Here is a 230,686-nt window from a genome sequence, read left to right on the forward strand (position 1 = left end):
GCGGAACGGCGAAGGATGGAACGATCGTCATCCAGTGCGACGACACCGAACGCGTCATCGCCGCGCTCGCGCGCGAGGGATTCGAGGCCAGGCGCGCGGGCGGTTGATCATCATGAAACACCGCGAACCGGGCCCTATTCCGTCACTGTAATAAAATTAAATAGGGTGTGAATTAAATTTCGGGGAATAGTCTGTCATTGCGAGTCCCGGCCTTATCGGGGCGTGGCAATCTCTTTTACTACAAAGCTTTTTTGATAAACTTCCTGCCTTTTTAAGATCGCCGCGTCGCTGCGCTCCTTGCGATGACAGTTTTCACCCCGAATTTTAATTCTCACCCATTAAATAAATGTTATTTTTTACATATAGTCGTTGACAAACCGGATGTTGAATATAAGGTGACTGTAACGGATAAAGCACCCTAAACTCCTCGCGTATCTCTCCCTCGTTAATTCCAGGCGGATTTCAAAGGGCGGTTTTAAGGGCTGATCTGAACGGGTTTTCCCGTATATTACATTTAGGAGTATGCTTACTATGGCACAGGGTACAGTAAAGTGGTTTAACGACCAGAAGGGTTTTGGATTCATCACCGCCAGTGACGGACGCGAGGTGTTCGTGCATCACACGGCCATCATCGCCGAAGGTTTCAAAACGCTTCCGGAAGGCGCAGAGGTACAGTTTGAGATAGAGAAAGGCGAGAAGGGCCCCAGGGCCGCTCGGGTTTCCGTTATATAACTTATTTCCTACACCTGAAACCAAGAACCGGTGGCGAAAGCCGCCGGTTTTTTTATATGCATGATGTATTTTTCAGCGGTAACAATTTCGCCGCCATCCGGTCACAGCTTATAAAGATATACTGTACTACTCCCGTTCTGATTCCATTCCATATAAGGAAGGCAACCAATGTTATCAGGAAAAGACCTGACTTTGACCCGGAAATCCCTGCTCCGGACCGCCGCGGCGGCTGCGGCATGCACGATAGCCGGAGATCTGCCTGTAATGGCCCGGGAGCATAAGCCCTTAAAAAGTACGAGCGTAAAGAAAGCTGCGGTCATCTGGTACAGCCAGGCCGGGAATACCCGCCGGTACGGGGAATGCGCCGCGCGCGTACTGTCCGGAAAAGGCATCGCGGTCATCGCCTCCGATTACCGTGACTTCGATGCCGACGGCATAGATGCGTACGACCTCATCGTGGTTGGCTCCCCGGTGTTTTATTACGACGTACCCGGCAATTTTAAAAAGTGGCTTTCTTCGCTGAAGCCGATCGACGGCACACCGGTCGCCGGTTTCGTGAGCTTCGGCGGCGAAGGCGGCAACCAGCACAACACCGTCTGCACCCTCCTCGACCTCATGGCTGAAAAAGGCGGCGTACCCGTGGGCATGGGACTCTTCGGCAACATGTCGACCTACCCGCCCACCTGGTCCATGGGCATGGAGGAGCGTATTTTAAAGTATCGTCACCTGCCGGACGAGCGAACCTTCAGAAAGGTCAAGGAATTCACGGTGTCAGCGCTCGAAAATGTCGGCAACAACCGTCCGACTGACTACCGGCGGAAATTCGACTTCAGGGAGGCGATAAAGGGCGGCTTCTCTATCTTCTGGGGCGCCCGGCTTCTCACAGGCACTCACCGCATCGACCGAAAGGCCTGCATCCAGTGCGGCACCTGCACCGAGAAATGCCCCACCGGCACGATCCGGTATGCGAGCTATACCGTAACATCGGGCACCTGCATCTACTGTTACGGGTGCGTGAACAACTGCCCGGCCGGCGCGATCGACATGACCTATATGGGGAAAAAACTGTCCGGCTTCAACGAATTCACGAAGAAGCACGGGATCACGCTGAACAATCCCTTCTGAGTCGGGTCACTGTGCCGCTCGATCGGCCTTCCAGCGCGCGAACGCGGCGATGGCGTCGCTCGGCACCCGGGTCGCCCACCCGTTCGTGAGCCGGTGGAAGAAGTAGAGGAGCCTGGCCATCACCCCCGGAATGATGAGGAACTTTCCGCGGCGGACCCCCTTCACCGTTGCCCGGGCTACGATCTCCGGAGTGAGAAGCCCCGCGAACGATTTCACCATGCGCGTTTCGGGGGGGATGGTCGCCGTTTCCCACTTGAGGAAGGGGGTTTCGACCTCAGGCGGGCACACCACCGAAACGGCTATGCGGTAGCGTTTAATCTCGGCTCGCAGGCATTCGGCCAGGCCCACCACCGCGTATTTACTGGCCGCGTAGGCCGTGTACCCGTACATGCCGATAAGCCCCGCCTCGGACGATACGAGCACCATGTGCCCGCCCCTGGCCTTCATGTGCGGAAGGGCCGCCGCGACCGTTTCGCGCACACCGTACACGTTGGTCTTCATGATGGCGTCGAATGTTTTCGCGGAGATGTTCTCGAAGGTATCGGCGGCGCCGATGCCCGCGCTCGCTATGAGCACATCGGGGACTCCGAAGGATTTCACCGCGCGATCGATCTTGCCGCGAACGTCGTGCGGGCTCGTTACGTCCATCCGTACGGTCCCGATCGCCTGCGCCTGGTTACGCCGCCGTTTTTCAATCTGCGCGACGGCGCGCTTCATCTTCTTCTCGTCGCGGGCGAAGATGACGATGTGCGCTCCGTGCTCAAAAAGAAGTTCGGCCGTGGCCAGCCCGATTCCGCTGGACCCCCCGGTGATGAAGACCATTCTGTTCGCAAAATTTTTCATGCCGTGCTCCTTCGTTCTCATTCACTTGCCTGCGCGGCGCGCTGCCGGCGGGCATTCGCGTCAATCAGCGGCGCTGAATATGCGCACGGCATGGGTCATCCATTGTTTGAACGCCTTGGCGTTCCATTCGCGCGGATAGCGAAGGTAATGGGCATATACCTTTTTACCTGCCGCGGTGGCCTTGTTGAGCTTGAGTAGAAGGCCAGGGTGGGATATGCCGTTTATGAGTGTCTTCAACATGGTCTTCGGATCCGGGGCGAAGAATATTCCGTTTATTGACGGCGTGAGCATCTCGCCGCTCATGATGTCCTTTCGAATCAAAAAGGCAATCTCCTCGTGCGAAAGGTTCTGCAAGATGTCTTTCAGCGCGCCGAGAGCCGCGAGGTTCGCCCCGCGTCCAGATTCGACAAACCAGCGGCGGTTATAGGCCCAGAGCGACCCGATACCCGCGTCGCCCTTCGCCGAAGCCTCCGCGATCGTCCGCGCGGCGAGCATCGCTCCGACCAGGCCCGCCCCTACGCCGCAGCCGGTGGTGGGAACCACCTGGCCCGCCGCGTCCCCGACCGCCAGGAAGCCAGAGGCAACAAGCGACCACGGCGAGCGCCCCACCAGTACGCGTCCCCCGCCCTTGCGGAGCTCACGCGCCGTGATTGCCGGGTACGATGCGATGATCTGCTTTATGATCGCTATCGGATCGACCCTTCCCGGCTCGTCCTTTACGCCGCCGCCGACGTCGATCGTTTCGTCATCGTGAAAGTGGGTCCAGAAGTATCCCTTGTGCGCGCCGTAGCGGTAATGGTCCGGGATTCCGCCGGGAGGGAGCATTTTCCTGTCGAGCGTGCGTACCGTTCTGCACGCGTAGGCGAGTTCGCCCGCCTCGAACGGCCGCTCCACGGCCCCGAACGCCGAAAGGACCGTGCGCAGCGCCGAGACCATGCCGGTCGCGTCGACCGTCACATCGGCACGGACGTCGACTGACTTCGCTAACTTCAGGTCCTTTAGCCGCAGTCCCTCGACCCGGATGATCCCGAGCCCGCCGGTCGTCTGCCCCAGGAGCCCGACGGCCTCGTGTTCGAAGCGCATCACGGCCCCGGCCTTTTCGGCCCCGGCGCGGAGCATATCATCGAGCGCGATTCTGTCGGTGAGGATATAGCCAAACTCGACGTCAGCGGCCGTTTTACAGGAGAGGTCGGGCGCCCAGATCTGCAGGGGGTTGACGACGTGCTTCTCGAAAAGGCCCTTGCCCGATGGATTTTTCTTTACCAGCTTTCCCCGGTAAATCCCGGCCTCGGCCACGGGCATGTCGAAGCCCGCGTCACGAAGCGCGCTGTATTCGATCGCGTCGGACCAGTCGTGGGCCTTCGCGCTTCTTTTTCGCTTCTCATACACCGTAACCCTTATCCCCTGGAGTGCGAGTTCGCGCGCCAGCAAAAGCCCGGCGGGACCCGCCCCGGCGATCACGACCGAAAAGGCCTTCTTCTTCATCGGTATCTCCCCATTCTTATAACGGCGGTACTCGGTGCGGTCATCCCGGACGCAGCACGCGCCGCGCGCACCTGTTCGGCCCGTGCGGCACCCCGACCACCCACTATTTCATAGAGTAAAACGCGTGCGTGTCAATCACAACCGGAACATAGAGCGAATAAATTCGCCGCCGCGCAATCCGGGAGTGTGAATAAAATCCGGGTGAAATGTGCTGTTATCGCGAGGAGGCCGCAGGCCGACGTGGCGATCTCATAAAACCTGAAAACGCAATCATGGAATAACGGGTTTTACGGGATAGCCACGCCCGGGAGAGACCGGGGCTCACAATGTACTGTGTAACCCCGAACATTAATTCATTCCCCGCACCGAAACCGCGCTCCAGAAAATTTTATTGACTACTATATGCGCGTTTAGTATATTGTACCCGTCGGCACATGGACTACAGCGGAAACGCCGCCGATACCATACCCGCCGACCGCGAATATACTCGGGGCTCGCCATGGCCAAACTACGCATCGGAACATCAGGCTACGATTATCTCGACTGGAGGGAGAGCTTCTATCCCGCCGGGACGGACCGGCGCGACTTTCTCGCGTTTTACGGCACGCGCTTTTCGACCCTCGAACTGAATTTCAGCTATTACCGGATTCCAGAAGCGAAACAACTCGCCGGCATGCTGGCGAAAAGCGGAACCGATCTGGATTTCTCCATAAAGGCCCACGAGTCGCTCACCCACCGGGTCGACCCGGCAACCTGGAAGGACTCGCTTGCGGCCTACCGCAAAGGCATCGAGCCGCTTGCCGAATCGGGACGCCTCGCCGCGGTGCTGCTGCAGTTTCCGTTCAGCTTCCACTACACGCCCGACAACCGCCGCTATCTCGACCGGCTGCTCGCGGCGATGGGGGGCCTGCCGCTCGTCGTCGAATTCCGCACGGCGGAATGGCAGAACAACCGGGTCTTCGACGCCCTGCGCAAGCGCTCCGTCGCCGTGTGCTCGGTTGACGAGCCGCGCCTCAAGGGCCTGCCGCCGCCGCTTGACATCGTCACCGCGCCGCTCGCCTACGTGCGCTTCCACGGACGCAACGACGCGGCATGGTGGGGATCGGACGCGGCGGCGCGCTTCGACTACCTCTACGGCGCCGGGGAACTCCGGGGCTGGATGGACCGCATCATGGGAATGATGGCCTCGGCGGAGAAGGTGCGCGTCTATTTTAACAATCACCGGCGCGGCCAGGCCCCGGCGAACGCAATGCTCCTCAAACAGCTCTTCGCCGGCGATGGAATCGACGCGCACTGAACGCGCGGGGAAAAGCATGGAACGCCAGGTGGTCCATCTCAACATAGCGCACTTCATGGCGGCGGTGGAGGAGCTCCTCGATCCCTCGCTCCGGGGGCGTCCGTTCGTCGTCGCGCCGCACGCGGCCGAGCGCGCCGTCGCCGTCGAGGTCTCCCGCACGGCCTTCAGCGAAGGGCTGCGGCGGGGCGTGCCGGTCGAGCATATACGGCGAACGATGCCCGGCGTGCGCGTGCTTCCCGTCCGCGAGGCGGTCTACCGGAAGGCGGGCGCGGCGCTTTGCGAAATCGCCGCGGGCTTCTCGCCGCTTTTCGAAAGCCCCGGCGGCGGGCACCTGTTCATCGACATCACCGGAACGCGCCTGCTTTTCGGGCACCCGGTCGACTGCGCGGCGCGCCTGCGCGAGGAGGCGGTCCGGCGCGCGGGCCTTCGTCCCGTCGCCGGGCTCTCCGTCAACCGCCTCGTCTCGAAGATCGGCACCAGGGTCGTCAAGCCGGACGGCTTCGTGGTCATCGCGCCCGGCGACGAGCGGGGCTTTTTGCGCCACCAGGAGGTTTCGCTGGTGCCGGGGGTCGGCGCGAAGCTCCTCGAGCGCCTCGGCCTCCTCGGCATCCGCGAAATCGGCGAGCTCGCCGATCTTTCCGACACCGACGCCGCGGCCTTCCTGGGACGGCACGGGGCGCTGCTCCGTGACCGTGCGCGCGGCATTGACACGTCCCGGCCCTCCGCTCATCCGCCGGGCGGCCGGAGCATCCGGACGTCCCACCTGTTCGACACCGACACCAACGACACGGCCGGGATCGAGGCGGCGCTGCGCGGTATCGTCGAGGACGCCGGGGTGCTCCTGCGCTCCGACGGTCTCGCCGCGCGCAGGGTCGAGGTGATCCTCTCCTACAGCGACCGGCTCCGCGCACAGGGGGCCGCGTCGCTTCCCTCGCCCTCGTGGCGCGACGCGGAGCTCTTCGTGGCGGCCCGCGCGGCGCTTCACCGCGGAATGGCGCGCAGGGTCCGCGTGCGGCGCGTCTCCGTCGTCCTTTCGCAGCTCAGGCCCGAGGCGCGCCAGGCCGAGCTCTTCAGCCCGCCCGAGACACTGAAAGGCGAGGCGCTCCAGGGCGCGATCGATTCCATTCGCCGCCGCTACGGACGCGAGGCCGTGCTCACCGCCTCGGCGATGCGCGCCCGCACCTGAGGAGCGGCCGTGTTCACCCATCTGCAGACGCATTCATGCTATTCACTGCTTTACGGCGTTCGCCGGGTGGACGAGATTGTCGACGCCGCGGCGGCCATGGGGTTTTACGCCCTCGCGCTCACCGACATCAACAATCTCTACGGCATGCACGACTTCACGGAGGCGTGCCGAAAGCGCGGACTCCGCCCCATCATCGGCGCCGAGCTTCGTACCGCCGACGACCGGGCGGTCGTCCTGGCGCGAAACAGGGAGGGGTTCTCGCGCCTCACGCGCCTCATAAGCGCACGGATGCGCAACGCGGACTTCAGCCTGCCCGCGGGGCTTTCGGAAGGTTCAGACGGCCTCCTGGTGCTCACCGACACGCCGCGGCTCCTCGCGCGCCTCTGCGGCCGCGTCGAAGAGCTGTATGCCATGGTCACGCCGCACTCCCGGCGCGCGGAGCGTGAGGCCCGCCGGCGCGGCATCCCGCTCGCCGCCTGCGGCGACGCGTCCTTCCTTTCGGAGGACGATCATCACGTCCACCGCGTGCTGCGCGCCATCGCCGCGCGCGGCCCCCTTTCATCGGTGAGGGACGAAGACTGCGCGCGTTCCGGCTCCCTGCTCTTCGGTCCGGACGAGGCCGATCGCCTCTTTGACGGGCTTCCCGAGGCGATCGGGAACACCGAAAAAATCGCCGCACTCTGTACGTTTGACGGAAGTTTCGAAGGCTTCGTATTCCCGCCCGTGCTCCCGGGCACGGGCGAGCCCATCAAGGCCCTGCGTCGTGCGGCCCTCGATGGAGCGGAGCGGCGCTACGGCGAGCTCTCCGAGAGCGTGATGGAACGCCTCGAATACGAGCTCTCGATCATCGAGGGCAAGGGCTTCTCGTCCTACTTCCTGGCCGTAGCCGCGATCGTCGCGCGCTCCTCGCTCACCTGCGGGCGCGGAAGCGCGGCCGCGAGCATCGTCGCCTACAGCCTCGGCATCACCAACGTCGATCCGCTGCGCCACCACCTCTATTTCGAGCGTTTCCTCAACCCCGAGCGGCTCGACCCGCCCGACATCGACGTCGACTTCGCCTGGGACGAGCGCGACGCGCTGATCGAATCGGTCTTCCGCGAGTACGGGGCCGGACGCAGTGCGCGCGTCAGCACCATGGCGCATTTCCAGGGACGCTCGGCCCTGCGCGAGACCGCCCGTGCGTACGGCATCCCCGAAGGGGAGATCGGCGCCGTCGAGCGCCGTCTCGCCGCGCCGCGCGCCTCCGGCGCCGCCACGGGCGGCGGGCGGACCTGGGACGAGATCATGCGCGTCGCCCGCCGCATCACGGGTCTCCCGCGCCATCTGGGCGTTCACGTCGGCGGCATCGTCCTAACGCCCGGGCCGGTCGAGGACCTCGCGCCGGTCGAAACGGCGAACGACGGCTCCACCCTACTCGCCTGGGACAAGGACGGAACCGAGAAGGCCGGCCTGGTGAAGATCGACCTGCTGGGCAACCGCTCGCTCGCGGTGGTGCGCGACGCGCTTCTCAACCTGCACGGAAACGGAATTGACATTGACCCCCTTACCTGGGACCCGCTGAACGACACCGCCACGCAGGCACTCCTCGCGCGGGGGGACAGCATCGGCGTTTTCTACGTCGAATCGCCGGCCATGCGCCAGCTCCAGAAAAAGACGGGGCGCGGCGATTTTGAGCACCTGGTGATCCACTCCTCGATAATCCGCCCGGCGGCGAACCGCTTCATCGCCGAATACGTCAGCCGGCTCAGGGGAAAGGAATACGCGCCGCTCCATCCCCGGCTCGACCGCATCCTCGCCGAGACCTACGGCATTATGTGCTACCAGGAGGACGTCTCGAAGGTCGCGGTGGCGCTGGCCGGATTTTCCGACGCCGACGCCGACGGGCTTCGCAAAATCCTCACCAAAAAAAACCGTGGAGAGCACCTCGCCGCGTACCGGGAGCGCTTCTACAAAGGGGCGCTTCAGAACGGCGTGGAGGCCGGCGCCGTCGACGAGATATGGTCGATGATCCGCTCCTTCGACGGCTACTCCTTCTGCAAGGCCCATTCGGCCTCGTACGCCATGGTTTCGTTCCAGTCGGCGTACCTGAAAACCCATCACCCGGCGGAGTTCATGGCCGCGGTGCTTTCCAATGGCGGCGGCTATTATTCGAGCGGCGCCTACGTAAACGAGGCGTGCAGGATGGGGCTCTCCGTTCTCCATCCGGACGTCAACGCGAGCGCTTTACGCTACCACGGGCGCGGCCGCGAAATCCGCGTGGGCCTCATGGCGGTCGGAGGCCTCGGCTCCGCAACGCTCCGGTCGATCCTTCAGACGCGCGGGAAAGCCGGTCCCTTCGGTTCGCCGGACGACTTCGTCGCGCGCGTCTCGACGGGTGAAAGCGAGATCGTCGCGCTCGTCGGCGCCGGGGCCTTCGACGGCCTGTTCGGCGGCGTGCGGCGCAGCCTCCAGCTTCGGACGCTCCTGCGGCTTTATGCCTCCCGTGAGGAGACGTGTCAGGACGACCATACGCCGGTTTTGTTCCCGGCCGAAAAGCCCCTTCGTCCTTCCCTCCGCCCGGCTGCGCCCTCCACGGAAGACCTGCGCGAGGAATTCCGCAGACTGGGATTCATGTGCGACCATCATCCGCTCGAGCTCTGGAAAGAGGCGCTCGGCCGGATTCCCCGCGCGATGGGACGCGAGCTTCCCGGACTGATCGGAACGAAGGTGAGGCTTGCGGGGTGGCCGGTGACGAGAAAGGAGATACTGACAGCGCGCGGGGACGCGATGGAGTTCGTGAGCTTCGAGGATGAAACGGCGATCTACGAAACGGTCCTCTTCCCCGACGAGTACCGCGCGTTCTCGCACGTGCTGAACGATCTTCGTCCCTATGTCATTGAGGGTACCGTCGAAAGCGACCGGGGGGCCGTGAGCCTGACAGTGATGAGGGTTCGTCCCCTGCCCGGTGCGAAGGTACCGGGCCCGACACGGCGGGAGCCGTGGCGCTGGGACACGGCACGGCATCATTCGCCGCCGGGGAGCGGGTGAGGGTATCTTCGGAGAATGCGCTCATGCGCACGATGCTGGGGCGTACGTGGCCGCTTGAACCCGCGAAAAGCCCGGGCGCGGCAGTTCAGTTTTCCCTTTCCCGCCCCGTGCGTCGCGAGAGTATCAGGTTGATCGATTGAAGCAGGCCCGTCCATTCGTGATCGGCCATATCGGCGAAGTTATGTGAAAGGAATTTCCAGTCCGGTTCCTTTCCGTGGCGTGCAAAGAGCGTTTCGAACTCCATTTTGCGCGTCGTCGTTTTCCCCATCGTATCCCTCCTAAATGACCTCTCGTGCGGAAAAAATAATTGCAGGGCACGATACGGTCGAGTACTTTTCTTCACGCCATGCACGATATACTGTCCTATCGGTTTCCGGAAGCGGACCGGCGCATCAACAACCCCTATCTCGTCGAATTGCGCGCCCTTGTCGAAGGAATCAGGGAATCCGGGGGCGACGGGAGCGAGCTCCTGAAATACCGTGCCGAGCTCACCGCGCGCTACGCCTTTTCCGTCCCTACCATCGGCGTCCTCGAGATGATATCTTTCCATTCGCCGCTGGTCGAGATCGGAGCCGGAAGCGGTTACTGGGCCAGGTGCCTTGCACAACTCGGCGCGGACGTCGTAGCCTACGACCGCCTGCCGCCCGACGACTCCCTGCCATGGCCGCACGGCCCCTGGGACGAGATGAACTACTGGTTCGATTCGGAGTGGTATCCGGTGCAGAATGGCGACGAGCGTTTCGCCGCGATGCATCCCGTAAGGACGCTCCTGCTTTCCTGGCCGCTCCTCGACGACCCGATGGCCTCAAGCGCCCTCCGGCACCATGCGGCGGCCGGCGGTACGCGTTTCATCTATATCGGAGACGCCGCGTCCTCCGGCGACGCGGTATTTCATGAGATGAAAAAATCGTATGCCCTTCTGGCGCGGCACAAGCTGTGGAGCTGGCCGGGAATCGATGATTACGTGGAGATTTACTCGATCAATCCGCGGACCGCGACTGATCCCACAGATCGTCCCATATCATCCTGAGGGCGAACCGCCATCGCTCGTGATCGAAAGCGCGCCCTCTCCACTCCGCGCCGTCTTCCACGAAATACTCCAGCCGCTTCCATGCACGCAGAAAGTCGAAACGTTTCCAGAGACAGCCGGCCTTGTAGATGAATTCGAGGCGGTCGGTTTTGATAAGCTCATCGAAGCCCCGGTCGTAATCGAACTCCTTCCAGTGTGCGCCGGCGTAAAAAAGGTACTCGACGTCGCCGAGCTCCGTCATGGCCTGGAAGGCGCGGTCGTAGTCGAAGCCTTTCCAGTCGAGACCGGAATAGAATATATAGCGGGGATTGCCAAGCGCGATCAGCTTTTCGAGGCCGGCTGCGCGGTCATACTCCTTCCAGTACCAGCCCGCGCGATAGAGATATTCCGCGTCACCGATCTCGCACAGGGCGTGAAAACCGGCCGCATAATCGAAGCGTTTCCAGTAGGTGCCGGCGAGGTAGATGAACCGGGGCTCTCTTCTGCGGACCAGTTCGGCGAATCCGCGGGTGTAATCGAACGAACCGCCCGCCCTTCCGGCGCGGATTATCCCGCCTGATGGAGAGGATGCGTAAAACTCTTCCCGTATCATTTCCTCACCCGGTATATTCACAACCGAATCGCCACCGATTTGCCGAAGGGCGCAACGAAAGGCTCGCCGCGCCCGGAGGAAATGACCCACAGCGTCGGTGAGTATTTCTTCAACTCGCTCAGGTCATAGATGTGGCCGTCGGTAATCACCACCAGCATCTCGCGGTGTGCGTTTGTCATGAATTCATTGAAGAGCGGGGCGAAAAAAGTGGTGCCGCTGTTCTGTGACTTCAGATATTTCCAATCACCGCGGCGGTAACGGTACGGTTTCGTACGGTCGTTCGACGGAACGAGCCGGTCCCCTTCTTTTCGCGGCACGTACACGCCCTCATCAACACATACGAGGTTCACCGTGTATTTGCCAAGCAGCTCCTCGATCACGCCGAACGCCTCCCCGAGGTCGGCCGGTTTCACCACCATCGACCCCGAAACGTCGACGACGACGGTGATCGTCCGTTTCTGGACGAACGCCCGCCCCGGCGCGTAAATGCCCCCGGCGAAATAGCGCCGGTTGAAGCGGCTGTAGGAATACTTCCATTCGCTCGTATGCGACGCGTAATCGATGTAGCTCTTTACGAGCGACCGCCACGACGAGATATCGACGTCGCGCAGCGAGCGCACAAGGACCTCGATCTCCCCGAACGCGCGCTCGCGCCTGCACACCGCGTCCTGACGGGCCAGACCGAACACGCGCTCCATCAGGGAGTCCACGCGCCGCTTTTGCTCCTCGTCGCGGTAGCAGTGCATTCCCGTCGGCAGGATGTTCCCGCGGTCGTCCTTGAAGATGATGCCCCCCTTCGGGTTGTCCGAATCCGAAGTTGCGAGGTCCTGGCGGTCGGTGTCCCGATCGGCGGCGGTATCGGGATGGTAACGCTCACCGGTTACGGAGCGGTCACCGGATACGTCATCACTCTCCACGGCGCGAACCGGAATATCCGCCAGCTTTTCATCCGGACGGTCCGCAAGCCAGCGATACACATCCTCCCATGATGGATCGGCGATACAGGTTTCGCCCGAAAAGCGCGCGGGAACGAGGGGCAGCCCATCGGGAAGCAGCAGGCGCGGCGGAGAATCCCCTCCGGTCCTCGAGAAGAAGTTCCGCTCCCGCGAACGGATGTAGCTGTTTATCACCATGTCCTGCGCGAGGTTTTGGAGTATGGGGTCCGCGCCGGTACGCGCGCGATGGCGGTGATTGTGGACCAGATGCAGAAGCTCGTGGACGAGCAGACCGATGAGGTCCTCCACGTTCGATCGCCCGGCGAAATCCCCGTTGTAATAGAGCACGGAACCGTCGCCGGCCGAATCGAGCGCAATGGTCGATACGCCCCGGCTTTCAATGAAGTCAACGGCCTGATAGAAGTATGAAACGAAACGGCTGCGTCCCCACAAAAGTTCGAGCGTGTCGCTCATCCGGTCCGAAAGCAAGGGCGCGCGTACCGGCATCAGGCATCCTCCAGAATGCCGCCGAACGCCGTGCGGATTGCCGCCCTGTCCCCGTCGGCGAGGAGGGAAAGCGCCCGCGGAACCAGGCTAAAGAGCCCGCACTGTCGCAGCAACGTATGGAAAAAAGAAATCCGCCTGTCGGCGCGCGAATGGCCGACGAAGAGAAGCGTATGCGCGAGCTCATTTAAGTCTTCGCCGATGAAGTCTCCTTTCAGCAGCATGTTCTTCTCTCTTAAATGCCCAAGCGCCCCCGAAACAGCCCAGAGGATGTCCTCGGAGGGGATCCGGCCGTCGCGCATTCCCTCCAATTTATAACCGTCTCCGTTCAACACATCGGCGGTCGTAATCCTTCTCGGCCGTGTCAGCTGCGACGTGAAATCGCTCCCGGCGACGATACCGACAAGCGACTCGATCATTTTCTCAAGGGTCGTTCCTTTGTTTCCCGCCAGGTAGCGGCACAGATCGTCCTCGCCCTCGAGTCCATATGCGACGCGTATGGCCTGGGATACCTGGTGCCACCCGCGCGGGTTGGGATTGATGTTCCGCTCGTCCCACAACTTTTCGGGGTAGATTGTTACGTATCGGATAACCGACGGATGGATGCCTTCACGGTGGGCCCAGCGTATCCAGTCGGCCGCTGTCGGCTTGAGCTGGACGATGACGAGCCTGCCGTCGAGGGCGGAATCGTCGAAATCCGTGATTGTGGTATTGTCCTCGTCGCCGAGGTTTCCGGCGAGTATTATGCAGGTATTCGAGGGCAGATTGTGCTCTCCGCAACACCGGTCGGTAATGATCTGAAACAGCGTCTGTATCACCGTGGGATGGGCGCGGTTTGACTCGTCGAGGAACCAGACTATGCCGTCATTGCCCGCCGGCACCTCGGGCGGAGGGATGAACCTCGGCCGATAATAGATCATCCGCCCTTCGTCGGCATCGGGCACCGGATACCCCCCGAGATCGACGTTCTCCTTGAAGGCAAGTCGGGTATCGATGAAAAGACGGTTCTTCCGCTTTGCCGCCTGGACGACAATCGCGGATTTCCCGACTCCTGGATGGCCTACGATCTTGAGGGCGTAATTGATCCGGTCTCCCGAATCGAGATATCGGTCGAGAATCTCCTCGAGCTCGGTAACGTTTACTTCAACCGGTTTCTTATTCATTGACGATTTCTTTCACCGTTCACGATACGGTCGCCTTCCTGGATTCGGCATGAAGGCGTCCGCCGGCCTGTCACACTTTACCGAGTATACCATGTGCGGAAAGAATCGCAAATATTTCAATAGCATTATCGATTGAGTTGCCGGATAATTCTCCACCGTCGCCGGCATCGGACGCATTCTGTCCGGTTTGCCAATACAAACGCCGCGCACCCTCTGGACGCGCGGCGATACAATAATCCCGGTTGAGACCTTCCCTGCGAGGCTCCCGTCCGATCAGATACCCCGTGCACCGCGCGGGAGTAATTTATCCTGGGTCCCGTACGGGTCCTTGAATTCATGCCCTGGCCTGAAATTGATCTTGTGCGTGCCCCTACCATTGAGATAGCGCGCGAGCTCCAGATTGATCGACTCGGGAATCTGAATGCCCGCCTGGGCCAGCGCCTGCCTCAGCAGGGCCTCGGCTTTGGTCGCATAGGCGATCGAATCACCGAGTACCCTTCCCGCTTCGTCCGGATTGTGGAAGCCCACCGAATTTTCCGCACCGATGAAGATGCCGCGATAAATCGCCTCCTCATAAAAGGATTTGGCCTTTTCGTACAGGGCCGGGTTTACGGTCTTTCCCCGGGCCTGCTGGTTATGGGCAAGCTCGAACAGTTTCGCCACCGTCGCCGTGGCATATCCGGCCCGTATCAGCAATGAAGCGGTGCGGTCCTGAATGGTCTTGATTCTCGACCTCAGGCGATCGGCGGACTGGGGATGGCAGTTGGAGCAGGAACGAAGGTCGTCTTTGAGCGGGCTCATAATGTTATGGTCTGAAATTTTAAACGATCCAACCCGCTTGTACGGCATGTGACAGTCGGCGCACGCCAGCCCCGCCTTGAAGTGCGGACTCTGGTTTGTGAAAAACTCGAACTCCGGGTGCCGTATGAACGCCATCTTGAATCCCGTAACGGCCTGTTTCCATTCCTTGTTTGCCGGGTCTGACAACAGCACCCTGATGATATTTTCGATGCTGATGTTGCCCCAGGTGCTTCCCTTCCAGGGAAAGACCACGTTGGTGGACTGCATCTTCTCGTCTTTCGGTATGAAATAGGTCACATGGCAGTGTGCGCAGACCGTCATGCGCATTTCCTGTCTGCTGAGCCTGTCTTTGCCAATCGTTTTCAAACCCTCCGCGAGCGTCCAGCGCGACACCCTGAGGTCCATGGTCTTGTTATCATGACAGTCGATGCAGGTTACGCCAAGATCGCGGTGCTCTTTCGGTATCTTGTCAACGGCGTCCGCATACGGCATTTTGAAGATATCCTTGCCATATTCTTTCACCAGTTTGCCCGCATAGGGCGATTTGCACGTCAGGCACGCTCCGCCGGCCTTAGTGCGCGACTGGTCGATCTCGCGCTGGTCGATCATCATGTAATAATGCCCGCGCGGTTCGTTGTATTCTATACCGAAACCCCAGCCGTTAAAGAGGAGCGCCATGAAGGGAAACTCGGAGAGCTTGTCCCAGATTGTCTTATCGGTGTCCCAGCCGCGCTTGTAAAAGCTTTTCTCCTTCGGACGCGGCTCTTTAGTTTTCAGCCACGATTCGTATTGCAGTGGATATACCTCACCCCATTTGGCTGCATCGAATTCCTCGTCGGCAATCTGAGCGGTCTTGAACATCTCGGCTCTGTCCGGGGCACAGCCGTCGAAAAAGATGAAGAACGAAAAGAGGCACACGGCGGATACCGCAAGCGCATATATGAGAACCTTGTTTTTCATCATGTCGCCAATCCCTCTTATATTAAAATTCGTTTATCCTGTTGTGAAACTGGTTGCGGTGGCAGTCCCAGCAGTTCATCGTGTCGACGCTGATGGCCGACACCAGCCCCTCGTGGCACCGTATGCAGTTTTTCTGTATGGTTTTTCTGGCGTGACGTGAAGAATGTATCGGATCGGGGACCAGTCCGGTATAAAAGTAGAGAACGTCTTTGATTCCGTCGAGACCCTTCCAGATGTAATGATTGACGAAATTATCGTTGGGCAGGTGGCAGTCCACACAGCGTATCTGCGTATGTTTTCCGCCGTAAAACCAGTCTTCGTATTGCGGAAGCATGACATGACAGCTTGCACAGTACTCGGTCGTGGAGGTTTTTTTCATGTATCCGGGAAGCGCGGCCGCAAGTCCGACCACAAAGACGACCGCGACGAGGGCGATTATACGCCGCCGTTTATCCGCAAGCATTTCTTTTAATTTTACGCGCAGCGAATCGATTAAATCCTTCATACCGTACAGTCAAAGCATATTTCGCTGAAAAGTTAAAGTTTTTTTCAACAGGCAAAAGCCCTCTGTAAATTTACTTTATCATAACGAGCATCATCTTGCACGGTGAAAGCGCCTCGAGAGCATGCGGCCTGTCCGCCGGCATGATGATCATCTCGCCGGCCGAGAGCCTGAACGGCCTGCCCTCAATGAAAATGCTCATGTCACCTTCGATTATCGAGACAAGCGCGTCGAATGGCGCCGTGTGCTCGCTCAATTTTTCGCCCGTATCGAAGCCGAACAGCGTTACCGTGCCCGCTGGTTTGTTGATCAGCGTTTTGCTGACCACGGCTTTATCCTGTACGCCGATCAGTTCCCCGAGTTTCAATCCCTCTTTTGTATAATCGTTGTTATCCATTATCACACCTCTTTTATTTTAAGGTTTCCACGCTAAAAAAACCTTCAGCTCCTTCCGGATACTCACCATCCTCAGGGGACTTGAAATACGTTGCACTCCGGTGTTTTTGCCCAAACCCCGACATTCATACTTTTGGCGAGTGGACTGCGCAGCCGATCATCACCCCCGATTCATCGAAACGTCTGCCGGTAATTTTGCAAATGTACCGCGCACCGCAATCATCATCCGCTATCCGCATATTCCCGCATACCATGCACATTCTCGCGCTGCTCAAAACTCCCTTCTCGAAGAGCGAGGAGATAAGTCCGGAAAGAAAACGCATCGCAACGTTCTTTTGGTCTTCGGGGAAGGAACTCACCGTTTCAATCATCGTGTTCTTCCATCTGCCGACGGCCCGTACCGTTCTTCTGCCTTCCCTGGTCAGGGAGAGAACGACCGATCTGCGGTCCTCCGGGCTCGATTCCTTGATCAGGAGCCCCTTGGACTCCAGCGAACTGACGGCATCGCTCACCGTTGGCGGAGTAAGGTCGAATTCCTTCGCTATGGCCCCTACTTTCCGTAACTCCTCCGGACCACCGGCGATATGGAGCAGGAATAGCAACTGGATAGGGCTCAGTTTTTCAGCGCTTGCCGCTTCCCACAACAGCATTCGCGACACCTGTGCGATCTTTTCAAATGCCGTAACTATTCTTTCATCAATGCCTGTATTCGCCGGTTCCATTTTCGCTGGTCCTTCCCGTGCCTTGAATTACGGTCCTTCCGTCATTACCCGCCCAATGCACTCGTCCGCCTTCGGGCACTATCGGAAGCGATGGTTTTGGTTACCGTATACCACCGCCCCGCAATTGAGACAACGGGTGCGCGCCCTCACCGGACAGGCCGCCCGCCATACCGATGGTGTAATCGTGTATCGTAATGCGCTTCCCGGCCTTCTGCATCGCCGTTTCCACGATCCGTCCTGCGCCGAAACAACAGGGAACTTCCATGTGGGCGACGGTCACCGACTTTATGTCCTGATGGGCGAATATTTCAGCGAGTTTTTCGATGTATTTATCGATTCCGGCGTCCAGTTTCGGGCAGAAAATCACGAGGATTTTATCGCGCAGCAGGTCTTCGTGAAACGCCGGATAGGCGAAGGGTACGCAGTCAGCGGCAACCAGAAGGTCGGCGTTTTTCAGGAATGGAGCGTGCGGATTTATCAGGTGGAGCTGTACAGGCCACTGACGCAGTTCAGATTGCCGGCTCGCGGTTCCCTCCCGGCGTGTCGTACCTGTATGGCCGCGCATATCCACAATGCGCGACCCCGGGCAACCGGCATGATGCTCCTGGCGGGCATGCTCAACCTCAACAGGCACCGGGAGCCCCTTTTCCCTGAGCAGATCGAGAGCCTCATTTAGATATCCGGTCTCGTTATGGTCGCGGAGGTGTTTGATATGGGCCGATATCACCGATGGGCCATGCTTTATAATATTCTCCATCACAATACGCTCGTTGTAGGGTTCCGCCTCGCGCTCAAGTATGGTGATCGCTCCCTCGGGGCATTCACCGATACAGGCCCCGAGCCCGTCGCAGAAAAGATCACCGACCAGACGGGCCTTCCCTTCTATGATCTGCAGGGCTCCCTCCGGGCAGCCCGGCACGCAAAGGCCGCAGCCGTTGCACTTGTCCTCGTTTATACTGATAATCTGACGCTTCATGTGTACCTCCATTTCACCTGCAAGGAGCAATGCTTAGGAGTCCTAAGTATTAGCCGCACACTTATTTTTGTCAAGAAAAATTGCGTGATTTTATTGTTTTTTTCTTTCGCGAATTCCGCTTATCGAGCAAGAAATGCGAACGTGGCGTGCAAAAGTGCCGTGACAAACAGCGCGATTCCCGTACGACGGTGGATGATCGTCGGTGCCTTTATGATCCTCAGGCCCGAAAACAGTTGAAATATAATCAGTGCCATGTTCGCCAGGCCAAGAATCAGTACGATCGAAATTCCGCCAATATTCATCGATTTACCCCCGTACCGGCTACTTGACGGCGATTTTTTTTGTCACCACACCACGGCTGCCGTGTATGGTGCAATTGCCTTCCGCGGTGACCTCGACGGGAGCCGTTACCATAAGGCTGATATCACGCGAAAAAACCTCTCCTTCGGGAAGTTTTCCGGATGAGAATTCCCATCTCGCGATTTCTTTTCCTTCCGCCTTTACATACACCCAGTTGGTATGATGGATGAAGTTATTGCCTTTGTGGGTAACGTTTACCCTTATTACGACCGACTGGCCTTTTTTAGCTGTATCGGGGGCTTCGATTGCAACCGCTGTTCTGTCGGCAAATACCGGCGCGGCGGTTGCGGCAATTACCGCCGCCATAGTTGCGAAAAACAAGTACCCCTTTCTTTTCATTAAACCCTCCACTCCGTGTCCGCTGTGTTGCTGCGCTTTTTATGCGACGGATATGCCGGTCACGCTCCACGCACGCCCCGTCAACTCTTGAGCGCCTGGTACAGCACCTCGCTCAATTCCTCTATTTTATACGGCTTAACCGCAATTTCGTCAAATCCATATTTTTTATATTCAGCAATTACCGGATCGTTCGAGTAGCCGCTGGACAGGATGGCCCTGACATAGGGCGCCATTTCACGGATTTTCCTGATGGTTTCCGTTCCGCCCATGCCGCCCGGAACGGTAAGGTCGAGCATGACGGCATCGTAGGCTTTCCCGGCCTCGAGGGCGCGCGCGAACTCCACGACGGCCTCTTCCCCGTTACGCACGCAGGTTACCTCGTATCCGAGATGCCGCAGCAACTTCGACGCGATATTGCGCACGAGCTCCTCGTCATCCATGAAGAGTATTCTTCCCTCGCCGGTTACGGCACGGCCATCCTCACGGGCGGCCTGCACGGCGTTGACCGGGGCCGCCGGAAGATAGACGCTGAAAACGGTCCCCACGCCCGGGGTGGATTCGGCATGTATATATCCGTCATGGTTCCGGATGATTGAGAAAGTCGTTGTAAGGCCGAGGCCCGTTCCGTTTTGTTTGGTGGTGAAATACGGGTCGTAAATATGCGGCAGGTGGCCTTCAGGTATGCCCTCTCCGGAATCCGCAACCGTTATGCGTACAAATCTGCCGTCACCCACGGGGGGAACCCTGACCGAGCCGCCCTCTATGTTGGAGGCGGATATTTTAATCACGCCGCCTTTATACATCGCCTGTCGCGCGTTTATCACAAGATTGTTGAACACCTGGCCCATCTGTGCCTCATCGAACTCCAACTGCCACAGTCCTTCCTCGATGTCGAATTCCGGTATGATATTCGAGCCGCGAAGCGCGAAATTCGTTGTATCGCGGAGCAGCTTTTCCATGGAACCTGATCGTTTGAGGGGTTTGCCCCCTTTCGAGAGGGTGAGAAGCTGGCGGGTAAGGTCGCGGGCCTGCAATGCCGATTTTTCCGCCTCGACCAGTATTTCATGAAGCTTTTCCCCCGGCCTTGTGTACAGCCTGCCAAGGTTGATATTGCCCAGAATCGCGGTGAGAATATTATTGAAATCGTGCGCTATCCCGCCCGCCAGCACGCCGAGGGACTCTATCTGCTGCATTTTCCGAATCTCGGCCTCCATGCGCTGCTTCTCGGTAATATCCCGGAAGACGAGCACAACGCCGATTATCGCACCTTCCCTATCCCGTATCGGCGCCCCGCTGTCGGCGATGACCCGTTCGGTGCCGTCCCGCGCGATAAGCGCCGTGTGATTCGCAAGTCCCACTATTCCGCCTGATTCGAGTACCTTGTCCACCGGGTTTTCACAGGGGACCCTCGTCATCTCATTGACGATCGAAAATACCTCCTGGAGGGGCCTGCCATACGCCTCATCCTGTGTCCATCCGGTCAATTCCTCGGCCACTTTATTAATAATAACGACCTCTCCATACATGTTCGTGGTTATCACGCCGTCACCGATGCTTCGTAGCGTTACGGCCAGACGTTCCCTTTCCCTGTCACGCTCACGCGCGGCCCTCTTTCTGTCAGTGATATCGACGATAGAGGTAATGACGCACGGTTCACCGTCGAAATCGATAATCTCGGCCGAAACAATACCGTTCCTGATATCTCCATATTTGGTCCTGAAATCAAACTCGAGTTTTTTCACCTGCCGGTCGCACCGCATCATGCTCAGCATGCGAAGAAAATCACGGTATCGCGAGAATATCTGAAGATCGCCCGGGCTGCGGCCTATCACCTCCTCCCTCCTGTAACGGGAGAGCTCAAGCGCGCTCTCGTTTACCTCGATATATGCCCCGTCGCTCAGCCGGTTTATGGTTATCGCCTCAGGACTCGACTGGTAAACCCTGATAAACTTGTTTTCCGAGCGCCTCAACGCTTCTTCGGCTTTTTTTCTGTCGGTAATATCGATCGCTTCCAGCAGCAGGACCTTTTCTTCCCCAAACTCGACCATCTCGGCGGAGTAAAGGCCGGTGCGTCGCTCCCCTCCTAAAGCGGTAAACGAATACTCGTAATTATCAATTGCGCTTCCGGTGCGGATCATTTCGATAAAAGCGGCGCGCTCGTCCGCACTCCCCCAGGCCATCGAATCTTCTATCGTTTTGCCCACCACATCATCGCGCGAAAATCCGATCGCTCCAAGGTAGCTCTCGTTGATATCGATAATTCGTTCATCGTCGAGCCGGATCATCAGTTTCATGGTAGGGCCTGAATGGAAGGCGATGAAAAACTTCTTTTCGGAAAACAGGAGGGCCCTTTCCATGTTCTTTCGTTTGGAGATGTCGCGTATTATCGTCGAGTAATACTCGATGTTTTCGCCATCTTTTTTATGCGCCTGTATTATCTGCGAGACCGGAATCTCCGTTCCATCTTTACTCAAAATGGCCGTCTCGCCTCTCCAGCTCCCATATTTCACCGCGGCGGGAAGCGCTTCGCGACGCAGGAGTTGCCAAATGCGCTCCGGATAAATCTGACGTATCTGAAATGTCGTGATGTCCGCGTCCACATCGATTCCGATCATCTTCCTGCCCGCCTCGTTGAGGAAAAGGACCCTGCCGTCCTCGCTCGCCATGGAAATTAAATCCCGGGCCTCGTTGACGATGTCCCACAGCATTCCATAGGGAACATCATTGATATCGTCGTGTTTTATCGTCATCAGCGATTCCGTCTGTTGTAGCACAGTCCTTTAACGTATTATTCCGCCCGCCGGCGGACCCGCGGTGCGATCCGAAGGCCGGCGCTTATTTCGCCTCGAGATTTAGATGAGCGTCCGGTATTATGTACACAGCACCCACAAAATTGGCGCCGATTTTTCCGCGGCTTTACAGGGTTTGGCACGGCCTGGCGGTTACACCCGTTTTGCCCCCGCAACCGCGCCATGAATGCCGCCGACGGCGGAAAATTATCGGTATCATGGTGCACGTGTAGTGGTGAAAGTTATTTGCTGTTGCTGCCTTTTGTGGCCTTCTGGCTGTTCTTAATCTTTTCCAATATTTCCTTTTTATAGACACCAACTTCCATGAGATTGGTCTCCATCTCCTCGATTACATCCGCGCGCGCCTCGTCGATCCTCGCTATAATGCGCTCTTCCATTTCTTTCAGGTACTGGATTACGCTTTCTTCACTCATCTAACCCTCTCCCTCAATTGATGGACCGAAAAGATATTTTACGGAAATGGAATAAATTATTCAACTCATTTATTATATTCTGTCTGAACCCGCTTTCTCGATTACAACTTTTCAGCACAGGGTCTGTATCATCCTCTTTTCCTCGAGCCTCCGCAGTATATCTGTAACATCAAGCGCCGGATATTCATCCATCACCGTCGCCGCGGCGATGAACTGCTTCGTGTAGAAATACCGCAGGGCCATGAACCGAAGCACCTCCTCCTCATCCTCCGGAAATTTTTCGGATTTCCAGTCTATCATTCCGGGAATGCGGAACCGGCGCGCCGCGAGGTTCGTTTCGCGCACCTTTTCGGCCGAAAGCTCGCTTTTTTCCTCATCGGAGAGGCATGATGAGCATATTCCGCCGAAACGCCGGTACCAGGGCCTGTTGGCGAATGAAGCTTTTGCGGCCGTTAGAATCTCGCGGCCGCAGCGCTGGCATTTAGTCTTGACGAGGGCTTTCGATCGCATCGAACGCCTCCGATTTTTAAGATCATTTGCAAATCCGTACGGCGCCGCTGGCCAGAAGCCCGAGCAAATCGACACCGGCGGATGTTTCATCGAGAGAAAGGTACAGGGAGTATGCGTCGTACACGGATATCACCTGATTCTCCTTCTCGGTATAGCTTCCGCTCCAGCCGAGCGCGATCATATGCGTCTGGAGCATAAGCATGAGGTTCCAAGTTAAATCGTTCTTATCGTCCCACAACTCATCGAGCTGGTATTGAAAGTCTATTGTGGTCCCCTCGGGTTCCCAGTCCCGGCCGCGGGCGGTTTCGAGCGCGCAATGCCAGTCCGAATCCCCGCACTCGACCTTCCTCGTGCCATCGAGCGAGACAAACACGTACGCCATGGAAAACTCAATCAGTCACCAGCAGAAAAAGCGCGTCTATAAACGCCGGGTCTTCCTTCTCCATCGTTTCTACGATATGCTTGTGCATGCGCTTCTTCATTTCGCCGAATATGCCGCGCTTTTTACTGAATGTCGCCGCAAAAGCAAGCGCCTCCTTCATGAGCTCTTCCTGGTCGGCACAGGCTTTTTCTATGGCATGGTGTTCGGCCAGTTCCGCGGCGCCGACGCGGCGACCCGTGTACTTCATTTCCTGGAATTTATAGTAGGGAAACGCCTTCTTCACCCATGCGATCATGCCAGGCAGGAAGGGAATGCTAAGGTCCACCTCCGGAAAACAGAAAAAGCCCCGGTCCGATTTCATGAAACGGAAGTCGCAGGCGCACGACAGGATCGCGCCGTTGCCATAAGCGTGTCCGTTGATGGCGGCGATTACGGGCATCGGAAAAAGCAGAAGGCCCCTGAACACATCGTTCATGGCGTACATGAAGTCTTTGATGGCCTGGTTGTCTTTCGCGGTCATTTTTTCCCCGAGCCATGTTACGTCAATACCCAGTGAGAAGTTCTTCGGGTCGCTCGACGTCAGCACCGTCGCCGTAATCGACGTGTCCGCCTTTATGCCGTCCAGGGCGGAGAGCATCCCCTTCGCGAAGTCGGGATTATGCCTGTTTTCGCCGTTGTTCATATATATTATTGCGATGTTCCCGTCCTTCTTCCATTCGACTACCGCCATAACATCCTCCTGCGTTTGAATAGTATACTTTTGCCGCAAAACGCCGCCGGGGGCCGCGATGCGACGATCCCAGCATCCTGCTCATGTTATTTCACGCTATCTAAAAGACAACATCTTTTCAAACGTCGTTCCCGTAAATGAAAACGCTTCCGCCGGCGCCATGGCCATCCCGACACGGAGGTGAGTGAGTATTCAGTCATTTCTGAATGAATGCTCACTCTAATTTATTTATTATATTTCATTGCTGTATTGATATATTTTTTTATAACAATATGATTATTTTGGTTGATTTATAGCACCCTGTAATTATACTGCCGCGCTTATACGACTTAATTCAAAATTCACCATCGCGAAGAGGCTTAAGCCCTCCGTCCCGGCCGACGGAAGACTTATTGCCGATCCAAGCGCAAGGAGAGAACGGAATGGATCTTTTTGACAAGTGTCACTCTTTCACAAGGGCGGATGAGGTTCGGTCGATAGGATATTATCCCTACTTCTACCCTATCTATGAAAACGACGGGCCCGTAGTCTTCATGAACGGACAGCGCACCATAATGGCAGGCTCGAACAATTACCTTGGGCTCACCACCGACCCTCGCGTGAAGGAAGCGGCCATCGCGGCCGTCAGAAAATACGGCTCCGGATGCTCCGGATCGCGCCTGCTCAATGGCACGCTTGACATCCATGTCGAACTGGAGGAAGCACTTGCCGATTTCGTTGGCAAGGAGGCCGCCCTGCTCTTCAGCACCGGTTTCCAGACCAACCAGGGGACAATAGTGCCGATGATCGGTGACGGTGACTATATCGTCTCCGACAGCGAGAACCACGCCAGCATCATCCAGGGCACGATTATCGCAAAGAGCCGCTCCGGCGCGGGCGGGCTTGTCAAGTATGAACACAATGACATGGCCGACCTCGAGAAAAAAATCTCCGCGCTGCCCCTCAACTCGGGGAAGCTTCTGGTCACCGACGGTGTTTTCAGCATGAGCGGTGAAATCGTAAACCTTCCCGAGTTGGTAAGGATTGCTAAAAAGTATAACGCCAGGGTCATGGTTGACGACGCCCACGGTCTTGGCGTTATAGGGAAAGGCGGCAGGGGTACGGCGAGCCATTTCGGGCTCGACGACCAGGTCGACCTCATCATGGGCACGTTCAGCAAGAGCCTGGCATCGCTGGGCGGGTTCGTCGCCGCGGACAGAAAGGTCATAGACTATATCAAGCACCACTCGCCTGCCTTTATTTTCAGCGCCAGCATGACGCCCGCACAGGTCGCGGCCGCGCGGGCCTCTCTCGAAATCATCAAAAACGAGCCCGAGCTCGTTTGGCGCGTCCACGACAACGCCAACCGCGTACGGAAGAGGCTCAAGGAGCTCGGACTGCGGGTCATCGATGCCGAGACGCCTATAGTTTCGATCATTACCGGCGACGACATGCTCACTTTCATGTTCTGGCGCAAACTCTTCGACGGCGGCGTTTTCAATAATCCGATCGTCTTCCCGGCGACCCCGCATGGGATGCAACTCATCCGCATGAGCTTCATGGCCACTCACGAGGACTGGCAGCTCGATTTCGTCATCGAGCAATGTGAAAAGATTGCGCGGGAGATCGGCCTGCTTAAGGCTGCGTAAGGAAAGTACAACCGGCGCCGGTATTCTTTTCCGGCGCCTTCCCCGAAGGCGGAAGCATCCCTATGTCACGCCTGTCTGATATCGCATATCGTGATCAGATAACCACAATCGCCCGAAGCCGCGCCCGGCGTTACTATCGGGAAATTCCCAGCCGGCGGTCTATCATCAGTTTGTTCACCGACAGCACCTCTCCGGTTTCCACCCGAAGAAGCTTCAGGAACACCTCGTAGTTTTTGTTCTTCGCGTACAGCCTTCCGGTTACGATCATCCTGGCGCCGATAAGCTTACCCACCTTTACGGCATTCTCGTCCTCCACCATGCCGGTCATGCCGAGCTCGAGCTCTTTAAGGATTTTCTGCAGATCGCGACGCTCCACTGTCTTGAAGGTCCTGTTCCGGGAAATCGCAAAATTCATCTGCTCGGCGAAGTATTCGGCGTTCGACTTGTCAGCCGCCTCGGCGCTGCTGAACGGGATCAGGCTCACCGGTGTCCCGGCGGCTATGCCGATCGATGAATAGTCTACAAGCTGGACCACGGTCATATCGAAGAGCTTGCGCAGCGTCTCCTCGTTTTGTTCTTCCTCGATCTTTGTCGCCTGAATGTACGATTCCCCACTCTCCAGGGGAGCATCGGTCAGATGCGAGAGTTCTTCCTTCGTCAATCGTATTATGATGCTCTCGAGCTTGTCGGTCTGAAAATTGGCGCCCGTATGATGGCTCACGCTCCCTTCACGGCCTCCTTCCGATTCACCTTTCTCTCCATAGGTGAGAAATATATACGCCGCGGAGGTATACTGCGCTATCTGCCTGAGAATATACTCACCCATCAGGTTGAGCCCGCCCGTTCCGACGCTGAATATCTTTATCCCGGCCCTGCGGGCGTCCTTTGCCGCCGTCGCGTACGTGTATTCCTGGCCATAATCGAGATGGGGAGGCGCGTCGGTGATGATATACGCAAGGCGTATTCCATCGGTGTTCCATGCGATCTTTTTTATGGTATCCTGAAGCGCCGACTGGAGATCCTCGGGCTCATCACCCCCTCCCGAAGCGTTCACCCTGTCAAGTTCCGATCGGAATTTATCGAGATCGCCGGTAAGCGGAACGATCTTCGTCAGGTACTCATCATCCTTGTCCTTATAAAGCACCATGCCGAAGCGTATTTTAGGCCTTGTCGAAAGCGATGCAAGGTTTAGATTTATTATTTCGATGGTGCTCTTCAGACGGCTGATCTCCTCGCCCATGCTTCCGGTCGTGTCCAAAATGAACACTATATCGAGCGGTACGTTCTTCTGGACCGGTCGCTCCATCTCCATCGGCACCGTAATCTCGCGCTTTCCCTGGCGGTCGAAAAGAACCTCCCTTTTCAACTGTCCGACGGTGACGGTCGCCCTGAATGAAGTGTATTTCGTATCGTACTCCGAAGGGAAAAACAGGTATATTCCATCGGAATAGGTCTTTCCCGATACAAGCGCTTTTTTCTTGTAAAAAACCTCAATCTTGGCGTTCGCGATCGATCGTTTACCGGAGTCGATGACCCTGATGCTGATGCGCTCCCGAATATTGATCGGATAATGACGCACCTGTTCCCCGTACTTATCCTGAAAATTTACGAAGTAGTTAAACTGCTTGTTATCATCCGAGAAGCCGGCTTTCAGTCCGGACGCGGATGGTGGGGCCGGGCGGTCGGTTTCGGAATATGCGCCTTTCTTCACGCCTCTTCCCGCCGCGTCTTCCTTGCGTGAGGTTCGATCCATGCTCTTTTCACCGGGCAGGTCCGATTCCACTTCCCTTAACAAAGGAGTATCTTTACCGTTTTTCTTTTTAGGCGCCGATACGGCAGGTTTCCCGCCATCCTCCTTTTTTTCCACCGACTTGACCTCGTCGTCAAGTGATGCGGTATCGATGGTCGGGGCCTTGCCCCTGCCGTCTTCCGCGGCCTTCATCCCGGCGCATCCGAATACGGCGAACATCATCAGAACGGTGAAGAAAAGAATTATGCGTTGCATCCAATACCTCTCTCCGGCTTCCCGCCGGTTACGCTGAATACGGCGCCATTCCGCGGCCCAGACAAACGCCGTCGTTTTCACGCCCGCCCTTGCGCCACGGAATTTTACCGCGCGTAGCGTATATCAATTATATGAAACGGTATCTTCGAGCAGGGCCGAATGAATGCGCACGAACAGATCGAACATGTCGTCCGTTTCCAGCGAGTAAAACGGCACAAGCTGTCCGTCCTTGAACTCAATCAGTACGCCCTTGTCCTTATCGAGTACCACGAAAAAGCCCTTAAGAATCCCTCCATCCTCCTCGGTGACGTCACTCACCTCGAATTTTTCCGAGTAACCGCTCGCGAACTCAAGCAGGCTGTCGGTGATGGCATTCTCCATCTCATCCCTGACCAGTTCCATCAGATACGTCAGGTTGTCGAGTTTTTTCATGACAGAATTGGATGCGTCCATTGAGCACCTCCGGACCTGAATACTGCGTTTGTACCATGCCCCGTCGTCTTTGTCAAACCGGAAACGCCCCGCCGTTTCCCGCGGAGTTTGATCCTGAAAGGCGGGGGCCTTTTCAGGATCAAACTATCCGAATGACAATCCCGTACGGCGGCATCAATTTAGCCACGCCCATCCCCTAAAGCGCCTTTTCCATCAGCCTGTTCAATCTTTGCACAAAAGTGGCCGGATTCTCGATTTTAATCCCTTCAATAAGCATGGCCTGCTCCAGAAGAATGATGCTCGCGTCTTCGAGAAGGGACTGATCTTCGGTCTTCTGCAAACGCCGTATTATCTCATGCTGAGGATTTATCTCGAGCACCGGCTTGATGTCGCCGAAGTCGAATTTACCCATCGCCTTGAGTATGCTCTGCATCTTGACCGTCGGATCTGCCTGGTCTACGACAATGCATGACGGTGAATCGCTTAAACGGGTGCTTGCCCTGACGTCCTTGACCCTGTCTTTAAGAATCTCCTTCAGTCTGGCGATGAACGGATCGAGCTCCTTCTCTTTATCGCGGTCTTCCTCGGTTTTAAGGTCATCGGCGGCGTCGCTTCTGTTGACCGACTTGAATTCCAATTCGCCGTAAACGCCGACCGACGGGATTACGATCTCGTCTATCTCATCGTCCATGATAAACACTTCAATATTCCTGTCCCGATACATCTCGAGCAACGGCGACTGCCTGAGGGTGTCCTCGCTCTCTCCTGTCACGTAATAGATCACTTTCTGATCGGGTTTCATGCGCCCTTTGTATTCAGCGATGCTCGTAAATTCTCCCTTTTGTGTCAACGTCGATTTGAAGCGGACCAACTCCAGCAACGTCTCGCGGTTTTCGTAATCCTGGTACAGGCCTTCCTTTATCGGTTTTCCGAATTCGCGGTAGAAATCCGCGTATTTGCCGGAATCGCCGGCGAGCTTCTGAAGTTCTCCGAGTATTTTCTTAACCGAAGCGGTTTTTATCCTGGTCAGCACCCTGTTCTGCTGGAGGATTTCCCTGCTCACGTTGAGCGGGAGGTCTTCCGAATCGATGATTCCCCGCACGAAACGCAGGTAGGTTGGAAGCAGGTCTCTATCGTCGTCGGTGATGAAAACGCGCTTAACGTAAAGTTTTACTCCGGACTTGAAATCTGAAAGGTATAGATCGAAGGGCGCCCTTCCCGGAATGTAAAAGAGAGTGGTATAGTCAATCGTCCCTTCGGCCTGCGTATGGATATGGAGGATTGGCTCTTCGTTGTCGTGGGAAATCACCTTGTAAAATTCCCTGTAGTCCTCTTCCTTCAGTTCGGACTTCGGCCTTCGCCACAACGCCGTTGCCTCGTTGATCTTTTCAGTCTTCCGGTCTTTGGTCTGCTTTCGGTCTTTTCCCTCGCCTTCATATTTGGTTTCATCATAATGGAGGTAAATCGGAAACGGGATATGGTTGCTGTACTTTTTAATCACCCTCTCCACGGCCCATCGACCGGCGAACTCTTTGCCGTCTTCATTAAGATGAATGATAACGGTTGCGCCCTGGGACTCCCGCTCGCCTTTTTCAATGCTGTACTCACCCTTCCCTTCGCTCTCCCATACCCATGCGGCGTCCTCGCCCGCTTTACGCGATATCACCCGTACCCTGTCCGCCACCATGAAGGCGGAATAAAAACCGACGCCGAACTGGCCGATCATATTTATATCGCCTTTGTTTTCGCCTTTAAGTGCTTCGATGAAACTGCGCGTTCCCGACCGCGCGATGGTGCCCAGATTTTCGACCAGCTCCCGGTCGTTCATTCCGATGCCCGTATCGGCGATCGTAAGGGTTTTTTCCTCGTCGCTGAAGCTTATGTCGATCCGCGGTTCAAAGGACATCCCCCGGAGTTTCTCGTCTGTATATGTGAGGAATTTAAGTTTGTCGAGCGCGTCAGACGCGTTCGATACGAGTTCCCTCAGAAAAATCTCCTTGTTCGAGTAGAGCGAATGTACAATGAGATGGAGGAGCTGGTTTACCTCCGTTTGGAACTGGTGCGTGGACATGTTTTCACCTCCCCATTGCGATGGAATATATCACCGCGTAATGTTTTCTAATTTTCGAACAGCCGTTCATATCGCGTAGCTCGTGTCAAACATTTTCAAGCGCGGCATCAGACCCTTCGTGCGCGCATGTCCTCGATCTGCTTCTCAACTATCGTCAACCGAATCGTCAGCGATTCGAGGCTTTTCTCTATGCGCTTTTTCTCGGATTCAAGGCGCTCAATGGTCTCCTCTTTTTTCGGCACGCAGCCGAACTCGGCCTTCACCATATCGGGACTCTTGCCATCGGCGAACGCCCGCTCGGCCTTTCTGCGCCGGTCATCGTCGCGGATGCGCGCAACGGTCCGCATGTTCTCATAGCCGATTTCAGGATCGATATCCATCAAGTTGATCTTCATCACCGTCCGCGCGACGGTCCGGTGAAGTTTTAGTTCCCTGTCTACGTAGTCATCGAAGCTCGCGTGGAGCTCCCTGCAGAGTTTCATCGCCTCCGAAAGAAGCCCGCCGAGCTCTTTCATGAGATGGCCGTTTTTGACAAGGAACTCGTCACGAATGCGGACGGTGAGCTCTGCGAACCGCCGGTCCTTCTCGAAAACATTTTCATATATTCCTTTTTTCTCCGCCTCGAAGAGAAGGCGATGAAGAATGTCCCAGAAACGGTTGGTGTGCGAGCGGCATGATACCGGAGCGTTCGCGGTGGTAAACTGTATGTGGTGCGCGAACTCGTGTATTGCGGTGTATATAAGTGCGCCGTCGCCGTCGAAGTTGTGATTGTGTATGATTATTTCCCGATCCGCCGGCTTGTACAGGCCGTCCACTTTTTTGCTTTTTTTGCCTGAAAAAGTGACCTTGAATTCATCAACGTCACCGTTGAGAAGCAAGAGCTTTTCCTTCACCTGGTCCTGATTCATGCCGGTCTCACCATTCCCCGTTATTCAACCTGTCATCGATGAGCGTTTTGATTTTGACAAGGATTTCCACGCCCTTAAACCGGTCGAGCTGCTCGAGGAGAAAACTCACTCGGTCCAGTAGCTCGGCATCGGGAAGCATTTCAAGACGGTCAGCGACCTTCCTCATCATGATGATGTCGTTCATCGAACCGACCATATCGTACCTTCCTTCCGGGCATCGCCGAAGTTATCGTGCGCCCGGATAGCATACCTCCCGCCCCTCGTCAATAATTTGTTTTTCCGGCCGCTGGACGGACTTTCATTCGTCATCAGACACCCGCGGCTGAATTACCATTTCCATGCGCGCGTTCTTAAAGACAAGAGCGCACGTGGACAGAAGCCGCGCCTCGTTCATTATCCCGTGGATATTCTTATAAGCATTCTGGAACCTTTACATCGCCGTTTTCAAGCTTTTCGCCCACCCTCGGGCCCCATGCGCCCGCTATGAGGTTGTAATGTCGGGGCCGATCGTTTCGGGATACGGGGCAATCGGTATTGGCAAAGCCATATAAACGCAGTGCAGGATGTTTCGGTCTATCCATACCGGTCCGCCTGCAGGAAACTCAACGCCGGAGCGTCTCCGTGGCCGCACCGCCGGCCCACAGCCCCTCGAGCGTCCTTCCTCCGTCCTTCACCGTATAAATCACCGGGTCTGGCGCCCCCCAGTATACCGTCAGTACGTCGCCTCTGAGTGTTCCATGCCCGTAGTATTCCGTCCCGACCTTCCAGTGGAACCGGTACATATCGCCGTCCTTGCCGATCGTTACCATCCCGGTATATGAGGTTCCATTGGGATTCGTTCCCGTCACCCGGTACACTCCCTCGATTACCGGGGCCTGCGCATTCACGGTCCCGTTATGAAACGTTAGTATGGCGACGGCCGCACAGGCCATCATCATCCCTGTTCTTCGTGATTTTTTCATTTACGCACCTCCTGCTGAGCATAATGACGACTGTATCGTTGGTGTCGCCGCTATTTTGGCACCATTTCAACCGGCTGAAAATCACACCCGCAATTTCTGCAACGACGCGCCCCACGGAAGAGCATCTCTCCGCACGACGCGCATTGGTAGCGGCGCTCCTCGGCCTCCACCCATTGCTCTGTTGCGAGTTTGCGCCGGAGTGGAACGGCCCGCATGATCTCTTTTTTTCCCACCTCGACCGGAAACGCGGCGACATGCGCGCAGGGAAAATCCGCACACTGGTGGCATCCCTCGTAACCCTTCTCCCTCGTACAGGTCTTGATGGGACAAACGCGGCAGTAGACAAACGGATTCTCGGAGAGGCACCCCCCGCAGGTGAGCTGCTCCACGGGCACCCCGTACGCCGGAGAAAGTTTCTCCTTGAATTTAAGGTCGTTGTTTCTGTCCGCGATCATGATCGAGCAGACGCCGCAGTAGAGCCCGCAGGGCGCCAGCCATTCCTGATGAACGTCCATATTGATGCCTCCCCTTAATAAAGAATATTGCAAGTGATGCATTCCACGCTCACGGCGGGATTCACACCCCTCAGGTCCCGCCGTATCCGACTGTTACCTTCCCTCCTTCGATTATAACCGGCACCTGGCGGCGGCCGCCTGAAAATTTCAGCATCTCGTCCATCTTGGAAGCGTCGGTTTTTACATCGTGATAATCCGCCCTGTCCCCATAGGCCGACCTGGCCTCGCTTGTATAGGGTCATCCCGCCTTACCATAAATGACAACTCTTGGCATAATTTCCTCCTTTTTCCGCACAACGAGTGCTGTAATCGACTTGCAGCGCACTGACGCAATATGGGCCTTCCCGGTCACGCTGCATCTGTGACCTATATACCGGAAATCATACGAAGTCAAGCGATCATCAATATGCGGGCATGCCCTATTTTAACACAAAGAACAAACCCCCGCAGCCTTCGGGAACGGTATCCCTTAACGAAAGTAAATTAAAATTATACTTGCCGGGCATCGATCGGCCGGTATTCTGGGATAGTTTCTGCGGGGCCACCTGCGACCGCACATCCGATTCTGGCGGCCAACATGAATGTAATAATACTCGGAGCCGGGGTTGTCGGTTTCCAGCTCGCCGAGCAACTCGTTAGCGAGGGAAAGAACGTTGTCGTTATCGAGAAAGATCCCGAGCGCGCCAAGTATGTTTCCTCACACCTCGATTGCCTTGTGATCAACGATAACGGCACCTATCTCTCGACGTTTAAAAAAGCGGGCGCCGAAGACGCTTATTCGTTCATCAGCGTCGCGAACATCGACGAGGTGAACATGATCGCCTGCGGCATCGTGTCGAGCGAATTCAACGTTCCGATTAAAATCGCCAGGGTGCGAAACGCCGATTATTCCCGCGCTCGCATTTTCGAAAAAGGCTTTCTGGGCATCGATTACGTGGTGAACCCGGAGGTCGAAACGGCGCGCCATATCGCGAACACCGTGGCGCTTGGCGCCGACAGCGATGTGATGCTATTCGAAAACACCGAGATACAGATGCGCAACCTGGTCATCGATCAAGATTCTTTTTTCGCGAATCGTTCGCTCAGGCAGATTCGCAAAGGCATAAATGAAAAATTCCTTGTGCCCTGCGTGATACGGGACGATTCGTTCGTCATCCCGTCGGGAGATTTCGTCATACGGGAGCACGACACCATTTATCTGCTCGCCACGCGGTATGACCTCACCAGGATATTCATGGAAGCCGGCAGAAAAAGCGAGCGGCTCGACCGCATTATTATCGCCGGCGGCGGCCGCATCGGCTCCCTTGCCTGCCAGTACCTCATCCGAACCGGGCGCAAGATCACCATCATCGACAGTTCATACGAGAACTGCAAATCCCTCTCCGAACGGTTTCCCGAAGCGTTGGTTCTGCACGCCGATGTCTCCGATGAAAACATTTTCGAGGAGGAACATCTGGACCGGTACGACCTTGTCATCGCCACTACCAATAATGAAGAGCTCAATATTCTGACCGCGGTATACGCCAAAAGCCTCGGCATAAAAAGGGCCGTCGCCCTGGTCACGAAGTCCAACTACATTTCCATCGCCACCAGACTCAAGATCGATTCAATCATAAGCCCCAAGATCAGCACAGTCGATGCCATATTGAAGTTTTTGCGCCGCGGCGACATACGCAGCGTCCACAGCATCTTCAATGGCAGGGCCGAAGTGCTCGAGTTCAATATCTCCGGAAACTCTCCCGTCCGCGGCAGCAGGATAATGGATATTAAAATGCCTAAAAATTCTCTGATTCTAAGTGTTATACGCGGCCAGAGTCAGGATACCATCCCCGATGGCAACCTCGTCATCAACCAGGGTGACACCGTCCTCGCGATCGTCGATAAAAAATCTCTTTCCGACCTGGAAAAAATCTTCATGATTGACGTTCATTAAGGCGATATGAACCCGGTCCTGATTGTCAAAACCCTCTCCTTTCTCATGCTCATCATCTCCGGATTCATGATGATCCCCGCCGCCATAGCGCTGGCATGCGGAGAGACACAGGAGCTTCTTTCATTTGTCGCGGTGATCCTCCCGCTCTCGTCACTTTCGGCATGGCTTGCGCTGTCCCTCCGGAAACGTAAAACGGAGGCTTTTTCCACGCGAGATGGTTTTCTCTTCGTAACGGTGAGCTGGCTTGCGGCTTCGCTGGCGGGTTCGTTACCCTTTTTTATTTCCGGCGCAATCCCCAGCTTTGCGGATGCCTTCTTCGAGACGATCTCCGGTTTCAGTACCACCGGCGCCTCCATACTTACCGATATCGAGGCGCTTCCCCGATCCATGCTTTTCTGGCGCTCATTAACCCACTGGCTCGGAGGAATGGGAATCGTCGTACTCGCCGTGGCGGTCCTGCCGCTTCTGGGTATCGGCGGACTCCAGCTCATCAACGCCGAATCACCCGGGCCGACCGTCGACCGCATCACCCCCCGCATCGCCGATACGGCAAAACTCCTCTGGTTAATCTATGTCGGGTTCACCATCGCCCAAACCGTATTGCTCATGATCGCCGGCATGGATCTCTTCGACGCGCTGACGCATACCTTCGGAACGCTCGCAACCGGCGGTTTTTCAACGAAGAATTCCAGCGTCGGCCACTACGATTCCGCCGCGGTGCATATTATTATAACCGTTTTCATGCTTCTTGCCGGCATCAGCTTTTCTCTGCATTACCGCGCGCTTACGGGCAGGCTCAAATCCATTGCCGTTGAAACCGAGTTAAAATCCTATCTGCTCATCTTTATACTCGCCACACTTGCCGTTACCATGAGCATCTACGGTGAAGCCTACGAAACCTTCGGCGAATCCCTGTTCCACGCGGCCTTTCAGGCCGCTTCCATTTTAACGACCACGGGCTTTGCCACCGCCGATTTCGAGCAATGGCCGTTTTTCGCCCAGGGGGTGCTCTTTCTCCTCATGTTCGTCGGCGGATCATCCGGTTCCACCGCCGGTGGGATAAAGGTATTCCGGATAGTCATTCTTCTGAAGCAGGCTTTTATCGAGATGCTGTACCTTATCCATCCCCGCGGAATATTCACGCTCAAGGTCGGCGGCAGGATCGTGCGCAAAGACCTGGTATATTCCGTGGCCGGGTTCTTTTTCCTCTACATTTTCCTGCTGCTCTGCACGACCCTTTTGGTCGCCTCGTCGGGACAAAACCTCACGACTTCTTTCACCACGGCACTCGCGACGCTGGGCAACATCGGGCCGGGGTTCGGGGAGACCGGACCTTCAAACAACTATGCGTTTTACCCGGATTACGTTAAATGGTTCCTGAGTTTTGCGATGCTGGTGGGCAGGCTCGAACTTTACACCGTGCTCATCATCCTCACACCGGAATTCTGGAGTAAAAGGTAAGCTTCTCAGAAATCGAAATTGTCCGGGTCCGGGCCTGTTCGCTCGCCGCGGTCGAACGAGTCGATCAGCTCGACGTCGTCGATTGAGAGGCTGAAATCGAAAACCCTCGCGTTTTCCGCGATTCTTTCGCGGTGCACCGACTTCGGGATGGTGACAAAACCGTGCTCGAGCGCCCAGCGAACCAGGATCTGCGAAGGTGTCTTTCCGTATTTTCCGCAGAGCCCGAGTATTATAGGATCGCTGTTCAGCCGGCCTCGCATGAGCGGCGCCCATCCCTCCACCCTGATTTCCTTAGAGCGGCAGAAATCGACCAGCACGGCCTGATACAGCCGGGGATGGAGTTCGAATTGATTGACCATGGGGACGATGGATGCGTTTAGCATCAGGTACTCGAGATGATGAACCATGAAATTGCTCACCCCGATCGCCCGTGCCACACCGCGGTCGAGCAGCTCTTCCATCGCCCGCCATGTTTCTATATACCTGCCCCTGACCGGCCAGTGGATGAGGTAGAGGTCCACGTACTCCGTTTTGAGCTTCTTTCTGCTTTGATCAAATGCCTTAAGGGTTTCCCGGTAGCCCTGTTCCGTGTTCCAGACCTTGGTGGTGATGAAGACCCTCTCGCGGGGAACGCCGCTTTCCTTCAGGGCGCGCCCGATCCCTTTTTCGTTATCGTACAGTGTTGCCGTATCAATGCTCCGGTATCCCGTGTCGAGCGCCGCGCGCACGGCGTTTTCCACTTCGGCTCCGGCGGGTGTCTTGTAGGTCCCCAGGCCCAAGACCGGCATCCGTACACCGTTTGTTAAAGCAACACTATCTTCTATGCCGGTAAACACCGTCATCCTCCGTCATTTTCGATTTCCAGGCCTTTCGGCGGCCGGACGGCGCACTCGGTTCATTGCTCGGACGTCGGGCGCACAACGCGCTGCGGCGGCGGCTTTATTTCCGGCTCTCCGCTCCCTCGGCGGTAGGGAACGCGAAGCTTGTGTCCAACGCCGCCCGGCGATACGAACCTGGCAGACTGGTGGTCGCGGGTGAGCACCCTGCAATCCACGCTACCATCGCGGAATTCGAATATATACGACTCGATACCGCTCACCGCCGTCAGGTGTATCGAAGCCACTTCCACGAACAGCGTGCGGGGAAACGCGCGCGGCCGGGAGAATTTCGAAATAATCGACGAGGCCATATGGTTGTGTCCGGAAATCCACAGGTCGACCGGATACTCTTTCAACACCCTCTCGAACCTTTTTGAGGAGGCCAGGCGCATGGTAGGAAAGAGTGAGGACGGAAGCCCGCTTCCCGCAAGGCAGGCATGGGTCACCGTGATGATGATCTTATCCTGATTCGTGGCGACCAGCCCCTTCCACCACTCGAAAGTCGTCTGCGATATCTCGGACTGGGGCGTGCGCTTTTCATCGGACATCAGAATGATCAGGACGTTGTCGATGGTTACGGCGTAGTGGAGCGGCTTGCCGATATTGCGTTGGTATGTTTCCAGGTCCCGCGCCTCATGGTTTCCCGCTATCTCGAACCAGAGTGGAATGCCCGCCTTTTTTCTCGAGTCGAGAAACCACCGGTAAAAACGATCCGCGTCCTTCTTGGCGTATACGATGTCGCCGGCCACCAGGGCAAGGTCGATTCCCGGCAGGTTGCGCGCAATATCATCGACTGCCGTCTCATAATGAAAGAATTCTCCTTCGTCGAGGGGCTGAATGTCCGAATGCGCCCATATCCGGAATACCTCCGGAGATTTTTCCCAATTACTTTCGCGTTTCGCCGACGCATGACATGCCGCGCCTGCAAGGCACAGCGCGGCCGCGAGCGACACCACGACCGTACTTATCGGGCGCTTTCGGAATTTATTCATGACAGGAACGAACTCAGCCTCGCCTGGCCCCTGATTTTTCCTCGAAACGCGCCGCCACGACCGGGGAGAGCTCGTTCAGGAAATTCAGGGCCGTCTGCGCCTTTTTCGGCGAAAGCGTTTTAAGCCGCGCCATAAATTCGCGAAGGTCGGCGGCGGGAGGCGGATTGACGGGATCCATCATGTACAGTAAAACAAGCCGGCGGAGGTGCTCCTCCTCCCGTGGATCGAGACCATCAATCTCCATGGAATCCAGACGCCTGGTGAGTGCGTCCACGTAGTGATCGACGATGGCGTTGTCCGTTATCGCCGTTTTTTTCCGTATCAGGTTCAGAACCGTGCGGTATGCCGGCGCCCTGGCCGGGTATTCGGCCATCCTGAACAGCCATACCGCACACAGCCGCAGCGCCCCATCACCGGACTTCGGTAGTTCCGCCTCGAATTCGCGCCGACCGGATTCCGATAAGGAGACCCTGGACAGAAACGCCGCTGTAATGAACTCTTGCGCGGTATCTATCGATGAATCGCCCTCGGTGAGGCCGACTTTGGATTCGATCTCGTAATCAAGCTGCATGTCGCCCGCCATAACCGGATCAAAACGCCCTCCCGGAAAACCGAACAGGAGCATTATTCGGCCTGTATCGGGAAAACCGTTCCCCTGTACTACTCCGGCGGACATGGCATTTTTAAAAATTGCGATTACCACCAACGGCAACAGTATCAACTTAAACGCTTTCACGGAGGCTTTAACGGCGTTATTCATGAAATGGTACCGTTCATGGATTTCATCGAGGGCGGGCGATTTTGCCATCGTCACACACTGGTAGCACAGCATGTGCGGAAAACAAGCATATTTTAAAGAGAAACGGGGGTGTGAACGTGCGACAGGCGGAGGCGAGAGGTCACTTTTTCCTTCGTGATAGAATTTTTTTAACCGCGGATGAAACTTCATCCGGGCCGAATGGTTTGTGCAGAAAATGCGCCAACCGGTCCCTGCGCGCCCGCGGGCTTTTCGAGGGAGGTGAGGATGTAAGGTACAGCACCGGTATTTGATATGTCTCGATTATCTTTCTGCCGGCGCTAATACCGTTTTTACCGTCACCGATCCTTTCGTCAAGGAGCACGAGGTCCGGTTTAATTGAGTATATTTCGCTCATCGCCGCGTCGTAACTGTACACCAGGGTGGTATTCGAATAGCCCGATCCGCGCAGTATATTATCGATGTCCATCGCCACAATCCTCTCGCGCTCGACGACCAGAATTCTCTCCGACAGCATTTTTTTCACCATCTCACCTGAACACGAAACGTCCTTCGTTATTTGTCGGCATTATTCCGAAAATACTTCAGTATAAACAATAGACCTGTTGCAAATCTCGGTGATATCGGGTTTTTCCAGTTACGCAACACTCTAATATTTATACGGAGCGATCGGGAAACCCGGCACGGCTTCACCATTAACATAACTCTGTCATGTTGATGATGAAGCAACTAAAATTTCGCCGGTTCTCCTTTTTTATTTCGTTCCTTGACACCCGTTGCTTTGCATGGTACATTCATCGTCAACAGGAAGACAAAAGGTCCGGTAACTCCATGGATGAAATGTCGCGCCGGTCGGCCCGCATAGCGGTCGTTGAAGATGAGACCATCATAGCCGCCGATATCAGAAACATTCTTCTGAAAGAAGGCTACGAAACCGTTGCCATACTGCATTCCGGCGAAGAGGCCATTGAAAAGATCCCGGAACTTCAACCCGACCTCGTTTTTATGGACATCATCCTCGGCGGCGCGATCGATGGCATCGACGCGTCGCTGCGCATTCGCGAAATAATCGACGTGCCGATTGTATTCCTCACCGCCCACTCCGACCATAAGACCCTGGACCGCGCCAAGCAGGCGGGCCCTTATGGCTATATACTCAAACCGGTAAATAGCAACGAGATCATCTCCATTGTAGAAACGGTCCTCTACCGGCACAACCTCGAAAAGCGGCTTCGCGAAAGGGATGAGGCCCTCAGGGCGTCCGTAGAGAAGCTTTCGAAGGCGTTCGCCTTCAGTCCGAGCGCCATCAGCATCACGCGCATGTCGGACGGAACCTTCATCGACGTCAACGAGAGTTTCCTCTCGCTGTATGGATTCAGCCGAGAAGAGATAATCAATATCCGCGCCCTTGATGCCGGAATCTGGCCCGATGCATCGGAAAGGGAAAGGTTCATCTCGGCGCTGTTAAGGAAAGGCTCCCTCCGCGACCGTGATGTAACCATTACTACGCGCAATGGTGAGAAACGTCTCTCCTCCATGTCCGCAACACTCATCGACATAGGGGGCGAAAAACAGGTTCTGACGGTGCTGAACGATATCACCGAACGCAAGACCGTTGAACAGGCGCTCAGAGAAAGCGAGGAGAAATACAGGCTCCTTTTCTCGTCGGTATCCGACGCTATCGTCATTTTCTACGTCAACACGCTTGAGATCATCGACGCCAATTCCTCGGCCCTGGTCCTTTATGATTACTCGATCGACGAGCTGCGCGGAATGCGAATAACCGATCTTTCGGAATCGCCGGATGAGTTTTGCGTGGAAATCATCAGGCAGATGACCGAATCCGATAAAAACGCGCACCCGCAAAACCACCTGAAAAAGAACGGCGTCGTCTTCCCCGTGGAGGTGTCGGGCGGGATATTCACGCTCAATCAGCGCGAAATCGGTATCGCGATGATCCGCGATATCACGCGGCGCAGACAGCTCGAGGAAGAGCTGCTGCGCACACAGAAATTCGAGGCCATTGGAATACTTGCCGGGGGGATCGCCCACGATTTCAACAACCTGCTGACCGCCATTTCGGGCAACGTCGCCCTGGGAAAGATGATTGCCAATCCGGAGGACGAGCTGTACGAAAACCTTCTCGAAATAGAAAAAGCCGCCACCCTCGCCAAAGACCTCTCGTTCCAGCTCCTTCACTTCGGCCGTCTTTCGAAACCGCTGATCGACACCGTTTCGTTGGAAGAGATTCTCCGCTATTCCGCCGAAAAATTATTCGTGCCCGACAACGTGTCAATCGCGATCGATATAGCCGAGGGCCTCTGGCCCGCTAAAATCGACCCGGGGCAGATACAGAGGGTTATCGGCCATATACTGATGAACGCTGTCGAGGCAATGCCCACCGGGGGGGAGGCGCTGGTCATCGCGGAAAATATTACCATCGATGCCGGGCATCAAATTCCCGTAAGGCCCGGCAGGTATATCCGCATATCCATTAGCGACAGGGGAATCGGCATTCCACCGGAAAACGTCACACGCGTATTCGATCCATACTTCACCACCAAGACCACATACTCCGAGAAGGGGATGGGACTGGGGCTGTCGCTGTCCTATTCGATCGTCAAGCGACACCACGGACACATCGTTATTGACTCGACGGTAAACGCCGGCACCACGGTGGTGTTGTATCTGCCGGCCGCCGATTAAACCTGCGGGACCAATCAGCTCTTCAAATTGAATTCGTGTTTACCCTTCATCCTCGAATGCTCTATTTTTATACATCTGGACTGCACCACCTTCAGTCCCGCGGACCGCGCCTTTCCCGCGGACTCCCGGTGCGCAAGTCCCAGCTGCATCCAGACCGCCCCGGCCCCCGCCGCGATGGCCTCATCGACGATCGCAGGAATTGCGTCGACCGAACGGAAAATATCCACAACGTCGATTTTTTCCGGAACGGACGCAAGGTCCGGATACGATTTCTCGCCGAGAATCTCCTTTTGTGACGGGTTTACGGGTATAATTTTATAACCATGTCCCTTGAGGTACGCCCCGACTTTGTTACTGTCGCGGTCTGATTTGTCGGAAAGACCTACTATCGCGACGGTCCGCATATTGTTTAAAATCTTCCGTATTTCCTGTTCCGGGGGATTGAAATCGGGCATTTCGCACGTTGTTTCATCTTCCACATCGACCTCCGCAATATAACGGAATTTCAAGTGATACTAATGCCCTCCCGGCCTGCCGTCAATCAAGCACGTAATCCTCCCTGACCGGGCTCCAGCAATCGTAGGCGACGCAGGGACCATCCTCGGCCACCGCCGCATGCCTGATCCCCGAAGGTATCGTCACGACCTCGCCGGGCCCCATTACGGTCTCTTCTTCTCCAACCCTGAAACGCAGCTTCCCCGATATCACAACGGTGATCTGTTCGTGCGGATGACTGTGTTCGGGGACAACCGCACCCTCGCCCAGGTCGACGAACGTAACCATCACCCTATCCAGATGTACCGAGCGCATGATGACTCCGGGAGCTATCTCTTTCGTGGGCAGTTTAAATATAATTGCGAAATTAGACATTGTTTCCTCCTTCTTCCGATACGGTGCGGGGAGCTTCACCGGTCTTCCTTCCGGGAACCCTGCAGGTATTGCTTGATCTTGTTGCGTATATAATCTGGCATCTTGATGCCTATGTGGCGAAGGCGCAGTTCGTATTTATCGAACGACCGTATATGTTGCGACGTGGTGACGAAGATTTTAAAGTAGGATCGGATGCTTCCCTCCAACTCGCTTCGGAACTCGAGATCCTGGTTGAGCATGTCCTCGACGGGGGCGATTGCCCGGTAATTGACGGGTCGGCAGATCGACCGGTAGGCGACAAAACGCTGGAGGGTCTCACACTCATAGTCCCGCTCCAGGATGCTGCGTTCCACCGCATTGAGGTCGATGCAATCGACGATCTCGAAATTGTACTCTTCGCCGAGCGCCTCGCCGAGCAGTCCGCGCGCGCTCTTGTAATTATCGCACGAATGCAGGTCGCTGTCGCACTCCCGGTCGCACCTGAGATACAGAACGAAATCAATGTCGGAGCTCGGCTGGGACATCCCTACGTTAACCGAGCCGACTATATCCATGGCGATGTTCTCATTGAGTTTACTCTCTATCAGCCTCGCGACACGCTCCAGCCTGTCGACGCGTTCGTCGGTTTCGGGTGTCTGGAACATCCTGAAAAACTGCTTTATCTCGTTGAAGAGGCGTATTTCAGGGATATGTGAGTACTTCTGTATCTTGCTGTCGAAGTTCTCCCGCTTCAGCAGGGCCTCATGCCGCGCGTTGTCGATAACCTTATTCCGCCACCTTCCCCTGTGGAGCGTATGATCTATGATATCGTAGATACGCCCGTCGGCCATTTTCCTGAAGCCGATCCGGGTTACCGTTTTCCCCTCAATCTCGATCTGATAGAAGAAGCCCCCCTCGAGTACGTCCCCGGTGATCCCCGTCACCTCTCCGAACGGGGATGGGTTCAGATGGATGGTCCCCTCGCTGATCTCCATGCCCCAGTCGTTGTGGATATGGCCCGTCAGGCACAGGAGCACCGGGTTGGTGTCGCAGTAAGTGCGAAGCGCGGGCGAGCCCGATGGACCGACGAAGCTTATCCTGTCATGGATGCCGTGCGCCGGCTGGTGCGTCACGATGATGTCCGGCCGCACCTCGCTGAAAAAACGATGCATCTCGTTTTCACTGTCGTCGGTTCCGATGCCCGCCTTGTAATCGACGATGTACCGTTCCGGAATGCCCGCCGTCCAGATATCCGCGCCGCCATAGCCGGCGATCGTAAGACCATCCGGAGAGTAATGGTGAAGATGAAGGTCGCGTTCGTGCAGGGGGGTGTACTTCAGATCCATGTCGTAGTTCCCGGGCAGGCAGAGCACCTCCGAGCTCTGCTTGAGCGAAACTATGTTCTCGAGCACCTTGTATTTCTGCTGCATCACACGGCGTGCGCGGATGCTGTACTGCTGGTACTTGGTTCCCTTTTTCTGTATCTCTTCCGGAACGTCGGGCATCTCGAGGAGCTGGTCCACGAAGTCCTCGATGATCACGTCATCGCGCTCCATGCGCCTGCGCAGCGCGTGAAAGTAGGACTGGATATCGTGGTATCGTATGGCGGTGTCCATGCTGTAAAACGGTATATCGATGAGGTCTCCGGATACGATGTACATATCCGCCACGGTCTCAAAGAGCAGGTCCTTCACCTGCTCGAAGGCGCCGTGAATGTCGGCAAGATAGATTATCTTCATCGTGCCGCTTCCTTACAACGTCCGCGCACCCTGCTTGTTATTGTCATCGCTCCCAACCCGGCAAGCAGGAGTATCGAAGCGTAGAGCACCAGGTCCCCCGCCATCGAATAAAAGGTGCGGCGATTCATGGAAAAGTCAATCTCCCCGACCAGGTAGCCCTTTTTTAGAATGGGGATGGATGTGGTCACCCGGCCCAGCGGATCGACGAGGGCCGTGTATCCGGTGTTCCCGGCGCTTACGAACCAGATGCCGTTTTCCACCGCCCTGAACGTGGCGTTCGCGAAGCCCTGCATGTGCCCTTTGTATGTCTGCGTCCAGCCCAGATTGGTGATGTTAATGAAATAATCGGCCCCCATAACGCGATATTCGCGGCAGAGCCTCTGGAAGATGCCTTCATAACAGATGAGTGCGCCAAACCGCCGGCCTTCCACCTCGAAAAGGCTCGGGGACGAACCGGGAACGAAGCTCGAGGCGCCGAAGCTCTCGGTGATTCGCTTGATGAAGGGGAACCACTTCTCGTACGGAAACCACTCGCCGAAGGGAACGAGGTTGATCTTGGGATAGGTCTGCACCGGCACCCCCTCCTTGCTGATAAGCACCGCGTTGTTCTGCGGATATATCCTCCCGCCGTAGTGCTCCTCGAGGATTCCGATTTCACCGGTGAGAAGCGGCCTTTTGTGGGAGCGCGCGATTTCGAGCACCTCGCCCGTGAAGGGATTCATGCTGCCGGTCCTAAAGTTGTACGAGATTAGCTCGAGTGTCGCCGACTCGGACCATATTATAAAATCGGGCGATTCCCTCATGGCCGCGTCGGTGAGCCTGCCGAGCTCGCCGAGGTACATGAATTTATTGCTGTCCCAGGCCTCCCACGGATCGATGCAGGATTGTATCATGGCAAGCCGGAGCCTCCCGCTGTCACCCCCTCCCGACGATACCGCCATCCGTATCGCGCCGTAAAGCACCGACATCGCAACGAGCACCGCCACCATCGCGAGGCGCCTGAAAGCCGGGATCGAAACCATCCAGCGGAAGGAAAACGGCCGCCCGAATGCCGCCCGGGCGAAATCGGCGACAGCCGCGGATGCGAGTATCATGATGAAGGTCACACCGAATATTCCCACCAGCGATGAAACCTGCACAAACGACGAGAAGGTATACTGGGAATACCCCCAGTATGTCCACGGAAAGGCGAGAAAGCCTATGGACTGGATACCGTCGACGACGATCCAGACTGAAGGGTAGATTAACAGACGCAGTCTTTCGAAGCGCCGTGAGAGATATTCGGCCACGAGTATCTTGGTGGCGAAGACGACCGCGAGCACGGGAATTACAACGCAGAGGATGACGATGTCGCCGCCGGGAATCTTGTTGCCGAAATCGCCGATCCAGTGATAGGTCAGGAAAATGCCAAGCATTCCCGCCAGAAAGGAGTCGGCATACACCCTGCGAAAATCACCGGTTCGAACATGCATTAAAAGCGGAACGAGCGCGAACCATGCGAACAGGGGGAATCCTTTCAGAAACCACACATCGTACGACGGAAACGAAAAGAACATTAAAATACCGGTGGAAAGATAATAATGCCGGTGGCACCATTCCACGATTCTTCGTATCATCATTCACCGCCGATCATTTTCTGAAATTCATCTTCCGTAAGTACCCGCACGCCGAGTTGCCGCGCTTTCTCAAGCTTCGAGCCGGCCTCCCCGCCCGCCACCACGTAGTCGGTTTTTTTACTCACCGAACCCGCGGCACGGCCGCCGTGCTTTTCCACCAGGGCCTCCGCCTCCGTGCGGGACATTCGTACAAGCGTACCCGTAAAGACGAAGGTCTTGCCCGCAACGCCCTTTAGTACCCGCGTTTCCACGACCTCATCGGCCACAATGAGGCCTGCTGCGAGCATTTCATCGATGAGCCTCAAGTTTTCAGGAGACCCGAAGAATTCCCGGATCGATTCCGCGACGCCCGGCCCCACCTCGTTTATCGCCATGAGCTCGTCCGCGGTTATATTGTACAGCCTTTCGAGCGAACCGACGCTTTGCGCGACCACCCTGGCGACATGCTCGCCGACGTTCCTGATGCCGAGCGCACGCAGCAAGGAGGAAAGCGGAATCCTCTTCCTTTTTTCTATCGAGGCGAGGATCTTCTCCGAGAGCTTCTCGCCCATCCGCTCGACCGCGAGCAGCTCCGCGGCGCCAAGCCGCAGGATGTCGGCGACGCTCTGCACGATGCCCGCGTCGTAAAGGCGCTGCACGAGGTCCGGTCCGAAAAATTCTATGTCGAGCCCGTCTTTCGATACGAAGAAGCGCAGCCGCTCCTGGAGCTTCGCCTCACAGTCGTTGTTGACGCACCGGACGTAAATCTCCTCACGACTGAGCGCGGAACCGCACGACGGGCATTCCTCCGGAGTCTCGATCGGCCGCTCCGACCCCGTCCGTTTTTCAGCCAGCACCGCAAGCACCTTTGGAATGACGTCTCCGGCGCGTATAACCTTCACGGCGTCGCCTATCCGCAGGTCGAGCCTGGCGATCTCGTTAAAATTATGGAGCGTCGCGCGTTTCACGAATACGCCGCCGATGTTGATAGGATCCAGGTTGCCAACGGGCGTAATAACGCCTGTACGCCCCACCTGGTAATCGACCGAATTGAGCACCGTGATCGCCTCTTGGGCTGGAAACTTCCATGCAACCGCCCAGCGCGGCGCCTTGCTGGTCGAACCGATTTTATCGCGCATTGCGAAATCGTTTATTTTCACGACCACACCGTCTATGTCGTAGCCGAGCGAGTGCCTGTTCTGTACCCAGTAATTGTAGAACTCCCGTATCCTGCCGAGATTGCCGAATTCCACGTTTTCCGGGCAGGGAAGTCCCGCCTTTTTAAAGAACTGAAACATCGTTTGCTGGTCGGGTAATGCGGGCCCTCCTGAAATTTTTCCGATTCCATAGAACGCGATACTCAGTTCACGTTCGGCGGTGACACGTGGATTAATCTGGCGGAGCGAACCGGCCGCGGCGTTGCGCGGATTGGCGAACGGCTGTTCCCCTCTCTCCCCGCGCCCGCGGTTGATACGCTCGAATTCCCTGTGCGTCATGTATACCTCGCCGCGTGCCGTGAGGTACTCCGGTACCGTGTCCCCGCCGAGCCGCTCCGGAATGGCCCGGATAGAGGAAAGGTTCGCCGTAACGTCTTCCCCTATTTCACCGTTTCCTCGCGTCGAACCGCGGTCGAACCTGCCGGCATCGTATAGAAGCTCCACCGCAAGTCCGTCAAACTTGAGCTCGACCGAATAAACGATTTCTTCAGTGCCGAGGATTTTCCTTATTCGCCCATCGAATTCGGAAAGCTCATCGCCCGAGAATACATTGCCCAGGCTCTGCATCGGAGGATCGTGGCGAACCTCATCGAAACCGTCGGAGATAACGTCACCGACCTTCGATGTCGGCGAGTCGAGCCTCCTGAGCTCCGGATGTTTCTCTTCAATCGAAGCGAGCTCGCGCATGAGTTCGTCGTACGCGGCGTCATCAACGAGAGGAGTGTCGAGGGTGTAATAGTGATGGTTATATTTCTCAATGAGCGCAACAAGCTCGTCGCAGCGCTCCCTAATCGCGCGTTTTGATTTCATTCCCAGTTCCCGTTCGAAGGCGTATAAATCATAATTATCGCATTGCCGGAAAGCCCGCCCGACTCCCATTCGTCGCCGGCGGGAGAATCCGAGCTTTTCAAACTGCGGGGCATACGCGGCATGGATTCTTTGGAATGAGATACTGTCGCTCGTTCGGACATCGAAGTCAAACCATTTTGACGTTAGTCTTCAAGCCGAAACCGTATGGGCAGGCGAATACGGCAGCGTATGGGTACGCGCTCCTTCGTCAGCGCCGGGCGGAAACTGATCTTCCGCGCCCAGTCGATCACCGCCGCGTCGAAATCGCGCCCGAGCGACTTCACGATGCGGCCGAAGACCACCGTACCCGACTCGTCGACCCCCAGCTCCACCACCACCACGCCCTCGATGCCCGCCTTGCGCATGGACTCGGGGTAGCGCGGCAGGCGGCCGAACACCGGGCGCGGCGGGAGCGCCGAATCCGAAAGCGCCTCGAAGCTGCCGTCCACGGAGCCGAACTCCTCCAGTTTCTCTTCGGTGATCTCCCGCGCGGGAGCGGCCGAATCCGACACCGAAATGTCCGCCTGCGTCTGAAGGCGCGAGAGTCGCAGCTCAACCATCTCGAAGGCATCGAACGAGGCGAAGTCCTTCGTGTCGAAGGACTCGCTCCAGCGCACGGCGAACAGGAGTCCAAGGAGCGCCACGAACGATACCAGCGACCACATGAGCGGCGGCCGCAGGCGCAGGTACCGCGCGAAGCGCCGCGGAATCGCCGTCACCGCGCTCATTCCGTCCGCTTCCTCGACAAGAGCACGATGTTGTATGCCCCGGCATCCCGGAGCACCTCCATCGCCTCGTTCACCCGCCGGTACGGGAGGCCAGCGTCCGCGCCGATTATCGCCCGCACGTCCGGATTGTCGGCCGCCCGGTATTTTGCCGCTCGGTAGAGGCCCTCGCGGTCCAACCGCTCGCCCCGCACGTAACAATCGCCCCGCGCATCGAGCCAGATATGAAAGTATTTCTTCGAACCGCCCTCCGTCGCGCCCGCCTCGGGCAGCGCCACCGGGATGTTCCGTTCGATGTCGATCGTGCTCGTCAGTATGAAAAAAACAAGGAGGATAAAGGCGATGTCCGCCATCGACGGAAGCGGCACTATCCCCTTCGGCTTCTGCCGTCGCGGTATCAGCATCGCGCCCCTCACTCCGTCCGAAGCGAGAGCCTGGCCACCCCCGCTTTCTTCACCGCGTCGATCGCCGATACCGCCGTCCCGTAAGGCAGATCACCCGATAGCTTCAATAAGACTACAAGGCCCGCATTCCCGCCGCGCTTCTCGCCGAGCAGCCTTTCGATGTCGGAAAGGTCTGCGCGCCTCCCGTCAAGCGTCGTCACTCCGTCCTTCCGCACGACTACCGTCACCACGTCGCCCGCCGCCACCACCGTCGCCGGCTTCGACGTGTCCGGAAGCGCCAGGTGCAGCCCTTCTTTCAGGAGAAAGATCGATGTCACCAGGAAGAAGATGATGAGCAGAAAGGCGATGTCCGACATCGACGCGATCGTCATTTCACCGGTCGGTTTCGCGCTACGCTTTATCCGTACCATTCTCCCGCACCAGCTTCTCCACGATGTCCGAGGCCAGCCGCTCTATCTCCGCCACGAACGACTCCACCCGGTGTACGAAGTAATTGTAAAAAGCGAGGAGCGGTATCGCCACGATAAGTCCCGCCTCCGTCGTCACCAGCGCCTCGTAGATGCCCCCCGCCACCAGCCGTGCGCTCACCTGGTCCGCCTCCGCGATGCTCTGAAACGCGGAGATCATCCCCGACACCGTCCCGAGAAATCCGATCAGCGGCGCTATGTTCCCGATCGCCGAAAGGATGTTGAGCCCCTTCTCGATCGCGGCCACCTCGATCGCCCCGCCCGCGCTGATCGCTTTTTCCACGTGGTCCAGGCCAAGCTTCCGGAGTTTCAGCCCCTTCCCCAGCACGCGGGCTATCACCAGGTTACGCTCGCGGCAGAGACGCTCCACCTCCTCCACCGTCCCGCCGCCGATCATCGCGTCGAGCTCCTCGATGAATTCACGCGGGTTGAGCTTCACCCGCCGGTAAAAGATGAAGCGCTCGATCACAAAGCCCATCCCCACCGCAGCCAGCACCAGGATCGGCCACATGAACGGACCGCCGCGCACAAACCAGTCGTACAGCGATATGCTCGACGTGGAGTCGTTCTTCTCCTTAATGGTAGGGGTTACGGCCATATCCGAAACGACCGCGCCATCCCGAGCGACCGGAGGATTGTCCGCACAATAAGCGGGAGTTGATATCCCCGAAAAGATCGGCATGAAGAACAACACGGCGCCGGCGATTATTTTCATTATCATGGAGAAACTCCCCGTATCATCCGGGATATTGTATCAGACTTGCGTCAAATCCAGAAGACCCGATTTACCCCGTCGCAGGCGGGGAGAATACAGCTTGATTCCCGATTATTCAACAACTCTATACATCGACTGCGATGCGGGTTTTCAATGATTTTTTTGGATGGCGTTGCCGCTGAATTTCGTGCCGATCAAGGCTTGTTTTTCCATCCAAGGCGTTTGAGCGCTTCGGCGACTTCTTTCCGAACTTCGGGGTCCTTATCGTTGACAAGGCCCACCAGCGGGTCCACGGCGCGGGCATCTCCCATTCTGCCGAGCGACCACGCGGCATGGCTCCTCACGCTCGCGTTCCCGTCTTTCAGCGAGGCAACGAGCTGGCTGAAAAGACCCGTCCGCCCGTTTTTACGCTGGTGTTCGTCTTTACCACCCGAACGCGAACGGACCCGGGTCGCCTCGTGAATCCCGTTCTCTTTGTGTTTCTTTTTATCTTTCGTATTTTCGCCGGATTGTTCCGTATCCGACTTCAGCGTTTCACCGGTCTGTTCGCCGCCCTTCTTACGCGCTTTCCACCACGGCATGATCGCCTCTCACAGTGTATCAGATTATTACTCCATCCGGACAGCCGCGGCCGGTTTTACTCCCGCGAATGGCCGTACGTCCGCCGATGATCCTATTACTTTCTCACCGCCGGGCCGATGGGTCAAGACAATTTATCGTGCGCTCAGCCTGCGGCACCCGTTTGGACGGCCATGCGTCGATGTATGGTGGAGATTTTCGCCTTGAGATTCAAAAGATACGCCGACTCCGGCTGTTTTTCACCCTCAACCACGTCGTACTCTTCACGCTTGATCGCACACAATACCGCTTCGTGGTCGCCGTCGTATTCCCGAAGCAGACGCTCCAGCCATTCGCGAAACCGCCCGGTGGCATCGATGGAACGGGGAATGTACGCGCGCGCATCCTCGCCGGTGTAGTAAAGGCCGTGGGAAATGATGAGGATGTCCACCTCGTACCCGGCGAGCCTCCGGAGCGAATTCATGTACGTGTCGTAATCGATCAGAAACTCGCTCATGATATAGTCGTCCCTGCCGGGAACGCCGACCGACTCAGACGGGATCATGACCTTCATCTCCGGGATGTAGTACGTGGTCATGTCGCGCGTGTGCCCCGGCGTGCGGATGGCCCGTACAGTCAGACCGGGTGACACCCTGATCTCGTCGCCATCCTCAAGCACCCTGTCAACGGTAAACGGCTCGAACGAAGGGACATCATCCTTCCCGAAACGGTTGAGCTTCGTGATGAGATCTACGGCCGATTGTTTCTTTATAATTTCGCTTCCCTCTATTGACGTGCCGATCATCAGACCGGGCATCATCCGCTTCAGATAACCCGCCGCTCCGCAATGGTCGAAGTGCACATGCGTCATGAACAGATATTCGGGCCTCCGCTCGCCCATGATTTTCACGATCCGGTCGTAGTAATGCGGACCGAAGCGGTAAATCCCGGCCTCGAACATCACCGGGTGCTCGCCGTCAAGCAAAAACGAAGGCACGGGCGCCGGGCCCAGGCAATAAAAATTCCCGGCAATCTTCGCCGGATCGCTCCTGACAATCATGGCAATGGCTCCTCCCTGTTTGTAAAGTCGAACCACTATCAGACCAGCCCGATCAGTCAAGTGATATTACGCGTTTAAACAGGGGTGTTACCGTCAAATAACCATTGACACGACGCAATAAAAGAAAAAGCTCGTAACGAGGGTAGCATTACATCCTGCCATCGGAGACACGTAATGAATTACGAAACCATTTCGTACAGCCACATCGAGAAAGGCATCGGCCACCTGCGCCTGTGCCGAACGCACTGCTACAACGCCATCAACCACCAGATGATGGAGGAGATCGAGGACTTCTGGCGTGAGAGGCTGTACGATCTCGACACGGTGGTCATCATCCTCAGCAGCGAATGCGAAAAGGGCTTCTGCGCGGGGCTCGACCTCAAGGAGACCGCCGAGATGTCGCCGAAGATGAACACGGCGGAATTCTACCGTTTCCAGGCCCGCCTTGCCCGTCTCAACCTGGCCATGCGCCGCGCGCCTCAGCCGATAATCTGCGCCGTGCACGGTGCCGCCGCGGGACAGGGCTTCAGCTTCGCCCTCGCCTCGGACATCCGCGTGATAACGCCCGACGCGCGCTTCAACGCCGCGTACATCAACATAGGCCTGGGAGGCGCTGACATGTCGTGCAGTTATTTTCTGCCCCGTATGATCGGCGCCGGGCGCGCCTACGAGTTCATGTACACCGGCGGCTTCATGTCGGCGGACGAGGCGCTCGCGCTCGGGCTGGTGAGCAAAATCGTCGAACGCGAAAAACTCATTGACGCGGCGCTCGAATACGCCCGAGTCATGATGACCAAGAACCACATGGGACTTCGCCTCACGAAGGAGGCGATCAACATGAACCTCGACGCCGGCGGGCTCGAGGCGGCGCTCAATATAGAGGACCGCAACCAGACGCTGCTGGCGATCGGCACCTTGATAAAAAAATGAGGTCCTGAAGCCATGGCATCGGCCCGCACGAAAATCCCCCCGCCCCCGGTGCGCTCCCTTCGATGAAGGGGGATCCTGTCCGACGGGTTTGAAATGGTATGGACACGTTTTTTCAAAAAACGGGAACATGATGAAGGCTCCCCTTTGCCAAAGAGGAGCTGCCGGAGGCCGAGGGGACTTAAACCGACGTCGGCATCGTATTCAATACCCTTATATCGCCGCCGTATTAACTAAGGGCGCGGATCATCTCCGCGCCCCTCATGTCTTCCGGTTAAACGGCGGCCTGCCCCGGCCTTATTTGAGCTGTGTGCCCATCTTTTTCTGTATCTCGCGCGCTTCTTTCACGGAGCTTTCGATGACCTCTCTCACCGAGGGGATGTCATCGATGATCCCCTGCACCTGCCCGATAAGCTGGACGCCGTTTTCCATGTCCCCCCCCTCGGTCGCCGCCTGAATCTTGTCAAACGCCGTTGCGAAGTGGGCGAGCTGGATCATCATCTTGGGACCCTGCAGCAGGGTGCCTATCGCGAGCTTTAACCACGGCAGGTTCATGAGCTTCGCGATGCGGATCGAGGCGAAGAATGCGCGGGGCAGGCTCATGCCCTGTCGAATCGCCTTTTCCGCGGCCGGGGTCTTAAGCACGCGGCAGTAGAGGCCGTCGAAGCGGTTGGAGTAGATGGTGTCTTCTATGCCGGCCTTAAGCTGCGCTTTGATGGTCTCCAGCGCCACCGGGCTCTCCTTTGTCATTGAAAGGCGGGTACCCATACCGACACCCTCGGCGCCCAGCGCCAGTGCCGCGGCCATTCCGCGTCCGTCGGCGATGCCGCCGATCGCTACGACCGGGATCTTCACCGCGTTGACGATCGCAGGGACCAACACCATCGTGGTGACCATTCCTCCGTGGGCCGCCGCCTCGTGACCGGTGACCTGCAGCGCGTCCGCGCCCTGTTGCTCGGCGCCTATTGCATGCTTCTCGTTCACCACGGTTGCGATTACCTTGCCGCCGTATTTATGAGCGCGCTCGGCGATCCAGCCGCACTTTCCGAGCGACACATTGATGACCGGGACCTTTTCTTTAAGCAGCACCTCGGCGTTCTCCCTGGCGCCCGGCATGAGAAGCGTCGCGCCCGCGCCGAAGGGCTTGTCGGTCAGCTCGCGGATCCTTTTAATGGCCGCGCGGGTGTCTTCCGGTTTGAGGGGACCGGTCGCAAGCCAGCCGATTCCGCCCGCGTTGCAGACTGCGGCGACGAGCTCCGGCGTGCTGATCCAGCTCATCCCCGGGAGGACGATCGGATATTTGATCTTGAACAGTTCGGTGATCCTTGTCTTCATGGTACTCTCCTTATTGTAATGACTACCTCACGAAACAGGCCCGACCGTGTTTTTCGGGCTTGGGCGGCATGGAAAAAGCATCCAATGCTTTTTCTGCGCTGAACAATACCATTAAATTTTTCACAGATCCTTTTTGTCAAACACATCTTGCGCGTAAAACCCCTGATTGTCTCATTACCGGGGTCAGAGCATGATCGGCGTGCATGACCTCAGCAATTAAAACGCGGTGCCCGCATGGGATGCGACTACGGCACCCGGCACGACCCGTGGGGCGGCACGACAAAGCCCGGCGATTTCGCCGCCCTCATGAAGGCTTTCGGCCAGGCCGGGGATAATCCATCGCGTTTCCTGGCCGATTCTTATTATCGCCGGCTCAAAAGCGGCATCGAAAAAGACCTTCACATTTACCGGTGGATACTCCGGCGGGGGCCGGGATGCCGGTGGAAAAAACCCGCCAGTAACGCCACGAGCAGAAACAACGCCATAATCCCGGACACCAGCAACAACGCACCCGGAAGCCCCATCCCCACCATCAGCACCGGTGAAATCGACGTCAACAGCCCTCCTCCCAGCAGCGGTTCGTATACGATCTGTTTAAATCCAAATGAAGGCGCCGCCTCGGTCCTGTATTCGGGATCGACGATGCGCAGAAGCAACAGTCCCACCGCGGTAACACCCGTCTGCATGCCGAACTCCACCACGCCGCGCTCGAACCACGCGTCAGGGAGCATCCGGGGCGCGAGAACCCAGGTAAGCATGAGCATCCATGCCAGGCCCGCGATCATGAGGATTGCGAATGGTGCGCCGTACTCCATGACAACGCGCATATTGAGCGAGGCGATGGCTGAGGCCACAAGCAGATCGAGCGAAAGCCCCTGAATCCGCTCGAAGCTCTGCCGGTCGAGCAGACGATCTGCCTTGAGCGCCGACGACCCGGCCTGTACGACGATGCCGCCGAGCATGGCGAGCGGAAACAGCGGAAAGCTTTTCAATATTGGATGAATCGCCCGCACACCCAAATACGCGAGCCAGCCGAGCAGGATGCTGATCCCGACAAATCCCAGATGAAAGGCGAGCGGTTCGATCGCGTTCATGGATACTGTCGAGGTGCCGATGGAACGGCGGTTCTTCTCGTCGAGGATGCCGGAGAGCACGTCCGGCTGAATACTGCCGGGGCTTTTTATCAGCAGGGTGTATCCCCTACGGGCGGCGAGGTTTACCAGCAACATACCGAAAATCACCGATGACGTAATTCCGACAGTCGCCGACATAAGCCCCAGGTCGCAGCCGTCGGGGAAACCCAGCGAACCGAACACCTCGCACATGCCCGAGGCGGTTCCATGCCCGCCCGAAAACCCGATTTCGAGTATGCTCGCAAAAATCGGCGGAACACCGAAGAGCGGAACGAGGAGCGTCATGGTGACGAGCATGGCCACGAAATACTGGCCGAAACCTGCGACAAAACCGTAACAGATCTGCGGCCCGGCATCGCGCCACACGGTTCGCAGCGACGGAATGGCGTGTCCCAGAAACATGCAGGCGAAAACCACCGAAATCAGCCGCCCGGGAAGCGCCGCCCATACCCCGATCACCTCCGGTGACAGGACCCCAAGCGCCTGGGGACTCAGGGCGAGCCCGATGAACCCAGCGATGAGCGAAGACGGCAGCAGTATCTTCTGTAATATGCGAAGCTTCGCCCTTAAAAATGTTCCCGCAAGCAGGAGCGCCGCGAGGAGACTCACCGCGATCATCAGGTCATTGAGTTGTTCCGCGTTCATCGCACCTCGATCGGTAAAACCGCCATGTGCCGGAACGGCGGTGCGTGTGACAGCGTTGAATCAAATTCGGGATGATTTAAATTACAAGTAGAATTTCGCCTGTCGTCGGCGCGGTTTTTTCTCGATCTTCGAAAAATGGCGTTTATAGCCCGGCTGCCGGCTTTAAAATTCGGTCACCGGCCGAAGCTCAACCGCCGGGTATACCTGTCCCTGCTTTGGGGGCATAGGGTTGTACACCCAGTCGATGTCCACCGTGCCGAGCCGTACGCCGCGAAAACGCGAATAGCCGTTGAAGACGCCCCTCACCAGCACGTCCTCCATGTCGAAGGTGATGCCGAACACCGCCACGGTCGAGCCCGCGGGGACCACCTCGAGTTCGTTCCTGTAGGCTGACGGCGCGAACGCCAGCCTGCCGCTTCCCGCCGCCCGGCACTGGAAGAGCGGTATAATGACCGGAAAGCCGTCGCCACCGACATACGCCATAAACTTGAGCGCGTCCATCCGGTTGAAGAGGCCCTCCGCCCATGGCTTGAGGACGGTTACACCCTTCTTCTTCGCGCCTCCCTTGAAGAGGCCCGTGAGGAGTGCCCCCTTTATGATGTCGCCCATGCGGAGATTTTCGCGCCCGTATGTTTCGACCAGGTCCATGTAATGGACTGTATGAATTCCAAAATAGGCGTTATACCGGAACATGGGCTTTTTATTGAACATCTCATAGTCCGGCCCCTCCTTCGTCTCGCCCGTCCAGAGGGCACGCCCGCGCCAGAGCTCCTTGTTGAGCGTCATGATCAGAAAGGCTGTTTTGGGATTCTTCTTCACGTGCTTTTTGCTCATACCCTCGGAGAACTGCCCCCAGTACATCGTGGTTGGCGTTTTCGCCTGCAGCGCAGTGATGAGCGTGATGTGCGGAAGACCGTCCGGATTGACGGTCGCGATAAGGCCGATCTTTGCGTCCGGCTCGAACTTGGGCATGTCCTCAGGATCGAAGGATTTATGGCTCAGCATTACGTCCTCCCTGCGCATGATGATTGGGCGCCGGCAAGAGGCCCGGACACCTCCGACTCAGCACGTGGTGCAGCCCTTAACCAGTTTAAGATGCCGCTTTTCCGGTCCCCCATCGGCGGCCTTCTCGACGCGCGGCGCACCGGTCCACTGCACGATAGAGGGACTTGAAAGCGCGCGACGGGCGACCGTCGCCAGGCCGTCGAGGTCTTCGCGCGAAAGCAGCGGCGTGTCCCGAAACTCCCAGTCGATGCCGAGCCGGCGATACTTGTCGCGGCATAGATTGTTGAACGAGCAGAGCTCCCAGCGCTCGATGACGGACTCAAGGTTTTCGGCGATGAACGAACCGATCGCCGTTACATTTTCAACCGTCGCCGTCGCGCCCGGGATGAGCGGCGTTCGTATCCAGAGAGATGACGGACGGCCCGATTTTTTCATGTAATCGCGAACGAACATAATGTTTTCGAGGATGCGTCCGTTCGGCGCGCCGGTACGTCGCCGGTGTTCGGCGCCGTCCATGATTTTAAGGTCGAAGAGCACCATGTCGGCGTGCGGCAGGATAGTTTCCAGTGCCTGCCTCGACGAATAGCCGCAGGTATCGAGCACCGTATGCAGGCCGCGCAGTCTGCACTCCCTCAGAAATTCGACGACGAAGGGCGCCTGCACGGTCGGATCGCCGCCCGAGGCCGTGATGCCGCCGCCTGACTGCTCGAAATAGGCGCGGTCCTTCTCCACCTCGCGAACCAGGTCGGCGAGCGCCCACTTTTTCCCCAGGAGCTCCATGGCCGTCGAGGGACACGCGTCGGCGCAGGCCCCGCATCCGGCGCAGCGCTTCCGGTCGATCACGACGCCGGCCGCCTCGAAAGCGAGCACCCCTTCAGGACAGGCCGCGACACAGGAGCGACAGCCGATGCACCGGTTCTCGATCCACTGCACCTGCGGTTTTGACGAGATGCTCTCCGGGTTATGGCACCACGAACACGAAAGGCCGCAGCCCTTGAAAAAGACCGTGGTCCGGATGCCGGGCCCGTCCTCGGTGGACATTCGCTGAATATTGAGCACCGTTGCCATGGGCGCTGCCGGTGATTCATGGATTGTCTTCATTCTCGTCATGCCGTGCGGCGGGACCGGACGGTTTTAATGCGACCGTCCCCGCGCAGGGTGCCATCCTCCCCGTCAATACTTGTTATGGCTCTCGCGCGCGATTATCTCGTCCTGCAGCTCGCGGCCGATCGCCGAAAAATAGGCGTTGTATCCGGTGACCCTCACCAGCAGGTGCCGGTAGGCCCCCGGGTGCTTCTGCGCATCGCGCAGCATGTCCGCATCGATCATGTTGACCTGCAGCGCGGTCCCGCCGTTCTCCGCGTACCCGCGCAGGAAGGCCTTGAACTTGGTGCGATGCTCCGGATCGCGCAACAGCGACGGATTGAAGGTGATGGTATGGCTCGCCCCGTTCGGAAGGCTGTTCAGGTAACCCTTCCAGTCGCCGCCGCCGGCATCCCTTCCGCCCAACGCCTTGCCCACGGAGTTGGCGTTTGCCGTCGGTCCGTTGATGTCCGCTCCGTTCGACGGACAGATGGCGTTTGAGAGGAACTGTCCCTTCGGCCGTCCGTCCGGGCTCGCGGCAAGGACGAAGCCGTCGCCCACCCAGTAGTTCCACGAGAGCATGCCGGGACGAAAGCGCCTGCCGGTCGATTTGGTGGCGTGCTTCCAGGTTTCTTCCGTCCACAGGTCCATGACGCGCCGCGCCATTTCGTCGGCGTAGTCGTCGTCGCGGCCGTACTTGGGCGCGCGGTTTTTCGCCTTCGCCTGAAGCACCTCGTGGCCGACCCAGTTATCTTTAAGGGCCTTTATGAGTTCGGCCATGGTGCATTCCTTTTTGTCGAACACGAGATACTTCACCGCAAGGAGCGAATCGACCGTGGTCGCGAAGGTGACGCCTTCTATCGTGGTGAAGCTGAGCTCGGCCCCGCCCTGCGTTACGTCCACGCCCTTCGCGGCGCATCCGCGTACCAGGCACGATAGGTAGGGCGTGGGCGAAAACCGCGCCCGGGCGCTCTCGGACATCTCGTAAATCTCCACGCATTTCTTTACGATGAACCTGGTCTGCTCCGCATAGGCGTTCCAGAACTCGTCCCATGTTTTGAATTTCGTCGCGTCGCCGGTGTCGGGCCCCACGCGCGCCGGAGGCGTTGTTTTCCCGGTTAGAAGGTCGGTGAATGGGAGCAGGTCTTTCCCGCCGGTAAGCGCGAGCTCCACCGCCTTCAGGAGGTTGAGGTTATTGTCCACGGTCCCCGAGCGGTCGTTTCCGACCATCGTGTTCTCCAGACATCCCACCGAGGCATAGTCGTGAACATTCGATTCGTTGATAAGATGCCCGACCCCGGAACGATTCGCCTCCCGGAGCATTCCCGCCATCGAGCGCTCGTCGAAATTCAACAGAAAAGGCGCTCCCTGGCTCGAGGAGATCATCGAAACGACCGTGTCCATAAGCTTCTCGGGCGAGGTGCGGTGCAATCGTACGTTAGGTTTTGGTTCGAGAATCGGCGTCATCTCGTCGATCACCTCCAGGAGCACATAGGTGAGTTCGTTCGTCATGTCCTTCCCATCCGCTCCGAGTCCCGAGAGATTGAAGAGCTGTCCGAACCCCGCGGTGATCCCCTGGTTGCCGCCCACCCGGATCATGGCGTCGTAGGCGGTATTGGAGTGCACCCAGAAGCACTTGAGTATCTCCTTGCCGAACTCGCGGTCCATGCCGTTATTGATCGAGTGCTCCCAGTACGGCAGCAGGTACTGGTCCAGGCGCCCGAACGACACGCCGGGGCCGGGATAGTTTTCATCGCTCATCACCAGCATGTGCGAAAGCCACAGCGCCTGGACCGCCTCGTGAAACGTGACCGAGGGCTCCCACGGCACGCGGTCGAGGTTTGCGGCCATCTGCGTCAGCTCCTCCTTTCGCGCAGGTGTCGATTCCCTGGCCGCGAGCCTGCGGCATTCCCCGGCATAGACCGCCGCCAGCTCCTTCGGCATGACCGCGGCGGTCATCATCGCATGAAGCTGGGCGCCGCGCGGGCCGCTTTTTTCGCGATCGGAAAGCTCGTAATAGCGCGCCATCAGCTCCGCGTAAATGTCCTTCCATCCCTCGACGAGGACCCGTTTATAGTCCGGTATGAGGTGGCCCGAGGTCGCGCCCGAATTTCCGAATCCGTGGTCGTGGAACCATTTCATCATCGCGCGCGCTCCTTTTTTACCGTATATCAGCCTGTCGCGCTCTTCCAGCTCCTTCTTCGTCCAGCAGCGCGATGCCTGAAGGTTGAATCGCGAACCGGCGATGAGGTCGCCGGGCAGCACCTCGTGCGGCATGTAACCGACCATTACCTCCTTTACGAACCATGCGCGCCGTTCGGGGATGCTCCATTTCCAGAAATCGTCGTGCAGGTGTACGGTACGGGCCATCTGGTGGAAGGATGATCGGAAGGTTTGTAAAAATGCATAGGTTTCGGGAACTATGTAATAGGTGATCTCATCGTACTGGACGTCCCAGGGAGTGCCCGTGGTCCATGGCATGAACTCGTTGTTCCAGGCCCGGTCCACCCCGCTGAAGAAATAATCGCGAAGCCAGGTTATGCGAGGAGAGAGACCCTTCGGTTCCTTTATCGCGAATCGAGCCGCCGACGCCGTCGTGTTCATGCCGCACCCCCTGTGTTGTTATACGACCTTCTCGTTCGAGACGGCCGCGATTCTTTCGTCTATCGTTTTATTGAGATAGCGCTCCCCGTGATCGAGCAGGCGCTTCATCACCGCCGATGCCTTTTTTTCGTCGCGCGCCTCGAAGGATTCTACCAGCCGACGGTGAAAACCGAACACCCTGGGCGCCACGTCGGGGTCGGTGAAAAAAATCCCGGTGAGGTTGGTGTAGACGTCTTTGAATGAATTCATGATGAGCGGATAAACGAGATTCCCGGTGGCGATCGCCGTGACGAGATGGAATTCGAAATCGATCGCGACGATCGTTTCGGGCCTGGAGAGGTCGCATTCCTTTTCGCGACCGATTATCTCGCGGAACTGGCGGAGGTGCTCGCCGGTCCGGTTGCGCGCGGCGAGCCGGGCGGTTTCCATCTCGAACAGTTCGCGCATCCGGATCATGCTGCGAAGCAGCCCCGGTTCGAGGTTTCCCCTGTGGTACGACAGGAGCGATTCGAGCAGCGAGAGAGAGCCCCTTCTGCGATAGTCGTTGACGTACGCGCCCTTGCGCGGCTTGAGCGTCACCAGTCCGCGCGCCTGGAGCTCCACCAGCCCCTCGTGCACCACGGGCCGGCTTACCCCCATTCGGCCGGCGAGCTCCCGTTCCGACGGCAGGCGGCTGCCGATAACGAGCTCCCCGGATATGATGAGCGCCTCGAAGCGCGTTACGAACGCCCCGACAAGGCTCTGTGCGCGTATGGGACCCAGAAGTTCGGTCACGATCACCCCCAATGGCTGCTGGTAATACCACCTGCCATTTGTACTAACGCCCTGAAAAAGTCAAGCACCAAATGACCGCACCGGCGGACCTCCACATGCCTGAAGGCGGCCCTGATTCAGGCCACTTCCGTCACTGTGTGGTCAGGTCGGGCGGCCTCATGACACTTTTGATTTTAACCGAAAGCTGCACGATGGTATACGGCTTCTGGATGAAATCCGCGACCCCCTGACTCAGGACCCTGTTGAGTACGGATTCCTCGATAAAACCAGACGCCAGCAGCACCCTTACGCCCGGATCGGCTTCCCGCATCCGCTCAAAAACCTCAAGCCCCGACATCCCGGGCATGGAAAGGTCGAGGATAACGGCATCGAGCCTGTGGCGTTCCCGGCTGAATATGCCCAGGGCCTCTCTCCCGCTTTCCGCCGATATCACCTCGTACCCCAGGCGTTCAAGCATACCTGCCGCAATGTCAAGCACCGGTTTCTCATCATCAACGAGCAACAGCCGGCCCTCTCCGGTCACCATGTCACCCATTCCGGAAGCGGGCCGCACCGGAGACGGCTCGCCCTCAAGTGCGGGGAGATAGACCGAAAACACGGAACCCGCACCGACGCGGCTGGTGACATCGATAAATCCGCCGTGCTGTTGCACGATGTTATATGCCATGGAAAGCCCCAGGCCCGTTCCTTCCTCCTTTCTCTTGGTCGTGAAGAACGGATCGAATATCTGCGCCCTGACCTCCTCATCGATCCCCACCCCGGTATCGCCGACCTCAAGCTTTATATACTTCACCCCGGGCCGCGCAAACGGATAGAGGGCGAAGAATTCGTCCGAGCCCGGCTCTTCTCTGGCCGAAACCGAAAGAGTGCCGCCCTCCCGTTCGCCGAAGGGGCGCATACTCGTCATGGCGTGCGCGGCGTTGACGCAGAGGTTTAAAAGCACCTGCTCCATCTGCATCGGATCGGCCAGCACCCGAAACGGGGAATCGCCGTTTTGAAAATCGAGTTTGACTGATTTCGGCAGTGTATTTCGACAGAGTTTGAATACGCTTATGATGGTCTCATTCAGGTCGACGGGTATCGTCTGCAGGCCGCTTTTTCGTGAAAGTGTGAGGAGCTGCCTGGTCATATCCACCGATCGACGGGACGACTCGAGCGCGATTTCAATATATTTTAAAACGGCGTCCCGGTCCACCCGGCCGTCTTTTCCCAGGACAAGGCGGATCATATCCAGGCCCCCCATGATTCCCATCAGCATGTTGTTGAATTCGTGGGCTATGCCGCCGGCAAGGGTGCCGATCGCTTCCATTTTCTGGGACTGTATAAGCTGGGCCAGGGTCTTCTCCCGCTCCTCCTCGGCCCTTTTGCGGTCGGTTATCTCGAAGCCTATGCCGATCAGATAGACTTCCCCGTCAAGTCGCATGCGCGACACGGCCACATGGAAAACCAGCCGGTCGCCGTTTTTGTGTGCAAAGGTGATCTCGGCGCTCGACTGGCCCGTATCGAATGCCTCGTGAATCCTGGCCGCCGCCAGTTGCCTGTCCTTCGGACAGACCAGATCGAGCGCGCTCATCGCCCGCACTTCCTCCGGCGTATAGCCGAAGGCCTCATCGGTTTTCTCGCGGCCCTTCCAGCGCACCAGTTTACCGCCGCCGGCAAGGACGAAGAATATCCCCGGCAGGGTGTCTATGATGGTCGTGGCGAAGTTTTTTTCCTTGAGTACGCGATCTTCCGCCTCCTTCCTCTCGTGGATGTCCGTAAGGACGCCGTTTGCCCCGACAAACTCCCCCCTGTGGAATATGGGTCTGCTTAAGCTCATTATCCAGCGGTATCCCCCGGTTTTCGTCATTATCCGATAGACACTTGGTTTTACCACATCGTGCATTAGCTCCCCGAACCGCACGATTATCCTTTCAACATCCTCCGGGTGAATCAGTGATGAGAAGTTTAGGTCCTCGATCTCCGTGGGCGTAAAACCAATCATTTTCTCAACTGCCGGACTCAGATACGTAATGGCGCCGCTTGCGTCAATGGAGTAAATGACCTCGTTTATGTTTTCCACCAGGCTCCGGTATTTCTCCTCGCTGCGTCTTAATTCGTTTTCGGCGGCGATAAGTTCCTCGTTCTGGGCCTCGAATTCCTCATTGGTCGCGCCGAGCTCCTCCATGGCCGCGTTCAGCTCCTCGTTCGTAGCCTCAAGCTCCTGGTTCGCCCTGGTGAGAAGCTCTATATTCTTCTCCTGTTCCGCCCGCGAGCTTCGAAGGTCATCCGCAAGCGCTTTCATCCTGTCTATCATACCGGCCGATGCCGAAAATACGAGCCAGAGGAAGCCCAGCTCCGTACTCCATTCGGTAAAAAAATTAAGCGGGAGCCTGCCGAACGCCGTAAACGCGCCTATGACGGCAAATACCGCGAAGCCCCCCACGCCGGCGAGAAAATAACGCGCGAAACGGTTTCCCCTCCATAGAGCGAATACGGTATGGATAATAACAATGAACGCGAATGCCATCAACAGCGCATACGTCATCTGCAGGCACGGGCGCGCCGGAAGCAAAAGCGAAAGGACGGCCGCGAGCGGAAACAGAACGTATCCGAATAAAATAAAAAGCCTGTCGGTCCCGGGACTCGATGCGCGGAGATCCATTATGGCACGCGCGAAAAGCGCACCGAACAGGCCAAGCAGGTTCATGGTCACCGGAAGCGCGGCATTCGCCCACCAAGGCAGGCCGGGCCAGAGAAACTGAAAGGCGTAGCCGCGGTGCGCGATTTGATATAAAAAGAGTGTTGAGGCGAATAGCGCGAAGTACAGATAGACGGGCTTCCGAAGCAGCGCGTACGCGAACATATAAAAACCGGCGACAAGGAACAGCATGCCGTAAAGCAGCCAGAGCCGGGGCAGAACGAGGTTCTTTTTCTCAAGGAATTTCGGCCAGGTAAACAGTCGCACGGTGAAACGCAGGGAGCCGGCGCTCAGGACCCTCATGTACACCGTTGAGGCGCCCGGTTCCAGCGAAACGGGGATCAGGAAATTCGGGTCTCTGATCGGCCGCGATTCAAAGACGCGGAGGTCCCCTGTTTCGACTTTATCGAAACCTCCGCGACCGTCGGGGACGTGGAAATCGACAAGGTCGAGGCTTGGAAAATCTATCTCGAGCAGGACCTCCCGGCGTGTCTGCCGGGAATTATGGATGTCCGCCCTGAACCAGTACGCCGACCGGGAATAGCCTAAATTGACGTATCTATTCTCATTATGTGTCCATTCGACCGGCCCATCCGCTATTTCGCGGATGGTGAGATCGCCATTCGTGTCTTCGAAGTAGTACAGGCTGGCTGAAATATTCACCCCGTTTTCGCAAGACGCCCCCGCCGATTCCACGGCGGCGGCACGGGAGCCGGAGACGACGACGGCGAACAAAAAGACCGCCGCGATCAGTCGCACGAAACGCGAACCGATGGCCGGAAACGAGGGTTCACCGGGAAATGGCACGAGGCGATCCATGGTCCTTATACTACCCTGTTATTGAATGATATCAAGTACTATTCATGATGCAATCAGGAAAGGCGAGCGGCCATGCCGCCCGGTTATACAAATCCGGCCGGCCGGAAAATATATTTTAGTTTAACAATTTCCGGCAAATGCCGATAGTATTGATGGGACATAATGATAAACGGTCGCGCGGCCGCACATCCCGGACCGGCGGGTTCTACGATAGCTTCGATCATTCACTTGTGGACGAGGAACAGATGAAAAAAAAGGCGAAAAGCTTCAAGTCTCAGCTAAAGAAGTACCTTGGCATAAAGGGGCTGGATATCGTCGTATATCTTCGCGATGGTAAATCCGTCGAGCTCAACAAAAACAGGATACTGGTGAAGGACGATATCGTCCTCACCGACAAGAACAACAGGGAGGTCAGAATCCCCCTCTCTCAGATAATTTCGGTCGATATGTTCGCCGCCTGACATCATTTTTTATTTCCTCCCGAGCTTCTAATCTCATCCCCGCCCGCATACGGGGATTTTTCTCGCACACATACGGCTCAAATAATAATTATTGACAGTTCGTAATATGCTTTATACTGTACCGGTGGTCGCGTGAAATACACCGTAACTTTAAATAAGCATTTATTATCATTGTGCCGTATTTTACACATGGGCGGGGTCCTTTTCTCTTGCCGGGATTAAGGCCCGACCGTAACAACGATGACGCGTGGTGTACTTACCAGCAGCGGGAAGCGCCGCTGATCCGACGGAATACGGATTCGCTTCTTTTCGGACGGAAGCGGGCGACCGGATATTCCGGTAATGCGACAAGCCAAACGACATCCCGGGGTTTCGGCCTTTCATGCAGAATATTAAATATCATGCGGTCAACACCGTTTCCGTCATCGCTTTCGCGCTGGTCCTCGCCGCCGGCATCAACCAGGTGATCAGGTTGAGCATTGCGCCGCCGCCGGGGCACCAGCAACGGAAACAGCGGGCCGTCGGACAGCAGGTGCCGGCGAAGACCTTTGACGACTACAGACATATCCTCGAATCGGGCTTTTTCAGGCTCGCCGGCCAGGAAACACTCAACGGCGAGGCCGCCGTTTCGAGCAGGCTCACGGAACTTCAGCTTATGGGCACGATTTCCGGTCCCTCAGCGATTGCGCGCGCGTTGATCAAGAAGAACACCGAAAAGGACCCCGAGGTATTCAGGATAGGGGCCGCAGTTTACGGTTTTACTCTGGTAAGGATTGATAATGCCAAAATATACCTCAGGGGAAGCGATAAAAAGATAGAGGTACTTGACATGTTCTCCGGCCCCGTGCCCGCGGGCGATACCGGCAAGGGCACTTTGCCGGTTTCGGGCGAGGGACGCATCAAGCAGACTATCAGCCGGGCCGAGCTGCAGCAAAAGGTGCTCAACAACATGGACAACGCGCTCGCGGGCCTGCGCGCCGGTCCGTACCGGGTGGACGGTAAAATTCAGGGATACAAGCTCTTCCGCGTAGATCCGAACAGCGTGCTGTATCAGCTCGGCGCTCGAAACGGCGACGTTGTTCGGCGGGTAAACGGCCACCCCATTGAAAGCACCGAGAAGCTGTACCAGATGTGGCAGTCGATCCAGGGAAATTCCCGTATAACGATAGACCTCGAGCGCGGCGGGAAGCTCGTCAATTACGACTTTACCGTTTCCGATTAGGGAAATAACTCAGGGGAAAACGCACATGACCGGTTCAAGACACTTCAGGGCGATTACGATTTTCATGCTGATCCTCATGTGTTGCGCCGTTTCCGGGCCCTACCTTTATTCGCAGGCGACTGAAGACGGCACCGCCGACGCCAAACTCATGCCCGCCGGCGAGGCCCCCGAGAAGCCGGTCGAAACGCCCGTCGCCCCGGCGGCCGACCGGGTGGATAAGCCGCGGCAGGCGCCGAAAGTCGACCGGACCGAAAAATATTTCACGCTCAACTTCAAGGAGGTGGAGCTCGCCGAGTTTCTCAACATCATGAGCCAGCTCATCAAAAAGAACATCATGGTCGACGAGAAGGTGCGCGGCAAGATCACCATAAGCTCCGCCAAACGCATACCCGTTACCCAGGCGTTCGATATTCTCAAATCGATCCTCGAGGTGAAGGGGTTCGCGGTCATCGAGACCGAGAACCTCGTAAAAATCGTCCCCATCAAGGACGCTATCAAGAAAAACGTGGAGATCATCGTCGATAAAGACGGCAGGGCCGTGCTGCCCGCCGAGGACCGCGCCATCACCTATCTCCTCCAGATTGAATACGCGGACGCCAACGAAGTGGCGAATGTGCTGCGCCAGCTCAAATCCAACGATACCGACATAGTGGTCTATCTTCCGCTCAACATCATCATCCTGAGCGGCAACGCCAATGAGATCGGCGGCCTGACCCGCATCAGCCATTCGCTCGATAAAAAGATGGAGGACATCAAGGACGATAAGGCGCGCAAGGGCAATATCCACGTCATCCATCTGGAGAACTCCGACGCGGAAAAGCTCGCGGCCGTGCTTTCGCGGATACCCTTTTCGGAAAGCGCCATGATCGATACCAGCCCGGTCCCGCCGGCGACGGCCCTGCCTCAGACACCCAAGCCGCCGCAACAGCAGCCCGCGGTACGCCGCTCGGACCGCACATCGCGCGTCACGCAGACGCAGCAGACGGTCTCGCCGACGGCCGCGTCGCAGAAGCTTTCCATAATCGCGAATAAGGACACCAACTCGCTCATCATCTCCGCCACGCCGCAGGAGTTCGCCGAGATAGAGCGTATCGTTAGAGAGCTCGACATTGTCCGCGAACAGGTGCTCATCGAGGCGTTGATCGTCGAGGTTTCCGCCGAGAACAGCTGGGGTTTCGGAATCGACTGGATGCTCGGCGACCAGAGCGGGCGGCACATTTACGGCGGCTCTTCGATTATGGGCAACGCCCCGAATTACACGGTGCCCGACGGCCTCACCGGCAAGACGCTTGCCGTCCCCCTGAGCACCGGTTTTCAGCTCGGATACCTTGCCGACCGCAGCATACTCGGTTACATTCTTCTCAACGCACAGGGCACGGACAAGAATTTCAACGTACTCTCGACGCCGCAGATACTCACCATCGACAACCAGGAAGCCGAACTCAATGTGGGCGAGGAAATCCCCGTCCCAACCAACAACCGTATCAGCGACACCGGGGTCCAGTTTTACACTTTCGAATACAAGCCCGTCGGGGTTAAGCTCAAGATCACTCCGCACATCACCCAGAAAAACCGTATTACACTCGACCTTTACCAGGAGGTGAACTCGGTGCTGGGTACGACGACCGTGTCCTCTACCGGCGCCATCATCCCGCCGAAGCTCGGCAAGCGCGACATCAGGACAAAGATCTCCGTACACGACGGAAAGACGATCGTGGTCGGCGGGCTCATCCGCAACGACAAGTCGGTTACGGAGGTAAAGGTACCCGTGCTCGGCGACATTCCTCTTCTGGGCTGGTTCTTCAAGCGCAAGACCGTCGAGTACACCAAGACAAATCTTCTTGTATTCATCACTCCGCATATTGTCACCAAGCCGGAGCGCGCGGAGGCGATAACCGAGCAGAAGCGTGAGGAGCAGCGAAGGCTGAAGGAGCGATAACCATGAGCGTCCGCGGCAGGAAGACAAAACCGCTGGGGGCCCTTCTTGTCGACCGTAAGGTCGTCACGCCCGAGCAACTTCAGGAGGCGCTTCTCCTCCAGAAGTCCATGCCGCTGCGCCTCGGCCAGCTCCTCATCAAAAAAGGGATGGCAACCGAGGACGAGGTGCTGGGGGCGCTCGCGGAACAGTCGGGGATTGCATACCATAAAAACATAGTGTTCGACGACCCGGAGAACACCTTCAACAGGGTCCCCACTTACTTCCTGAAAAAAAACAGGATTGCGCCCTTTAAATCCGACGGATCGGTCATCCATGTCGCGTCGGCCGACGTGCTCAATATCCATCCCTTCGACGACCTCAAGATGCTGTACCCGGATTACGACATAGAAACCGTGCTCGCGCCAGAGGCCGAGATACTGCGCGTCATCAACAGCCATTTCGACATAATGCGCGCGGACTCCGCCGACGAAGTGATAGACGGCCTTGCCGGTTCCGACTTCGAGATACTATCATCCGCCATACCCGAGACCGAGGACATCCTCGACATGGCGAACGAGGCCCCCATCATCCGCCTCGTCAATACCATGGTTTCCCAGGCCGTCCAGGACAGGGCAAGCGACATTCATATCGAGCCCTACGAGAAGGACCTGGCGGTCCGGTTTCGCATTGACGGCATCCTCTATCAGATGTTTACCCCGCCCAAAAAGTACCAGGGGGCGATCATCTCGCGAATCAAGATCATGGCGAACCTCAATATCGCCGAAAACCGCCTGCCCCAGGACGGGCGCATCCAGATCAAGATCGGCGGCAAGGACATCGACATTCGCGTGTCGGTTTTCCCGACTTATTACGGCGAGCGCGTGGTGATGCGTCTGCTCAACAAGACCGACATGAACTTCGACCTGTCGGCCATGGGTTTTTCCGAGACCGTTCTTAAGTCGTTCGAGGACACTATCAGGAAAACCTACGGCGTGGTGCTGGTTACCGGCCCCACCGGAAGCGGCAAGAGCACAACGCTCTACAGCGTGCTCTCGCGTCTTCGCTCTTCCGAGATCAATATCCTCACGGTCGAGGACCCGATCGAGTATCAGCTCCACGGCGTGGGCCAGATGCAGGTGAAGCCCAAGATCGACCTCACCTTCGCCAACGGCCTGCGCTCCATCCTGCGCCAGGACCCGGACGTCATCATGATCGGGGAGATACGCGACCTCGAGACCGCGGAGATCGCCATTCAGGCCGCGCTTACCGGCCACCGTGTCTTTTCCACGCTCCATACCAACGACGCGGCCAGCGGCGTCACCCGGCTCATCGACATGGGGGTCGAGCCGTTTCTCATTACCTCCTCCGTCAACGCGTTTCTCGCCCAGCGGCTGGTACGCAGAGTATGTCCGCACTGCCGCGAGGCGTACCGGCCCACCGCTCAGATGCTTTCACAGCTCGGCGTCAGCGCGGCGAAGATAAAGGGCAGCCGCTTCTACCGCGGCAAAGGCTGCGAAAAATGCCTGGGCACCGGCTTCCTGGGCAGGACCGGCATTTTCGAGTTCCTGCCGCTCTCGAATGATATCCGGCGGATGATCATCGTCCGCTCTGAGGCGTATGAGATCAAGGAACAGGCGATCAAGGAAGGGATGCTCACCCTTCTTTCGGATGGGCTCCAGAAAGCGATGGATGGAACCACCACCATAGAAGAAGTGCTGAGGGTGAGCTGAAGTGATTTTCGAATACCATGCCCTCGACAGGAAGGGCGATACGGTTACCGACGTGGTGGACGCCCCGAGCGAACAGGCGGCGCGCCAGAAGGTGCGGGGCATGGGGCTCTACCTCGTCAGGCTCGAGCAGCACGGAGGCGGGCCCTTTGCATCTTCCTCCGCGTCGAAGAGCGGGATTCGCAGGGCGTATGAGGAGCTCTCCTACTACCTGGATCTGAAGTTCAGTTCGAAACAGGTCGGCATCTTCTCCCGCCAGCTGTCGGTCCTTCTGGGCGCGGGAATGCCGCTTCTGGTCTCCATAAACGACATCATCGACCAGGTCGACAACAGGAACTTCAAGAGCATCGTTGCGGACATCAAGGAGAAACTGCAGGAAGGCTCGTCCTTTTCGGCCTGCCTGGAGCGACACCCGATCGTCTTTTCGGAGATGTACATCAACATGGTACGGGTCGGCGAGAGCCTCGGTTCGCTCGACCAGGTGATCGAGCGGCTGGCGGAACTCGAGGAGAAGAAAAATATTTTAAAGGGCAAGATTCAGGCCGCGCTGTGGTACCCGGCCTTTCTCATCTTCTTCGCGATTGTGGTGGTGCTCTTCATCATGATAAACATCATCCCCTCGCTCACCCGCATGTTTTTGGAGCTGGGCAAGGATCTTCCCCTGCCGACCAGGATGGTGATGGGATTCAGCGATTTCCTAGCCACCTTCTGGCCGTTTCTGCTGGCGGCCGCCGCGGCGGGAGCGTATTTTCTCAGGCGTTACGTTAAAACGCCCGAGGGCCGGCGCAAGGCCGACGAACTGAAGCTCTCGGTTCCGCTTATCGGCGGCCTCTACCGGAAGCTGGTGGTGCTGCGCTTTACGCAGAACCTCGGAGTGCTGCTCTCCAACCGCGTCGACATCATGAAGTCGTTCGAGATCGTCAAGAAGATCGTGGTCAATTCGGTCATCGAGGAGAAGATCGACGGGGCGGCTGACAGGGTCCGCGAGGGTTCATCGGTCTCGACCGCCCTCGCAAAGGCGGACTTTTTACCGCGGATGGTCATCGGCATGATCGCCGCCGGCGAGGCGAGCGATCAGCTCGACGCCATGCTCCAGAATATCGGCCGCGTGTATGAAACCGAGCTCGACCTTACGGTGTCGAGCCTCACCAGCATGATCGAACCGATCATTATCATCATCATGGGAGTGGTCATCGGCCTCATCGTTATAGCGGTGCTTTTGCCCATATTCGAAATGAACCTTATTCTACAGTGAGGGAGATATGAAACACACACTGAAAACGCTCATCAAACGGGCCGCGGAAGCGGCCAATCGAATGAAGGGGAACGGCGGTTTTACACTCATCGAACTCATGATCGTCATCGCCATCATCGCCATTCTTTCGATCATTGTCGTGCCGCGTTTCATGGATATTCCACAGAAGGCCCGCGTGGAGGCCGCAAAGCAGCAGATAGCCGCCTTCGGACTGGCGCTGGACCGCTACAACCTCGACAACGGCATCTACCCGTCGACCGAACAGGGCCTGTCCGCTCTCACCATGAAACCGACATCGGAACCCGCCCCCATGAACTATAACGAGGGCGGCTACTTAAAGAAAAAGGAGCTGCCGAAAGACCCGTGGGGACGCGACTTCATATACCGCTCGCCCGGCGACCACGGCAACGATTACGAGATCATGAGCCTGGGCGCCGACGGCAGGGACGGCGGCGACGGCGTGAACCAGGACATAAAAAGCTGGTAAAAGCGATCGTGCTCCCCATGCAAAGGACGGGCATGGCGCAATCCTTTCGGGGAAACGGCGGCTTCACCCTCCTGGAGCTCATCGTCGTAATCGCCATCATCTCGATTATGGCCATGCTCGTGGTGCCGCGCATCACGCGCCTTACCGGCACGGACAGGGGAAGTTTCGTCATCCTCACCGGCATCATCGCGCGGTGCTTCGACGACGCCTACCTCAAGGGAAACACCAATTATCTCATCGTGCACCTGCACGAGCGCGGCACGGAGCTCGGTGAGTACGACGAAACGATTTTCAGCCGCGAGAACGGCATATCGGTGGTCAACATGAACCGCGAGGGAAAGTTCGTCGATTCGCCCGACCGCCTGCTATCGTACCACCGGTTCCCGGGATCGTTCCGCATCGAGGAGGTGCTCCTGCCCGGGGCCGATCCGGTTCGGCAGGGAAGCGTGTTCATACCGTTTTATCCTTCCGGCGCATCAGACAACGCGGTTATCCATATCCTTGTCGGCGGCGACGCGCGCTGGTCGGTGCGCATCAACCGACTGAAAAAAGAGGCCAGAATCATCCATGAGTACGTCGGTTTCGAATGATGTTCGCGGCGGCGGATTCGCGCTCGTCGAGATACTCATAGCCATCGCCATCCTCTCCATCGCCATGCTCGCCATCATTTCGGGCGTGTCATCTGGTATCGCCGCCATCGGCGGGAACAGGAACATGACCCGGGCGATGTTGATTGCCAAGAGCAGGCTCAGTCTCTGCTACGTATACCGCATGCGCGAACCGGACGTGCAGGAGGAGGCCGTAAAGGAGTACCCGGGGTTCGCATACAGCCGGAAAACGACCAAATTCGAACATGAGCTCTTCGGGCCCGTAAGTGCCCGAAGGGTTGAGATCACCGTCCACTGGCTCGAAAGGGGGCATAAAAAGAACTACACCCTCAGCTACGTCTATCCGGAGAGGATGTGAAACGCGGTATCACTGAAATCCCGGCCGCGGCCCGCAGGCTCGTCCGTTTCTTACCGTATCTCCGCGGCTGGGCCGGCTTCACGCTCATCGAGGTGATCGTCGCGACCGCGCTCTCCTCGATGATTCTCCTCATCGTTTACTCGGCGCACCGTTCGATAATGACCTCCATCTTCGATCTTACCGGCGTCGCCGAGTTCCACGAGAACATGAGCCTGGCGGTCCAGCGCATCGACCGTGACATCTCCTACGCGTTTTCGAATAAGTTCAACGAGCGCGTTTGTTTTATCGGGGAGAACCAGATGGGCCAGACGGCCAACGGCCGGCTCGATTTCATCACCACGGACTTCTCGCGCGAATCCATATCGCTCAATCCCAAAAAGCAGCATCCCTCAAGCGACATCTACGAGGTCGGCTACCGCATTCGCCAGGACATGGAGGCGCCGGGGGTGTTCCAGCTCGTCCGCCGGCGCGACCTCCACTACGACGACAACCCGCTCGGCGGCGGCGATGAGGACGCCATGCTCGACAACGTCATCGACCTCAAATTCGAGTTCTGGCTGAGGAACGACTGGACCGACAAATGGGACTCGCGGGAGGCCAAACAACTTCCCCAGGCGGTGCGGACGTCGCTCCGCGTGAAAAACTACCGCGGTACCGTGGAGGACTTTGTGTTCATTTCGTACGTCAACCCGGTGAATGAATGAGACTTCCGCTTTATATCAGCGCCCGCCTGGATGCGGCCGTACTGAACTACCGCAGGCGCGAAGCCCTTCTTCGCGAACGCGGCGTGCTGCACGCCTTCAGGGGTTCATCGGGCTATGTACTGGTCATCGTGCTTCTGGTCATTTCGCTCCTGGTGGCGGTTTCGAGCGAGTTCATCATAACGGCCCAGACCAACGTGCGCTATATCGGCAGGTTCAGCGAGTCGCTCAGGGCGCGGACCATCGCGCGGGCGGGCGTCAATCTGGGTGTTGCGCTTTTGGAGGCCGACAAAAAGGGCGCGGCTTCCAGTCTGCTTTCGGGCGTCTCGACCAATTCGAACGTCGATTCCTTCCAGGACATCTGGGCGATCGACCTGCCGCCCCTGCCGATCGAAGGCGGGCACCTTAAAATCGACATAACCGACGAGAACTCAAAAATCAACCTCAACGCATTCGCCAACGAAGTGGTCGACCGATCGCCCTATTATACCGTGGCACAGCGTTTTTTCATGAATATGGGCCTGCCAATGGATATTGCCGACGCGCTCATCGACTGGGTGGATATCGACGACAGCCGTTTCCCCTACGGCGCAGAATCTTCCGACTACTACCTCGCGCAACCGCGCCCGTACCGCGCGAAAAACGGTGCGATGGACAGCATTCAGGAGATGCTGATGGTAAAGGGAATCACTCCCGAGATCTACTACGGCCTTGGCGGCGGCAATTTCGGCCTCGAGCGGGACCTGGTCGAGCACAACAGGGGCGCGCGCCGGCTCGATCCCGAGGCCATCAATAAAACCGGAACCGGAAGGGCCCTTTCATCGCGCAGGACCGAGGGCGCCGAATCCGTGGCGCCGGTCGGAAAGGAGCGCAGCCGCAGGCTCGATGAATACTTTCGGATAACCGGCGAACGCACCGATTACCTGAGCGAGCTCAACAAGATCAACATCAATACCGCTTCGTTTCGGGTCTTATCGGCGTTGACAGACGAGATGACCGATGATAAAGTTGCCGAGCTTATCCGCAGGCGCCGCTCGAAGCCGTTCGAATCGATCGACGAAGTCGCCGATATCATAATTGATGAGACGGTCAGGCGGAACCTGCTCACCGTGCGGTCGTTTATATTCCGCCTCGCGGTCACCGGCCGCGTCAACAAAACCGAAGTAATGATGATCGCCCTGTACAACAGGCAGAACAAGGTCTTTTACTATATGAGCGAACAATGAACGATTATTCCTTGACATCCGCAATCGACCCCCCATTCGCCAATTACCCCCGGCATACCGGGAAACGGAGGACGCGCCTTGTTTGAGAACATCGCCGCGCTTGATATCGGCTCTTCCGCCGTCCGGCTCCTGACCGCAAGGACCGGCCTGAGGAATTTCCAGGTTACAGGACTTTCGATCGAGGACATCTCCCGCGAAGAAGGGGACGGTCCGGGCGACGCCGTAAGGCGGGCAATCGGCAGATTGCTTGTGGATAACGACATCAGTGGCTGCACTATTCTATGTAATCTCCCCATGGAGAAGGCGATTGTGCGTATCATCGCCTTCCCATTCAGCGACGCGGAAAAAATCTCGGCCGCCATCCCCTACGAGGCCGAGGAAAATATGCCGTTCAGCATCGACGAGCTCATAATGGACTTCCAGTCGTTGAAGAGCCCCCGGCCCGACGAAGCGAGGATAATGCTGGCGGCCACACCCATCGAAGCGGTACGCGAACAGGTGGCCCTACTTGAAGCGGCCGGCCTGCGTCCCTTCAGGATGGGCTTCGAGGCGAACGCGCTGTTCGAATGCTACCGCTACTTCAACCGCATTCCCGACGAAAACATCATCCAGCTCGACATCGGCAACGAGAAAACAATACTTGTGATCGCCGGCGGCGGCGATCTCCTTTATACGCGCTGCATCGCCGGCGGCCTCGGCGCCGTCCACCGGGAGATTGCGGCCATGAACCGCTGCAGTATCCGCGATGCGCAGCGGCTCTTCGAGTCCCTGAACCTCGACCTTACGTCCATCGAAAACAATTATCAGCGCGACTTCTACAAAACACTTGGCCTCAACAGGTCGAAGCTTAAAAAAATCTACGATCGCACCATCTCGGTGGTCGAAGAACTCGTGGAACAGGTGCTGCTTACCCTGCGCTCCTTTTCCGTGGAATACGGCGAGCTGGAATTCGGCCGCATACTCGTCTCCGGCGGCAGCGCCAACCTCGCGGGGATCGGGCATCTCATTTCGCGCGAACTCGAACTTCCCGTGGCCGCCCTTCCCTTCCTGCAGGGCTACCCCGAGCAGGCCATTCAGACGCAGTTTCCGATAGTTTTCGGCACCATGCTGTCATATCTCAACGCGCGGCGGCAATCGGTCAACTTCCTCAAGGGCGAGTTTGTTCCCGACCTCGCCGGCGGGTCTCGTAAAATCTACTATCTCGCGGCGACCTTTCTTTTCCTCGCCGCTTTTATTTTCATGGTCAACCTCGCCGTATCGACCTTTATCAATTACCGTACGGGATCGCAATATGACAATGAAATAAACGAGCGCTATATGCGCTATTTCCATGCCCGCAAGGCCGTGGACGATCCCGTAAAGGCCGCGTCAGCGCTGGTAAACGAGGAAAAAAAACAGCTCGACGCCATCGACGTGCTCGTCCAGCCGGGCGACAGGGTCATCGATCTCCTTTCCGAGATCGTCGCCAAATTCCCGGGGGATCCCGATTTTCAACTGACCAACATGGTGATCAACGAAGGAATCGTGCGAATCGACGGACAGACGTCCTCGAGCAAGATTATCGACGACTTCAAGAACAGGCTGGTCGATACGGGCAGGTTCGGCTCGGTCGACCTCAACACCAGTATCAGCAGGAAAAACGAAATAGGTTTTTCAATGGTGATAAAACAGTCCGGTAAAAAGACGCCGGTACGGGAACAGGCGGAGTAATGGAATGATAAAAATATCCGCTCGGGAAAAACGGCTGCTCAAGATTTTCGGCGCAATCACCGCCGGAACACTCCTCTACCTGCTCGTAGTCAATCCGTACCTGTCCCTGATGGAATCTTCCCGATCGAGCATCGCCGGAAGCCGCCAGGACCTCGCCAGGCTCGAAACCCTCTATGAGGAGTACCGCCAGATCAAGCAGCAGAAGACCCGTTACGACACGCTGCTGGGCAACAGGGAGGAAAACATCACCACGCTGATTGAACAGTGGTCCACGAGCGCCGACGTGGCGCGCCATATCGCCTATACGCGCAGGACACAGTCCAACATTCAAAACAAGTACCTGCGCATCTCCACCGACGTCAAGATAGACGGCGTTCCAATTCAGAAGTTCATACGCTTCCTCCACGAGATAGAGAGTTCAGGGCGGCTGCTGAAGGTTAGCTACCTCAGGCTCTACCAGGGGCTTAAAGGCGCGGACACCTACGACGTGATAATGAAAATCGACAGTTACACACTCCAGTGACGAGGATGCAGACTCATGGAATTACGAAGGCTAAGAGAGAGGATCTCCGCGGCGCTTAAATCGGCCGGCCGTTTCGCGCGCGGGGCGCTGGCACTGCCGTATGCCAGGCTCTACATCGCGACGGCGCTGGTCCTCACCGCGGTATTCACCGTGCTGGGGTTCCCGTTCGACGTCCTGATACGCAGTGAGCTCCAGAAGATGGAACAGAGAGGCCTGCGAAGCGTTATCGTCGGGGAGATTGATTTCAATGTCATAGGGGACTCATACATCGACAGCCTCATACTCGGCACCGGAACGGAATCGGAAATCAGCATGAAAGACGTCCGTTTCGATATCGCCATCAACCCGGTCACCACCCTCGTCAATAAAACCCTGAAGGGTGAAATCGGCGTCCAGGACTTCAGGTACGCCGACGACAGCGCTTCATTCTCCTGCCTTCTGAACAGCGAATTCAGACTGGCCGCCGATCCGGCATCGGGCGTCCCCCGCGACGGTTTTCTGAACATCGAGATTCAGAACGTCTCGCTTAAGGGGATAACCATAAAAGAATTCACGATCCCCGCCATACGCTTCACCTCGATAGCCATGCAATCAGAGATTAAAAAAAGCGAAATACATATAACGAAACTCGAAGGCGCGGGGCCGGATATTCGCGGCACCGTCCGGGGCTCCATCGCCCTTGCGCCGTACGTGCGGAACTCCACGCTCAACCTCGTCATCGACATCGATACTCAATCGAAGCTTATTCAGGACTACCGCATGCTGCTCGGCGGTCTTGCCAAAAACGACGAGGGCCTCCTCAGGTTGACCGTCAGCGGCAGCCTGCAGGCGCCGGTGGTCGGCGTTCCCGGCGGAGAAAAGGGCCGCGAGCAATGAAAATAGAGCTGGCCCGCCATTCCGGCTTCTGCATGGGGGTTCGGGATGCCGTTCTCACCATTGTCGAGGAGCTCAATACCGCCGGCGAGGAGATACTCGTTTACGGGCCGCTCATCCACAATCCGCAGACCGTTGCCATACTTGGCAAGCGGGGCCTCAAGACTGTCCACACACTTGACGACATCGACGGAAAGACGATCGTCGTGCGCACCCACGGCATACCCCTGGAGAACCTTCGCGACATCAAGGCGCGCTCGCGGCGCTACCTCAACCTGACCTGCCCGCGCGTGTCGCGCGTCCAGGGCCTCATCAAGAATTACTCCGGCAAAGGCTACTATACCATAATAGTCGGCGACAGGGACCATGCCGAGGTGCTGGGCCTCAAGAGTTATGCCGCCGCCGGCGTAACCGTCGTCTCCGACATCGCGGACATCGATACGGTTCCCAGGGCCGATAAATACATCCTCGTCTCCCAGACCACGCAGGACAGGGATCAGTTCTTTGCAATCGTGAATGAGCTGGAAAAACGCTTCAGCGAGGTTACGGTATTCAACACCATCTGCGACTCCACCCACGACCGGCAGAACGACATCCGCGACGGCATGGCGCGGAACATCGATGCGCTTGTGGTGGTCGGCGGCCGGCAGTCCGCCAATACCACGCGGCTTGCGCAGATGAGCCGCGAATGCGGCATAAGGACATTTCATGTCGAAACCGAGGGGGAGCTTGCCGCCGGAGATTTTCGCGGGGTGAAACACGTGCTTGTTACCGCGGGCGCGTCGACGCCGGGCTGGATCATCAACAATGTCATGGAGCGTCTTTACGAAATCCAGTATCGCAACAACCGCTTCTTCCCCGGCATCATCGTCAAGCTCCTCGACTTCATCCTCAGGACCAACCTCCTGTCCGCGGCGGCGGCCTCGTTAATAAGCCTCTTCGTACTTGCCTTTGCCGGGGCGGCCGCCGGTACGGCGATCGCTATCGAGTCGTTTCTATACATCTTCGCGATGTACACGCTCAACAACCATTTCGAGATGGACTCTCTTTTCATACGGAACCCGGTTAAATACGCGATCCAGAACCGGCACAGGCACGTGCTGCTTCCGATGGCGATCATTGCGCTGGTTGCCTGCCTCTACCTCGCCGCCCATCACCAGCCGGCGGTCGCGTTCGGCTATCTGGTGTCATGTTTTCTTGGTGCGGTATATTCGACGCGAACGGTGAAGCGGATGGTGTTAAAGAGCGGAATCGGGCTTCTGGAAAAGGCCTATAACCTGAAAAATATCGTATCGGCCTTCGGCTGGCTGATCGTTTCGACGGTTCTCCCGCTCGCGGCCGCTGGCGCGGACACCGCGAGCTTCATCGGCGCATGTTCGTTCGTTTTCGCCCTGGTTTTGTTCAGGAATATCCTGCTCGACATCATCGCCTTCCAGGGCGACCTCATCTTCGGAATGCAGACTTTTTCAACAATGCTGGGGGTTCAATCGGCGGGCAGGATCGCCATCGCGGTTTCCGCCGCTGCGGGCGCGGTCTTCACGGCAATTGCGCTTTCGACGGGGAAGGCGCTGTTTCTCGTATTCCTGGTCAATCTCGCGTATTTCGCCGCCGTATATCTCAGGATCAGGTCGAAGAACTACTTTATCGCTCTAAAATACGAGATGCTTCTCGATCTCAACTTTGTGCTTTTCGCGGCGCTGTATTTCCTGGTACGATAATCACTTATGTTCCGTTATATCCGCCTCGTCGTCGTGCGCTTCATCATAAACGACAAATTCCATCTCGCCAAGGATTTTACCCTTCTCGGCGACAAGCAACCGGTAGACGCCCTTATCGAGCCCTTCAATCGCTCCGTAAATGACTTTCTGCACGACGTCGATCCGTTCGGTCCGGACGCTTACATCAACCCATACTAGCTCCTTTTTCATCAATATCACGCCGATTGCGTGCTCTTCCGTGACGTTGCTGAAAACGTAGACCCAATCGATGCGTTCGGCCGCTGAGAATTCGGGTATTCCCGTCACCCTGTGGTATTCGTCGGCGAATGGCCGTTTTACTGCAAATTCGCCCTTCAAACCGCCGCATCCGGACCATGATAAAACCGACGCCGCAAAGACGGCAAGAAGAGCGACGCGTCGCCATGCGTTCACGATCACCTCCTATTCGACTTTATACTGGTCTTTATCGAGCTCGATCACCCGCGCGTTCTTCTGTCCGGAGCGGCGCCGGGGATCGTCCGACCGCTCGTCCTGAGGGTCGCGGCGCCGGTTACGCCTGCCCATCGAGAGAGCGCCCCTTATAAATTTATAGACGAGGTAAATCGCGAAAAAAAACAGGAGTATTTTGAGCAGGTTTCCCAGCATGGCAATTCTCCGGCGGATCCGGCGGGCCCCTATGCCCGACGAGCGTTCAAGATGAGGTCGGCCATTTCCTTTACGGCCCTGGCCAGCCCGGTAAAGACGGAACGCGAGATGATCGAATGGCCGATATTAAGCTCCTCGAGCCCCGGCGTCGCGAGGATCGGCGGCAGGTTCAGGTAATTGAGTCCGTGGCCCGCGTTGACCCGTATGCCGATGCTTACGGCATGATGTGCCGCCTCGTGGATTCGATCAAGCTCTTTTTGGACTTCGGCCGCGGCCCTCGCGCTGCAGTAGGTGCCGGTATGCAGTTCGACGAAGTCCGCGCCGGTTTCTCTGCTGAGTTCCACCGCCCGTTTATCAGGCTCGATAAAAAGCGAGACCACGACGCCGAGATCGTGGAACACCCTCACAACCTCGGAAATCCGCCTTAAGTTCGCGCCGACGTCGAGCCCGCCTTCGGTCGTGAGCTCCCGACGCTTTTCCGGAACGAGCGTAATCTGGTTCGGTACAATGCCCCTCGCCACCGCGATGATATCGTCGGAGAGCGCCATCTCCAGGTTGAACTTGCCCCGCACCACGTCGCGCAGGCCCGCAACGTCGAGGTCCTGGATATGCCGCCTGTCCTCACGCAGGTGCACGGTTATGCCCGCGGCCCCGTTTTCCTCGCATATAACCGCCCCGGCTATCGGATCGGGCTCGACCCCTCCCCGTGCCTGGCGCAGCGTGGCGATGTGATCGATATTAACACAGAGAACTATTTCGGGCATTTCATCCTCATTGCGGCTCCGGGCCGACCGCTTTTTTCCTGATTTTGACCGATATGGCGTCCGGAAGCACGTGCATGATCCGGAAATCATCCTGCCTGTTCCTTAAAACCGCCGTAACCATGCATTGCCGTTCCACAACGGAATCGGCGGCGTCGCCGGGAAAATCCATCGCCGACACCAGGCCGGGATCGATCGTGACATCAAATAGCAGACCATCGGCGGGCTCCCCGTCGTGGAGGGGCTTGAGATACACCGCGACCGTGTCGATGGCCGGCCTGTATTCGTATTGCTCGTCGGGGTTTCGGATCCTGGCCTTCGCCTCCATCCGAACGAGCCCGCGCACATCGATTATCTGGATGAAAACGGCCAGCTTCTGTATGTCCGCGCTCAGGTCGCGGTGTTCATCAAGATCGAGCTCGACCTCGCGCGTTACGCTTTTTGACTGGCCGTCCACCCTTACCTCCCTGGTGAAGACGGACTCGACTTCGCGCACGCCTGATTCGGCCCCGGAAATGTTTACGTATGCCGGTACGGTCCTGTGGGCGCCGAGGAGAAAGCCTTCCTTTATTTCGCCGGCAGTTCTGACGATGATCGGCACTCGCTTCGTAAGCTTTCTCTGTATGGACAGAAGCACCTTGTCGCGTGAAAGATCGACGCGCACCCCTTCCGGGATTTCTGTCCTTAACAGTTCCACGGGATAGCGTATCTGGTCGCTGACCACGGCGTTCTCGAGATCGACGTACGTCCTGATGTTTTTCGCGTTGATTATCTTTATGTCTTCCTGCCTGCCGCTCAGCCGGACGGTGATGAACTGGTCGCGGCTGTTTTCCACCATCATGGCGGCGGGAAGGTTTCTGAACTCGATGGGGACGCGAAGCTTTATTTCACTCGTCCGGGTGTTCCCCACGTATGCCCAGAGTACCACGGCCGCCAGAATGCAGAGGAACTTCTGCTTGAAGTCCCTGCCGCTCGCTATATTCCTGATTTCGTCGAGGAAGCTGATCATTTAATGGAATATCTCTCTTCGTATGCGGTCTTCGGGTTCATGAAGTACAGTATCATGTTTTTCAGATCTGAAAGCTTGATCCGGGAGAACATCCTCCCGTTCACCATGAGCGATATGGCGCCGGTCTCCTCGGAGGTGACGACCACCAGCGCGTCCGTTTCCTCGGCTATGCCAAGTGCCGCCCTGTGCCGGGCGCCGTGCTGTTTTTTAAGCTGCCGCGAATCGCTGAGCGGCAGGTAGCAGGCGGCGGCCATTATCCGCGCCTCCTGTATTATGATCGCCCCGTCGTGCAGGGCCGTATTGGGAAAAAAGACGGTGCGGATGAGCTCCTCGGTGATGAGCGAGTTGATGACGACGCCCGACTCTATGTACGCCCTGAGCCCCGTATTGCGCTCGATGACTATCAGCGAGCCGATGCGCTCCTCGGCCATGGCCGCGATGGCGTTCACCATCTCGTCGAGTTGGAAGGTCTCGGTGGTGAAGGCGTTCGAGATCCAGTTGCGCTGGCCGAACTGGGTGAGCAATCTGCGTAACTCGGGCTGGAACAGTATGATGACCGTAATGACGATGTAGGATGTGAGATTGGTGATGAGCCAGTTGAGCGTATCGAGCCTGAGCACATGCGAGAGGACCGCGACCACGAAGATGGCCACCAGGCCCTTTAAAAGCTGCATGGCCCTGGTGTTCGCGATGAAGGTATACACCCAGTATAACAGAAACGCCACCAGGAGCACGTCCAGAAATATTCTGGCATACTCCCAGAAGCTTGAGATCAGGTACATCGTTCTTTCAAATACGGCTTCCATCCGGGACCCTTGAAAGCATGGTGACCGCCTCCATCGCGAGGCGGTGTTCGCGCACGTCGTGCACTCTTATGATATCGGCGCCGGCCATCACCGCTACGGCGTTAAGAGCGATCGTCGCCGGCAACCGGTCGCTTTCGTCGTCGTACAGCCCCCCAATGAGCGATTTCCTCGAAAGGCCAACGAGGAGCGGAAACCCGGACCGTTTGAAACGCCCGAGATTTCTCAAAATCAGGTAATTGTGCTCCATCGTTTTTCCGAAGCCGATTCCCGGATCGAGGATAATCCTGTCCCTCCCTATTCCCGCGCTCATGGCGTATTCGGCGCGTTCATCGAGAGCGCCGGCGACCTCGGCGACGACATCCCCGTATACGGGATTGTCCTGCATCGTCTGCGGCGCGCCCTTCATGTGCATGAGCACAACGTACGCGCCGGTGCGCGCCGCAAGCGGCGCCATTTCGTCGTCCATGCCCAGGGCGCTTATATCGTTGATGACCGTCGCCCCGGCCCCGAGGGCCGCGGCCGCGACCCCCGCCCTGCAGGTATCGACCGAAACGACCGTATCGAAATTCCGCGCCGCGAATTCAATGACCGGGCAGACCCGGTCCATCTCCTCCTGTTCGGATATCCTCCGCGCGCCCGGACGGCTCGATTCGCCGCCTATGTCGAGGATGTCCGCCCCGTCAGCGCAGAGCCGCCGCGCATGCGCCTTCGCGCTTTCGGTATCGAAGTATCTCCCCCCGTCGTAAAACGAATCCGGCGTTACGTTAACAATGCCCATAATACGGGGGCGCCTTTCATCGCCTTCGCGCATACGCTATAATACCAGGCTCAGCGAGACGATATTGTTGTACCCGTAATCTATGTTGTCGACGCTGAAAGCGTAACCGATATTCATGCCGAGCAAATGAATGGAGAGCCCCGCGGCGAAATTCGCCTCGTTAAGCCCCATGTGCATGGAAAGCGCGCCGGATACGTTGTACTGTATGCCCCCGTTAAGCTCGTACTTTTCCTGCTCGATCTTTTTGACCCCGGTAACAGCCAGCGTAAAATCCCTGTTCCTGTTGGTGAGGGCGGCGGACACCTTGAGCGAGGGATAACCGAAGTCGTAGCGCCGCTTCATCTCGTCCTCGCTCTCGTCCCCCTGCATCGTCTGCCCTATGTCCTGCATAACGAAGGCCAATCGCAGAAACGGCAGCACGTCCACGTTCGCACCGAAATCCGCAGCCGCGCCGTAATAGGTCGATTCGCCTATCCGTTCCTGCAGGCCTTTGAGCGAAAGGCCCATCGAGGCGAGCCCCGTGGTGAAGCCGTAGGAGAGAAAACCCGTGGAGGCCACGTAGTTGAGGTCACCGGTGTACGTTCCGAAATCATCCCGCCCCTCGATGCCCCGCGACTGGATGAGGTAGAGGCCGCAGCCCATCACCCCTCTGCCGAGACCGAAGGCGATGCCGGCAAAGCCCGCCTCGCGCTCAACGTCGAGGAGCGCGGCCGAAACCCCGGCCTGGACGAAGACCCGGGAGCTTCCTTCGTCCGAAAACCGCACGAGGTCCTGTTCGGATATGCCTTTTATGTTTCCCTTCTCCACCTTTTCGCGTATTTCATCGGAGGAGAGGGTCTGCCGCTCCCTGAGGTCCACCAGCCCGGCCGGGTTCCAGTAGATGGCGTACACGTCGTCCGCTATCGCCTCGGCCGCCTTCCCCATGGCGATGTACCGCGAGCCGACCCAGCCGCTGCGCGTGAACGAGGCGCGCGAACCCGCGTCCTGGGCCTGAATCTGAGAGACCGAAAGCGCGCAGAATGTTACACAGAGCGCGATAAACCGCGGGTATTTCGCCGAAAATGCCTTCACTATTTGTAATCCACCAGGATGCGGATGAGCTTTTTGCCGTAATTGCCGGTTGCGCTATCCTCGGCCGTTACCTTAATGATATAAAGGCCGGGTTTAACTTTCCGGCCACTGTTGTTCCGGCCACTCCATTCAATAGTGGTTGCGGCAGGTGAATAACTCCTCTCGAAGACTGAATCACCATTAATGTCAAATATCTTAATTCTGATATCGGAAGCCCCGGGGGGTAATCCACCAATGGTTAATGTTTTCTTGTCAGGATTAAATGGTACAGGATAAGCCATAACTCCGCTCATATCCAGCGCGAAGGCCGCCGTGGACGCGACGCAGCCCGCAAGAAGCAGCGCGGCAAGGGTTTTCGCTTTGTTTCTCATTCAGGACCCGGAAATCGGACTCGATTGGCTTTCTCTCTACCGCTCGACGGCCGTTTTAAGAAAACCAAACGCGGAACGTCCGGTCAAGAAATTATTTTCCGACGACGGCGAAGGAAGGAAAAATTTTAACCGTTTTTACCATCGTCGAGCGCGCGATGCGCCTCGCCGACGACGCGCTCAACGATTTGCTCGAGTTCGCCGCGTTCGGGGAGGTGACTTCGCCCTATGTCCGCGTGCAGGAAGAATTCGATGTTTCCCGCCGGGCCCTTGAGCGGCGAATGGCAGAGCGCGCGGAAACCGACGCCCTTTTGCGAGAGTTCCCGGACCACGCGCATGAGGATTTCGACGTGCCTCGCGGCGTCGCGCACCACGCCCTTCCCGTGCTCGCCTTTTCCCGCCTCGAACTGCGGCTTGATGAGCAGCGCCCCCTCGGACTGCGCGAACGCGGCGACCATGGCGTCCACCGCCTTGACAAGGGAAATAAACGAAAGATCGGCCGTCACCAGGTCCACGGTGCGGTCGAAATCGCCGCGGGAGAGGTTGCGCACGTTGGTGCGGTCCATCACCACCACACGCTCGTCGCGGCGGAGGGCGTAATCGAGCTGCCCGTAGCCCACGTCGACCGCGTACACCAGCGCCGCCCCGCGCTTCAGCAGGCAGTCGGTGAAGCCTCCTGTCGAGGCGCCGAGGTCGGCGACGACCCTTCCCGCGGCGTCGATCCCGAAGACGTCGAGCGCCCGGTCGAGCTTCTCGCCGCCGCGGCTCGCGAAGCTGCCGCCGGGGCGCTCCACGCGCACCTCCTCGGTGCCGCGAAGCAGGCGCGACGGGACGCGGACGGTCTCGCCGTCCACCCGCACCCAGCCCGCCATGATCTCCCGCTTCGCCTTTTCGCGCGAGGGCGAGAGCCCGTTTTCAGCCAGATACGCGTCTAACAATGTGCCTTTTTTCATGGATCTTTCGGACATTGATACCCCGGATGATCTTCCGGGCAAGCGAGGCGGCATCCAGGCCGTGGAGCCGGAAAAGCTCCCGCATGGTTCCATGTTCGATGAAGCGGTCGGGGAAGCCTGCGGCGAAAAGCATGCGCTGTCGCAGATCGCGATGTATGCCCGAGAGTATGTGTTCGCCGATCCCGCCCAGCATATATCCGTTTTCGAGTGTAACGAAAAAGCGCGTTTCGGCCGCGGCCCTCTCGATCTTTTTAAGGTCGAGTGGCTTTATGCTGAGGAGGTTGAGCACCGTCGCCGAAATTTCGTTCTGTTTGAGTATCCCGGCGGTTTCGAGCGCGATCGGCACCATGTCACCTACGGCGATCAGCGCCACATCCCTTCCGGTGGCAAGGCGTTTCGCCCGACCCGGTTCAAAGCGATCGTGTACGGCGATGTCGATTGCTCCCGATTCATCGTGCCCCCTGGGAAAGCGAATGGCGACCGGCCCGGTGCCGTGTTCGGCGGCGAAGTACAGCATATCCCGAAGCTCCGTGCCATTGGAAGGGGCGAGGTAAATGAAATTAGGGATGTTTCTGATAATGCCGATGTCCGAGAGGCCATGGTGCGTTTCCCCGTCCTCGCCGACAATACCCGCCCTGTCCACAAGCAGGCGCACCGGCTGGGCGGTGACCGCCACGTCGTGGATGACCTGGTCCACGGCGCGCTGGAGGAAGGACGAATAAATGGACACGAACGGCTTGAACCCCTTGGACGCGAGCGCCGAGGCGAAGGTGACGGCGTGTTGTTCGGCGATACCGACGTCGAAAAATCTCTCCGGGGCCTGTTTCTCGAACTCGTAAAGCCCGGTACCCATCTTCATGGCCGCGGTAATGGCCACCACCCTGCGGTCGCGCCGCGCAATCTCGGCCAGTGTCTTACCCACGATCTCCGAGTACGCGATGGAGTCCCGCTTCGGCGTTTTTCCGGTTTGTTTATCAAACGGGCCGATGCCGTGGAAGGTGGCCGGGTCCTTTTCCGCCGGGGCATAGCCCTTCCCCTTGCGGGTGATGACGTGGACGATCTTGGGGCCGTTGTCGATGTTTTTTACGCCGCGCAGCACCTCGAGAAGAAGAGAAAGGTTGTGCCCGTCGACCGGGCCGAAATAGCGGATGCCCAGTTCCTCGAAGAAGCTGCCCGGCACGAAGAAACCCTTTACGCGCGCCTCCTGCCTGTAGAAGAAATCGTAGAGCTTCTTACCGTGGCGCGGGACTCTTTTTATAATCGCATACGAGCGCCGGCGCAGCCGGTTGTAGAGCGGCGCGGTGATTATCCGCAACAGGTACTCCGACAGCGCACCAACGTTCTTCGAGATGGAGTGCTCGTTGTCGTTGAGAATGATGATGATGTCTTTCTTCAAATGGCCGATCTGGTTGAGCGCCTCGAAGGCCATGCCGCCGGTCATTGAGCCGTCGCCGATGACGGGAAGGATCTTGTATTTCTCGTTGCGCAGGTCCCTGCCCACGGCCTCGCCGAGGGCGAGCGAGAGGCTGGTGCTGCTGTGCCCGGTATTGTAGGTATCGAAGGGCGATTCCGATATCTTCGGAAAGCCGCTCAGGCCACCGAGTTTCCTGAGGCTCGCGAATTCGGCGCTCCTTCCGGTGATGATTTTGTGCGCGTAGCTCTGGTGTCCAACGTCCCAGATGATGCGGTCGACGGGCGTGTTGAAAACATGGTGCAGCGCGAGCGTGATCTCGACCACTCCAAGAGAGGAAGCCAGGTGGCCGCCGTTCTTCGAGACCACGTCGATGATCAGTTCGCGAACCTCGGCGGCGAGCCTTCCCAGGCCCGTCGCGTCGAGTTTCCGTATTTCCGATAAACGTTCAATCATGTCGTTCGGTACGCCCGCGGTATCATCCCCGTGGAGCTCTCTTGCCGCCGGCAGGCGTCCCCGCCGGCCCCTCATAGGTGCGAGTGCTTCGTCTATACAAACAAATTGGGTTATTTTTCAAGCAATATTCTTTCGACCGCCGCCGTTCTCCCTCCGTCGGAAAACCGGAACACGACGCCGTTGAGCTTCTCGTTTCCCGTGGCGACGTCGTACTTGACTCTTGTAAGGCGCAGAAAACGCTGGACCGATTTGCCCGTGTCCATGCCGATCACCGAGTTGAACGAACCGCTCATGCCGATGTCGGTGATATAGCCCGTTCCGCCCGGCAGTATCTCCTCGTCGGCCGTCTGTACGTGGGTGTGGGTGCCGAACACCGCCGACGCCCTACCGTCCACGTACCAGCCGAATGCACGCTTCTCCGAGGTCGCTTCCGCGTGAAAGTCCACGATAAGTATATCGGCTTTCCCCGCGACGTCCAGAAATATCCTGTCGAATCCTCTGAAGGGACAGTCGAGCGGCGCCATGTGTACGCGTCCCATCAGGTTCACTACGCAGACCTTCTTTGCGCCCTCGCGAGACTCGAAAATGCCGTACCCGCGGCCGGCGACCCCTAACGGATAATTGTCCGGCCGAAGAAAACGGGGCTCCGAGTCGATGACCTTTTCGATCTCCTTGTTGTCCCACACGTGGTTGCCGGTGGTGATGACGTCGATGCCGAGGGACAACAACTCCCCGACTGCCGCGGGGGTTATGGCGTTTCCACCGGAGGCGTTCTCCCCGTTGGCGATTACGAAGTCGGCACCGTAGCGCTCCCGAAGCGTCGCAAGGCCGTCCCTGACGATCGACCGCCCGGGTTTTCCCACGATGTCCCCTATGGCGAGGATGGTGAATTGTTTATCCATGGTGTATCATCGATAAGAACGCGGGGCGCACGGTGAAGGCGCGGATTCAAATCCGGGCCTTCACCGTACGCCCCGCGAACATTCATTTCGCGTATTCGACGATCCTGGTCTCGCGGATGACGGTCACCCGCACGATGCCCGGATATTTGAGCTCGGACTCGATCTTCTGAGCGATCTCGCGCGCCAGGATTTCGGCCCGCTCGTCGGTGACCGTCTCGTTGGCCACCAGCACCCGAAGCTCGCGCCCGGCCTGTATGGCGTAGCACTTGTCGACGCCCTTGAATCCCGAGGCGATCGCCTCCAGGTTCTCAAGCCGCTTGACGTAGGTGTCGAGCGACTCGCGGCGCGCACCCGGCCTCGATGCCGAAATTGCGTCGGCGACCTGTATGAGCACGGCCTCGAAGGTTTCCGGCTCCTTGTCGAAGTGGTGCGAGGCGATAATGTTGACCACCTTGTCCGACTCGCCGAACTTGCGGGCCATCTCGGCGCCCACGACGGCGTGCGCCCCCTCGCCCTCCACGACGCTCCCCTTGCCGATGTCGTGCAGAAGCCCCGATCTCTTGGCGAGCATCACGTCGAGTTGGAGCTCGCCCGCCATGATTCCGGCGAGGTTGGCGACCTCCTTGCTGTGCGAAAGGATGTTCTGCCCGTAGCTCGAGCGGTAGCGGAGCTTGCCCACGTGGTACAACGCCTCCCTGGCGATTCCCGGAAGGCCCAGTTCGAAGGCGGCTTTTTCGCCCTCCTCGAGCATGTTTTCCTCGAGCTCCTGTGTCACTTTTTCAACGACCTCTTCTATCCGGGCGGGATGTATACGCCCGTTCTGAATCAGCCGCTCGAGCGAGAGCCGTGCTATTTCGCGCCGTACCGGATCGAAGCCCGATATGACCACGACCTCGGGCGTGTCGTCGATGATCATGTCGACGCCCGTTAGGTTCTCGAGAGTGCGTATGTTGCGTCCCTCGCGCCCGATGATGCGTCCCTTCATGTCGTCCGAAGGTAGCGACACCGTGGTGATGGTGCACTCAGACGTGAAATCGGAGGCGTTACGCTGAATGGCGGCCAGCACGATCTCCTTGGCCTTTTTCTCGGCCGTACGCTTGGCCTCCTCCTCTATTTTGTTGATCAGCCTGATCGACTCGAAACGGACGTCGTTTTCGATGTTCTTCAAAAGGAGCTGTTTGGCCTCCTCGGTCGTAAGACCGGAAATGCGCTCCAGCTCCTTCTTGTGACGGTCCTGTTCGCGTTTTAACTCTTCTTCTTTTTCCTGATTTTCAAGCTCCCTCTGCTGCAGCGTCTTTTCTCTTTTCTCAAGCTGGTCGGACTTTCCGTCGAGGGATTCCTCTTTCTGAACAAGGCGTTTTTCAATGCCCTGGAGCTCCTGCCGACGCTCGCGCATCTCCTTTTCAAAAAGATTCCTTTCCTTGAGAAGCTGGTCCTTTGCCTCGATGAGCAGTTCCTTGCGTTTCGCCTCAGCTTCCCGTACGGCGTCCTGAACCAGCCGATGGGAGCGCGCCTCGGCCGAGTTGAGCTTCACCCTGCCGATATACGCCCTTGCGAGAAATCCCGCCGCCCCTGTGAGTGGGAGCGCCAAAACCAGGAGGAGTGTCGAAATGCTCATAACAATCCTCCCCTGTCTCTTCTGGTATCAATCTTCATGTTTAAAAAGCCTGTATATATGGTCTTCGCCGTTATCTTTCATTTTGATCGCCGCCACTTTCACGACTGCAGCTGCGTTATCATCGCCAGGTTGACGATGTCCTCCACCGTCGCGGCCCGCGAAATGTCATTGTACGGCCTTGCAAGGCCGTAGATGACCGGCCCGATAACACGTGCATTACCGAAGTACCTGATCAGCTTTACCCCAATGTTCGCGCTGTCGAGGTTGGGAAACAACAGCACGTTCGCCCTTCCCTCTACGGCGCTTCCCGGCGCCTTTGCCCTCGCGATCTCCGGCGAGAGCGCCGCGTCGAGCTGCAGCTCCCCGTCCACCACTATTTCGGGCATCCGCTCCCGCGCGCGTTGTGCGGCCAGCCTCATCTTGTCCACCGACTTCCCTGCGCCGCTACCCCGTGTGGAGTATGATAAAAAGGCGATCCTGGGCCGGATACCCAGAAACTGCCGCGAGAACACGGCGGCCGCCTCGGCGATCTTGCAGAGCACGCCGGCGGTCGGGTCGGGATTGACGACCGGGTCCGCGATTACATACAGCCCTTTGTCCGTCCCGCCCTCGGCGCCTGCGGTCACGATGCTGAACGCGGTCACCACGCCGACCCTCCGATCGGCCTTAACGACGCCTATACCCGTTCTGAGGATTTCCGCCGTCGTCGTGCGCACACCGCCGATAAAACCGTCAACCTCGCCCAGGCGGAGCATCAGCGCCCCCAGGGAAACCGGGTCGCGCATGGCCCTGTCGAGGATCTCTCCCTCGAGCGCTCCCAGGCCGCGGGCCCGGCGGTATTCCTCGCGATACCGCGCGTCGGAGGAAAGAACGCCCGGGTCGGCCATGCCTATGCGTCCGCCGGGCGACGCGTTCGCGCCGACCGCCCGTTCGATTCTGTCACGATCCCCGAACAGCACCGCCCGGGCGATAAGCCCGTCGGCGATGAGGCGTAATACGGCCTCGAGTACCCTTGGATCATCCCCTTCGGGGAAAACTATGCTCCGGGGATTGGCCCGCACCCGGTCGCTGAATCGGTTAAGAATCGTGGCCTCCGATATGCCGTTTTACTTCGGGCCGGAAAACCTTTGCTGGAGCTTTTCTTGGACGAATTGGGGGACCAGAGAGGTGATGTCTCCTCCGTAACTGGCGACTTCCTTTACCATGTTGGAAGAAACGAAAGAATACTCGCTCTGCGCCATCAGAAACACCGTTTCGATTCCGGGAGCGAGCTTTTTATTCATTAGGGCTATCGCGTGCTCGTAATCGAAATCCACGATCGCCCTCAACCCTCTGAAAATCAGTGTAACACCCTGGGCGCGGCAGAAATCGACGAGCAAACCCTCAAAAGCGGCGGTTTCGACGGAACGAGTCTCACAATGGCAGCACCGAGTCAGCATCTCCAGCCTTTCCTGAACGGTGAAAAGCGGGTGCTTGGCGCTGTTTTTGGCAATGGCTATGACCAACCTGTCGCATATCTGTTTTGCTCTTTCAATTATGTCGAGGTGCCCATTGGTCAACGGATCGAATGATCCGGGGTATATCCCAATTCGCATAAAAAGTCAACCAATCCTTTTCCGGCTGCTGCAAGTAAATATGCCGCAAATTATTTGTCAAGAAATAAGTGATAGCCCGCCGGGCGATCGCTCAATTATTTGATAGATTGGTGTAATTTGGGCGTCTACCGGCGGCAAAATACGAGACGGCGCCCGAGTATCTTGTCTTCCAGTAGCTGTTGTCGAGACGCGCGTACGATACGCGCTTACCGCAGCTCGGAGCGTGGATAAACGACCCGTTCCCCGCGTAAATACCGACATGTGATATCCGGCCGCCATATATCGAGAAAAACACCAGGTCGCCCGGCCCCAGGGCCCGGCGCGAGACCGGCCTGCCCGAACGGTACTGTTCCACCGTGGCGCGGGGCAAGCGGAGCCCGTTTTTATCGTACACATACATCACGAAGCCCGAACAGTCGAATCCATGCGGCGTCTCCCCCCCGTAGCGATACGGCGCCCCCAGGTATTGCCGTGCGGTATCGACGACATGGCCGCGACGTCCCTCTGCGATCGAGCCCGTACGGACATGCGGCGGCGAGCAGCACAGACCGCCGGCAAGTATCAGCGCCGCCGGCGCGATGAGGATTTTTCGGAATGGAATGACGGAAGGTCGCATGATATTCCGGTTTTATCCAGTGGGGCCGCAATCAAGTACTTCGCGTCCCGAGGGACGACGGGCGGTATCGAGGGAAAACGCCACCAAACCCGCCGCCTTGTCAGATTTCGAGGCCGGTCGCGTCGAGGGAAAGCCCGGCTAAGAACTCAATCAGCTTCACCTTTATCGCCTCGGGGGTTCCCTCGAAGACACCTATATCGAACACGGGCACTTTGAACTTCTGCGCTATTTTCAGCGCCTGCCCGGTACCTCCTTTCTGTTTGCCGCCGCTGGTATAGCAGATTATGCAGACGGACGGTTTCTTTAAATCCTCTCCCATTATCACATGGGCATAACGGGCCTGGCATTTCTTGGCCGAATCGGCGAGCGTGTTCCAGGCTGGATTGAAGGAGGAAGCGATCGACATGGCCCGTTCGCTTACCGTGTAGAGAGACGAATTATTGCCGTTGAAGCCCCGCCATGGCAGGAACACCTGCTTCTTCCCGCCCGCGGTGTCGCAGCCCCGCTCGAATGCGGCGCTGGCTCCTTCCGCCCCGCCCGAACGCAGCATGTATCCCTTCGACGCCATGTACGCGCCCGTCTTTTCCATGATGGCGATGATGTTGGCCGGCGCCTCGCGCGCGCCTATTCCGGTGTATACAACGATGGTTTCTGTATTTTCCATTCGCGTCCTCCATGCCCGACTACAGTATAGCCCTAAAACCGCAATAATCAATACTATTACCGCACATCAGGATATTTCAAGGAGTTAAATCCCTTGGTGCGATAATTCGCGCTTCCCGTAGCGCCGGAGTCCCTCATTCGGGAGGGGCTATCGACAACAGGACCCATGCGGATGCCGGCGCATAACCGGGCCCCGGCCCATTAATATTTTCGGCGTTTTATCCGAAAATCCCCCGCGTTTTGCCGCTCTCCCGGAAAAAACGGTCGGCAATTGCCGATAATCTTAGATTCCCCCGAATAAAAAAACACCCGGTCGAAAAATTGCTTTACGGCGCTTCTGCCGGCCTGATTTAATAAGGCTCCGCCCCGCGGAACCATCCCACTTGGACGGTGGCCTCATGTATATAGGTATCGATATAGGCGGCACCACGATAAAGGGCGTGCTGACCAACGGCGATGGCGATATCCTCTCGTTTAAAAAGATCCCGACAGGGAAAACGCCCCCGGAGATCGAGAACTGCCTTATAGAGCTCATTCGGGCGCTTGCCGCGGCCCGCGGACTGGATACCTCAACCGTAAAGGCGATCGGTGTGGGCTCAGCCGGCTCCATCGACCGCAAACGGGGGATGGTGCTCACCAGCCCGAACATACCGGCCCTGCAGAAATTCCCTCTTATAAAAACCATCAGGCGTCGCACGGGCGTCCCAGCGTTTCTCGAAAACGACGCGACGGTCGCCGTTATCGGCGAGTGGTGGAAGGGCGCGGGAAGGAAATACTCCAACTGGATCATGCTCACCCTCGGAACGGGGATAGGCGGGGGCGTGGTGATTGAAAACCGCGTCTACACGGGCCAGTCCGGAAGCGCCATGGAGGTGGGCCACACGAGCATCGACTACCGCGGCCGCAAGTGTCCCTGCGGGGGAACCGGCTGTCTCGAGATGTACGCCTCGGCCACGGGCCTCATGCGTTACGCGCGAAACGTAATCGGAAAACACTCCGGGTCCTCGCTTGCCGCGCGCATGAAAAATGAAAAGCTCGATCCGCTCATGATCGAGGAGGAAGCGCGGCGCGGCGATGCGCTGTCGCTGCATATCTACGCGCAGGTTTCGACCTGGCTGGGGATCGGCGTCGCCAACCTGGTCAACATCTTCAATCCCGAGGCGATCGTCTTCGGCGGCGGTCTTTCGCGCGCCCACCGGCTCATTTTCCCCGTGGTGAAAAGGACCGTGCGCGAACGCGTGATGGAAGGGCTTGGCCGTAACGTGAGGTTTCTTATTATACGCGATCAGGAGAAGGCGCCGGCGCTCGGCGCGGCCCGCGTGGCCATGGATGCGTTAAAAAAATAATCGAGGAGAAACACATGGAAACGTTTTTCGCAGACCAGCTCCTTTTCGGCGAGGAGATACTCAACCGGTTGCATATCTTCGCCGGCCCCCTGTTGGACCGGTTGATGGTCGCCATTACCGTCATGGGCAACGAAATATTCTACACCCTGCTCATCCCGCTCATCTACTGGTGCGCCTCCAAACGGATCGCCATCCTCGCGGGCGGCTCGCTTCTGGTCGGCACCGTTGTAAACGACGCGCTCAAAGGCGTATGGATGAACCCCCGCCCCGACCCGGCAAAACTGATCCCGAACATCGACGAGCTCAACAGGACGCATATCCCGAAGAACAGCCCGGGGTTTCCCAGCGGTCACGCGCAATCCGCCGTCGCGTTCTGGGGGGCGCTTGCATGGTACGTGGGAAGAACGCCTTTCGTGGCGCCGTGCGTCATCATCATCCTCCTCATCTCCTACTCGCGCCTTTACCTTGGCGTTCACTTTCTCGGTGACGTGCTGGGCGGGCTCGCCTTCGGCTGCGTTACGCTCGCGCTCTACATCGTAGCCGTGGCCTGGATGCGGAAGAAGTACGAGCTCGTCAACCGCTACGCGCTCATCGCAGCGGCGCTCATAGTGCCCTATCTGCTCTTCAAGATACTCCCCGGCCACGAGCAGGCCAAGACGCTGGGCGTACTTTCCGGCTTTCTGGTGGGCATCATCCTCGAGCGGGGGCGTGTCGATTTTCATCCCGGCGGTACCCTCGTAAAACAGCTCATCATGATTCTGGCGGGCCTTGCGGGACTTTTCGCCATCAAGGCGGGACTGAAGCCCCTGCTTCCAGGTCTGGATTCCGCGGATTTCCTCCGCTACTGGCTCATGGGTATGTGGGTGACACTCGTTGCGCCATGGATCTTCGTCCGCTTCGGAATCGCGCGACAGGAACGGTAGGGGCCGGCATCGAAGCGGTCCCGTGCGGCCGCCGGCACGGTTTTTTATTTGACCGTCCGCGGCATGTCGCCTATTATTATTTGCGCCATTCGAACATGCGTCCCCGGGCATGCGCCGGGAGACGCGCCGTTTTTCGGGGGCGAAACTTTGCGCCGGGAAAAGGAGCGGATCCACCATGTCAAAGGAAAGCGCAGGCGGAAAATCCTGGGTTATACGGCTTAAAATACGACTCCAGAAATTCGCCGAAGATTTCTATTCGGGGGAGATTACGTACAAGCGCCTCTCCGGCAAACTTATCAACGCCGCCAAGATATTCATCGTTTCATCACGCAAGTTCATGCTGGACGACTGCTTCACCAAGGCGTCCTCGATAGCGTACACCACCATCATTTCGCTAATCCCCACCCTTACCGTGGGCCTCACGTTTTATTCAATCTTCGCCGGCGTCAGCGATAAAAAAGAGGAGCTTTTCAGGCGGGTCACGATCTTCATGGTGGAGCACAACATCAAGCTGAACATCGACCCGATCATAGAGTCGATCTCGAGCCTTATCGACAACGCCGGCAAGATCGGCGGTATCGGGACGATCATCGTGGTCTTCACCGCCACCGCGGTACTGCGCACGCTCGAAAAGTCGCTCAACGACGTGTGGAAGGTCGAAAAACAGCGCAGCATATTCCTCAAAGTAATTTACTACTGGGCGGCGCTGACTCTGGGCCCCATCATGCTCATCACGGGCACCACCGTCGCGACGCACCTTTCCTCGATTTTCGCCGCACCGAACTACCTCTCGGCATTCGCAGTCGGCGACACCCTGTGGGTGACCGGACACAAGGCGAACATCTCCAGTACAGGCGGCGACATGTCCCGGATTAACGCCGTGCCGGCGCAGCGAATCGATTTCGAGAACCAGTCCATCTTCGAATACGACGCCGCGTCGAAGACCTTCCGCGAGCTTGAATACCGGGTGGAGCCCGGTGAATTCGAGAAAACCGAATTCACCGACATACAGTTTATCGGCAGGATGGGATGGGCCGTGGGACGCAACGGCATCATACTCCTCTCTGGCGACGGGGGCGCTTCGTGGCAACTGGAAAAGTGGGGATCGTTCGGTTTCCGCGACATCCACATGCTCACGCCGAAACGGGGCTTCATAGCGGCGGACAGTGGTTATCTCTTCCGCACCGTGGACGGCGGGGAATCCTGGCAGGCGATCGAGTTCGAGAATTTCTCATCCAATCTCAATTCGATCGCCTTCCATGGCGGTACCGGCGTCATAACCACCGACAGGGGCGGCGTTATAACCACTTACGACGCCGGAAAAACCTGGAACATCAACCACCTCCCCGAGGCAAAAAGAAAAAATCGGTGGATCAACATCAACCGGGCATTTTTATTGAGCGATTATAACATCTGGGTGGTCGGGGACGAAGGGCTTATTTTAAACAGCACCAACGGCGGCCGCAGCTGGGACAATCACCGATTTTTGGAAAGGAATTACATGGCCGTCAATTTTATCAGCGACACCACGGGGTTTATCGGCGGCGAAAAGGGGACCATTCTTATCACCGAAGACGGCGGCGAGAAATGGACCCGGCTCAAGGTCTCGAGCCCGCGCATCAACGACCTTGTCGCCTTTGGCCCGGGCATCGTTGCCGTCGGGGAAAACGGGACCGTTTTAAATTCGGACGCACAGGGCCGGCGCTGGCAGGGCTCCGAGGGGGGCAGCATTCTTGAATTCCTGCTCAACTTCTTCGCCCCGTTCGTCTTTATCTGGCTTCTTTTCCTCCTCACCTACATCATCATGCCCAACACGAAAGTCCCGTTCAAACCCGCGGCCATCGGGGCTTCGTTTACCGGGGCCGTCTGGGTGATTTTCATTCTGCTGTTCATCGTGTATATCAAGTCGTTCGCCAGCGGGACCTTCGCCATCTACGGGGGGCTTGCGGCCATTCCGCTCTTTCTGTTGATGGTTTACTCGTCGGCGCTCATCATCCTCTACGGCGCGGAGATCGCTTACACGCTCATGCATCCGCACACGTATCGCAACCTCAAAAAGGCGTTGGCGGGAAAACAGGAGTACTCGGTGTTTTACGGCATCGCCATTCTTCATTACATCTACGCGAACTTCGAGAAGGGCAAGGGGCCCGCGTACTTCAAGGATTTGTTGAAACTGACGACCAACAAGTCGGAAGAGGTCGACTACCATACAGCGCTGTTTTTAAAGGAAAAATACATCATCGAGACCGGTGACGGCGGCTACCTGCCCTCCAATTCGTCGAAAAACATCGTTATCGCCGACGTTGTCGACCTCATTCACGACGTGGGAATGGTGATACCGGCATACGCGCACCCTGAGTCTTTGAAGAAGTACTTCGGCTCGCTCTTCGGACGCATGCAGAAATCAAACAGGGCCGTACTCGACGGCATCACCCTGGCGATGGTCATAGACGAGGCGCGCTGAGATTTAACAGGCAGCGTATTATTCAGTGTGCTGCGTGAAGGCTGGCGCCCGCCCTTCGGCAATCTTAATAAATATAATACCCGAACACGAACGGGATGACGATCACCCCGCCTTGTATGTCGTCGGGCACTTTCCCGAAGTTCTTCGAGAGCCGCACGGCCTCGGTGCACGACGAGTCAAGCGGCCTGTTGCCCAATGAATCGACGATGACCACGTCGAGCACCGTGCCCTCGCGATCCATGGTGAAATAGAGCTTCACCTCCTGGTTCGGGATCGCCATTATTCGCAGCCTCCCCGGCGTATAGGCGCTGGTAACGGGGTCATAGCCGCGGATTACCGAGTTGGCCAGAAGCGGCGGAAACCAGTGCGATGCGATCTTATCCTTCATCTCCCTGAAATACCTGAAATTCCTGAACTTCATGGTGTTGAACGAAAAGCGGCCGTCGCTGGAGTAGAAGATCGCGTTCTTCCGTGAGAAGCTGTTTTTGTCCGGGATGGTGGTGAATTCGCGGTCGCCCTCCTCGCCGAGAACGCTTCCGAAGTCCTGTTTGAGAAGCGATATGACGACCTCGGTATTTTCGGCGAGCAGCAGGGCCGATTCGCTTTTGGCGTCCGAGCTGCGCGAGGTCGTGCGCCCCAGGCGAGCCTTGCCCTGCCGCAGCCGGAAATCGAGCGAGTTGTTGAGCCAGTGGTCGCCCTTCTCGCGACTGAGGTGGCCCTTTGCGGCCGAGTCCTTCTCCGAGAGGAGCGTGGAGCGGCCCGTGACCTTCCGCTCGTCCTCGTTGATGTTGACGATGACGTCGCGTCCGCCGAATAGCCTGCGCTCCGCCGCCTTTCGTGCCGCGATTCCGGCGAAATCAGGCAGCATGAGCGCCGTCATCGCTACGACATGCAGAAAGAACGATATGAGCACCACCAGGTAGAAGCTTATTTCCGCCTGTCTTTCCATTCGCCCGATTCCGTCCTTCGCTCGTCTTTTATGATCTGTTACAACCGCACAGGCGCGCCGTACACCCGGGTCCATCCAAACGGCAACCGGCCCTCTGGTTGCGTCCATATATACAAGGGGATCGATCCGGGTGCCGTCATCGCTATATACCTGACCCTCACAGCCGATAATTGTTACGCCCTCTGGCGCGGGTACCGAGCCGCGCTGCGGGCACCCGCCTTTTCGCCAGGCGCTCCGACAGGGGGCGTGTATGCGAAAGCGGGAGGGGGTTTTCGTAATTTCCGTCTATACAAAATGACGATGTTCATGCCATACCGGAGCCAATAAGAAAGCCACCCTTAAGGGTGGCTTTTCTTGTTTTTTATCCCGCACTGGTATTACTTATTCGCCTCGTCTTCAAGCATTTTTTTACGCTCTTCTATGACCTTCTCGGCGATCTTGCCGGAGATGGGATCGTAGTGCGAGAATTTCATCTCGAAGGCGGCCTTGCCGCTGGTCATGGCGCGCAGGTCGATGGAGTAGCGCTGCATCTCCGCAAGCGGAACGCTCGCCTTCACCACCGAAAGTCCGGCGCTGTCATTCTCGTCCTTGGCGCCCATGCCGAGCACACGGCCGCGCCTGCCGTTGATGTCGTTGAGGATATCGCCCATGTAGTCCTTGTCCACATAGACATCGACCTCCATGACCGGCTCGAGGAGGATGGGTCCCGCCGCCTCCATGCCCTTCTTGAGCGCCTGGCGGCCCGCTATCTTGAACGACATTTCGGACGAGTCCACGTCGTGATACGAACCGAAATACAGTTCGACCCTTACGTCGACCACCGGGAACTTGGCGAGCACGCCCTCCTCCATGCCCTCCTTGAATCCCTTTTCGCAGCCGGGAATGTACTGCCTCGGGATGACGCCGCCGACGATAGCGTTGCTGAATTCATAGCCGCCGCCCCTGGGGAGCGGTTCCACGCGGATGTACACCTCGCCGTACTGGCCGTGCCCGCCCGACTGCTTCTTGTGGCGGTACTGCGCCTCGGCCTTTTTAGTGATTGTCTCGCGGTAGGCCACGCGCGGCTCGCTGGTGACGACATCGAGCTTGTTTCTTTCCCTTATGCTTTTTAAAATCATGTCGAGCTGCATCTCGCCCATGCCCGAGAGCACGGTCTGCTTGGTTTCGGGATTGAAGGCGTAGGTGATGGTCGGGTTTTCGTCGGTGATGCGGCCCAGGATCTGGCCTATCTTGTCCTCCTCTCCCTTCTTGCCCGCCTCGACGGCGTACGAAAAAACCGGGTTGGGAAGTTTGACGAGCGGCAGCACCACCGAGTTCTTGGCGTCGCAGAGCGTATCGCGCGTGATGGTCTTCTCGAGCTTTACGACCACGCCGATATCGCCGCAGGTTATTTTGGGCATGTCGACCTGCTTGTTTCCAACCATGGTGTATATCTTCGATATGCGCTCCTTGGTGTTGCGCGTGGAGTTGAGCACCTCGGCGTCGGGCAGAAGCTCGCCGGATATGACCTTGAGGTAGGTGAAACGGCCCGCGTACTGGTCGATGTAGGTCTTCCAGACCACGCCGGCGAAGGGCTGGTCGGGCTTACACGCCACTTTTTTAGCCGACTCCTTGTCGCCCATGCCGTGCCCGTCGTACTCACGCCCCGTTTCGGGCGACGGAACGAAGGCCTTGATGACGTTCAGCAGATTGCGTATGCCGATCGATTTGAGCGACGAGCCGCAGATTATCGGATGGAGCTTCGCGGCCCTCAGCTGCGCCGTGATGCCGCGTCGAATCTCCTCGACCGTGAGCTCGCCGCCGTCGAGGAACTTTTCAATAAGCGCGTCCTCTCCCTCGGCCGCGAGCTCGAGGAGCGCGTTGCGGTGCCTCTCGGCCTCCTGTTTGATTTCGGCTGGAATGTCGGAGATCGTGACGCCCTTGCCGTCGGGCTTGGGCGCCAGCGCCTTCATGTCGACCAGATCCACGATGCCCTTGAGGGCCGCGCCCTCGCCCAGCGGCATGCACAGCGGCGCCACCTTGGCGCCGAGGTTGGTGGTAATATTGTCGATGGTCTTCTGATAACTGGCGCGCTCCTTGTCCATTCTATTTATAAAGATGATGCGCGGGATGTTGTTCTCGGTGAGGTACCGCCAGGCCTTTTCGGTCTCGATCTGTACGCCGTCGACCGCGTCGACCACGAGCATGGCCGTTTCGGCCACCTGGAGCGCGGCGCGGGCCTCGCCGATAAAGTCGGACATGCCGGGGGTGTCGATGATGTTTATTTTAACGTCGTCGAGCTCGACAAAACCGAGCGCGCTGCGTATGGAAATCTGTCTGCTTTTTTCTTCGTCGTCGTAGTCCGAGGTGAGCGTACCGTCTGCGGGATTGCCGATTTTATCGATCTTGCCCCCCATCAGGAGCATGGCGTCGAATAGGGTCGATTTTCCAGTGTTGCCGTGTCCGAGTATTGCGACATTGCGAATTTGATCGGTTTTGTATTCCTTCAGCATCCAACAGACCTCCACTATTAAAATGCGTGGCGAACCCCGCTTATGAAGTGCACATTAACGATAAAAGGCGACAGAGCGAGCCGTCGCCTTCAGGTTTCCTGTCAGTCTGGCGAGCCGACTGGTACGCTAAAATGGGCTTGATTATTTGTAAAGTATTTTTAGTCGGGACGGGGGATCGGGCGGCCGTCTTTATACCGACACCGCATCCCGCACACTCCATGCTGGAATCAAATTTCTATTGTCTTTTTCCCAGCTGACGCCCTATGGTACACCTTTCCGGAGGAACGATTCATCATGGTATTCACCCACGAAGCCTACGCGCGCCGTCCCACCAGGGCCGAGGTATCGCTCGCCAACCTCATCCACAACTACCGCATCGTCCGCTCGCTCATCGGGCCGGACGTGAAGCTTATGGCCATGGTGAAGGCGAACGCCTACGGGCACGGGATCGTGCGCATCTCGAAGGAACTGCTCGCCGCGGGGGTGGACTGCCTGGGCGTGGCCTATCTCGAGGAGGCGGTCTTTCTAAGGGAGAACGGCATAACCGCACCGACACTGGTGATGGGCGCCATCAACTCCGAGCAGATTCCCCAGTTCATCGCGCACGATGTGGAGATTACGAGCTCGTCGCCGGACAAGAGCCGCGCGATCGCCGAGGCGGCGAAGGCGCTCGGCAAAACGGCCGTTGTGCACCTTAAAATCGACACCGGCATGGAGCGCATCGGCGTGCACTGGTACAACGCCGAGCGCTTCATCGGCGAGACCCTGGCGCTCGAAGGCCTGAACGTCAAAGGCATCTTCTCGCACCTTGCCAAAGCCGAGTGCGACGCCGCCTTCACGGAGACGCAGATAGGCCGCTTCGACGCGATTGTTGATTCCATGGCGAAGAGAGGAACTCTTCCGGAGCAGGTGCACCTGGCAAACTCGGCCGGCATCATCAACTTTAAAAAATCGCATTTTACCATGGTGCGCCCCGGCATCATGCTCTACGGCTACGACCCCATTGGCTACCGGCCCGACGAACGCTTCAACGGCGAGGCGCTACGGCCCGCGATGTCATTAAAGACAAAGGTATCGTTCTTCAAGGTGTGCCCCGCGAACACCGGCATAAGCTACGGACATACCTACGTCACACCGCGCCAGACGCGCGTGGTGACGCTCCCGGTGGGCTACGGCGACGGCTACAGCCGCCTGCTCTCCAACAGGGCCGAGGTGCTCATCCGCGGCCGTCGCCACCCGGTCGCCGGGACGGTGTGCATGGACCAGACCATGGCGGACATAGGGCCCGACGGCACCGCCTTCAACGGCGACGACGTTCTGCTCTTCGGTGAGATGGACGGCACCGCGATTCCGCTTGAGGAGCTGTGCGAAAAGATCGGCACGATCACCTACGAGGTGCTCTGCGGCATCAGCTCGCGGGTGCCGAGGGTGTACGTGGGGTGAGATTTATGAAACAATAATTATTTCTATCATGCCGATGCAGTCAATCTGTCTGTTAACGCAATCTTCTTTTATGCCCCGATGGATGAATCCAAATATAAAAAAGACGAACAGGGCCGTCATGAATAAGATCAATCCCTCGGATACAATCGGCAATTGTCTCGCTGAACGCGTGTCAGAATTCTTTTGAAATCTCGGTGATGAAATATAGCGGTCTATCGACGTCGCCAAACTCATCGAAGGTCAGCGTTCCGAATTCCGTCTGAAAAGTTTTTTTATTGAGGATATATTTTTTTATAGCATCCGGATCCTTTTCCCCGGCCGATATGCACTGGTACAGTATTTCGAGCGCCGAATACACGTTAAGGCCGATAAATATCTGAGAGGATCCGAATCTCTCTTTAAACCGTGAGATATAGGCGTCTTTGCGGGCATTTACATTCTTCGGGGGATAATGCGAAGGAATCACACTGTGCCTTATGGATGATCCTGCCGTTTCAAGAATAAGCGGTGATTTGACCCACGGGGTGTACATGATGCGCATACCGGGCCTGATTGAAGACGCGAGTTGAGCGATGGCCCCGACACCGCTCGCATTACTCCCCATCAGAAGGTAGAGAGAGCTAAAATTATACCGCTTCATTTTCAGAAGAAGATCGCCGTGATCAACTTTTGCTATTGATATATCAATAACCGCCACCTCTCTGCTTCTGAGTCCCTCGCGGAAATATTTTATCGCCGGGTCAGTATAGTCGCTGTTGTCGGTATCGCGTATTATTAACAGCCTGTTGAACCCGTTTGTATTTATATATTCCGCTATGCGCTTCTGCTCTTTCCCAACATCCTGGATATTCCTGAATATATAATCATCCATCCGCGACAGTTTATCGGTAGTGGCGGCAGTGGAAAACGTAAGCACACCATCCCTGTTCAGCTGGTCGTATATTGCGATTGCGCATGTTGATATATGAGTCGTAATCAGTATTTTTATTCCGCTTTTTTTTACCTCTTCATACGCCTCGACGGTTTTTTTTGACCGGCATCCGTCATCAAAAAAAATTATTTCAATGTTGTCACACTTGTAATCTTCCAGAAACAGCTTCGCGGCGTTAACAACGCTCAAACCCTCGATTGACCTCGCCTCAAGGCTGGTCTTGATGGCGATACTGATTTTTTCCTTTTTTGAACATGACCCGGCAAGCGATAAAAGAAACGTAATAATAAGAATAACCGATATTTTTTTCATACAGATCCCGCCGTTTATCGCTATTTCATCCGGGTTTCCATATTATCATCCTCATACCACGATCTTCGGGAACAGGCCATCTATCGCGGTGGTACCGGTTTCTCCTGCCCCGTCTGCCTTATAAAATTTTTCCTTACCGCTTCGTGTTTCGAGTCTTTTTTCACCTGCGCCTGCTTGTCGTGCTTCGCCTTGTCCTTCTTTCCGCCCTTGTCTCCCATGTCGTCTCCCCCCTGTTTTTATTTTATCCCTGATTATCCTCACCGCCCGGGCCTGACACCATCTGTATTCCGTGCGGCCGCTCCCGGACTGAACGCCGTCGCCTTTTAATGATACACGGAACGCGAGGAGAAAGCAATACAATACCTTCGCTTTTTGTTCCATGGACTACAGGTCGCCCGATGAATTATTTTACTTTGCACTTCATCCTTGAATTCAGCGTATATGCAGGAAAATAGTCAATAAAGGTATTGACAAATTGCAGGCATATGGTTAAACATACCGCCATACGCGAGACGAACGCGTTTATTTCGATGAACCATAATGATTGCTAAGAACAACATCGGCCCCAAAAACTACTTTTGGTTTTATTTTTATTATAAAATCAACCCGTAGCCTTTGTGGGTGTTGTTGCGCATGGGGGCCACGGGCGGGATGCCGGTGGCCATTTTAATGCCTCTAAGAAGGTAAAGACCGCCGGAAACCCGGCGGTTCTCATACCTATAGAACAATGGAGGCATCGCATGATTCTCATCCTTCCGGAAAACAATAATCCCGATATCACTTTAAGCGTACCTCGTCTTCAATCGGCCGGATACCGCACCTGCATGTTTAACACCAGCCAGGGGAGTGTCTGCACTATCCTGAACGCCGATTCGTCCGGGGTCGAAAGGCTTCGCCTGCTCGACCTCAACGCCTCGCCGGCCCCCCAGGACGTTCCCTATATCCTGGCAAGCAGAAATATCAAGGATACCGGCACCGAAATCGACGTCGGCCACGGCGTTACGATCGGTGGTTCCGACCTCTGTGTGATTGCCGGCCCCTGCTCTATCGAGTCCGAAACCCAGATAATGGAAGCGGCAGAAACGGTTAAAATTTCCGGGGCCTCAATACTGCGCGGCGGCGCTTACAAACCGCGCAGCTCCCCCTACGCGTTCCAGGGGATGGGACTCGACGGCCTGAGGCTGCTCCGAAAAGCCGGCGACAGTTTTAGCCTTCCGATAATAACCGAGGTGCTCGACCAGGACGATATTCCCGTTGTCGAGGAATACTCCGACATTATCCAGATCGGCGCGCGGAATTGCCAGAACTTCTCACTGTTGAAAAAAGTGGGAAGGACGAAAAAACCGGTGCTTCTGAAAAGGGGGATGATGTTAACAATCGAGGAATTCCTTCTTTCAGCGGAGTACCTTCTTTCCGAGGGGAACCTGAACGTCATTTTATGCGAAAGAGGGATCCGTACATTCGTGACGGAAACGCGCAACACGCTGGACATATCGGCCGTCCCCGTGCTCAAACAGCGGACTCACCTGCCGGTGATCGTCGATCCGTCACATGCCGCGGGAACGTGGAAGCTGATACATCCGCTTTCGCTTGCCGCCGTGGCGGTCGGCGCCGACGGCCTGATGGTGGAAATGCACCCCCACCCGGAGAGTGCGCTCTGCGATGGCAAACAATCATTGAGGCCCGACAGGTTTATCGCCCTGATGGGGATGATCGGCCCCATGGCGAACCTTGTGGGCAGATCAATTCAGGGACGTCGTCATACTGAAACCAGCGCAACCGTGGGACCGGTTTCTACGTAGATTTCCCTTTCTGCGAAATACATATCGCCGTCCATGGTGTACTCAAAGGGACCGTCACTTACGATGCGAAGATTCTTCACATGGTTGTCATAGTGGAGCGGATGATTGAAGGTCCCCCCCCTGGCCAGGGTCAATATGTGCCATGCGAGCACTGTGGGCTTCACGCCTGTCGCGATGACATGAAATCCCGGCTCCTTGGGCATTTCGCGGTTCAGCGGGCGAAATCCCATACCTACGTCCTCCACCGTTCCCGCGAGAATGCCTAATAGATCGTCCGATGCCAGCTCTTCACCGTTAAAGAAGACCTTTGCCTTAAGACGTCTATACAGGGGGGAGCTGTCCGGTCGTATTATTCCGTCGCTGAACGCCTTTATTATTACCCGGGCGACCTTTGGGAAATCCTTCCTGTCACCTTCGTAAACCGCGTTCAGCACATTGGTTGTAAGACCCGTACCGAAAAGGAAACAATAGCGGTCGTCGATCCTCATGGTGTATCGGGTTACCGCAGCAACCGGCCTGCGGCGCTCCATGGCGCGAAGCAATCTCTTGAGTATGGCATAACCGTCCCCTTTAAGTTTGATGGTGCCTGAGATGTTGTTCATCGTGCCGTCTTTCAATATGATTACCGGTGGAATCGGAGCGGGGGCGTAGATATTGATAAACCGTGAAATTACCTGGTGCAGGGTCCCGTCGCCACCGGATATGGCGACGAACGGAATGATCCTTTTTTTGCAGTCCTCGGCGACTGCATCCAGCTCTTCGATTGTCGCAGCAGGATGAACATCCACACGGTCACCACCGATCTTTTTGAATGTCTCGATCGAGTTTCCTTTTGTCTTTTTATTCTTCCTGGAATATGGACTGACAATGATAGGGATTTTCCCCATTTAAAAACCTCTCTCCACCTGGCGCTTCCGTGAGACAAGCATTTCCTGCGGTAATGTCAACGAAAAATGTTTGCGTTACAACATCAATTCGTGACAGTATCATAATGGTTTCGATATCCGTTCTACCGGGCAGGTTTTTGCGCATGGTCAATGGTGTTTTTAAGAATACGCCGCGGAAACTCATTCCAGCCCGGCGATGGGATGTTTTTTCCTGCGATCAGGGACACTGGCGGACGGGGCTGTATCGACCGGAGGCATTGGCACCCGACGACGTCATGGAACTCGAAAAGCATTCATGCCCCGAGCTGTTTCTCTGCCTCGGCGGCAGGGCGGGTCTGGTAATTTACGACGGCGAGACCGAAAAAACGGTGGAATTCGAGCCCGGAGAGGAGCTTCTCGTATCGGACTACCACAATGGGTTCCTGATCGAACAGGACGCGTTTTTTCTGGTAGTTGAGCGCACCGCCTTCACGACGGACTATATCGACAGGAAGACCCGGGGGCCTCTCCGGAGCGTCACAGTTGAATGAAGCCAGACGCACACACAATACTATACTGCCTTTTCGGCAGGCCGGCCCGCCACTCTCTTTCTCCCGCGATGCACAATGCCGCATTCGAGCATCTGGGAATGAACGCCGTTTACCTCGCGTTCGAGCCGGAGAAACCGCTGGACGCGGTACGGGCAATGCGGGCGCTCGGTATCCGCGGCGCAAGCATTACCATACCGTTTAAAACAGACATCCTGGATCATATCGATGAAATCGATCCCCTTGCCGAAAAAATCGGCTCGGTCAATACGCTGATAAATGATGATGGCATTATAAAAGGGTTCAACACCGACGGGCACGGCGCTGTCCGGGCCCTCTTGGCGAACGGGGTTTCGATAAGCGGCCGGAAGACCCTTGTTGTCGGGAACGGTGGATCGGCGCGCGCGATAGCTTTTTCACTGCTCGAGGAAAAGGCGGAAGTTACGATTTCGGGCAGAAACGAAAAAAATGCGGGCGCCCTCGCGTCGGACCTGTCGCGTTATTTTAAGGACGTTAAGAGCTGCCGGATCGATTCGCTGACGAATGGTTCTCTCGATGAATATCAAATATTAATAAATACCACTCCCGTGGGCATGTTTCCTGATATCGGATCCAGCCCCATCGATCCTTCTCTGCTTAGACCCGGAATGACGGTTTTTGATATTGTATACGCTCCGGCCCGAACGCGGCTCCTTGGTTCAGCCGAATCGGCCGGCTGCAGGATAGTTTTCGGGACCGAAATGCTCCTGTACCAGGGGGCGCGTCAGTTCGAACTATGGACATCAGGCCAGGCTCCTGTCGAAACAATGCGCGACGCGCTGATTCGAAACATGAAGAACCGGCAGAAGCGTTGACGCCAAGACAGGAGTCTTCCTGAATGAATAAACCCGCACGAATCCTCGAGCAGTTCATAAACAACGAAAAAACCGGGCATACCGGATTCGAAAAATACTCGCTTTCCACAATGCGCAAACTTGTCCGCCGACTTGGAAATCCACATCGCAATATCAAAACCTTGCATATAGCCGGGACCAATGGGAAGGGTTCAACGGCATTCATGATCAGCGGGATATTCGAACAGGCCGGATACAAAACCGGTTTATATATATCACCGCATCTGGAGAAGGTGAATGAGCGAATATCCATCAACCGGCGCCCCATTACCCTTCAACGCCTTTCGTTCTATCTCGAACGCATACTGGACGAATCGAGTGCCGGGGGGCTCAATCCGACCTATTTCGACGCGCTGACGGCTGCGGCCTTCAACTATTTCAGCGATGAACGTGTCGATCTTGCCGTGATCGAGACGGGGCTCGGTGGCAGGCTCGATTCAACCAACGTCGTCAGGCCCCTTGTCTCTGTAATCACGGATATTTCACTCGACCATACGGCCATACTTGGCGGCGATATTTCCTCTATTTCAATGGAAAAAGCGGGAATTATCAAATATCGGGTTCCCGTGATTACATCAAATAACGGCGGAAACGCCCTGAAAACAATCGAGAGCGCGGCGAAGATGAAAAAATCCTTTTTATACGTAAACGGACGTGATTATCGGGTCCGATCAATGAACCAATCCAAGGGCGGTCGAACATTCTTTTCATACAGTCTCGGAAAGAGACGTATCGATAATTTATTCCTTGGGCCGACGGGGAGCTTCCAGTTGAGAAACGCCGGGCTTGCCATTACGGCGTCACTGTTGCTTGAACACAGGGGCTTTGCCGTCGGGGATGTTGCAATCAGAAAAGCCTTGGCGGGTCTTATCATTCCAGGCCGCCTTGAAATCATGTCCCAAAAACCTCTTATTCTATTCGATCCGGCGCATAATCCACAGGCGATGCGGTCCCTTGCAGAGGGCCTGTCGGTTGCGTATCCGGACCGAAAACCGGTATTCATCCTCTCATTCATGAAAGACAAGGACGTTAAGTCGATGTTCGATATTGTCCAAACCACGGATCCGGCACAAATCATATATTACGAACTCGATGATGATCGGTGTTACACTCCTTTAGCTCGCGGTGACGACAGGGAGCCATCTCAATTCCATATAATTCGAGGGAATGACAAGAGCACACGCCTGGCGACTGCAATGAGGCTTTATATGGGAGGAAAATATATCGTGGTCGCGACCGGAAGTTTCCGCCTTTATCCGGTCATAAAAAAGCTTGCAATATCCATCGCGCGATGATCCTGTTCTTCTTATTGTGGAGCATATGAATATATAAATTGCCGGCCCCTGTCGATGCGATGCGCGTTATAGAAAATCATTAAGCCGGGCGAAGAGATGGACGAAGCGACAAAAGGTCTGGTAGTCGCGGTTAAAGAAACGCTCAAGGATTTTACATCGGGAAGGCTCTCCACGGAGGAGTGCCGCCGGAGGTACAGGCAGATGATTTCTGACTGCGAATCCCTGGAGCGGGGCGCCGATCGTTCAGCCGGTCCGATGAAGTCGTTATGCTACGCCCATTCCACGGGCAACTTCGCCCTCTTCACCGGCATATACCGCATGGACCATGGGTCTCTGACGCCCCTGAGCTCCTGCGGCGACGACGTCTTTAACGTTTCCATAAAGGGAATACGGGATATAATTTCCTCCCGGTTGAGCGCCCGCGGTTCCGTCTCGATGCCTCCCGGCGACGCACACTCTCTGCCCCATACGGTTTACGCCTGCCTCATACCCGGAAAATCCGGAATTCCGCTTCTGTTCGCTGCGATTTCCTCCTCACATTTTTTCTCGGAAAATGAATTCATCAAAACTGCGAATTTCGTCGGAGCGTTTCGGGACTTTGCCGAGTATGAAATGCACCCGCAGTTTTTTTCTTTTTTCTCTGAAAGACGCGCTGCGGTTGATAAATGGATAGAGGCCAGAATAGACGAGGGGCTTTCGGTTTACGCGCATTATTTCCTGTTCAATATGGTTGAACGTATTTTCAGCCATATGGGACTGCCGGAAATGCTAAAGATTTCCGCGTCCATAAAGGATTCACTTCATGCGCAATGCGGGACCTCCGGCACCGTTGTTTTCGAGCTTTCTATGCGTGAATACCTCGTTTTCATACCCGATCCCGCCGGGACAGGTTGTGAAAAGAAAAAGGCCTCTTTCGATTATCATGGAAGTTCTATTCCTTCCCAGTCTTGCGCCTTCACAATCAGAAAAACCAGGGATATTATCGATTTCTGGAATGAGATACTGGAATTTGAACACCGTCTTGCCACCGGGGAAAAAAGGAAATGATCCGCCGCCAGGTAACGGTGATCGGATCGCACGACGACAGTCAATTCCTCGATGAAGCCTATGAAATAGGCCGCCACATCGCCATCAGAGGATGGACGCTTGTATGCGGTGGACGCGGAGGAATTATGGAGGCCGCGTCACACGGCGCGTCGGACGAGAACGGTATTGTGATCGGGATATTGCCGGGCGGCGATTTCAGCGAAGCGAACTCGTACTGCACCGCCGTTGTGGCCTCAGGGATCGGATTCGCCCGCAACAGCATGAACGTTCTGTCCGGTGATGTGGTAGTGGCGTTTGGCGGCAGGACCGGTACACTGACCGAGCTGGCATACGCGTATCAGTACGGAAAACCTGTTATAATCTGCGTGTTCGCAGGCGGCTGGAGTTCCCGGTTTAAAGATATCGTGTCAGATAACGGCGGCAGGCCGCCGGTCCATGAAGCGCGCAGCGTCGGGGAAGCCCGCAACCTGCTCGACTCTCTTCTCGAAAGCGGCGATACGCCCACATAGTACTACATGTAGTCGAGATAATCCTTGAGCTTGCGGGCCCTGGTGGGATGCCGCAAACGACGGAGGGCTTTCGCCTCTATCTGGCGTATACGTTCCCGCGTTACCTTGAACACATAGCCGACCTCTTCCAGCGTATGTGAATACCCGTCATCAAGACCGAAACGCATACGTATAACCTTTTGTTCCCGCGCAGGCAGCGTGTTGAGCACCGTATGGATCTGCTCGGACAGCAGCCGGTATGCTGCGGTGTTGGCCGGAGAATCCACATCCTTGTCCTCGATGAAGTCGCCAAGGAGCGAATCCTCTTCCTCTCCGACGGGTGTTTCGAGGGATATAGGTTCACGAGCGACGTTTTTTACGCCTTTGACTTTGGCAACGGGCCATCCGAGCCTGTCTCCTAACTCCTCGGCCGTAGGCTCCCTTCCAAACTCCTGCTGAAAAAGCCGAGTTTCCCTCATCACCTTGTTGATCTGTTCTATCATATGGACAGGTACACGGATGGTCCGTGCCTGGTCGGATATAGCCCGTGTAATCGCCTGACGGATCCACCAGGTCGCGTAGGTGGAGAATTTATACCCCTTGCGGTACTCGAATTTGTCCACGGCCTTGATGAGGCCGATATTCCCTTCCTGGATGAGGTCGAAGAAATGCATTCCCCTGTTCGCGTATTTCTTTGCTATTGAAACGACAAGACGCAGGTTTGCGTTAATAAGCTCTTTTTTGGCGATTGAGATCTTGCGCTGTCCCAGCTCGATCTGCTTGCCCCATTTCATGATATTGTCGGCCGGTGCGCCGGCTTCCTGCTCGATACGCCTGATTTTTCGTTCGTTATTGCGAATATCCTTTACCATCTCAAGGAGCTCTTCTTTCTTTTTAATCGAGAGCTCGCGAATGATGCTGCGGACTTCCTCCCCTTTCTCGACCTTGCGCGCGAAGTGCTTGAGCTCCTTGATTTCCTTGCCATACTTTCGCTCGATCTGACCGAAAAAGTCGAGAGTGTCCTTTATTCTGCTTACCATTGACTGTATTTTGTGGGCGAGTTTTGAAATTTCGGCCTCGTTTATTTCCATTTCCCTGACCGAGTTGACGATGAGGTTCATGGAGGAATCGATCTTTGACCGCATTTCATCGGCCTTCTTGGAGTCGGCGTCCACTTTTTTCAGTTTGTTTTGCGTCTGAAGGATTTTTTTGTCCTCGGCGATGATTACCGTCATCTTTTCGGAATATTTTTTTTCGAGCTGTTTCATGTCTACCGACGAGAAATAGTACAGCTTGCTTATGCGCAAAACGTCGCTTAACTTAATTTTGCCGGTCTTTACCCTCGGATGGCTTTTTACAAGGTCGTTGATCAGCAGGCTTGAATGTATCACCGCGTCTTCGATGAGCAGCTCCCCTTCCTCTATTCTTTTGGCAAGGTCAACCTCCTGGTCTCCGGAAAGAAGCGACACCCTCCCTATTTCCCTGAGATAAAGCCTGATAGGATCGTCGATATACGAAGAATCCTCTGACGCGGAGGATGAGGATTTTTTCGATGATCCCGAGCTCTTCTTCTTTACCGGGGCCGGCGGCGCCGCTTTTCGCGTGGACTCCTCGACCACTTCGATGCCAAGCTGGTTTAAAAGGATGAAAATATCGTCGATCTTATCCGAATTGAGCAGCTTGTCCGGAAGGACGTCGTTTATTTCATCGTAGGTAATCTCGCCGTTCGATTTGCCCAGCAAAATCAGCTTCTTAACTTCTGGAATATTCTCCAGCACTATTTCACTTTTGCTCATGACACTCCAGTAAAGTATACTTTCATATGGTCTGTATGTTGTATTTGTAAGAAGAAAGTTTCTCCCATTCCCTGGTGAGAATTTCGATTTCGACTTCGATTTCAGTGAGATTTACATTAGTATCGGCACTTTCGCCGGCCTGAGCCTTCCTAATTTTATCCTTGTAATGCTCAATTTTACGTTCGAGCATATACATCCTGATGTTGATATAGATTTCGGTATAAGCGGCAGCCGGGTTTTCTATCCGGTACTCTCTGGCCAGACAATTCTCAAGGAAAATTTTTTCGCTCCCATCAGGAAAATAATCGAACAGACTGTCAACCGAAATCTTTTCCCCGGCTGAAAATAGTTCCCCCATTTTACTGAAAACAGCGGCCGCGTCCGGGTCCTCCATCTCGGTTTCTGAAAAATCGATTATCGCTTTTTCAACAAGCTCGGGATGTCTGCATAACAGCTCAACCATTTCTTTGTGCGCCCTGACCAGGTACGACGCCTTCTTCCGGGTTTTTGTGGTGGCCTTTTCCGCCTGTACCGATCGAAAGCGGGAATCATTTTTGCCTATATACCGTTTAAAATCAGAACGTATCTCATTTTCGCCGATTTTCAACAAAGTACTGATTTTTTTTAGATAATGACTCTGTTCGCTCTCATATTCTATCTCGCCCACAATCGCGAACAGGTTGCGAAGCACCTCAATCCTGCTCCGGTTTCCCGGATCCGTGAGCGTCCTTTCGATCCTGAAGTCGACCGGTTTCGACGAGCTGTCGACGATCGCCATGAACTCGCGGACACCTCGATTTTTGATAAAATCGAAAGGGTCATCCTCGGGCAGCGCGGCGACCTTTGCGTCAACGCTTATATCTTTCAAAACATCAAGGGAGCGCAGCGATGCGTTTATTCCGGCGGAATCAGCGTCGAAGAGCAGTACGATTTCGCTGCAAAATCTTGCGAGTACACGCACCTGGATATCCGTAAGAGCCGTCCCCAGCGGGGCCACGACGTTTTGAATACCGGCCTGATGACATCCGATAACGTCAAGATATCCCTCCACAACTATGGCCCGCCCGAGAGAAGCGATATGCTGGCGGGCGATGTTGAGCCCGTAGAGTATATTGCGCTTTTGAAACAGTTCGGATTCCGGTGAATTAAGATATTTCGGCTCTCCAGCATCAATTATCCTTCCCCCAAAGGCGACGACCTCATTGTACCTGTTGAAAATCGGGAAAACGATCCTTCCCCTGAAGCGGTCATAATAATGGATTGAACCGTCCTTGTTTGAAGAACTCAACAGACCCAGCTTTGACGCCACAACCTGATTAATACCGGTCTTGCGGAAATAACCCGTCAGCGCACCCCAGTCATCAGGCGCGAATCCAAGATGGAACTCGCTTATGCTCCGTTCGGAAACTCCGCGGTTGAGTAGATAGGTTTTTGCCGTGGCGCCACGCGGCGAGTTGATCATATTCTTGTAGAAAGACATAGCCGCAAGGTTTACTTTTTTAAGCCCATCAAGCTCATCATTCTGTTCTTTTATTTTTTCATCCTTGACGGTTATACCGAGCATATTGCCGAGAAAAACCACGCTTTCAGGGAAGTTTAGCCGTTCTATCTTGGAAATGAAGGTGAAAACATTACCACCCGTTTGGCATCCGAAACAGTAAAAAATCTGCTTCTCGGTTGAAACTGTAAATGAGGGCGTTTTTTCCTTGTGAAATGGGCACAGGCCCACATAGCTCCGACCCTTTTTCTGCAAGGTGGGAACGTATTTTTTTACGATCTCCTGTATCGGCGCTCTATCACGCACGATATCGATGGTTTCTTTTGGTATGGACAAAGACTCCTCTTGGTGAAACACCGCTAAGGCCGCCCGTTATATTCCCCGGGCCGTCGTTTTACCTGTTTAGCAACCTGTCGGCAACGATCTTCTTGACCAGGATGCCGTCGGCCTGTCCTTTGAGCTCCTTCATTATCAATCCCATTACCTTGCCCATGTCTTTCTGGGATGCGCCGCCAATTTCATTGATTTTGGCATCCACGGCTTTCTCGATTTCGCGTTCGCTCATCTGTCGGGGAAGGTAATCTTCTATAATTTTCAATTCAGCATGTTCCCTGTCCGCAAGATCGGTGCGCCCGGCTTTCTCGAATTCAGCAATGGATTCCTTCCTCTTTTTAGCCCCCCGGAATACGATTTCAATGACCCTTTCCTCGGAAAGATCTTCCGTACCCTTCGTTTTTTCGTATAAAATATCCGCTTTGAGCATTCGAAGGGTGCGCAATTTCTCCTCGTCTTTACTCTTAATGGATGCACGCAGGTCATCTTCAATTCGTTCAAGCAGCCCCATATCCACCTCTCTCTGAAATAACTGAGCATGCATACTTACAGCTTCCTTACATGGCGGGCGGGAAAACGCTCCTATTGCGCAAGGAGACTGTAATGAATGTACATAATAATATTCCCGTCAGCAAGTACGTGTATGTTTTTACGAAAATAAAATTTTAATTGACCAAGTGGAACATGGACCTTTTAATCAGCCGGTTCACCCAAATCAGAAAAGGGGAATGCGGTTTATACAGGACACTTCAAAATGCCGTGATCGCTTCTTTGCCGGCATTCCTGACGGGTCAGACCGTACATATTCAAATTAAGCGCTGCGACGGGTATTCACGGAATAACCTGGACAATCGGGCTGTTCTCAGGTTATTTTTTTATTGAATACACTGTATCCGCAGGACGATTATTAAAGTGATACTGTGAATTTCGAGAATATAGGCTTTACCGCCATGCGGCGGAAAAGCCATAAACTCCCCTTTACCATGCGGCAAAACTTGTAATTGTAAATACTAATTCTGGAGAAATTATGAAAAAATTAGCCTGTCTTCTCGTACCAGCTTCTATTGCAATTTTTCTATGCTTCGAAAACATAGACAATATTTGGAGCCAAAACCCCGAAAACGTCGGCATTTCGGATACCGCCCACAATAAATCGTCTTATAAATTCCCCAATTTTTACAGGGGTATCTATCTTACCGTTGATTCGGCCAGAAACATGGAAAAACTCTCCCGCCTGGTGGCCGCTTCGAAGGACGCACACATTAACGCCATGGTGCTCGATGTCCATACGTCCCGGTACGATACCTGCCAGGTCCCCCGTGAAAATGTCGAATTCTGCATCAAAAACGGCATACACCCGATTGCGCGAATAGTCGTCTTTCCTGATGGCCTTAAACGGTTTCCGGTCCCAGAAGCGGAATTACAGGCGCGGATTGCGCTTGCCGAGAAAGCGTGCAAGAATGGGTTCCGCGAAATACAGTTCGATTATATACGATTTAACGATCATGGCACACTGCGTCATCTTACCCTCCAGCAAAAGTACGACTTTATAGAGGGCTTTCTCGCCCGGGCGCGGGCCCATGTTAAAAAGTACGATGCAAAAATTTCGGCTGATATTTTTGGCAGGATTCCATTGAACAATAATGATTCAATCGGCCAGCGGATGGAAGGACTCGACAAGGTGGTTGATATCATCTGCCCGATGGCATATCCATCCCATTACACGTGGTGCCAGAAACTAATGGCCGACCCCTACCACACGGTCTTCCTAACCTCCAAACGCGCAAAGGAAAGGGTTAAAAATGCCGAAATCGTGACCTACATACAGACATTCAAGATGAAGCTGGGCGCCTCCGGAATGTCGTACGATAAATACATCGAGGAGCAGATCAGAGCGGTCCATGACGCCGGAATAAAGGGCTACCTTATGTGGAACGCCCGCCAGGATTACATCGTTCCTCTTCAAGTGGTGAAAAATTATTACCTCGCCTCACCGAAGATGATCACCGTCGCCGAGGACAAAAACGAAGGCGAGCGGCGATCATTCGATTAATCGGATCGAACTGGCGCGCTTATTCGTGTTCGTAATCTATCTCAAACGACGTCCTGTTCCGTAGGATGTCGTTTTTTAACGTGATAACCACAATACGTTTTTCCGGCAGGCCAAAATAGACAAAGTTCGGCCGGGGCTGATGAATATTATTCAGCTTGACGTACTTCTCGCTTTTTTCGTCGAGCGCCCATTTCTCCACAACCAGCAAATGACGGTTAGGCTGGATCCTGGACTCGAAAGACTTGTCCTGGGATTCGAGACCGATCGTGGTTCTACCTATCTCAATTTTGTTAATGTAGATACGGTAGTATGAACGTCTATCATTTTCCGGATTGGTAATGTTGGTATCATAACCAATGAATTTAAAGTTATACGTATCCGGTTGTTTGAACCTTCCATCGTCGGGCATGAGCGGGCCCGTCTGACACGACAGTAGCGGGAAAAGAACCGTTGCCGCCAATAATGCAATTATTATCGTGTTTCGATAAATCATTTCGCCTCCGTCACAAGGAGAATATACGGTTCGTCGTAATTCTCCTTAAGGGAATCGATTATTACAAAACCTTTCTGGTCGATCGTCTCCGTAAAACTCACGGATTGTGCGCCTCTTACTTCCTCGCTTTTTATGCTGTATCCGAACGGATCGGTTATCGAAATTCTCAATTCCGCGTTCGTAACCCCCTGCAGAGTAAAGCTTTTCCTGACCCTTCTTCCGTAATCGAGTGAATAGAAGTCCCGGTCCTTTTTCTTAGATGTAAATCCCTTTATTGATGAACGCGTAAAAGGAGTCGCCTGTTCCTTTCGGTCATTTGGCTCCGTTTCATATTCTTCGGCTCCCGCAAGGCGGACTACTTTCAGCGTATAGGCGCGCTCCGCGTCGAAGAAATTTTTTCTCGACTGAACCGCGACATAAAAATTACCAACAAGAAAAACCGCCGGAATCACTTCTCTGTATCCCCCACCTCCGTTGTCGGCTTCGAAGAGCTTCGTCCCGTCTGATACAATGATTTCTGTCATCAAATCTATCGATTCCGGAGGGATGAGTTCTATCCTGTAAAGGCCTCGACCGTCTCCGTGATAGAGGAAAACATCCCGATCCCCGGCAGGAAAGATCCTTCCGCTGATTTCACCGGAGGTAATGGTATTTGCGCGCGCGGGTTCGCCGTTTGGCTCCATTTCCATACCCGACTCGAATTCACGGGCTCGTACGGTCAAACGGTATTCCTGGTCGTGGTTGGCCTCGAAATTTTTAGCCGCTACAAGGATAAAATACTCACCGGATTCGGTAATACCCATCTCCCTGATGCTTTCTCCCTCGTGGATACCACCGGTATCCGCAAGGCCGACCTGCTCCATCCTGGAATTATATATGCCTAATACGGAATTGATACGTTCGACACCGGTCAGGTCCACATCGAGCAGAACAGGTCTTTCCATTACGAGATCCATGTTTACCCTGTACCAATCTTCTTCTCTAAGGGGGCTTTCTCCCTGTACATTCAATCGGTTGTACGCCGGACTGAAGAATCCTTTTACTTCCCGGCCGGGAATCAGTTCGGAAGCATTCACGGGAGTATCGTTCGGTTCTCTCTCCTCGTCGCTCCAGGCCCTGGTTTTAACCTCGAGCCTGTAGATGCCTGTCGGGTCCGAAACGGGGATGTCCCTCTCTCCGTATCCTACGGAAATATAATATTCTCCCGCCTCGACAAAGAGGTTGCTCATTCTCTCCGGTGACGATTTCCTCATGTCATCGATGTGTTTTATCAGTACGGGTGACTCATCCCCTTTCCATATTTTCAGGGCATGGTTCACGCCTCTGACAGGCGAAAGGATTACTTCGATAATCGCAGGGGAGCGCCCCTCAAAACGGTATACATCGATATCGTCACGTGTCGAAAGGACCCCTTGAATTGCCGAGTCAAGCTTAATCATGCCGGCGTCGCCAAAGGAATCATTCGGTTCATTTTCAATTGTAATATTTTTTTTGCATGAAGAAAAAATAATCAGCAAAAAAAAGCACACCGCAAAATAAAGGCCGCGCGATATCATCAACAAATCACCATTTAAACCGATAATTCGATAATCATAATTTTTTCTTTCCATCTCAAGTCTGTATTTTATACAGAGACGGCACGAGGTAGTCAAGTAAATACTAAAATTCTAATTGAAAAAATTATGTTTCTATCGAATCCATGTCATGCTAAACGTGCCGGTGCGGAAGCACCACTCGAACATGGAGGTCTTCAAAATGAAATTCAGCACCAAACTCAAATTGACAGGTGCCGTTTTAACCACGCTTGCTATCGTGGCGGGCTATTTTTACTTCAGGTATTATTTTACCTATACGCAAAAGAACATCGTTCAAAAGAGACTGGAAACGATAACCGGACAGAATCTTACCGTCACGGTTTTCGGATACGACGGAAGGATTATCAAACGATGGACAAATGTTAAAAAAATAACCTCCGGAGCCGGCGAGCGGAACCTTACCTACACCTATTTTTTTACCTCTGAAAATAAGTATGTTCATCTACCGAATTCCATCTGGTACATAGCCGAAGAGGAATGACCGTTGCGGACGCACATTCAGTATATCAAGGGCATCGGCCCCAAAAAAGCCGAAATTCTGAAGGCCGAAGCGGGAATTGAAACAGTAGAGGATTTGCTTTACTACGGTCCGCGCCGATATCTTGACCGTTCATCATTTAAATCGATAACCGACTGTTTTGCGGGAGAAATGGTTACCGTTACCGGCACCATACAGAAACTCGCGATATCAGGAAGGCGCAGGCGTTTTCTCGAAGTTACCATCGATGACGGCTCCGACAGCCTTTCAGGTGTTTTTTTTGCCGGCATTCAGTATTTCCAGAAAATTTTCGTTCCCGGCTCCTCGGTCATTTTTTCGGGCAAAATAGAGGTATTCAGGGGAAAGCAAATCGTTCATCCCGAATTCGATTTTTTCGATGAGGACTCGCGGATCAAATCCATTCACGCCGGCAGGGTCATTCCGCTATACCGTTCCACGGAGAAGCTTAAAGCACTTGGATTCGATTCCCGCGGATTCAGAAGGGCGATACGTACTGCAATAGACGAATACCTGGATAAAATAACGGATCCTGTTGACGGCAAAATCCTAAGCAGGCTCAACCTGCCCTCTCTGCGGGCGGCGATTATGGCCGTTCATTTCCCCGAAACCATGGAAGAGGCGGAACAGGCACGCCGCCGTCTCGCGTTCAACGAGCTGTTCTTCATGCAGGTCTATCTCGCAGTGTCCAGAAAATATCTTCAACTGGTGGTTTCACACGGAAAAGACCGTATCGAATCTCAATTGCCCGAATCATTCATCCGTTCACTCCCCTTCTCTCTTACCGAAGACCAGATCAGTGCGATATCCGAGATTCAATCCGATCTCGAGCGACCATTTCCCATGAATCGGCTGCTTCAGGGGGACGTCGGATCGGGAAAGACGGTCGTATCGATGGCTGCGGCCCTGATTGTTGCGGGCAGAAACGAACAGACCGCGATAATGGCGCCAACCGAGATACTCGCGTCGCAGCATTATGTTAGTTTTAAAAATTTATTGCCAAAATCACCGGTGATCGACCTTCTAACCGGCAACATGCAAAAGAAAGAGAAAACTGCGGTATTGCAGCGCACCGAATCAGGCGAAAACTCCATAATCATCGGAACCCATGCGCTGATCGAAAGCGGGGTTTGTTTTAAAAAGCTTAGGCTCATCATTATCGATGAGCAACATCGTTTCGGTGTTCGCCAGCGTGCGCTGCTCAGGGAAAAGGGCGAGAATCCGGACCTCCTTATCATGACCGCCACGCCGATCCCCAGATCACTTGCGCTGACGCTTTACGGCGACCTCGATGTAACTTCTATACGACAAAAACCGCTGAACAGGCAGACCATAAAAACTATTGCGTTACCCGAATCACGGATTGGCGGAGTCTATAAATCCGTTGATAAATACATCAATGAAGGCCGCCAGGCTTATTTCGTTTATCCCATTATCGAAGAATCACAAAAAGTGGACCTCAAATCGGCGATTAACGCATTCGAGTCTCTTAAAAACGATATTTTCCCTCATCGCAGAGTTGAACTGCTGCATGGCAGATTGCCTTCACAGGAAAAGGACGAAATAATGCAGCGTTTCAAAAATGGTGAAATCGATATACTAATTTCCACCACGGTTATTGAGGTGGGAATCGATGTTGCAAATGCCACCATAATCGTCGTTCAACACTCCGAACGATTCGGGCTTTCGCAGCTTCATCAGTTGCGCGGCAGGGTGGGACGAAGTGATTTACAGTCTTTCTGCGTTTTCATATATCCTGACGATATCGGGGTTGAGGCACGCACAAGAATTGATACTGTTGCGGCGACCGACGACGGATTCATGATCGCGGAGGCGGATTTAACGATGCGTGGTTCCGGGCGGATAATCGGTTTCCAACAGCACGGCCACGATGCGGGTTTCGAATTTACCGATCTGTCCGCCGACCTTGATATTATCGGCATTGCCCGTGAAGAAGCGATAGCCCTGGTGAACGGGATAGCCGAACCGAAATCGGTCCTTGAATCTCTGAAGGCGGGAAGTCCTTACGGCGGGCAGATTGCTCAATTAAGCAGTTTAAGAACACGAAAAGTACTTTCATTGCTTTCATGACCCGCAGCAGTTTTTATATTTTTTACCGCTCCCACAGGGACATGAATCATTACGTCGTAACGGTTGCCCGAGCCTCTCCTCTATTTCGACGATTATCGCCTTGTTTTTAATCAGCTTGAGCTTCTCGTTTTTCATCATATTTTTTATGGTCACCATTGTGCTCCACATCACCGAAGTGAAACTCTCAAGCTTTTTTATAAAGCCATCCATGTCGGAAAACTCTTCTTCCGTCCACTTCTCACGCATGCTGTTTTCAAGGGCCCTCAGGAGTTCGATGTTCGCCATAAAGATCGCGTACACCTTCCGTATCTTTTCGTTTTCAATACGTACATTATACCCCCCCAGGTGAAGCCGCTTGAGAAATTCTTCACCCGCCTCCAGTTGCCTGCGAACGAATGAAATACAAGAATCCCGTCCGGTTGTTTCGCTTGAAAACCGTATATGTTCTGATTTTGGAAAATCGGCGCTGCCATACAGGTGATACCATAGTCCCTCGATGGCTGAGGCTGAATAATCGGACGGGGCGCTGCATGCTTCGCTATGAATAAAATCGATTACCGCCGCCGGCCCGGTCTGGTGCAGGGAGCATTGAACGCCCAGAATACACGCCTTTATGCGATCAATTGTTCCAGGATACGAATCCTTTCTCAATAGGCCCAATAATTCGTCGTCACCGATATATTTTTTTACGGCGAGTGTTTTCATCCTGGGCGCCATCCGATTTTCAAACATGCATGATACTAATGATCATTCCGGTTATTATGCATACGAAAGGCCGGTATTTTCTCAGTGCCTTAAGGGAAGACGCGCCACCGTCATTTTCTATAACGGCTGCTTGAAAACACTCTTTTCGATAAATCTGTTATATACCGGTATACACGCGGCTCCGAACCATTGATTCCATTTGCTTTTAAAGAATTCCTGTTTATTGAATTGCTGGTTGTCACTGAGCCTCAATTTAATAATCATTTCTTCAAGCTGACGTTCGTTATTGGCAAGTTCTGTGTTGTATTTCATTATTACCGTTCGGCGAATCTCGTCGAAATACTGAACTTTATCAAAATCTATGTTAAGGGTGTTGATATTGGCCTCGTGCCAATTGAGTATTTTCTCCTTTATGTATTCTGCTGGAATATATCTTACAACTTTATTTGCCGGCAGGTATTTAAAGCAGAGGCCGATTCTCTCAACCTGGAGGAAAGAGGTTAAAACCTTGTGGAGGGTCGCAGGGCCCAGGTGATATATGAAAAGATTTCGCGCATCATCCTCGAATCCGAAAAAATTACACAGCACCTGCACCTGAGTTATCAGCGTCTTATAGATAAACCCTTCATACTCTTCTTCAATGCTCTTGGAGGTGTCGCTCATAAATCGTATCATCGCCCTTTTTACCGCGCCTTCCTGCGCTGTACTGTTTTCGGGTTCACTCGAATAATAGAATGAACTCGCGAGATCATTATAATCTTTTACAAGTTTTTCCCGGTAGAGCCTCAGGATATACGGTTCGCGGGTATTCCACGTATTCGTTCCTTTAACCGTAAACCTTCCAATAATTTCTTCATCACTGTCATTACGTGAAAGAGGGTATACGTGGACCTCCCCGGCCGGGGCTGGTGCGGTTTTTTCATCCTTGTATTCCCTGTTTCGTATGGCTGTAGAGTTCGCTCCTGTATTGTCATTGGCGTCAATATCCAAGATGTCGTCGGGTTCAATTCCCGAGTTTGAACCACCGGGGAGGTATGCGGTCAGGTTGAAAAGCGCGTCATACTTGTATGACATTGATTGATGGTAGATGGTCTTATTAACAATATCGCGCTCTGTGACATTGAAGTCTTTCACCGGCATGGATAGGAAATCGGCGATGCGGCGAAGTAATTTATCGGTGACGTCGCAAAAACCCAACGCGGCTTCCAATTGAGCGTTTAGCTCGGAATAAAACTCTTTCCCGTTATCGGCGTTATTTATAACACCGATTCTCTTTGACAACTCGCTCCATTCTTTGCGTGTTTTGCCGTTGAATTCCCTTAATCGTAAAAAAAGCTCTTTCAGCGCCAGAAAATCGACCTTGTTCTCATCTTCAAAGCCCTCGAAAAAAAGCGGATAATCTTTTCGTGCATTTTTAGCGAGTGAGTCAATCGAAAGAGGTGTCGCGTACTCCCCATGCAGTCTTTCAATATTCTCTATAAAACCAATTAAGGTGTACTTATATTTCTGTATGATCTGAAGCACGTTATCGTGAACGTCATAATCGGACAGCAGTCTGCGGAATTGGGCCGTTCTCAATGTATGCGTGCTGACGGCCTGGGCCACCCCCTTGGCGTAATCGAGGATATCGTCATCGACCTTGATGCTTTTAATTCTCTCTATAAAGCCTTCTTCATTATTGAGTCCTTCTCCCGAACCTTCCGAAGTGACATCCGGTTTACGCGCCACACGTTGTTTGAAGCGAAGCGCATCCTCCCTGGTTCCTGAATAATCCACACCGCTTTCCACATCGGAAAGCAGCCTGTCAAGATCATCGTCGATCACTGAGTGCCCTCGTAAACACTTTATGATTTGGCCGGCTCAAGTATGCTTCCGTCGGGCTTGACGTTTCCGACGGCCTTCTCCTTTTCGATTGGGGTGTTCGTCCTTTGTGCCGTGTTATTCAACATTGGCGGAAGATCCTCTCCGCGCATTATAATGAGGACTTCTTCGGCGTTAAGTGTTTCCCTTTCAACAAGGTACTGTGCGATTTTTTCGAATTTTAATTTGTTTGCCGCAATCAGCTTTTTTGCTCTCTTTTCGCAACTCGAGAGTATTGATTTCACCTCATCATCTATCTTCTTGGCGGTCGATTCACTGTAATCGCGGTGCTGGGCGATCTCCCTGCCAAGGAAAATCTGTTCGGTTTTTTTGCCGAAAGTGATCGGCCCTATTCTTTTACTCATGCCCCATTCGCACACCATCCGACGCGCGATGTCGGTCGCCCTTTCGAGGTCATTTCCGGATCCGGTTGTCACATCTTTAAACTTCAGTGTCTCGGCAACATGACCTCCGAAGAGAATCGTTATCTGGTTGAGCCAGAAATTTCGCGAATGCAGATGCTTCTCCTCTTTTGGCAATTGCATAGTAAGGCCAAGCGCCCTTCCCCTTGGTATCACCGTGACTTTATGTATCGGGTCGGAGCCGGTAAGAAGACCGAGAAGCGCATGACCGGATTCGTGATAGGCGATAATCTCCTTTTCATCGGTGGAAATGAGCATTGAACGACGCTCGGGTCCCATGAGAACTTTGTCTTTGGCGTCTTCCATATCGCTCATCGATACTCGTTTCTTGCCCCTGCGGGCCGCAAGAAGCGCTCCCTCGTTAACCAGATTGGCGAGGTCCGCGCCGGTGAATCCGGGCGTTCCCCTCGCGATCACTTTGAGGTCGACTTCGCGCGAAAGGGGTATTTTCCGTGAATGAACTGCGAGTATTTTTTCGCGTCCCTTTATGTCCGGTGTATCGACAATAACCTGCCGGTCGAAACGTCCGGGACGAAGCAGCGCCGGATCCAGAACGTCGGGCCTGTTGGTAGCCGCCACGATTATAACGCCTTCGTTTGTTTCGAAGCCGTCCATTTCCACAAGAAGCTGGTTTAAAGTCTGCTCCCGTTCATCGTGTCCGCCGCCGAGACCCGCCCCCCTTAACCTGCCCACTGCGTCTATCTCGTCTATGAATACAATGCACGGGGCGCTTTTCTTGCCCTGTTCGAACAGGTCGCGCACGCGCGATGCGCCGACACCGACGAACATCTCCACGAAGTCGGAACCGCTGATGGAGAAAAAGGGCACTCCGGCTTCGCCGGCGATCGCCCTGGCAAGCAGGGTTTTACCGGTCCCGGGAGGGCCCATAAGGAGAACGCCTTTGGGTATTTTCGCACCGATATCGGAAAACTTTTTCGGCTCTTTCAGAAAATCAATTATTTCTCCAAGCTCCTCTTTCGCCTCGTCAACACCGGCGACATCGGCAAAGGTGACCTTGTTTCGAGTTTCCGGGTTTAACTTGGCCTTGCTCTTGCCGAACGACATGGCCTTGTTGCCGGTTGATTGTATCTGTCGTATCATGAAAAACCAGATAAGCCCGAAAAAGAAAAGCCATGGTAGAAAATTCAGAATGCCCTTGAGGAACAGGTTATCATCCGCCTCTTCGCCCTTTACTTCCACTTTGGACGCAATAAGGTTCTTCACCAAATCCGGATCATCGTATGGAATGATCGTCTCGAAAATGAACGCCTTGTCCCCTTTTGTGTAGGTCCCCGAAATCTTCTTGCCGTTAATGATGGAAACGGCTTTCACCTTCTGTTCAGAAACCTTCCTTAGAAAATCGCTGTACTGGAGCGACTCGACCTTCGGTTTTGTCGTATCGTTCATTTTAAATATCGCGATCGCCAGAACCACTATTAAAAGTAAAAGCGCGATCTGTTTGCCTGTCCTGTTCATCTGCCACTCCTGATCATGATCGACCGGATGATTAAAGTCATTTTACGCTATCCAAACCCTGGAGATTGTTTCCCCGCCTCCGCATGGGCGCACTTGCATTAATCCTGGTATTGTAAACGTCTCTAATTATTCCAACGGGCCGGACTTGAAGCATCATTGGCCGGAGCATCCCGGCGGCACAGGTGCCGTTTACCCCCCCGCCCGGTATATAGCAAGTATTTTTTGGGACTGTTCCGTCACCATGTAGTTCCGCGCAACCCTGTGATGCATATTAACGGTCATTCCGATCATAACCGCCGCTACTTCACTACCGACCATAACAATCGGCACCGACTCTCTCAGGGACTGCGCTACCTTTAAATCAATAAGAAGGTCCTTAATCTTTTTCGTCCCTCCTGGCAACCGTATCCGGTCACCGTTTATCCTGCCTCGCAGTACAATATAATCAACTTCATCCGGTAAAGCTAAAAAAAGGACGTCTTTTCGCCGGTATTCTCCGAGAAAAGTCTCATATCTCACAAGGCACATCGAAAGCGAATACCCGGGTTCGCCAATGACGATATCCCCGGCAGGCTTATAACCGGTAGGGACATCGATTCGGTATTCCCACGATCTCTTCGCCGTTTCCCCGGCCGTCTTTTCCCCTATGGAGATGGTGCTTCGGCCGTCATCACGCATTACCGAAATCGACAAAACGCCACCGACCTTTATGGAAACACTGTTTTTGGCCGATCCATACGCCTTCATTATCTCGTCTATAATTCGACTTGAAATATATTGTTTAAAATGATCTCTAATTGCGTGGACAAGCGCATATCGAATAACCCGTTCGTCTCCACCAAATCTTTCGGGATAAATAAATATTTCGCCCTGCTTTTCCATGTAAACCTTCCCGTATGTCTTCTCGAGAAGATGGTCCAGCAATGATGCGTTTTCAACCGCCAGCTTCGAAAGCCGGGAGAGCGCTTCATCGACAGAGGGGAACCGGCGCCCTGCCATTGGGAGGAGTTCGTTTCGCACGAAATTTCGCAGAAACCTAATATCGGAATTGCTTTCATCCTCGCGCCATTCAAGGGCGCGATCCGTCAAATAGCCGTATACCTCACCGCTCGTTAAAGGCAGCATCGGCCGAATCATATTTCCGCGTATTGGTTCGATGCCCCTGAGTCCGTGCAGGCCCGTTCCGCGCAGGATTCGCATAACAATCGTTTCAACATTGTCGCTCCCGGTGTGGGCGGTGACGATTTTATCCCATGATCCATCGCGAGCGATATCAGCCAGATACCGATACCGTGTCTCCCGCGAAAATTCCTCGAAAGAATATCCACGCGGCCTTTTCAAACAGTCGAAACGTTCGCAATACAGTTTTAGATTACGGCCTTTCGCCAGGCTCCTGACGAATTCCTCGTCGGCATAGGATTCGGCGCCCCGCGACAGGTGATTGAGATGGAATACACCCATGGTCAGAGACCATTCATCAGCGATCGAACTCATAATGTCGAGCAGGGCGACGGAGTCCTTTCCGGCCGAGAGTGAAAAAATAAGCCGGTCACCCGCTTCAAGAAGACGGTGCTCCTGTATGAATGCGCGAACACGCCCGACCGCTGATTTATCCCTACGGTTCATATTAATGATCTCCAAAGGGATTACTCACACGGCGATACATATTTTTCCAGTAATTATTTTTATGCGATTCATCACCGATTCGGATTGAAATCAGATCGTGGGAAAAGTGATTGATTTTTCACACGGAACCGTAAGGAATTCTACTACACCGTCGCTTGCCAATTCAACCAGTATCAAGGGAGATTTTATGGACCACCGGATAACCGAACTGATCGATGAATGGACCAACTTCCCTTTCGATGAAAACACCCGAAATGAAGTCTCCCTTCTCATGGAACGCGGCGACCAGAAAGAGCTTGAGGACCGGTTCCATACGATGCTCGAATTTGGAACCGGAGGGCTTCGTGGCGTAATCGGCGCCGGCACCAACCGGATGAACGTGTACACGGTCGGCATGGCGACACAGGGGCTTGCCAATTACATCCTTTCTAAGAAAAAACAGGACCGGGGCGTGGTTATCGCCCGCGATTCGAGGAGGATGTCCGACGTCTTCTCACGGGAGGCGGCACGCATTCTTGCCGGTAACGACATCAGGGTATATTATTTCAACGACATCACCCCTACGCCCCTGTGTTCCTTCGCAATCCGCGAACTGAATGCGGTTTCCGGTATTGTCATTACGGCAAGCCATAATCCTCCGGAGTATAATGGTTACAAGGTATACTGGGATGATGGTGGCCAGGTGGTGCCTCCAGTGGACGGCGAGATCATCGATGAAGTAAAGATGATACACTCAATTGAAGCGATTAAACGTATTGATTTCGAGGACGGTATCCTTTCCGGTCTGATCCAGGTGATAGGCGGCGATATAACGGAAACCTATATTTCCATGCTCGGGGAAAAGGCGCTTCGCCCCGCGAAACCTTCGGAAACGGTAATAGTATACACCCCCCTGCACGGGACCGGATATAAAATCATCCCGGAGGTGCTGCGCCATTTCGGTTTCCAGAATATATTTACGGTTGAATCACAGTCGAAGCCCGATGAAAACTTCAGTACCGTCAAGTCCCCGAATCCCGAGGAGCGCGACGCACTCGCGCAGGCCCTTGAACTTGCCCGTAAAGTCGACGCCGACCTTATCCTCGCAACCGATCCTGATGCCGACCGCATGGGAGTCGGCATCAGGAATCTCGAGGGCGATTATGACCTTCTCAACGGGAACCAGATAGGCACCATGCTCGAGTATTACCTGCTGCACAGGTTGTCACGCAAGGGCACTCTTCCGGCGAACGGCGTCATGGTAAAAACCATCGTAACTACCGATTTGCAGGATGTAATCGCGAGAAGCTTCAGCTGCTCCGTCGACAACGTTCTGACGGGGTTTAAATGGATTGCCCTTAGAATGAAGGAATATGAATTGTCCGGTGAAAAATCATTCATTTTCGGCGGCGAGGAAAGCTACGGATATCTTCCCCTGGACTTCGTGCGCGACAAGGATGCCATCAGCTCCTGCTATTTTTACGCGGAAATGGCGGACTGGCTTGCAGAAAGCGGCGGCAGCCTTTATGAATTCCTGAGCGCCATATATCTTAAATTCGGCCTTTATCAGGAAGACCTTCTCTCGATCACGATGAAGGGGATCGACGGCATGGAGAGAATACAAAACATTATGGATTCGTTCAGGCGTTCCTCGCCGGGCGAGTTCGGCGGAATCCGGGTGGCTCGCATCGCCGATTATCTCGCACTTGAGGAAACGGACATAGCCGCCGGTTCGAAAATACCGATTAATAATCTACCGGGCTCTGACGTGTTGCAGTTTTTTCTTGAAGACGGCTCAAAGATTACCATGCGGCCGTCAGGGACCGAGCCAAAGATCAAGTTTTATTTCAGCGTGAATGCCCGGGTCTCCGCGGATGAGCTCGATGGAATGAAGGCCGCTTTAAGGAAAAGAATAGACCGTTTCAAGTCCGATTTGAGCGCGAAGATAAACGAGGTGTGAGGATGGCCAGTATTTCTATTTCTTTTTCCCGCATAATTGTCTCGTCGCGTTCCGATCGCCCATGATCGTATCCCGCCAGATGCAATATGCCATGGACCAGCAGCCGCAGAAGCTCTTCCGCGGGTTGTGCTCCGTATTGCGCAGCCTGGGCTGCCGCACGCTCCAGGGATATATACACGTCCCCGAGTGTTTCAACATCGCCATCCACAGCCGGAAACGGTTCTTCGCGATAGGCGAAAGAAATGACGTCGGTCGGACGGTTCTTCTTTCTGTAACGATTGTTGATTTCCCTGATCCTGTCATCGTCGGTCAAAATGACGGATACGGAGCTTCCGAATACATCGGCCATTTCGCAGGTCCGTTCGGCCGCGAGTTTGAGGAACCGTCTGGTAATTCCGATGAAAGGCAGTATGGCCCGACCTTCCACAAAGACGTTAATTATCGTCTTCTTTGATGTGGACTTTCCCCTCAAGCTTCTGTACCTCTTCGTTGTCGGGATACTCGATCCTTGTATGGAATATTCCGTTGAGTATCCTCATGAAGGCCCGCTGGATCTTGTTTAGGTCGGACATTGTAAGGTCCGAATACTCGAACTCATCGTCATTTAGCTTGTTGTATATGATCTTTTTGACCAGCGATTCCAGTTTTACGCTTGTCGGATCCTGAAGCGATCGGGAGGCCGCCTCAACGGCGTCCGCGAGCATCACCACGGCCGTCTCCCTGGACTGTGGCTTGGGACCGAGGTACTGGAACTCCGTTTTATTTACGGTACCGTTCTCTCCCGAAGCGTCCGCTTCCTCAAGCGCCTGGTGATAGAAAAAGGTCATCGTCGTCGTACCGTGGTGCTCCCGGATGAAGCTCTCCACCTGCTCGGGCAACTTGTTTTTTCTGGAGAGAACGATGCCCTTCTCGACGTGTGAAATTATCAAACGTGAATATTCAATCGGTTTGAGCGATTTCGCCCTTTTATCCGTAATCTTGTTTTCGATGTAGATACCGGCGTCTTCAATCTTCCCGATGTCATGATAATATCCGCCCACGCGCGCAAGGAGGTAATTGGCCCCGATGTCCTTGCAGGCGGCCTCCGCCATGTTTGCGACCATGAGGGAATGGTTGTAAGTTCCGGGCGCCTTGATAAGCATGCGCCTGAAGATGGGCGCGTTGAGATCCGAAAGCTCGAGCAGGTTGAATTTTGTCGTTATGCTGAAAAGGTTTTCGAACAACGGAAATACACCGAGAACAAGGATAGAGTTGATAATTCCGTTCGCAAGGGACAGTTCGATGTTTCGAAGCGTATCGTAGAGCGTATAATCTTCCATGAGGCATACGCCCGTGACTACAACCGAGTTTATTATCCCGAGTATAAGCCCTCCCCTCAGGAAATCGGTGCGCCTTTCAACGCCGGTCAGCACGAATACACCAAGTATTGCCGAGCTGAAGGCGGTTACAATTACGACAAGCGAACCATTGCTGACCATAAACGCGAAAAATATCAGATACAGCCCGATTATTATGGCGATAAATATGTTGAAAAGCGTTGCGATGATCATGGTCACCGCTGCGATCGGGAGAAAGAGAGTGAAGATCATTGCTGAATTAAGGATATTATCGGTTCTGGAAAGAAAAAACGTAAAGAAGACAAAGAGGACAACGATCGAGAATATGATTACGGGGGCTTTTCGGTCAGGAAGAAGCCTGGAATGATACTCGATCAAAAAATAAGCGAAAACCAACAGGAAAGACACCTGTAAAAGAAGCACACCGAGTATATAGTTGATCCGGGTGGTCGATGCATAGGAATTCAGGATCGAGATTTTGTCGAGCGTCTCCGTGGTAATGGTATCCCCTTCCCTGACGATCGTTTGTCCTTTTTTAAGCACGCCCGTTACAGGTTTAATATTTTTCGTGGCCTCTTCGATTCTTCGTTTAGTTTCTTCCGCATTGAAAAGAAGATTTGGCCTAACCAGCGTTTTTATCACTGATATGATTAGCGTGCGTTCTTCCCGAGTTCGTTGCTGGATCATGGCATGCACCAGTCCGGGAATATCGGCGTTGATTTCGGCCAGAGTCTTTATCTCCTCGAGCCCGCGTGATATCTCGTTGGCCGCCTGCGGGCTGTTGATAATCCTCATGGTTACGTTCTTGTTCGCTATTGAAAGCGGATTCGAATACGGGGCGGGCATTACGCCGTTGTCAAGAATATAGATCATCAGCTTTTTGATGTTCTGGCGTATATCCGACGTGTTCTGGCTCCGCAGCAGTTCGAAAAGTACATGATCGTCATATTGCGGGAATTTCGGCAGCCTGGATTTTATGGTAATAAGTTGAAATGTCCTGTCTTCGCTGCCGGTCGGAGGAATCTCGCGAAGCGTTATGTCAATATGATCGAAAAGCATATCGATATGCCGAAGGACTTCCACCAGGACCGACTGGTCGCGGTCGAATACCAGCGGGACGGAATCGGCGACCCGGCCTTTTTCAGCCCTGGTCTCGGATTCAATTTCAAAAACAATATCCCCGGAGACCCGCACGTCCTCGCGGGCTATGTCGCCGATGCTGTAATCATGTGTTTTGCCGACCATATTGATCGACAAAAGCACGGTCGAAATGACGATGATGCCGAGGATAAGAAACAGGGACAGTCGAATGTTGCGATTTCTCATCGCAGCGTTGACGGACCGGCTGATTATTTTAACTGTCGTCAGCATAAGGTTTTTTTCTTTGGCCGTCCGGCCCGGCGTATCAAAGGAACCGGCTACTCCGATTTTTCCGCGTGATCATAGGCGGCGACGATTTTTTCAACGATGGGATGTCTGCAGATGTCCTCACGTCCGAATTCAATGAAAGCGATCTCTTCCACTTTCTTTAATATTCGCATTGCATTCAGAAGACCGGAGTTTTTCGGTTTTTCTATGTCAATCTGGGTAACATCGCCGGATATGACAATTTTCGAATTGTTTCCGAGCCTTGTGAGGAACATTTTCATCTGGGAAACGGTTGTATTTTGACCTTCATCAAGTATTATAAACGCCCTGTTGAGCGTCCTTCCCCGCATATACGCGAGCGGAGCGATTTCTATTGTTCCCTTTTCGATCAACTTTGATACTTTTTCAAATGGTATCAGATCAAACAGCGCATCGTACAGCGGGCGCAGGTATGGATTTATTTTCTGTATCAGATCTCCCGGCAGGAAGCCGAGGCTTTCTCCGGCTTCAACGGCGGGTCTTGTAAGAATGATGCGCTCGACCTTGCAGGTCATGAGGTGTCCAAGCGCAACGGCAACCGCCAGATATGTTTTCCCCGTGCCAGCCGGCCCAATTGCGAATGTAATCGGATGGCGGTTGATAGATGATACGTATTTCGCCTGGTTCAGCGTCTTCGGCGATATCGTTCTTCCCGTTTCCGGAAACGTTATCTTGAGCCTGCTAAGTTCTTCGGTATCGATGTCACCGCCCGCGGCGATCGTAGTGGCAAGGTATCGTATATCGAATTCTTCGAATTCGTACGATTTGTCCTTAAGTTGCAGATAGTCACCCATCAGGTGGAGCAATCTAATTGTTTTTTCGATGGTACCCCTGCTCGAACTGATTATCAGGGTGTTTCCCCTTGGAATTATTTGCACATCGAGGATTTTTTCGATGGTACCAATATTTTTGTCCCGGAATCCGCAAATTCTCTTATAAAGTGAGGTATCATCGATTTCGAAACGGCTTTCAACGGCACTTTCGACCATATATTACTTGTCGACCACCTTTATGGAAAGTTCCCTGAGCTGTTCGGGGGAGACCGGAGACGGGGCGTTGCTCATCATGCACTGTCCTTTCTGCGTTTTGGGGAATGGGATAACGTCCCTGATCGAATTTCTCTTGAGAAGAAGCATCAAAATCCTGTCCAGGCCCAGGGCGATCCCCCCATGAGGCGGTGCACCGTATTTGAGGGCTTCGAGTAGAAACGAAAATTTAATCTTCGCCTCTTCTTCCGATATTCCCAGTACACCGAACATTTTTCTCTGGAGATCCGTATTATGTATCCGTATCGAACCGCCGCCGATCTCGACGCCGTTGAGAACGATATCATAGGCCTGAGCCTTAATAGAATTCACCGACTCCGGCGATATTGTATCGAGAGAATCGACGTGCCCGGCGAGAGGGGCCGTAAACATATGGTGTTTTGCGAAATAACGCTTTTCCTCGTCGTCGTACTCCAGAAGTGGAAAATCGAGGACCCAGAGAAAATTGAATTTATCTTCATTGATCAGATTTAGATCTCTTCCGACCCTGAGCCGGAGATTTGCCAGAGTGTCATTTATCACGTTTTCGCGGTCCGAAGCGAAAAACACCAGCACATTCCCCTTCAGCGCCAACTTCTCGGTCAGCGCGGCACGCTCGTAATCGCTCAGGAATTTCGCTATTCCCCCCTCGAATGCGCCCTCCCTGAAACGGAAATAAGGGAGCCCTTTTGCCCTGAAAGTTTTGATATACTCCGTGTAATCGTCGATCATTTTCCTGGAAATGGCCCCTTCATCGGGGACCGGCAGGCATTTGATGCCGCCTCCGGATGCAAGCGCCGAGCTGAAAACGTTGAACGAAGAGTTCTTCAGAATATCCCCGCAATTAAAAAGCCTTAGCCCAAACCTCGTATCAGGGGCGTCTTTTCCATACCGCTCAATCGCTTCGTCATAACTCATGCGGGGAAAGGGCACGGCGACATCCCGCCCGATCGTTTCCTTAACGATGGCTTTTACCAGGCCCTCGATTATTTCCATAACCGTTTCACGGCTCACGAACGAAAGCTCCATGTCCACCTGGGTGAACTCGGGCTGCCTGTCGTTGCGAAGGTCTTCATCTCGAAAGCATCTCACTACCTGGAAATACCGATCGAAACCGGACACCATCAATATCTGTTTAAAAAGCTGCGGTGACTGCGGAAGTGCGTAAAACATGCCCCTGTTGATGCGGCTCGGTACGAGGAAATCGCGCGCACCCTCGGGAGTCGATTTATTCAGCATCGGCGTTTCAATCTCGATAAAGCGCTGTTCCGTTAAATGCCTTCGAATTTCCTGCGTCGCCCGGTGGCGTGCGAGTATTGTTTCCCTCATTTCCTCGCGGCGCAGATCGAGGTAACGATACTCAAGCCGAAGCTCTTCATTAATGGAGTTACGGGTATCAAGAGGAAACGGCGGAGTCAATGATGGATTGAGAACCTCGATAATCCCGGCCTCAACCTCGAGCGAACCCGTCTTCAGCGCGGGATTGACGGTTTCGGCAGAACGCATGCGGACAAAACCTTCGATTCGCAGGCAGAACTCATTTTTAACGCTTTCCGCGATTGCGGCCACGTCCGGAGATTTGGAAGAATCGACAACTATCTGTACGATACCGGAGACATCGCGCAGCTCGATGAAAATTATCCCCCCGAGGTCCCGCTTCCTGTCTACCCAGCCGCCGAGCTGGACTCGCTTGCCTTTCTGGGAGTCGGTTATTTCTCCGCAATACGTTCTTTCGGTGAACATCTCATATCCTTGGTAGGCTCAATAAACGTGAAATCAAACGTAATTACATACGTTTCGTGCACATCTTTTGTCAAGCTGAAAAAGAAACGTCACCAAAACGGTCATTCGAACATTTTTTTTCTGACCATCTCGAAAAAACTGCGAATGGACGAGGATTCCGGTTTTAGATTAAGTGCCCTGTTGCAATCTTCGAAAGCGCGGGCGATGTCCCCCAGCTCGTACCACGCAAGCGCCCTGCTGTAATATGACTCGGACTGGTATGGGTTTACGGTTATCGATGTGTTAAAATCATCTATGGCCGTTCCGTGCTCGCCGATCATTCGGCGACAAAACCCTCTGTAATTGTAGGCCCTGAAATTGAAAGCGTCCAGTTTGACCGCCTCTGAAAAATCATCGATCGCTTCACCGTACCGCGCCTGGGCGAGGTATGCCATGCCGCGATGATTATGTATGATTGACTTAACTGACGGAAGATTCTCGGTTCCCAGCAGCCTGGAATAAAGTGAAATAGCCCGCGGGTACAGCCCCTCATTGTGGGCGGTTATGGCTTTCAGAAGAATATTATCGATGGTGTCTTCAGGCATGGAATCGGATTGCGCCGGTGCCGTCTCCTGCTCAACAGTCGTGCCGGAGACTGGTTCCGTTCCGGCAATCGTGCCGGGAATGCCGATTTTTTCGTACAGGGCGCTTCTCCTCTTCTTTAATTCCAACTGCATCGCCCTGTGATAATCCCGTATTTCCTGAAAGATGATGTCCGCCAGCGTGAGATTCGCGTTAAGTGCGGCCAGCTTCCTTTTCAGCGGGAGATCGAACGGCGTGAACTCCGCCTTATATACAAGCTCATGCTCCACCTCGGACCATGCGTCCTGGAGGATGGTTGAGAGTTGTATCTCGCAGCATGGAACTACGTCCAGCCCCGCCTCTTCCGGTATGTACTTCTCTATCCGGAGCATCAGGTGGGTCGCTTCGTAACCGAATTCGCGAAATGAGTGATTGACGCCCTTTTTCTCACTTCCTGTCACCGAAAATGAAGACCGGATAATTTTTTCAGCGGTTTCAATATCCTCCAGGAACGGAAAGATTATGCGCGCTCCCAGAATATCGGTTATCTCTTCGGGAATGCAGGAACCACGGTTTTGCTTCATTCTCCTGATGAGCTTGTTGAAATAACTCTCAAACGATTTTACCCTGTACTTAATCGTTGGATTCAGGCCTTTCACGAGTAAAGAGTCTTTGATATCCTTCGCCACGCCAATGAGGACCTTTTCATAATAAGGGACCCGTTTTGAATAAAACCTGTTGAGTTCGTCTCTGTCAGGAAGCCTGTTGTCTGTGCTCATATCTGATTGCCTTTTATTCATTTCCACGGCGATCGTACAGGCATATGGTTTCCGATCCCCGGAAAATCCCGGGGTCAAAGACGAAACCATCGTGCATGCGGAGGAATGGCGTTTTTCCGCATCCTTCAACCCCGCAAACATATTTTTTGGCGGGGCACCTGCCGAAAATGCACAGGCGCCCAAGATACTTCCCGGTATTGCAATCCAACAGGAAAACATCAACCTGATGATGCGCAACCCCTATCCCTTCCCCCTTGTGTAAAAGCGAAAGGCCCCGTACTCTCGCCGTTCGAAGTTCATTGATGCATTTCACATCATCCATCCATACGGCCATATCAACATCATCGCAGTGGTGATAAACTTCAACACCTTTCTCTGCAAATCTGCCACTTGAAGGCATTTCCTTGAATGGAGGAATGGCGACCGAACCGAACAAAATGATTTTACGGACCGCAGCGATTTCCGAAAGGGCGCGGGATACGTGTTCAGCGGCAATTCTGAAATTTGCGTGACGCTTAAGGTTTTCCGTGTTTATCCGCTCGATCTGGGCTTCGGAAGGTTCCTGGTCCTCCCATAGAAACGGAATCTTCTCCATGCCGGGACCTTTATCGCGGCTGGCCATGATGATCTCCGATCATTTTCGGTGATTTATTCTGATCTGAACTATTTCCGGCCTCGTTCCAACCCTCACCGGGGGGCCCCATGTACCGGATCCGCTTGAGACGTACACATGAGTATCGCCCTTTTGAACATATCCATGGCTTATTTCGTATACGGCGCTGGTTATATGGTTAAACGGCCACATCTGCCCATGATGCGTGTGCCCCGAAAGTTGAAGGTCGATACCGTTTGCTACGGCTTCGTCAAGTTGAAACGGCTGATGGTCCATTAGGATGATCGGTAATCGTTTGTCAAGACCGGAAATGATATCGTTAAGCGGTTTCCTCTTCTCTCCGGTGAAGCCGGCTTTGCTTCGGTCATCCCGGCCAACAACGTAAAACTTACCATCAATGAGAACGGCGTTGTCGCGTAGAACGATAATTCCGTGTTTTTCGAGATAATGAACGGCATCCTCCACGCCGCCGATATATTCATGGTTTCCGGTGACTGCATAGACACCGTACTTCGCCCTGAGACCGCGCAGGGTCTCTCCAAGGTTCTGTTCGATTACGGGTGCGAGGTCTTCGTCGACGATATCGCCCGCGAGCAATATGACATCCGGCTTTATATCGTTGATTTTGTTTACCAGGCGCTCGAGGCGTGAGTTTCCGATAATAACGCCGAGATGTATGTCTGTTGCCAGCGCAATCCGCACTCCACCGTGCGGAATGGTGGTTTTAGATAGCGTAATATCGAGAGTGCGCACGCGCAAAATGGCGGCGTTGACATAGCCGGCAGTCACCGTCAACAATGCCCCAATCAACACGATAGCGGCGATAATGTATTTAATGATGCCTCTCTTTTCAATAACAAATGACGGCACTAACGGAATCGCCTGGTTCATTAAACGGAGAAAATCGACAACAACCAGACCAATAAACAGATACGTCATGAGCGCTAACCACAACGACCCCGCGAAAATGGCCGCGGTACTGAGCGTGCAGATTGAATATCTCTCAAGCAAGCGACCGCCAATATATGATGACGCAACCAGCAAGAAAACGATTGCATACCATGGGCGAATCGCCGAACCTCGCGGTATGAGCTGCCATCCACGAAAAAATATATAGTAATTGATCAGCCCGTAAACAAGCAGAAACAGTGAAAAGAATATAAGGAAGTTTACCGTTCGCATGGGCGTATTTACCGGTATTAATGTAGCTCACACTCGCGACGTCTACTGCAAGAAAAAACCCCTCCCGGGAATCGGGGAGAGGTACGTTTTATGCCAGGTTCTCGCAACGGGTTACTTTTTTGCAGCCCGCGGGATGACGACAATGTCGACGCGTCTGTTAAGCGCGCGATTGGCCGCGGTATCATTGGATACAATGGGATTGAACTCACCGTATCCCGCCGCTGAAAATCGCGCATTGTTGATCTTTTTGTCATGGTTCAGAATATAGTTGAGCACGGCAAGGCCCCTTTCCGTAGACAGCTGCCAGTTGTCGCGAAATTGGCGCGTCTTAATGGGAACGTTGTCGGTATGTCCTTCGACTACGATATTGTATTCGGGATAATCGGAAAGTATTTTTGTGATCTTTTGAAGGGCGGGAAGGATCCCTATTTTCAATTCGGCCGATCCGGAATCGAAAGAAATACGATCATCGATGTTGATGACCAGCTTGTCGTGAAACCGTTTCAATCGAATCTCGCCCTTCCGGATCTCATCCCCAAGCTGCTTTTCGAGTTCGTCCGCCTGCATCTTCATCCTGTCAAGTTCGTCCTGCTGGGCTTTGGTAAGCTTTTTAAGATTCCCCATCTCGTTGTTGAGGTTTGCGATCGTGTTCCTCATTTCGGCCATCCGAGACTCGTAGGATTTTCGCGTCTCATCAAGCTCATTGATTCTTCTTGTCCTCTCGTCCTGCAATTCCTTCCGAAGTTTCGCAAGCTCGCCTTCGTATCGCGCCTGCATTTTTTTACTTTCCTCGACAAGGTCTTTTTCGCGATCACTGCCCTTTCTCTGAAGGGTGTCGATCGTTCCCTGAAGCTCCTTAACCCGGTCTTCGCAGAGGCTATTGTCCTTTTCCCTCCGCTTATTGCACGATTCGATCTCAGCGTCCAGACGCTCAATCTGCCGCTCAAGATCCTTAATGGTGCTTTCAAGATTTGATTTTTCATTTGAAAACTGTCGCTGGACGCCCTTCAACTCCAGTTCAACAGCCACCTTCTCATTATGCAGATTTTTATAATCGCTGGTCCATTTGAAAAGCTGTGCGAGAGCCGGAGTCTCCGAAACGGAGGCAAGTACAGCCGCCGCGGCCAATATAATAATTGTTTTTTTCAGCATAATGCTCACTCCATCCCCATTCCGGGGTTATTTACCGTAACCGGATTCTGCAAGCCTGGCTTCCGCCATTTTAAATGTGTCGGCATATTTAAGATATTTCTGACGGTTATTCGCGGCTCTTTCCTTCATCGAGGCGTGATATTTCTCATATACGGAAACATCGATGCGGGACTTCTCGTCCTTCTTTCCGGTTTTAGGATCTGCTGGAATTTCCCCCATTGTACGATCCTGGAAGGCCCTGGCGATCCTGGCTTTTTCATAATTCAGTTCGGCGATCTTTACGGAGAGCTCTGATTCTTTCAATTCGACGTCAGCCTCCTCGTAGTCCTTTTTCGCTTTAAGATACGCCAGCTTTAATTTTTCGATGTTTATTTTTTGTTGATTGTCAACCATTGCTTTCTCAACTTCGCCAAGCGCCCTGGTGTCGTCGGAAATCACATGCAACTTTTTCTTTTCCGTAAGAAGAGTTGCCTCTTTTTCGAGGCCGGAAAGCTCTTTTTCGCTTATCACAACCTTCTGAGCGGTAATTTTAAGCGATTCCTTAACTTTATTGTTTTCCTGGTTGATGACGACAATCTCGTTTTCAATACGCGTGAGATTCTTTTCCTGTTCGGCTGATTTTTCGATCAGCAGAGTTTCCTTAATCGGTGCCGGTGAGCTTGCCAAACAACCGGAAAAACCAAGCACAAGACATACAAACGGTACAAGGTAAGTTTTCATCGCCCCATCCTTTTTAAAAAAATAAATTCGCCGGACCGCTCCAGCGTTATTCAATCTGAACGCTACATTCAGTTGCGGAAAAGTGTACTTATCACTGCGCAGACGTAAAATAACGCCGATAACGCATAATGTCAATTCAAAAATGCAGTCGATTCCATAGCCGGACGATTGGCCCGTTTCCAACGACAGCGGCCAGATCGGAAAGGAGCCTTACCTACCGGAATATTTTGTATTTGACTTTTCATTATGCCAAGGTTTTAATATGGAACTTGACAAACAAATCATCAACCCGAAGTGATACGAGTCGGCAATTTAAATACATGGTATGTCAGAGAGGACAATGAAGATATCCATTGAAAAACCACGCGAAGAAATGCTCGCCAACCGGAAAGTCCGTTCGTGGCCGATCTGGCAGAAGGAGGTCTCCCGTTTTGACTGGAGCTACGATTCAACGGAAGAGTGCTTCCTGCTGGAAGGTCGGGTCGTTGTTGAAACATCGGACGGTGAAAAAGTTGAATTCGGCAGTGGTGATTTCGTCACTTTCCCCCGTGGGTTGTCCTGTACCTGGGACATTAAGGAACCCGTAAAGAAACACTACAATTTCAAGGACTGATCAGCTCTTTGTTCCAAGCCTCTTCAAGACGGCATAGGCCGCCGGTGCGACAACGCTCTTGAATGTTCTCCCTCGCAGTGCCCTGTCGAGATCGAGGATTAGGTCTTCGACGTCCTCCAGCCCGGTGCTTATGCGCAGCAGTCCGTCGCCCATCCATTCCCGAATGGCCTTTTTTTGTTCCATGGAAAGGTATGGCACCGAATCGACATACATATCGGTCGGATAGTAAAACAGCAGGCTGCGCGGATGTCCAAGCGACGTTGCGTACGTGAATATGCGAATTTTTTCAGCCAGCGCGACTGCCGCACCCAGTCCCCGTTTAAGGCGCATGGTAATCATTCCACCCGGCATTCGCATCTGACGGAGGGCAAGTTCATATTGCGGATGACCCGGCAGACCGGGATAATACACCCGGGATACGGCCGGATGCGCCTCGAGAAAGGACGCGAGCGTTGTCGCGGTGTCAGAGTGTCTCTTCATCCTCAGCGGCAAAGTTACCATGCCACGTGCGATCATCCAGGCGTTAAAGGGACTCATCGCTCCTCCCAGGTGAACGAGCGCATCTTTCCGAATACGGTGTATCTCCTTCCCGGGGCCGACGATAAGTCCTCCAAGAGCGTCTCCATGTCCGTTCAGGTATTTCGTCGCGCTGTGGATTACAAACCGCGCGCCGAGTTCGAGTGGTTTCTGTATGCACGGTCCCGCCCATGTCGAATCAACGGCAAGCGGGATTCCCGCTTTTCTCGCTATTCCGGCGATCACCGAAATATCCGCAAGGCTCAATAAGGGATTCGCGGGAGTCTCGATATATATCAGTTTGGTATTTTTGCGTATTTCGCGTGCGACCAGCTCGGTGTCGGCCGTGTTTACCAGGCTCACCTCCACCCCGAAGCGTTTAATGTGTTTTCCGAACAACTCCTGCGTTCCCGCATAACAGACATCGCCGGCTATTACGTGCTCTCCGCTTTTCAACATGGTGAATAGCAGTGCCGACACGGCAGCCATCCCGGATGCAAGCGCGAGGGCCGTTTCTCCCCCCTCCAGCGCCGCCACCTTTTCTTCCAGGGCCCTTCCCGTCGGATTGCCCCATCTTACATAAGCGAACGGGGGATCAAACGATTCCATGGTTAGAGCGTCGAACAGCCGGCTGCCGAATCCCGGCAGTTTAAACGCTGCGGACATTGTAATATTCGGAGACAGGGCCCCCGTCGACGGGTCCGCGATTTCACCTGCATGAACCGCCACAGTGGCCGGCCTGCAACCGTTCGACTTTTTAAAATTACGCTCCTTCTTTCCCATGCATCCTCCACGGCGCGTACTGATATATCCTTATACCCTGAAAACAGAATTATCCGAGGACCGCTTTCCAACTGTTCAGATTACATAAGCCTTATTTGTTATTACAATTTATTTTCTTTTAATTAATCCGCACCGGGGCATAAAAAATCACTTTCCCAAATGAAACACGGCCGGAATAAGGCATCGAGCGTAACGCACATCAGACCTGTTGCAAGTCTCGGTGATATCCGGTTACACAACGACTATATTATTCCTCGGAAAGAGTTCAAATGATAAGAGGCTTTCAAAAGTATGGCCGCCGGCATCTAAGTGTTTCCATTACAGTCTATCAGGTAAATATACTTACATATTTTAGTGTAGTATAATTGATTGATTAACCGGAGCATTACATTGATATTTATCTTGACATGTTCACATACATGTGGTATGCATCATACATAAAAACTCTAACTACTGGTGGTGCCGAGATGGATGAGATAATAACCGAAGTGAGAGTGTTCCCCAAAGAAAACCTTGGCAAAACTCTCGGATTCGCCAATATCACCATACTGGACAAGTTCGTTGTGAAAAATCTGAGGATAGTTCAGGGCGACAAAGGGATATTTATCGGCATGCCTTCCAACAAGCGGAAGAACGGTGAGTTCATTGACCTCTTCTTCCCCATCACGCAGGACGCTCGCGACCTAATCACTAACGCAATACTGGCAAAATATCAGGAGGTTGCGCGCGAACAATCCCAGGCCGGCCGGGTTTCTTAGGAACCTTCCGGCACGCGATTATCCGGCCCCGGGAGGCGTGGTGAACTCCATACCGGGCCGGAAATGGATTTAATCAGTCATCCCTCCGCATACGCGACATGAAATTGTTCACGAAGTTCGTCATGCGCGCGAGGACGAGCGCGCTTATCAGCACATCGATAAGATTCGGCAGTGCAATTCCGGTTTTTCTGAACACACTGAGGGCTTCAACCTTGTAACAAAGGAGGAAGCTCACGATAATTATTATTCCGTCCCTGGTCGCTACGACGGGCCTTTTGGAACCTACATCCCTCAAAGACGACATCGAGAACAGAGCCATTACCGCCGCTTCGATAATTATGGCGACGACGAATAAATTGATGATGTTTTGAATAAGTACTTCAATGTTCATTGATCGAACCTCCCTGTTTCACTACCGCAACCTTAACGAGACAACTCTTCCGTCATTGCGCAGTATACTATACGAACAAACTGAAAAGTTCAAGAATTTTATTTGCAATTTACGGTGGACAGTGGAGATTCTTATCATTACCTGTTGCATAAACAGAGGATTTGGACCTTATACGAGGAATTTCATACCATGCACCCTAAGACTCTACTTGCGCTGGCCACCGTTATGGCCGTTCTGTCGCTGGTGGCGATTCAGTATAATTTTTTTATAGATACCGGCAATAATCCATTCACACAAACGGGCATCGTCAACACGTCGTCCTATTATCCCGATGGTCCCGTCTGGAAAAACAAGGCTCTCTATTATTCTGAATATTCAAAAGACCGTGTTATGGTCAGGGACGGCAGAGGAAATATCGAACTCTGGAATGAAACCGGCTGCGGCCCGCGATCTATCGCCTTTTTCTCCGATAACCTTATCATCGCATGCCGCGATGCCGATTCTCTGGTCGAGATTACCACCGCGGGCAGGGTTGTACGCAGGATAACAGCAGACCGGAGTGGCCACCCGTTGGAAGGACCGATCGATTTTGCGACTGACACACATGGTGGACTTTATTTTGCCACAGCCGGACCCGAAAATTCAGGGAGGATGTACGCGGGACGAATTTACTACATGGCCGCGGATGGAGTCATCAATACGACGGGTATTTCAATCCAGCGCTCCGGCGGTATGGTAATCATACCGGAAAAGAAAATCATTCTTGTGAGCGAGAAAACCGAAAACCGTGTTATTCAATTCGATCTGGTTCAACCCGGAGTTCTCTCCAACAGGCGTGAATTTATCCGTTTGTCTGATATCACCGCCGCTCCCGACGGCATGGACACGAATGCCGGACCGGATGGCCTTGCCGTCGATTCGGCCGGCAATATCTTCGTATGCCACCCTGGAGCGTCACGCATATTGGTGCTTGACCAGTCCGGAGTCCTTCTTCAAGTTATAAAGACGCCCCTGCCATATGTGACCGGAATCGCATTCGGACGGTTTGACAATGTAATCTACATAACAGCGGTTTCCAGCCTGTCTGACCCGCCCTTCTCCGGGGTCGTTTTTGAGTATACCAGAAAACGAACCCGCCAGACTGCACGCTGATCCGCAGTGTTTGAAATTATTATCCCGTCTGTACGCCACCGAAACGTTTTACGAGAAGCACCTGGTTTCCCTTGTTGTTATAAGTGACCTGGTCGAATATATTCATCGCTATCGTGATACCACGCCCATGAGCCAGCATTTCTGAATCGACTTTACACTTAATGTTTTCAATCATCTTCGCGTGGTCGAATCCCCCGCCCGCGTCGGTGATCTTGTATGCCACACGTTCGGGATTTAGGGAAAACTCGATACCGACTTTACGCCCGAGGTACGCGGGATCATTCTGCCTGGCTGAGATAAATTCCATGTAATTATCACTCATAGTTTCGATCGATTTTTCCTCGAAACCGATTTCCAGGTTTCCGTGTTCGATGGCGTTTATAATCATTTCCCGCAACCCTATCCGGAGCAGGCTGACCTGTTGCGGTTTCATATACTTGGCAACGTTACGTACAAGCCTGTGACTGATTTCCTCGGCTGTTATCAGGTAGTTGCCTATGGAGAAATTCTGCCTCTCCGAAATAAAATATTCCATCAGAGAGTCCTCGCTCACGCCTGTCGCGCGACCCAGAATCTCGTTTTTACCTTCGATAGTAATAAACTCGAGTCGAACGTTGAACTCTCTGGGTTCGGCGGCGAAGGAGGACTTCAACTTCATTTTAAGATTAAAGGGCGACCTTGTTTCTATGAATTCCTCTAGTTTTTTTTCCACCAGTCGTATCAGGACGCTTTTTTCCTGTGGGTCCTCGAAGACGATATCCTGGAATTTAAGGGTCCCCATGTCGTCGGCATGGATGCCGATCTGCTTCATGAACGCCCTGTTTGCGGTCGTAAACGACCAGTCATCGCCTAATGAGAAAATACCTTCGTTGGTACCCTCAACCAAAAGGCGGTATTTCTCCTCGGAAACACTGATGGTTTTATTCGCCGAGTCGAGTTCGGAAAGTTTGCGCTCGAGATCCGTATTCAGGATTTCGATCCTTTTATGCAGAAAAATGAAACGATTGGCGAGAATGAGTGCGGTGCCGATGACGAAGAAAAAAAATCCATACCGGGTAAGCACCAAATCCAGGGAAAGAAAAACCGCGTCGATGATATCGAAAACGGTGGTAGTGAACAGTAAGGCCACCCCGATTACGAGATTGCCGACGACCGAGCCGGTTATGGTTTTTTTTATTGATTGCCGGTATGTTTCAGGACGCGACGAGCGCGTGGACTCCCTGTGTCTTTCGCGTACCCGCATAATGAAGCTGTATCCGATTGTGAAAAACGCGTAATAGAAAACGGGCAGAAGAGCCGTCGCCTGCCACAAGCGCAACACGTCAAAGGCGAAAGGAAGCGGAGCGAATGGCACGAGGAGTATAAGCACCGCGCAAAAAACACCGTATACCATAGTTACGATACTGATTTTTTCCCTGATGATCAGCTCTAAAAAGCAGCCGGCAAGGGGAATAAGCATGAATAAGCTTATCAGCTCAAGACGGAAAACCAGACCGGTATCTAAAATAAACTTATAGACCGTATGAGTCCTTAAAAACAGATAAATGAACAGCACGACCGCGAAAAGACCGAAACATAGATTATACCGTTCAACCTTCCTGTTTAAATACAGGAAGATATGATACAGCCCGAAAAACAGGTAAAGAAAAATAAACGCAAGCGGTATCGATTCCGAGTTAAAATCTACAATATTTCGGTACTCGTCGATGAAATAGGGGCTGCTCTGATAGAGACCGGTATCGTTGAAAGTCGGATTTCCGATTATGCGGAAAGCAAGGATGTTTTCGCCCGGACGAAAAACGCGCGGATCTACGGGGAAAAAAACGTCCCTCATGCCGCGCCAGGTGCTGATACCGCCATCCGGCCTCAGATGTAACTCCCGGTTGACGAGCCTTCCGTTGACGAAAATCTCCCAGTTGCCTCCGATACTTGCCAGATGAATACCAGGGACCTTACCGCTTTCGACCATCTTTTTATCCGCAATGAACCGGGTCACAAACGTATATGTTTTGTCCTGGAAATGCCGCAGGGAGAAAAAACTCCGCTCAACATCGCCGTCCAGCTTCAATTCCCGGACCCTGACTGCGCGTTCTCCCCGTTCACCCGGCGGAATCGCCACCCAGCCGGGCTCCGCCTCTTGCGGCAGGGCGTGCAGCCATTCCGCCGAGAATCCTTCACGAACATACAGTGTCTCTTTTGTTAAATCAACCGGGGCAGCCAGTCCGACCGAACCCACGAAAAAAGAAAACAATCCGGTCAGCATCGTGAACATTGCAAACGATTTCATATCTATCTTCTGTCGAGTGATTGTTATATTTTTGAACGAAAGACACACATTATTTTTGAGAAGCTATATCAAATCGAATGCGAAAGTCAAATACAATTCATTCAAAGGAATCAAGGCCGTACCGGTAAACGATGTGAATTAAAAGGCCCGGTAAACTTACAGTTTGACCAGCTCGATATACAGCGAGCCGAGCTCGTTTTCGGTATCCAGATACGCCGTCCCTATCCCATCGGGATGAGCCGTTTTTTGCACGACTTTACCGCCCCTGTCGGTCCAATCCTTCACTTCCTTGTTGAGATCGTCGACATAGATGCCGAGGTGGTGTATGCCGGGGCCGTGCCTGTCGAGAAACTCCTTCACGATATGCTCGCCCTGCACTATCTGCATGAGTTCAAGATCGATATTGCCAACACGCGCCAGGCCGATTTTAGTGATAAAATTTACTTCTTTCCCGCGGAGGTGTGCCTTCGCCTCCGGCATCTGGAAAGTGATAAATTTGATCCCGAAACATTCTTCCATGAATTTGGCGGCCTTTTCAACATCATGAACGACCACCCCCACCTGATTTACCTGAGGAATATTGCACATAACACTTTCCGACATACCCGCCTCCTTCAGATGTTTGATTTATCAAAATGAAGAATCGTCGCATTACGACGATTTAAGCTATGATCACAGCTCCATAAGCTGACCGCCGCAGAGATTGACCGCCTGTCCGGTGATATAACGCGATTCGTCGGAGGCCAGAAACGCGACGAGTTTTGCAGCGTCTTCGATTTCGCCAATAAAACCGAGCGGAATCTCCCTCGCCATTTCCTCTTTGCGCTCCTCGAACGTATTGCCGTAAAACTGCGATTCAAGCTCGAGCTGCCATTTCAACAGATCCGTATAGACTTGCCCCGGACAAATGGCGTTTACGCGGATTCCAAGCCCGCCCATCTCTTTCGCCATCACTTTTGTGAACATTATCACCCCGGCCTTCGCGCAGGCATATGCGCCGTTGAAAAGGGGCGGGAATTTCCCTGCGCGTGAGGCGGTGTTTACGATGGCCCCTGGTCTTCCGGTCATCAGCGGCAGGACCGCTTTGGTGACCCTGTAAGTTCCGTTCAGGTTGACATCTATCGTTTTAAGCCACTGCGTTTCGTCGTAATTGTTAAGTGTATTGGGCACGCCGAATGCCGCACCGGCGTTGTTGCACAGTATATCGACGTGAGCGAACTCCTTTTTTATCGAGTCGATCATGGCGTTTACCGATTCGGTGCCGCAGACGTCGACGGGAACCGCAAGAGTTTTAACGGAGTATTCTTTTGTCAGCTCCTCGCATATGTCCTTCATTTCATCGGCGGGAGCGGTTTTAACGGCGCTGTCCTTATCCTGAGTGCCGAGATCGGCGATGATGATATGTGCGCCGCACGACGCCATCTTTCGGGCTATGGCATATCCCATACCGGTGCGCTTACCGGCACCGGTAATGAGGGCCGTCTTACCTTTCAGATCCTTATACATGGTGAATAATACCTCCATCCTGTTTTAAATGAGATGTTACCATGCCGTACAAACGCCTCAATTACCGGGTGCTTTCTCTATGCTTCAACTTCAAGAATGAATATGGTTCATATTATTAACCATGTTCATTGTCAATATCTATTTGTTGCTTCGATGTGATCATCAAATACAGGGAGACCATTAACTTGAAATAAGGATGGTATCGCGACTGGAATTACAGGAAGATTCGTGTTGTATTCGGGCAGGCTTTACATGCACACAACCCGGTTGCGACCCTCTTCCTTCGCACGGTACAATGCTGTATCGGCCTTTTTCTTAAGGGAATCGATATCGACCGCACTCTCGGGGAATGACGCCAGCCCCTGGCTGATGGTAACCCTTTTTATTGCTCCGTCAAATCTCGCGAGCGTATCGAGACGCTCGACATCGGTCCGTATCGCATCACACACCGCGAGAGCGCTCTCCTTTCCGGCGCCAGGCAGCAGGAACGTAAATTCATCACCCCCGTAGCGCGCGATTATGTTTTTATCGCGCAGGCGGCGCTTGAACACCTCGACCACATCGCGAATTACCCCGTCGCCCGTTTCGTGACCGTAAAGCTCATTGATCTGCCTGAAGTAATCGAGGTCGACCATCACCAGCACGAGCGGCTCGCCGTTTTTTCTGGATTCTTCAACGTATTGGTGCAGCGAATCGTCGAGAAACCGTCTGTTATAGACCCCCGTCATCTCATCCGTTATCGCCCTTTTACGGGCTTTGTCTCCCCACTGCACCATATCGAAAAGGAAATCACCGGTGTTTCTCAGCCTTTGGGTCGTTATGTTCAGCATCCGGTACATTATCTTCTGGGCCGTTTCCGGATGGTCTTCAATTATCTTGAATATGGAACGCTGATGGAGTCTGAAGAGAACGCTGTCCTCACGCGCGGTGCAGGTTGCCGAGCGTGGAGCCTCTTCGAAAATGCACATTTCCCCGAAAAAGTCCCCGCTTTTGAACACCGCGATTTCCCTGCTTTTGCCGTCGGGAAGAGAAATTGATGTCGCCACACTTCCATCCCTCACGATATACAGTTCTTTTCCCTCATCACCCTGCCGGAAAAGCACGCTCTCCCCCACGACTTTAACCTCCTCGAGATAATCATGGACTTCGCGTATCTCACCCTCTTTCAGCAGAGAGAATATTTCTATTGAATTTAAAAAACCATATATAGAACTCATTGTGCTTATATTCTCCAGTCAGTCCGCGGTTCAGGTCGTCCTTGTGGCGTTTCCGCCTGAATTTCGCGCCTCCAGCATTTTTTCGAACGCGGTACGCACTGAATCAGCGCACCCGCAATGATCGGGACACAGGGCGATTCCTACACTGGCGGTCATTCTGAAATCCGCATCGCCCGTTACGCCTGCCGCATCGACCGACCTGAAGGCTTCGTGCAGTCTCCCGGCCAATTCCACCGCAATCCCGGCATCCGGGAGAACGCAAAGAAACTCGTCGCCACGATATCGGATACCGATATTTTTAAAGCCGATGGCTCCGCTGAATGCCTGCGCAAGCATTTTCAATACCCTGTCGCCCGCCCCGTGTCCGTAGTTGTCGTTGATCTCCTTGAAATTGTCCGGCTTAATAACGATAACCGTAAACGCTCCTTCTCCACGATTCAACATGGGCATGACCTCTTCATCGAGGTATGACCTGTTGTAGAGTCCCGTAAGCTTGTCGTAATGTATCTGCTTCCTGAGATCCTCGACCCATCTTGTCTTCTCCGAGATGAGGCTGTTTGTGTAGCGTATCCTTCCCGCAACAGTGGCAAGGAACCGGTGCAGGATACGCGCGGCCATCTCGCCGTGACGTAAGAGCAACTCGCTGAACCTGGTTCCCGCCGATGGAAAACGCAGTATGACCGAGTCCTTCTCGGCAATCGCGGTTGCTGTCCTCTGACTATTCTCGAAAAGATCAAATTCGCCGAACGTTTCGCCCTCAATAAACGTGGCTATACATGTGGACTCGCCTTCGGCATCCCTGTTTATCGATATCTCACCCGATTGCACGACAAACAACGCATCCGCAGAGTCGGATTCCCGGAATACAACGCTGCCTGCCGCAAGGTTTGCGTATTCGCTGTATCGCGCGATGACGCCGAGTTCGCTCTCCTTTAATTTTGAAAAGAGGCTCACGTTCTTCAGCATTTCGAGCCGGTCATCCATGCTAACGCCACCCCCCCCAGTGTCAGTTTACCGGCGGAATTCGCCGTTCTCATAAATGCAAAGTGCTTTCCCGTTTTGAAGCGTGGCATTTATCCGTTTCTTTTCCGTATTCACCAGGTCCCAGTGGAGGGCCGATTGGTTGAACCCGAGGGACTTCCTGTTTGCCGCGGTCAGTTTCGAGGGGTTGCCGGCATACGCATTGGTGTATGAGCCACCCAGAGCAATGTGGCAATTGCCGTAACTCCCCCCGTAATTCTCGTCGAAAAGAGTATCGGCCATAAACCTGTCTATTTTAGAGAAGCGCTTGTCGGTAAGCGAAAATTCCCCTATCCTCGCAGCGCCGGGGTCCATCGCCAGTGTCTCTCTGAGGAACGCCTGCCCCCTTCCCGCCGTCGCTTTGACGACCCTGCCGTTTTCAAAAAGAAGGCGCACCCTTTCGACATAGTTGCCGTTTCGGAATGACGGCTGGTCCGCAAAATACTCTCCGCGCGCGCCACGCCAGTCGGGCGATGTAAAAATCTCAAATGAGGGAATGTTCCTTCCGCTGACTCCTATAAAAAGTCGCCGTTCTCCCATCCGAAGCGTCAGATCCATCGATTTGCTTTCTATCCGGATTTTTTCGATTTTCAATGAATTTAGCCATTTCTTCACTTCGCCGGCGGACCTGAAAACCTGCTCCCAGCGCGCTACCGGATTCCGTTCGTTCAGCATACATGCCTTGATAACCTGATCGGTATACTGTTTTATGCCAAGGCCGGCCTGTGAAGCGAGCGCTTCGGTCGGATACGTGCACAACGTCCAGCCGAACAAGCCTTTGTCTTCCCGCCTGTTCAATATCTCCCTCATGGTTTTTCGCGTTACGGCGGCTTCGTTCATCGCCTTGGGGTCGATCCCCTGCAGATGGGTGAGCGACGAGGGGGCGTGGAGGTAAATACTGCCGGAAAGACTGCCATACAGCTCCCTTTCACCGGATGGTATGTACTTTCTCTGTTTGCGGTCGGAATACCTGAAAAAGTTCCGCTCCACAAGTGGAGACGGCATTGCTCGCAGCACCACGTTTATGTGTCGCTCTATAAGTGATCGATGCAGAACCTGGGCAAGTGGTAGCGATTCAAGGTCGAAGTTTACAAGTACTTCTTCATAGTGTCCGAGCGGTTTACGGCGCCCGATTGAAAGACCCCACAGCAGAACTTCGGCGTATCTCTCGAGCTGAGCACCTGATAACGTCATTGTTTTCCGCCCTTTATATGACTATGAAAATAACTTCGCATGTAAACTATTTGAATACCATTTTAAAATCAATCAAAATAACGGATCCGTCTTTCTTTGAAACCTGAAACCGCGTAAGAAGCGCAACAACATAAAACAGTACACTCAATGATGCCTTGCTGATGCTGAAAAATAATCGTTGCTTTTCGCGGCTCTTTCTACGATACAACTCGGTATTAAGATTCAAATTGGTGTCGGCAATATGATCGGATATAAATCATCCTCTCTTAGTCGCCATTCCGTGGGAATCTCCTTCACTTTTCTCTATGTCCTTGCGCTTGTATTCGGCGGATTACATCACCACCACAACGTGAGTCACTACGACGATTGCCCGGTCTGCCATTTCACCACCGAAAGCAAGAGCATACTCGATTTACCGCCCGAACAACGATCCTGGATTCTCATTCTTTATAAATATATTCCGCCGGTGACCCATCCGGCGATCTCCCTGTTCGAACTCCGCGGTTACTGCTTCCCCAACGCCCCTCCGCACCGCTTTTCCTGATACGCGTTATTACATCGCGACATGCACCGAAATTCACGGCCATGTGTCTTGAAACGAAACCGGACTTGTTTCATAACTTGGGAAGTGCGCTGTTTCCCCCCGCCTGCGGCGGTGAGAATGCGATCTTCCCCGAGTTTTGCAACAACTCTGCCGTATCCAGGAGGAGTCTATGAAAAATATTTATTTCGCCATAACGATCATCTGCGCGTACGGCCTCGCCCACGCGCAGGAGCCGGCTTACAAATCCGCGACCGAACGTCGTAGAAATACCTACAATGAACCGATAAGCGCCCCGTTCGCGCAGGGCAAATTCGTTCCCGACATCTCGCTCATCGCGGACTTTTCTGTTGCGGGGCGTGATATCGGCGATGAACGCTACGCGTCGGTTGAAGTTCCCGGCCTGATCCACACTCACGGGCATGATGAACACGGCCATGAATATGCGGCCTTGAACGCCAAAAACGGTTTCAATTTCAATTATGCCGAACTCTCGCTGTATTCCGTGGTCGACCCATACTTCGACCTCTTCGCCACTTTCCATATCGGCGAGGACTCCTTCGAGGTGGAGGAAGCCTTTTTCACCACACGCTCGCTTCCCCTGGGCCTTCAGTTGAAGGCGGGCAAATTCCTGAGCTCGTTCGGTCGAATTAACGAGCAGCATTCACATTACTGGGATTTCGCGAACCAGCCTCTGGTCTACAAGGCATTCCTCGGCGATCACGGCCTGCTTGAAAAGGGAATACGCGCCACATTTCTCGCTCCGATCCCGTTCTATCTCCTTATTGGTGGAGAGGTCCTTTCCGGTGAAAACGAGGCGAGTTTCGGTACCGAAGGATTCGAAGATGTGACAAAAACCAATGCGGTCGAGGACGCGATCGGGCCCGAACTCTATACGGGCTACATCAAAACGTCTTTTGACCTGGGAAATTTTGTCGTATTGATGGGCGGCTCCGTCGCGTGTGGAACGACGAGGATCAACCACGGTGTTGATGAGGTCACTAACGGGGGCCACGCCATAAACGGGAATACTTCCATAATTGGCGGTGATCTAACGCTCAAGTACCTTATCGATTCGTATCGATATATATCTCTCCAGAGCGAATACCTGTATCGCGTTTTCGACGGAGACGAATACGATAACCAGGGGGCGAAGGCGGAACTCGAAAAGAAACAATCCGGTCTCTATACCCAGCTCATCCTGCGTTTCGGGCAACGCTGGCGCGCAGGTTTCCGGTACGATCTCATTAATAAGAATGAGATTAAAGTCGGGGGCGCCGACACCGATCTCCCCGAGAACCTTGTGCGCTATACGAGCATGCTCGAGTTCGACCCTTCCGAGTTCGCGCGCATCCGCCTCCAGTACGGTCATGACCGCTCATCGTATCTTTACGAAGGCGAAAAGAAAAAAGTCAACAACGAGCTTCTCCTACAGGTCAACATGGCGATCGGCGCGCATGGCGCACACAGCTTTTAGGAAAACGGAGGCACTGCTATGAGAAAAGTTGCGACGATTCTAATTATGCTCATGGCCCTTTTCGCTTCAAGGGCCGAAGCGCGGCTCAACGTGGTCTGCTCCTATCCATGGATCACCGATCTGACGGCGAAAGTCGGCGGGGAACGGGTAAAAGCTTTGTCACTTTCCCAGGGCAACTGGAACCCGCACTTGGTAGTGCCGAGGCCTTCACTTATCGGCAAGGCACGCGACGCCGACCTGCTCATTATGAACGGCGCGCAGCTTGAGATAGGCTGGCTGCCGCCGATCGTGAGGGAATCGAGAAATCCCCGGATACAACAGGGACTGAATGGCCTCCTCGACATTTCATCGTCGGTGACGCTTATCGAGGTCCCCATCGCCGTTTCCCGCGCCGGCGGAGACGTGCACCCAGACGGCAATCCACACTACGCCCTGGACCCGCACAACATCGCGCCGATCGCCGCGGCCATTGCGTCGAGACTGGCTCTTCTCGATCCCGAAGGGGCGGCGGTGTACGAGGCCAAGCTGCTCGCGTTTCGGACCGACTGGAACAAACGGCTTGCCGGATTGGATACGCGTTTCGCAGCGCTCCGGGGCGTGAAGGTGGTGTCGTATCACACCCTGTTCAATTATCTTGCGCGACGATACGGGATGATACTTGTCGGAACCATCGAACCCTTCCCCGGCATACCTCCCACATCGCGTCACATTGAATCGCTCATCGGGCGTTCGCGTGCGGAGGGGCTCGAACTGGTCCTCCAGGATGTCTATAATCCTTCAAAACCAGCTCGTATGCTCGCCGAAAAGACCGGAGCGCGCCTGGTCGTACTTCCTCACGACATCGGGGCCGTTCCCGAAGCGAAGGACCTCTATGCGCTCTTCGAAACCATCGCGGGGAGGCTGGGCAGATGAGCACGATTCTTCTTCCGGCGCTTCTGGTTTCAATCGTATTGCTCGGTATCCATTCCTATTTCGGGATACGGATCATCCGGCGCGGCATCATCTTCACCGATCTCGCCATCGGCCAGATGGCCGCCCTCGGGGCGGCCGTCTCGCTCTTCTTTTTCCACGGGGAGTTCCTGTATCCGTTGTCGCTCGGCTGGGCCCTTTTCGGGGCTCTTCTGGTCTGGACAGCTTCCAGACGCGCGGCGCATCTCGAAGCGGTCATCGGGCTTATCTACGCGCTCGGAATCGCCGGGGTATTCATGCTCCTTTCCAAATCACCGCACGGTATGGAGGAGTTTCAAAACCTTATGGCCTACGATATCCTCTTTACCGGAATGGATGAGGTGCCGGCAACTGCCGTTCTGTACGCCATCCTCGGAATCGTAATTTATGTGAGCGAAAAAAAGGCGCCCGAACGGGTCAAGGATGTTTTGTTTTTCATCACCTTCGCCGTAACAGTGACAAGTTCGGTGCGGCTTGCCGGTGTGCTGATCGTTTTCGCGATTCTGCTCTCGCCCGCCTATATCGCGCTGGTGCTTGGTGAATCACCGCTATCCGTGGCCTTTTTCAACGCCCATCCCCTTATCGCGGCATGGGGAATCGGCATAGCGATCAACCTGGGATCGATTGCAATTTCTTACCGGATGGACCTTCCAACGGGTTACACGCTGGTGTTTTTCCACGCACTGGCAGCCATCATTATGGCGTTTGTCCCATTGAGGAAAGTAACAAGATGACTATTCGAAATCCATGATCGGCCAACCCCGCTCGAGCGCGATTCGGCGCAGGGTTTCCCGAGGATTGACCACAACGGGATTGCCGACAGCTTCGAGTACGGGAAGGTCGGCGATGCTGTCGCCGTAGTAATACGACTCATTGAGGCCTGATCCCCTGTCGGCACAGAATTCGCGCATAAAGGGTATCTTTCCCGCACCGACGCAGTATTCACCCGATATTTTTCCGGTATACCTGCCATCGGAGATCTCGAGCATGGTCGCGATGATGTAATCGAATCCAAGATAAACGGCCACATGCGACGCTATAACGGCGTTGGTGGCGGTGATCATGCAGGCGATGTCCCCTGCTTCGCGCTGTTCTTTTATCATCTTCAGGGCGTCCCCGTACAGCTTGTCGCGGACAACTTTCTCAAAATGCTCCGCGGAAAGCGCATCGAGCTCGCCGGCCGTTCTCCCCGCGAATTCGCGAAGTTGAAATTCATTGAACGAGACGGGATCGAGCCTTCCCATCTCGTACTGCTCCCAGAAATGGACGATCCGATCGAGGTCACCCCGCGGGGCGATGCCCTTTTCGATAAGAAACAGCTTCCACGACACGTCGCAGTCATTGTCGAGAATGGTATGATCCATGTCCCAGAAACGTACGATCACGAGGCGCCGCCGATCTTCGATTCACGAAGCTTCAGACACAGCAGCGCGTTCCCGACCACGAGCACCATAAAGAGAACGAGAAACGGAGTCATGGAGCCCGTTTCATCGGAGCGGAAGACATCCATGCCGAAGATGAAAATGACACCGGATATCTGGCCGGCGAGCAGCAAAACGCCCTGGGAGATCGACTCCGGGGCGGGATGGCTTACCTCCGCGCTGTACTGAAAGCCGATGGGGCCCGCGCTCATGATGAAAAATCCCAGAACGAACGAAGATGCCAGTATGAGCCAGAACTGCGCGGCGAATGCCAGGCCGAACAGCCCCGGCACCATAGCGATCATCGCCCCGACGAGATACGGTCGGCGCTTTCGCGTTTTGTCCGAAAGGACGGGCAGGATCGACGCGCCGAGTATCCCGCCGATCATCATGATCGCGCCGATGATACCCGCCTGTTCGGGGGTAATCCCGCGCGGCGCGAGGATCTGTTCTATCCAGGTGGTCACCGCGTTAAAGATGCCGAGACCTATGAAAAAGAGCACCAGCAAGAGGCGCATGTCCCTGAGTCCCATTATATGGCGCAGTCCGGTGAAGAACGAATATCGCTCCATGCTCTCGTCAGCTCCGGGAGGCGTCGGCGGGCGTTCCCGAATAATGAAGAGGAATATCGCCGAACCGGCAAGCGTGATGATCCCGTAAATCATCAGCATTCCCTCCATTCCCTTCGCGGCAAAAAGGAACGGGCTTACCCCAAGCGCCACAATGATTCCCAGGTATTGTGCGAGCGAAGCGAGCCCGGATACCGTCGCCCTTTCATCCACCGGAAACCACTGCGCGGCGAGCTTGGTGTACGCATTGAGGATGAACGGCTGCGCTACCGCCAGCCCGAACTGGCAGACCGTCACCATGGTGTAATCGGCGGCGTACATGCCTTTAATGAAGCCGAAAACACCGGCAAGAAGCGCCCCGATTCCTATACCGACGCGCAACCCATAGGTGTCGATAATATATGAGGCCGGGATGCACATCACGATATACACCAGCATATAAATCATGGAAAGAAAGCCGATGGAAAGAGGCGACACCGAGTAGAACGTGGCCGCCTCACCCGTTATGGCGGCGAGGGCCACCCAGTGGATCTGAATTATCACGTTGAGGATCATGAACGCGGCCATGATGATCCATCTATAGCCGTAGACCTTTACCGCCTGTTTATCCATGAGTCGACCTCCCCATCCCCGTTGCTAAGGGGCCTGCTTTATTTTTTGTCTCCCGATTTGCGCGCGATCTCGGCGTCCTGCCCCATCTTTAAAAGCTGGAAGAACGGCGCCACCACCGATTCGGGGAGCGTACTGATGGCCCTTCCCGTGCAGAGCGCGTGATAATACACGGTTGCGGCCTTTTCGAAAAGCTCCATATTGGTAAAGGCCCTCTCGATGCTCGACCCCAGGCTGAGCGCGCCGTGGTTCTGTAAAATATAACAGTTACAACGGTTTTCGAGCTTTGCGGCGACGTTTTCGATGAGCTCCTGACTTCCTGAAAGCGCGTAGGGAATGAGGTCGATGACCGGCCCAAGGTTGAAGAGCACCTCGTCAAAGAGCGGCGGTATCGGTTCATTGATGAGGGCGAACACGCTCGCGAATGTCTGGTGAGCGTGAATGATGGCGCTTGCGTCAGCCCGGTTTTTATAGATCGCGGCATGCATCCCCGTCTCGATAGAGGGACGGGTCGGTGTCTCGATCGGAGCGAGATCGAGACCGACTATGCAGATGTCCGCCGGTGAAAACCGCGCGTAGTCCTTCCCCGACGGCGTCACTGCAAGGGCGTCTTCACCCTCTATAAGCATCGAGACATTTCCCCCCGAGCCGGCGGTATATCCCTTCGAGAAAACCATCCTGCTGTAATCGACGACTTTCTCTTTGTATTCGTCATATTTTCCCATGGATTTCTCCTTAAAATTTTTCGAAAATTAACGGTATATCGGGTTTCCCTGTTATGCAACAAACCTATTAAATTTCGACGCACTCGAGCACCCGGTCGAAACGCTCGAGTGCGTCGTCGATCACGTCGTCCGTATCCGCCATCGAAGTGTAAAGACGCGAGCCGGCAAGAGATATTATTCCCTCGGCCGTAAAAGCGGCTCCAATCTCCTCCATGAGGTGCTTGCGTTCCGTAACCTCGGTGAAGAACTTCGGATTGTTGATGTCCATGAGCATGGCCGCCGATGTTTCGAGGTGACAGATCGAACCGTGATTGAACGCGATAAACGGCAGCCCGCGTCTGTCAATGATCTCCTGCAGGCCTCTGGTAAGACGATCGCCCGCCCTGCCGGCCAGAACCGGTGCGCTGGTCTCCTCCATCGCCTTGATTGCGAAATAACCCGCTGCACAGGAAAGCGGATTCGCCGAAAGGGTGCCGCCAACCATGGCGCGTTTCTTCATGCCCTGGATTCCGGCCGCAAAGCATTCCATTACGTCCCGCCTTCCGCCGACGCCTCCCGCCGCGGGATATCCACCGGCCACGCATTTCCCGAACACCGTGAGGTCCGGCTTCACGCCGAAAAATCCCTGCGCTCCATGGATCCCCACCCGGAATGCGGTCACAACCTCGTCGAAGATGAGGAGCGCGCCGAAGCGGTCGCATATCTCCCGGACGCGACGGTTATAGTCGTATACCACGGGCCGTGTGCCGCTTTCCGGGCCCAACGGCTCCAGTATTACGGCAGCGGTGCCGCCGTCTTTTTCATTTCGACCGAGCATCGCAAGAAGCCCGTTCGGTCCGTCGATATCGTTCGGGAAGACCTCCTGGGTGTCGGCGTAACATCCTGCCGGAATTCCGTGCGCCTCGAGCGGTCCAATGCCGGGAATGCGCATGCCGAACACCATCTGGTCGCTCCAGCCGTGGTACGCGCCGCCGGCCTTTATGACCTTCTTCTTCCCGGTGAAAGTCCGCGCCGCTCTGATTGCGGCCATCACGCTCTCCGTTCCGCTTGCGAGCATTCTGAACATCTCGACGGAAGGAATCAGCCTGCAGATGAGCTCGGCAAGCTTGAGCTCATACTCGTGGAACAGGCCCGTTACCGGACCGCTTTCCCGGATAAGCTCGATGATTTTTTCCTGCACGGGCTTGTAATTGCTGCCCAGCACCGTCGGACCGCCCGCCTGCAAAAAGTCGATGTAACGATTGCCGTCGACGTCCCATAAATAAGCGCCCTCGGCACGCGTGATCGCGAGCGGGAAGGGATAGTTGAACGCGAGATTGTGCTGGACACCACCGGGTATGTACACCTTCGCCTCGGCCGTCATTTTTTTGGATCCAGCGCATTTCGTTTCAAAATATCGAAGAAAGCCCTCCATACTGTCCCTTTTGAGGGGATACATGGGTTGATTATTCGCAAGGTCGTGCAGCTTCGCAAGCAGGCTCTCGGTATCCGGCCAGTACGAAATGGCATATCCTTTCGGCATGGGATTTTTTATTTTGTCGCTCATTTTCATCCTCCGTTGCGCATATACGTTGATTTCACTGCAGTGCGCCGGACCGCTGGCCGTGCGCGGCTTTTCCGCAGGGACCATCCTTCCATCGGTTATCCGGGTTGTCGTGCTCAGCGGTCCCGGTCGTTAAGCAGTTTGAATAGTTTTTTATTCCTCCGGTACAGCTCCTTGAATACATGGAAGTTCCGGTCATACATCTTACGATATTCTTCTCGAGGGCTGAAAACCCCTTTAACCGGAATCAGGGCTTTCGCCTCGGCGAACGATCCGATGGATCCAAGCCCCACGGCGCACACCACCGCGGCGCCGATGGTGCCGGCGTTCTGGGTGTTCTCGATGGTCTCGATCTTCCGCCCCGTAACGTCCGCCATTATCTGGCACCATTCATCGGACTTGGCTCCTCCGCCTACAAAGCGAAGCGTGTACTGTCGGGGCACCCTGCGCTCCACCGCCTCGAGCATCCAGCGCGCATGAAAGGCGCCGCCCTCAAGCACCGAGCGCACCATCTGCCGTTTCCCGGTCGACAGGCTGAGATTGAAGAACATCCCCCGCGCGTACGCATCCTCACGGGGCGACCGGTTTCCGTGGAGCCACGGAGTGAAAATGACATTGCCCGCTCCCGGCCCGGTCTGCGCAACCACGTCGTTCAGAAACTGATAAAGGCTTTCGTAGACGCTTCCCGGATCGCAGCATATGTGCCGCGCATTAAGGTATACGCCTATCTCGTCGAGCGCGAGATGGTCCCTAAACCATTGCAGGCAGAGGCCCGACGTCTCCTGTTCGGCGACATACAGGTAGCTTTTCGGAATCGCGCTGAGGATCGAGGCGATGAAATTTCCAACATCGACCATGCGGCGGTCGACATTTGAAGCCACCCACCCCGAGGTCCCGATGTAAACATGCGTATCGTAGAGGTCGAGACAGCCCGAGCCTATCGATATCAGCGAGGTGTCGCCGCCTCCGCCGAATATGGGAACCCCGGGCTCAAGCCCCATTTCTGATGCGGCGCGGGCGGAGAGCTTTCCCGCGACATCGGTCGACTTTATCACAGGCGGCAGGTGTCGCATGTCCACATCGAACATCGAGCACATGGAGCGCGACCATTCAAGCTTTCCAGGCCGGGTATCGAAGACCCAGGTGAGATGCGCCGAATCGTAGGTCATGGCGAAATTGCCGGTGGCACGGTGCACAAGGTAGTCCTTTACGTCGATCCAACGGTGCACGCGGCGGAAGATCTCGGGTTCGTTCTCGCGCACCCAGTGATATTTCCAGAGCGGGTCTTTTGCCGTACCCGCCAGTCCCCCGGTCACCATCAGCGAACGGAGAGTCTTGTATGCGTTCCATTTGTCGATTTTCAAGATGCCGTTATAGAGGTACCGCTCCATCTGTGCGGTCGCGCGCCCGTCGAGATAAACCATCGGGTTTCGCAGCGCCGTGCCGTTATCATCGACCATCACCGACCCCTGGAGCTGGCAGCAGAACGCCATTCCCTTTATCTGCGCCGGCCGGATACCGGAACGTTCCATGATTGTACGGGTGGCAAGACACACGGCATTCCACCAGTCATCGGCCCGTTCCTCGGCGCCGCCGTCAGGGGTGGTTATCAGGGGGTATTCGACGAGGCTTGAATCCACGAGTTCGATGGCGTCGCCGAGCCGGTATATACAGGATTTATTACCGGTAGTGCCAAGGTCGTGCGCCAGGATATACAGGCTGCTCTCTTTCACCATACCGTCCCGGAGCGGCCGTAGTGGTTCCCGGCGGCCCCTGTTATTCAGCGTGCGCCAGGGCGGGACACACCGTGTACCGGCCCTCCGTTTATCCGCGGTTGATGGTTGATGTATACCGGAGAATCCGCCCCCTGTCTCGTCAATTTCAGAGCAATCAGAAATTGAAAAGACGGTATGCCTGCATCTAAGTGGAATGCCTGTCCCGATATTCCTTCGGAGTCAGTTTCATCACCTTGAGGAACGCCCGGTTGAAGGTAGCGATGCTCTCGAAACCGGCCGAAAAGGCGATCTGCACTATGCTGCTATCGGTGTTTTTTAAATCGTAAACGACTTTTCCGATCCTGAGTTCGTTGATGTATTCGCTGATCTTTTTACCCGTATACATCCTGAAAAACCTGCCCAGGCTGTCGGGGTGCATGCTGAGCGAAGCGGCAAGCCCTTCGCGGGAGATATCCGACGTAAAGTTTTCACCGATATACACCAGAGATCTTTTTATCTTCTCTTCAGTAACCGGGGTGATGGTCGTCTTCCGCACCGGGCGGATGGTTTCCCGTACCCTCTTGTAAAGGAGAGCGTTTTCAATGGCGTTCGAGGTCGCTTCGAGAAACGCCCTGAGCAACGAAACATCGTCATCAACGAAACCGCCACCGTCCCTGTCCCGACGGAGATATATGACCCCGATGCATACTCCCCGGCCGCGGACTGGAAGATAGAGCTCGTTTCCGTGCGTTGCAGAGATCATCTCCACTTTCTTCGCTTCAATCATTTCGTTTTTCGCCGCTTCGCGCACCATCCTTTCAGAAACCCTGAGCGATTCACCGGGAAGCCGAAACTCGGAAATGATTGCCGGCACGCCCCTGTCACCGATGATATAGAACCGACCTGCGACGGAACCGGACGTCTCCGCGGCCTTCTCCACTATGCGCCGCAACAGCTCATCCGGATTTGAGAGGACGGCGATATCCCTGCTCATGGCCGCGATTCCCCGAATGCCGCCTCCGGCCAGCCGTTCCATTACCCCGGCTCCGCGCCCCGTTGCGCCTGAAGGCGAAAGGTCGGAAAGCGTCTGGGCGCACAGGTTCATTCCCACCTCTCTGAAAAAGACCTCGATGGTTTTTTCATCGACCTTTTTTTCAAGTGTCGCGTTGAGTTCGGCCACCTCATTGTGAAGATCGACGAAGGTATTCAGCAGGCCGTAACTCATCGAAAGAATTATGAGCATGTAGGCGTATTCAAGTACGTAAACACCGGGGTATACAGCGGCACCCACAAGCGCGTCGTTGAGCGCCGCACAGAAAAATATCAGGAACGAGAGGAGTATCGGACGAAGGTGGCGGCTTCCAGTTCCGGCGAAGTGGCGAACGAGGATAACCATCAGGAAGACCGAAAGAGCTATCATCGAGGCGTACTGGACCGAATACAGCGGACCAGGGCTCGCTTCGAAATAGCTTACGCGCGCTATGTCCGCGAACGAAACATGCTTTATCGACGGCCCCTCCGGTGATAGCGTCAGCGGTCCCCGGATCGCCATGCCGGCGATAGAGAGAAGGAAAAACCATGCGGTTGATACGATAAACGGACGCCGCGAATGATACCGTGTAAAGTAAAAGATGAACCAGGCGATTGAAACGGAAAACAGGCAGAGGCTCGCAAACTGCAGGCGCTGCCAGGTCATGCCGTCTTCTACGGACCGGGCCCCGTAGAGTCCCGCGCAGAACACATCGTACAACCCGATGCTCAGACAGGTGAGAGAGAAGAACAGGTTTTCTTTCTGATCCTTCAGCCGTACAAACACGACCAGATAATAAAGCCCGACGTAGAAACATACCGTCGCCATCAGTAAAACGGGAAAAGACGCTGCATTCATATAGTATCCGCGCCCTTTAGGCCTTCTGCGAGCGGGTTACATTTAATATATCACGCGGTTGTCCATCTCGTTTGTATCGTCGGACTTGCGTGGGAAATGACGGGCAAGTTCGGCCCCGCATTTCTCGATCACCGAAGTAACGGCACCGCCGGTACGCCCCTCGCGGATTCCCGTCGCGAGTTCGGCGGAAAGTTCCTCCCAGAAATGGGCTGGAATTTTATCATTGATTCCGCGGTCACCAAGGATCCAGACCCTGTGTTCGCGCAATGAGATATAAATCAGAATTCCCGTTTCATCCCTCGTCCGATACAGCCCTTTTTCGTAAAAAGCCCGAACCGCCCCCTCGCGCACGGCCTCCCCGAGCCTGGCTTTCGAAACAAAAAGAAGCTTTAGCCCCGGAAGCTTCAGTAACAGATACTTCCAGACATAATAAAACAGGGAAAGAAGGGGTATGAATGTCCAGACCGAAACCTGGGTCGCGCTTGCCGTCAGCAACTGAGGCATGAATCCCGACGCACCGTCCGCCCAGAAAGTTCCATGAAGCATAAGCGCTCGTACGAGCATTTCGGCAGTCAGCGCACTGAGGACGCCAAATACCACCGCCCCGAGCATTGCTGCCTCGCGATACAGCGCACTCTCATCGGTGATCATCAGGACGACCTCTCCTGAGGTTTTCGACTCCGCGGCGTATATGGTCTCTTCGATCGCCTTGCTCTCGGATTTACTGAAGAAGTCTTTTGCATTCCTGTTCATTGCCTTACCCCCTCACCAGCTGCCCGAAGCGCCGCCGCCGCCGAAACCGCCACCGCCGCCGGAGAATCCACCGCCGCCGAAACTGCCCGAGCCCCCTCCGAAACCGCCGAATCCACCACTCGAAAAACCGCCTCTTCCGGATCCCCTGGGCATTGAGCTCATCATAAGACCGAAAAGGAACCCCACAACGGCGAGGATTGCACCGGGAATAATTGAAATCCCTCCAACCAGTAAAAGCGCCCCCAGAGGCAGACCGACCGCTCCGGACACTCCCCCAAGTATCTTCGAGATACCCCCAAGCACCGAGGTGATTACAAAAAACGCCACCAGGAGCATAAACGCCGGCGAACCGCCCTTGCTCCTGCGTTCTGTGGACTTCGGCTCAGGGGCGACGTACTCGCCCTTTACCGTCCCGACAATGGCGTTGACACCCGCCAGGATACCACCGTCGAAATCGCCCTTTTTGAGCAGCGGAACGATCTCGTGGCGAATAATACGTCCCGACATGAGGTCGGTGAGTTTTCCCTCAAGCCCTCTCCCGACCTCTATCCGCACCGTGCGTTCCTCGAGCGCAACAATTAGGATCGCTCCGTTGTCGAGCCCCTTCAGCCCTATCTTCCACTGTTCCGCGACCTTGATTCCGAATTCCTCGATGGGCGCCCCATCTATGGATTTCATCGTAAGCACCACCACCTGGGTGGAGTCGGACAGTTCGAGCCCGGCCAGCGACGATTCGATTATCGATTCGGTTTCGGGCGAAATGATCCCGGCGTAGTCGTTGACCCTGCCGGCGAGGCGGGGGACTTCCAGCGCCGACAACGCCGCAGCATAGACGAGCAGCAGGACCGCCGCGCTCAGCGCATGTACTCGGATTCGGAGGCGCATGACGGCCTACTCGAACTGTACCTTGGGCGCGGTCTTCGCTCCCTCTTCCGCCTTGAACGGTTCCTTGCGCTCGAGGCGCAGTAACAGTTTGTTGGTAAGCGAGTTGGGAAATACGCGGATACTCGTATTGAAATCCTGGACCGACTGGTTGTAGCGCACCCTTGCGACATTAATCCTGTTTTCCGTGCCTTCGAGCTGATTTTGCAGATCAAGGAAGTTCTGATTGGCCTTGAGGTCCGGGTAGCGCTCCATTACCACCATGAGCCGGGAAAGGGCGCTCGAGAGCGCGCCCTGGGCCTGCTGGAATTGCGTAAAAATCTGGGGATTATTAAGCAAATCTTTAGACATCTGAATGGTGCCCACTTTGGCCCTGGCCTCGGTTACCGCAATCAGTGTTTCTTTTTCATGCTTTGCATACGCCTTTACGGTTTGCACCAGGTTGGGGACGAGGTCCATTCTGCGCTGATATGCCGCTTCCACGTCTCCCCATGCGGCGAAAACCGCCTCTTCCTGCGCCTGCATGGTATTGTAACCGCAGCCGGCCGCCGACCCCGCTACCAACCCTATCAGTACATATGAAAGAAATCGCTTCATAGTGCCTCCGTAAATCGTAGAATAATTATCGGGCAGTCGCGTAACCGGCAAATCGCCCACTGTATTTTAACTCGACAGGACCGTGGAATACGATTTTCAGACGCACAACATGCCTGTACTATTAGTGTCTGTTCTTGAAACTGGTTACATACGGGGGATGATAACGGCGGTGAATACAAGGGCAAGCATAAATTAATTTATATTTTATACCTTCGGCCAGGTTCTGTCGTTGTTCTGCAGTGTTTCCTTGATTACCAAATGAAGCACCGTACTGAGGTCCTCCACCCGGTATGGTTTTACCACAACGCCTCTGAAACCGTATTCCCGGTAGTTCGCCATAATCGGATCATTCGAGTACCCGCTCGATACGATCGCCCTGACATCGGGATCGATTTCCAATAAATGTTTGATGCTCACTTTCCCGCCGGCGCCCCCCTGGACCGTCAGATCCATTATTACCGCATCGAACCGATTCCCGGATTCCAACGCACGACGGTACATTTCCACAGCTACGTCCCCATTTATCGCAAAATCAGCATCATATCCGAGCGCGTCGAGCAGCCTTCCCGCGATATCGAGAATATGCTCCTCATCATCCATTATCAGCACTCTGCCCTTTCCCCGTATAATGCCCTTCGCGCCCTGATCTTTCGGCACCTCGCGGCCGACCACAGTCGGGAGATAAAACACGATTTCGGCGCCTCCCTCCCGGTGGGACCCCGCCGAAATAAAACCTCCGTGTTTTCGAATTATATTGAAGCTGCTCGCCAGCCCGAGACCGGTGCCGTTTGCTTTGGTAGTAAAATACGGGTCGAACACCTTTTTCATGTGGTCGGGTGGTATGCCGCCACCCTCGTCCGCAATCGAAACCATCACGTAGAAGCCGGGCTCAAGCGGTATGGCCTCTCCCGCAATTATTTCGCGATTCCGGGCCTCCACCCAAATCGTGCCTCCATCCGGCATGGCCTGAATCGCATTAATCGAGATATTGTTAATCACCTGGCCGAGCTGTCCCTCGTCAACCTCCACCATGGAGAGATCATTCTGAATTGAAAACTCCCCGCGCACCTGCGAACCGGTGAGTACTAAGTTGACGGTTTCAATCAGGAGCTTCCCGATATCAACAATGGATCGTACCGGCTCCCCTCCGCGGGCGAACGTAAGTAGCTGCTGCGTGAGGTTGCGCGCTCTATAAGAAGCCGCCTCGGCCTCGGAGAGGATTCTGTATATCCTCTCGCTTTCCGGCGTTATCATCTTGGCCAGGGTGATATTGCCAAGTATCACCGTCAACACGTTGTTGAAATCGTGCGCAATACCGCCGGCGAGCACTCCGAGCGACTCGATCCTGCTCGATTTAATGATCTCCTCTCCGAGCATCTGGCGCTCGGTAATATCCCGAAACGCCACAACCATTCCCATAACCCTGCTCGCTTTATCCGCGACCGGAGAGATGTCGTATTCGATGACGCGTTCAATACCGTCTGAAACGGGTATGTTCCCTTTGCCGGAGGATTCGTATCCATTGCCCCCCCGTGCAATAACCGGGGCAAGCAGATCGAGCGCAGAATGGTCCGGACCGGCGAATCGCAATACCGATCCCACTTTAAGGCCCAATGCTTCCGACAGGGGCATTGCCGTAATTTTCTCCGCGGCCCTGTTCATCAATACCACCCTGCCTTCAAGGTCGGTGGTGATGACGCCTTCCCCGATCGAACGAAGCGTTACCGAAAGACGCTCGCGCTCTTCATCGAGACGCCTGTTAAGATATAAAAGGTTATCCTGGCTGTGCATGAGTTCGTTCTTGATCGCATTTATGCTGTCGGCCAGACCAAGTGAAACAAGGATTACCAGCATCGCGGTGGAAAAGTGAACGCCCCATATGGTGATTATATTATCGCTGATGAGACCGAATCCCCGCATATTCGTAACTACGGCGACCGCAAGCAGCATGCCCGCTCCGATCAGAAAAAACCGCGCAGGTCTGAAACCACGCATGGCTGTCAGCAGGCCGCTGTAAATGAGCAACAGGAGGACTATGGTATTGATCGCGATGAACCAGATGTCGCCCGGCAGCGGCAGGTGCGCCATCTTGAAAACAATCCTGACGATGTAAAGAACGGCGATGGATAGCAGGACCCTGCCTATTTTCGGGAGGAAATCGCGAAGACGCAGATAGTAATTGAAAAGCAATATCCCCGTTAGATAGGACAGCGAAGAAAGCACCTGTAGCGAAATTGACTTCCACCACGTACTCTCCGGCCACAGGTACTGTAAGGCAAGACCGTCGAAATCGAGCCTGTAGAGGGCGATCGCTCCGATAAATGCCCCGTTGAGAAGATAGGTATAATCCTTTATTGAAATCCACAGCAGCAGACTGTAAAGGACCATGGCGGCGAGCAAACCGGTAAAAATCCAATATATCGGCAGTTCCCGTAAGACGTGCCGTTCAAATGATTGCGGATCCCACGCATACAGGTTAAGGCTCAGCGTATTTATACCGGGATCGACGCGCAGATGATAGCGGACCGTGCCGGGGGGCTGAACCATGGGGAGCAAAAACTCCCTGAAGTTAATTGGCCGTTTTGCGAACGAAAATTCGTGACCGGTTGTCAGTATCCGATAACCGTTTTTGCCGGGGATGTAAAGATCCAAACGTTTCGTCCAGGTCTGTGCGAGATGTAACCGCCATTCGATCTCCGCGCGGGAGTCATTGCGAATGCAGAAGCGCACCCAGAAAACCGATCCGGTGTAACCGATGTTGGGCGGGTCGCCGCGCAGTCGGAAAAAACGCCCGGAAACAGCCGGTGACGTGACATCGCTGATCGTAAGCGAGCCGTCAGGATCCTCATATACTTCCATCCCCGGATAAATTGCCTTTTTATCAAAGCGCTCGCCGATCGAGATCGTTCCATCACCACAATCAAGAGAGTAAACAGCGTCTGTAGATAATAGCAGCAGGGCTAAAACGGCAAGAGTACAAACCACCAGCCTCGCCGCAAGGGCCGTCATTGAACGTTGCGTGGATATAAGGTCAGGCAGCATAGCACCCGTATGCTATCCGAATTTTACGCGAATGTCAAGGTGATTTAACGCGGGAGAAACTGTCTGTTTTAATCCTTCGTCCCGCCGCGGGACCACAACCAGAAACCTATCATCACGAACAACGCCACTCCGGGCCAGGCCCCTATTGGTTCCCGGATCAGGTGGAGGACGTTCGATTTACCCGAAAGCGCCACCGGTATTGCGAGGACGATTCCCATGACCGCCTCACCGGTTATGAATCCCGAAGCCGCCAGGATACCCGATTTGCCACCCGCCGTATCGCGGTTTTTCATTCTCTGTGCCAGCAGCGCGACAAGCCCGCCGAGCATTATTACGACGTCGAGCTCGAAAGGCAGATAAAGCCCCACCGCCACGGCGAGGACCGGCGCACGAAAGGAGGAGCCGCTTTTCTTCAAGAGCAGGTCGGCAATAATACAGGCGACCCCTATTACGGCCCCGGTCGCGATGATATTCCAGGGCAGGTTTCCGCCGAATACCCCCTCCGCCACGCTCTGCATGAGCGTGGCCTGCGGGGCGGGAAGCGATTGTGGATGAAGGGCGCTCCTGGGTCCGAATCCGTAGGCGGCATTGAGCAGGTTCAGCACCGGTCCGATGACCAGGGCGGATGCGAGCACACCGGTTATCTGCATTATCTGAAGCTTCCATGGCGTGGAACCAAGCACATATCCCGCTTTTAAATCCTGCATGTTGTCGCCCGCGATGGCGGCCGCGCATGCCACCACCGCTCCGATAAGTACCGCCGAAGCGGGCCCCACGGCCGCTCCCGTGCCGGCCAGCGCGGCAAGAAGCAGGGCCGAGCACAGAACCGTAGCGACCGTGACTCCGGAAACCGGATTGTTCGAGCTTCCGACAAGTCCGGCCATATAGCCGCCCACCGCCGAAAAAAGAAAGCCGGCGAAAACCATGAGCACCGACATGAAGGTCGTCAGTGATATTGAATGCATCTCTTTCAGGTAAATAATAAAAACGGGGACTATCATTACGGCAATTCCGAGCAGCACCCATTGAAGCGGGGTGTCCCTTTCGGTGCGCGATTTTTCCGAGGATGAACCGCCGAAACGGAATGCCTTCCAACTGTCTGAAAATACCGACGTGATTGATTGCCGAAGGCTCACCAGCGCCCACAGACCGCCGACGACCATGGCGCCGACGCCCAGAAACCGGATTTTCGTGCTCCAGATCAGATGTCCCAGGTCGAAGGCCGTAACATCGGCGGGGGCTCCATTGATTGCGATATACAGCGGTATGCCGATCCACCAGCTTATAGCCCCGCCGATAAATATGAGCACGGCGATGTTCATTCCAACAATGTATCCCACCGACAACAGCGCCGGAGAAAGATTGACACCGAAGTAAATAAACACTTTGCCGCCTGCAAGCGCGGCCGCTACCGCGGTTTCCTTCCAGATGCTGAAACCCGAACCGAACAGTTTGAACAGGCCGCCTGCGATTGAGGCCAGCAGAAGCTGGCGGATCGAGCTCCCCCCCCGCGCTCCCGTCTTCAGTACTTCGGCGGTGGCGAGGCCCTCGGGAAACGTGAGCTTTTGCTCAACGATCAGCGTGCGTCGCAGCGGGATGGTAAACAACACCCCGAGCACTCCTCCCGACGCCGCGATAAAGGTAGTCTCCCAGTAATCAAACGTATTCCAATAACCCATGAGCACGAGCGCCGGCATCGTGAAGATCGCGCCGCACGCAAGCGCCTCGCCCGCCGATGCGGCGGTCTGTACCGCGTTATTTTCGAGAATGTTCGACCGCTTGAAAAGGCCCAGAACCGCCATCGAAACCACGGCGGCCGGTATGGCCGCGGAAACGGTGAGTCCGGCGAAGAGACCGAGATAGGAATTCGCACCGGCGAGCACAACGGCAAGCACCACGCCGAGAAGCACGCCTTTGAGCGTTATTTCAGGGAGCGTCGTTTCCGGCGGGATATATGGTCCGGTATCTTCGTTAGGGCGCATCGGACCTCTCTACCCGTATTATCGGAGCGCGTCAAGAAGATAATCACCGCTGACGATACAGATCGGGACATGAATCATGTGCGTTTGAGAATGGTTCAGCGGTATCCGCGATATTACTGTCCGAATAAGGACTCGGCGGCGAAGAGAACCCGGAAACATGTTCCATCCGCCGATGTTATTTCGAGCGTTCCCCTCATCTGCTCGACAAGCATATGAACGAGCTGTATGCCGAGCGTTTCCTGTTTCATCGGATCGAATCCCTCGGGCAGGCCCTTTCCATCGTCAGCGACTTGAAGAAGGATCATATCGCCTTCGCGTCGAAGCGTTATGGCAAGCGTACCGCGCTCCATTTCCATAAAGGCATGACGCAGGCCGTTGGTTATAAGCTCGTTGACGATGAGCCCGCAGGAGACCGATTTTTCCAGCGGGATGTATATCGACTCAAGGTTCAGATCGAGATGTATTCCCGAGCGGTAGCCGGCGTGTGACTGCAGCAACATGTTCGCCAGCACTTCTATGTATCCCGCGAAGTCCACGCGCTCGAAACTTTCCGATTTATAGATACGTTCGTGCACCAGCGCCATCGAGTATATCCTGCTCTGGCAGTCGAGGAGCGCGGTTTTCTGAGATTCTTCTTTGATGCCATCCAGTTGCAGGTTGAGCAGGCTGGAGATGATCTGCATGTTGTTTTTAACCCGGTGATGGATTTCTTTTAAAAGAATGTCCTTTTCGTTAAGTGAGGCGCTCAACTGGTCCCGCGCCCTTTTCTGCTCGGTGATATCTGTTATAATACCGGTTATACCGACGGCCTGTCCGCCCTCGAAGACGGGCCTGCTTGAGGTGCGGACATACACGGCCTTCCCGTCCTTGTCGACCAGTCTGTATTCCAGCGGCTCGAACTTTCCGTCAAGCGTGCGTGCCCTGCTCTCGAAAACGCCCTGAAGATCGTCCGGATGGATGAAATCGACGAAGTTTTTCCCAAGTATATCGTCCGCCGTATAGTATGATGATATTCTCGCGATGGCGGAGCTGATATAGGTAAATTTTCCGTTTTTATCCAGCGAGAATATCACGTCGTTGAGGTTTTCCACCAGCCCGCGATATTTTTCCTCGGATTTTTCCAGTTCTTTAAGCAACCTGTTTTTTTCAATCTGGATTCGCCTCAGGCTCTCTCCCAGGCCGCGGGAGAAGGCCACGATCATCAGCGTGGCGCCAACCATGATTCCGCGCGTGGTCAAGAGCATGGTCGGCAGGAAACCGAACGTCCAGAAGATGTGGGCCAGCCCGCCCGCGAAGAAAAAGCCCCAGCCGGCGTAATAATACCGCGCCGGGGTGTATCCCCTGTATGCATACACCATGGCAACAGCCATAAGTATCGGGATATTCAGAAATGAAGCGTAAATCGCAATAAGAAGCGATTCCTGCATCGGAAGGATGAATGCGAGCACGATTCCGGCGCAATGCAGCGCCGCAAGACACAGCATCATCCGGTGGACCATCGGAGTCACCCGCTTGGTATCAAGGAAACTCATGGCGTGCATCACCGAAAAGAAGAGGCAGCAGAACATCGAAACCGCAAGGCTGTGGTTCGACCACCAGGGTAAGGTCGGCCACAGGAACTGATAGGAAGAACCGTCCAGTACCATTTGCAAAATCAGATACGAGGTGATAAACAGGGAAAAATGGAGATAGCTGAGCTTTCTGATCGAGAAATACATGTACAGGTTGTAGCAGGCCATGATTAATGCGAACGAATAAAACATCCACAGAACGGGCAGATATTTGCTCATCATGCCTATAAAAGTCTCAGGAGACCATGCCCTCAAGTGGAGATCCATCGAGCCTTCGGTCTTAAAGCGCAAATAGTACGTTCTTGCGCCCGGGTCCTCAACGAGCGAAAAAACAAATGTACGGGACTGGATCTCCCGTTCGTGGAAAGGAAGCGTGTCCCCCGCCCTTCGGATTGTATATTCTCCCCCGTTCCCGGGAACATACAATTCCACACTGTCCATATGCGGCGTATCGAGCTCGAGGAACCACCTGACCGGCTCCGAGCCGGCATTGCGGGTCTGAAAGCGCGCCCAGTAGGCCGATCTGGTGTAGCCGAACGAGGGATAATCCTTCCCCGCCGGGGCGAAGCGCAAATCCGGATTCCCTGAAAGTATTTCCTCGATCCCGAGCCTGCCCGATGCATCTTCCATAACTTCACTAAACTGGCCCAGCCTCGCGCCGTTCAGGTTCGAATCAATGGTAATGACGGTTTCCGAATGGAGTTTGAACTTGAGGGCGGGAATCAGCAGCACCATCGCAATGCAGATGTACAACCGTCTGGGCACCACCGGCCTCCGGGAATAGTATTTCAATAACCTCGGGCTTTTTGCGCGGGTTGTCAACTTTTATTCAGAATCCCGGGACCGCGGCAATCCGCCTGGCCGTAAAATCTTCCAACGCCTTACGGGTCATGGCCTTCCGAATCCATCATCAGGCGATCGTGTCTTAACAAAAACTTTACTGGGATTTCCGGATAAACTGGTTTTTAAATTGAGTTTTTTACCGGTGTCGGCAAGCCTGTGTCGGCCCTGTTTTGTCTTCGGCGCTTCATTTTCCGCATCATCATTCAAACGGGGGACCTTCGCGCATGGATATCGTTATCATCATATTGTTGATCCCGCTGGCAATCATCTCCGCGGGCGCCCTCTTCGTGCTATATCTTTTATTCCTTTATCCCAGAGAAATTCTGCGACACCCGATTCCCGTTATCGGAGCCGGGGATGATGGATTCGAAATCAGAGAGATCAAGGGAATACCCTATATCCTCTCGGGCGGGCTGCCGTACCCGACTCACTTCGAACAATCCAGTCACCGGATCTTCGACCTCAACGGCGTTTGGCAAATGCGATTCGACCCGAAAGACCTGGGAGAATCCGCCGGCTGGCCGATCCTAACGCTTCCCGACGATGGCTGGAATCCGGTAAAAATTCCATCAACGTTCAACAACGCGGCGGGCGGTCATACATCATATGAGGGGCCGGTGTGGTTCCACCGGCGATTCAGGACCGGTACCGTGAAGACCGCCGGCCTGATAGCGCGGCTTCGCTTCGACGGCGTTCTGCTGCGAAGCACCGTCTGGCTCAACGGTACGAAGCTCGGCATTCGCGAAGGCGGATATACTCCGTTTTTTTTCGATGTCAGCGGGATACTCAACTACAAGGGCGACAACCATCTTGTCGTCAAAACCGATAACCGTCTCACCTGGACATCCCTCCCCCCGAAGATATGGAAACACCATCATGCCGGATGGCACACCTACGGCGGCATATATCGGGGCGTACGCATTGAGCTTTTGCCTGACCAGTACATATTTAAAGCTGCGGCCGAATCACAGATCTCCGGGAAGTTTGCGAATCTGCGACTGGACGTGCTGGTCCATACCGCAGGCGAAAGGCATGCGTTGTCGCTCACCTGTTCGGTATACGGTCCTGACGGCAGGCGTATCGGAATACGGAAGAAGGGGCCCGTCGAACCTAAGGATGCAATCAGCGCCCACAGGTTCGCCTTCCGCGTCGATCGTCCTTCTCTCTGGAGTCCGGAACATCCGTGCCTGTACACCGTCAGGCTCTCCCTGAGAAGGAAAGGCGCGCGCCAGGACCTGGCCTTCAAGACCGGTATTCGCCGCATATCGGTCGCCGGTACGTCCATCGAGCTGAACGGCTCCCCGGTCTTTCTGAAGGGAATCTGCAAACACGAGGACGACCCCCTTCTCGGCGCCACGCAGAACGCCGCCGTCATCGCTCGCGACCTTGCAATCGTTAAAAAATTGAACGCCAACTACATCCGCATGGCCCACTATCCCCATTGCGTCGAGGAGCTCATTGCGGCGCGCGATGCGGGCCTCCTGCTCGGCGAGGAAATCGCCAATTACCAGACCGGCACCGGCTTCGCCGCCTGGCACGAAGAGAAGCAGGGGATACTCCGGTTCCCCGTTCGAATGTTCGGCATGCGGCAGATGATGAACCGTACCCTCCTGCTCAACGCACAGCGCGAAATCGCCGAGATGATTGAGCGCGACCGCAACAATCCCGCCATCATTATATGGAGCGTCGGCAATGAGACGTATACGCTGTTTAAAAACGGTGAAAAGGTATATGCGTGGCTTCGCGATGTTGTGCGAGCGCTGGATACCACCCGTCCGGTTACGATGGCCGAGCTGACCTACAACATTTCCTTTTTCGATACCAATCGTCGAGCGGCGGCGAGCATGGACGTCATTTCGGTAAACATGTACTGCGGCTGGTATTACGGCGGCACCGCGGACATCGGTCCCCACCTCGACCGTCTGCACCGCAGCTTCCCTGGAAAACCCGTCATCATATCCGAATTCGGAGCCGACGCGGCGCCCGGCCGAAAAGAGGAAGATGGAATCTGGAAAGCCGAACGGGTTGGATTCGGCAAAACCTACTCGGAAGAATACCAGGCAATGGTCATCAGGGAATACTGGAACGCGGCCAGGTCGCGTCCTTTTGTGGCCGGAATATCACCCTGGGTTTTCTCTGATTTTTACTGCACATGGTTTCCCAATAATCCGGTTCCATTTTATAATCTGAAAGGGATTACTTCCGCCAGGCGCGTCCCCAAAGCGGCTTTCCATCTGTTGCGAAAACTCTACGGCGAGAGGTAAGCGACATGTCCCGCGTATTCGATTTCACCAGGTTTCAGCTCGACATCTTCCCCGACTGGGAGCGACAATTCAGGTCCGGAGGCGTCGCTGGTGAATACAGTTATAAAATCGGCGGCCCCACGGATTCATACGGGAGCACCGATATGCTCATCAGCCGTTACATCATAGGCGACCTCGACCTTACCGAGAAGCAGAAAGATGAATGGGCTTCCGTGATCAATCGTTTCCAGCGGCCTGACGGCTGGTACGCAAGGACCTATACCTTTCATCATCGCGAGCATACCACCGCTTATGCGGTGGCCGCGCTCAGGCTTATCGACCGCCGGCCGTCGTGGCCGTTGGCCTGGTCTTCGAAAATCCTTGCAGACCGTGCCTCGATGGAGCGATGGATCAATGGGGTTAACTGGTCGATCATATGGCCCGGTTCCCACGTCGTCTCGGGCGTTCCCGCGGCCCTTGCCATGACCGGGGAGGGCGCCGACAATTTCTACGACTGGTACTTCGACTGGCTCGACCGCGCCGCCGATCCAAAATCCGGTTTCTGGTGCCGGGGGCTCGTTCACAGGTTGGGATTAATCCGCCGGCCGACCAAGCATGAGATGGGCGGCGCCTTCCATATGTATTACGTCTACGAGTACTTCGGAAGAAAATGGCGCCACCCCGAAAAGGTCGTCGACCACACCCTTCGTCTCCAGCGCGCGAACGGCCTGTGGGATGCGGACGTCACCTACTGTATCGACCTTGACGGGGTTTACTGCCTCACGCGCTCCAGCCGCAACGCCGGCTGGTACCGTAAAGATGACGTGTATCGCGCATGCGTGCGCTATCTCGAAACCGCCGAAAGGATCCTTAACGACCGTGAGTTCATGTTCAAGAGATATCGAAACTCGCACATCCTGACAGGCGCGCTCGGCGCCGTTGCCGAATGCGAATTGTTTTTCCCGGATACCATCCGAACCGCATGCCCGTGGAGGCAGTCGCTCGACAAGGCCTGTTTTATTTGAACGTAAAAATACCCCGAGGAAGGGCACGGAGCGTACGGTAGCAACATCAAATATATGGAATTCTTACATTGAGGTGTCGCATGGCGTAGCACTGCGGCACGATCCCCGCCGGCGGCGGTGGAACGCCCCGAAAAACCATGGAGGCGCGCCACGTGCGGCGGCGGTAAACCAAAGGAAGAGGCTATTCAGATGAAATTCAATTATGGCAAGATATTTCTGCTCGGCTTCGGCTCGTTCGGGTTCAGCGCCGTCTGGTTTATTTATAACAGCTTTGTCCCACTCTTCCTGCAGGAGCGTTTCCTCATGGCGCCGGCAATGATCGGTTTTTTCATGACGCTTGACAATATAGCGGCGCTTTTTATTCAGCCGCCGATGGGGGCGTGGTCCGACCGGGTCCGAACACGCATCGGGCGCCGAATGCCGTTTATCATCCTCGGGATCCCGGTGGCGGCCACGGCTTTCGTTTTCGTCCCCCTGGCTCCGATACTCCCTCTATTCGCCGTCTGTACGGGTACATTTATTCTCAGCATGGCAATCTGGCGCACTCCGGTGGTCGCACTTCTTGCCGACATCACCCCTTCCGCCAACCGCTCACAGGCGAACGGAATCACTAATTTTATGGGCGGAATCGGCGGAATCATAGCCGCCCTCGGCGGAGGGGCCCTATTCGCCATGAACCATGCATATCCGTTCTGGCTGGGATCGTGCCTGGTGGTCCTCGCCGGCGGCATGCTTTTCGCCTTCATCCGCGAACCAAGGGAATACGAATCGAACTTCGAGGAAAAGCCGGAGCTTTGGGCGAACCTCAAGATTATACTGCGCGACCGGGAGCGCAGCGCCCTGCGTATTTTTCTCGCACATTTCTTCTGGTTTATCGCCCTTAACGCCATCGAAGCGTTTTTCACCCTGTACGCAAAGAATCACCTCGGCTATCCCGGGGAGCACGGTTCGCGCATCCTGGGTCAGTTCCTGCTCACGCTGGTGCTGTTCGCGCTTCCGGCCGGGATCATTGGCGGCAAAATCGGAAGGAAACGCTCGATCATGCTCGGCCTTTCGGTTCTCATGGTGACGCTCCTTACGATCTTTTTTCTGGACCGCGAAGTCCTTACAATCGTTCTGACAACGCTGCCGGTACTGGGCTCCGTGCCGGTCGTCGGCGGATTGCTTATGATCTGCGGCATCGCCTGGATGATGGTGAACGTCAATTCTCTCCCGATGGTGGTCGATATGACCGACGGTCTTCGCGCCGGCACGTATACCGGTATCTATTACCTGTTTATAACCGCAGCGGCGATCGCCGGACCCAATATCAATGGATGGATAATACAGCTCTCCGGAAGCGATTACAGCTCGATCTACATCTCCTCCGCGGTTTTCGTCGGAATAGCCTTTATCATGATGCTTGGTGTGCGCAGGGGCGAGGCGCGGTCCGGTCATTCGGTGAAGGTTGACTGACAATAATAAGCGGGAGCTCCAGGACCACGGTGTAAGCCGATCGTATCCCCGGATTACACCGGAAAAGCGAAATAGTCCCTGGCGTTGAAATAACAGATGTCCTGGACCATCCGGCCGAGAAGGTCCGTGTCGCGGGGAACGAGGCCGGTTTCCATGTCCGAACCGATCAGGTTGCACAGCACACGCCTGAAGTACTCGTGGCGCGGAAAAGACAGAAAGCTCCTCGAATCGGTCGTCATCCCGATGAACCGGGCCAGAAGCCCCATGTTGGAAAGGGCGTTCATCTGCGCTTCCATGCCGTCCTTCTGGTCCAGGAACCACCAGCCGCTGCCGAACTGAAGTTTGCCGGGCACCGAACCGTCCTGGAAATTACCAATCATTGTTGCGAAGAGCGCGTTGTCCGCCGGGTTGATGGTATAGAGGATGGTCCTTGCGAGCTGGCCCCGGCGATCCAGGCGGTCCAGGAAGCGGGAGGTCGACCGGCCGTGCGCGAAATCCCCTATCGAATCGTAGCCGGTATCCTGACCGAGCGCAACGAACATCCGGGCGTTCGTATTGCGCAGCACGCCCACATGAAACTGCTGCGCCCATCCCTTTCCCCAATCCATCACCGCCAGCCGGTGAAGCAGGGCCGATTGAAACTCAATCGTTTCACCTTCCGCAACCGCCTCGCCTTTCAGCGCGCGGGCGAATATACCGCGCACCCTCTTCTCGCCCCAGTCCACCGACGGGATCGACTCCAGCCCGTGGTCGGAAAGCCTGCAGCCGGCCTCATGGAAAAACTCGTGCCGCGCATCGAGCGCATCGAGCAGGTCGTCGTATTTCCGTATCCTGATGCCGGTCCGCTCTTCAAGCCTCTCCCGCCATGGCCCGAAGACGTGCGGCCTGTCCACCGCGAGCGCCCTGTCCGGCCTCCAGGCCGGAAGCAGCGCGAATGGCGCCTCTCCGCCCGCCGTCCATGCGCGATGATGTTCGAGTGAATCCACAGGATCGTCGGTGGTACACACTGTCTCGACGTTGAATTTTTTCACTATCGAGCGCGCACCGAAACCGGGAGAGGCGAGCGCCTCGTTGCACGCGTCGAATATCCAGTCGGCGGTTTCATCGCTCAGGAGCCTGTCGTCAATACCGAAGACGCGCGCCAGTTCGAGATGCGTCCAGTGATAGAGGGGGTTCCTGAGAGTGCGGGGAACGGTGCGCGCCCACGCCCTGAATTTCTCCCTGTCGCCGGCGTCGCCGGTAATAAGGCGCTCATCGATGCCGTTGGCCCTCATGGCCCTCCATTTGTAATGGTCGCCCTCGAGCCAGGCTTCGGTGACGCTCCCGAAACGATGGTCGGCCGAAAGCCGTCCCGGATCAAGATGGCAGTGGTAATCGATGATCGGCATCGCCGCGGCGTAGTCGTGAAAGAGCCTGCGCGCGCTCTCCGACTGAAGCATGAAATCGTCGTGAATAAACCGTTCCATTCGGCTCCTATTTCCCGAGCAGGGCGAGATGTTTTCCTATGTGGGCGGCCAGCATGTCGCGATACAGGTCTTCTTCCGCATCGAGGGCCGACAGGAATTCCTGTCCAAGCGGATTGATCGTTCCCTCCGCCGTCCTGTTCAGGATGAATCCGTACGTGATGTGCAGCACCTGCCGGGCATTGTCGTCGTCGAGATATCCTGATAGATCACCATCGGCGACAGAATCGAGCGGAGCGATGGATGCCGGGTCGGCAGACACATGATAATATTCCCGGGCCAGCGAAAAGCTCTCGATCGCTTTTGCGTGTACTTTCCTATAAAGCGTCGGGTTCCTGCGCGCGACGAGCCTGACCGCTTCGAGCCAGCTGGTCCCCGCGGTTTTTACATGGAATCGTCCGCCTGTGAGTTCGCCTATTGCGGGAAATACGGCGAACTTGTCGCTGCCCGAATGAACGCTCAGGCGGTAACCGAAATCGTCGGCTATCGCGGCGTGGACCGCGAACTCCATCTCGAATCGGTCCGCGCTGCCGCGGTAATCGACGCCTTTCTGGAACTCTCCGCAGAAACGCGGAGCGATACTGGTAAGCTCGACCCCGCGCCGTCTAAGCTCGGCGGCGACCAGATAATGCGCCTCGGGCGTGGTCGGCGTGGACGTTTCGTCGATAGAAAGCTCGAAATCGATTTCCCTGCCCGCGGTCCGAATATGGTCTTTGAATATTTTCTCCGCGAAATCAATGACGCCTGAATACAGGAGCATGCACCGGGCGAGCTCCTCCCGATCAAAGAAGATCTCGGCGGTGCCGACCCTGAACGACTCTCCAGAGTATGCGCGCTCATACCCCCCGCGGACGACTGACGGAATTTCGGCATAGCGCTTTTTAAGCGCCTGCGGGCCGAGTGATTCCGTCGTCGCGTCGATAAATTCCGAACAGTCGAGCGTAATCATCGAAAAACCAAGCCCGATTGCCGCCGCTATATCGGCCTCGTTTTTAAGATGGTCGCCGTCGGCTCCGTACCCCCCGACATATCCTTCGCGAAGAACGGCGAAACAGGCGGCATCGAGGACGTCCGAATATGTCCTGCCGGTCAGCGAAAGCTCGCGCATGCTCTGCTGGGCGAGGATAGGGAATACGCCCTTCCCCTCCAAGGCCCGTATATGCCCTGAGGACGCACGTCCGAGCCTGTCACCGAGACCGATCCCGGCGCGGAGCCTACCTGCCGGCGCAGGGATCGTAAAGGGAAAGTGCCGGTTGATCGCGCTGCGCGTGGCTTCATTCAGGGGACACAACCGGCAGGAACCGGCCTCCTGCCCCCCGAGAGCATCGAATAATGGGCCCGATCCGGTGGCAAGCAGCTGGCCGATCCCGCCCCTGCGTATCATGAGAATGCGGGTATTGTCTACGACGAGGCGGGAACGCGGATATACATGTAAGTCTCCGAAGGTTTCCGGAACTTCATCACGAGAAAGCGAATCCGCGATATGTCGTATATCTTCCATACCAATCATCTCTCAATTGACGCGCACCGCGGTGCCCGGAGGTTTACTTCTTTTTATTAATTTCGCCCCTTCCCTTAAGAACGGCGCCTATATTCCAGGCCTGGCCTACGTAATCGCCAACCCTGTAATAGGCCCGTTCATGCATCGCGAAGAGGAGCGGATCGATTTTTTTAACATCGAGCCGGCCTTCGGTAAGATAGCGGTTTTCAGTATATACCGAAACGATCTCCGCTATATACGCGATATCGACATCAAAATCAATAGTCTGTACCAGGCGGCATTCGAGGTTAAGCGGGCATTCCTCAATCATCGGAGCCGTCTGAAGCTTCCCGTAAAAACTAACAAATACGGCCGATTTATCGACCTCGGCCCCGGATACCAGTCCGCAATAATCCGTTTTTACGGCCATTTCCGCTGACGGGATGTTTACGCTGAATGTCTTGTTTTCTATTATGCCGATATTGGTGTAATGAGAGTGGTTGATTGAAACGGAAATTATTGGAGGGTGCGCATTCATTATGCCGCAGAACGCTACAACCAGATAATTCGGCCTTCCCTCGACGTTCGCCCCCACGAGCGTCGCCGGCATGGGATATAGGAAGGAACGGGCGTCCAGTTCATGCTTTTTCACTTCTCACCACCGTGCGCATCTAATCCCTGTTCAATCTAACCGCATGGTCAATAATTTCAAGAAAAACGCATCTTTGCAGCTATAATTTTAATAACGGTTAAGCTATCCCCATGTGATCCTGCAATGAGTTTTTGCGGTATGATGGAATTATTTTTTTGGACTCGCCATGCAGCGATAATTTTATCGAAAATCGACATTGAATCCGGCTTTACGGATATTTATCTTGACAAATTCGAATAGCGATGAATTATGCTCATAATATGAATATGGTTCATTTAGCAGGGTTTGCCATTTGAAATTCTTTAATCGGCATATTTGTGCAGCATACCGTGTTTTGTGCAACCGGCGATTTTCCCTGCTGCAGCATGGTTGCCGCCCTGAAGGGTTTTCTGGATTACAATTGCATAAAAACAACTATGCGATATGATTTACCGGAATATTTGCGATACGAAGACATTAGAGTTGTTGCAGAGCGCGGGAAACGAGGCCGGCTATCTCGGAAATTTGCAACGTGTCTTTTAATAAACGTGCAATCCGTATTCTTTTCTCTTGAATTAGTATTTATCGGGCGTTTGTCTTATAACGAATAAATAGCAATCCGAAAAAGGAGGCAAAGAATGCCAAGCAATACTCCTTTACTCGATGAACTTGAGAAGGGCCCGTGGCCGAGTTTCGTGAAAGAAATGAAGCGGTCGGCCGGCAAAAACGCCAAAGCGAAGGATCTGCTCGGTGTCGTCGAACAATCCTATAAGGATAAAATCACCCACTGGAAACACGGTGGTATCGTCGGTGTAACCGGCTACGGGGGAGGCGTTATCGGTCGTTATTCAGATCTCCCCGAAAATTTTCCAAACGCCGAACAATTCCACACCATCCGGGTCAACCATCCGTCCGGCTGGTTCTACACAACCAAAGCCCTGCGCACCATCTGCGATATCTGGGAAAAACACGGCAGCGGCCTCACGAACATGCACGGCGCCACCGGGGACATCATTCTGCTCGGAACGGATACTGACCAGATCCAGCCCGCGTTTAATACGCTTTCAGAGAACGGCTTCGATCTGGGCGGCTCCGGGTCGGCCCTTCGGACCCCCAGCGGGTGCGTCGGACCGGCCCGCTGCGAATGGGCGTGCTTCGACAGCCTCGATCTTATCTATGATTTAACACAGACATTCCAGGACGAGCTTCATCGTCCCCGCTGGCCGTACAAGTTTAAAATCAAGGCGTCTGCCTGTCCCAACGACTGCGTCGCCGCGATCGCGCGCGCCGATTTCACCATCATCGGCACATGGCGTGACAGCCTCAGGATCGACCAGTCGGCGGTAGGGGAATACGCGGCCAAGGGTCTTGACATCAAGAACCTGATAGCCGGCAAATGCCCGAGCCAGGCCCTCGATTACGACGAGAAAAACCGGAAGCTTACTCTCAAACCCGAGGACTGCGTCCGCTGCATGCACTGCATCAGCAAGATGACCAGGGCTATCCGTCCCGGAAAGGAAACCGGCGCAACGATACTGATAGGCGGAAAAGCGCCCATCCTCAGAGGCGCCTTCCTTTCCTGGGTGCTGGTCCCGTTTATCAAGGTAGATCCGCCCTATGCCGAGATCAAGCAACTCCTTGAGAAGATATGGGACTGGTGGGATGAGAATGGTCGGAACCGGGAGCGGATCGCGGAGACGATCAGCCGGCTCGGCCTTAAGGATTTTCTAAAAGCGATTGATCTCAGGCCAATTCCGCAGATGGTCTACCATCCGCGCTCGAATCCCTTCGTTTTCTTTTAAGAATAGAGTTGTTGCGTGACTGGGAAATAAAACCGGTTTCCCCCGCCCCGGGCGGGGAAACCCGATATCAGCGAGATTTACAACAAGTCTAATATAAAACTGGAGGCACTACCATGCCAAGAACGGATATCGGCCCGCCGGATTATAAAACGATGCTTCCCGAAACCATCGTGAACAATTACGGCAAATGGAAATATCATGAAATCCTCAAACCCGGTGTTATGAAACACGTCAGCGAGACCGGTGGCGAACTATTCACCGTGCGAGCGGGCTCGCCCCGTCTCGTCAGCATAGATTTCATCCGGGACGTCTGCGACGTCGCCGATAAATATTGCGACGGCCATCTTCGTTTCACCAGCCGGTTCAACATCGAGCTGATGACCCCTGATAAGGAAAACGTTGATGGAATAATCTCTGATTTAAATAAACTCGGCCTTCCCGTGGGCGGTCTGGGCGACTGCATCTCGAATATCGTTCATACCCAGGGCTGGATTCACTGTCACAGCGCGGCAACGGACGCATCAGGACTCGTTAAATCGATCATGGACGAACTATACGAATACTTTACGGAATTCAGGCTGCACGCCAAGCTGAGGATAGCCGTCGCGTGCTGCATCAATATGTGCGGCGCGGTCCACTGTTCCGATCTTGCGGTTGTGGGCATCCATACAAAACCGCCCAAGGTCAACCACGAAAAACTGGCCTCTACATGCGAAATACCGTCGGTTATCGCGTCCTGTCCCACCGGCGCCATTCGCCGCCATTCAGACAAGAATATAAACAGCGTCGAGGTAAAAAATGAGCGGTGCATGTATTGTGGAAACTGTTACACCGTTTGTCCATCGATGCCGCTTTCAGACCCCGATGGAGACGGCCTGGCCATCTATGTGGGCGGGAAGGTCTCCAATATGCGGAAACCACCCATGTTTTCCAGGCTTGCGGTTCCTTTCATTCCGAACAATCCGCCCCGGTGGCCGGAAGTTACCGACATTCTCAAGAAGATCGTCGAGATCTACGCCAGGGATTCAAAGAAATACGAGCGCCTTGGCGAATGGATTCAGCGTATAGGATGGGAACGTTTCTTTTCGTTGACGAGCATACCATTCACCGAACAGCATATTGATGACTTTACTCACGCAACTGAAACGTATAGGGCCACAACGCAGTTCAAGTGGTAAACAGTGGAGGAGAATCATGAGCGAACCGGCCAGTGCCGAGCTGAAGCAAAAAATCATCGACTATTTAAAGACCGAAGGGAAGGCGAAGAATCGTGACGTCGCCAAGGCCCTTGGAGAAGAAAAAAAGCTCGTAGATAAGGCGATCGGCGAACTTGGCAACGAGGGCAGGCTTGAATACCTTTATCTTGACGGTTCATACGTCAAACTGAAGGAATAGAGTCACACGGATACACGCTCATACCAAATCTCTGACGATTTCGATCGTCAGGGATTTTCCTTTGCCGGGTATTGATTGAAAAATCAAGAACTCCCTATTATACGTGCAGAGGCGTGTTCGACGAGTTTTGCGGGCCATATAACGTTTTCGCTCAGCGCATGAGTATGGCAGAATGTTGCCATCGTATTACGATACACAGCGCCATCCCTTTGATCGATAATGCCGGTACCTCGCTTCATCGCGAATACGGTTGGAAGACCAGTCAGATCTTTCGGGTTGACTATCCGCGCGTATCGGAACTCATGTCCCTTAACGACGGCCCCGGTCGTGTAAAAAGGATTATCCCCATCCACACAGAAAATAGTATATCCATGACCCTGTGGCGAACGCGCGATTTCAAATATCATCGGGAACACGCCTGTCATTGGATATTGCTCTCCATCGATTACTATAGAAGCCGAAAGGTATATCAGCCCGCCGCATTCAGCGTAGACCGGAAGTCCCTCGTTAATACGCTCGCGGAGTGAGGCATTGAACTCGCAGTTGGAGGCAATACGAAAGGCATGCGTTTCGGGGAAGCCCCCTCCAATATAGAGAGCGTCAACATCCGGAAAAATTCCACCGTTCAGCGGGCTGATCTGAATTATTTCGCCTCCGGCCCGAACCAGCGCCTCGATGTTTTCCCTGTAGTAGAAATTGAATGCCGAATCGCGCATCACTCCTATGCGGGGTCGTGCCGAAGAACATTGCTTTTTTTCTTCAGTCATAATCACCGGGCTGAAAGCGTCAACGGCGATATCGCGCGAAACGCCGTTTTCAGATGCCATTTCGGCACCCGAAAGGGCGATAATCTTCTCCAGATCTATAGCGCGTTCCATTATATCACCGAGCTCATCGACAAGCTCGATTGGACCTCCGTGCTCGTAAACAGGTACCAGCCCGAGGTGGCGTTCCTGAGCACGGATTGCCGGCATTCTCGGTACCGATCCAAGTACCGGCAAGCCGGTATACTTTTCGACCGCCTCGGTGATCAGCGCCCGATGCCTCTCCCCGGCCACGTTATTCAGGATTACACCGCTCAAGCGAAGCTCCGGATCGAACATCTTTACCCCCAGTACGAGCGCGGCGACCGTTCTGCTTGTCTTGGTGCATTCAATGACGAGCACCACCGGAATATTCAGCGCCTTGGTCAGTTCGGCGAAGCTGTGCGTTCCCTGGACATCGTATCCGTCGAAAAGGCCCCTGTTTCCTTCCATGATTGAAAGATCGGCATCACAATTTGTATCAAGGAAAATGCTCCTTGTCGTTTCATCATCCATCAGGAATGTATCGAGATTATGGCAGTTCCGGCCTGCCGAGAGAGATAGCCATGCCGGATCGATATAATCAGGACCTTTTTTGAATGGCGCTACGGTATAACCCCTTCGGCGCAGCGCCCTGATCAGACCGATTGTAACGATTGTCTTTCCCATTCCACCGCGCACTCCCGCGATGGCGATCGCATTTCGCGTTGCAGAATCTTTCATGAGGGCTGTTTTCATTGGCGGATTAAATTAACGCGGTTTTCGGGCATATACGGGAAAGGCCAGATCGTTCTGTACGACCTGGCCTTTTTTTCGGACCGGCATAATCAATTGCAACGTTGTCACACACAGCCGGTCGGCTTTGGCAGTCCGGCCCATTTACATGCCGAGTTCGCGGGCCCCTGTGGGAAAAGCTCATACATCTCTTTAAGATTGACGCCCGTCTCCTTGGTGAGCTTTCTTACCATGGGCGCTATGCCATTCTGCTTGAAATAATCTCTCAGATAATTCATAACCTTCCAGTGGGTCTCGCTTAATTCGTTGATTCCCTCCTTCTCCGCCATGCCCCTGGCGACGTCTTCCGTCCATTTATCCGGCTCCTGAAGAAAGCCGTCCTCATCAACGTCATATGAATTCCCATGCAAATTGATGCTCGCCATCTTTTATCCTCCTTAATGAAAAATTAATAATCCCCCGCATCCGGCGATCGAAACATCGCCCGATGTACAACCCTCATAAAACATGCTTTCCAAACACAACCATCCTGTTTTATGCGGACACGGGGCCGCTATGACGAGGTTGTAATGTCGTAAATTAAACTAGTGTGAACTTCAATAAGTGTCAACTGAATTATCCTCCCTCAAAATATTTTTTACATATTATTAGATTTATACACTTTATGAATTACGTTCATAATAAAAACACGATTCATTTTATTCTTGCCGGTTCCATCACGCCCAGATTTCTTCCTTAAATGTTGTTAACCAGCTTTGCGCCAACAATAACCAGTTTTGCCAGGTAAGAATATTTTCCGTCAGGGATTTTTTTAGACCGTCGGGCTTGATAAGCACCAGGGCTGATTCCATCGCCATAATCGCTCCTTTGACTGTTAAACGAGCTGCCAGGCGACGCAATTCACCGAAGCGGCGGCGGGAATTTTCGGTCGCGACTACCTTCTGTCAACCATATCGTAAAAACAAGCGCATCCTTGTTGCAGGCCATAAATAATCCGCATTAATTTATATATCCAATTTCAGTGTTCCAGACTCTTTTTCGATAACATAAACATCTTCCGCCGCGAACCTGTTGTCCAACAAGAGCCTGTATGCCTTTTCCGCCTCTTCCCTGCCGCTAAATCCAAGAACGACTCCGCAGTGGGCCGTAATGTCGGAAGGGACCGGCAATGCGACATGCTTTTTATTACCGTTCTCATCAAGCCATCGATCCGCTCTCAGGCCTTCAGGAATTGACACAAATGTGATAAGGTATCGAATTCTTTTTACCGGTATTATCCCGAGAATGATTTTAATAAAATGCAGTTTAATCCCCAGCAGTATGAACGCCATGGTGGCCTTTATGCCTTCTTTCTTGAAACCGGCACCCTTCCCTATTACCGCAGTGTGAAAGTTTTTCTCGAGTTTATAATCGATGAAAGCGTTCCCGGTTTCAGCGCACCATGCTTCCAGTTCCTTCCTGAAACCTGCGTCGTCGAAAACCACCGTCACGGTGTCTCCTTCGGCCAGATGGTGCATTTTTCTCGAGACCATCGCAATCGGAATGGGACATGAATACCCCCGGGTATCGACCAGCTTTTCCAGGATTTGCATTTCTCATCCCCCTTAAATTTAAATTATGCATATCTTTGTGCAACGCAATTAGTTTCCAACTCTACGATATCACATGCCTGTGCTTTCATGTAAAGATTTCTTTGCCTTAATTTATAATGTTTTTAAGGAATATTCATCGATTCTTCACCGAACAGGGACTTATTTCCACTTGCGTAGACGCATTGAACACAATTTTAATCAGGAGGCTCGCATCAACATGAGGCCAAAATCATTCTCAAAAATACTTGTTGCCGCTATGGTAATTGCGGCGGGCTGCTTCTTCAGCACCGCTTATTCGCAGCAGGCAGGCAAAATCGTTATTAAAGGTTCCACCACCGTTCTTCCCATCACCCTCAAAATAATAGAAGCCTATAAGAAGATCGCGCCGAATGTCGCAATCTCGGTCGATGGAAGCGGTTCCGGAAACGGCATCAAGGCGTTGCTTGAGGGAAGCTGCGACATCGCAAATACTTCCAGGGCGCTGAAAAAGGAAGAGCTCGAAAAAGCAGTTGCATTCAAAGGCAGTATCAAGGAAGTGATAGTCGCCTACGACATGATCGTTCCCATAGTGCACCCATCCAATAAAGTCAAGAATCTCACCAAGAACCAGCTCAAGGGAATTTATGATGGTTCCATCAAAGACTGGAGCGAAATCGGCGGAGACAGGGGCAGGATCGTCGTTATCAGCCGCGATACCAGCTCGGGTACTTACGAGTACTGGCATGAGGACGTAATGAAGAAATCCGAAGTACGCAAGGACGCCCTTCTTCAGGCCTCGAGCGGCGCGGTTGTAAGCGCCGTCGCCAATAATCGTAGAGCGGTCGCATACGTCGGTTTTGGATATCTCAACAACCGGGTCCACGCGGTTCATGTAAATGGGGTGGAGCCCACTCTTGATAACGGCAAAACCGGGAAATACCCGATTTCGCGTGCGCTGTACAACTACATCAACGAGAAGAATCTCTCCAAAGAAACAAAGGCTTTTATAGACTTCATTATCAGCAAGGATGGGCAGAAGCTCGTCAGGGATGCCGGCTTTATTCCGGTACGCTGACGGCTTCCGCCTGTTCCCCGCCGCAAAGCCGATATGCGGCTTCGCGGCGGGCCCAAAACGGCTTTCGATTCCTTGACTTATTATCAGGCCGGGTGCATTATGTCCCCATCAGGGATACTGGATGCCATTCGGCCGTTCGCGACGTCACACCGGAGATTACATAATGACAAACCATCTTCATCACGTACATATATTCGCCTCGGATATTGCGGCGTCCATCAAATATTATAAAGAGTTTTTTAAAGGAAAAGTGATTATGGATATGGATATCGCCGGCACCCGCAATGTTTTCATGCAGATCGGCAACGGCCGCATTCATTTATACGACAGACCGCCACACGAAGGCAAAGGGGGGGCGATCCACCATATCGGTATTCAAACGGACGACCTGGAAGGGCTGGTAAACCGGATGAAAGCCCGGGGAGTCGATTTTAAAAAGGATATTACCGATTTCGGTTTCTGGAAATACATCATGACCATGGGGCCCGATACCGTGCTGATCGAGATATTCGAAGTGGACAAAGCGAAGGCACCCTCCGAATACGAGCATTATTTCGAATAGAGCTTCCTGCTATTCCTGAGTCCAGCTTGCGATATATTCCGTTTTTTCCGGCACATTCTTCAATACCGGATCGCTGACACTCCAGCGCCCGGGCGTCCCGTTCTCGCTGGAGCACAGTTGGAAATGGCACATCGCGATACCCATGTCGATCCGCTGCAGGTCGACCGCCCGTATCAACTTGTCGTACCCGCGCGACCTCGTCATGTAAAAATGCACCGCCCCCGAAGTATCGTCGAGTACGAGCCGCCATGGTTGTAAATTCGAGGCCGATGGCGCTCTTTGGACCGATTCAAGCGCCGGGGCGTGGTCATTTCCGGATAAATCGACTATTGGTTGGTTGAAATCGTACATGAAGAACAGCTCCCCGGCAGCTTTGCGTCTTTTCGATCCCGCCGACCACCTTATAATCGAATCAGTGAGGGCCCGCCTCGCCGCCGGATAGCCCACGGGGCTTATGGCCGGAACCGTTTCGGTAGACCGCGCCTCCACCAACCTCGCGTAATCGGTCCGATTGAATGTCCCTCCGAGCCAGCATGTGGCAAGACCCAGGTCAGTCGCACCGAGAATTATCGCCTCCATAAGAAATCCGAAATCCTCCATGGAGCGCGGGGTGTTTGCGATCGCACCGACAATGAACCAGCGCGCGCCGCGAATGACTCCGTATGTACCTGGCCGTCGTGTCGCGGCGCCGTCTTTACCCTTCATTTCAACGAGACGGAACCTCGCCGAGCCCGCAAACGGCGGCACCGGCAGCGAATCGAGTATAACAACAAGAGCACGCAGTTTTTCATCGGGGATCGGTTCGCCCGAAAACGTCCTGCACGAGGATCTGACGGCAACCAGTTCCTGTACCGATCGGTTAAATTTCATTTGACGGGTGGCGCCATGGCGCGATCAGGATTTTTTAAATAATGAAATTATGGCGTTAAACCAGCCGCGCAGTATGTACCGTAGTTTCCTCCAACCACTGGCGGTAAGTTCTTCCCGTCGGTACGCTACGCGATCCATTTCATCGCCGGTAAAACTTTTCCTGTTTATGTTCTCCTCGGTTTCGATCTCGAATTTGTGCAGTTTGGTCCGCGCGTTGACCAGATGGCAGTCGATCTCACGCCAGCCGAGCTCCCTCGCTGCGTGCAGTCGACGGTATCCGGCAAGCAGCTCGTAATTCTGTGTCAGGGTTATGGGGTTTATCAGACCATGCTGGCGCATGGATTCCTTCAGATCGTGCATATTGCCGAGGTCCGCGCGCATGCGCCGCTTAACTTTTATTTTCTCTATGGCTATTTTCACTATATCCTCTCCGGCAGATCAAAACTCAGGAATATCCGCCCACAGACGGCTCCACGCTCATTACGATCTCCCCGGCGCCGTCAAAAGTCAACATCAAAACGATCGGCCCCACAGTGTATCTCAGGTTTTTTGGTTGACGTTTATACACACCGAAGCGGCAATCAAGTATATCTTGAATTCAAGGGGGAGCGACCATGGATCATGTATACAGAGTGATAGAGCTCATCGGAACGAGTACAAAATCCTGGGAAGACGCCGCTAAAAACGCCGTCGAAAGTCATGCGAAAACCTTGCGCGATCTGAGAATCGCCGAGGTTCGCCAGCTCGACATGAAAGTCGAGGAAGGAAAGGTCGTTTTATATCGCGCGAAGGTGAGTGTATCTTTCAAGTATAACCAGTAGGCCGCTGTTAAGCGGCCATGCCACCGCTTTAAAGAATCCTCATTCTTTCATTCTATAAAGGGCATCCGTTGTTATAATATTTTAACGAGCATACATAAAAAGTATGCTTTTTTATTGACAATATCACAATATCTATATATATTGATATTGTGATATGAAAGCCCTGCACTATTTTAAAGCGTTGTCGGACCAAACGCGCATTCGTCTTGTTAAGCTGCTCGAGTATAAAGAGCTCAGCGTTAACGAGGTCATGGCCGTCCTTGGCATGGGTCAGTCGCGAGTTTCGCGGCATCTCAAAATACTAACCGATTCGGGATTGTTGAAATTTAGGAGGGACGGACTTTGGGTCTTCTATTCCACCATTAACGGGGGCGATGGGCGGACACTCATGGATTCGCTCGGTTTTCTTTTCGATGATGCGGTCTTCGCAAATGACAGAAAGATCGCGGACGATGTCGCCGCTCAAAGGGTTAGGGAAACCCGAAATTTTTTCGATTCCATCGCGGGAGAATGGGACAAAATAAGGAGTGATCTTCTTGATGGCTTCGATTCGTCCCTGTTTATAACCACGAGCAACAATCGCTATAAAACATCGTTGGACCTCGGGTGCGGAACCGGAGACTTTTTATCTCAACTGCTTTCGATTTCCGACAGGGTAATCGGCATCGATAACTCCCCCGTCATGCTCGAAATAGCCAGAAAGCGCTTTGAGGGTGCGACCGGGAAAATTGACCTCAGGCTCGGCGAACTCGAACATCTGCCCCTGCCCGACCGCGAAGCCGATTTCGCCCTGCTCAACATGGTGATGCATCACCTCGCCTCTCCACTTGATTGCTTTATGGAAGCCAATCGCGTCTTGACCGCGGGCGGCATTTTAAAAATAATCGAGTTCGACAAGCACACCGACGAGCGGCTTCGTATCGAATATGGAGACCGTCATCTCGGCTTCAGCGAGGACGAGGTACTGCGCTATCTCGAAATGTCCTCCTTTACCCGTGTCTCGTCAGAAAGCCTTTCACTTAAAAACGGACTGGTGGTTCGTGTTTATACGTCTATTGCGGCTTGATTCTCGTGATAGATTCCGCTTATCATATTCGTAAAAGGTTAACACTATTTCCAGAATCTGGAAACCAGTATCTGATTCAATATTACATTCAACCGGAGGAAGATTTATGAGTACGCTTGAAATCGAAAAATCGCCGCCTTATAAGATCGCCGATATTTCCCTTGCGGACTGGGGTCGCAGCGAGATGGATCTTTCCGAAAACGAGATGCCCGGTCTCATGGCCATTCGGAAAAAATACGCCCAGAAGAAACCCCTTAAAGGTTACAAGATAACCGGAAGCCTGCACATGACCATCCAGACGGCCATGCTCATCGAAACACTTCATGAGCTCGGCGCCGATATCCGATGGGCCTCGTGCAACATCTTTTCAACCCAGGACCACGCGGCGGCCGCCATCGCAAAGGCGGGCACCGCCGCTGTATTCGCATGGAAGGGAGAGACCCTGGAAGAATACTGGTGGTGCACCGAACAGGCCCTCACCTGGCCCGACGGCAGCGGCCCCGACCTTATCGTCGATGACGGTGGGGACGCAACGCTTTTTATCCACCAGGGCGTTAAAATCGAGAAAGACCCTTCCCTTTTGAAACAGGAATATGACAATAAGGAATTTTCGATTATTATGGACCGACTCCGCCGTGCTTATAAAACGGACCCCGGCCGCTGGACGAGGGTGGCGACAAAGATCAAGGGTGTTTCCGAGGAAACCACAACCGGCGTACATCGCCTGTATCAGATGCAGCAGGCCGGCGAACTTCTGTTCCCCGCGATCAATGTAAACGATTCCGTCACCAAGTCTAAATTCGATAATCTTTATGGATGCCGCGAATCGCTTGCGGACGGCATAAAGCGCGCTACCGATATAATGGTGGCCGGAAAGGTCGTGGTCATTTGCGGTTACGGCGATGTCGGCAAGGGATGCGCGCAATCCATGCGCGGATTCGGCGCGAGGGTGCTGGTGACCGAGATTGATCCCATCTGCGCCCTCCAGGCCGCCATGGAAGGCTATGAGGTTACCACGCTTGACAACGCCTGTGCCGAGGGCGATATATTCGTTACCGCGACGGGCTGTTGCGACGTAGTAACCGGAAAGCACATGGAGATCATGAAGGACGAGGCGATCGTCTGCAATATCGGCCATTTTGACAGCGAAATTGACATGCACTACCTCGAAACGACGGATGGCTGCAAAAAGGTAACCATTAAGCCCCAGGTTGACCGCTGGTTCCTCCGCTCTGGAAAGTCTATCATCGTGCTTGCCGAGGGCAGACTCGTTAATCTTGGCTGCGCGACCGGGCATCCGAGCTTTGTAATGAGTAACAGCTTCACAAACCAGTGCCTTGCCCAGATTGAGCTGGTCTCCGGCAAACTCGAAGCGCGGGTTTATACCCTTCCCAAAAAGCTCGACGAAGAGGTGGCCCGTCTTCATCTGGACCGCCTCGGCGCCAGGATATCGACCCTAACGAAAAAACAGGCCGAGTACCTCGGTATTCCCGTCGAAGGTCCGTACAAACCCGAGCATTACCGCTACTGATGCAATCAAAAAAAGAGGGCTGTCCATCATGGGCAGCCCTTTTTTTCTTAAGTCGTTACCTCTTCAGCGCTCGGTCGGCGGGAAATACCGACTCCGCGGCAAGCGTTTGGCTAATCCTTGTCATCTCCAACGTACATGCCGTCGATCTCTTTTGAGTACTTCTCGGTGATGATCTTGCGCTTTACCTTGAGGGTGGGCGTAAGCTCTCCGGTCGTTTGTGTCCATTCCGCATCGAGCAGACGGAACTTCTTTATCTGCTCCACTCGGCCATACTCTTTGGTGTATTGCGCGATTTCACCTTCTAAAAGTTTTATCACGGCCGCGTTTTTAATCAGATCCTTGTTTGATGCAAAGGATATCTGATTTTTCTTGGCCCATTTCTTCAACTCTTCGAAGGCCGGAATAACGAGAGCTGAAAGATATTTTTTCTTATCGCCGATGATCGCGACCTGCTCGATAAACTTGGACTCTTTCAAACTGTTCTCGATGTTCTGGGGCGATATGTTCTTTCCGCCGGCGGTAACAATGATGTCCTTGATGCGACCGACAATGGCGAGCCTTCCTTTTTCATCGATTACGCCAATGTCACCGGTACGGAAAAAACCGTCCTTTGTCATGACTTCTTTGGTGGCTTCCTTGTTCTTATAGTAGCCCATCATAACCTGCGGGCCCTTGATAAGTATTTCGCCTTCATCGGAGATCTTGATCGTGGTGTCCTTTACCGGTATGCCGACCGAACCCGGCTTGATCATTCCCGGCATGTTCGCGTTGGTGACCGGCGTCGTCTCGGTTAGACCGAATCCCTCGAGAATGATGATCCCCATTCCAAGGAAGAATTCAGCGTCGGAAACCGAAAGCGGCGCACCGCCCGATACCGCGAACTTCAGGCGGTCCAGGCCAAGCGTCGCCTTGAGCTTTGAAAATACAAGCTTGTCGGCAATGTTGTATTTCTTCGCAAAGAGCCCGCTGCGTTCCTTCCCGCTGCATACATAGGGAAGGTTCTGAGCGGCGGTCTTATTGGCGAAATTAAAAATGGCCTTTTTAATTCCAGGTGCGTCCGCAACCTTGGCAAGAATACCGGCATGCACCTTTTCGTAGATACGCGGCACGCTGACCATGACCGTGGGACGCACTTCGGTCAGGTTCTGCTGGAGTTTTGAGACATCCTCGGCGAACGCAACTTTCGCACCCAGTGCAACCGGCATGTAGTAACCGGCCGTCCTCTCAAGCGAATGCGACAGGGGAAGGAAAGACAGAAATATCTCGTTTTCATCGAAGAACTTTTTGTACCCGGTCATGATCTGATTGACGTTTGAAATGAAATTGCTATGTGAGAGCATCACGCCCTTCGGATTCCCGGTTGTGCCGGAGGTGTAAATGATGGTCGCAAGATCGCCAAGCTTGATCGATGCGAGACGTTTGTCGAACTCGCCCTTGTTTTTATAGCCCTCCCCCTTCTTGTAGGCTTCCTCGAGGGTGATGACGTCGGCCCTCTTTTTCGAGGGGACGTCAACAATTACGACCGTTTTCAGCTTGGGTGCTTTTTTCTTAATGCTCAATATCTTGTCGAGATGGTCCTCCGTTCCGCAGATACACGCCTTTGACTCGGAATGCATCACCACGTACAGCGCCTCTTCGGCCGAGTTCGTCGCGTAAATCGGAACGTTTACCGCTCCGATCGACAGAATGGCCTGGTCGGCGACCCACCACTCGTAGCGATTCTGTGAAAAAATGGCCACTTTATCGCCTTTTTTGATCCCTATTGACATCAGATAGCATCCGAGCTTGCGTATCATAGCATCCATGTTGGTCCATGATACATCGGTGTACCTGCCGTCTTTTTTGTAGGCGACACAGCCCCTCGAACCAAGTTTAGCCACCTGGTTCTGGAAAAGGGCGGCAACCGACGTTTCCTTATATTTCGCCATTGAATCCTCCATATAATTTATAATGAGTATCAGACCCGTAGCGCTGGCCGAACAACCCGGTCAGCATGTATATTTTTGAATAGATTTTATTACACGGACAATATGTAATATTTCAACACAAAATCATTCAAGTTCAATTATTAATGATTACATTTAACTTTAATTGTCAACCATCTTATTTTGGAAAAGACGAATTTTATACAGGTAAAACCGTTTTTTTCCGCGTGGCCCCGGATTGGAAAACCGACTTCTTCCCGCACGATGCTCACCATTTAATTACATAGTGTACACCGAAACTTCCCCCGTGCGCACCTCTGAAACCTTTTATCCTTATGTCGCGGTCTTTTCGGGAAAATATACGATGAACTCCGAACCTCCGGCTTCGCTGGTGCTCACGGTTATCTCGCCGTTGTAGCTCTTCACGATCGAATACGATATTGAAAGCCCAAGCCCCGTACCTTCGCTTTTTTTGGTCGTAAAAAACGGTTCGAATATCCTCTGCACGTTCTCCGGCGCGACCCCCGCTCCGTTGTCCCGCACGGAAATATACACCATCGGTACGCCGCGTAGTACACGCCCAGTTTCTATTGTGATTAATCCGTGTTCCTTCTCTTCTATTGAATCGTCCGCGTTCGAGAAGAGGTTCATTAAAACCTGTATGAGGCGGTTCCTCGGTATGAGTATATTCGCCTTGCCGGCGCCGAGCTTCATATTGATCGTAATGCCCTTTTTTAAAAGATTTTTAAGATATATCTTTATCGGGAAATTCTTCAACAGGTCATCCACCTGGACGTTGTCCATCGACACGCTTGCCGGATTCGCGTAATCCTTCAACTGCTTCACTATCCCCGATATTCTGCTTATTTCCTCCTGCAGCGAATGCATGAGCTCCATGCTTCCGCTCACCTCGCCGGCCGAACCGTCTTCAATCATCGTCTTTAACTCGTCCAGATCGAGCTGCATGATCGAAAGCGGATTGTTGATTTCGTGCGCGACGCCGGCGATTATCCTGCCCATCGCCGTAAGCCTTTCGTAACGATCGAGCGCGTCCTTCATGAGGACCTGTTCATCGATCGAACGAATTTTTTCAAGGGTTATCGAGGCCAGGTTTGATATCCCCATCAGAATGTTGAGCACTATTGTGTCGAAGTCATAAACGGAAGAGGCAAACCCGAGGAGGATAATGGCGACGATCTCACTCTTTACCGTTAACGGTATGAATACCGCCGAATTGCTTTTCAGAATTCCGGGGAAATTCTGCCGGTCCTCGTCGTTGAGCTGTGTCTGGAGATTTTCCAGGAATATCGAAGCTTTTTTGCTCACCAGCATGCGTACCATCAGCGAGGTTTTTTCATCTATTATCGATTCAGGCGTCCTGAGCAGAGATTCTTGCGGGCTGATCGTTTTAAATCCCCCGCCCGCCCTGTATAATATTTCCATTGCGCCTGGTTTCATCATCGAATCGATCGATTCACCTATTGCCTGGAATACTTCGTCGACGCCTTCGCATTTGAGGAATCGCGCCGATATTGTATTGTATATGTCGATAAGCGCCTGAAACCGCTTATTCTGTTCCTTCAGCTCGCGCTCAATATTTTTCTGGTCGGATATATCGCGGATGAAGGCGAAATTCCCAATGCTTTGCCCTTCGCTGTTTACGAGTCTTGACACTGAGACAACTACCGGGACCCTGGAGCCGTCATCGCGAACAAACTCTTTTTCATAGATGAATGACCGGCCGGTCTTTTTCATCTCATCCATAAGCCTGCGCTGAGCTTCGATGTATTCCGGGGCGGTAAAGTCGTAGAATGTCTTCCCCTCGAGATCCTCCTTTTTCTTTCCCGTTATGGATAGATATTCATTGTTGAAATCCAGGTACTCGTTATAATCATTTACAAATACAAATCCGAGGTTGACGGTTTCGATTATGCTACGGTTGTAGTTTTTCTCTATTTCAAGCTGGTGCTGGAGTGTTTTTATTTCGGTGATGTCTTTCACGAAACCATAGATGTAACCGTTACTCTTGCCTCCCGAGCGCATCGGGTTGAGGCTTATAAGGCAAAACCGCATGCCGGTTTCCGGGTGAACCTCCATTTCCACCGATTCGGAGCTCCCTTCCTTGCGCACTTTTTCGAGCTTTCTCAGCAGTGGTTTTTTTGAGTTTCGGGCGGAAATTTTCAGGAGGGAAACATCGCCGCTTGAAAGGCCGGCCCCCCGGAACAGTTTCCCGAACGATTCGTTGCAGTAAACGATTCTGAATTTTTCATCAAGCACGAAAAACCCATCGATTGAATCATCGATGATCCGTTGAAAAAAATCCCTGTATACTTCGGGCTTTCCGCCCGGGACCATACCGCTCTTTCCAAGCATGTTTTCTTATACTTCGTTTTAAAACGATATGCAAGCTAAATTTAAATACCTGAAAATACTTGACATCATCGGGGCTTTTTAGTCACATCACTGTCGGTGTCCCCGCGCGGCGGGGTCGTCGGTTCGTCCATTTCGGATGCGCTCCGGTATCATACATGGGCGCAGATGCGTGAAAACGCCGACAGCCGCCTCTCTGCCTGATAGAGTTTGTCGCGGATACCGCAGAAGGAGTTCCAGTGCCAAAGAAAAAGTCCCCCAGCGCCGACAAGACGGCACCGAAGAAGAGGTCCTCGAAGACCCCCACCGGCCCGTATTCGCGTAAGCCCGGCAAAGCCGAAAAAATATCCGCGCGAAAATCCGGCAAGGCGTCGAAGAATGTTATGGGAAAATCGTCGGCGACCGGCAAAGATATGGCACGCAGACCCGCCGATATGATAAAAAAGCCTTCGCGCCGCGGGGAGTCCCCGTCAAAGCTCACCAAACGCGATGTGACCGCAGTGGCAACCCCAGCAAGCGAAGAAACCGCCATCGATCCCGACGCCAGGACCCGCGGCGACATTCCGATGAGCCTCGTTTCGCATCTCGACGAGTTCCGGAGCCGCTTTCTCGTATCGCTGCTTACGGTTTTTATCATCATGATTGTCGGCTTTTTCTTTTCCGATTACATTCTGGCGGTCATCAACAAGCCTTATCTGGCCACCGGCCTCAAGCTCAATGTTTTTAACCTGATCGACGGATTCCTCCTCAGGCTCAAGGCCGCCATGCTCGCCGGAGTACTCCTCGGTTTTCCCGTTATCGTGTACGAGTTCTGGAAGTACATATCGCCCGCCATCGGGGTCGGCGACAGGATGTTCGCGCGCCTCTCCGTGGTTGCGGCGCTCTTCCTTTTTTATCTTGGGCTGACACTTACATATTTAACGCTCCCGTTCGCCATAAAGGCCCTGCTGAGCTTCACCCCCGACGACATGACCAACATGATCAATGCGATGCAGTATCTCAATTTCGTCATGCTCTTCTGCCTCGCCATCGGCGTCGTCTTCGAGCTTCCGATAGTCATAATGATTCTCACCAAAATCGGAATCGTCTCGCCCGCGCTTCTGGTAAGCAAGCGCAAATACGCAATCGTTATCATCTGGATACTCGCCGCTGTTATCACTCCCACCGTTGACCCGCTCACCCAGTCGCTCGTGGCGTTCCCGCTCATGCTCCTTTACGAGATATCGATCGTCATCTCGAAGTTCATGGTGAGGCGGAAAAAGCGCAGTGAACGCGCCGGACTACCGTAAAATTCTCTTGACTCGCCGTTATTTTCGAATTGTATAATTGTCGCGTTGCATGGGGGAAGGTGTTTTGCGTTCGGCTTTTGACGGAATGTCGTACGAATTTCTTTGGATTCGCGACAGGTCTGCTGGTCTGTAATTATTAAATATCACCGGATGCGGGAGGGGGCCGTGGCTGTCAAATATCTCAAATCGCTCGAACTGCGCGGAAAACGCGCGTTTATCAGGGTTGATTTCAATGTACCGTACGACAAATCGATGGCGATCACCGATGACACCAGGATTACCGCCACGCTCCCGACGATCAGGCATTGTATTGACGGCGGCGCGAAAGTCATACTCGTATCGCACCTCGGTCGTCCCGACGGGAAAGTGGTTCCCGGAATGAGCCTTGCCCCCGTCGCCGAGCGACTGTCCGGGCTTCTCGGACGGAAGGTCCTTTTCGTGGATAAATTGATCGGTGCCGGTGCCGCCGAAATGCTCGCCAAACTCAATGACGGCGACGTCGCACTCCTCGAGAACATCCGGTTTTATCCCGAGGAGGAGAAAAACGACCGTGAGTTCGGCAAAAAGCTCGCCGAACTCGCCGACGTGTATATCAACGACGCCTTCGCGACCGCCCACCGCGGCCACGCCTCGAACGAGGCGATCACTCATTTCGTCAAGGAGTGCGCCGCCGGGTTCCTGCTTGAAAACGAGATCGAGTATTTCAGGAAGGCCATGCTCGACCCGACCCGCCCCACCACGGCAATCATCGGCGGGGTCAAGATCTCGTCCAAGATCGATGCCCTTAAAAACATCCTCGGCAGGGTGGACAATCTTATAATAGGCGGCGGCATGGCATACACATTTCTAAAAGCAAAAGGGTATGACGTCGGCAAATCGATCCTGGAAACCGATCATGTTTCCACGGCGAAGGCCATCATCGAACTCGCCGAAAAAAACAAGGTCAATCTTGTGCTTCCGATCGATATCGTCGTCGCTCCCGACCTGGACAGCGCCGACAAAAAGAGCCTTGCCCGTTTCGACGCCATGCCGACAGACATGGAAGGCGTTGACATCGGCCCGGAAAGCATCGGCCTGTATTCGGACATCATCCGGAAATCGAAGACCGTGGTATGGAACGGCCCCCTGGGCGCATTCGAGAACCCCGCGTTCGCCGTGGGGACCAACGCGATCGCAAAAATCGTCGGAGAGTCCGATTGCCTCAGCGTCATCGGCGGCGGGGACAGCGTATCGGCCATAAACCGGTCGGGTTACGCTGATAAAATGTCGTACATTTCGACAGGCGGGGGCGCGTTCCTGGAGCTTCTCGAAGGGAAGACGCTTCCGGCAATCGCCGCACTCGACAAATAGCGCGGGCCACCCGCTTTCCATCCGCGGCTCGTTACTGCTTTGTCCGTTCGCGGCGCGACAATATTTTCCGCGGATCGATTTCACCGATATTGTTGAAGATATAATCAGGCCGATAGGGAAACCTGTCGGCCATTTTGCGCGTCGTCACCCCGGTCAGCACCAGGCAGCAGGTCATTCCCGCCTCGAGTCCGCCCACGATATCCGTGTCCATGCGGTCGCCGATCATGAAACAATTTGCCGAATGGACCTTGATGTGCTTGCGCGCCCAGTACATCATGGCCGGGTTTGGTTTACCGAGGAAATACGCCCGGACTCCGGTGACCCGCTCTATCGGGGCGACAAGCGCCCCGCAGGCGGGAACGGGTCCCCGCGGTGTCGGCCCGGTGATGTCCGGGTTGGTGGCGATAAACCGCGCTCCCTCCTGAATAAGAAACGTCGCCTCCATTATCCGCAGGTAATCGTATTCGTCCGTTTCTCCGACGATGACGTAGTCGGGTTTGTCCTTGGTAATACGTATATTGTGCCGGTCTAGTTCTTCGATGAGACCGCGCCCGCCGATAACATACGCCGAACCGCCAGGCTTCTGGTACTCGATGAATGTCGCGGTGGCCATTGCCGAGGTGTAAAAATGCGTGTCGTCCGCGTCGATTCCCATGCCGTGCAAGCGTTGCCTGAGTTCGCGCCGGGTGTGGTACGAATTATTGGTTATAAAAAGATACGGATACCTGCTCTTCTTCAGACGCTCAACAAAATGCTTCGCTCCCGGTATAAGCGTATTTCCCTTATTGATGACTCCGTCCATGTCGATCAGGAATGCCTTTTTATAACTGTCATCGCGCGTAATACCTTTCACGGTGCACTCCTTTACCTGTATTAATAGAGATGCCGCGGAAACCAAAAATGCGGGTTCGCCCGCGGCGGAGTCGATAAATCCTTGCGTTCCCCGCATATGCCCGGGCCGCAGCCCCTCGACAAGACTCCACGGTCACATCGAAATATTGTTGCATTTCCATCGCCGTTTATCAAATATAATTCATTCGCATTATATTTTGCGCAATGACGCGATTTCGCATGGTCATGCCGGAAGCCTTCGATTTGGGTCTGTCCGCCCGAACGGGCGATAATAAGCGGTCCCCACAGACGGCACCCGGGAGAACGGAATACCGCCGGTTCGCAAGGCTCTGGGCTGTCTTGAATTAATCGCGCAAAAACCAAGCGTGCGGGGTCAAAAAAATGGAGGCCGTATAATCTCCTTCCATTACGGTAACCATGGGTGGACGACGGGGCTCGAACCCGCAACCACTGGAGCCACAGTCCAGGGCTCTGCCATTGAGCTACATCCACCATGACACGCCGGAAAAAGAAGAGCTTTTCCCGGCGACGCTTATACTAAAATCAGTCGGTGGACTGTCAAGTTTTTTTCGGTCTGAAAACCAACGTCGAAGGTGCCATGCAGATGAAACAGTACTTTCCCTCCTTGATTTTAACTGCCTGTATACTCTCCCCGCTTCCCTGCGCATACGCCGATTGCGAAAAGGGCGACTGCACCAATGGCCTGGGCACCTTTTTATGGATCGACCAGACGGAATACTCCGGCGAATGGAAGAACGACACGCAGCATGGTCGGGGTATAATGAAATGGCCCAACGGAGACCGCTACGAGGGGGATTGGCAAAACGGCCGCAGGCACGGAAATGGCGTTTATTCGAAAAAAGACGGTTCGCGCTACGAGGGCTCCTGGCGCGACGGCGCCCCGCACGGGACCGGAACGATGCGATGGGCGAGCGGCGACACGTACCGCGGTCAGTGGAAAAAGGGGCTTCGGCACGGCAACGGGACCTACACGCTGCGCAACGGCAAAAGCGTCACCGGCGAATGGAAAGACGACCGATTCGTGGAGCAATGACCCCTGCGGGCACGCGGTTGTTTATTGCAGTCCCGTGTACAGCAGACTGAGCGGATCGACGAACACCCCTTGTATCGAAAATGACACGTGCAGGTGCGCCCCCGTCGAAAGCCCCGTGTTTCCGACATGGCCGATAAGCTCTCCCGTGTTGACTTTCTGGCCCTCTTTAACCGCGAAACAGTCCAGATGCATGTACGAGGAGAATATCCTGGCGCCGTGGTCGATGACTATGTAATTCCCCTCGTAATACATCGGTTGGGCGATCGCGATCCTGCCTCCGGCAATGGCGAATACCGGGTCTCCCCTCTCTCCCCGAAGATCGACGCCTGAATGGGCGTTGGTGGAAGGTTCCAGGTAAAAACGCTTGCCTCTGGCGACCTTATAGCGCTGGTACTTGCGGCCTGCCCAGAACGGCGAGGTGATGAAATGATCGTCCCGCGGGTGGGAGATGGGACCTTTCAGGAATCCCGATGTATTTTTATTGAAGACCTCGCGTTTTCTCCGGGAGCATTGCTCTATAAATGCCACGACATCGGGCGGCGGTACTATGCTGATATTGGAAAAGCGCCCCAGGTCGATCGCCCTGGTGAATTTCATAAACTCGGTCCGTTTTATCGTTATGTGGAAATAGTGAATGGTCCTGCTTGCGCCCTGCTCCCAGGAGACGGTAATCGTCTTTTTTCCCTGTTTTCCATCGGGCGCTATCGCGAACAATCCAGCGTATCCCCAATCCCTCCTGACAACCGGGACCGTGCGACCGTCATATTCCATCTGCGGCAAAGGGAATTTCACTTTTGAGGGGATGATGATTTCCGCGTTTACCGCGTTTCCCTGCGCGAACCGTCTCGCCCGGAGGGCGAGCTTGAAAAGGCCTCTGTCCCACTCCATGCGTGCGGCATCCATGGGCGCGTAGTGGTAAGGTTTCTTTTCAACATATCCCGGCCCCTCCGTTATACCCATTCCTGAAAGCCCGGGGGAGATGAAGATACAGGCAAGCATGGAAGTCAAGAGCTTGATCGTTATACGATTATGCATCGATATATGGCCGCCGAATCTAATTTAATCTTTTCCCGCCACGATAAGACAGAGCGCCAGAGCGCTCAATATCGCTTTGGGTACGAACGACGGTACCAGCGCATACTCCTGGTCTTTGCTTCCGTCGGCGCTACGCTCCGAGCAGTGTTCGTTTGCGCCCTCGGGGCCGAGGCCGTCGATTGTCGGCACCGACCGCCAGGTGAAGTTTCCATCGCTCAGCCCCCCGCGCGCCACGGGTTCGGCCTCCATTCCCATCAAAACGGCGGCCCGCCGGTAATACCCGAAAAGCCGTTTCGTCGCGTCGTTTTCCTGCCAGGCCGGATTTTTCCTGAGGACCTTGACCGATGTGCGGCATCGAAATACCCCATCCGCCGAGGCGACGGTCGAAAGTCCGTTAATTGCCGCAAGCCCTTTCAGGCCCTGTGCCAATACCTCATGCTCGTATGCCCGTATCTCTCCCACGGCCTCGGCCAGATGGGCGACCCTGTTTATCGCTATGCCGCCTTCGATATAGCCTATGTTTACCGTCAGCCCCTGTTCATAGTCGGTAAGTTCTGAGACGCGAAGTACCGATTCCGCAAGCTGCACGATCGCGTTCGCGCCCTCCCTGTGGCTCACTCCCGCGTGCGCGCCCTTCCCCGTCGCGACTATCCTGAACACCGCCCGGCCCTTTCTCGCCGTCACGAGTCGAAAGGCCCCGTCGCGCATGTCGCCGCCCTCAAATACAAGGCAGGCGGCTCCGGCCGGACCGATCCGCTCCACGCAGAGCGCACCGAAGTCGTCCGATTCGGTTTCCTCCGTGGCGTCGAAAAGCAGCACCCACGAAACGGCCCCGAAAATACGCGGAGCGACGGCCAGAAGCGCCTCGAGCATCATAAGCATTACCACCGTACCGCCCTTTATGTCGTTCGCGCCAGGGCCATAGACCCTGTCTCCCTCAATGCGGAACCTGAAATCGTTGTCCCGTTCTTCATCTTCCGTAAAGACCGTGTCGAGGTGGGAGACGCAGCCGATTCGAAGCGCTGACGTACCGGTACGTGTAAGAACAAGATGGCTGCCACATTCGTCGCCGTGCGCGGAAGGTACGTATTCCGCCTCGAAACCGAGCCTGCCGAAGAGTTCGGCCGTGTAGCGCCCGAGGCGGTTCACCCCGGAAGCGTTACCGGTGAAACTGTTGATGGCGATCATCTCCCCGAGTATCGCGATGTAGCGCGGCATCCCCTCCTCGAGGAATGCCCGCATGCGCGTTATTTCATCTCCGCTCAATCCTTCCATATGGCTCCTTTGTGCGTCTCCGAAGGGCCGTCACCGCCGTATTTTCGCCGCCTTCGGGAATATCCGGTCGCGATAATAATAGAGCAGGCCCGTCGATGTAAGCAGTATTCCCAGAATCGACGGCACGAAGGCCGTGATAAGCGTAACGGCCATGTACGCGCAGTAAAACGCTATCACGATTATAATGCTGTACGGATACAGCCATGCCCGGTACGGACGCGCTGCGTCGGGGTATTTCTTTCTCAATACCACGACCGACCATACCGTCATGATATTGAAGACCGTTCCGGTGAAGCTGAAAAAATCGATAATCGTTTCATACGAATGCTGCGCCGACGCAGCGAACAGGAGAAGCACGCCGGCCCAGAGGCCCTGAAAGAGCATTGAGTAATTCGGCGTTTTGTATTTCGGGTGTATCTCCGCGAACTTTTTAAAAAAGAGGCCGTCGCGCGCCATCGCCTGCCAGGTGCGCGCCTTGCAGAGTATCTGCGTGCTGACGTTCCCGAAGGTATTCACCATTACCGCGATCGATATCATGGCCCCGCCGACGCCACCGATCGCCGCCTGCATCGCGTCCACCGCTATCCAGCTCGACCCCTTAATGGCATCGACCGGAAGCTGGTACAGGTATGCCGAATTTGCGCCGGCGTACAGTATCAGGACGCCCGCAATGCCGATAAACAACGACAGAGGCAGGTTTTTCCGCGGATTTCGGACCTCCTCGGCCACATACGTCGCCCCCTCCCATCCGCTGTAGGCGAAAAAGGAATAACGCAGCGCGGCGCCGACCGCGAGCACAGTTGCCCAGTTCCATTCCGCCGGCCAGAAGGGGGTCGAGAAATGCGAAAAGCTTCCCTGCGCGGTAAAACAAATACCGATCACCGCGCCGATCGCCGCTACCTTAATGAAGCTGAACACATTCTGGATCACGCCGCTCAGGAAGACCCCGGCGCAGTTTACCGCGGTGAGGAGTCCGATGGTCGAAAGCGCGACGGCGATGACCGCCGGCCCCGGCATCGGCACGCCGAAAGCGAGTGCATACAGCGCGCCCGAGTATTCGGCGAACACAAGTGCGACCGCCGCGATGGAGGCCGTCTCCGAAACGAAGAACATGGCCCAGCCGCGCAGAAAGGTAAACACCGGAGGATAGGCGGCGCGCAGGAAAACGTACGGGCCGCCGGATTTCGGCATCATTGCCACCAGTTCGGCGTAGCACATGGCGGCGAAGATGGTGATGACGCCGCCGATTATCCACACCAGCGCGAACAGCGATGTGCAACCGACCAGCGCCATTATGGGCCCGGGCGTGCGGAATATTCCCGACCCGATTATCCGCCCTATGACGATCGATACCGTTTCGAGGAAGCCGAGTCCGCGGCGCAGTTCGGTTTCCTCGGAGAAAATCGAAGGGCCGCAGCAGTCCTGCGCCGGCCGGCCGCCGGTCATCGAATACCTGTTTCTGTGAGGAACTCTCCCGCCTTCTCGTCGTACTTATTCCGATTGTTTCGGAAAGCGAGGGCGCGACCTGTGGAGAAAGCGGAAGATAGCTTTTTCGCGCTTTGTTTCGCGCACGACATCACTATCATATCGTCCTCCGTTTACCGTCGTCCTTAAAAAAATCAATCATTATTTCTTCGCCGCCATGGCGCAATTCGGCGCCTTGAAGTCAGCCGGTGCCCTGCGTGTGGCCAGCGCGGTCGGGATATATATGATTCAAGTAATCGTTACGCGTTATTATTCCAACGATCCTGCCGTCTTCGATTATGGGAATAAGACCGATCCCTTTTTTAAAGAAGATGTCCTCGAGCTCCCTGACGGTGGTGCATACCGTTCCCGTAATGAGCTTCTTCGTCATGTACGCCTTTACGGGAGCGTGCATCTGCGAGGCCTTTCTGCCTTTCATGATGTCCCTGAGCGTAATGATCCCCGAAAGTGCGCCGTTTTCATCGACAACCGGCGCTCCCGTAAAGTTGGATGATTCGAGAAACATCGACGCTTCGAGCAGTGTCCACCCCTGCGACACGACCGGCACATCGCGCGTCATGAGTCCGGAGGCGACCGCCGCGGGCGCAAGCGATGAATCGATATGACCGATGAACTCGCGAAACACCTCCCCTCCGGTTCTTCCCTTGACGAGCGCGGACGAGGCCCGCTCGTGGCCCCCTCCGCCGAACCGCCTCATAAGATCGTTAACCGCTATGCGATCGTGCCTGCTTCGCGCAATGATCAGCACGCTTTTCTCGTCCTTAAAATTGAAAACGGTGAACAGCGCGTCCACGTCCTCTACGTCGAATATCTTTTCCACCACCGCGGCAAGCCCGCCCGCCTGCCGGTCCATTACGACATAGCTCAGGCCGACGAGGTTTCCCTGAAAGTCCTGGTACACCATTTCATTCAAGATCTGCTGGAAGAGCGACATCTGGTGCTCTTCCTTGAGCGACTTGAGCACCCTTGCCACGACCGCGAGCGAGGCCTTCTGGTCCATGAGGAACGAGGCCGCCATAAAGTCTTCAGCGGTGACGCTCTCATGTGTGAAGTTGCCGGTATCGGCGTAAATGCCGGCGAGCGCGATCGTGGCCTCGTCCGGTCCGAGGACGACGCCGCGACGTATGAGCTCTATCCCGAAAAAGGTGGTGTTGGCGCCGAAAGAGTTGCCGCACACGGTCGCGCCCGGGATGTCCGCCGAGTCCGCAGGATGATGGTCGTAAATGGTGACCGTCCCGGTGCGCGCGCCGATCAGCGAGGCGAATTCCTTGACTCTCCCCATGGAGCGCGTGTCCACAACGATGACGTTTTCAACCGGTCCGCTCTTTACCTCCTCGATTTGACGGAAATCAATGACCGGCTGGTAGATATTATAGAGGTTCTGCGCTACCGGATGGATGAGCCTGCTGCGCACCGCCACGTACCCGGGGTTAAGCCGCCGTGCGAGGACCATCGAGCCGATGCAGTCCAGGTCCATGTTTGTATGGCCGATGATGATGTTCATGCGCGGCCCGACCCGGCATCAAAGGCCGTTTCCGCGGTTTCCGTCTTCATGCCTTCATGGTTGTTCGGATACAGTACGGTGACGTTTTTCATTCCCGCCGCAAGGAGCGCGTCGGTAACGGCGGCAATATCGCGCGTCATGTCGAGGCAGGCCCCGGGCCATGATCCGGCGAGGAACGACGATACGGAATAATCTCGACAGCCGGACGATCCCTCAATATCGGCTATGATGAAGACGTTTTCAAAACGCACGCTCAGCCGCACCTCCGACACAGTCGACGCACCGGTCCGACATCAATCCGGCGCTTTTCCGGATTAGTATGTCAGAGTGCATCAGGTGTGTCAACCGAAAGGGGGCCTGGCCGCGGCCACCTGTTCCGTTTACAGGCGGGCGATTAGGCTTTTAAGCGGCGTTTCGAACGAGGAGCGCGCGAGGTTTTCGACGATCCGGATGTTATGGGACCGTTGAACGTCTTGCCGCTGGGGCCGGCGTTGTGGTACTGCGCCGCAAGGAGCGGGTTCCCCCCGGCCATTTGGAGACACCGTTTGAGGATGGCGGTGCCGGTCATGATGTTGAGACAGGGCCAGTAGAGATCCCCGGCATCCCCGCGGTACCTGAAAGGCATAACCTGCACGAGCCCGCTCGTCGATTATTTCGATGCCGCCGCCGGATTTATCTTCATGGCGTAGATCACCGCTTCCTCTTCCATGCAGAAATACTCGTGCCGCCGCCACGCGTCGATCATGTCGGTGTTGTGTTTGCTCATGAAGTGTTCGTTCTCGCCGGTGATGAGCATCATGTACGCCTTCGGCTTCGGATCGAAGCTGACGATGATTCTGGGGGCCGATGCGAGGTCAGCGACGAACGGCGGCGCGACCTCCGAAAAGCGCGCGCGATTGTTCGTCTCGCCGTCGCCCTCGAAGGGGAACGGCCCGTAGTTGACCAGCGGCCTGAACAGCGCCGACTTGCCGAGCACGTGGTCGAAGCGTATTACGTGCATCTTCCCCCATGCCCATTTGGAAGGCTCGGCCGTCCCGAAGTGTTTCGCCAGGAGCGTACACGTCTCGCCGAAGGCGCGCGTCGCTATTTCGGCAATGCCCTCCTTTTCCGGGGTCAGGACATCGTCGAAGAAGACGCTTCCATTTTGGACCATATCGAGTAAACGCTCCATGCTGACATAGCGCTCGCTTATGTATTCTGTCGCAATTTCTTCTCCCAGTTCGTCCGCCAGGGTCTGGTAGGCCAGGCGCACGTAAAAGGTATTGTAGATGGATGCACCGGCCGAATCGACGGCGCTGTTTCCGTCCCATGCCAGCAGCAGGTCGCGGGCCTTCTTTACCGCTTCGTCCCCGGCGTCGATCTTTACGTGTTTCTTGACTGCATCCTGGATCTTCCGCGCGAGAACCGTTCTGGTGTCGGTCTGGGCCTTTTTCATGTATTCAACGTCGATGCCCTTTTTATCGCGCAGCATGCGCGCGATGTTCTCGTACCGGTAGCCAGGGGCGTAGGTGCCGTTGAGCTCGTACGGATAGTCCTTAACGTTTTTGTTGTTGGCGGTGGCGAGAAAGCCGCGCGCCGGGTTTTTGACCATAGGATATTTGTCGTCGGGCACGTTGCCCTTCCAGTTGCGATGCACTTTTTCACCGTCCTGGATCAGGTTCCCCGTCCCCTTCTCGCGCAGCGGCAGCGATCCGATCACCCGAAATGCGATAGTGCCTCTGTCGTCCGCATAAGCCAGGTTCTGCGGGGATATGCGTATGGCTTTAGCTCCCCGCATGAATTCCTCGTAATTTTTAGCCGTATTCATTTGCAAAAAGCCCCGGTAATCGATGGCGTCGAAACCCGTCCAGTCCAGGCTCACATCGAAGCCGAGGTCCTTGAAGACCTCGGTGAGAATGGGCTTTTTGCCCGCGTAGTAGATGCTCTTCGTAACCGGGTCCTTGCCCTTTATTGCGAACACTTCTTTTCGCTCCGATAGCGGAATCTCCTTCCCTCCATGACGATAGGTCTTTTTGTCCCAGTTTATCGTTTCTTTAAACAGGTCGACCATGTCCGCGCCCTGGTTGGTAAGCCCCCAGGCGCAGTTTTTATTATACCCCGAGGCGATAAACGGGAGGCCCACAACCTGGGCCCCGGTCGCCTCGAAATCGCCAGCGCGAACCCGTATCAAATAGAAGTCGTTGGGGAGCTTTGACTGGTGAACCTGCATGTCGGTGCAGAGGATGGCCCCTCCATGCGCCGTGAGCGCGGGACCCACGGCCCAGTTGTTCGACGCCGAACGGCATCCGAGCAGCCAGTCGAGCTTTTTTAGCGCTATTGCGAACGCCGCATCGCCCGCGCGGGAAGAAGCGATATCATCGACGATGGTCGGGGTGCCGGCCGGGATGAGGCCGAGGAGCTTCGATCCCTTCTCCGTGCCGAGTTTTTTGAGTATACGATGATAGAGGAGCTCGTGCTTCATATTGTAGGCCAGGCTCCAGTTCAACATCATGCCCACCAGCGCCGAGTCCGAGATCTCCCACTTCTCCTTCTTCATGCCCAAAAGCTTCATGTAGGCGTTCGGGCCGTTTTTATCGAGGTAATAATTGACGCCGTCAACGTATCGCTGATTGAGCGCGCGGAATCGCGGGTCGAGTTTTTTCGCATAGTCCTTCGCGCGTTCGTTGAAGCCGACGCCGCGCAGGAAGATGTCCTTGGAAAGCTCCTTCTCGCCGGCGAACTCGGAGATTCTGCCCTGGCCCACCCTGCGCGTGAATTCCATCTGGAACATGCGGTCCTGGGCGTTTACGAAGCCCCAGGCGAAGAAAAGGTCTTCCATGGTCCGCGCCGTCACGGTGGGCACGGCATAGCGGTTACGCTCGACGTTGACGGGGTGCGAAAGTCCAGGCGCGGTGATGTCCGAAGTATAGTTCGGCAGGCCGTTTCTCAGAAAACAGTAGGCGCCTGCGATTACGAGGATTATGACGAGTGCGATGACGATAAGCAGCTTTTTCATTGCCGACCTCCTGGTGGATGAAGCTTTATACACTGCGGTGGAAGGTTTGTCAAGCGAGGGGAAAGACGAAAAATTAGCGATATGCCGGCAATGCCATGCCAGGTTGAATCGATACCACTGAGAGCGGTTGAACCTTCTGGTCGAGGCTCGGCAATCCCCGAGAAGCACCCTGAAATACGGATATCATGGCAGCCGCCAGCGCACCGGGCGCGTTCAGCATTCGCTGTGAGGCCACTTTGCCATTCAGGCTGATATATGCTGACGCTCCCCCCAAAACCGCGTTGATCACCGCCGAATAACCGTCCGCCCTTATATACGAACCGTGCTCGTCCAGACGCCTCTGCACGCCAGACAGGAATCGAACCTGTGACCCACAGCTTAGAAGGCTGTTGCTCTATCCGACTGAGCTACTGGCGCGTATTCGGGGTGATAGGATTCGAACCTACGACACCCTGGTCCCAAACCAGGTGCGCTACCGGACTGCGCTACACCCCGCGCTGATTGAATCCTGATATATCCCGCGAAAAACCGTGTCAACAGAATTTTTCTCACGCTGACGTACGCGCAGATCTCAGGAAATGCGGCCCCACTCTTTTTCTATGAGGCCGCGGACGTGGCCGATGAACGCATCTTTCGAAACGCGCTCGACCTCGCTCCCGCGGCGAAGCTTCACCTCTATCTCGCCATCCTTGAAAAAACTTTTGCCGACGGTTACCCGTACGGGCATGCCGATGAGATCCGCATCGGCAAACTTAACGCCCGGGCTCGCCTTGCGGTCGTCGTAGAGCACCTCGATCCCGGCGTTCGAGAGCATCCCGTAAATCTCATCAACAGCGGAGATTTCATCCTCTGATTTGGCGATACCGACAAGGTGCACCTGGAACGGGGCGACGGTCATGGGCCAGGAGATGCCTTTATCGTCGTTGTGCTGTTCGATGACCGCCGCCATGGTGCGATTTATGCCGATGCCGTAGCACCCCATTATCGGATGCGCCGCCTTGCCGTTTTCGTCGAGCACGGTGAGGTTCATGGACTTTGTATATTTATAGCCCAGCTTGAAGATATGCCCCACCTCGATGCCCTTGCGCTCGTCCAGCGCCGCGCCGCACTGGGGGCACGCATCACCCTTTACGGCCGAGGTGATGTCGGCCTCCTGTGCAATAATGAAATCCCTGCCGGGGTTGACCCCCGTGTAGTGTTTGTCCTTCTCGTTCGCCCCGGTGATGGCGTTCCGAGCCGGGCGGATACCGAGGTCGAAGATCGTACGCACCGGCTTTTTATTGACCGGCCCCGCGAAGCCGACGGGCGCCGAGGTGACCTGCTCCACGACCGCATCGGTAGCAAGCTCCACTTCAAGCGCGCCGAGGGCGTTTTTAAGCTTTACCTCGTTGATCTCCCTGCCGCCGGGCACCACCGCCATTACCGGCTTGCCGTCGGCGAGATACACAATGCTCTTCAGAAACGTGTCGGCCCCGCATTTAAAAAAGACGGCCAGATCGTCTATGGTCCTGACGTTCGGCGTGTCGACAACGCGCAGTTCCTCCAGTTGGTCCGATTTCGCGGCCTCGCTCCTGCGGTACTGTGCGCGCTCCTGGTTGGCTTTGTAGCCGCAGGCGGCGCACAGCAGCAGCACCTCCTCGCCCACCTCGGATGCCACCATAAACTCCTCGGAGGTGCTTCCGCCCATGGAGCCCGTGTCGGCCTCGACCGGAATGGTTTCGATCCCGCAACGGCTGAATATGTTACGGTACGCCTTGCGCATCGCCTGGTACGAACGCTCGAGGCCCTCCTCGTCCATGTCGAAGGAATAGGCGTCCTTCATTATAAACTCCTTGCTGCGCATCACGCCGTAGCGTGGCCGGATTTCGTCGCGGAACTTTGTATTGATCTGGTAGGCGTTAAGCGGCAGGTCGCGGTACGATGATACTATGGAGCGCACGGCGGCCGTGAAGGCCTCCTCGTGCGTGGGGGCCAGGGCGTATTCCATTCCGTTGCGGTCTTTTATGCGGATCATCTCCTTGCCCATGGCCTCCCAGCGCCCCGACTCCTTCCAGAGGTCGGCGCTGGTGAGCTCGGGCATGAGGAACTCGAGCGCGCCGGCGCGCTCCATTTCCTCGCGCACGATGTCGGTGATCTTGCGTAAAACGCGGAAGCCGAGCGGCAGGTACAGGTACATGCCCGCGGATTCCTTTCTGATCAGGCCGGCCCGAAGCATCAGCCGGTGGCTCATCACAACCGCGTCGGAGGGGTCTTCCCTGAGAGTCGGCACGAGGTATCGGGTGAATCTCATAATGGCAGTCGCGCTCCTGAATGTTATCTGTTGGGACGACAATTCCCGGGGAATAGCCTGTCATTGCGAGCCCCGGGCGTATCGTGGACTGGAAATCTCTTTACACGAAGCTCCATAAACCGGCGTACCGTCTTTTGAGATCGCCGCGTCGGCCTGCGGCCTCCTCGCGATGACGTGTTTCTCGCGACATCCTGTCATTGCGAGCCCCGGGCGTATCGGGGCGTGGCAATCTCTTTATTGGATCAAGTTCCGAAAATTTCGGCCTTTTCCCTTCCTCGAGATCGCCACGTTTCACGAGACAGTATATTCCCCGCGACTTTTGTCACTCCCTTTTCTGTTCTGATTACACAACAGCGTCCTGATTGACAAGAATAAATTATCCTTTCACGCCGGCAATTGATTATTAACATTTTCTTGATATATTCATCATAAATGCTTTAATAATACCGGATTATAAGGATACAGTAAATTATCCACTACCGGACGGTCTATATGTAACCGCGGCCGGGGTGAACGGAAGGGATCGGTCCGATGGAAGAAAAAATCTCCGTAAAAAACCTTACATTCTATTACGGGAACAATCCCGCGGTCACCGAAATAAGCCTCCCGGTGTATAAAAACACCGTCCTCGCGCTCATCGGGCCGTCAGGCTGCGGCAAATCGACCTTCATCCGGTGCATCAACCGCATGAACGACATCATCGCCAATACCCGCGTGGAGGGGGAGCTCCTTATCGATGGCATGTCAATCTACGACCGCAACTACGATGTGACACGGCTCCGCCGCAGGGTCGGCATGGTCTTCCAGAAATCGAATCCCTTTCCGAAATCCATCTTCGAGAACATCGCCTATGGCCTGCGCATAAACGGGCTGAAAAACCGCTATGATATAGAGAGCCGCGTGAAATCCTCGCTCAAGAACACCGCTCTCTGGGAAGAGGTGAAAGACCGTCTGAACGAGTCAGCCCTCGAGCTTTCGGGCGGCCAGCAGCAGCGCTTGTGCATAGCGCGCACCATCGCCATCGAACCGGAAATCATTTTAATGGATGAACCCGCCTCGGCGCTCGATCCCATTTCCACACAGAAGATCGAAGAGCTCATCCAGGACCTCAAGAAGCGGTACACCATCGTTATCGTGACCCACAACATGCATCAGGCGGCCCGCGTGAGCGACTACACGGCGTTTTTTTATATGGGAAGGTTGATCGAGCTCAACAGGACCGATATCATATTCACAAAGCCCGACAACGAAATGACTGAAAACTACGTAACCGGAAAATTCGGTTGATCGAGGAGGACGAAATGCCCACCCACCTGGAACAGAACCTGGAGAACATCCGCAGCAAGGTCTTCGAGATGGCCGATATCGCCATAGAGGCTATCGGGCGTTCGATCCAATCGCTCAAGAAAAGCGACGTTCGCATGGCGGAGGAGGTTCTGCAGCGCGACACAGTGCTCGACCAGCTCGAAATCGCCATCGACGAGGAATGCATACGGATACTCGTCACCAGACAGCCCGCCGCGGCCGATCTTCGTCTGGTGCTGTCACTTTTAAAGATCAATACCGACCTCGAACGCATCGGCGACCTCGCGACGAACATCGCGCGCGAGACCATCCGTCTCGACGGCAAACCGACCCTCAAACCCCTCGTGGACCTGCCGGTCATGGCGAAGATGTGCATCGAGATGATCAAGGACTCGTTCCAGGCCATAACCGAGAAGAACGTTGCGCTCGCCAAAAGCGTAATTGGCCGCGACAGGGACATCGACGACCTCAATACTCAGGTTTACCGCGAGCTCATCTCGTACATGCTTGAGAACCCGCATACCATCACCCAGGCGCTCGGGCTCATCATGGTATCGAAGGCCCTCGAGCGTATTGGGGACCACGCGACGAATATCTCCGAAAAAGCTGTGTACATCATCGAAGGCCTGGATATACGCCACCAGTAAGCCCGAAAAAAGGCGGCACTGCCCATGAAGAAAAAGATTTTTGTCGTCGACGACGAGAAGGACATCCAGGAAATCCTGAAGGTGAACCTCTCGCTTCAGAACTTCGACGTGCGCGTGTTTTCCTCCGGCGAGGATGCCCTGGCCGAGCTTAAAAACGGCCTGCCCGACCTTATCCTGCTCGACATCATGATGGATGGGATGGACGGTTTCGAATTCTGTAAAACGCTGCGTACGAACGCCGATTACAGGGATGTCCCCGTTATATTTCTCTCGGCCAAAACCGAGGAGTTTGACAGGGTCCTCGGGCTCGAGCTCGGTGGCGACGACTATATTTCAAAGCCATTCAGCATTAAGGAGATCGGCGCCCGCGTCAAGGCGGTGCTCAGACGGACCGACACCATGACGCGGCAGATACTCATCGAAAAGAAGATCGCCTACAAGGGCGTCGAGCTGTTTCCCGAGAAATACGCCCTCAAGATAGACGGCAAGAGCGTCAAACTCACCAAGACCGAGTTCGAGATACTCTTTCTTTTTCTCAGACACCAGGAGAAGATATTCACCCGCGACAACATCATCGACAGTATCCGCGGAGACGACGTATACGTGATCGATCGGACCATCGACGTGCATATAATGAACCTCAGAAAAAAGCTCGGCAAATATAAAAACATCATTAGCACATTTTCAGGCGTCGGCTACGGCTTCAGGGAATAACCGCCGTACGGAGCAAGGTCGTGTTGAACAAATTCAGATATAAAATGATATTCTTTTATACGGCTTTGACGTTTGTCATCGGACTGTTCTTTTTCTTTTTTTTCATCGACCTGGCAAGGAACACTCACCTGTCTATCATCCGAAAGAACCTCGCCGAAAAGGCCAAACTCACGGAGGTCTTTCTTGAGCGCGGCGGCACCTTGCATGCGCGCGATTTTCGCGCGCTGAACGACGAGGTTCGACGTATCTCCTCGATAATCAATCTACGCGTCAGTGTGATCGATTTGAACGGGAATGTGCGCGGGGACTCCTCCCGGGACGTGGAAACCCTCGACAATCACTACTTCAGAAAAGAGGTCCGGCAGAGCATCGAGGAAGGCCACGGTGAGAGCATGCGCTACAGCAATTCCCTTCGAACCGAAATGCTCTACAGCGCCCTGAGGAGCAACGGTTATATCATACGTCTCGCAAAACCCCTGGATGAAATCGATCAGAGCGTGGCGCGCGTTCGCAACATCAGCATGTCAGTAATAGGCGGGCTCCTCCTTCTGGCGTTTCTCGTAAACATGGCCATCTCGAAGGTCATAACCAGGCCCCTCAACGAAACAATCGATTTCGTCGAGGATTTCGCCCATGGCGACCTTGCCAGGCGCATATTCAACTACAGCGACGACGAGGTGGGCAGGCTCCAGAAGTCGCTTAACCGCCTCGCGGACTCCATGCAGGACAAAATCAACACGCTCGTTCTTGAACAGAACAAACTCGAAGTCACAATCGAGAACATCAACGACGGCATCGCCGTTATCGATGGCAATAAAAAGATAGTGCTTTTGAACAAAGCCTTCAGCGTCCTTATGGAAATGAAGACCCGGCCTCACGGCAGGTATTTTTACGAGACGATCAGGAACAGCACCCTTAACGCGAGCATTGAAAGGAGCCTTGCTGACGGGGACAAATCGCGCTTCGAGATGGAACTGCTCAGCGGTGTGAGCCTGGAGGTCAATATCAACCCCATCCGCGAGGAGAAGACTCTGCAGGGCGTCCTCATCGTAGTGCACGACGCCACCGAACGCAAACGGATCATGCGCATAAAAACCGAGCTGGTCGGCAACCTTTCGCACGAACTCAAGACGCCGATCACCATACTGAAAGGATACCTGGAAACGATCCGCGAGCACCTTCACGACCCGGTTTCCACCGCCGGCTTTCTCGAAAAGGCGCTGCTCAACATCGACCGCCAGAACTCGATTATCAACGACATGCTCAAGCTCAATATGCTCGAGACCGCCCCGGTCTTCCCGCTTGAACAGATAAGCGTGGTCGACATCATCACCAACTGCGTCAATATCCTCGCACCAAAGATACGCGAGCGGGGCATTACCCTCGTACCCGAGCTCGGCGATTCCCGGCTGGAGGTCAAGGGCAACCGATTTCTTGTTGAGGAGGTCTTCTTCAACCTTATCGACAACGCCATTAACTATAACAGGCCCGGCGGGAGCATAGGAGTAACAGCCGAAATACGGCCGGCATCGCTCGTCATCTCCGTTACTGATACCGGAATCGGCATTCCCGAGGAATCACGCGAGCGCATTTTCGAGCGTTTTTACCGGGTGGATAAAAGCCGGTCGCGCGCGACGGGAGGCACCGGACTCGGGCTATCAATCGTCAAACACACGGTCGATCTGCTGGGCTGGGAGATCTCGGTAAAATCAGGCATTGCGGGAACGGCGTTCGTGGTTGAGATCCCGTATGCCACGTGACGGGGGGAGAGATTCAAATACCGGCAGGACTGAAAGAACAGCCTCTCACAGGTTTCCCTTCATCCGTTTGCGAAAACGGTACCGGGTGATAAGGCCCGCGAGGTTGAGGAGAAGAACGAGCATGATCAGGACTATCGCCGTACCGTACTGTATATGCCGCGTCTCGTCGATGTAAAGCCCGGCCGTTGCCATGACGAAAATATGGTACGGCAGGGCCATCACTTCACTGAATATCGAATCGGGCAGTGTCGGCGTATAGAAAGCCGCCGCGGTGAACATTATGGGCGCCGTCTCGCCGGCCGCCCTTGCGAGTGACAGCATCACGCCGGTGAGTATGCCCGGAAGTGCGTTTGGAATAACGATCTTGTAGATGGTCTGCCACCTGGTCGCGCCGAGCGAAAGCGACGCCTCGCGGAATGTTCTGGGCACCGTAATCAGCGCCTCCTCGGTCGAGCGTATGATGACCGGGAGGTTCAGGATGCCGAGCGTGAGCGATCCGGCGAGTATCGACACTCCGAAACCGAAATACACGACAAAGAGTCCCAGTCCGAACAGCCCGAACACGACCGATGGCACCCCGGCGAGATTATTGATGCCCAGACGGATGATCTTCACCATCCGGGGATTGCTGGCGTACTCGGAGAGGTAGATAGCGGTGACGATGCCGATTGGAATCGAAATTACCGAAGCGCCTACCATCAGATAAAATGTCCCCAGGATCGCGGGCAGAATACCGCCCTCCCGCATTTCGTTGCGCGGCATCTCCGTGAGGAAGCTGAGCGATATGGCCGACGCGCCCTCCTTGAAGATATATCCGAGCAAGAGCACGAGAAATACAAGTACCACGAAAGAAAAAAAACGCATCAGGGCGAACATCACCTTTTCTACGATGTCAGCCCTGTGTTTCAGCTTTCCAGCTTCTTTAAATGGATCCCCGCCCGAATGTGAAGTAGTTCGCACCATACAGCCTACATTTCCTTGAATTTATATTTGTTCGAAAGGTAATCGGCGATTATGTTAAAGATCATCGTGATAACGAAGAGAATGATAGCGATGGCAAAGAGCGCGTAATAATGGTCTCCCCGATGCGCAGCCTCCGCCATCTCCGCCGCGATATTGGCCGTGAGCGGCCGTATAGGATCGAATAACGACCCGGGGATGATCCCGGCGCCACCTGCCACCATCAGCACCACCATCGTCTCGCCGATGACCCTCGATATGCCCAGTATGATCGCCGTCCAGATTCCCGAGAGCGAGGCCGGCAGGGTGATGTGAAAGATTGTCTGCCACCGGTTCGCCCCCAGCGCATACGAGGCCTCCTTCAGGCTGATGGGGACCGAGGAAATGGCGTCCTCCGAGATGCTGGCGATGGTCGGGACCGCCATAAAGGCGAGCATGATGGCCGCGTTGGTCATGTTGAGCCCCGTGTCTATGTCGAAGTGGTTTTGTAGAAACGGGGCGACCACGACCATGCCGAAAAACCCGATGACTACCGACGGTATGGACGCTATGATTTCGATGACCGGCTTGATAATCTCCTTTGCCGTCGGATTGGCAAGCTCGGCAAGGTACACCGCCACTGCAAGGCTGAGCGGCACGGCGAAGACGCTGGCGAGCAGGGTTACCGCCAGCGACGCAATGATGAGCGGTGCGACACCAAACCGGGGGGGCGAATACGTGGGATACCAGCTCGTGCCGAAGAGGAAGTCGCTCACCCGGACTGTCTTGAACAGAGGGAGACCCTCGATCACAAGAAAGATCATGATCAGAAGCAAAAAAACCAGACAGCTCAGTCCGACCACGAAAAAGAGTTTGCTCAGGATAGCGTCGTACAGGATACTTCCCGTTGGAAAAGCCGATTTTTTCATTCTGCCTGTTTCCTGTGAAACCGCTTCATTCCGCTTTTTAATATGATCATACCGGCGCACAAATCTCAAGTCGTATTGTCGTGAACCATGTTTATAACCGGGGCTTTGCCGTGTCCCGTCCGCCTGTACCAATAACCCCCGATGGTGTTAACAAAATATGAAGAAAATATTTATAATTCATTTTGTCCCGCGCTTATCACAGGTCGTGACCAAAAAATACTTGATTTTGACGCAACCCGGGGTAGGTTCACCCAGTTGAATTATAGCCTGGCTGGGAATTAATCTTTCACACGGGGAACAGGAAGCGGTTTTTACATGAAATCCGGTAAAATGGCCGTAATTATCATGGTACTGCCCATCATGCTGGCAGGATGCGATGTTCCACAGGCGCGCTTCGCGTCTACAACGCACGATTTCGGCCAGACCGAACAGAACCGCGAGTTGCGGCACGTTTTCCGGTTTACGAACGCCGGAGGCTCGCCGCTTATAATTCACAAGATTCATCCCGGATGAGGCTGCACCGTTTTCCTTCTCTCCGAGAAGGAAATCCCCGCCGGCGGCGAGGGACGGATTGAAATAACGCTCGACACGGGGCACAGGACCGGAAAGATCGTGAAGCATATAACCGTCTACACCAACGATCCGCAAAAAACTTCCGTCCGGCTCAGCGTCGAAGCGACCGTAGCGAGACGGGAAAAGCCGCGCCGGGAGGGCCGATGAACAACACATGGGTAACGCTGCCAGGCTTACCCCTTCCGTTGGGCGCGAAGCTTGATAAAAACGGTGCGCAGTTTTCCATTTTCAGCCGCCATGCTTTTTCGGTCAGGCTGGTGCTTTTTGAACCGGGGAACGGCAAAAGCGGGGAGATATTGCTCGATCCCGTGTGCAACAGGACCGGTGATATCTGGCATATCTGGGTGGAGGGAATTCGCGAAGGACAGGCCTACGGCTATCGCATCGACGGCCCATACGTACCCGGCCGGGGCCACCGCTACAACCGCAACAAGCTCCTCCTCGATCCGTACGCACGTGCGGTAACCGGAAGCTTCAAGTGGGACCTTTCCGACGCCCGTGGCTTCGACCCGGATTCGCCCCTTGCAGATCTCTCGTTTTCGACGAAGGACAGCGCGCCTGCGGCTCCCAAGAGCATCGTTATCGACACGCAGTTCGACTGGTACGACCGCCAGATAGGCAACTCCTTCCAAAACAGCGTAATATACGAGCTCCATGTAAAAGGTTTCACTTACCATAAATCGTCGAACATTACGCACAGGGGCACTTTCAAGGGCCTTACGGAGAAGATCCCGTATCTGAAAGATCTCGGCGTAACGGCGGTTGAGCTCATGCCGATCCAGGAATTCGACGAAGACGAAAACACCCTTGTCAATCCGCGTACGGGCGAGCGGCTTAAGAATTACTGGGGTTACAGCACCTTCTCCTTTTTCGCTCCGAGGGGCCGGTACTCATCGGCGGGCTCATCGGGAGAACAATACGAAGAATTCAAGGAGATGGTGCGCGATTTCCACAACGCAGGAATCGAGGTGATCCTCGACATCGTATTCAATCACACCGCCGAGGGCGACCACCTCGGCCCCACCCTCTGTTTTCGCGGCATAGACAATTCCGTCTATTACATGTTAAAGGAGGACCGCCGCTACTACCAGAATTTCTCGGGGTGCGGCAACACCTTCAACTGCAACCACCCGCTGGTGCGCGATTTCATACTGGACTGTCTGCGCTACTGGGTCGTCGAAATGCATATTGACGGATTCCGCTTCGACCTCGCATCCATACTCGGCCGCGATCAGGACGGTAACATGTTGAACAATCCTCCCCTCATCGAGCGAATATCCGAGGACCCCATCCTGCGAAACGCCAAGGTAATCGCCGAGGCATGGGATGCGGGCGGCGCCTATCAGGTCGGTGATTTCCCCGGAAGGTGGGCCGAATGGAACGGCAAATTCCGCGACGACGTCCGGCGTTTCTGGCGGGGGGACGGCGGCTCAGTCGCCGGGTTCGCCACGCGGCTTGCCGGGAGCTCCGACCTGTACTGGGTCAAGGACAGCCCGCTGCACAGCATCAACTTCGTAACCTGTCACGACGGGTTTACGCTCAACGACCTTTTCTGCTATGGCGAAAAGCTCAACATCGAAAACGGGGAGGATAACCGGGACGGCGAAAACCACAACCTCGGCTGGAACTGCGGGCACGAGGGACCGGACGCCCCTCCGGAAGTGGAGCGCCTGCGCCGCCGCATGATCAAGAACATGCTCGCGACCCTGTTCGTTTCTCAGGGCGTGCCGATGCTTTTGGCGGGCGACGAGTTCAGGAGAACACAGCGCGGAAACAACAATGCCTACTGTCAGGACAACGAAATATCGTGGATCGACTGGACTTTTCTCGAAAAAAACCATGAAATATTCCGATTCTGCAAAAACATCATCCGATTCCGCATGGAGCACATCATCCTCCGAAAAAAAGGCTTTTTCAACGGCTCGACTGTCGAAGGCTTCACCTCCGCCGATATCGAATGGCACGGTCACGAAGGAAACGCCCCCGACTGGGGCGAGGACAGCCGGCAGATCGCCTGCCTTATCAGCGGCGAGTACGCGGTTCGCAAAAACGGCGAACCCGACAATGATATCTATATGGCCTTTAACGCTGGCGACAGGGACCTCGAATTCCTGGTCCCCGACGCGCCTTCCGGGCGTTTGTGGCGTATCGCGGTCGAAACCGCAAAGGACGCACCCGACGACATCCACGAAAATGGGAAGGAGCCCGCGCTGGGCCCCGGCACAATTAAAGTCGAACATCATTCCATGGTCGTTTTACTTGCGTGACGGTTTTTACCTGTTATTATTCCCCTCTTTCATGCCGAAAACTATACCAGAGTTGTTGCATAACCGGCAAATAACGCCGGTATCCTCCCGCCTGCGGCGGGGCGATGGCCGATATCGCCGGGATTTGCAACAGGTATGTTGTGTTGGTGCGATGTCGGCACGAATAGACTGATGTTCCCTTTTTTCGGGATATTGCGCCGATGAAGCGCGGCGGCCTCGCCATACAACGAGGCGCCCCGGCCGGGTATAGTTGTTGCCACGGCGACTCGTCTGCGGTATAATAGAAACATGAATACCATTCTCATTATAATCCTTATGGTCATACTCTTCATCCTCGCCTGGGCGCTTTTCGGCTCGGACGACCAGAGTTCGAAAACCCCCGGGGAAGGTGCCCAGCCAGAAGCGCTTCTAAGAAGAAGGGCCTCTGACAGGGAGATAGAGGAAAAATTCCCCGATCGTCAGGCTCAACCGCTACGACGCAAGAGCGACCTCGATTCCCTCGAGCACATGAAGGACATCTCCGGGGAATTTAAACTGCCGTATCTTACCGATGAAATAATAACCGAGACCTCGGGCTTCCGCGTCTACCGGAGGACGCTGATCAACGCCGAGATTTACGCAAAAAAGGGCGATTTCGCGACCGCCACATCCCTTTACGAGGGGGTCGTAGCGCGCATCAACGACCTGGAAACCAACCATAAAATTGAAGCGAATATAGAATACCTCAGGCGCTATCGCGAGTTTCTCAGCGCCAGGAAAAAAAAGGACGACCTCATCGAGGCCGCCTCGCCAAGGAAATCCCACGAATTGAAATTGAGCCTCGACGGCCCGCTCACCATACCGGACAGAATTCAAATAGGGATCACCGCACCGGCGCCGGCCGCTCCCGCCATCGACATCGACCAGATCGCCGAACAGATATCCCGCAAGCTCAACCTCGCCGGACCCGCTGCGCACGCCGATGAGGCCGAGCTCAACCGGTATCGCGACGAGGTAAACCGCCTGGACCGCCGGTTGAACGACCTTTCCGGAGATCTGGCCGCCCGCAGAGCCGCCGAGGAGGTCTATCGCAGGCCGACAATTATTGAGGCAAAGTACGAATCGCCCGTCCCTTTCATACTGGACCCCAAACCCATACTCGAGCTTCTCGAAAAGCTGCCGGCACGCCGCTCTCCCGAAACCGGCGATGATGCCGGGAAAACGTCTCCATCCGGAAAACAGCGGCTTCCCTCCGGTGCGGCCGCTTTGGAGGAGAGGGAGGAGTTCCGAAAAGAGACCGTCACCCGCGACGAAAAGGAGAGCCCGGATGAATGGGAGCTGCTCAGCAAATACGGGCGCGATGAAGAACAGCCGGCGGAGAACCTTTCGGATGAGGACATATTCGAAAAGATTATAAGCGAAGGCGCGCATAAGAGAAAGGATGACGTTGAAATCCTTGGCGACTCGAGGCCGGCCGATGAACTGGAGTACGATGCGCGCGACCGCGATCTGGAGCTTAAAAAAGAGGATGATGCGCGTTTTTATCGTAAATTTCTGCAGCATAACCGGCGCAAGGCGCGCGAGCTTCCGATTCTGAAGGTCAGTTACGATTTCTCCAAGCTTCCCGACGAATTCAGCCTCGCCCGAGAGAAGAACATTTTAGAGTACTCATACTACAAGTATAAACCGATGCTGGAACGCGCGGCGGAATACCTGAAAAAACGAAAGGTGAAGGACGCCATCAACTATTACAAGGTCGTCATGTCGCAGAACATCCCGCCCGAATTCAAAACCATGATTCGCAAGAACATCGGCGACCTCACCGAATATCTCGAAAAGTATCTCACCACCGATTAAAGGCTAATATCCGGTTTTCTCCTCGCAATCCCCATTTCGGTGGAATCCCCAAAGCCGGAAAGATAAGTTCAATCACCGCCGTCCCAGGGATTTTCAAAACGCCAAAAGCATCCGCCCGGTTTCAGCAGGCGATTTCGATTTTCGATGCGACATCGATCTCTCAATAAATTGATTTTTCAGCGACTGTCAAATGGGAACTTAAACGGGAGGCCCGTTGAGGCAGGACGCTTGCCAAGCACCGGATACCACTGAGGTCAGGTCTGCGCGCCCGGCAGGAGTCGAACCTGCGACCTGCGGATTCGAAGTCCGACGCTCTATCCAGCTGAGCTACGGGCGCATATATACCGCCGCGTCCGCAAGGCTGTCCGGACGCGATAGCCAATTAACGCACCGGGCGGGCCATTGTCAAGAAAAACACTCGGAACCAGGCCGCGCAGTCTGCCAACCGTGCCCAAATGGCTCGTCTCAATCGCAGCGCCCGGTGCGCGGCGAGGGAATGGCCGCTATGCTTCCACGCGATTGCGCCCGGCCTGCTTCGCCCTGTACAACGCCGCGTCCGCCGCTTCAATGAGCAGCCGCGGGGACGAGTCACGCTCCGCCGGCATGCCGGCCACACCGAGGCTTACGGTAAGCCTGTCCGATACGGCGGAATAACCGTGTGGGATGCCAAGCTCCTCGATCTCCCGGCGCATTGCTTCGGCGATGACGAGCGCCCCTTCGATGTCCGTATCAGGCAGTACGACCACGAATTCCTCTCCGCCGTAGCGCGCCACGAAATCTCCCGGCCGCTTCAGCGCCTCCGGCAGTGCCATCGCGACTTTCTGCAGCACCTCGTCGCCGGCGCGATGGCCGTAGTTGTCGTTGAAGAGCTTGAAAAAGTCAATGTCTATCATTATAAGCGCCAGAGTGGTCCGATTTCTCGCCGAACGCCGCCATTCGCGGTTTACAAATTCACTGAACCTCCTCCGGTTTGGAATCGCCGTCAGGTCGTCGAGGAAGGACAGGCTCTCCAGCATCAGGTTCGCGTCCTCGAGATCGCCCTTCTCCTCGAGCAGGGTTTCCACCTCCCTGAACGCCCGCGAGAAACGAATCGACAGAAGCATCGTCTGCGAGAACATAAAGAAGAACAATCCAAATGATGTCAGATAGGCTGTCTGGATAACCTGGTTATTGTGGAGCAGATCGTTAACTATTGCCGCGAAGAGAAAAATGAATCCCGCTACAAAAATCACGGCTCCTTCCCTGCCACGCGACGCGGCCTTAATCAATACGTACAACGCGTACACGCACCCGGCGACAATGAGCGCCTGAAATGCCCGAAGCGCATGCGTGAATACCAGCGCCGGCGTGAATACCACAACCGCAGTCAGGAGTATTGCCGACACCTGGTACGCGCGCACGATGCGCCGGTCGAACTCATCGGGAAAGAGTGAACGCAGAAACATGGTGAAAAACGCCGGGCCGCAGTATATGCTCGCATAGGACACCTTGACCAGAATTTCCCAGGGAATGGACGACCAGATATGTGTCAGATAGTATTGCCCGGAGGCCAGGCCCCGTACACCGATGCACATCCCGAACAGGCTGAAAAAGAGCGGCGATGGGTCCTTTCTGCGAAGCAGGTAAAGGCCGAAGTGGTACAAGGATATAATGAGGATGCTGCCGAAAAGAAACATCTCGAACGCGATGCTCTTTTCACGGATTACTCGGATATCCTCCTCGAGCCCGAACACTATACTGTTGGCGGGCCCGCCTCTGAGATGGTGAAAATTTGAGATAAAAAGCGCGACCTCCGCTCCACCCCCGCGGGAGGCGTAATCGCATACCCTTGGGACCCATTCAGGCTTCGACGCATCCGCACAGGTGCCGAAGGTTCCGCCCGAACATATCCGTTCTCCATCAATCATAAGTATATAGGCGGTGTCCAGGTCCGGAAAGCTGAAGGCGAGACGCCGCTCGCCCGGCGGGAGAATCAGCCTGAGGCGGTACGCGGCGTACCCGGTCCCGCCGGCAGTTTTGCCGTCGACAAGAATTTTATTCCAGCTTCCCGGCATGCGGACATACTGTTTCACCGGAGAGTTCGGCGCATGCGAGTTGCCAGGGGCAGATTGCCAGTGAAACTCCCATTCTCCGTCAAGTCGAACGACGCCGTCACGCTCAAAGTTCCATGCTCCCAGATCCATCAAGCCCTTCACGGCCTCCGGGACAACCGCTCCCCGCGCGCGATCACCACAGGCGCTTAACAGCGCCAGAGAAAACAGCACAAAACCAAGTCTTTTGATGCAAATGCCGTACATAAACCCCGCAACCAGCCAATCAGAGCCCATCCGAATATCCTGTTTTTGCGCACATGGAGCATGGTTTATTTCATTTTTTCTATTGCCCCGCACCGGCTCATATTGTGCGTATCCCCGCAATAGTCAGCTCACCGGCCTTTCATCCCTTTCTGATTTTCCTTCTATTCAAAGGCGTCCCCTCGTATGCGTGCTCGAGGACCATGAGCGCGTCGTCGTAATTGATCTCCTCCGGATTATAGATCTTGGCGCCGTCGCCCTGGGCGGTACGCGCTATGTCCGCGAGCTTCTCCTTCGGCACCATCCGCCTCCCCTCGCGGTCGACGATCTCTTTCAGAAAGCGCGCGTGCCGGCCGCCCGTCGCGTCGTGAAGGTCCTGATTGAGCTTTCGAATGTATTCTATGGTCTTCTCCGGGCGCAGTTTTGCCGGAGTCGCCGCGTACACCTCGGGGCCGGCAAGCGCGAACAGCAGTTCGCCGATTTCTTTGGCCCGCTTGTGCATATTGTACTCGAGGCCATATGGCAGGAAAAGACTCATGCACACGCCGTGCGGCACGGCGCAGGCTCCGCCGGTCGCGTGGCCGAGGTTGTGGACCATGCCAACCATCGAGTTTGAAAACGCCATTCCGGCAAGGATCGCTCCGTTTGCCAGGTCGAGCCGTCCCTGCAGGTCGCCCGGCTTCTTTATAACATTCAGGATATTGCCGCTTATAAGACGTATGGCGGTCAGCGCCATCGCGTCGCTCAGCGGATTTTTGGCCAGGCAGTAATACGCCTCGCATGCGTGCGTCATCGCGTCCATGGCGGTCGGTGCCGTAAGAAACGGCGGCAGCGTTTTCGTCATGCGAGAGTCAAGGAGCGCGATATCGGGAAGCAGAAAATACGAGGTAAAGGGTATCTTTACCTTTTTTTTGTGATCGGCTATGACGGCGACAACCGTCACCTCGGAGCCGGTCCCCGATGTGGTCGGTATCGCGATCATCGGCTTTAGCTTCCGCTTGACCGCTCCCGCGCCCTCGTAATCGAGGATATTGGCCCCGCCGAGCGAAACGAGTATGTTCACGCCCTTGGCCGTGTCGAGCACCGAGCCTCCGCCCACAGCGATGATCGAATCGCACTTTCTGGAACGATAGAGCTTCGCCGCCGCGTTGACGATCGTGTACTCGGAATCAGGCGGCACCTCGTCGTAGACCGCGCTGACTTTGGCCTTCGATCCCTTCATCGCGCTGTTTACCATCTTGATGAGGCCGGCCCCCGAAACGCCCCTGTCGGTGATGATCATCGGTCTGGCCACACCGAGGGACGACAGCATTGAAGGTATCTTGTCGAGCGCCCTGTGACCGGCGACCGTTTTTACCCTTGCACAGAATTCATAATAATCTGGAAGAAACATGGCGGACTCCTTTTCGTTCAATTTTTCCGAATCTGCGACATTCTCAGAAACCCAGCAGCGTGCGCGTATAGATCACGATCCTGCCTACGTGCTTACGCACCGGCGATAGCTCCGACCATTTCGGATATCGCTTCACCGCAAGGGAGGCGATCAACTTTGGAAGCAGGTACACCTCCACCAGATCCAGCACCCGGACCACGGCGAGCGCATCGATGAGGTCCCCGTCCACCACGAAACGGTTTCGCGCGAACGCGACCGACGTGGACTCCTGGAAGGTGAAGACCAGGATCGCCGACTCTACGCTCTTGATGCTCATTGTAAGGGGGATCCTCTTACCCTCGGGGTTCCACCCCAGGTACCTGGCCCTGCCCTTCGCGTCGCGTCCCACTATCATCCAGGGCCCGTGCGGATGCACTCCAAGCGCGAACGCGAAACCATCCTTCAAATTCTTAAATTCCTTTTTAACGGTTTCATCCACCCTGCACGCCGCCTGTATCGCCCTGCCGACGACAAAGAGCATGACCGCGATATAGATGCGCTTGATCGTCTTTCTTCCAGGTTTTATCTCGGGATAGCTGTCATAATTCATGATATGCTCCGCTTATAATAGATTTGACGCACGGCTCACTTACCGTTCCATGCCCGGCCGATTACAGCCCTGCACTCTTTTTCCGAAAGTTTCGACGGGCTCGCCTTGACCGCCTCGCGCACCGCCTCGTCCAGCCGCTCCTGTGTCACTCCGAGCTCTTTAAGACTTCCCGGCATCATGCCTCCGAGATCGGCGAACATCCCGTCGATCGCACCGAGGGCTGCCTTCGCGCGGCCGGATACGGGGGCGGCCGAGAACATCTCGGGGCCGGCAAGGGCCAGGCACAACTCCTCGCGTATGCCCTTTTTCTCCGCCAGACGCGCTTTCAGGAGGGCTTGGACAAGAAGCCCCATGCATATACCCGGGTTGATGCCCGTGCCGCCGGCAAGCGCTTCGGCGAGGTGGTGCGCCATTCCCGCCGGCGCGTTCGAGAAGGCGATCGCTCCGAGTGCTGCGGCATTGGCCACGGCGACCGAGCTCTTTTTGTCCGATGGCTTTTTAACCGCCACCGGCAGGTGTTCGCAGAGCAGGCGCAGCGACGCATACGCATACGCGTCGATCATTGGATTCGCCGATACCGATATTGCCGCCTCAAGTGCGTGGGCGAGCGCAATGAGCCCGGAATACAGCGTGGGCCCTGTTTCGGCGGTCGAGGTCATACGGTGATCGATCACCACCACATCGGGAGAAAGGAAATCCGAGATACAGGCCAGGCCGTCGATAAACGCCCTGTTCGCCGCCTCGTTGCCTGAAACCAGCGCCACCGGGACCAGCACCATTGGCTTCAGCTCCCGGGCGATCCGGCCTTCGCCTGCCAGCGTACGGGCGGGTTTTTTTTCAGTCACTTCCATATTCACGCACTTCGCGACGTCCACGAGCGCCCCGCCGCCTATGGCGATGATTGAATCGCATTTTCGCGCCCTGAACAGGCCGGCGAGTTCATTCGCGATACCGGATGTTGATCCGGCGATTGCGCCGTCATACAGTGCCCCTATCACCAGGCTCGAATCGTACAACGCCCTGGTAATCGCGTCCGCCGGCCCCCGGGAACCGGGTCCGCCCTGAATGAGCACAAGGGGCCGCCCGGCGCCATAGCCCTCCATCTCCACGGGAATCTGTTCCAGAGCCCTTTTCCCCGATATCATCTTGGGCCGGCCTAAAAACTCATAAAAATTTGGTGATTGCATGATACGCTCCCTGTAGTGTAATGTTTGCCGCCTTATTCCACTATTTATATTTATATTGGTATAATCGCCGCGTGTGTCATTTATGGCTTTTAAACGACATCCGCACGTTTGCAATAATATTACATTTACCGTAACATGTCAATCCTGATTCCTGAAATGCAAGGACCTGCGCACGAAAGTAATGGCGGCCATGACCGCCCCCGTATGGTACGCATCCGAGGATATCTGGTTGACGCGGCCAAAACGATCGGCGATCATTCATCCGGGCCGTCATATTCGCCGACGGCCCCCATCGAAACCGCCGAACAACGGGGAACGACATGAAATCACTCACCGAGCATCTCGTCTTTACAACGAAGAAAAAAAGGGACTACATCAACATCACCGTGAAGGTTGAAGAGCTGGTAAAAAAGAGCGGAGTTCAGGAGGGATTGTGCCTGGTTAACGCCATGCATATCACCGCCTCTGTCTTCATCAACGACAATGAAAGCGGGCTTATCCAGGACTTCGACGACTTTCTTGAGGGCCTCGCCCCCCACGAACCGATAAGCCGCTACCGCCACAACCGCACCGGCGAGGACAACGGCGACGCGCATATCAAGCGCACCATCATGGGACGCGAGGTGGTGGTCGCGATCACAAAGGGCGGGCTCGACTTCGGTCCGTGGGAGCAGATCTTCTACGGGGAGTTTGACGGACAGCGTCCAAAACGCGTAATGGTCAAGATCATCGGGGAATGACGATGCGCCTGGTCGACGTACACTGCCATCTCGAGAGCGATGTATTCGGCGACCGGCTTGACTCCGTCATCTCCGCGGCGAAAGGCGCCGGGATCGTAAAGCTCATTACCTCGTCAATCGTACCGGAGGAATGGACGCTTTCGGAATCCATCGCCGGCCGGTACGATGAGGTCGAGTTCGCTCTGGGCATCCACCCCTGGTACGGAAAAGAGGAGGACGAGGAGCGTATCGCCGATCTCGCGCACGCTCCCGGGCGGGGCGCCGTCGCCATCGGCGAGATCGGGCTGGACAAAAAGACCCTCGCGATACCCATGGAGCTTCAGAAACGTCTGTTTGTGCGCCAGCTGACCATGGCGCGCGAAATCAATCTCCCCGTAATCGTCCACTGCCGCGGCGCCTTCGACGAACTGCACGTGTATTTAAAAAAGATCGGCTTACCCGCGCGCGGGGGAGTCATCCACTCGTATTCGGGCGGCGTCGAGACCGCCGTGGAATTCATGAAATACGGTTTCAGCTTCTCGTTCGGCGGTGTGCTCACCTACCGCAACAGCAGGAAGAGGGAAGCGGTGCTTGCGGCCATATACCCGGACCATTTCATGCTCGAAACCGACAGTCCGGACATTCCGCCCGTTGAGGCCGGGGACGCACCCAATGTGCCCGCCAACATACTGTACAACCTCAGGGCCGCCGCGGAAATACTCGGTGAAAGTGAGGAGCGCGTCGCCGCGGTGACGACCGCGAACGCCGCGCGTATGTTCGGATTTTCGCTGGATTGAGAAAGCGGGCGGCGGCTCAGGAATTGCCGCTTACTCCCATCGTCGAGAGCATGGCCACCACGTCGAAGGCGCTCATCTCGGTGAACATGATCGGAATTTTTTCCGCGTAGGCCTTCTCGACAAAGTCCGCGCCCGGGCGGATTCCCCCGGCGATTACGATCCCGGCGAGGTCCTTGAGCCCGGCGACCGCCGTAACGTTCGGATGGGACAGGACCGTCACCCACACGTTACCGGCGCTGGAGTTCGCGTTGACGTCGCTCAGAAGGTCCCCCGCGTATCCGCCCGTGACCGCCTTGTCGAGGTCGAGGCCTTCGGTGAGATTTTCAAGATTCGCCCTGTCCATTATTTCCCGGAGGGTTGTGCCCATATCGTCGCTCCTGCCTTCGGAATTTACTATTACGTCTATCTTGAGGACCGTGCCGACGCCCGGCATCGATTTTATGTGCATAATGTCCGCGTTTTTTTTTATATTGGCCAGTCCCATCCCCGCCCCGAAACCCAGTTTTCGAATTTCATCCGAGGCGGTCGAAAAGCCTTCCTGCATAGCCTGGTCGATATCGGCAATCCCCTGGCCCCTGTCCTTGACGACGATACGGACCCTGTCCCCGAGGAAATACAGGAAAAAGTAACCGTAATCGGTGTAACAGGCGATGTTTATCTCCGCCTCGTAGGCAATGATGGCGATCCGCTGGATCACCTGGGACGGATATTCTTTTTCCCTTAGAAAGCGCTTGATCGTGGTCGATGTCCGACCGGCGTTGTGGAAGTCTTTGCCCTTGATGTGATAGAACTGGACCGGATGCATCGGTGGTTCAGTCTACCATAATCCTCGACGCCTTGACTCCCGCGCC

At 54.9% G+C, this 230,686-nt stretch carries 203 protein-coding genes and 4 tRNA genes (1 of these 207 cut by a window edge); 68 read left to right on the forward strand and 139 right to left on the reverse strand.

What is annotated here, in order from left to right:
• Positions 1-531 precede the first annotated feature (531 nt).
• Both VLM75_14535 and VLM75_14540 read left to right on the forward strand, forming a co-directional pair.
• The gene (locus VLM75_14535) at positions 532-732 is read left to right on the forward strand and encodes a cold shock domain-containing protein (protein HSV98136.1); all 201 of its coding nucleotides are present in this window, start codon (positions 532-534) and stop codon (positions 730-732) included.
• A gap of 168 nt (positions 733-900) precedes the next feature.
• Positions 901-1,857, forward strand: coding sequence for a 4Fe-4S binding protein (locus tag VLM75_14540; protein HSV98137.1), 957 nt, complete (start codon positions 901-903; stop codon positions 1,855-1,857).
• Positions 1,858-1,863: 6 nt separating this feature from the next.
• On the opposite strand, the gene VLM75_14545 is transcribed toward VLM75_14540, so the two are convergent.
• Positions 1,864-2,700: an SDR family oxidoreductase gene (locus VLM75_14545; GenBank protein ID HSV98138.1), complete on the reverse strand. Its 837-nt coding sequence runs from the start codon at positions 2,698-2,700 to the stop codon at positions 1,864-1,866.
• Positions 2,701-2,760: 60 nt separating this feature from the next.
• Entirely contained in the window at positions 2,761-4,185 is a 1,425-nt protein-coding gene (locus tag VLM75_14550; protein HSV98139.1) for an NAD(P)/FAD-dependent oxidoreductase, read from the reverse strand.
• 499 nt (positions 4,186-4,684) lie between these two features.
• On the opposite strand from VLM75_14550, the gene VLM75_14555 reads away from it, so the two are divergent.
• Genes VLM75_14555 through VLM75_14565 form a run of 3 tightly spaced genes read left to right on the forward strand, consistent with a single transcriptional unit; the run spans position 4,685 to position 9,695 of the window.
• Positions 4,685-5,482, forward strand: a complete 798-nt coding sequence (locus VLM75_14555; GenBank protein HSV98140.1) for a DUF72 domain-containing protein — start codon at positions 4,685-4,687, stop codon at positions 5,480-5,482.
• 16 nt (positions 5,483-5,498) lie between these two features.
• The gene (locus VLM75_14560; protein ID HSV98141.1) at positions 5,499-6,668 is read left to right on the forward strand and encodes a hypothetical protein; all 1,170 of its coding nucleotides are present in this window, start codon (positions 5,499-5,501) and stop codon (positions 6,666-6,668) included.
• A gap of 9 nt (positions 6,669-6,677) precedes the next feature.
• Positions 6,678-9,695: a DNA polymerase III subunit alpha gene (locus VLM75_14565; GenBank protein HSV98142.1), complete on the forward strand. Its 3,018-nt coding sequence runs from the start codon at positions 6,678-6,680 to the stop codon at positions 9,693-9,695.
• 85 nt (positions 9,696-9,780) lie between these two features.
• On the opposite strand, the gene VLM75_14570 is transcribed toward VLM75_14565, so the two are convergent.
• Positions 9,781-9,963, reverse strand: a complete 183-nt coding sequence (locus VLM75_14570) for a hypothetical protein (GenBank protein HSV98143.1) — start codon at positions 9,961-9,963, stop codon at positions 9,781-9,783.
• Positions 9,964-10,041: 78 nt separating this feature from the next.
• On the opposite strand from VLM75_14570, the gene VLM75_14575 reads away from it, so the two are divergent.
• A complete protein-coding gene (locus VLM75_14575) occupies positions 10,042-10,725 on the forward strand; it encodes a hypothetical protein (protein ID HSV98144.1) in 684 nt (227 codons plus the stop codon).
• Here the strand turns inward: VLM75_14575 and VLM75_14580 are convergent.
• The 15 genes from VLM75_14580 to VLM75_14650 all read right to left on the reverse strand — a co-directional run bounded on the left by VLM75_14580 (position 10,676) and on the right by VLM75_14650 (position 23,820).
• Complete coding sequence (locus tag VLM75_14580) at positions 10,676-11,338, reverse strand: hypothetical protein (GenBank protein HSV98145.1); 663 nt, start codon at positions 11,336-11,338, stop codon at positions 10,676-10,678. The genes VLM75_14575 and VLM75_14580 overlap by 50 nt on opposite strands.
• On the reverse strand, positions 11,335-12,759 hold the full coding sequence (locus VLM75_14585) for a hypothetical protein (GenBank protein ID HSV98146.1): 1,425 nt from the start codon (positions 12,757-12,759) through the stop codon (positions 11,335-11,337). Before VLM75_14585 ends, VLM75_14580 begins: the two co-directional genes overlap by 4 nt.
• Positions 12,759-13,919: a hypothetical protein gene (locus VLM75_14590; GenBank protein HSV98147.1), complete on the reverse strand. Its 1,161-nt coding sequence runs from the start codon at positions 13,917-13,919 to the stop codon at positions 12,759-12,761. The genes VLM75_14585 and VLM75_14590 overlap by 1 nt, the downstream gene beginning before the upstream one ends.
• Before the next feature lie 273 nt (positions 13,920-14,192).
• A complete protein-coding gene (locus VLM75_14595; protein ID HSV98148.1) occupies positions 14,193-15,680 on the reverse strand; it encodes an ammonia-forming cytochrome c nitrite reductase subunit c552 in 1,488 nt (495 codons plus the stop codon).
• A gap of 22 nt (positions 15,681-15,702) precedes the next feature.
• Complete coding sequence (gene nrfH / locus VLM75_14600) at positions 15,703-16,185, reverse strand: cytochrome c nitrite reductase small subunit (GenBank protein HSV98149.1); 483 nt, start codon at positions 16,183-16,185, stop codon at positions 15,703-15,705.
• A gap of 70 nt (positions 16,186-16,255) precedes the next feature.
• Positions 16,256-16,579 (reverse strand): cupin domain-containing protein, encoded by a 324-nt coding sequence (locus VLM75_14605; protein ID HSV98150.1) that lies wholly within the window; start codon positions 16,577-16,579, stop codon positions 16,256-16,258.
• A gap of 124 nt (positions 16,580-16,703) precedes the next feature.
• Complete coding sequence (locus tag VLM75_14610) at positions 16,704-17,300, reverse strand: MarR family transcriptional regulator (GenBank protein ID HSV98151.1); 597 nt, start codon at positions 17,298-17,300, stop codon at positions 16,704-16,706.
• A 100-nt stretch (positions 17,301-17,400) separates the two neighbouring features.
• On the reverse strand, positions 17,401-18,276 hold the full coding sequence (locus VLM75_14615) for a 4Fe-4S binding protein (GenBank protein ID HSV98152.1): 876 nt from the start codon (positions 18,274-18,276) through the stop codon (positions 17,401-17,403).
• Positions 18,277-18,395: 119 nt separating this feature from the next.
• Positions 18,396-18,578, reverse strand: a complete 183-nt coding sequence (locus VLM75_14620; protein HSV98153.1) for a hypothetical protein — start codon at positions 18,576-18,578, stop codon at positions 18,396-18,398.
• Positions 18,579-18,597: 19 nt separating this feature from the next.
• Positions 18,598-18,975: a desulfoferrodoxin family protein gene (locus tag VLM75_14625; protein HSV98154.1), complete on the reverse strand. Its 378-nt coding sequence runs from the start codon at positions 18,973-18,975 to the stop codon at positions 18,598-18,600.
• Between the two features lie 80 nt (positions 18,976-19,055).
• Positions 19,056-21,725 (reverse strand): PAS domain S-box protein, encoded by a 2,670-nt coding sequence (locus VLM75_14630; GenBank protein HSV98155.1) that lies wholly within the window; start codon positions 21,723-21,725, stop codon positions 19,056-19,058.
• A 281-nt stretch (positions 21,726-22,006) separates the two neighbouring features.
• A complete protein-coding gene (locus VLM75_14635; protein HSV98156.1) occupies positions 22,007-22,198 on the reverse strand; it encodes a hypothetical protein in 192 nt (63 codons plus the stop codon).
• A gap of 111 nt (positions 22,199-22,309) precedes the next feature.
• Positions 22,310-22,708: a DUF2688 domain-containing protein gene (locus tag VLM75_14640; protein HSV98157.1), complete on the reverse strand. Its 399-nt coding sequence runs from the start codon at positions 22,706-22,708 to the stop codon at positions 22,310-22,312.
• A 22-nt stretch (positions 22,709-22,730) separates the two neighbouring features.
• A complete protein-coding gene (locus tag VLM75_14645; protein HSV98158.1) occupies positions 22,731-23,090 on the reverse strand; it encodes a hypothetical protein in 360 nt (119 codons plus the stop codon).
• A 7-nt stretch (positions 23,091-23,097) separates the two neighbouring features.
• Positions 23,098-23,820 (reverse strand): enoyl-CoA hydratase/isomerase family protein, encoded by a 723-nt coding sequence (locus VLM75_14650; GenBank protein ID HSV98159.1) that lies wholly within the window; start codon positions 23,818-23,820, stop codon positions 23,098-23,100.
• A gap of 422 nt (positions 23,821-24,242) precedes the next feature.
• On the opposite strand from VLM75_14650, the gene VLM75_14655 reads away from it, so the two are divergent.
• Entirely contained in the window at positions 24,243-25,448 is a 1,206-nt protein-coding gene (locus VLM75_14655) for an aminotransferase class I/II-fold pyridoxal phosphate-dependent enzyme (protein ID HSV98160.1), read from the forward strand.
• Between the two features lie 133 nt (positions 25,449-25,581).
• On the opposite strand, the gene VLM75_14660 is transcribed toward VLM75_14655, so the two are convergent.
• The 8 genes from VLM75_14660 to VLM75_14695 all read right to left on the reverse strand — a co-directional run bounded on the left by VLM75_14660 (position 25,582) and on the right by VLM75_14695 (position 32,615).
• On the reverse strand, positions 25,582-27,453 hold the full coding sequence (locus VLM75_14660) for a VWA domain-containing protein (GenBank protein ID HSV98161.1): 1,872 nt from the start codon (positions 27,451-27,453) through the stop codon (positions 25,582-25,584).
• Between the two features lie 123 nt (positions 27,454-27,576).
• Positions 27,577-27,906: a hypothetical protein gene (locus VLM75_14665; GenBank protein HSV98162.1), complete on the reverse strand. Its 330-nt coding sequence runs from the start codon at positions 27,904-27,906 to the stop codon at positions 27,577-27,579.
• A 175-nt stretch (positions 27,907-28,081) separates the two neighbouring features.
• The gene (gene htpG, locus VLM75_14670; GenBank protein HSV98163.1) at positions 28,082-29,956 is read right to left on the reverse strand and encodes a molecular chaperone HtpG; all 1,875 of its coding nucleotides are present in this window, start codon (positions 29,954-29,956) and stop codon (positions 28,082-28,084) included.
• A gap of 107 nt (positions 29,957-30,063) precedes the next feature.
• Positions 30,064-30,864 (reverse strand): hypothetical protein, encoded by an 801-nt coding sequence (locus VLM75_14675; protein HSV98164.1) that lies wholly within the window; start codon positions 30,862-30,864, stop codon positions 30,064-30,066.
• 7 nt (positions 30,865-30,871) lie between these two features.
• Positions 30,872-31,060, reverse strand: a complete 189-nt coding sequence (locus VLM75_14680) for a hypothetical protein (protein ID HSV98165.1) — start codon at positions 31,058-31,060, stop codon at positions 30,872-30,874.
• Positions 31,061-31,466: 406 nt separating this feature from the next.
• Entirely contained in the window at positions 31,467-31,826 is a 360-nt protein-coding gene (locus VLM75_14685; GenBank protein HSV98166.1) for a fibronectin-binding protein, read from the reverse strand.
• A 50-nt stretch (positions 31,827-31,876) separates the two neighbouring features.
• Positions 31,877-32,341, reverse strand: a complete 465-nt coding sequence (locus VLM75_14690) for a DUF3795 domain-containing protein (protein ID HSV98167.1) — start codon at positions 32,339-32,341, stop codon at positions 31,877-31,879.
• Positions 32,342-32,411: 70 nt separating this feature from the next.
• Positions 32,412-32,615, reverse strand: a complete 204-nt coding sequence (locus tag VLM75_14695; GenBank protein ID HSV98168.1) for a UXX-star (seleno)protein family 1 — start codon at positions 32,613-32,615, stop codon at positions 32,412-32,414.
• A gap of 303 nt (positions 32,616-32,918) precedes the next feature.
• Between VLM75_14695 and trkA the strand changes: the two genes are divergently transcribed.
• Both trkA and VLM75_14705 read left to right on the forward strand, forming a co-directional pair.
• The gene (gene trkA / locus VLM75_14700; GenBank protein ID HSV98169.1) at positions 32,919-34,274 is read left to right on the forward strand and encodes a Trk system potassium transporter TrkA; all 1,356 of its coding nucleotides are present in this window, start codon (positions 32,919-32,921) and stop codon (positions 34,272-34,274) included.
• Positions 34,275-34,280: 6 nt separating this feature from the next.
• On the forward strand, positions 34,281-35,735 hold the full coding sequence (locus tag VLM75_14705; GenBank protein ID HSV98170.1) for a potassium transporter TrkG: 1,455 nt from the start codon (positions 34,281-34,283) through the stop codon (positions 35,733-35,735).
• Positions 35,736-35,740: 5 nt separating this feature from the next.
• Here the strand turns inward: VLM75_14705 and VLM75_14710 are convergent, their stop codons facing one another.
• From VLM75_14710 to VLM75_14725, 4 genes are all read right to left on the reverse strand, one after another.
• Positions 35,741-36,523 (reverse strand): aldo/keto reductase, encoded by a 783-nt coding sequence (locus VLM75_14710; GenBank protein HSV98171.1) that lies wholly within the window; start codon positions 36,521-36,523, stop codon positions 35,741-35,743.
• Between the two features lie 107 nt (positions 36,524-36,630).
• Positions 36,631-37,605: a metallophosphoesterase gene (locus VLM75_14715; GenBank protein ID HSV98172.1), complete on the reverse strand. Its 975-nt coding sequence runs from the start codon at positions 37,603-37,605 to the stop codon at positions 36,631-36,633.
• 13 nt (positions 37,606-37,618) lie between these two features.
• Positions 37,619-38,413, reverse strand: a complete 795-nt coding sequence (locus tag VLM75_14720) for a hypothetical protein (protein HSV98173.1) — start codon at positions 38,411-38,413, stop codon at positions 37,619-37,621.
• 91 nt (positions 38,414-38,504) lie between these two features.
• Complete coding sequence (locus tag VLM75_14725; GenBank protein HSV98174.1) at positions 38,505-38,879, reverse strand: response regulator; 375 nt, start codon at positions 38,877-38,879, stop codon at positions 38,505-38,507.
• 314 nt (positions 38,880-39,193) lie between these two features.
• On the opposite strand from VLM75_14725, the gene VLM75_14730 reads away from it, so the two are divergent.
• Positions 39,194-41,068 (forward strand): PAS domain S-box protein, encoded by a 1,875-nt coding sequence (locus tag VLM75_14730; protein ID HSV98175.1) that lies wholly within the window; start codon positions 39,194-39,196, stop codon positions 41,066-41,068.
• Positions 41,069-41,082: 14 nt separating this feature from the next.
• Here VLM75_14730 and VLM75_14735 read toward each other — a convergent pair whose 3' ends face one another.
• The 11 genes from VLM75_14735 to VLM75_14785 all read right to left on the reverse strand — a co-directional run bounded on the left by VLM75_14735 (position 41,083) and on the right by VLM75_14785 (position 51,246).
• Complete coding sequence (locus tag VLM75_14735) at positions 41,083-41,547, reverse strand: CoA-binding protein (protein HSV98176.1); 465 nt, start codon at positions 41,545-41,547, stop codon at positions 41,083-41,085.
• Between the two features lie 58 nt (positions 41,548-41,605).
• Positions 41,606-41,938 (reverse strand): cupin domain-containing protein, encoded by a 333-nt coding sequence (locus tag VLM75_14740; GenBank protein HSV98177.1) that lies wholly within the window; start codon positions 41,936-41,938, stop codon positions 41,606-41,608.
• Between the two features lie 35 nt (positions 41,939-41,973).
• Complete coding sequence (locus VLM75_14745) at positions 41,974-43,656, reverse strand: metallophosphoesterase (GenBank protein HSV98178.1); 1,683 nt, start codon at positions 43,654-43,656, stop codon at positions 41,974-41,976.
• Positions 43,653-45,272: an apolipoprotein N-acyltransferase gene (lnt, locus tag VLM75_14750; GenBank protein ID HSV98179.1), complete on the reverse strand. Its 1,620-nt coding sequence runs from the start codon at positions 45,270-45,272 to the stop codon at positions 43,653-43,655. Before lnt ends, VLM75_14745 begins: the two co-directional genes overlap by 4 nt.
• The gene (gene ligA / locus VLM75_14755) at positions 45,272-47,278 is read right to left on the reverse strand and encodes an NAD-dependent DNA ligase LigA (protein HSV98180.1); all 2,007 of its coding nucleotides are present in this window, start codon (positions 47,276-47,278) and stop codon (positions 45,272-45,274) included. The genes lnt and ligA overlap by 1 nt, the downstream gene beginning before the upstream one ends.
• Positions 47,279-47,460: 182 nt before the next feature.
• The gene (locus VLM75_14760; GenBank protein ID HSV98181.1) at positions 47,461-48,045 is read right to left on the reverse strand and encodes a TonB family protein; all 585 of its coding nucleotides are present in this window, start codon (positions 48,043-48,045) and stop codon (positions 47,461-47,463) included.
• Entirely contained in the window at positions 48,042-48,446 is a 405-nt protein-coding gene (locus VLM75_14765) for a biopolymer transporter ExbD (protein ID HSV98182.1), read from the reverse strand. The genes VLM75_14760 and VLM75_14765 overlap by 4 nt, the downstream gene beginning before the upstream one ends.
• 8 nt (positions 48,447-48,454) lie before the next feature.
• Entirely contained in the window at positions 48,455-48,856 is a 402-nt protein-coding gene (locus VLM75_14770) for a biopolymer transporter ExbD (GenBank protein ID HSV98183.1), read from the reverse strand.
• Entirely contained in the window at positions 48,837-49,634 is a 798-nt protein-coding gene (locus tag VLM75_14775; protein ID HSV98184.1) for a MotA/TolQ/ExbB proton channel family protein, read from the reverse strand. Before VLM75_14775 ends, VLM75_14770 begins: the two co-directional genes overlap by 20 nt.
• Positions 49,635-49,822: 188 nt before the next feature.
• Complete coding sequence (locus VLM75_14780; protein HSV98185.1) at positions 49,823-50,209, reverse strand: HEAT repeat domain-containing protein; 387 nt, start codon at positions 50,207-50,209, stop codon at positions 49,823-49,825.
• 143 nt (positions 50,210-50,352) lie between these two features.
• Positions 50,353-51,246, reverse strand: coding sequence for an MBL fold metallo-hydrolase (locus VLM75_14785; protein ID HSV98186.1), 894 nt, complete (start codon positions 51,244-51,246; stop codon positions 50,353-50,355).
• Positions 51,247-51,420: 174 nt separating this feature from the next.
• Here VLM75_14785 and VLM75_14790 point away from each other — a divergent pair, with 174 nt between their 5' ends.
• Positions 51,421-52,176, forward strand: coding sequence for an enoyl-CoA hydratase/isomerase family protein (locus VLM75_14790; protein ID HSV98187.1), 756 nt, complete (start codon positions 51,421-51,423; stop codon positions 52,174-52,176).
• A 294-nt stretch (positions 52,177-52,470) separates the two neighbouring features.
• Here VLM75_14790 and VLM75_14795 read toward each other — a convergent pair whose 3' ends face one another.
• The 7 genes from VLM75_14795 to VLM75_14825 all read right to left on the reverse strand — a co-directional run bounded on the left by VLM75_14795 (position 52,471) and on the right by VLM75_14825 (position 64,251).
• Positions 52,471-53,508: a nitronate monooxygenase gene (locus VLM75_14795; GenBank protein HSV98188.1), complete on the reverse strand. Its 1,038-nt coding sequence runs from the start codon at positions 53,506-53,508 to the stop codon at positions 52,471-52,473.
• Positions 53,509-53,912: 404 nt separating this feature from the next.
• Positions 53,913-55,286, reverse strand: a complete 1,374-nt coding sequence (locus VLM75_14800) for a sodium/glutamate symporter (GenBank protein HSV98189.1) — start codon at positions 55,284-55,286, stop codon at positions 53,913-53,915.
• 162 nt (positions 55,287-55,448) lie between these two features.
• Positions 55,449-56,291: a pyridoxamine 5'-phosphate oxidase family protein gene (locus VLM75_14805; protein HSV98190.1), complete on the reverse strand. Its 843-nt coding sequence runs from the start codon at positions 56,289-56,291 to the stop codon at positions 55,449-55,451.
• Between the two features lie 57 nt (positions 56,292-56,348).
• A complete protein-coding gene (locus VLM75_14810; protein ID HSV98191.1) occupies positions 56,349-57,392 on the reverse strand; it encodes a glycyl-radical enzyme activating protein in 1,044 nt (347 codons plus the stop codon).
• Positions 57,393-57,464: 72 nt separating this feature from the next.
• Positions 57,465-59,978: a pyruvate formate lyase family protein gene (locus VLM75_14815; protein HSV98192.1), complete on the reverse strand. Its 2,514-nt coding sequence runs from the start codon at positions 59,976-59,978 to the stop codon at positions 57,465-57,467.
• Positions 59,979-59,996: 18 nt separating this feature from the next.
• Positions 59,997-60,752, reverse strand: coding sequence for a FadR/GntR family transcriptional regulator (locus VLM75_14820; protein ID HSV98193.1), 756 nt, complete (start codon positions 60,750-60,752; stop codon positions 59,997-59,999).
• A gap of 130 nt (positions 60,753-60,882) precedes the next feature.
• Positions 60,883-64,251: a PAS domain S-box protein gene (locus VLM75_14825; protein HSV98194.1), complete on the reverse strand. Its 3,369-nt coding sequence runs from the start codon at positions 64,249-64,251 to the stop codon at positions 60,883-60,885.
• A gap of 152 nt (positions 64,252-64,403) precedes the next feature.
• On the opposite strand from VLM75_14825, the gene VLM75_14830 reads away from it, so the two are divergent.
• The 14 genes from VLM75_14830 (at position 64,404) to ispH (ending at position 79,038) form a co-directional block, all read left to right on the forward strand.
• Positions 64,404-64,712: a hypothetical protein gene (locus tag VLM75_14830; protein HSV98195.1), complete on the forward strand. Its 309-nt coding sequence runs from the start codon at positions 64,404-64,406 to the stop codon at positions 64,710-64,712.
• Between the two features lie 382 nt (positions 64,713-65,094).
• A complete protein-coding gene (locus VLM75_14835) occupies positions 65,095-65,934 on the forward strand; it encodes a PDZ domain-containing protein (protein ID HSV98196.1) in 840 nt (279 codons plus the stop codon).
• A 25-nt stretch (positions 65,935-65,959) separates the two neighbouring features.
• Positions 65,960-67,873, forward strand: coding sequence for a secretin N-terminal domain-containing protein (locus tag VLM75_14840; GenBank protein ID HSV98197.1), 1,914 nt, complete (start codon positions 65,960-65,962; stop codon positions 67,871-67,873).
• 2 nt (positions 67,874-67,875) lie between these two features.
• Complete coding sequence (gspE, locus tag VLM75_14845; GenBank protein HSV98198.1) at positions 67,876-69,582, forward strand: type II secretion system ATPase GspE; 1,707 nt, start codon at positions 67,876-67,878, stop codon at positions 69,580-69,582.
• Between the two features lies 1 nt (position 69,583).
• Positions 69,584-70,834 (forward strand): type II secretion system F family protein, encoded by a 1,251-nt coding sequence (locus VLM75_14850; GenBank protein ID HSV98199.1) that lies wholly within the window; start codon positions 69,584-69,586, stop codon positions 70,832-70,834.
• 61 nt (positions 70,835-70,895) lie between these two features.
• On the forward strand, positions 70,896-71,321 hold the full coding sequence (gene gspG, locus VLM75_14855; protein ID HSV98200.1) for a type II secretion system major pseudopilin GspG: 426 nt from the start codon (positions 70,896-70,898) through the stop codon (positions 71,319-71,321).
• 32 nt (positions 71,322-71,353) lie between these two features.
• Positions 71,354-71,911, forward strand: coding sequence for a type II secretion system protein (locus VLM75_14860; protein ID HSV98201.1), 558 nt, complete (start codon positions 71,354-71,356; stop codon positions 71,909-71,911).
• Positions 71,889-72,287 carry a prepilin-type N-terminal cleavage/methylation domain-containing protein gene (locus VLM75_14865; GenBank protein ID HSV98202.1) on the forward strand — a complete coding sequence of 133 codons (399 nt, stop codon included), beginning with the start codon at positions 71,889-71,891 and terminating at the stop codon, positions 72,285-72,287. Before VLM75_14860 ends, VLM75_14865 begins: the two co-directional genes overlap by 23 nt.
• Positions 72,284-72,991 (forward strand): type II secretion system protein GspJ, encoded by a 708-nt coding sequence (locus tag VLM75_14870; GenBank protein HSV98203.1) that lies wholly within the window; start codon positions 72,284-72,286, stop codon positions 72,989-72,991. The genes VLM75_14865 and VLM75_14870 overlap by 4 nt, the downstream gene beginning before the upstream one ends.
• Positions 72,988-74,214, forward strand: coding sequence for a general secretion pathway protein GspK (locus tag VLM75_14875; protein ID HSV98204.1), 1,227 nt, complete (start codon positions 72,988-72,990; stop codon positions 74,212-74,214). The genes VLM75_14870 and VLM75_14875 overlap by 4 nt, the downstream gene beginning before the upstream one ends.
• Positions 74,215-74,292: 78 nt before the next feature.
• Positions 74,293-75,924: a pilus assembly protein PilM gene (gene pilM / locus VLM75_14880; GenBank protein HSV98205.1), complete on the forward strand. Its 1,632-nt coding sequence runs from the start codon at positions 74,293-74,295 to the stop codon at positions 75,922-75,924.
• 4 nt (positions 75,925-75,928) lie between these two features.
• Positions 75,929-76,447: a type II secretion system protein GspM gene (gene gspM, locus VLM75_14885; GenBank protein ID HSV98206.1), complete on the forward strand. Its 519-nt coding sequence runs from the start codon at positions 75,929-75,931 to the stop codon at positions 76,445-76,447.
• Between the two features lie 15 nt (positions 76,448-76,462).
• A complete protein-coding gene (gene gspN, locus VLM75_14890) occupies positions 76,463-77,323 on the forward strand; it encodes a type II secretion system protein GspN (protein ID HSV98207.1) in 861 nt (286 codons plus the stop codon).
• Positions 77,320-79,038, forward strand: coding sequence for a 4-hydroxy-3-methylbut-2-enyl diphosphate reductase (gene ispH / locus VLM75_14895; GenBank protein ID HSV98208.1), 1,719 nt, complete (start codon positions 77,320-77,322; stop codon positions 79,036-79,038). Before gspN ends, ispH begins: the two co-directional genes overlap by 4 nt.
• Here the strand turns inward: ispH and VLM75_14900 are convergent, their stop codons facing one another.
• From VLM75_14900 to VLM75_14975, 16 genes are all read right to left on the reverse strand, one after another.
• A complete protein-coding gene (locus VLM75_14900) occupies positions 79,039-79,470 on the reverse strand; it encodes a hypothetical protein (protein HSV98209.1) in 432 nt (143 codons plus the stop codon).
• Positions 79,471-79,479: 9 nt separating this feature from the next.
• Positions 79,480-79,683, reverse strand: coding sequence for a hypothetical protein (locus VLM75_14905; GenBank protein HSV98210.1), 204 nt, complete (start codon positions 79,681-79,683; stop codon positions 79,480-79,482).
• A gap of 29 nt (positions 79,684-79,712) precedes the next feature.
• A complete protein-coding gene (locus tag VLM75_14910; GenBank protein HSV98211.1) occupies positions 79,713-80,447 on the reverse strand; it encodes a pyridoxine 5'-phosphate synthase in 735 nt (244 codons plus the stop codon).
• Between the two features lie 7 nt (positions 80,448-80,454).
• The gene (locus VLM75_14915) at positions 80,455-81,453 is read right to left on the reverse strand and encodes a hypothetical protein (protein HSV98212.1); all 999 of its coding nucleotides are present in this window, start codon (positions 81,451-81,453) and stop codon (positions 80,455-80,457) included.
• A complete protein-coding gene (gene cdaA / locus VLM75_14920) occupies positions 81,450-82,259 on the reverse strand; it encodes a diadenylate cyclase CdaA (protein HSV98213.1) in 810 nt (269 codons plus the stop codon). Before cdaA ends, VLM75_14915 begins: the two co-directional genes overlap by 4 nt.
• Positions 82,243-83,037: a dihydropteroate synthase gene (folP, locus tag VLM75_14925; protein ID HSV98214.1), complete on the reverse strand. Its 795-nt coding sequence runs from the start codon at positions 83,035-83,037 to the stop codon at positions 82,243-82,245. The genes cdaA and folP overlap by 17 nt, the downstream gene beginning before the upstream one ends.
• Before the next feature lie 36 nt (positions 83,038-83,073).
• Positions 83,074-84,108, reverse strand: coding sequence for a hypothetical protein (locus VLM75_14930; GenBank protein HSV98215.1), 1,035 nt, complete (start codon positions 84,106-84,108; stop codon positions 83,074-83,076).
• Positions 84,108-84,479: a FlgD immunoglobulin-like domain containing protein gene (locus tag VLM75_14935; protein HSV98216.1), complete on the reverse strand. Its 372-nt coding sequence runs from the start codon at positions 84,477-84,479 to the stop codon at positions 84,108-84,110. The genes VLM75_14930 and VLM75_14935 overlap by 1 nt, the downstream gene beginning before the upstream one ends.
• A 125-nt stretch (positions 84,480-84,604) precedes the next feature.
• Positions 84,605-85,429 (reverse strand): TlyA family RNA methyltransferase, encoded by an 825-nt coding sequence (locus VLM75_14940; GenBank protein ID HSV98217.1) that lies wholly within the window; start codon positions 85,427-85,429, stop codon positions 84,605-84,607.
• Complete coding sequence (gene dxs, locus VLM75_14945) at positions 85,392-87,296, reverse strand: 1-deoxy-D-xylulose-5-phosphate synthase (GenBank protein HSV98218.1); 1,905 nt, start codon at positions 87,294-87,296, stop codon at positions 85,392-85,394. Before dxs ends, VLM75_14940 begins: the two co-directional genes overlap by 38 nt.
• Before the next feature lie 110 nt (positions 87,297-87,406).
• Positions 87,407-88,198, reverse strand: coding sequence for a TIGR00282 family metallophosphoesterase (locus VLM75_14950; protein HSV98219.1), 792 nt, complete (start codon positions 88,196-88,198; stop codon positions 87,407-87,409).
• An 82-nt stretch (positions 88,199-88,280) separates the two neighbouring features.
• The gene (gene rny, locus VLM75_14955) at positions 88,281-89,816 is read right to left on the reverse strand and encodes a ribonuclease Y (GenBank protein HSV98220.1); all 1,536 of its coding nucleotides are present in this window, start codon (positions 89,814-89,816) and stop codon (positions 88,281-88,283) included.
• Positions 89,817-89,914: 98 nt separating this feature from the next.
• On the reverse strand, positions 89,915-90,916 hold the full coding sequence (locus VLM75_14960) for a phosphate acyltransferase (protein HSV98221.1): 1,002 nt from the start codon (positions 90,914-90,916) through the stop codon (positions 89,915-89,917).
• Positions 90,917-90,922: 6 nt separating this feature from the next.
• Complete coding sequence (gene coaD / locus VLM75_14965) at positions 90,923-91,411, reverse strand: pantetheine-phosphate adenylyltransferase (GenBank protein ID HSV98222.1); 489 nt, start codon at positions 91,409-91,411, stop codon at positions 90,923-90,925.
• Between the two features lie 91 nt (positions 91,412-91,502).
• Positions 91,503-92,027: a C40 family peptidase gene (locus tag VLM75_14970; protein HSV98223.1), complete on the reverse strand. Its 525-nt coding sequence runs from the start codon at positions 92,025-92,027 to the stop codon at positions 91,503-91,505.
• 100 nt (positions 92,028-92,127) lie between these two features.
• A complete protein-coding gene (locus tag VLM75_14975) occupies positions 92,128-92,691 on the reverse strand; it encodes a hypothetical protein (protein ID HSV98224.1) in 564 nt (187 codons plus the stop codon).
• 397 nt (positions 92,692-93,088) lie between these two features.
• Here VLM75_14975 and VLM75_14980 point away from each other — a divergent pair, with 397 nt between their 5' ends.
• From VLM75_14980 to VLM75_14990, 3 genes are all read left to right on the forward strand, one after another.
• Positions 93,089-94,036 (forward strand): ROK family protein, encoded by a 948-nt coding sequence (locus VLM75_14980; protein ID HSV98225.1) that lies wholly within the window; start codon positions 93,089-93,091, stop codon positions 94,034-94,036.
• 14 nt (positions 94,037-94,050) lie between these two features.
• On the forward strand, positions 94,051-94,959 hold the full coding sequence (locus VLM75_14985) for a phosphatase PAP2 family protein (protein HSV98226.1): 909 nt from the start codon (positions 94,051-94,053) through the stop codon (positions 94,957-94,959).
• A 175-nt stretch (positions 94,960-95,134) separates the two neighbouring features.
• Positions 95,135-97,423: a YhjD/YihY/BrkB family envelope integrity protein gene (locus VLM75_14990; protein HSV98227.1), complete on the forward strand. Its 2,289-nt coding sequence runs from the start codon at positions 95,135-95,137 to the stop codon at positions 97,421-97,423.
• Positions 97,424-97,487: 64 nt separating this feature from the next.
• Here the strand turns inward: VLM75_14990 and VLM75_14995 are convergent, their stop codons facing one another.
• Together VLM75_14995 and fusA are read right to left on the reverse strand one after the other, a co-directional pair.
• Positions 97,488-98,372: an energy transducer TonB gene (locus VLM75_14995; GenBank protein ID HSV98228.1), complete on the reverse strand. Its 885-nt coding sequence runs from the start codon at positions 98,370-98,372 to the stop codon at positions 97,488-97,490.
• A gap of 377 nt (positions 98,373-98,749) precedes the next feature.
• The gene (gene fusA, locus VLM75_15000; GenBank protein HSV98229.1) at positions 98,750-100,864 is read right to left on the reverse strand and encodes an elongation factor G; all 2,115 of its coding nucleotides are present in this window, start codon (positions 100,862-100,864) and stop codon (positions 98,750-98,752) included.
• A gap of 294 nt (positions 100,865-101,158) precedes the next feature.
• Between fusA and alr the strand changes: the two genes are divergently transcribed.
• On the forward strand, positions 101,159-102,307 hold the full coding sequence (alr, locus tag VLM75_15005) for an alanine racemase (GenBank protein ID HSV98230.1): 1,149 nt from the start codon (positions 101,159-101,161) through the stop codon (positions 102,305-102,307).
• A gap of 172 nt (positions 102,308-102,479) precedes the next feature.
• On the opposite strand, the gene VLM75_15010 is transcribed toward alr, so the two are convergent.
• Complete coding sequence (locus VLM75_15010; protein HSV98231.1) at positions 102,480-103,550, reverse strand: ABC transporter substrate-binding protein; 1,071 nt, start codon at positions 103,548-103,550, stop codon at positions 102,480-102,482.
• Between the two features lie 80 nt (positions 103,551-103,630).
• On the reverse strand, positions 103,631-103,768 hold the full coding sequence (locus VLM75_15015; GenBank protein ID HSV98232.1) for a hypothetical protein: 138 nt from the start codon (positions 103,766-103,768) through the stop codon (positions 103,631-103,633).
• Positions 103,769-104,290: 522 nt separating this feature from the next.
• Between VLM75_15015 and aroF the strand changes: the two genes are divergently transcribed.
• A complete protein-coding gene (aroF, locus tag VLM75_15020) occupies positions 104,291-105,352 on the forward strand; it encodes a 3-deoxy-7-phosphoheptulonate synthase (GenBank protein ID HSV98233.1) in 1,062 nt (353 codons plus the stop codon).
• Here aroF and VLM75_15025 read toward each other — a convergent pair.
• Positions 105,310-106,239, reverse strand: a complete 930-nt coding sequence (locus tag VLM75_15025; GenBank protein ID HSV98234.1) for a diacylglycerol kinase family protein — start codon at positions 106,237-106,239, stop codon at positions 105,310-105,312. The genes aroF and VLM75_15025 overlap by 43 nt on opposite strands.
• Positions 106,240-106,496: 257 nt before the next feature.
• Here VLM75_15025 and VLM75_15030 point away from each other — a divergent pair, with 257 nt between their 5' ends.
• The 5 genes from VLM75_15030 (at position 106,497) to VLM75_15050 (ending at position 110,510) form a co-directional block, all read left to right on the forward strand.
• Positions 106,497-106,769 (forward strand): hypothetical protein, encoded by a 273-nt coding sequence (locus VLM75_15030; GenBank protein ID HSV98235.1) that lies wholly within the window; start codon positions 106,497-106,499, stop codon positions 106,767-106,769.
• Complete coding sequence (locus tag VLM75_15035) at positions 106,766-107,620, forward strand: shikimate dehydrogenase (GenBank protein HSV98236.1); 855 nt, start codon at positions 106,766-106,768, stop codon at positions 107,618-107,620. Before VLM75_15030 ends, VLM75_15035 begins: the two co-directional genes overlap by 4 nt.
• 23 nt (positions 107,621-107,643) lie before the next feature.
• On the forward strand, positions 107,644-108,954 hold the full coding sequence (locus VLM75_15040) for a folylpolyglutamate synthase/dihydrofolate synthase family protein (GenBank protein ID HSV98237.1): 1,311 nt from the start codon (positions 107,644-107,646) through the stop codon (positions 108,952-108,954).
• Between the two features lie 96 nt (positions 108,955-109,050).
• Entirely contained in the window at positions 109,051-110,001 is a 951-nt protein-coding gene (locus tag VLM75_15045) for a hypothetical protein (protein ID HSV98238.1), read from the forward strand.
• Positions 109,998-110,510, forward strand: coding sequence for a TIGR00725 family protein (locus tag VLM75_15050; GenBank protein HSV98239.1), 513 nt, complete (start codon positions 109,998-110,000; stop codon positions 110,508-110,510). The genes VLM75_15045 and VLM75_15050 overlap by 4 nt, the downstream gene beginning before the upstream one ends.
• Before the next feature lie 2 nt (positions 110,511-110,512).
• On the opposite strand, the gene rpoD is transcribed toward VLM75_15050, so the two are convergent.
• Genes rpoD through VLM75_15065 form a run of 3 tightly spaced genes read right to left on the reverse strand, consistent with a single transcriptional unit; the run spans position 110,513 to position 114,627 of the window.
• Positions 110,513-112,264: an RNA polymerase sigma factor RpoD gene (gene rpoD, locus VLM75_15055; GenBank protein ID HSV98240.1), complete on the reverse strand. Its 1,752-nt coding sequence runs from the start codon at positions 112,262-112,264 to the stop codon at positions 110,513-110,515.
• 43 nt (positions 112,265-112,307) lie between these two features.
• Positions 112,308-114,119, reverse strand: a complete 1,812-nt coding sequence (dnaG, locus tag VLM75_15060) for a DNA primase (protein ID HSV98241.1) — start codon at positions 114,117-114,119, stop codon at positions 112,308-112,310.
• 58 nt (positions 114,120-114,177) lie between these two features.
• Entirely contained in the window at positions 114,178-114,627 is a 450-nt protein-coding gene (locus VLM75_15065) for a GatB/YqeY domain-containing protein (protein HSV98242.1), read from the reverse strand.
• A 705-nt stretch (positions 114,628-115,332) separates the two neighbouring features.
• Here VLM75_15065 and VLM75_15070 point away from each other — a divergent pair.
• Entirely contained in the window at positions 115,333-116,169 is an 837-nt protein-coding gene (locus VLM75_15070; protein HSV98243.1) for a putative glycoside hydrolase, read from the forward strand.
• A 19-nt stretch (positions 116,170-116,188) separates the two neighbouring features.
• On the opposite strand, the gene VLM75_15075 is transcribed toward VLM75_15070, so the two are convergent.
• On the reverse strand, positions 116,189-116,662 hold the full coding sequence (locus VLM75_15075; GenBank protein HSV98244.1) for a hypothetical protein: 474 nt from the start codon (positions 116,660-116,662) through the stop codon (positions 116,189-116,191).
• The gene (locus tag VLM75_15080) at positions 116,659-118,101 is read right to left on the reverse strand and encodes a hypothetical protein (protein ID HSV98245.1); all 1,443 of its coding nucleotides are present in this window, start codon (positions 118,099-118,101) and stop codon (positions 116,659-116,661) included. Before VLM75_15080 ends, VLM75_15075 begins: the two co-directional genes overlap by 4 nt.
• A gap of 316 nt (positions 118,102-118,417) precedes the next feature.
• Here VLM75_15080 and VLM75_15085 point away from each other — a divergent pair, with 316 nt between their 5' ends.
• Together VLM75_15085 and recG are read left to right on the forward strand one after the other, a co-directional pair.
• Positions 118,418-118,738 carry a hypothetical protein gene (locus tag VLM75_15085; protein ID HSV98246.1) on the forward strand — a complete coding sequence of 107 codons (321 nt, stop codon included), beginning with the start codon at positions 118,418-118,420 and terminating at the stop codon, positions 118,736-118,738.
• Positions 118,739-118,741: 3 nt separating this feature from the next.
• Positions 118,742-120,844 carry an ATP-dependent DNA helicase RecG gene (recG, locus tag VLM75_15090; GenBank protein ID HSV98247.1) on the forward strand — a complete coding sequence of 701 codons (2,103 nt, stop codon included), beginning with the start codon at positions 118,742-118,744 and terminating at the stop codon, positions 120,842-120,844.
• Here recG and VLM75_15095 read toward each other — a convergent pair.
• The 4 genes from VLM75_15095 to tilS form a co-directional block, all read right to left on the reverse strand.
• A complete protein-coding gene (locus VLM75_15095; GenBank protein ID HSV98248.1) occupies positions 120,839-121,549 on the reverse strand; it encodes an SEC-C metal-binding domain-containing protein in 711 nt (236 codons plus the stop codon). The genes recG and VLM75_15095 overlap by 6 nt on opposite strands.
• A gap of 117 nt (positions 121,550-121,666) precedes the next feature.
• The gene (locus VLM75_15100) at positions 121,667-123,373 is read right to left on the reverse strand and encodes a hypothetical protein (GenBank protein HSV98249.1); all 1,707 of its coding nucleotides are present in this window, start codon (positions 123,371-123,373) and stop codon (positions 121,667-121,669) included.
• Positions 123,374-123,393: 20 nt separating this feature from the next.
• Positions 123,394-125,307 (reverse strand): ATP-dependent zinc metalloprotease FtsH, encoded by a 1,914-nt coding sequence (gene ftsH / locus VLM75_15105; GenBank protein HSV98250.1) that lies wholly within the window; start codon positions 125,305-125,307, stop codon positions 123,394-123,396.
• Between the two features lie 189 nt (positions 125,308-125,496).
• Complete coding sequence (gene tilS, locus VLM75_15110; protein ID HSV98251.1) at positions 125,497-126,933, reverse strand: tRNA lysidine(34) synthetase TilS; 1,437 nt, start codon at positions 126,931-126,933, stop codon at positions 125,497-125,499.
• A gap of 187 nt (positions 126,934-127,120) precedes the next feature.
• Between tilS and VLM75_15115 the strand changes: the two genes are divergently transcribed.
• Positions 127,121-128,872: a phospho-sugar mutase gene (locus tag VLM75_15115; GenBank protein HSV98252.1), complete on the forward strand. Its 1,752-nt coding sequence runs from the start codon at positions 127,121-127,123 to the stop codon at positions 128,870-128,872.
• On the opposite strand, the gene ybeY is transcribed toward VLM75_15115, so the two are convergent.
• The 9 genes from ybeY to VLM75_15160 all read right to left on the reverse strand — a co-directional run bounded on the left by ybeY (position 128,835) and on the right by VLM75_15160 (position 139,391).
• Positions 128,835-129,344, reverse strand: coding sequence for an rRNA maturation RNase YbeY (gene ybeY / locus VLM75_15120; protein HSV98253.1), 510 nt, complete (start codon positions 129,342-129,344; stop codon positions 128,835-128,837). The two genes, VLM75_15115 and ybeY, sit on opposite strands and share 38 nt — an antisense overlap.
• On the reverse strand, positions 129,307-131,580 hold the full coding sequence (locus VLM75_15125; GenBank protein ID HSV98254.1) for an HDIG domain-containing protein: 2,274 nt from the start codon (positions 131,578-131,580) through the stop codon (positions 129,307-129,309). The genes ybeY and VLM75_15125 overlap by 38 nt, the downstream gene beginning before the upstream one ends.
• A 47-nt stretch (positions 131,581-131,627) precedes the next feature.
• On the reverse strand, positions 131,628-132,494 hold the full coding sequence (locus tag VLM75_15130) for a PhoH family protein (GenBank protein HSV98255.1): 867 nt from the start codon (positions 132,492-132,494) through the stop codon (positions 131,628-131,630).
• Positions 132,495-132,608: 114 nt separating this feature from the next.
• Positions 132,609-134,384, reverse strand: a complete 1,776-nt coding sequence (gene aspS / locus VLM75_15135; protein ID HSV98256.1) for an aspartate--tRNA ligase — start codon at positions 134,382-134,384, stop codon at positions 132,609-132,611.
• A 101-nt stretch (positions 134,385-134,485) separates the two neighbouring features.
• Positions 134,486-135,724, reverse strand: coding sequence for a tetratricopeptide repeat protein (locus VLM75_15140; GenBank protein HSV98257.1), 1,239 nt, complete (start codon positions 135,722-135,724; stop codon positions 134,486-134,488).
• A 13-nt stretch (positions 135,725-135,737) separates the two neighbouring features.
• Entirely contained in the window at positions 135,738-136,346 is a 609-nt protein-coding gene (locus tag VLM75_15145; protein ID HSV98258.1) for a hypothetical protein, read from the reverse strand.
• 12 nt (positions 136,347-136,358) lie between these two features.
• Entirely contained in the window at positions 136,359-137,207 is an 849-nt protein-coding gene (locus VLM75_15150; protein HSV98259.1) for a metallophosphoesterase, read from the reverse strand.
• Positions 137,208-137,630: 423 nt separating this feature from the next.
• Positions 137,631-138,671 carry an OmpA family protein gene (locus VLM75_15155; protein ID HSV98260.1) on the reverse strand — a complete coding sequence of 347 codons (1,041 nt, stop codon included), beginning with the start codon at positions 138,669-138,671 and terminating at the stop codon, positions 137,631-137,633.
• Positions 138,672-138,698: 27 nt separating this feature from the next.
• Positions 138,699-139,391, reverse strand: a complete 693-nt coding sequence (locus VLM75_15160) for a hypothetical protein (protein HSV98261.1) — start codon at positions 139,389-139,391, stop codon at positions 138,699-138,701.
• A 340-nt stretch (positions 139,392-139,731) separates the two neighbouring features.
• Between VLM75_15160 and VLM75_15165 the strand changes: the two genes are divergently transcribed.
• Entirely contained in the window at positions 139,732-140,004 is a 273-nt protein-coding gene (locus VLM75_15165) for a cupin domain-containing protein (protein ID HSV98262.1), read from the forward strand.
• On the opposite strand, the gene VLM75_15170 is transcribed toward VLM75_15165, so the two are convergent.
• Positions 140,005-141,303 carry a PLP-dependent aspartate aminotransferase family protein gene (locus VLM75_15170; GenBank protein ID HSV98263.1) on the reverse strand — a complete coding sequence of 433 codons (1,299 nt, stop codon included), beginning with the start codon at positions 141,301-141,303 and terminating at the stop codon, positions 140,005-140,007.
• Positions 141,304-141,770: 467 nt separating this feature from the next.
• On the opposite strand from VLM75_15170, the gene VLM75_15175 reads away from it, so the two are divergent.
• Positions 141,771-142,061: a SpoVG family protein gene (locus VLM75_15175; GenBank protein ID HSV98264.1), complete on the forward strand. Its 291-nt coding sequence runs from the start codon at positions 141,771-141,773 to the stop codon at positions 142,059-142,061.
• A 73-nt stretch (positions 142,062-142,134) separates the two neighbouring features.
• Here VLM75_15175 and VLM75_15180 read toward each other — a convergent pair whose 3' ends face one another.
• A complete protein-coding gene (locus VLM75_15180) occupies positions 142,135-142,452 on the reverse strand; it encodes a hypothetical protein (protein HSV98265.1) in 318 nt (105 codons plus the stop codon).
• A 102-nt stretch (positions 142,453-142,554) separates the two neighbouring features.
• On the opposite strand from VLM75_15180, the gene VLM75_15185 reads away from it, so the two are divergent.
• Positions 142,555-143,604 (forward strand): SMP-30/gluconolactonase/LRE family protein, encoded by a 1,050-nt coding sequence (locus VLM75_15185; protein HSV98266.1) that lies wholly within the window; start codon positions 142,555-142,557, stop codon positions 143,602-143,604.
• Between the two features lie 19 nt (positions 143,605-143,623).
• Here the strand turns inward: VLM75_15185 and VLM75_15190 are convergent, their stop codons facing one another.
• The 6 genes from VLM75_15190 to VLM75_15215 form a co-directional block, all read right to left on the reverse strand.
• On the reverse strand, positions 143,624-145,891 hold the full coding sequence (locus tag VLM75_15190; GenBank protein ID HSV98267.1) for an ATP-binding protein: 2,268 nt from the start codon (positions 145,889-145,891) through the stop codon (positions 143,624-143,626).
• A 156-nt stretch (positions 145,892-146,047) separates the two neighbouring features.
• Complete coding sequence (locus VLM75_15195) at positions 146,048-146,494, reverse strand: VOC family protein (GenBank protein ID HSV98268.1); 447 nt, start codon at positions 146,492-146,494, stop codon at positions 146,048-146,050.
• Between the two features lie 69 nt (positions 146,495-146,563).
• The gene (locus VLM75_15200) at positions 146,564-147,397 is read right to left on the reverse strand and encodes an SDR family NAD(P)-dependent oxidoreductase (protein ID HSV98269.1); all 834 of its coding nucleotides are present in this window, start codon (positions 147,395-147,397) and stop codon (positions 146,564-146,566) included.
• A 248-nt stretch (positions 147,398-147,645) separates the two neighbouring features.
• Complete coding sequence (locus tag VLM75_15205) at positions 147,646-148,614, reverse strand: GGDEF domain-containing protein (protein ID HSV98270.1); 969 nt, start codon at positions 148,612-148,614, stop codon at positions 147,646-147,648.
• Positions 148,615-148,644: 30 nt separating this feature from the next.
• A complete protein-coding gene (locus VLM75_15210; GenBank protein ID HSV98271.1) occupies positions 148,645-149,598 on the reverse strand; it encodes a GGDEF domain-containing protein in 954 nt (317 codons plus the stop codon).
• A gap of 27 nt (positions 149,599-149,625) precedes the next feature.
• Entirely contained in the window at positions 149,626-150,828 is a 1,203-nt protein-coding gene (locus VLM75_15215) for an aminopeptidase (GenBank protein ID HSV98272.1), read from the reverse strand.
• Between the two features lie 713 nt (positions 150,829-151,541).
• Between VLM75_15215 and VLM75_15220 the strand changes: the two genes are divergently transcribed.
• Genes VLM75_15220 through VLM75_15230 form a run of 3 tightly spaced genes read left to right on the forward strand, consistent with a single transcriptional unit; the run spans position 151,542 to position 154,528 of the window.
• Positions 151,542-152,846, forward strand: a complete 1,305-nt coding sequence (locus VLM75_15220) for a hypothetical protein (protein HSV98273.1) — start codon at positions 151,542-151,544, stop codon at positions 152,844-152,846.
• A gap of 18 nt (positions 152,847-152,864) precedes the next feature.
• Positions 152,865-153,758 (forward strand): zinc ABC transporter substrate-binding protein, encoded by an 894-nt coding sequence (locus VLM75_15225; protein ID HSV98274.1) that lies wholly within the window; start codon positions 152,865-152,867, stop codon positions 153,756-153,758.
• A complete protein-coding gene (locus VLM75_15230; GenBank protein ID HSV98275.1) occupies positions 153,755-154,528 on the forward strand; it encodes a metal ABC transporter permease in 774 nt (257 codons plus the stop codon). Before VLM75_15225 ends, VLM75_15230 begins: the two co-directional genes overlap by 4 nt.
• Here VLM75_15230 and VLM75_15235 read toward each other — a convergent pair whose 3' ends face one another.
• The 12 genes from VLM75_15235 to VLM75_15290 form a co-directional block, all read right to left on the reverse strand.
• Positions 154,529-155,179, reverse strand: coding sequence for an HAD-IB family hydrolase (locus VLM75_15235; GenBank protein HSV98276.1), 651 nt, complete (start codon positions 155,177-155,179; stop codon positions 154,529-154,531).
• Positions 155,176-156,396 (reverse strand): MFS transporter, encoded by a 1,221-nt coding sequence (locus tag VLM75_15240; GenBank protein ID HSV98277.1) that lies wholly within the window; start codon positions 156,394-156,396, stop codon positions 155,176-155,178. The genes VLM75_15235 and VLM75_15240 overlap by 4 nt, the downstream gene beginning before the upstream one ends.
• A gap of 38 nt (positions 156,397-156,434) precedes the next feature.
• Positions 156,435-157,118, reverse strand: coding sequence for a class II aldolase/adducin family protein (locus VLM75_15245; GenBank protein ID HSV98278.1), 684 nt, complete (start codon positions 157,116-157,118; stop codon positions 156,435-156,437).
• A 67-nt stretch (positions 157,119-157,185) separates the two neighbouring features.
• Positions 157,186-158,664 (reverse strand): aminotransferase class III-fold pyridoxal phosphate-dependent enzyme, encoded by a 1,479-nt coding sequence (locus VLM75_15250; GenBank protein HSV98279.1) that lies wholly within the window; start codon positions 158,662-158,664, stop codon positions 157,186-157,188.
• A gap of 113 nt (positions 158,665-158,777) precedes the next feature.
• A complete protein-coding gene (locus VLM75_15255; protein ID HSV98280.1) occupies positions 158,778-160,397 on the reverse strand; it encodes an FGGY-family carbohydrate kinase in 1,620 nt (539 codons plus the stop codon).
• A gap of 184 nt (positions 160,398-160,581) precedes the next feature.
• On the reverse strand, positions 160,582-162,264 hold the full coding sequence (locus VLM75_15260) for a helix-turn-helix domain-containing protein (protein ID HSV98281.1): 1,683 nt from the start codon (positions 162,262-162,264) through the stop codon (positions 160,582-160,584).
• A gap of 42 nt (positions 162,265-162,306) precedes the next feature.
• Positions 162,307-163,017 (reverse strand): TPM domain-containing protein, encoded by a 711-nt coding sequence (locus tag VLM75_15265; GenBank protein ID HSV98282.1) that lies wholly within the window; start codon positions 163,015-163,017, stop codon positions 162,307-162,309.
• Between the two features lie 12 nt (positions 163,018-163,029).
• The gene (locus tag VLM75_15270; GenBank protein ID HSV98283.1) at positions 163,030-163,902 is read right to left on the reverse strand and encodes a TPM domain-containing protein; all 873 of its coding nucleotides are present in this window, start codon (positions 163,900-163,902) and stop codon (positions 163,030-163,032) included.
• 6 nt (positions 163,903-163,908) lie between these two features.
• Positions 163,909-164,496 carry a LemA family protein gene (locus VLM75_15275; protein HSV98284.1) on the reverse strand — a complete coding sequence of 196 codons (588 nt, stop codon included), beginning with the start codon at positions 164,494-164,496 and terminating at the stop codon, positions 163,909-163,911.
• Positions 164,497-164,700: 204 nt separating this feature from the next.
• A complete protein-coding gene (locus VLM75_15280) occupies positions 164,701-167,538 on the reverse strand; it encodes a 7TM diverse intracellular signaling domain-containing protein (protein ID HSV98285.1) in 2,838 nt (945 codons plus the stop codon).
• Positions 167,539-167,606: 68 nt separating this feature from the next.
• Positions 167,607-169,520: an oligopeptide transporter, OPT family gene (locus VLM75_15285; GenBank protein HSV98286.1), complete on the reverse strand. Its 1,914-nt coding sequence runs from the start codon at positions 169,518-169,520 to the stop codon at positions 167,607-167,609.
• 113 nt (positions 169,521-169,633) lie between these two features.
• A complete protein-coding gene (locus VLM75_15290) occupies positions 169,634-171,856 on the reverse strand; it encodes a 7TM-DISM domain-containing protein (protein ID HSV98287.1) in 2,223 nt (740 codons plus the stop codon).
• A gap of 302 nt (positions 171,857-172,158) precedes the next feature.
• On the opposite strand from VLM75_15290, the gene VLM75_15295 reads away from it, so the two are divergent.
• The 3 genes from VLM75_15295 to VLM75_15305 all read left to right on the forward strand — a co-directional run bounded on the left by VLM75_15295 (position 172,159) and on the right by VLM75_15305 (position 176,657).
• A complete protein-coding gene (locus VLM75_15295) occupies positions 172,159-174,198 on the forward strand; it encodes a glycoside hydrolase family 2 TIM barrel-domain containing protein (GenBank protein HSV98288.1) in 2,040 nt (679 codons plus the stop codon).
• A 5-nt stretch (positions 174,199-174,203) separates the two neighbouring features.
• On the forward strand, positions 174,204-175,202 hold the full coding sequence (locus VLM75_15300; GenBank protein HSV98289.1) for a hypothetical protein: 999 nt from the start codon (positions 174,204-174,206) through the stop codon (positions 175,200-175,202).
• A gap of 189 nt (positions 175,203-175,391) precedes the next feature.
• A complete protein-coding gene (locus tag VLM75_15305) occupies positions 175,392-176,657 on the forward strand; it encodes an MFS transporter (GenBank protein HSV98290.1) in 1,266 nt (421 codons plus the stop codon).
• A 53-nt stretch (positions 176,658-176,710) separates the two neighbouring features.
• Here the strand turns inward: VLM75_15305 and uxaC are convergent, their stop codons facing one another.
• Genes uxaC through VLM75_15320 form a run of 3 tightly spaced genes read right to left on the reverse strand, consistent with a single transcriptional unit; the run spans position 176,711 to position 180,252 of the window.
• Entirely contained in the window at positions 176,711-178,123 is a 1,413-nt protein-coding gene (gene uxaC, locus VLM75_15310; GenBank protein HSV98291.1) for a glucuronate isomerase, read from the reverse strand.
• Positions 178,124-178,130: 7 nt separating this feature from the next.
• Positions 178,131-179,621 (reverse strand): tagaturonate epimerase family protein, encoded by a 1,491-nt coding sequence (locus VLM75_15315; GenBank protein HSV98292.1) that lies wholly within the window; start codon positions 179,619-179,621, stop codon positions 178,131-178,133.
• Between the two features lie 43 nt (positions 179,622-179,664).
• The gene (locus VLM75_15320; protein ID HSV98293.1) at positions 179,665-180,252 is read right to left on the reverse strand and encodes a flavin reductase family protein; all 588 of its coding nucleotides are present in this window, start codon (positions 180,250-180,252) and stop codon (positions 179,665-179,667) included.
• Positions 180,253-180,869: 617 nt separating this feature from the next.
• On the opposite strand from VLM75_15320, the gene dsrA reads away from it, so the two are divergent.
• From dsrA to VLM75_15335, 3 genes are all read left to right on the forward strand, one after another.
• On the forward strand, positions 180,870-182,033 hold the full coding sequence (gene dsrA / locus VLM75_15325; GenBank protein HSV98294.1) for a dissimilatory-type sulfite reductase subunit alpha: 1,164 nt from the start codon (positions 180,870-180,872) through the stop codon (positions 182,031-182,033).
• A 113-nt stretch (positions 182,034-182,146) separates the two neighbouring features.
• Positions 182,147-183,211, forward strand: a complete 1,065-nt coding sequence (dsrB, locus tag VLM75_15330) for a dissimilatory-type sulfite reductase subunit beta (GenBank protein ID HSV98295.1) — start codon at positions 182,147-182,149, stop codon at positions 183,209-183,211.
• 16 nt (positions 183,212-183,227) lie between these two features.
• Positions 183,228-183,428 carry a hypothetical protein gene (locus VLM75_15335; protein HSV98296.1) on the forward strand — a complete coding sequence of 67 codons (201 nt, stop codon included), beginning with the start codon at positions 183,228-183,230 and terminating at the stop codon, positions 183,426-183,428.
• A gap of 83 nt (positions 183,429-183,511) precedes the next feature.
• Here the strand turns inward: VLM75_15335 and VLM75_15340 are convergent, their stop codons facing one another.
• The 4 genes from VLM75_15340 to VLM75_15355 all read right to left on the reverse strand — a co-directional run bounded on the left by VLM75_15340 (position 183,512) and on the right by VLM75_15355 (position 186,558).
• The gene (locus VLM75_15340; GenBank protein HSV98297.1) at positions 183,512-184,954 is read right to left on the reverse strand and encodes a cobyrinate a,c-diamide synthase; all 1,443 of its coding nucleotides are present in this window, start codon (positions 184,952-184,954) and stop codon (positions 183,512-183,514) included.
• A gap of 119 nt (positions 184,955-185,073) precedes the next feature.
• Entirely contained in the window at positions 185,074-185,391 is a 318-nt protein-coding gene (locus VLM75_15345) for a TusE/DsrC/DsvC family sulfur relay protein (protein HSV98298.1), read from the reverse strand.
• A 291-nt stretch (positions 185,392-185,682) separates the two neighbouring features.
• Complete coding sequence (locus VLM75_15350; GenBank protein ID HSV98299.1) at positions 185,683-185,823, reverse strand: hypothetical protein; 141 nt, start codon at positions 185,821-185,823, stop codon at positions 185,683-185,685.
• Between the two features lie 147 nt (positions 185,824-185,970).
• Positions 185,971-186,558: a sulfurtransferase TusA family protein gene (locus VLM75_15355; GenBank protein ID HSV98300.1), complete on the reverse strand. Its 588-nt coding sequence runs from the start codon at positions 186,556-186,558 to the stop codon at positions 185,971-185,973.
• A 217-nt stretch (positions 186,559-186,775) separates the two neighbouring features.
• Between VLM75_15355 and VLM75_15360 the strand changes: the two genes are divergently transcribed.
• Positions 186,776-187,612: a phosphate ABC transporter substrate-binding protein gene (locus tag VLM75_15360; GenBank protein ID HSV98301.1), complete on the forward strand. Its 837-nt coding sequence runs from the start codon at positions 186,776-186,778 to the stop codon at positions 187,610-187,612.
• Between the two features lie 163 nt (positions 187,613-187,775).
• Positions 187,776-188,174 (forward strand): VOC family protein, encoded by a 399-nt coding sequence (locus VLM75_15365; protein HSV98302.1) that lies wholly within the window; start codon positions 187,776-187,778, stop codon positions 188,172-188,174.
• A 9-nt stretch (positions 188,175-188,183) separates the two neighbouring features.
• Here VLM75_15365 and VLM75_15370 read toward each other — a convergent pair whose 3' ends face one another.
• Entirely contained in the window at positions 188,184-189,044 is an 861-nt protein-coding gene (locus tag VLM75_15370) for a nitroreductase family protein (protein ID HSV98303.1), read from the reverse strand.
• A 24-nt stretch (positions 189,045-189,068) separates the two neighbouring features.
• Positions 189,069-189,464: a ParB N-terminal domain-containing protein gene (locus tag VLM75_15375; protein ID HSV98304.1), complete on the reverse strand. Its 396-nt coding sequence runs from the start codon at positions 189,462-189,464 to the stop codon at positions 189,069-189,071.
• Positions 189,465-189,658: 194 nt separating this feature from the next.
• Here VLM75_15375 and VLM75_15380 point away from each other — a divergent pair, with 194 nt between their 5' ends.
• From VLM75_15380 to ahcY, 3 genes are all read left to right on the forward strand, one after another.
• On the forward strand, positions 189,659-189,865 hold the full coding sequence (locus tag VLM75_15380) for a dodecin family protein (GenBank protein ID HSV98305.1): 207 nt from the start codon (positions 189,659-189,661) through the stop codon (positions 189,863-189,865).
• A 154-nt stretch (positions 189,866-190,019) separates the two neighbouring features.
• A complete protein-coding gene (locus tag VLM75_15385) occupies positions 190,020-190,931 on the forward strand; it encodes a metalloregulator ArsR/SmtB family transcription factor (protein HSV98306.1) in 912 nt (303 codons plus the stop codon).
• Between the two features lie 106 nt (positions 190,932-191,037).
• The gene (ahcY, locus tag VLM75_15390; protein HSV98307.1) at positions 191,038-192,462 is read left to right on the forward strand and encodes an adenosylhomocysteinase; all 1,425 of its coding nucleotides are present in this window, start codon (positions 191,038-191,040) and stop codon (positions 192,460-192,462) included.
• Between the two features lie 110 nt (positions 192,463-192,572).
• Here the strand turns inward: ahcY and VLM75_15395 are convergent, their stop codons facing one another.
• Both VLM75_15395 and VLM75_15400 read right to left on the reverse strand, forming a co-directional pair.
• Positions 192,573-194,390, reverse strand: coding sequence for a long-chain fatty acid--CoA ligase (locus tag VLM75_15395; protein HSV98308.1), 1,818 nt, complete (start codon positions 194,388-194,390; stop codon positions 192,573-192,575).
• Between the two features lie 330 nt (positions 194,391-194,720).
• Positions 194,721-196,742, reverse strand: a complete 2,022-nt coding sequence (locus tag VLM75_15400; GenBank protein ID HSV98309.1) for a PAS domain S-box protein — start codon at positions 196,740-196,742, stop codon at positions 194,721-194,723.
• Positions 196,743-196,996: 254 nt separating this feature from the next.
• Here VLM75_15400 and tatC point away from each other — a divergent pair, with 254 nt between their 5' ends.
• Positions 196,997-198,046 (forward strand): twin-arginine translocase subunit TatC, encoded by a 1,050-nt coding sequence (gene tatC / locus VLM75_15405; protein HSV98310.1) that lies wholly within the window; start codon positions 196,997-196,999, stop codon positions 198,044-198,046.
• 165 nt (positions 198,047-198,211) lie between these two features.
• The gene (locus VLM75_15410) at positions 198,212-199,396 is read left to right on the forward strand and encodes a phosphoglycerate kinase (protein ID HSV98311.1); all 1,185 of its coding nucleotides are present in this window, start codon (positions 198,212-198,214) and stop codon (positions 199,394-199,396) included.
• Positions 199,397-199,427: 31 nt separating this feature from the next.
• Here the strand turns inward: VLM75_15410 and VLM75_15415 are convergent, their stop codons facing one another.
• Both VLM75_15415 and VLM75_15420 read right to left on the reverse strand, forming a co-directional pair.
• A complete protein-coding gene (locus VLM75_15415; protein ID HSV98312.1) occupies positions 199,428-200,249 on the reverse strand; it encodes an HAD-IIA family hydrolase in 822 nt (273 codons plus the stop codon).
• A gap of 419 nt (positions 200,250-200,668) precedes the next feature.
• A tRNA-His gene (locus VLM75_15420) sits at positions 200,669-200,740 on the reverse strand.
• Between the two features lie 106 nt (positions 200,741-200,846).
• On the opposite strand from VLM75_15420, the gene VLM75_15425 reads away from it, so the two are divergent.
• Positions 200,847-201,302, forward strand: coding sequence for a hypothetical protein (locus VLM75_15425; GenBank protein ID HSV98313.1), 456 nt, complete (start codon positions 200,847-200,849; stop codon positions 201,300-201,302).
• A 21-nt stretch (positions 201,303-201,323) separates the two neighbouring features.
• Here the strand turns inward: VLM75_15425 and VLM75_15430 are convergent, their stop codons facing one another.
• The 10 genes from VLM75_15430 to VLM75_15475 form a co-directional block, all read right to left on the reverse strand.
• Entirely contained in the window at positions 201,324-202,337 is a 1,014-nt protein-coding gene (locus tag VLM75_15430; protein ID HSV98314.1) for a M23 family metallopeptidase, read from the reverse strand.
• A gap of 24 nt (positions 202,338-202,361) precedes the next feature.
• The gene (locus tag VLM75_15435; GenBank protein ID HSV98315.1) at positions 202,362-203,612 is read right to left on the reverse strand and encodes a M20/M25/M40 family metallo-hydrolase; all 1,251 of its coding nucleotides are present in this window, start codon (positions 203,610-203,612) and stop codon (positions 202,362-202,364) included.
• 30 nt (positions 203,613-203,642) lie between these two features.
• Positions 203,643-205,058 carry an amino acid permease gene (locus VLM75_15440; GenBank protein HSV98316.1) on the reverse strand — a complete coding sequence of 472 codons (1,416 nt, stop codon included), beginning with the start codon at positions 205,056-205,058 and terminating at the stop codon, positions 203,643-203,645.
• A gap of 220 nt (positions 205,059-205,278) precedes the next feature.
• Positions 205,279-206,601 (reverse strand): CBS domain-containing protein, encoded by a 1,323-nt coding sequence (locus tag VLM75_15445; GenBank protein ID HSV98317.1) that lies wholly within the window; start codon positions 206,599-206,601, stop codon positions 205,279-205,281.
• Positions 206,598-206,852 carry a hypothetical protein gene (locus tag VLM75_15450; GenBank protein HSV98318.1) on the reverse strand — a complete coding sequence of 85 codons (255 nt, stop codon included), beginning with the start codon at positions 206,850-206,852 and terminating at the stop codon, positions 206,598-206,600. The genes VLM75_15445 and VLM75_15450 overlap by 4 nt, the downstream gene beginning before the upstream one ends.
• Before the next feature lie 143 nt (positions 206,853-206,995).
• A complete protein-coding gene (locus VLM75_15455) occupies positions 206,996-207,235 on the reverse strand; it encodes a lytic transglycosylase domain-containing protein (protein ID HSV98319.1) in 240 nt (79 codons plus the stop codon).
• A gap of 15 nt (positions 207,236-207,250) precedes the next feature.
• Entirely contained in the window at positions 207,251-209,596 is a 2,346-nt protein-coding gene (locus VLM75_15460; GenBank protein ID HSV98320.1) for a penicillin acylase family protein, read from the reverse strand.
• A 343-nt stretch (positions 209,597-209,939) separates the two neighbouring features.
• Positions 209,940-210,013: transfer RNA gene (locus tag VLM75_15465), tRNA-Arg, on the reverse strand.
• Positions 210,014-210,017: 4 nt separating this feature from the next.
• Positions 210,018-210,091 (reverse strand) — tRNA-Pro (locus VLM75_15470).
• Positions 210,092-210,167: 76 nt separating this feature from the next.
• The gene (locus tag VLM75_15475) at positions 210,168-211,886 is read right to left on the reverse strand and encodes a proline--tRNA ligase (protein HSV98321.1); all 1,719 of its coding nucleotides are present in this window, start codon (positions 211,884-211,886) and stop codon (positions 210,168-210,170) included.
• A 531-nt stretch (positions 211,887-212,417) separates the two neighbouring features.
• Between VLM75_15475 and pstB the strand changes: the two genes are divergently transcribed.
• Genes pstB through VLM75_15495 form a run of 4 tightly spaced genes read left to right on the forward strand, consistent with a single transcriptional unit; the run spans position 212,418 to position 216,312 of the window.
• Positions 212,418-213,173: a phosphate ABC transporter ATP-binding protein PstB gene (pstB, locus tag VLM75_15480; protein HSV98322.1), complete on the forward strand. Its 756-nt coding sequence runs from the start codon at positions 212,418-212,420 to the stop codon at positions 213,171-213,173.
• Positions 213,174-213,187: 14 nt separating this feature from the next.
• Positions 213,188-213,838, forward strand: coding sequence for a phosphate signaling complex protein PhoU (gene phoU, locus VLM75_15485; GenBank protein ID HSV98323.1), 651 nt, complete (start codon positions 213,188-213,190; stop codon positions 213,836-213,838).
• Positions 213,839-213,862: 24 nt separating this feature from the next.
• Entirely contained in the window at positions 213,863-214,552 is a 690-nt protein-coding gene (locus tag VLM75_15490) for a response regulator (protein ID HSV98324.1), read from the forward strand.
• Positions 214,553-214,575: 23 nt separating this feature from the next.
• The gene (locus VLM75_15495) at positions 214,576-216,312 is read left to right on the forward strand and encodes an ATP-binding protein (protein HSV98325.1); all 1,737 of its coding nucleotides are present in this window, start codon (positions 214,576-214,578) and stop codon (positions 216,310-216,312) included.
• Between the two features lie 45 nt (positions 216,313-216,357).
• On the opposite strand, the gene pstA is transcribed toward VLM75_15495, so the two are convergent.
• Together pstA and pstC are read right to left on the reverse strand one after the other, a co-directional pair.
• Positions 216,358-217,275 carry a phosphate ABC transporter permease PstA gene (gene pstA, locus VLM75_15500; protein ID HSV98326.1) on the reverse strand — a complete coding sequence of 306 codons (918 nt, stop codon included), beginning with the start codon at positions 217,273-217,275 and terminating at the stop codon, positions 216,358-216,360.
• A gap of 5 nt (positions 217,276-217,280) precedes the next feature.
• A complete protein-coding gene (gene pstC / locus VLM75_15505) occupies positions 217,281-218,180 on the reverse strand; it encodes a phosphate ABC transporter permease subunit PstC (GenBank protein ID HSV98327.1) in 900 nt (299 codons plus the stop codon).
• A gap of 360 nt (positions 218,181-218,540) precedes the next feature.
• Between pstC and VLM75_15510 the strand changes: the two genes are divergently transcribed.
• The 3 genes from VLM75_15510 (at position 218,541) to VLM75_15520 (ending at position 222,856) form a co-directional block, all read left to right on the forward strand.
• Positions 218,541-218,900, forward strand: coding sequence for a DUF1573 domain-containing protein (locus VLM75_15510; GenBank protein ID HSV98328.1), 360 nt, complete (start codon positions 218,541-218,543; stop codon positions 218,898-218,900).
• Complete coding sequence (gene glgX / locus VLM75_15515) at positions 218,897-221,020, forward strand: glycogen debranching protein GlgX (protein ID HSV98329.1); 2,124 nt, start codon at positions 218,897-218,899, stop codon at positions 221,018-221,020. Before VLM75_15510 ends, glgX begins: the two co-directional genes overlap by 4 nt.
• A gap of 288 nt (positions 221,021-221,308) precedes the next feature.
• The gene (locus VLM75_15520) at positions 221,309-222,856 is read left to right on the forward strand and encodes a hypothetical protein (GenBank protein HSV98330.1); all 1,548 of its coding nucleotides are present in this window, start codon (positions 221,309-221,311) and stop codon (positions 222,854-222,856) included.
• 263 nt (positions 222,857-223,119) lie between these two features.
• On the opposite strand, the gene VLM75_15525 is transcribed toward VLM75_15520, so the two are convergent.
• From VLM75_15525 to VLM75_15545, 5 genes are all read right to left on the reverse strand, one after another.
• Positions 223,120-223,193, reverse strand: a tRNA-Arg gene (locus VLM75_15525).
• A 166-nt stretch (positions 223,194-223,359) separates the two neighbouring features.
• Positions 223,360-225,183 carry a diguanylate cyclase gene (locus VLM75_15530; GenBank protein ID HSV98331.1) on the reverse strand — a complete coding sequence of 608 codons (1,824 nt, stop codon included), beginning with the start codon at positions 225,181-225,183 and terminating at the stop codon, positions 223,360-223,362.
• A 109-nt stretch (positions 225,184-225,292) separates the two neighbouring features.
• Positions 225,293-226,543, reverse strand: a complete 1,251-nt coding sequence (locus VLM75_15535; protein HSV98332.1) for an iron-containing alcohol dehydrogenase — start codon at positions 226,541-226,543, stop codon at positions 225,293-225,295.
• A 43-nt stretch (positions 226,544-226,586) separates the two neighbouring features.
• Positions 226,587-227,132, reverse strand: a complete 546-nt coding sequence (locus VLM75_15540; GenBank protein ID HSV98333.1) for a hypothetical protein — start codon at positions 227,130-227,132, stop codon at positions 226,587-226,589.
• Between the two features lie 35 nt (positions 227,133-227,167).
• Positions 227,168-228,319: an iron-containing alcohol dehydrogenase gene (locus VLM75_15545; protein HSV98334.1), complete on the reverse strand. Its 1,152-nt coding sequence runs from the start codon at positions 228,317-228,319 to the stop codon at positions 227,168-227,170.
• Between the two features lie 320 nt (positions 228,320-228,639).
• Here VLM75_15545 and VLM75_15550 point away from each other — a divergent pair, with 320 nt between their 5' ends.
• Positions 228,640-229,059: a secondary thiamine-phosphate synthase enzyme YjbQ gene (locus VLM75_15550; protein ID HSV98335.1), complete on the forward strand. Its 420-nt coding sequence runs from the start codon at positions 228,640-228,642 to the stop codon at positions 229,057-229,059.
• A 2-nt stretch (positions 229,060-229,061) separates the two neighbouring features.
• Complete coding sequence (locus VLM75_15555; GenBank protein ID HSV98336.1) at positions 229,062-229,835, forward strand: TatD family hydrolase; 774 nt, start codon at positions 229,062-229,064, stop codon at positions 229,833-229,835.
• A 16-nt stretch (positions 229,836-229,851) separates the two neighbouring features.
• Here the strand turns inward: VLM75_15555 and VLM75_15560 are convergent, their stop codons facing one another.
• Together VLM75_15560 and VLM75_15565 are read right to left on the reverse strand one after the other, a co-directional pair.
• A complete protein-coding gene (locus VLM75_15560; protein ID HSV98337.1) occupies positions 229,852-230,640 on the reverse strand; it encodes an ATP-binding protein in 789 nt (262 codons plus the stop codon).
• 7 nt (positions 230,641-230,647) lie between these two features.
• Positions 230,648-230,686, reverse strand: partial view of a hypothetical protein gene (locus tag VLM75_15565; protein ID HSV98338.1) — the final stretch only. 321 nt of this gene lie beyond the right edge of the window; only the last 39 of its 360 coding nucleotides appear in the window; its start codon lies off the right edge, out of view — the gene reads right to left on this strand; it ends in the stop codon at positions 230,648-230,650.

Source organism: Spirochaetota bacterium (assembly GCA_035477215.1).
Taxonomy (GTDB): domain Bacteria; phylum Spirochaetota; class UBA4802; order UBA4802; family UBA5368; genus MVZN01.

Bases quoted from the DNA above. Each gene is read 5' to 3' on its own strand.
- VLM75_15490 (HSV98324.1), top strand. From the start codon at position 213,863: ATGAAGAAAAAGATTTTTGTCGTCGACGACGAGAAGGACATCCAGGAA.
- htpG (HSV98163.1), bottom strand. From the start codon at position 29,956: ATGTCCACGCACCAGTTCCAAACGGAGGTAAACCAGCTCCTCCATCTC.
- VLM75_14660 (HSV98161.1), bottom strand. From the start codon at position 27,453: ATGCAACGCATAATTCTTTTCTTCACCGTTCTGATGATGTTCGCCGTA.
- VLM75_15475 (HSV98321.1), bottom strand. From the start codon at position 211,886: ATGAGATTCACCCGATACCTCGTGCCGACTCTCAGGGAAGACCCCTCC.
- VLM75_15520 (HSV98330.1), top strand. From the start codon at position 221,309: ATGAATACCATTCTCATTATAATCCTTATGGTCATACTCTTCATCCTC.
- VLM75_15250 (HSV98279.1), bottom strand. From the start codon at position 158,664: ATGAGCGACAAAATAAAAAATCCCATGCCGAAAGGATATGCCATTTCG.
- VLM75_14825 (HSV98194.1), bottom strand. From the start codon at position 64,251: ATGGATCGCCTCGTGCCATTTCCCGGTGAACCCTCGTTTCCGGCCATC.
- VLM75_14975 (HSV98224.1), bottom strand. From the start codon at position 92,691: ATGGAAAATACAGAAACCATCGTTGTATACACCGGAATAGGCGCGCGC.
- VLM75_15095 (HSV98248.1), bottom strand. From the start codon at position 121,549: ATGAAAACACTCGCCGTAAAAAAATATATCGGTGACGACGAATTATTG.
- VLM75_15035 (HSV98236.1), top strand. From the start codon at position 106,766: ATGAAGCCAGACGCACACACAATACTATACTGCCTTTTCGGCAGGCCG.
- VLM75_14655 (HSV98160.1), top strand. From the start codon at position 24,243: ATGGATCTTTTTGACAAGTGTCACTCTTTCACAAGGGCGGATGAGGTT.
- dxs (HSV98218.1), bottom strand. From the start codon at position 87,296: ATGATTGAACGTTTATCGGAAATACGGAAACTCGACGCGACGGGCCTG.
- ahcY (HSV98307.1), top strand. From the start codon at position 191,038: ATGAGTACGCTTGAAATCGAAAAATCGCCGCCTTATAAGATCGCCGAT.
- VLM75_14775 (HSV98184.1), bottom strand. From the start codon at position 49,634: ATGATAATGAAAATAATCGCCGGCGCCGTGTTGTTCTTCATGCCGATC.
- aroF (HSV98233.1), top strand. From the start codon at position 104,291: ATGATTCTCATCCTTCCGGAAAACAATAATCCCGATATCACTTTAAGC.
- VLM75_15460 (HSV98320.1), bottom strand. From the start codon at position 209,596: ATGAAAAAGCTGCTTATCGTCATCGCACTCGTCATAATCCTCGTAATC.
- VLM75_14950 (HSV98219.1), bottom strand. From the start codon at position 88,198: ATGGATAAACAATTCACCATCCTCGCCATAGGGGACATCGTGGGAAAA.
- VLM75_15165 (HSV98262.1), top strand. From the start codon at position 139,732: ATGAAGATATCCATTGAAAAACCACGCGAAGAAATGCTCGCCAACCGG.
- VLM75_14840 (HSV98197.1), top strand. From the start codon at position 65,960: ATGACCGGTTCAAGACACTTCAGGGCGATTACGATTTTCATGCTGATC.
- VLM75_15340 (HSV98297.1), bottom strand. From the start codon at position 184,954: ATGAAAGATTCTGCAACGCGAAATGCGATCGCCATCGCGGGAGTGCGC.
- lnt (HSV98179.1), bottom strand. From the start codon at position 45,272: ATGATACGAAGAATCGTGGAATGGTGCCACCGGCATTATTATCTTTCC.
- VLM75_14620 (HSV98153.1), bottom strand. From the start codon at position 18,578: ATGAATATTGGCGGAATTTCGATCGTACTGATTCTTGGCCTGGCGAAC.
- gspN (HSV98207.1), top strand. From the start codon at position 76,463: ATGGAATTACGAAGGCTAAGAGAGAGGATCTCCGCGGCGCTTAAATCG.
- VLM75_15345 (HSV98298.1), bottom strand. From the start codon at position 185,391: ATGGCGAGCATCAATTTGCATGGGAATTCATATGACGTTGATGAGGAC.
- VLM75_15425 (HSV98313.1), top strand. From the start codon at position 200,847: ATGCAGATGAAACAGTACTTTCCCTCCTTGATTTTAACTGCCTGTATA.
- VLM75_15145 (HSV98258.1), bottom strand. From the start codon at position 136,346: ATGGCCAGCCGCGATAAAGGTCCCGGCATGGAGAAGATTCCGTTTCTA.
- VLM75_15170 (HSV98263.1), bottom strand. From the start codon at position 141,303: ATGGGAAAGAAGGAGCGTAATTTTAAAAAGTCGAACGGTTGCAGGCCG.
- VLM75_15215 (HSV98272.1), bottom strand. From the start codon at position 150,828: ATGACGTTATCAGGTGCTCAGCTCGAGAGATACGCCGAAGTTCTGCTG.
- VLM75_15350 (HSV98299.1), bottom strand. From the start codon at position 185,823: ATGGCGATGGAATCAGCCCTGGTGCTTATCAAGCCCGACGGTCTAAAA.
- VLM75_15335 (HSV98296.1), top strand. From the start codon at position 183,228: ATGAGCGAACCGGCCAGTGCCGAGCTGAAGCAAAAAATCATCGACTAT.
- VLM75_15400 (HSV98309.1), bottom strand. From the start codon at position 196,742: ATGGTCCCGGGCGGAAAGCCCGAAGTATACAGGGATTTTTTTCAACGG.
- VLM75_15115 (HSV98252.1), top strand. From the start codon at position 127,121: ATGGACCACCGGATAACCGAACTGATCGATGAATGGACCAACTTCCCT.
- VLM75_14610 (HSV98151.1), bottom strand. From the start codon at position 17,300: ATGGAACCGGCGAATACAGGCATTGATGAAAGAATAGTTACGGCATTT.
- gspE (HSV98198.1), top strand. From the start codon at position 67,876: ATGAGCGTCCGCGGCAGGAAGACAAAACCGCTGGGGGCCCTTCTTGTC.
- VLM75_14765 (HSV98182.1), bottom strand. From the start codon at position 48,446: ATGCTGATACCGCGACGGCAGAAGCCGAAGGGGATAGTGCCGCTTCCG.
- VLM75_15560 (HSV98337.1), bottom strand. From the start codon at position 230,640: ATGCATCCGGTCCAGTTCTATCACATCAAGGGCAAAGACTTCCACAAC.
- glgX (HSV98329.1), top strand. From the start codon at position 218,897: ATGAACAACACATGGGTAACGCTGCCAGGCTTACCCCTTCCGTTGGGC.
- VLM75_14760 (HSV98181.1), bottom strand. From the start codon at position 48,045: ATGAGCGCGGTGACGGCGATTCCGCGGCGCTTCGCGCGGTACCTGCGC.
- VLM75_15555 (HSV98336.1), top strand. From the start codon at position 229,062: ATGCGCCTGGTCGACGTACACTGCCATCTCGAGAGCGATGTATTCGGC.
- VLM75_15380 (HSV98305.1), top strand. From the start codon at position 189,659: ATGGATCATGTATACAGAGTGATAGAGCTCATCGGAACGAGTACAAAA.
- VLM75_14640 (HSV98157.1), bottom strand. From the start codon at position 22,708: ATGCGATCGAAAGCCCTCGTCAAGACTAAATGCCAGCGCTGCGGCCGC.
- dsrA (HSV98294.1), top strand. From the start codon at position 180,870: ATGCCAAGCAATACTCCTTTACTCGATGAACTTGAGAAGGGCCCGTGG.
- VLM75_15195 (HSV98268.1), bottom strand. From the start codon at position 146,494: ATGTCGGAAAGTGTTATGTGCAATATTCCTCAGGTAAATCAGGTGGGG.
- VLM75_14985 (HSV98226.1), top strand. From the start codon at position 94,051: ATGGAAACGTTTTTCGCAGACCAGCTCCTTTTCGGCGAGGAGATACTC.
- VLM75_14770 (HSV98183.1), bottom strand. From the start codon at position 48,856: ATGGTACGGATAAAGCGTAGCGCGAAACCGACCGGTGAAATGACGATC.
- gspM (HSV98206.1), top strand. From the start codon at position 75,929: ATGATAAAAATATCCGCTCGGGAAAAACGGCTGCTCAAGATTTTCGGC.
- VLM75_15395 (HSV98308.1), bottom strand. From the start codon at position 194,390: ATGGCGAAATATAAGGAAACGTCGGTTGCCGCCCTTTTCCAGAACCAG.
- VLM75_15265 (HSV98282.1), bottom strand. From the start codon at position 163,017: ATGAACAGGAATGCAAAAGACTTCTTCAGTAAATCCGAGAGCAAGGCG.
- VLM75_14970 (HSV98223.1), bottom strand. From the start codon at position 92,027: ATGCGACCTTCCGTCATTCCATTCCGAAAAATCCTCATCGCGCCGGCG.
- VLM75_14865 (HSV98202.1), top strand. From the start codon at position 71,889: ATGAGTACGTCGGTTTCGAATGATGTTCGCGGCGGCGGATTCGCGCTC.
- tilS (HSV98251.1), bottom strand. From the start codon at position 126,933: ATGAACCGTAGGGATAAATCAGCGGTCGGGCGTGTTCGCGCATTCATA.
- VLM75_15245 (HSV98278.1), bottom strand. From the start codon at position 157,118: ATGGGAAAATATGACGAATACAAAGAGAAAGTCGTCGATTACAGCAGG.
- VLM75_15040 (HSV98237.1), top strand. From the start codon at position 107,644: ATGAATAAACCCGCACGAATCCTCGAGCAGTTCATAAACAACGAAAAA.
- VLM75_14575 (HSV98144.1), top strand. From the start codon at position 10,042: ATGCACGATATACTGTCCTATCGGTTTCCGGAAGCGGACCGGCGCATC.
- VLM75_15315 (HSV98292.1), bottom strand. From the start codon at position 179,621: ATGGAAGATATACGACATATCGCGGATTCGCTTTCTCGTGATGAAGTT.
- alr (HSV98230.1), top strand. From the start codon at position 101,159: ATGGTATTCACCCACGAAGCCTACGCGCGCCGTCCCACCAGGGCCGAG.
- VLM75_14560 (HSV98141.1), top strand. From the start codon at position 5,499: ATGGAACGCCAGGTGGTCCATCTCAACATAGCGCACTTCATGGCGGCG.
- VLM75_15080 (HSV98245.1), bottom strand. From the start codon at position 118,101: ATGATTAAGCTTGACTCGGCAATTCAAGGGGTCCTTTCGACACGTGAC.
- VLM75_14690 (HSV98167.1), bottom strand. From the start codon at position 32,341: ATGGACGTTCATCAGGAATGGCTGGCGCCCTGCGGGCTCTACTGCGGC.
- VLM75_14875 (HSV98204.1), top strand. From the start codon at position 72,988: ATGAGACTTCCGCTTTATATCAGCGCCCGCCTGGATGCGGCCGTACTG.
- VLM75_14590 (HSV98147.1), bottom strand. From the start codon at position 13,919: ATGAATAAGAAACCGGTTGAAGTAAACGTTACCGAGCTCGAGGAGATT.
- VLM75_15205 (HSV98270.1), bottom strand. From the start codon at position 148,614: ATGAGTTCTATATATGGTTTTTTAAATTCAATAGAAATATTCTCTCTG.
- VLM75_15445 (HSV98317.1), bottom strand. From the start codon at position 206,601: ATGAACATCATCATCGGCCATACAAACATGGACCTGGACTGCATCGGC.
- cdaA (HSV98213.1), bottom strand. From the start codon at position 82,259: ATGGAAGCCGTATTTGAAAGAACGATGTACCTGATCTCAAGCTTCTGG.
- VLM75_15535 (HSV98332.1), bottom strand. From the start codon at position 226,543: ATGTTTCTTCCAGATTATTATGAATTCTGTGCAAGGGTAAAAACGGTC.
- VLM75_15295 (HSV98288.1), top strand. From the start codon at position 172,159: ATGGATATCGTTATCATCATATTGTTGATCCCGCTGGCAATCATCTCC.
- VLM75_14710 (HSV98171.1), bottom strand. From the start codon at position 36,523: ATGCCGGTCTTGGGCCTGGGGACCTACAAGACACCCGCCGGAGCCGAA.
- VLM75_15015 (HSV98232.1), bottom strand. From the start codon at position 103,768: ATGGGAGACAAGGGCGGAAAGAAGGACAAGGCGAAGCACGACAAGCAG.
- VLM75_15285 (HSV98286.1), bottom strand. From the start codon at position 169,520: ATGCGCCCTAACGAAGATACCGGACCATATATCCCGCCGGAAACGACG.
- VLM75_14585 (HSV98146.1), bottom strand. From the start codon at position 12,759: ATGCCGGTACGCGCGCCCTTGCTTTCGGACCGGATGAGCGACACGCTC.
- VLM75_15545 (HSV98334.1), bottom strand. From the start codon at position 228,319: ATGCAATCACCAAATTTTTATGAGTTTTTAGGCCGGCCCAAGATGATA.
- VLM75_15230 (HSV98275.1), top strand. From the start codon at position 153,755: ATGAGCACGATTCTTCTTCCGGCGCTTCTGGTTTCAATCGTATTGCTC.
- VLM75_15440 (HSV98316.1), bottom strand. From the start codon at position 205,058: ATGACCGGCGGCCGGCCGGCGCAGGACTGCTGCGGCCCTTCGATTTTC.
- VLM75_15430 (HSV98314.1), bottom strand. From the start codon at position 202,337: ATGCATAATCGTATAACGATCAAGCTCTTGACTTCCATGCTTGCCTGT.
- VLM75_14995 (HSV98228.1), bottom strand. From the start codon at position 98,372: ATGGAAAGACAGGCGGAAATAAGCTTCTACCTGGTGGTGCTCATATCG.
- VLM75_14785 (HSV98186.1), bottom strand. From the start codon at position 51,246: ATGATTGTCAGGAGCGATCCGGCGAAGATTGCCGGGAATTTTTATTGC.
- VLM75_15010 (HSV98231.1), bottom strand. From the start codon at position 103,550: ATGAAAAAAATATCGGTTATTCTTATTATTACGTTTCTTTTATCGCTT.
- VLM75_14795 (HSV98188.1), bottom strand. From the start codon at position 53,508: ATGAAGACAAGGATCACCGAACTGTTCAAGATCAAATATCCGATCGTC.
- VLM75_15200 (HSV98269.1), bottom strand. From the start codon at position 147,397: ATGTATAAGGATCTGAAAGGTAAGACGGCCCTCATTACCGGTGCCGGT.
- VLM75_15540 (HSV98333.1), bottom strand. From the start codon at position 227,132: ATGAATTATGACAGCTATCCCGAGATAAAACCTGGAAGAAAGACGATC.
- VLM75_15355 (HSV98300.1), bottom strand. From the start codon at position 186,558: ATGCAAATCCTGGAAAAGCTGGTCGATACCCGGGGGTATTCATGTCCC.
- VLM75_15385 (HSV98306.1), top strand. From the start codon at position 190,020: ATGAAAGCCCTGCACTATTTTAAAGCGTTGTCGGACCAAACGCGCATT.
- VLM75_15160 (HSV98261.1), bottom strand. From the start codon at position 139,391: ATGAAAACTTACCTTGTACCGTTTGTATGTCTTGTGCTTGGTTTTTCC.
- VLM75_14635 (HSV98156.1), bottom strand. From the start codon at position 22,198: ATGAGTGAAGAAAGCGTAATCCAGTACCTGAAAGAAATGGAAGAGCGC.
- VLM75_14705 (HSV98170.1), top strand. From the start codon at position 34,281: ATGAACCCGGTCCTGATTGTCAAAACCCTCTCCTTTCTCATGCTCATC.
- VLM75_14935 (HSV98216.1), bottom strand. From the start codon at position 84,479: ATGAGAAACAAAGCGAAAACCCTTGCCGCGCTGCTTCTTGCGGGCTGC.
- VLM75_14665 (HSV98162.1), bottom strand. From the start codon at position 27,906: ATGGACGCATCCAATTCTGTCATGAAAAAACTCGACAACCTGACGTAT.
- VLM75_14915 (HSV98212.1), bottom strand. From the start codon at position 81,453: ATGATCAGCTTCCTCGACGAAATCAGGAATATAGCGAGCGGCAGGGAC.
- VLM75_15075 (HSV98244.1), bottom strand. From the start codon at position 116,662: ATGATTTATCGAAACACGATAATAATTGCATTATTGGCGGCAACGGTT.
- VLM75_15275 (HSV98284.1), bottom strand. From the start codon at position 164,496: ATGAAGCGATTTCTTTCATATGTACTGATAGGGTTGGTAGCGGGGTCG.
- VLM75_15045 (HSV98238.1), top strand. From the start codon at position 109,051: ATGGACGAAGCGACAAAAGGTCTGGTAGTCGCGGTTAAAGAAACGCTC.
- VLM75_14555 (HSV98140.1), top strand. From the start codon at position 4,685: ATGGCCAAACTACGCATCGGAACATCAGGCTACGATTATCTCGACTGG.
- pstC (HSV98327.1), bottom strand. From the start codon at position 218,180: ATGAAAAAATCGGCTTTTCCAACGGGAAGTATCCTGTACGACGCTATC.
- VLM75_14905 (HSV98210.1), bottom strand. From the start codon at position 79,683: ATGCTGGGAAACCTGCTCAAAATACTCCTGTTTTTTTTCGCGATTTAC.
- VLM75_15240 (HSV98277.1), bottom strand. From the start codon at position 156,396: ATGGATAAACAGGCGGTAAAGGTCTACGGCTATAGATGGATCATCATG.
- VLM75_14780 (HSV98185.1), bottom strand. From the start codon at position 50,209: ATGCCGTGGTGGAAAGCGCGTAAGAAGGGCGGCGAACAGACCGGTGAA.
- trkA (HSV98169.1), top strand. From the start codon at position 32,919: ATGAATGTAATAATACTCGGAGCCGGGGTTGTCGGTTTCCAGCTCGCC.
- VLM75_14860 (HSV98201.1), top strand. From the start codon at position 71,354: ATGGCGCAATCCTTTCGGGGAAACGGCGGCTTCACCCTCCTGGAGCTC.
- VLM75_14830 (HSV98195.1), top strand. From the start codon at position 64,404: ATGGGACATAATGATAAACGGTCGCGCGGCCGCACATCCCGGACCGGC.
- coaD (HSV98222.1), bottom strand. From the start codon at position 91,411: ATGCGAATTGGGATATACCCCGGATCATTCGATCCGTTGACCAATGGG.
- VLM75_14630 (HSV98155.1), bottom strand. From the start codon at position 21,725: ATGACGATAAAACACGACGATATCAATGATGTTCCCTATGGAATGCTG.
- VLM75_14605 (HSV98150.1), bottom strand. From the start codon at position 16,579: ATGGATAACAACGATTATACAAAAGAGGGATTGAAACTCGGGGAACTG.
- uxaC (HSV98291.1), bottom strand. From the start codon at position 178,123: ATGGAACGGTTTATTCACGACGATTTCATGCTTCAGTCGGAGAGCGCG.
- VLM75_15305 (HSV98290.1), top strand. From the start codon at position 175,392: ATGAAATTCAATTATGGCAAGATATTTCTGCTCGGCTTCGGCTCGTTC.
- VLM75_15180 (HSV98265.1), bottom strand. From the start codon at position 142,452: ATGAACATTGAAGTACTTATTCAAAACATCATCAATTTATTCGTCGTC.
- pstA (HSV98326.1), bottom strand. From the start codon at position 217,275: ATGGTGCGAACTACTTCACATTCGGGCGGGGATCCATTTAAAGAAGCT.
- VLM75_14715 (HSV98172.1), bottom strand. From the start codon at position 37,605: ATGAATAAATTCCGAAAGCGCCCGATAAGTACGGTCGTGGTGTCGCTC.
- VLM75_15255 (HSV98280.1), bottom strand. From the start codon at position 160,397: ATGGTGAAAGAGAGCAGCCTGTATATCCTGGCGCACGACCTTGGCACT.
- VLM75_15140 (HSV98257.1), bottom strand. From the start codon at position 135,724: ATGAGCACAGACAACAGGCTTCCTGACAGAGACGAACTCAACAGGTTT.
- VLM75_15210 (HSV98271.1), bottom strand. From the start codon at position 149,598: ATGGATGACCGGCTCGAAATGCTGAAGAACGTGAGCCTCTTTTCAAAA.
- VLM75_14835 (HSV98196.1), top strand. From the start codon at position 65,095: ATGCAGAATATTAAATATCATGCGGTCAACACCGTTTCCGTCATCGCT.
- VLM75_14790 (HSV98187.1), top strand. From the start codon at position 51,421: ATGAATTACGAAACCATTTCGTACAGCCACATCGAGAAAGGCATCGGC.
- VLM75_14730 (HSV98175.1), top strand. From the start codon at position 39,194: ATGGATGAAATGTCGCGCCGGTCGGCCCGCATAGCGGTCGTTGAAGAT.
- VLM75_14615 (HSV98152.1), bottom strand. From the start codon at position 18,276: ATGAAGCGTCAGATTATCAGTATAAACGAGGACAAGTGCAACGGCTGC.
- VLM75_14910 (HSV98211.1), bottom strand. From the start codon at position 80,447: ATGCCCGAAATAGTTCTCTGTGTTAATATCGATCACATCGCCACGCTG.
- VLM75_15085 (HSV98246.1), top strand. From the start codon at position 118,418: ATGAAATTCAGCACCAAACTCAAATTGACAGGTGCCGTTTTAACCACG.
- VLM75_14980 (HSV98225.1), top strand. From the start codon at position 93,089: ATGTATATAGGTATCGATATAGGCGGCACCACGATAAAGGGCGTGCTG.
- VLM75_14940 (HSV98217.1), bottom strand. From the start codon at position 85,429: ATGAAAAAAGGCACATTGTTAGACGCGTATCTGGCTGAAAACGGGCTC.
- VLM75_14595 (HSV98148.1), bottom strand. From the start codon at position 15,680: ATGAAAAACAAGGTTCTCATATATGCGCTTGCGGTATCCGCCGTGTGC.
- VLM75_15280 (HSV98285.1), bottom strand. From the start codon at position 167,538: ATGCTGCCTGACCTTATATCCACGCAACGTTCAATGACGGCCCTTGCG.
- dsrB (HSV98295.1), top strand. From the start codon at position 182,147: ATGCCAAGAACGGATATCGGCCCGCCGGATTATAAAACGATGCTTCCC.
- VLM75_14720 (HSV98173.1), bottom strand. From the start codon at position 38,413: ATGGCAAAATCGCCCGCCCTCGATGAAATCCATGAACGGTACCATTTC.
- VLM75_15270 (HSV98283.1), bottom strand. From the start codon at position 163,902: ATGCGCCTCCGAATCCGAGTACATGCGCTGAGCGCGGCGGTCCTGCTG.
- VLM75_14550 (HSV98139.1), bottom strand. From the start codon at position 4,185: ATGAAGAAGAAGGCCTTTTCGGTCGTGATCGCCGGGGCGGGTCCCGCC.
- VLM75_14650 (HSV98159.1), bottom strand. From the start codon at position 23,820: ATGGCGGTAGTCGAATGGAAGAAGGACGGGAACATCGCAATAATATAT.
- VLM75_14645 (HSV98158.1), bottom strand. From the start codon at position 23,090: ATGGCGTACGTGTTTGTCTCGCTCGATGGCACGAGGAAGGTCGAGTGC.
- VLM75_14800 (HSV98189.1), bottom strand. From the start codon at position 55,286: ATGAACGCGGAACAACTCAATGACCTGATGATCGCGGTGAGTCTCCTC.
- VLM75_15435 (HSV98315.1), bottom strand. From the start codon at position 203,612: ATGGAAGGATTGAGCGGAGATGAAATAACGCGCATGCGGGCATTCCTC.
- VLM75_15065 (HSV98242.1), bottom strand. From the start codon at position 114,627: ATGGGGCTGCTTGAACGAATTGAAGATGACCTGCGTGCATCCATTAAG.
- VLM75_15175 (HSV98264.1), top strand. From the start codon at position 141,771: ATGGATGAGATAATAACCGAAGTGAGAGTGTTCCCCAAAGAAAACCTT.
- VLM75_15125 (HSV98254.1), bottom strand. From the start codon at position 131,580: ATGCTGACGACAGTTAAAATAATCAGCCGGTCCGTCAACGCTGCGATG.
- pstB (HSV98322.1), top strand. From the start codon at position 212,418: ATGGAAGAAAAAATCTCCGTAAAAAACCTTACATTCTATTACGGGAAC.
- phoU (HSV98323.1), top strand. From the start codon at position 213,188: ATGCCCACCCACCTGGAACAGAACCTGGAGAACATCCGCAGCAAGGTC.
- VLM75_14545 (HSV98138.1), bottom strand. From the start codon at position 2,700: ATGAAAAATTTTGCGAACAGAATGGTCTTCATCACCGGGGGGTCCAGC.
- VLM75_14725 (HSV98174.1), bottom strand. From the start codon at position 38,879: ATGCTGTCGGAGAGAATTCTGGTCGTCGAGCGCGAGAGGATTGTGGCG.
- VLM75_15360 (HSV98301.1), top strand. From the start codon at position 186,776: ATGAGGCCAAAATCATTCTCAAAAATACTTGTTGCCGCTATGGTAATT.
- ligA (HSV98180.1), bottom strand. From the start codon at position 47,278: ATGAAATCAAAACGCGCGATTAGGGAGCGCTGCGACGAGCTTGTTGCG.
- nrfH (HSV98149.1), bottom strand. From the start codon at position 16,185: ATGAAGGATTTAATCGATTCGCTGCGCGTAAAATTAAAAGAAATGCTT.
- VLM75_14990 (HSV98227.1), top strand. From the start codon at position 95,135: ATGTCAAAGGAAAGCGCAGGCGGAAAATCCTGGGTTATACGGCTTAAA.
- VLM75_15550 (HSV98335.1), top strand. From the start codon at position 228,640: ATGAAATCACTCACCGAGCATCTCGTCTTTACAACGAAGAAAAAAAGG.
- aspS (HSV98256.1), bottom strand. From the start codon at position 134,384: ATGTTCACCGAAAGAACGTATTGCGGAGAAATAACCGACTCCCAGAAA.
- VLM75_15530 (HSV98331.1), bottom strand. From the start codon at position 225,183: ATGGGCTCTGATTGGCTGGTTGCGGGGTTTATGTACGGCATTTGCATC.
- folP (HSV98214.1), bottom strand. From the start codon at position 83,037: ATGGGCATTGTTAACGTAACGCCGGATTCGTTTTACGACGGGGGGAGA.
- VLM75_15155 (HSV98260.1), bottom strand. From the start codon at position 138,671: ATGCTGAAAAAAACAATTATTATATTGGCCGCGGCGGCTGTACTTGCC.
- ftsH (HSV98250.1), bottom strand. From the start codon at position 125,307: ATGAACAGGACAGGCAAACAGATCGCGCTTTTACTTTTAATAGTGGTT.
- VLM75_14680 (HSV98165.1), bottom strand. From the start codon at position 31,060: ATGGTCGGTTCGATGAACGACATCATCATGATGAGGAAGGTCGCTGAC.
- fusA (HSV98229.1), bottom strand. From the start codon at position 100,864: ATGCTGAAGGAATACAAAACCGATCAAATTCGCAATGTCGCAATACTC.
- VLM75_15190 (HSV98267.1), bottom strand. From the start codon at position 145,891: ATGAAATCGTTTGCAATGTTCACGATGCTGACCGGATTGTTTTCTTTT.
- rny (HSV98220.1), bottom strand. From the start codon at position 89,816: ATGAGCATTTCGACACTCCTCCTGGTTTTGGCGCTCCCACTCACAGGG.
- VLM75_14675 (HSV98164.1), bottom strand. From the start codon at position 30,864: ATGAATCAGGACCAGGTGAAGGAAAAGCTCTTGCTTCTCAACGGTGAC.
- VLM75_15370 (HSV98303.1), bottom strand. From the start codon at position 189,044: ATGAAATTTAACCGATCGGTACAGGAACTGGTTGCCGTCAGATCCTCG.
- ispH (HSV98208.1), top strand. From the start codon at position 77,320: ATGAAAATAGAGCTGGCCCGCCATTCCGGCTTCTGCATGGGGGTTCGG.
- VLM75_14740 (HSV98177.1), bottom strand. From the start codon at position 41,938: ATGTCTAATTTCGCAATTATATTTAAACTGCCCACGAAAGAGATAGCT.
- VLM75_15220 (HSV98273.1), top strand. From the start codon at position 151,542: ATGAAAAATATTTATTTCGCCATAACGATCATCTGCGCGTACGGCCTC.
- VLM75_14685 (HSV98166.1), bottom strand. From the start codon at position 31,826: ATGAAAAAATCACGAAGAACAGGGATGATGATGGCCTGTGCGGCCGTC.
- VLM75_14570 (HSV98143.1), bottom strand. From the start codon at position 9,963: ATGGGGAAAACGACGACGCGCAAAATGGAGTTCGAAACGCTCTTTGCA.
- VLM75_14625 (HSV98154.1), bottom strand. From the start codon at position 18,975: ATGAAAAGAAAGGGGTACTTGTTTTTCGCAACTATGGCGGCGGTAATT.
- VLM75_14535 (HSV98136.1), top strand. From the start codon at position 532: ATGGCACAGGGTACAGTAAAGTGGTTTAACGACCAGAAGGGTTTTGGA.
- VLM75_14540 (HSV98137.1), top strand. From the start codon at position 901: ATGTTATCAGGAAAAGACCTGACTTTGACCCGGAAATCCCTGCTCCGG.
- VLM75_15025 (HSV98234.1), bottom strand. From the start codon at position 106,239: ATGGGGAAAATCCCTATCATTGTCAGTCCATATTCCAGGAAGAATAAA.
- VLM75_14815 (HSV98192.1), bottom strand. From the start codon at position 59,978: ATGAACACGACGGCGTCGGCGGCTCGATTCGCGATAAAGGAACCGAAG.
- VLM75_15260 (HSV98281.1), bottom strand. From the start codon at position 162,264: ATGAATGCAGCGTCTTTTCCCGTTTTACTGATGGCGACGGTATGTTTC.
- VLM75_14745 (HSV98178.1), bottom strand. From the start codon at position 43,656: ATGAAGATAATCTATCTTGCCGACATTCACGGCGCCTTCGAGCAGGTG.
- VLM75_14805 (HSV98190.1), bottom strand. From the start codon at position 56,291: ATGCTGAGCCATAAATCCTTCGATCCTGAGGACATGCCCAAGTTCGAG.
- gspG (HSV98200.1), top strand. From the start codon at position 70,896: ATGAAGGGGAACGGCGGTTTTACACTCATCGAACTCATGATCGTCATC.
- VLM75_15070 (HSV98243.1), top strand. From the start codon at position 115,333: ATGGAAAAACTCTCCCGCCTGGTGGCCGCTTCGAAGGACGCACACATT.
- VLM75_15225 (HSV98274.1), top strand. From the start codon at position 152,865: ATGAGAAAAGTTGCGACGATTCTAATTATGCTCATGGCCCTTTTCGCT.
- VLM75_14810 (HSV98191.1), bottom strand. From the start codon at position 57,392: ATGAAGACAATCCATGAATCACCGGCAGCGCCCATGGCAACGGTGCTC.
- VLM75_15365 (HSV98302.1), top strand. From the start codon at position 187,776: ATGACAAACCATCTTCATCACGTACATATATTCGCCTCGGATATTGCG.
- VLM75_15050 (HSV98239.1), top strand. From the start codon at position 109,998: ATGATCCGCCGCCAGGTAACGGTGATCGGATCGCACGACGACAGTCAA.
- VLM75_15300 (HSV98289.1), top strand. From the start codon at position 174,204: ATGTCCCGCGTATTCGATTTCACCAGGTTTCAGCTCGACATCTTCCCC.